This is a genomic window from Amycolatopsis sp. FU40, from assembly GCF_021903635.1.
GTDB lineage: Bacteria > Actinomycetota > Actinomycetes > Mycobacteriales > Pseudonocardiaceae > Amycolatopsis > Amycolatopsis dendrobii.
On the sequence record NZ_CP091381.1, the window covers coordinates 2161912 to 2390100 of the forward strand.

General features: G+C 70.8%; 220 protein-coding genes and 2 pseudogenes (2 of these 222 cut by a window edge). 125 read left to right on the forward strand and 97 right to left on the reverse strand.

All coding sequences use genetic code 11. The features are described 5' to 3' along the window. Nucleotides 1-332 carry the final stretch of a DMT family transporter gene (locus tag L3Q65_RS10810; protein WP_237599552.1) on the forward strand. 526 nt of this gene lie to the left of the window's left edge, so 332 of the gene's 858 nt are visible here — the last part of the coding sequence; its start codon lies beyond the left edge, outside the window; the stop codon is at nt 330-332. A gap of 23 nt (nt 333-355) precedes the next feature. Next, a complete protein-coding gene (locus L3Q65_RS10815) occupies nt 356-988 on the forward strand; it encodes a DsbA family oxidoreductase (protein WP_237599553.1) in 633 nt (210 codons plus the stop codon). A 47-nt stretch (nt 989-1035) separates the two neighbouring features. Here the strand turns inward: L3Q65_RS10815 and L3Q65_RS10820 are convergent, their stop codons facing one another. Further along, nucleotides 1036-1527 carry an ATP-binding protein gene (locus tag L3Q65_RS10820; protein ID WP_182894792.1) on the reverse strand — a complete coding sequence of 164 codons (492 nt, stop codon included), beginning with the start codon at nt 1525-1527 and terminating at the stop codon, nt 1036-1038. Between the two features lie 170 nt (nt 1528-1697). Between L3Q65_RS10820 and L3Q65_RS10825 the strand changes: the two genes are divergently transcribed. Next, nucleotides 1698-2153, forward strand: a complete 456-nt coding sequence (locus L3Q65_RS10825; RefSeq protein ID WP_182894791.1) for a nuclear transport factor 2 family protein — start codon at nt 1698-1700, stop codon at nt 2151-2153. Nucleotides 2154-2197: 44 nt separating this feature from the next. Here L3Q65_RS10825 and lepB read toward each other — a convergent pair whose 3' ends face one another. Together lepB and L3Q65_RS10835 are read right to left on the reverse strand one after the other, a co-directional pair. After that, nucleotides 2198-3082: a signal peptidase I gene (gene lepB, locus L3Q65_RS10830; protein ID WP_182894790.1), complete on the reverse strand. Its 885-nt coding sequence runs from the start codon at nt 3080-3082 to the stop codon at nt 2198-2200. 174 nt (nt 3083-3256) lie between these two features. After that, a complete protein-coding gene (locus L3Q65_RS10835) occupies nt 3257-4390 on the reverse strand; it encodes a glycosyltransferase family 4 protein (protein ID WP_182894789.1) in 1134 nt (377 codons plus the stop codon). A 92-nt stretch (nt 4391-4482) separates the two neighbouring features. On the opposite strand from L3Q65_RS10835, the gene L3Q65_RS10840 reads away from it, so the two are divergent. Continuing rightward, entirely contained in the window at nt 4483-4623 is a 141-nt protein-coding gene (locus L3Q65_RS10840) for a hypothetical protein (protein WP_182894788.1), read from the forward strand. An 8-nt stretch (nt 4624-4631) separates the two neighbouring features. Here the strand turns inward: L3Q65_RS10840 and L3Q65_RS10845 are convergent, their stop codons facing one another. The 9 genes from L3Q65_RS10845 to L3Q65_RS10885 all read right to left on the reverse strand — a co-directional run bounded on the left by L3Q65_RS10845 (nt 4632) and on the right by L3Q65_RS10885 (nt 15619). Further along, complete coding sequence (locus L3Q65_RS10845; RefSeq protein WP_182894787.1) at nt 4632-5885, reverse strand: polysaccharide pyruvyl transferase family protein; 1254 nt, start codon at nt 5883-5885, stop codon at nt 4632-4634. Between the two features lie 161 nt (nt 5886-6046). Continuing rightward, nucleotides 6047-7222 carry a glycosyltransferase family 4 protein gene (locus tag L3Q65_RS10850; protein ID WP_182894786.1) on the reverse strand — a complete coding sequence of 392 codons (1176 nt, stop codon included), beginning with the start codon at nt 7220-7222 and terminating at the stop codon, nt 6047-6049. After that, on the reverse strand, nt 7167-8501 hold the full coding sequence (locus L3Q65_RS10855) for an oligosaccharide flippase family protein (RefSeq protein WP_237599554.1): 1335 nt from the start codon (nt 8499-8501) through the stop codon (nt 7167-7169). Before L3Q65_RS10855 ends, L3Q65_RS10850 begins: the two co-directional genes overlap by 56 nt. Beyond that, the gene (locus tag L3Q65_RS10860; protein WP_237599555.1) at nt 8498-9646 is read right to left on the reverse strand and encodes a glycosyltransferase family 4 protein; all 1149 of its coding nucleotides are present in this window, start codon (nt 9644-9646) and stop codon (nt 8498-8500) included. The genes L3Q65_RS10855 and L3Q65_RS10860 overlap by 4 nt, the downstream gene beginning before the upstream one ends. Further along, a complete protein-coding gene (locus L3Q65_RS10865) occupies nt 9643-11907 on the reverse strand; it encodes a DUF2206 domain-containing protein (protein ID WP_237599556.1) in 2265 nt (754 codons plus the stop codon). The genes L3Q65_RS10860 and L3Q65_RS10865 overlap by 4 nt, the downstream gene beginning before the upstream one ends. Further along, nucleotides 11904-13001 carry a glycosyltransferase family 4 protein gene (locus tag L3Q65_RS10870; protein WP_182894782.1) on the reverse strand — a complete coding sequence of 366 codons (1098 nt, stop codon included), beginning with the start codon at nt 12999-13001 and terminating at the stop codon, nt 11904-11906. The genes L3Q65_RS10865 and L3Q65_RS10870 overlap by 4 nt, the downstream gene beginning before the upstream one ends. Further along, a complete protein-coding gene (locus tag L3Q65_RS10875) occupies nt 12998-13468 on the reverse strand; it encodes a hypothetical protein (RefSeq protein ID WP_237599557.1) in 471 nt (156 codons plus the stop codon). Before L3Q65_RS10875 ends, L3Q65_RS10870 begins: the two co-directional genes overlap by 4 nt. A 2-nt stretch (nt 13469-13470) precedes the next feature. Beyond that, entirely contained in the window at nt 13471-14340 is an 870-nt protein-coding gene (locus L3Q65_RS10880) for a glycosyltransferase family 2 protein (RefSeq protein WP_182894780.1), read from the reverse strand. A 514-nt stretch (nt 14341-14854) separates the two neighbouring features. Then, nucleotides 14855-15619 carry a crotonase/enoyl-CoA hydratase family protein gene (locus tag L3Q65_RS10885; protein ID WP_237599558.1) on the reverse strand — a complete coding sequence of 255 codons (765 nt, stop codon included), beginning with the start codon at nt 15617-15619 and terminating at the stop codon, nt 14855-14857. A gap of 94 nt (nt 15620-15713) precedes the next feature. Between L3Q65_RS10885 and L3Q65_RS10890 the strand changes: the two genes are divergently transcribed. Beyond that, entirely contained in the window at nt 15714-16262 is a 549-nt protein-coding gene (locus tag L3Q65_RS10890; protein ID WP_237599559.1) for an HD family hydrolase, read from the forward strand. Nucleotides 16263-16347: 85 nt separating this feature from the next. Then, entirely contained in the window at nt 16348-16782 is a 435-nt protein-coding gene (locus L3Q65_RS10895; RefSeq protein WP_182894777.1) for a L,D-transpeptidase, read from the forward strand. On the opposite strand, the gene L3Q65_RS10900 is transcribed toward L3Q65_RS10895, so the two are convergent. Together L3Q65_RS10900 and L3Q65_RS10905 are read right to left on the reverse strand one after the other, a co-directional pair. Further along, nucleotides 16783-17940, reverse strand: coding sequence for an NAD(P)/FAD-dependent oxidoreductase (locus L3Q65_RS10900; RefSeq protein ID WP_237599560.1), 1158 nt, complete (start codon nt 17938-17940; stop codon nt 16783-16785). Then, nucleotides 17937-18254, reverse strand: a complete 318-nt coding sequence (locus tag L3Q65_RS10905) for a bifunctional 3-phenylpropionate/cinnamic acid dioxygenase ferredoxin subunit (RefSeq protein ID WP_182894775.1) — start codon at nt 18252-18254, stop codon at nt 17937-17939. Before L3Q65_RS10905 ends, L3Q65_RS10900 begins: the two co-directional genes overlap by 4 nt. A 280-nt stretch (nt 18255-18534) precedes the next feature. Between L3Q65_RS10905 and L3Q65_RS10910 the strand changes: the two genes are divergently transcribed. Next, entirely contained in the window at nt 18535-19656 is a 1122-nt protein-coding gene (locus L3Q65_RS10910; RefSeq protein ID WP_237599561.1) for an aromatic ring-hydroxylating dioxygenase subunit alpha, read from the forward strand. Nucleotides 19657-19674: 18 nt separating this feature from the next. Here L3Q65_RS10910 and L3Q65_RS10915 read toward each other — a convergent pair whose 3' ends face one another. Together L3Q65_RS10915 and L3Q65_RS10920 are read right to left on the reverse strand one after the other, a co-directional pair. After that, nucleotides 19675-20046 carry a hypothetical protein gene (locus L3Q65_RS10915; RefSeq protein ID WP_182894773.1) on the reverse strand — a complete coding sequence of 124 codons (372 nt, stop codon included), beginning with the start codon at nt 20044-20046 and terminating at the stop codon, nt 19675-19677. Between the two features lie 100 nt (nt 20047-20146). Continuing rightward, nucleotides 20147-20809: a GntR family transcriptional regulator gene (locus L3Q65_RS10920; RefSeq protein ID WP_182894772.1), complete on the reverse strand. Its 663-nt coding sequence runs from the start codon at nt 20807-20809 to the stop codon at nt 20147-20149. Nucleotides 20810-20880: 71 nt separating this feature from the next. On the opposite strand from L3Q65_RS10920, the gene L3Q65_RS10925 reads away from it, so the two are divergent. The 7 genes from L3Q65_RS10925 to L3Q65_RS10955 are packed head-to-tail and all read left to right on the forward strand — an operon-like array spanning nt 20881 to nt 29512. Beyond that, nucleotides 20881-22125, forward strand: coding sequence for a sarcosine oxidase subunit beta family protein (locus L3Q65_RS10925; RefSeq protein ID WP_182894771.1), 1245 nt, complete (start codon nt 20881-20883; stop codon nt 22123-22125). An 8-nt stretch (nt 22126-22133) separates the two neighbouring features. After that, nucleotides 22134-22412, forward strand: a complete 279-nt coding sequence (locus tag L3Q65_RS10930) for a sarcosine oxidase subunit delta (RefSeq protein WP_182894770.1) — start codon at nt 22134-22136, stop codon at nt 22410-22412. Next, entirely contained in the window at nt 22409-25186 is a 2778-nt protein-coding gene (locus L3Q65_RS10935; protein WP_237599562.1) for an FAD-dependent oxidoreductase, read from the forward strand. The genes L3Q65_RS10930 and L3Q65_RS10935 overlap by 4 nt, the downstream gene beginning before the upstream one ends. Further along, nucleotides 25176-25727: a sarcosine oxidase subunit gamma gene (locus L3Q65_RS10940; RefSeq protein ID WP_237599563.1), complete on the forward strand. Its 552-nt coding sequence runs from the start codon at nt 25176-25178 to the stop codon at nt 25725-25727. Before L3Q65_RS10935 ends, L3Q65_RS10940 begins: the two co-directional genes overlap by 11 nt. After that, a complete protein-coding gene (gene purU, locus L3Q65_RS10945; protein ID WP_237599564.1) occupies nt 25724-26569 on the forward strand; it encodes a formyltetrahydrofolate deformylase in 846 nt (281 codons plus the stop codon). The genes L3Q65_RS10940 and purU overlap by 4 nt, the downstream gene beginning before the upstream one ends. A gap of 19 nt (nt 26570-26588) precedes the next feature. Continuing rightward, nucleotides 26589-29012 carry an FAD-dependent oxidoreductase gene (locus L3Q65_RS10950; protein WP_237599565.1) on the forward strand — a complete coding sequence of 808 codons (2424 nt, stop codon included), beginning with the start codon at nt 26589-26591 and terminating at the stop codon, nt 29010-29012. Nucleotides 29013-29029: 17 nt separating this feature from the next. Beyond that, entirely contained in the window at nt 29030-29512 is a 483-nt protein-coding gene (locus tag L3Q65_RS10955; protein WP_182894765.1) for a hypothetical protein, read from the forward strand. Between the two features lie 266 nt (nt 29513-29778). Here the strand turns inward: L3Q65_RS10955 and L3Q65_RS10960 are convergent, their stop codons facing one another. The 3 genes from L3Q65_RS10960 to L3Q65_RS10970 form a co-directional block, all read right to left on the reverse strand. Further along, nucleotides 29779-30636, reverse strand: coding sequence for a phosphotransferase (locus tag L3Q65_RS10960; RefSeq protein WP_237599566.1), 858 nt, complete (start codon nt 30634-30636; stop codon nt 29779-29781). Nucleotides 30637-30651: 15 nt separating this feature from the next. After that, nucleotides 30652-31122, reverse strand: a complete 471-nt coding sequence (locus L3Q65_RS10965; protein WP_237599567.1) for a hypothetical protein — start codon at nt 31120-31122, stop codon at nt 30652-30654. 134 nt (nt 31123-31256) lie between these two features. Next, the gene (locus L3Q65_RS10970) at nt 31257-31508 is read right to left on the reverse strand and encodes a hypothetical protein (protein ID WP_237599568.1); all 252 of its coding nucleotides are present in this window, start codon (nt 31506-31508) and stop codon (nt 31257-31259) included. 90 nt (nt 31509-31598) lie between these two features. On the opposite strand from L3Q65_RS10970, the gene L3Q65_RS47470 reads away from it, so the two are divergent. The 3 genes from L3Q65_RS47470 (at nt 31599) to L3Q65_RS10990 (ending at nt 35077) form a co-directional block, all read left to right on the forward strand. Further along, nucleotides 31599-32720 carry a helix-turn-helix domain-containing protein gene (locus tag L3Q65_RS47470; protein WP_304504557.1) on the forward strand — a complete coding sequence of 374 codons (1122 nt, stop codon included), beginning with the start codon at nt 31599-31601 and terminating at the stop codon, nt 32718-32720. A 267-nt stretch (nt 32721-32987) separates the two neighbouring features. Continuing rightward, entirely contained in the window at nt 32988-33776 is a 789-nt protein-coding gene (locus L3Q65_RS10985) for an aldo/keto reductase (protein ID WP_237599569.1), read from the forward strand. Nucleotides 33777-33925: 149 nt separating this feature from the next. Next, nucleotides 33926-35077, forward strand: a complete 1152-nt coding sequence (locus L3Q65_RS10990) for an IS481 family transposase (protein ID WP_237599570.1) — start codon at nt 33926-33928, stop codon at nt 35075-35077. Between the two features lie 324 nt (nt 35078-35401). Here L3Q65_RS10990 and L3Q65_RS10995 read toward each other — a convergent pair whose 3' ends face one another. The 6 genes from L3Q65_RS10995 to L3Q65_RS11020 form a co-directional block, all read right to left on the reverse strand. Further along, nucleotides 35402-36088 (reverse strand): substrate-binding domain-containing protein, encoded by a 687-nt coding sequence (locus L3Q65_RS10995; protein ID WP_182894760.1) that lies wholly within the window; start codon nt 36086-36088, stop codon nt 35402-35404. 89 nt (nt 36089-36177) lie between these two features. After that, nucleotides 36178-37113 carry a 3-methyladenine DNA glycosylase gene (locus L3Q65_RS11000; protein ID WP_237599571.1) on the reverse strand — a complete coding sequence of 312 codons (936 nt, stop codon included), beginning with the start codon at nt 37111-37113 and terminating at the stop codon, nt 36178-36180. Next, nucleotides 37110-38153, reverse strand: a complete 1044-nt coding sequence (locus L3Q65_RS11005; RefSeq protein ID WP_067595359.1) for a hemolysin family protein — start codon at nt 38151-38153, stop codon at nt 37110-37112. Before L3Q65_RS11005 ends, L3Q65_RS11000 begins: the two co-directional genes overlap by 4 nt. Continuing rightward, on the reverse strand, nt 38150-39475 hold the full coding sequence (locus L3Q65_RS11010; protein ID WP_182894758.1) for a hemolysin family protein: 1326 nt from the start codon (nt 39473-39475) through the stop codon (nt 38150-38152). Before L3Q65_RS11010 ends, L3Q65_RS11005 begins: the two co-directional genes overlap by 4 nt. A gap of 349 nt (nt 39476-39824) precedes the next feature. After that, nucleotides 39825-40391, reverse strand: a complete 567-nt coding sequence (locus L3Q65_RS11015) for a TIGR03086 family metal-binding protein (RefSeq protein ID WP_237599572.1) — start codon at nt 40389-40391, stop codon at nt 39825-39827. A 41-nt stretch (nt 40392-40432) separates the two neighbouring features. Further along, a complete protein-coding gene (locus L3Q65_RS11020) occupies nt 40433-41020 on the reverse strand; it encodes a TetR/AcrR family transcriptional regulator (RefSeq protein ID WP_037814298.1) in 588 nt (195 codons plus the stop codon). Between the two features lie 145 nt (nt 41021-41165). Between L3Q65_RS11020 and L3Q65_RS11025 the strand changes: the two genes are divergently transcribed. From L3Q65_RS11025 to pip, 4 genes are read left to right on the forward strand one after another with little or no spacing between them, the layout of a single operon-like run. After that, nucleotides 41166-41522, forward strand: coding sequence for a hypothetical protein (locus L3Q65_RS11025; RefSeq protein ID WP_237599573.1), 357 nt, complete (start codon nt 41166-41168; stop codon nt 41520-41522). A gap of 34 nt (nt 41523-41556) precedes the next feature. Beyond that, nucleotides 41557-42342, forward strand: coding sequence for a WXG100 family type VII secretion target (locus L3Q65_RS11030; RefSeq protein ID WP_237599574.1), 786 nt, complete (start codon nt 41557-41559; stop codon nt 42340-42342). A 24-nt stretch (nt 42343-42366) separates the two neighbouring features. Then, nucleotides 42367-43095, forward strand: a complete 729-nt coding sequence (locus tag L3Q65_RS11035; protein ID WP_182894947.1) for an ESX secretion-associated protein EspG — start codon at nt 42367-42369, stop codon at nt 43093-43095. Between the two features lie 11 nt (nt 43096-43106). Then, nucleotides 43107-44054 (forward strand): prolyl aminopeptidase, encoded by a 948-nt coding sequence (pip, locus tag L3Q65_RS11040; RefSeq protein WP_237599575.1) that lies wholly within the window; start codon nt 43107-43109, stop codon nt 44052-44054. Nucleotides 44055-44152: 98 nt separating this feature from the next. On the opposite strand, the gene L3Q65_RS11045 is transcribed toward pip, so the two are convergent. Then, the gene (locus L3Q65_RS11045) at nt 44153-45352 is read right to left on the reverse strand and encodes a Glu/Leu/Phe/Val dehydrogenase (protein WP_182894946.1); all 1200 of its coding nucleotides are present in this window, start codon (nt 45350-45352) and stop codon (nt 44153-44155) included. A gap of 120 nt (nt 45353-45472) precedes the next feature. Between L3Q65_RS11045 and L3Q65_RS11050 the strand changes: the two genes are divergently transcribed. The 11 genes from L3Q65_RS11050 to L3Q65_RS11100 all read left to right on the forward strand — a co-directional run bounded on the left by L3Q65_RS11050 (nt 45473) and on the right by L3Q65_RS11100 (nt 57748). Next, nucleotides 45473-46399 carry a LysR family transcriptional regulator gene (locus tag L3Q65_RS11050; RefSeq protein ID WP_182894754.1) on the forward strand — a complete coding sequence of 309 codons (927 nt, stop codon included), beginning with the start codon at nt 45473-45475 and terminating at the stop codon, nt 46397-46399. Nucleotides 46400-46670: 271 nt separating this feature from the next. Next, the gene (locus L3Q65_RS11055; protein WP_182894753.1) at nt 46671-47933 is read left to right on the forward strand and encodes a glutamate-cysteine ligase family protein; all 1263 of its coding nucleotides are present in this window, start codon (nt 46671-46673) and stop codon (nt 47931-47933) included. A 62-nt stretch (nt 47934-47995) separates the two neighbouring features. Next, nucleotides 47996-49345, forward strand: coding sequence for an ergothioneine biosynthesis protein EgtB (gene egtB, locus L3Q65_RS11060; RefSeq protein ID WP_182894752.1), 1350 nt, complete (start codon nt 47996-47998; stop codon nt 49343-49345). Between the two features lie 4 nt (nt 49346-49349). Continuing rightward, nucleotides 49350-50114 (forward strand): ergothioneine biosynthesis protein EgtC, encoded by a 765-nt coding sequence (gene egtC / locus L3Q65_RS11065; protein ID WP_182894751.1) that lies wholly within the window; start codon nt 49350-49352, stop codon nt 50112-50114. Then, nucleotides 50111-51082: an L-histidine N(alpha)-methyltransferase gene (gene egtD, locus L3Q65_RS11070; protein WP_237599576.1), complete on the forward strand. Its 972-nt coding sequence runs from the start codon at nt 50111-50113 to the stop codon at nt 51080-51082. The genes egtC and egtD overlap by 4 nt, the downstream gene beginning before the upstream one ends. After that, nucleotides 51075-51545, forward strand: coding sequence for a nitroreductase family deazaflavin-dependent oxidoreductase (locus tag L3Q65_RS11075; protein WP_182894749.1), 471 nt, complete (start codon nt 51075-51077; stop codon nt 51543-51545). The genes egtD and L3Q65_RS11075 overlap by 8 nt, the downstream gene beginning before the upstream one ends. 12 nt (nt 51546-51557) lie before the next feature. After that, nucleotides 51558-51965 carry an Imm7 family immunity protein gene (locus L3Q65_RS11080; RefSeq protein ID WP_182894748.1) on the forward strand — a complete coding sequence of 136 codons (408 nt, stop codon included), beginning with the start codon at nt 51558-51560 and terminating at the stop codon, nt 51963-51965. Nucleotides 51966-52086: 121 nt separating this feature from the next. After that, the gene (locus tag L3Q65_RS11085) at nt 52087-53712 is read left to right on the forward strand and encodes an alpha/beta hydrolase (RefSeq protein ID WP_237599577.1); all 1626 of its coding nucleotides are present in this window, start codon (nt 52087-52089) and stop codon (nt 53710-53712) included. A 106-nt stretch (nt 53713-53818) separates the two neighbouring features. After that, nucleotides 53819-54958 (forward strand): EfeM/EfeO family lipoprotein, encoded by a 1140-nt coding sequence (locus L3Q65_RS11090; RefSeq protein ID WP_182894746.1) that lies wholly within the window; start codon nt 53819-53821, stop codon nt 54956-54958. Beyond that, nucleotides 54955-56115 carry a Dyp-type peroxidase gene (locus tag L3Q65_RS11095; protein WP_182894745.1) on the forward strand — a complete coding sequence of 387 codons (1161 nt, stop codon included), beginning with the start codon at nt 54955-54957 and terminating at the stop codon, nt 56113-56115. The genes L3Q65_RS11090 and L3Q65_RS11095 overlap by 4 nt, the downstream gene beginning before the upstream one ends. 28 nt (nt 56116-56143) lie before the next feature. Then, the gene (locus L3Q65_RS11100) at nt 56144-57748 is read left to right on the forward strand and encodes a phospholipase C (RefSeq protein ID WP_182894744.1); all 1605 of its coding nucleotides are present in this window, start codon (nt 56144-56146) and stop codon (nt 57746-57748) included. Between the two features lie 507 nt (nt 57749-58255). Here L3Q65_RS11100 and acnA read toward each other — a convergent pair. Continuing rightward, nucleotides 58256-61063 (reverse strand): aconitate hydratase AcnA, encoded by a 2808-nt coding sequence (gene acnA, locus L3Q65_RS11105; protein ID WP_182894743.1) that lies wholly within the window; start codon nt 61061-61063, stop codon nt 58256-58258. 362 nt (nt 61064-61425) lie between these two features. Here acnA and L3Q65_RS11110 point away from each other — a divergent pair, with 362 nt between their 5' ends. Then, a complete protein-coding gene (locus L3Q65_RS11110) occupies nt 61426-62808 on the forward strand; it encodes an NlpC/P60 family protein (RefSeq protein ID WP_237599578.1) in 1383 nt (460 codons plus the stop codon). On the opposite strand, the gene L3Q65_RS11115 is transcribed toward L3Q65_RS11110, so the two are convergent. Next, the gene (locus L3Q65_RS11115) at nt 62798-63592 is read right to left on the reverse strand and encodes a GNAT family N-acetyltransferase (protein WP_182894742.1); all 795 of its coding nucleotides are present in this window, start codon (nt 63590-63592) and stop codon (nt 62798-62800) included. The two genes, L3Q65_RS11110 and L3Q65_RS11115, sit on opposite strands and share 11 nt — an antisense overlap. A gap of 128 nt (nt 63593-63720) precedes the next feature. Here L3Q65_RS11115 and L3Q65_RS11120 point away from each other — a divergent pair, with 128 nt between their 5' ends. The 5 genes from L3Q65_RS11120 (at nt 63721) to L3Q65_RS11140 (ending at nt 67916) form a co-directional block, all read left to right on the forward strand. Next, complete coding sequence (locus L3Q65_RS11120) at nt 63721-64278, forward strand: molybdenum cofactor guanylyltransferase (protein ID WP_237599579.1); 558 nt, start codon at nt 63721-63723, stop codon at nt 64276-64278. 111 nt (nt 64279-64389) lie between these two features. Continuing rightward, nucleotides 64390-65454, forward strand: a complete 1065-nt coding sequence (locus tag L3Q65_RS11125; RefSeq protein WP_237599580.1) for a MoxR family ATPase — start codon at nt 64390-64392, stop codon at nt 65452-65454. Nucleotides 65455-65530: 76 nt separating this feature from the next. Beyond that, entirely contained in the window at nt 65531-66412 is an 882-nt protein-coding gene (locus L3Q65_RS11130) for a DUF58 domain-containing protein (protein WP_237600880.1), read from the forward strand. A 49-nt stretch (nt 66413-66461) separates the two neighbouring features. Next, on the forward strand, nt 66462-67442 hold the full coding sequence (locus L3Q65_RS11135; protein ID WP_237599581.1) for a VWA domain-containing protein: 981 nt from the start codon (nt 66462-66464) through the stop codon (nt 67440-67442). 93 nt (nt 67443-67535) lie between these two features. Beyond that, complete coding sequence (locus L3Q65_RS11140) at nt 67536-67916, forward strand: hypothetical protein (protein ID WP_237599582.1); 381 nt, start codon at nt 67536-67538, stop codon at nt 67914-67916. Between the two features lie 10 nt (nt 67917-67926). On the opposite strand, the gene L3Q65_RS11145 is transcribed toward L3Q65_RS11140, so the two are convergent. From L3Q65_RS11145 to L3Q65_RS11170, 6 genes are read right to left on the reverse strand one after another with little or no spacing between them, the layout of a single operon-like run. Next, nucleotides 67927-68388: a tRNA (cytidine(34)-2'-O)-methyltransferase gene (locus tag L3Q65_RS11145; RefSeq protein WP_237599583.1), complete on the reverse strand. Its 462-nt coding sequence runs from the start codon at nt 68386-68388 to the stop codon at nt 67927-67929. Nucleotides 68389-68396: 8 nt separating this feature from the next. Then, entirely contained in the window at nt 68397-68822 is a 426-nt protein-coding gene (locus L3Q65_RS11150) for a thioesterase family protein (RefSeq protein WP_237599584.1), read from the reverse strand. A gap of 16 nt (nt 68823-68838) precedes the next feature. Continuing rightward, nucleotides 68839-69780 (reverse strand): TAXI family TRAP transporter solute-binding subunit, encoded by a 942-nt coding sequence (locus L3Q65_RS11155; protein WP_182894735.1) that lies wholly within the window; start codon nt 69778-69780, stop codon nt 68839-68841. Next, entirely contained in the window at nt 69777-71165 is a 1389-nt protein-coding gene (locus tag L3Q65_RS11160) for a HAMP domain-containing sensor histidine kinase (protein ID WP_182894734.1), read from the reverse strand. The genes L3Q65_RS11155 and L3Q65_RS11160 overlap by 4 nt, the downstream gene beginning before the upstream one ends. 3 nt (nt 71166-71168) lie before the next feature. Next, complete coding sequence (locus tag L3Q65_RS11165; RefSeq protein ID WP_237599585.1) at nt 71169-71834, reverse strand: response regulator transcription factor; 666 nt, start codon at nt 71832-71834, stop codon at nt 71169-71171. A gap of 14 nt (nt 71835-71848) precedes the next feature. After that, entirely contained in the window at nt 71849-73171 is a 1323-nt protein-coding gene (locus tag L3Q65_RS11170) for an MFS transporter (RefSeq protein ID WP_182894732.1), read from the reverse strand. Nucleotides 73172-73339: 168 nt separating this feature from the next. Between L3Q65_RS11170 and fabG the strand changes: the two genes are divergently transcribed. Together fabG and fabI are read left to right on the forward strand one after the other, a co-directional pair. Beyond that, nucleotides 73340-74044, forward strand: coding sequence for a beta-ketoacyl-ACP reductase (fabG, locus tag L3Q65_RS11175; RefSeq protein ID WP_182894731.1), 705 nt, complete (start codon nt 73340-73342; stop codon nt 74042-74044). 39 nt (nt 74045-74083) lie between these two features. Continuing rightward, complete coding sequence (fabI, locus tag L3Q65_RS11180; protein WP_237599586.1) at nt 74084-74851, forward strand: enoyl-ACP reductase FabI; 768 nt, start codon at nt 74084-74086, stop codon at nt 74849-74851. 51 nt (nt 74852-74902) lie between these two features. On the opposite strand, the gene L3Q65_RS11185 is transcribed toward fabI, so the two are convergent. Continuing rightward, a complete protein-coding gene (locus tag L3Q65_RS11185; protein WP_237599587.1) occupies nt 74903-76072 on the reverse strand; it encodes a Cmx/CmrA family chloramphenicol efflux MFS transporter in 1170 nt (389 codons plus the stop codon). Nucleotides 76073-76709: 637 nt separating this feature from the next. Next, on the reverse strand, nt 76710-77294 hold the full coding sequence (locus L3Q65_RS11190; protein ID WP_182894728.1) for a TetR/AcrR family transcriptional regulator: 585 nt from the start codon (nt 77292-77294) through the stop codon (nt 76710-76712). Nucleotides 77295-77381: 87 nt separating this feature from the next. Between L3Q65_RS11190 and L3Q65_RS11195 the strand changes: the two genes are divergently transcribed. Beyond that, nucleotides 77382-78425 (forward strand): ferrochelatase, encoded by a 1044-nt coding sequence (locus L3Q65_RS11195; protein ID WP_237600881.1) that lies wholly within the window; start codon nt 77382-77384, stop codon nt 78423-78425. 268 nt (nt 78426-78693) lie between these two features. Here the strand turns inward: L3Q65_RS11195 and L3Q65_RS11200 are convergent, their stop codons facing one another. After that, complete coding sequence (locus L3Q65_RS11200) at nt 78694-79491, reverse strand: hypothetical protein (RefSeq protein ID WP_182894727.1); 798 nt, start codon at nt 79489-79491, stop codon at nt 78694-78696. A 100-nt stretch (nt 79492-79591) separates the two neighbouring features. Between L3Q65_RS11200 and L3Q65_RS11205 the strand changes: the two genes are divergently transcribed. Further along, nucleotides 79592-80989 carry an ATP-binding protein gene (locus tag L3Q65_RS11205; RefSeq protein ID WP_182894726.1) on the forward strand — a complete coding sequence of 466 codons (1398 nt, stop codon included), beginning with the start codon at nt 79592-79594 and terminating at the stop codon, nt 80987-80989. Then, nucleotides 80989-82947 carry a VWA domain-containing protein gene (locus L3Q65_RS11210; protein ID WP_237599588.1) on the forward strand — a complete coding sequence of 653 codons (1959 nt, stop codon included), beginning with the start codon at nt 80989-80991 and terminating at the stop codon, nt 82945-82947. The genes L3Q65_RS11205 and L3Q65_RS11210 overlap by 1 nt, the downstream gene beginning before the upstream one ends. 70 nt (nt 82948-83017) lie before the next feature. On the opposite strand, the gene L3Q65_RS11215 is transcribed toward L3Q65_RS11210, so the two are convergent. Beyond that, nucleotides 83018-84331 (reverse strand): cytochrome P450, encoded by a 1314-nt coding sequence (locus L3Q65_RS11215; RefSeq protein ID WP_237600882.1) that lies wholly within the window; start codon nt 84329-84331, stop codon nt 83018-83020. 117 nt (nt 84332-84448) lie between these two features. Here L3Q65_RS11215 and L3Q65_RS11220 point away from each other — a divergent pair, with 117 nt between their 5' ends. Together L3Q65_RS11220 and mshC are read left to right on the forward strand one after the other, a co-directional pair. Next, nucleotides 84449-85213 (forward strand): MerR family transcriptional regulator, encoded by a 765-nt coding sequence (locus L3Q65_RS11220; protein WP_237599589.1) that lies wholly within the window; start codon nt 84449-84451, stop codon nt 85211-85213. Between the two features lie 81 nt (nt 85214-85294). Beyond that, nucleotides 85295-86533, forward strand: coding sequence for a cysteine--1-D-myo-inosityl 2-amino-2-deoxy-alpha-D-glucopyranoside ligase (mshC, locus tag L3Q65_RS11225; RefSeq protein WP_182894723.1), 1239 nt, complete (start codon nt 85295-85297; stop codon nt 86531-86533). A gap of 71 nt (nt 86534-86604) precedes the next feature. Here mshC and L3Q65_RS11230 read toward each other — a convergent pair whose 3' ends face one another. After that, nucleotides 86605-88230, reverse strand: coding sequence for an ABC-F family ATP-binding cassette domain-containing protein (locus tag L3Q65_RS11230; protein WP_182894722.1), 1626 nt, complete (start codon nt 88228-88230; stop codon nt 86605-86607). 488 nt (nt 88231-88718) lie between these two features. Between L3Q65_RS11230 and L3Q65_RS11235 the strand changes: the two genes are divergently transcribed. From L3Q65_RS11235 to L3Q65_RS11250, 4 genes are all read left to right on the forward strand, one after another. After that, the gene (locus tag L3Q65_RS11235) at nt 88719-89318 is read left to right on the forward strand and encodes a dienelactone hydrolase family protein (protein WP_237599590.1); all 600 of its coding nucleotides are present in this window, start codon (nt 88719-88721) and stop codon (nt 89316-89318) included. Nucleotides 89319-89388: 70 nt separating this feature from the next. Then, on the forward strand, nt 89389-89973 hold the full coding sequence (locus L3Q65_RS11240) for a helix-turn-helix domain-containing protein (protein WP_182894720.1): 585 nt from the start codon (nt 89389-89391) through the stop codon (nt 89971-89973). Continuing rightward, nucleotides 89970-91226 carry an MFS transporter gene (locus tag L3Q65_RS11245; RefSeq protein WP_182894719.1) on the forward strand — a complete coding sequence of 419 codons (1257 nt, stop codon included), beginning with the start codon at nt 89970-89972 and terminating at the stop codon, nt 91224-91226. Before L3Q65_RS11240 ends, L3Q65_RS11245 begins: the two co-directional genes overlap by 4 nt. Next, on the forward strand, nt 91190-92020 hold the full coding sequence (locus L3Q65_RS11250; RefSeq protein ID WP_182894718.1) for a metallophosphoesterase: 831 nt from the start codon (nt 91190-91192) through the stop codon (nt 92018-92020). The genes L3Q65_RS11245 and L3Q65_RS11250 overlap by 37 nt, the downstream gene beginning before the upstream one ends. Before the next feature lie 45 nt (nt 92021-92065). On the opposite strand, the gene L3Q65_RS11255 is transcribed toward L3Q65_RS11250, so the two are convergent. Both L3Q65_RS11255 and L3Q65_RS11260 read right to left on the reverse strand, forming a co-directional pair. Beyond that, complete coding sequence (locus L3Q65_RS11255; RefSeq protein WP_182894717.1) at nt 92066-92335, reverse strand: hypothetical protein; 270 nt, start codon at nt 92333-92335, stop codon at nt 92066-92068. A gap of 231 nt (nt 92336-92566) precedes the next feature. Continuing rightward, a complete protein-coding gene (locus tag L3Q65_RS11260; protein WP_182894716.1) occupies nt 92567-93478 on the reverse strand; it encodes a PAC2 family protein in 912 nt (303 codons plus the stop codon). 199 nt (nt 93479-93677) lie between these two features. Here L3Q65_RS11260 and L3Q65_RS11265 point away from each other — a divergent pair, with 199 nt between their 5' ends. The 3 genes from L3Q65_RS11265 to hisG all read left to right on the forward strand — a co-directional run bounded on the left by L3Q65_RS11265 (nt 93678) and on the right by hisG (nt 95525). After that, nucleotides 93678-94316: an HAD family phosphatase gene (locus L3Q65_RS11265; protein ID WP_182894942.1), complete on the forward strand. Its 639-nt coding sequence runs from the start codon at nt 93678-93680 to the stop codon at nt 94314-94316. Between the two features lie 64 nt (nt 94317-94380). Then, complete coding sequence (locus L3Q65_RS11270) at nt 94381-94644, forward strand: phosphoribosyl-ATP diphosphatase (RefSeq protein ID WP_027927607.1); 264 nt, start codon at nt 94381-94383, stop codon at nt 94642-94644. 35 nt (nt 94645-94679) lie between these two features. Further along, nucleotides 94680-95525 carry an ATP phosphoribosyltransferase gene (gene hisG, locus L3Q65_RS11275; RefSeq protein WP_182894715.1) on the forward strand — a complete coding sequence of 282 codons (846 nt, stop codon included), beginning with the start codon at nt 94680-94682 and terminating at the stop codon, nt 95523-95525. Nucleotides 95526-95591: 66 nt separating this feature from the next. Here hisG and L3Q65_RS11280 read toward each other — a convergent pair whose 3' ends face one another. The 3 genes from L3Q65_RS11280 to L3Q65_RS11290 all read right to left on the reverse strand — a co-directional run bounded on the left by L3Q65_RS11280 (nt 95592) and on the right by L3Q65_RS11290 (nt 98271). Next, on the reverse strand, nt 95592-96527 hold the full coding sequence (locus tag L3Q65_RS11280) for a ParA family protein (RefSeq protein ID WP_182894714.1): 936 nt from the start codon (nt 96525-96527) through the stop codon (nt 95592-95594). A 62-nt stretch (nt 96528-96589) separates the two neighbouring features. After that, nucleotides 96590-97381, reverse strand: coding sequence for a thioesterase family protein (locus tag L3Q65_RS11285; protein WP_182894713.1), 792 nt, complete (start codon nt 97379-97381; stop codon nt 96590-96592). Further along, nucleotides 97381-98271, reverse strand: coding sequence for a RecB family exonuclease (locus L3Q65_RS11290; RefSeq protein ID WP_182894712.1), 891 nt, complete (start codon nt 98269-98271; stop codon nt 97381-97383). Before L3Q65_RS11290 ends, L3Q65_RS11285 begins: the two co-directional genes overlap by 1 nt. 188 nt (nt 98272-98459) lie before the next feature. Here L3Q65_RS11290 and L3Q65_RS11295 point away from each other — a divergent pair, with 188 nt between their 5' ends. From L3Q65_RS11295 to L3Q65_RS11310, 4 genes and pseudogenes are all read left to right on the forward strand, one after another. Continuing rightward, nucleotides 98460-99197, forward strand: coding sequence for a helix-turn-helix domain-containing protein (locus tag L3Q65_RS11295; protein ID WP_182894941.1), 738 nt, complete (start codon nt 98460-98462; stop codon nt 99195-99197). A gap of 119 nt (nt 99198-99316) precedes the next feature. Beyond that, a pseudogene (locus L3Q65_RS11300) lies at nt 99317-100461 on the forward strand (4-hydroxybenzoate 3-monooxygenase). Nucleotides 100462-100617: 156 nt separating this feature from the next. Continuing rightward, complete coding sequence (locus L3Q65_RS11305; protein ID WP_182894711.1) at nt 100618-101772, forward strand: M50 family metallopeptidase; 1155 nt, start codon at nt 100618-100620, stop codon at nt 101770-101772. A gap of 81 nt (nt 101773-101853) precedes the next feature. After that, nucleotides 101854-102684: a tRNA (adenine-N1)-methyltransferase gene (locus L3Q65_RS11310; protein ID WP_037806487.1), complete on the forward strand. Its 831-nt coding sequence runs from the start codon at nt 101854-101856 to the stop codon at nt 102682-102684. Here L3Q65_RS11310 and L3Q65_RS11315 read toward each other — a convergent pair. Continuing rightward, entirely contained in the window at nt 102681-103139 is a 459-nt protein-coding gene (locus L3Q65_RS11315; protein ID WP_237599592.1) for a hypothetical protein, read from the reverse strand. The two genes, L3Q65_RS11310 and L3Q65_RS11315, sit on opposite strands and share 4 nt — an antisense overlap. Then, nucleotides 103140-104048, reverse strand: a complete 909-nt coding sequence (locus tag L3Q65_RS11320; RefSeq protein WP_182894709.1) for a hypothetical protein — start codon at nt 104046-104048, stop codon at nt 103140-103142. A gap of 340 nt (nt 104049-104388) precedes the next feature. Between L3Q65_RS11320 and arc the strand changes: the two genes are divergently transcribed. After that, nucleotides 104389-106191 (forward strand): proteasome ATPase, encoded by a 1803-nt coding sequence (gene arc, locus L3Q65_RS11325; protein ID WP_043830447.1) that lies wholly within the window; start codon nt 104389-104391, stop codon nt 106189-106191. Between the two features lie 57 nt (nt 106192-106248). Here arc and L3Q65_RS11330 read toward each other — a convergent pair whose 3' ends face one another. Next, nucleotides 106249-107154 carry a DMT family transporter gene (locus L3Q65_RS11330; RefSeq protein WP_237599593.1) on the reverse strand — a complete coding sequence of 302 codons (906 nt, stop codon included), beginning with the start codon at nt 107152-107154 and terminating at the stop codon, nt 106249-106251. A 120-nt stretch (nt 107155-107274) separates the two neighbouring features. Between L3Q65_RS11330 and L3Q65_RS11335 the strand changes: the two genes are divergently transcribed. The 3 genes from L3Q65_RS11335 (at nt 107275) to L3Q65_RS11345 (ending at nt 109325) form a co-directional block, all read left to right on the forward strand. Beyond that, nucleotides 107275-107613, forward strand: coding sequence for a hypothetical protein (locus L3Q65_RS11335; protein WP_237599594.1), 339 nt, complete (start codon nt 107275-107277; stop codon nt 107611-107613). A gap of 94 nt (nt 107614-107707) precedes the next feature. Then, nucleotides 107708-108631, forward strand: a complete 924-nt coding sequence (locus L3Q65_RS11340) for an aldo/keto reductase (RefSeq protein WP_237599595.1) — start codon at nt 107708-107710, stop codon at nt 108629-108631. A 70-nt stretch (nt 108632-108701) separates the two neighbouring features. After that, on the forward strand, nt 108702-109325 hold the full coding sequence (locus tag L3Q65_RS11345; RefSeq protein WP_182894705.1) for a hypothetical protein: 624 nt from the start codon (nt 108702-108704) through the stop codon (nt 109323-109325). Here L3Q65_RS11345 and L3Q65_RS11350 read toward each other — a convergent pair. Next, the gene (locus L3Q65_RS11350) at nt 109316-109834 is read right to left on the reverse strand and encodes an NUDIX domain-containing protein (RefSeq protein ID WP_182894704.1); all 519 of its coding nucleotides are present in this window, start codon (nt 109832-109834) and stop codon (nt 109316-109318) included. The two genes, L3Q65_RS11345 and L3Q65_RS11350, sit on opposite strands and share 10 nt — an antisense overlap. 40 nt (nt 109835-109874) lie before the next feature. Here L3Q65_RS11350 and dop point away from each other — a divergent pair, with 40 nt between their 5' ends. From dop to L3Q65_RS11375, 5 genes are all read left to right on the forward strand, one after another. Beyond that, entirely contained in the window at nt 109875-111377 is a 1503-nt protein-coding gene (gene dop / locus L3Q65_RS11355) for a depupylase/deamidase Dop (protein ID WP_182894703.1), read from the forward strand. A gap of 89 nt (nt 111378-111466) precedes the next feature. Then, nucleotides 111467-111661: a ubiquitin-like protein Pup gene (locus L3Q65_RS11360; RefSeq protein ID WP_037806475.1), complete on the forward strand. Its 195-nt coding sequence runs from the start codon at nt 111467-111469 to the stop codon at nt 111659-111661. Between the two features lie 138 nt (nt 111662-111799). Further along, entirely contained in the window at nt 111800-112663 is an 864-nt protein-coding gene (gene prcB / locus L3Q65_RS11365; RefSeq protein WP_182894702.1) for a proteasome subunit beta, read from the forward strand. Nucleotides 112664-112724: 61 nt separating this feature from the next. Continuing rightward, entirely contained in the window at nt 112725-113519 is a 795-nt protein-coding gene (gene prcA, locus L3Q65_RS11370; RefSeq protein WP_182894701.1) for a proteasome subunit alpha, read from the forward strand. 362 nt (nt 113520-113881) lie between these two features. Beyond that, nucleotides 113882-114619, forward strand: a complete 738-nt coding sequence (locus L3Q65_RS11375; protein WP_237599596.1) for a transglutaminase domain-containing protein — start codon at nt 113882-113884, stop codon at nt 114617-114619. Here the strand turns inward: L3Q65_RS11375 and L3Q65_RS11380 are convergent. From L3Q65_RS11380 to L3Q65_RS11395, 4 genes are all read right to left on the reverse strand, one after another. After that, nucleotides 114598-115833, reverse strand: a complete 1236-nt coding sequence (locus L3Q65_RS11380) for an RNA polymerase sigma factor (protein ID WP_182894699.1) — start codon at nt 115831-115833, stop codon at nt 114598-114600. The genes L3Q65_RS11375 and L3Q65_RS11380 overlap by 22 nt on opposite strands. Next, nucleotides 115826-116176 carry a YciI family protein gene (locus tag L3Q65_RS11385; RefSeq protein WP_182894698.1) on the reverse strand — a complete coding sequence of 117 codons (351 nt, stop codon included), beginning with the start codon at nt 116174-116176 and terminating at the stop codon, nt 115826-115828. Before L3Q65_RS11385 ends, L3Q65_RS11380 begins: the two co-directional genes overlap by 8 nt. Nucleotides 116177-116286: 110 nt before the next feature. Then, nucleotides 116287-117522 (reverse strand): esterase family protein, encoded by a 1236-nt coding sequence (locus L3Q65_RS11390; protein WP_182894697.1) that lies wholly within the window; start codon nt 117520-117522, stop codon nt 116287-116289. A gap of 286 nt (nt 117523-117808) precedes the next feature. Continuing rightward, the gene (locus tag L3Q65_RS11395; RefSeq protein WP_370648183.1) at nt 117809-119341 is read right to left on the reverse strand and encodes a bifunctional phosphatase PAP2/diacylglycerol kinase family protein; all 1533 of its coding nucleotides are present in this window, start codon (nt 119339-119341) and stop codon (nt 117809-117811) included. Nucleotides 119342-119453: 112 nt separating this feature from the next. Between L3Q65_RS11395 and pafA the strand changes: the two genes are divergently transcribed. The 13 genes from pafA to L3Q65_RS11460 all read left to right on the forward strand — a co-directional run bounded on the left by pafA (nt 119454) and on the right by L3Q65_RS11460 (nt 133676). After that, nucleotides 119454-120812, forward strand: coding sequence for a Pup--protein ligase (gene pafA, locus L3Q65_RS11400; RefSeq protein ID WP_009078177.1), 1359 nt, complete (start codon nt 119454-119456; stop codon nt 120810-120812). 300 nt (nt 120813-121112) lie between these two features. Beyond that, nucleotides 121113-122150, forward strand: a complete 1038-nt coding sequence (locus L3Q65_RS11405; RefSeq protein ID WP_237599598.1) for an oxidoreductase — start codon at nt 121113-121115, stop codon at nt 122148-122150. Between the two features lie 155 nt (nt 122151-122305). Next, on the forward strand, nt 122306-123298 hold the full coding sequence (locus tag L3Q65_RS11410) for a YafY family protein (protein WP_237599599.1): 993 nt from the start codon (nt 122306-122308) through the stop codon (nt 123296-123298). Next, nucleotides 123295-124275: a YafY family protein gene (locus L3Q65_RS11415; RefSeq protein WP_237599600.1), complete on the forward strand. Its 981-nt coding sequence runs from the start codon at nt 123295-123297 to the stop codon at nt 124273-124275. Before L3Q65_RS11410 ends, L3Q65_RS11415 begins: the two co-directional genes overlap by 4 nt. 10 nt (nt 124276-124285) lie before the next feature. Beyond that, nucleotides 124286-124498 (forward strand): bacteriophage holin, encoded by a 213-nt coding sequence (locus L3Q65_RS11420; RefSeq protein WP_182896293.1) that lies wholly within the window; start codon nt 124286-124288, stop codon nt 124496-124498. Nucleotides 124499-124535: 37 nt separating this feature from the next. After that, complete coding sequence (tatA, locus tag L3Q65_RS11425; protein WP_182896292.1) at nt 124536-124850, forward strand: Sec-independent protein translocase subunit TatA; 315 nt, start codon at nt 124536-124538, stop codon at nt 124848-124850. An 88-nt stretch (nt 124851-124938) separates the two neighbouring features. After that, on the forward strand, nt 124939-125913 hold the full coding sequence (gene tatC, locus L3Q65_RS11430; RefSeq protein WP_182896291.1) for a twin-arginine translocase subunit TatC: 975 nt from the start codon (nt 124939-124941) through the stop codon (nt 125911-125913). A gap of 2 nt (nt 125914-125915) precedes the next feature. After that, complete coding sequence (locus L3Q65_RS11435) at nt 125916-126806, forward strand: diacylglycerol kinase family protein (RefSeq protein ID WP_182896290.1); 891 nt, start codon at nt 125916-125918, stop codon at nt 126804-126806. Nucleotides 126807-126839: 33 nt separating this feature from the next. Beyond that, entirely contained in the window at nt 126840-129623 is a 2784-nt protein-coding gene (locus L3Q65_RS11440; RefSeq protein WP_182896289.1) for an RNA helicase, read from the forward strand. Nucleotides 129624-129750: 127 nt separating this feature from the next. Then, complete coding sequence (locus L3Q65_RS11445) at nt 129751-130458, forward strand: DUF4333 domain-containing protein (protein ID WP_182896288.1); 708 nt, start codon at nt 129751-129753, stop codon at nt 130456-130458. A 317-nt stretch (nt 130459-130775) separates the two neighbouring features. Continuing rightward, entirely contained in the window at nt 130776-131978 is a 1203-nt protein-coding gene (locus L3Q65_RS11450; RefSeq protein WP_237599601.1) for a GNAT family N-acetyltransferase, read from the forward strand. Between the two features lie 37 nt (nt 131979-132015). Then, nucleotides 132016-132402 (forward strand): DUF4333 domain-containing protein, encoded by a 387-nt coding sequence (locus L3Q65_RS11455; protein ID WP_182896286.1) that lies wholly within the window; start codon nt 132016-132018, stop codon nt 132400-132402. 56 nt (nt 132403-132458) lie between these two features. Next, the gene (locus tag L3Q65_RS11460; protein WP_237599602.1) at nt 132459-133676 is read left to right on the forward strand and encodes a GNAT family N-acetyltransferase; all 1218 of its coding nucleotides are present in this window, start codon (nt 132459-132461) and stop codon (nt 133674-133676) included. Nucleotides 133677-133937: 261 nt separating this feature from the next. Here L3Q65_RS11460 and L3Q65_RS11465 read toward each other — a convergent pair whose 3' ends face one another. Together L3Q65_RS11465 and L3Q65_RS11470 are read right to left on the reverse strand one after the other, a co-directional pair. Then, nucleotides 133938-134882 (reverse strand): 5'-3' exonuclease, encoded by a 945-nt coding sequence (locus L3Q65_RS11465; RefSeq protein WP_237599603.1) that lies wholly within the window; start codon nt 134880-134882, stop codon nt 133938-133940. A 31-nt stretch (nt 134883-134913) separates the two neighbouring features. Then, entirely contained in the window at nt 134914-136998 is a 2085-nt protein-coding gene (locus tag L3Q65_RS11470; RefSeq protein ID WP_237599604.1) for an MMPL family transporter, read from the reverse strand. Nucleotides 136999-137074: 76 nt separating this feature from the next. On the opposite strand from L3Q65_RS11470, the gene L3Q65_RS11475 reads away from it, so the two are divergent. Genes L3Q65_RS11475 through L3Q65_RS11495 form a run of 5 tightly spaced genes read left to right on the forward strand, consistent with a single transcriptional unit; the run spans nt 137075 to nt 139769 of the window. After that, the gene (locus tag L3Q65_RS11475) at nt 137075-137572 is read left to right on the forward strand and encodes a MarR family winged helix-turn-helix transcriptional regulator (protein WP_237599605.1); all 498 of its coding nucleotides are present in this window, start codon (nt 137075-137077) and stop codon (nt 137570-137572) included. A 10-nt stretch (nt 137573-137582) separates the two neighbouring features. Beyond that, nucleotides 137583-138725 carry a Xaa-Pro peptidase family protein gene (locus L3Q65_RS11480; RefSeq protein WP_182896281.1) on the forward strand — a complete coding sequence of 381 codons (1143 nt, stop codon included), beginning with the start codon at nt 137583-137585 and terminating at the stop codon, nt 138723-138725. Nucleotides 138726-138765: 40 nt separating this feature from the next. Continuing rightward, nucleotides 138766-139218, forward strand: a complete 453-nt coding sequence (locus L3Q65_RS11485; RefSeq protein WP_009078207.1) for an Lrp/AsnC family transcriptional regulator — start codon at nt 138766-138768, stop codon at nt 139216-139218. 37 nt (nt 139219-139255) lie between these two features. Next, nucleotides 139256-139483 (forward strand): hypothetical protein, encoded by a 228-nt coding sequence (locus L3Q65_RS11490; RefSeq protein WP_043830397.1) that lies wholly within the window; start codon nt 139256-139258, stop codon nt 139481-139483. Then, a complete protein-coding gene (locus L3Q65_RS11495; protein ID WP_067585532.1) occupies nt 139470-139769 on the forward strand; it encodes a hypothetical protein in 300 nt (99 codons plus the stop codon). Before L3Q65_RS11490 ends, L3Q65_RS11495 begins: the two co-directional genes overlap by 14 nt. A 525-nt stretch (nt 139770-140294) precedes the next feature. Here the strand turns inward: L3Q65_RS11495 and L3Q65_RS11500 are convergent. After that, a complete protein-coding gene (locus L3Q65_RS11500; protein ID WP_182896280.1) occupies nt 140295-141371 on the reverse strand; it encodes a GDSL-type esterase/lipase family protein in 1077 nt (358 codons plus the stop codon). A gap of 101 nt (nt 141372-141472) precedes the next feature. Continuing rightward, nucleotides 141473-142930: an amidase gene (locus L3Q65_RS11505; protein WP_237599606.1), complete on the reverse strand. Its 1458-nt coding sequence runs from the start codon at nt 142928-142930 to the stop codon at nt 141473-141475. Nucleotides 142931-143021: 91 nt separating this feature from the next. Here L3Q65_RS11505 and L3Q65_RS11510 point away from each other — a divergent pair, with 91 nt between their 5' ends. Then, on the forward strand, nt 143022-143624 hold the full coding sequence (locus L3Q65_RS11510; protein ID WP_237599607.1) for a TetR/AcrR family transcriptional regulator: 603 nt from the start codon (nt 143022-143024) through the stop codon (nt 143622-143624). On the opposite strand, the gene L3Q65_RS11515 is transcribed toward L3Q65_RS11510, so the two are convergent. Genes L3Q65_RS11515 through L3Q65_RS11535 form a run of 5 tightly spaced genes read right to left on the reverse strand, consistent with a single transcriptional unit; the run spans nt 143602 to nt 147594 of the window. Next, on the reverse strand, nt 143602-144810 hold the full coding sequence (locus tag L3Q65_RS11515; RefSeq protein ID WP_237599608.1) for an RNA polymerase sigma factor: 1209 nt from the start codon (nt 144808-144810) through the stop codon (nt 143602-143604). The genes L3Q65_RS11510 and L3Q65_RS11515 overlap by 23 nt on opposite strands. After that, a complete protein-coding gene (locus L3Q65_RS11520; RefSeq protein ID WP_182896276.1) occupies nt 144807-145145 on the reverse strand; it encodes a YciI family protein in 339 nt (112 codons plus the stop codon). The genes L3Q65_RS11515 and L3Q65_RS11520 overlap by 4 nt, the downstream gene beginning before the upstream one ends. Nucleotides 145146-145160: 15 nt before the next feature. Continuing rightward, nucleotides 145161-145871: an SDR family oxidoreductase gene (locus L3Q65_RS11525; protein ID WP_237599609.1), complete on the reverse strand. Its 711-nt coding sequence runs from the start codon at nt 145869-145871 to the stop codon at nt 145161-145163. Beyond that, a complete protein-coding gene (locus tag L3Q65_RS11530; RefSeq protein ID WP_237599610.1) occupies nt 145868-146722 on the reverse strand; it encodes an oxidoreductase in 855 nt (284 codons plus the stop codon). The genes L3Q65_RS11525 and L3Q65_RS11530 overlap by 4 nt, the downstream gene beginning before the upstream one ends. 41 nt (nt 146723-146763) lie before the next feature. Next, a complete protein-coding gene (locus tag L3Q65_RS11535; protein WP_237599611.1) occupies nt 146764-147594 on the reverse strand; it encodes a helix-turn-helix transcriptional regulator in 831 nt (276 codons plus the stop codon). 218 nt (nt 147595-147812) lie between these two features. Between L3Q65_RS11535 and L3Q65_RS11540 the strand changes: the two genes are divergently transcribed. Further along, entirely contained in the window at nt 147813-148703 is an 891-nt protein-coding gene (locus L3Q65_RS11540) for a glycoside hydrolase family 16 protein (protein WP_182896272.1), read from the forward strand. A 57-nt stretch (nt 148704-148760) separates the two neighbouring features. Here L3Q65_RS11540 and L3Q65_RS11545 read toward each other — a convergent pair whose 3' ends face one another. Continuing rightward, nucleotides 148761-149657 carry a LysR family transcriptional regulator gene (locus L3Q65_RS11545; RefSeq protein ID WP_237599612.1) on the reverse strand — a complete coding sequence of 299 codons (897 nt, stop codon included), beginning with the start codon at nt 149655-149657 and terminating at the stop codon, nt 148761-148763. A gap of 97 nt (nt 149658-149754) precedes the next feature. On the opposite strand from L3Q65_RS11545, the gene L3Q65_RS11550 reads away from it, so the two are divergent. Next, entirely contained in the window at nt 149755-150597 is an 843-nt protein-coding gene (locus L3Q65_RS11550) for an oxidoreductase (RefSeq protein ID WP_182896270.1), read from the forward strand. An 82-nt stretch (nt 150598-150679) separates the two neighbouring features. Here L3Q65_RS11550 and L3Q65_RS11555 read toward each other — a convergent pair whose 3' ends face one another. Further along, the gene (locus tag L3Q65_RS11555; protein WP_182896269.1) at nt 150680-152494 is read right to left on the reverse strand and encodes a hypothetical protein; all 1815 of its coding nucleotides are present in this window, start codon (nt 152492-152494) and stop codon (nt 150680-150682) included. Nucleotides 152495-152790: 296 nt separating this feature from the next. Here L3Q65_RS11555 and L3Q65_RS11560 point away from each other — a divergent pair, with 296 nt between their 5' ends. Beyond that, nucleotides 152791-153567, forward strand: coding sequence for a lysozyme (locus tag L3Q65_RS11560; protein ID WP_220508617.1), 777 nt, complete (start codon nt 152791-152793; stop codon nt 153565-153567). 50 nt (nt 153568-153617) lie between these two features. Beyond that, a complete protein-coding gene (locus tag L3Q65_RS11565; RefSeq protein WP_182896267.1) occupies nt 153618-154241 on the forward strand; it encodes a hypothetical protein in 624 nt (207 codons plus the stop codon). A gap of 239 nt (nt 154242-154480) precedes the next feature. Here L3Q65_RS11565 and L3Q65_RS11570 read toward each other — a convergent pair whose 3' ends face one another. The 4 genes from L3Q65_RS11570 to L3Q65_RS11585 form a co-directional block, all read right to left on the reverse strand. Then, entirely contained in the window at nt 154481-155284 is an 804-nt protein-coding gene (locus tag L3Q65_RS11570) for an arginase family protein (protein ID WP_182896266.1), read from the reverse strand. Beyond that, a complete protein-coding gene (locus L3Q65_RS11575; RefSeq protein ID WP_182896265.1) occupies nt 155277-155978 on the reverse strand; it encodes a GntR family transcriptional regulator in 702 nt (233 codons plus the stop codon). Before L3Q65_RS11575 ends, L3Q65_RS11570 begins: the two co-directional genes overlap by 8 nt. A gap of 122 nt (nt 155979-156100) precedes the next feature. Next, nucleotides 156101-157603, reverse strand: coding sequence for an FAD-dependent oxidoreductase (locus L3Q65_RS11580; RefSeq protein WP_182896264.1), 1503 nt, complete (start codon nt 157601-157603; stop codon nt 156101-156103). A gap of 1 nt (nt 157604) precedes the next feature. After that, the gene (locus L3Q65_RS11585) at nt 157605-158522 is read right to left on the reverse strand and encodes a diiron oxygenase (protein WP_182896263.1); all 918 of its coding nucleotides are present in this window, start codon (nt 158520-158522) and stop codon (nt 157605-157607) included. A 193-nt stretch (nt 158523-158715) separates the two neighbouring features. On the opposite strand from L3Q65_RS11585, the gene L3Q65_RS11590 reads away from it, so the two are divergent. After that, nucleotides 158716-159291, forward strand: coding sequence for a hypothetical protein (locus L3Q65_RS11590; protein ID WP_182896262.1), 576 nt, complete (start codon nt 158716-158718; stop codon nt 159289-159291). Beyond that, nucleotides 159288-159800 (forward strand): GNAT family N-acetyltransferase, encoded by a 513-nt coding sequence (locus L3Q65_RS11595; RefSeq protein ID WP_237599613.1) that lies wholly within the window; start codon nt 159288-159290, stop codon nt 159798-159800. Before L3Q65_RS11590 ends, L3Q65_RS11595 begins: the two co-directional genes overlap by 4 nt. A 491-nt stretch (nt 159801-160291) precedes the next feature. Here L3Q65_RS11595 and L3Q65_RS11600 read toward each other — a convergent pair whose 3' ends face one another. After that, on the reverse strand, nt 160292-163009 hold the full coding sequence (locus L3Q65_RS11600; protein WP_237599614.1) for a tetratricopeptide repeat protein: 2718 nt from the start codon (nt 163007-163009) through the stop codon (nt 160292-160294). Between the two features lie 558 nt (nt 163010-163567). On the opposite strand from L3Q65_RS11600, the gene L3Q65_RS11605 reads away from it, so the two are divergent. Then, nucleotides 163568-164809 carry a hypothetical protein gene (locus tag L3Q65_RS11605; protein WP_182896259.1) on the forward strand — a complete coding sequence of 414 codons (1242 nt, stop codon included), beginning with the start codon at nt 163568-163570 and terminating at the stop codon, nt 164807-164809. A 328-nt stretch (nt 164810-165137) separates the two neighbouring features. Here the strand turns inward: L3Q65_RS11605 and L3Q65_RS11610 are convergent, their stop codons facing one another. The 6 genes from L3Q65_RS11610 to L3Q65_RS11635 form a co-directional block, all read right to left on the reverse strand. Beyond that, nucleotides 165138-167279: a tetratricopeptide repeat protein gene (locus tag L3Q65_RS11610; protein ID WP_182896258.1), complete on the reverse strand. Its 2142-nt coding sequence runs from the start codon at nt 167277-167279 to the stop codon at nt 165138-165140. A gap of 177 nt (nt 167280-167456) precedes the next feature. Then, a complete protein-coding gene (locus tag L3Q65_RS11615) occupies nt 167457-168692 on the reverse strand; it encodes a multidrug effflux MFS transporter (RefSeq protein WP_182896257.1) in 1236 nt (411 codons plus the stop codon). After that, nucleotides 168689-169663, reverse strand: coding sequence for an alpha/beta hydrolase fold domain-containing protein (locus L3Q65_RS11620; RefSeq protein WP_182896256.1), 975 nt, complete (start codon nt 169661-169663; stop codon nt 168689-168691). The genes L3Q65_RS11615 and L3Q65_RS11620 overlap by 4 nt, the downstream gene beginning before the upstream one ends. Next, nucleotides 169660-170637 (reverse strand): alpha/beta hydrolase, encoded by a 978-nt coding sequence (locus L3Q65_RS11625; protein ID WP_237599615.1) that lies wholly within the window; start codon nt 170635-170637, stop codon nt 169660-169662. Before L3Q65_RS11625 ends, L3Q65_RS11620 begins: the two co-directional genes overlap by 4 nt. A 140-nt stretch (nt 170638-170777) precedes the next feature. Then, nucleotides 170778-171743, reverse strand: coding sequence for an aldo/keto reductase (locus L3Q65_RS11630; protein ID WP_182896254.1), 966 nt, complete (start codon nt 171741-171743; stop codon nt 170778-170780). Nucleotides 171744-171774: 31 nt separating this feature from the next. After that, nucleotides 171775-172884, reverse strand: a complete 1110-nt coding sequence (locus tag L3Q65_RS11635; RefSeq protein WP_237599616.1) for a zinc-binding dehydrogenase — start codon at nt 172882-172884, stop codon at nt 171775-171777. A gap of 104 nt (nt 172885-172988) precedes the next feature. On the opposite strand from L3Q65_RS11635, the gene L3Q65_RS11640 reads away from it, so the two are divergent. Continuing rightward, on the forward strand, nt 172989-174350 hold the full coding sequence (locus tag L3Q65_RS11640; RefSeq protein WP_237599617.1) for an amidohydrolase: 1362 nt from the start codon (nt 172989-172991) through the stop codon (nt 174348-174350). Between the two features lie 63 nt (nt 174351-174413). On the opposite strand, the gene L3Q65_RS11645 is transcribed toward L3Q65_RS11640, so the two are convergent. Further along, the gene (locus L3Q65_RS11645) at nt 174414-175136 is read right to left on the reverse strand and encodes an SDR family NAD(P)-dependent oxidoreductase (RefSeq protein WP_182896251.1); all 723 of its coding nucleotides are present in this window, start codon (nt 175134-175136) and stop codon (nt 174414-174416) included. Nucleotides 175137-175222: 86 nt separating this feature from the next. Here L3Q65_RS11645 and L3Q65_RS11650 point away from each other — a divergent pair, with 86 nt between their 5' ends. The 10 genes from L3Q65_RS11650 (at nt 175223) to L3Q65_RS11695 (ending at nt 189879) form a co-directional block, all read left to right on the forward strand. Further along, complete coding sequence (locus L3Q65_RS11650; protein WP_182896250.1) at nt 175223-176179, forward strand: aldo/keto reductase; 957 nt, start codon at nt 175223-175225, stop codon at nt 176177-176179. Nucleotides 176180-176267: 88 nt separating this feature from the next. Beyond that, entirely contained in the window at nt 176268-177245 is a 978-nt protein-coding gene (locus L3Q65_RS11655; protein ID WP_237599618.1) for a methyltransferase dimerization domain-containing protein, read from the forward strand. 172 nt (nt 177246-177417) lie between these two features. Beyond that, nucleotides 177418-178941 (forward strand): ABC transporter substrate-binding protein, encoded by a 1524-nt coding sequence (locus L3Q65_RS11660; RefSeq protein WP_182896248.1) that lies wholly within the window; start codon nt 177418-177420, stop codon nt 178939-178941. Between the two features lie 66 nt (nt 178942-179007). Continuing rightward, nucleotides 179008-179949: an ABC transporter permease gene (locus L3Q65_RS11665; protein ID WP_182896247.1), complete on the forward strand. Its 942-nt coding sequence runs from the start codon at nt 179008-179010 to the stop codon at nt 179947-179949. Continuing rightward, nucleotides 179946-181772 (forward strand): dipeptide/oligopeptide/nickel ABC transporter permease/ATP-binding protein, encoded by a 1827-nt coding sequence (locus tag L3Q65_RS11670; RefSeq protein ID WP_237599619.1) that lies wholly within the window; start codon nt 179946-179948, stop codon nt 181770-181772. Before L3Q65_RS11665 ends, L3Q65_RS11670 begins: the two co-directional genes overlap by 4 nt. Then, nucleotides 181769-182584 carry an ABC transporter ATP-binding protein gene (locus L3Q65_RS11675; protein ID WP_237599620.1) on the forward strand — a complete coding sequence of 272 codons (816 nt, stop codon included), beginning with the start codon at nt 181769-181771 and terminating at the stop codon, nt 182582-182584. The genes L3Q65_RS11670 and L3Q65_RS11675 overlap by 4 nt, the downstream gene beginning before the upstream one ends. An 81-nt stretch (nt 182585-182665) precedes the next feature. Beyond that, nucleotides 182666-183256 (forward strand): TetR/AcrR family transcriptional regulator, encoded by a 591-nt coding sequence (locus L3Q65_RS11680; RefSeq protein WP_182896244.1) that lies wholly within the window; start codon nt 182666-182668, stop codon nt 183254-183256. A gap of 160 nt (nt 183257-183416) precedes the next feature. Beyond that, nucleotides 183417-188360: an RHS repeat-associated core domain-containing protein gene (locus tag L3Q65_RS11685; RefSeq protein WP_237599621.1), complete on the forward strand. Its 4944-nt coding sequence runs from the start codon at nt 183417-183419 to the stop codon at nt 188358-188360. Between the two features lie 247 nt (nt 188361-188607). Then, complete coding sequence (locus L3Q65_RS11690; RefSeq protein ID WP_182896242.1) at nt 188608-189339, forward strand: alpha/beta fold hydrolase; 732 nt, start codon at nt 188608-188610, stop codon at nt 189337-189339. A 36-nt stretch (nt 189340-189375) separates the two neighbouring features. Next, on the forward strand, nt 189376-189879 hold the full coding sequence (locus L3Q65_RS11695; RefSeq protein ID WP_182896241.1) for a hypothetical protein: 504 nt from the start codon (nt 189376-189378) through the stop codon (nt 189877-189879). A gap of 130 nt (nt 189880-190009) precedes the next feature. On the opposite strand, the gene L3Q65_RS11700 is transcribed toward L3Q65_RS11695, so the two are convergent. Further along, complete coding sequence (locus tag L3Q65_RS11700) at nt 190010-191224, reverse strand: NAD(P)/FAD-dependent oxidoreductase (protein ID WP_182896240.1); 1215 nt, start codon at nt 191222-191224, stop codon at nt 190010-190012. Nucleotides 191225-191310: 86 nt separating this feature from the next. On the opposite strand from L3Q65_RS11700, the gene L3Q65_RS11705 reads away from it, so the two are divergent. Beyond that, nucleotides 191311-192309: a YafY family protein gene (locus tag L3Q65_RS11705; protein WP_182896239.1), complete on the forward strand. Its 999-nt coding sequence runs from the start codon at nt 191311-191313 to the stop codon at nt 192307-192309. Here the strand turns inward: L3Q65_RS11705 and L3Q65_RS11710 are convergent. Next, nucleotides 192287-192919 (reverse strand): TetR/AcrR family transcriptional regulator, encoded by a 633-nt coding sequence (locus tag L3Q65_RS11710; RefSeq protein WP_182896238.1) that lies wholly within the window; start codon nt 192917-192919, stop codon nt 192287-192289. The genes L3Q65_RS11705 and L3Q65_RS11710 overlap by 23 nt on opposite strands. Nucleotides 192920-193030: 111 nt before the next feature. Here L3Q65_RS11710 and L3Q65_RS11715 point away from each other — a divergent pair, with 111 nt between their 5' ends. Genes L3Q65_RS11715 through L3Q65_RS11730 form a run of 4 tightly spaced genes read left to right on the forward strand, consistent with a single transcriptional unit; the run spans nt 193031 to nt 198262 of the window. Further along, nucleotides 193031-194575 carry an AMP-binding protein gene (locus L3Q65_RS11715; protein ID WP_237599622.1) on the forward strand — a complete coding sequence of 515 codons (1545 nt, stop codon included), beginning with the start codon at nt 193031-193033 and terminating at the stop codon, nt 194573-194575. 11 nt (nt 194576-194586) lie between these two features. Beyond that, the gene (locus L3Q65_RS11720) at nt 194587-195777 is read left to right on the forward strand and encodes an acyl-CoA dehydrogenase family protein (RefSeq protein ID WP_237599623.1); all 1191 of its coding nucleotides are present in this window, start codon (nt 194587-194589) and stop codon (nt 195775-195777) included. Nucleotides 195778-195806: 29 nt separating this feature from the next. After that, nucleotides 195807-197093, forward strand: coding sequence for an MFS transporter (locus L3Q65_RS11725; protein ID WP_237599624.1), 1287 nt, complete (start codon nt 195807-195809; stop codon nt 197091-197093). Beyond that, nucleotides 197090-198262, forward strand: a complete 1173-nt coding sequence (locus tag L3Q65_RS11730; protein ID WP_237599625.1) for a serine hydrolase — start codon at nt 197090-197092, stop codon at nt 198260-198262. The genes L3Q65_RS11725 and L3Q65_RS11730 overlap by 4 nt, the downstream gene beginning before the upstream one ends. A 276-nt stretch (nt 198263-198538) precedes the next feature. On the opposite strand, the pseudogene L3Q65_RS47590 reads toward L3Q65_RS11730, so the two are convergent. The 11 genes and pseudogenes from L3Q65_RS47590 to L3Q65_RS11780 all read right to left on the reverse strand — a co-directional run. After that, nucleotides 198539-199162: pseudogene (locus L3Q65_RS47590) on the reverse strand (DUF998 domain-containing protein); the annotation flags it as partial. A 40-nt stretch (nt 199163-199202) separates the two neighbouring features. Then, on the reverse strand, nt 199203-199673 hold the full coding sequence (locus L3Q65_RS11735) for a nitroreductase family deazaflavin-dependent oxidoreductase (RefSeq protein WP_182896233.1): 471 nt from the start codon (nt 199671-199673) through the stop codon (nt 199203-199205). A gap of 128 nt (nt 199674-199801) precedes the next feature. Further along, nucleotides 199802-201037 carry a NarK/NasA family nitrate transporter gene (locus L3Q65_RS11740; RefSeq protein ID WP_237599626.1) on the reverse strand — a complete coding sequence of 412 codons (1236 nt, stop codon included), beginning with the start codon at nt 201035-201037 and terminating at the stop codon, nt 199802-199804. A 132-nt stretch (nt 201038-201169) separates the two neighbouring features. Beyond that, complete coding sequence (locus L3Q65_RS11745; protein WP_237599627.1) at nt 201170-201490, reverse strand: hypothetical protein; 321 nt, start codon at nt 201488-201490, stop codon at nt 201170-201172. Further along, nucleotides 201487-201738, reverse strand: a complete 252-nt coding sequence (locus L3Q65_RS11750) for a YwiC-like family protein (RefSeq protein WP_237599628.1) — start codon at nt 201736-201738, stop codon at nt 201487-201489. The genes L3Q65_RS11745 and L3Q65_RS11750 overlap by 4 nt, the downstream gene beginning before the upstream one ends. Further along, a complete protein-coding gene (locus L3Q65_RS11755) occupies nt 201735-202139 on the reverse strand; it encodes a CBS domain-containing protein (RefSeq protein WP_182896230.1) in 405 nt (134 codons plus the stop codon). Before L3Q65_RS11755 ends, L3Q65_RS11750 begins: the two co-directional genes overlap by 4 nt. Then, complete coding sequence (gene narI, locus L3Q65_RS11760; RefSeq protein WP_237599629.1) at nt 202132-202872, reverse strand: respiratory nitrate reductase subunit gamma; 741 nt, start codon at nt 202870-202872, stop codon at nt 202132-202134. The genes L3Q65_RS11755 and narI overlap by 8 nt, the downstream gene beginning before the upstream one ends. Next, nucleotides 202869-203546 (reverse strand): nitrate reductase molybdenum cofactor assembly chaperone, encoded by a 678-nt coding sequence (narJ, locus tag L3Q65_RS11765; RefSeq protein WP_237599630.1) that lies wholly within the window; start codon nt 203544-203546, stop codon nt 202869-202871. The genes narI and narJ overlap by 4 nt, the downstream gene beginning before the upstream one ends. Further along, nucleotides 203543-205168 carry a nitrate reductase subunit beta gene (narH, locus tag L3Q65_RS11770; RefSeq protein ID WP_237599631.1) on the reverse strand — a complete coding sequence of 542 codons (1626 nt, stop codon included), beginning with the start codon at nt 205166-205168 and terminating at the stop codon, nt 203543-203545. Before narH ends, narJ begins: the two co-directional genes overlap by 4 nt. Before the next feature lies 1 nt (nt 205169). Beyond that, a complete protein-coding gene (locus L3Q65_RS11775; RefSeq protein ID WP_237599632.1) occupies nt 205170-208871 on the reverse strand; it encodes a nitrate reductase subunit alpha in 3702 nt (1233 codons plus the stop codon). A gap of 175 nt (nt 208872-209046) precedes the next feature. Then, nucleotides 209047-209289 carry a hypothetical protein gene (locus L3Q65_RS11780; protein WP_182896225.1) on the reverse strand — a complete coding sequence of 81 codons (243 nt, stop codon included), beginning with the start codon at nt 209287-209289 and terminating at the stop codon, nt 209047-209049. A 379-nt stretch (nt 209290-209668) separates the two neighbouring features. On the opposite strand from L3Q65_RS11780, the gene L3Q65_RS11785 reads away from it, so the two are divergent. Beyond that, the gene (locus L3Q65_RS11785) at nt 209669-210232 is read left to right on the forward strand and encodes a TetR/AcrR family transcriptional regulator (protein WP_182896301.1); all 564 of its coding nucleotides are present in this window, start codon (nt 209669-209671) and stop codon (nt 210230-210232) included. 112 nt (nt 210233-210344) lie between these two features. Next, a complete protein-coding gene (locus L3Q65_RS11790) occupies nt 210345-210893 on the forward strand; it encodes a hypothetical protein (protein WP_237599633.1) in 549 nt (182 codons plus the stop codon). On the opposite strand, the gene L3Q65_RS11795 is transcribed toward L3Q65_RS11790, so the two are convergent. The 7 genes from L3Q65_RS11795 to L3Q65_RS11825 all read right to left on the reverse strand — a co-directional run bounded on the left by L3Q65_RS11795 (nt 210880) and on the right by L3Q65_RS11825 (nt 214799). After that, entirely contained in the window at nt 210880-211149 is a 270-nt protein-coding gene (locus L3Q65_RS11795) for a metal-sensitive transcriptional regulator (protein WP_182896223.1), read from the reverse strand. The two genes, L3Q65_RS11790 and L3Q65_RS11795, sit on opposite strands and share 14 nt — an antisense overlap. 41 nt (nt 211150-211190) lie before the next feature. Continuing rightward, nucleotides 211191-211358, reverse strand: coding sequence for a hypothetical protein (locus L3Q65_RS11800; protein WP_182896222.1), 168 nt, complete (start codon nt 211356-211358; stop codon nt 211191-211193). A gap of 2 nt (nt 211359-211360) precedes the next feature. Then, on the reverse strand, nt 211361-211945 hold the full coding sequence (locus L3Q65_RS11805; RefSeq protein WP_182896221.1) for a disulfide bond formation protein DsbA: 585 nt from the start codon (nt 211943-211945) through the stop codon (nt 211361-211363). Next, on the reverse strand, nt 211942-212346 hold the full coding sequence (locus L3Q65_RS11810; RefSeq protein WP_182896220.1) for a DUF302 domain-containing protein: 405 nt from the start codon (nt 212344-212346) through the stop codon (nt 211942-211944). The genes L3Q65_RS11805 and L3Q65_RS11810 overlap by 4 nt, the downstream gene beginning before the upstream one ends. Nucleotides 212347-212536: 190 nt before the next feature. Next, nucleotides 212537-213766 (reverse strand): cell wall metabolism sensor histidine kinase WalK, encoded by a 1230-nt coding sequence (locus L3Q65_RS11815; protein WP_237599634.1) that lies wholly within the window; start codon nt 213764-213766, stop codon nt 212537-212539. Then, nucleotides 213763-214443, reverse strand: a complete 681-nt coding sequence (locus tag L3Q65_RS11820; protein WP_182896218.1) for a response regulator transcription factor — start codon at nt 214441-214443, stop codon at nt 213763-213765. The genes L3Q65_RS11815 and L3Q65_RS11820 overlap by 4 nt, the downstream gene beginning before the upstream one ends. A gap of 119 nt (nt 214444-214562) precedes the next feature. After that, complete coding sequence (locus L3Q65_RS11825) at nt 214563-214799, reverse strand: hypothetical protein (protein WP_182896217.1); 237 nt, start codon at nt 214797-214799, stop codon at nt 214563-214565. 66 nt (nt 214800-214865) lie between these two features. On the opposite strand from L3Q65_RS11825, the gene L3Q65_RS11830 reads away from it, so the two are divergent. From L3Q65_RS11830 to L3Q65_RS11905, 16 genes are all read left to right on the forward strand, one after another. Then, on the forward strand, nt 214866-215813 hold the full coding sequence (locus L3Q65_RS11830) for an FAD:protein FMN transferase (RefSeq protein ID WP_237599635.1): 948 nt from the start codon (nt 214866-214868) through the stop codon (nt 215811-215813). Beyond that, entirely contained in the window at nt 215810-216370 is a 561-nt protein-coding gene (locus L3Q65_RS11835) for a ferric reductase-like transmembrane domain-containing protein (RefSeq protein ID WP_237599636.1), read from the forward strand. The genes L3Q65_RS11830 and L3Q65_RS11835 overlap by 4 nt, the downstream gene beginning before the upstream one ends. Further along, the gene (locus tag L3Q65_RS11840; RefSeq protein ID WP_237599637.1) at nt 216370-217677 is read left to right on the forward strand and encodes an NADH-ubiquinone oxidoreductase-F iron-sulfur binding region domain-containing protein; all 1308 of its coding nucleotides are present in this window, start codon (nt 216370-216372) and stop codon (nt 217675-217677) included. The genes L3Q65_RS11835 and L3Q65_RS11840 overlap by 1 nt, the downstream gene beginning before the upstream one ends. A 2-nt stretch (nt 217678-217679) precedes the next feature. Continuing rightward, nucleotides 217680-217895, forward strand: a complete 216-nt coding sequence (locus L3Q65_RS11845; protein ID WP_237600883.1) for a ferredoxin — start codon at nt 217680-217682, stop codon at nt 217893-217895. A 54-nt stretch (nt 217896-217949) separates the two neighbouring features. After that, nucleotides 217950-218501: a DUF2231 domain-containing protein gene (locus L3Q65_RS11850; RefSeq protein WP_237599638.1), complete on the forward strand. Its 552-nt coding sequence runs from the start codon at nt 217950-217952 to the stop codon at nt 218499-218501. Nucleotides 218502-218603: 102 nt separating this feature from the next. After that, nucleotides 218604-218939 (forward strand): cupin domain-containing protein, encoded by a 336-nt coding sequence (locus L3Q65_RS11855; RefSeq protein WP_237599639.1) that lies wholly within the window; start codon nt 218604-218606, stop codon nt 218937-218939. A 75-nt stretch (nt 218940-219014) separates the two neighbouring features. Continuing rightward, the gene (locus tag L3Q65_RS11860; protein WP_237599640.1) at nt 219015-220262 is read left to right on the forward strand and encodes an NAD(P)/FAD-dependent oxidoreductase; all 1248 of its coding nucleotides are present in this window, start codon (nt 219015-219017) and stop codon (nt 220260-220262) included. A gap of 15 nt (nt 220263-220277) precedes the next feature. Next, a complete protein-coding gene (locus tag L3Q65_RS11865) occupies nt 220278-220595 on the forward strand; it encodes a TusE/DsrC/DsvC family sulfur relay protein (RefSeq protein ID WP_237599641.1) in 318 nt (105 codons plus the stop codon). 12 nt (nt 220596-220607) lie between these two features. Then, nucleotides 220608-221066, forward strand: a complete 459-nt coding sequence (locus L3Q65_RS11870; RefSeq protein ID WP_237599642.1) for a DsrE/DsrF/DrsH-like family protein — start codon at nt 220608-220610, stop codon at nt 221064-221066. Nucleotides 221067-221095: 29 nt separating this feature from the next. Next, nucleotides 221096-221989 carry a class I fructose-bisphosphate aldolase gene (locus tag L3Q65_RS11875; protein WP_237599643.1) on the forward strand — a complete coding sequence of 298 codons (894 nt, stop codon included), beginning with the start codon at nt 221096-221098 and terminating at the stop codon, nt 221987-221989. 10 nt (nt 221990-221999) lie between these two features. Further along, complete coding sequence (locus L3Q65_RS11880) at nt 222000-222590, forward strand: 2-oxoacid:acceptor oxidoreductase family protein (protein ID WP_237599644.1); 591 nt, start codon at nt 222000-222002, stop codon at nt 222588-222590. Beyond that, entirely contained in the window at nt 222574-223815 is a 1242-nt protein-coding gene (locus L3Q65_RS11885; protein WP_237599645.1) for a hypothetical protein, read from the forward strand. Before L3Q65_RS11880 ends, L3Q65_RS11885 begins: the two co-directional genes overlap by 17 nt. 13 nt (nt 223816-223828) lie before the next feature. Next, nucleotides 223829-224824 carry a thiamine pyrophosphate-dependent enzyme gene (locus L3Q65_RS11890; protein ID WP_182896205.1) on the forward strand — a complete coding sequence of 332 codons (996 nt, stop codon included), beginning with the start codon at nt 223829-223831 and terminating at the stop codon, nt 224822-224824. A gap of 1 nt (nt 224825) precedes the next feature. After that, entirely contained in the window at nt 224826-225548 is a 723-nt protein-coding gene (locus L3Q65_RS11895) for an NAD(P)-binding protein (protein ID WP_237599646.1), read from the forward strand. A gap of 33 nt (nt 225549-225581) precedes the next feature. Next, nucleotides 225582-226451 carry an FAD-dependent oxidoreductase gene (locus L3Q65_RS11900; RefSeq protein WP_237599647.1) on the forward strand — a complete coding sequence of 290 codons (870 nt, stop codon included), beginning with the start codon at nt 225582-225584 and terminating at the stop codon, nt 226449-226451. 23 nt (nt 226452-226474) lie between these two features. Next, nucleotides 226475-226738 carry a dsRBD fold-containing protein gene (locus tag L3Q65_RS11905; RefSeq protein ID WP_182896203.1) on the forward strand — a complete coding sequence of 88 codons (264 nt, stop codon included), beginning with the start codon at nt 226475-226477 and terminating at the stop codon, nt 226736-226738. 114 nt (nt 226739-226852) lie between these two features. Here the strand turns inward: L3Q65_RS11905 and L3Q65_RS11910 are convergent, their stop codons facing one another. Both L3Q65_RS11910 and L3Q65_RS11915 read right to left on the reverse strand, forming a co-directional pair. Beyond that, nucleotides 226853-227275 carry a DUF6292 family protein gene (locus L3Q65_RS11910; protein WP_237599648.1) on the reverse strand — a complete coding sequence of 141 codons (423 nt, stop codon included), beginning with the start codon at nt 227273-227275 and terminating at the stop codon, nt 226853-226855. 268 nt (nt 227276-227543) lie between these two features. Next, a protein-coding gene (locus L3Q65_RS11915) for an ANTAR domain-containing protein (RefSeq protein WP_237599649.1) crosses the window boundary here: on the reverse strand, nt 227544-228189 show its 3' portion. Its footprint extends 11 nt past the window's final position; the window shows 646 of its 657 coding nt (coding positions 12-657); its start codon lies beyond the right edge, outside the window — the gene reads right to left on this strand; the stop codon is at nt 227544-227546.

Consider the following 228189-nt stretch of genomic DNA (forward strand, 5'->3'; position numbering starts at 1 on the left):
CGATGCCGGTGGCCGGTCTGGTCGCCACGGTCGTGCACGCCCCGGCGGTGGCCGGCGAGCTGACCTGGCCGCTGGTGCTCGCCGGGCTCGGGCTGGCGGTGCTCGTGCCGGTGGTGCCGTTCAGCCTGGAAATGATGGCGTTGCGCCGGCTGACGGCGTCGGCGTTCGGGACGCTGATGAGCCTGGAGCCGGCGATCGCGCTCGTGCTAGGGCTGATCGTGCTGCACCAGGTGCCGAATGTCGCGGCGGTGGCCGGGATCGCGTTCGTGGTGACCGCGGGCATCGGCGCGGAACGGACCGGGGCGCGGGAGCCGGTGAAGACCGCCGTCTAGCCGGCGCGTTCTACGCTGGCGGCATGCAGGTGGAAATCTGGAGCGATGTCGTGTGCCCGTGGTGCTATCTCGGGAAGGCGCGGTTCGAGAAGGCGCTGGCCGGGTTCGAGCACCGGGACGAGGTGACCGTGACTTACCGGTCGTTCGAACTGGACCCCGGCAAGACCGGGACCGAGCCGTTGCTGGACATGCTCACCGCGAAGTACGGGCCGCAGGCCGCCGAGATGGAGCAGCGGGTCGCCGGGCTCGCGGCGGCGGAAGGGCTCGGCTACCGGACGGACCGGGAGATCGGCAACACCTTCGACGCGCACCGGCTGCTGCACCTGGCCCGCGAAAAGGGGCTGGAGAACGAGATGCTGTCGGCGTTGTTCCGCGCGAATTTCGCTGAGGCCCGGGCGGTGTTCGCCCCGGACGTGCTGGCCGATGTCGCCGAGGAAGCCGGATTGCCGCGCGCCGAGGCCGAAGCGGTGCTGGCGGATCCGTCGCGGTACGCGGAGGCGGTCCGGGCCGAGGAACGCGAGGCCGCCGAACTGGGCGCGGGCGGGGTGCCGTTTTTCGTGCTGGGACGGCGGTTCGGCGTGTCCGGCGGGCAGTCCGCGGAGGTTTTCGCGCAGGCGCTGGAAAAAGCCTGGGAGGCTGCCGCCGCCGGGAGCTGAGAACGGCCCGGCCGCGGCCAAGCAGCCGGGCGTCCCTTCCGGAGCGGTTACTCGGACCAGGTGCTGAGGCGGTTCAGCAGCCGTTCCAGCACCTGCGGGTCCGCGGTGACCGGTTCGCCGGAGACGGGTTCGTCCACCAGCGTGCGCCGGTCGCCCCGGCGCGGCAGCCGGACCTGCCCGGCGGAGATCCCGCCGGGCAGCGCCAGTTCGCACCACGTGGTGCGGCCGCCGCGTTCGCCGGGGCGCACGCCGATCCGCTCGTCGCGCGGCGGGTCCGGGGCGACGAGGTCGTCGTCGACCTCGATGACCAGCCGGTCCCCGCGCAGCTGGAGCCGGACGGTCACGAAGGCGGGCGCGGACGGGCTGCTCTGGTCGACGACGTCGCCGACGAGCCGGACCGCGGCGTTCGTGACCTGGTCCAGCATCGGCATCAGGGACCAGTCGGTCAGGATCAGGCGGACGAACAGCTCGGTGCACGGGACCGCGCTCGGCTGCGCCACCAGCCGGAGGTCGTCCACCTGGGTAGTGCGCGTGCTCAAGCGTCACCTTCCTCCTCGGCGAGCGGTCCGATCGGCCGGGACCGTGCGGGCATCATGCCACCGCCGCCGCACCGCGCTGCGGCGGGAGGGCGGTCTCCGGGAGAACCGCTGGTCACGGGTCCGGGCGGACGTGCGGGCCGCGTCCACTGTGGAACTCCTATGCTGGCCCGATGTCGGCAGAGTCGGCCCGGTGGGCGATCCAGGACCTGATCATGACCTACGCCGCGCGCATCGACGCGGGCGATCTGGCCGGGGTGGGCGAACTGTTCCGCGAGGGCACCTTGCACAGCGGCGGCGGCCGGTCCGGGCGGGAGGCCGTGGAGAACTGGTTCCGCGACATCCTGATCATCCATCCCGACGGCACGCCGAGGACCCGCCACGTGACGACGAACGTCCGGATCGCGCCGGGGGAGGACACGGCTTCCGCGCACAGCTACTTCACCGTTTTCCAAGCCGCGGAAGACTTTCCGCTGCAACCCATCGCCGCCGGGCACTACGACGACCGGTTCGTCCGGCGCGGCGGCGAATGGCTGTTCGCGGAGCGGACGCCGGTGCTGCAGCTGACGGGGGATCTGACGCGGCATCTCCGGATGGACGTCGTGCGGGCGGCCGGCGCGGGCCGGTGAGGCGGCGCTGCTCCCGCTCTTGCGGACGGACAGTCGGATCGCGGTCAGTCCTGTTTGGCCAGCTTCCGCCGCAGGCTCCGCCCGGCGGCGAGCGTCGGGAACGCCAGCAGCGCCCCGGCGCCGAGCGGGATTCCCTGCTGCCACGCGGGTGCGCCGAGCGCGGCGGGCGCGGCTTGCGGGTCGTGGTCGCTGACGCCGCCCCAGCGCGACGGCGGCAGGACGATCACCCGCGCCTTGCCGATGACGTCGTCCACCGGGACGGTGCCGTTGACTCCGCCGCCGCCCTGGCAGCGCGAGTCGCACGAGTTCTCGCGGTTGTCGCCCATCACCCAGAGGCTTCCCTTCGGGACGGTGACCGGGGCGAAGGTCTGCCGCGCCGTCGGCGGCTGGTCCAGCCAGTGCACGTACGGTTCGTCGAGCGGTTTGCCGTCGACCAGGACGCGGCCCTGCGGGTCGCAGCACTGGACGGTCTGGCCGCCGACGGCGATCACGCGCTTCACGAAGTCGCGCTCGTCCGGCGGCGCGAAGCCGACGAGGGAACCGAGGCCGCGCAACGTCTTCGTGAAGAAGTTGCCCGACTCCTGCGGGGCGATCTCGTTCGCGGTCCACGGCTGCGGGCCGCGGAAGACGATGACGTCGCCGGGGGCGGGATCGGTGAAATCGTAGGTGACGCGGTCGACGACGACCCGGTCGCCGAAGCAGCCGTCGCAGCCGTGCAGCGTCGTCTCCATCGACGCCGAAGGGATCAGGAACACCTTCGCGACGAACTGCTGGATCAGGATCGTCAGCACCAGCGCGATGCCGATCAGGATCGGCAGTTCCTGCCAGAACGGGCGCTTCCGCCGCTTCTTCCCGGGCGGTTCGCCCGCGCCGGGATGCTCGGATCCGGACTCGCCGGGGGCGGGGACTGGGGGGATCGGGTCGGCCACGCCGTCAGGCTACCCAGATCCGCGCGCCCGGCGGCGGACCGCGCGCGGCCACGATCGGGGGGTCGTGCCGGTGAGCGGGACGGCAACCGGAGATTTCGCCCTCAGGGAAGGAAAACGGGTCGGAACCGGGGGAGGATTGCGGAATCCGGCGGAAGCCGGCCGGCCGGGGCGCCGTCATCGTGAGACCGGAGCGCCGCGCCGGTCGAGCGCGGTCAGCTGCTCGACGAACTCCGCGACCCGATGACTCCACGTGTACCGGCTGCGCACGAGTTCGCAGGCGTTCTCCCGGATCGCGTGTGCGAGCCCCGGGTTGCTCTCGAGCCGGTCCAGTTCGCCGGCGAGCGCTTCGGGAGAACGCGGCGCGGCAAGCAGCCCGTTGACCCCGTCGGTCACCAGCGCGGCGAGCGGACCGACCGCGGTGGCGATGACCGGCACCCGGCTCGCCCACGCTTCGAGCAGTGCCGTCGGGAAGGCGTCGTTCGGACTGGTCGGGCAGAGAACGAGCGAACTGGCACTGCGGAGAGCGCGGAATTTCGCGGAGCCGCGGAGATTTCCGGCGAAGGTGACGTTGCCGTCGATCCCGAGTTTCCGGGCGAGGGCCTCGTATCCGGGTCGCGCGGCGCCGTCGCCGATCACCAGCAGGCGCCCGCGGCGGATGCTCATCGCGTGCAGGAGCTGGTCGAGGCCTTTCCACGCGTGGGTCGGTTCCAGCCGGGCCAGAAAAGCGGCGGCGTAAGGACGGTTCCCGCCGAGCGGGGACGTCAAGAGCTCCGGGGCGACGGCGTTCTCCAGCACGCCGACTTTGTCGCCGTAGCGCGGGCGGAAGCGGTCGGCGACGTAGTCGGAAACCCCCAGGATCAGGTCCGCCCGGCGGAGCATGAAGGCCTCGGCGCCGGCATAGGCGCGCGCGACGGCGTTGAAGAACGGGTGACCGTCCTTGGCCAGGGCGGCGGCGTGATAAGTCACGACGACCGGGGTGTTCCCGGCGGCGAGGGTCGCGGCGTCGGCGAGACCGGGCACCGGGGTGTGGACGTTGAGGAAGTCGGCCTGTTCGGCGCGCAGGATGCGGCGGATCCGGCGCGGCCAGCGCGGGTCGAGGGGAGTGTTGGACAGCTTGGCGAGTGCGGGGAGCCGGTAGACCGGAAAGGGGTCGCCGGACCCGGCGCGGGCGCTGGTGGTGACGACGACCGGCCGCCATCCGGGGACTTCCCGCAGCGCGGCGGCCAGGCTGTGCACGTAGGTCTGCACGCCGCCGACGTCCGGCGGGAAGTACGGCGTCGCGAAGACGACGGTGCGTTCTCGGCTCACGGAGGCTCCTGTCCTCATTGGTCCGGTTGGCTGGGCGCGCGCGGATGTGATGGTGTGTGCCGGGGGAGCGGGGGACTTCGAGGAGGCGCAGGATGTCCGGGATCCGGATGCCGTGGGCGACGATGCGGTGCCGCGCGTGCGGTCACGAACGCAGCGAGCACCGGCATTTGCGCGGCGGCACCGACTGCGGACGCTGCGGCTGCCGCCGGTTCCGCTGGCTGCGGCGGGGCTGACCTCCGCGTCAGGCGGCATCGAGCAGGTGGCGCAGATCGCGGGCCCGGCGCGCGTAAGGGGGAAGCACTTCGCGCAGGTGCCGCCGGTAGTCGTCGCGGTGGTCGACGAGGCTGTCGAGGAGCGCGGGCAACGTGGTTTCGCGGACTTCGGCGATGCCGACGACCCATTCCGCGAGCCCGAGATCGCGCATGATGCCCGCCGTTTTGTGCTCGTACTCGATCGCGAGGCACGGGACGTGCGCGGTGAGGGCGAAGATGACCGAGTGGAAACGGGTGCCGATCACGAGGTCGGCCTCGGCGTAGAGGGCGCGGGCGTCGCGGTGGTCGAAGGTGTCGTCGCCGAGGACGCGCAGCCGGGCGTGGTCGAGTCCGGCGGCGAGGCGGGTGTTGACCCTGCGGTCGTCGTCGCCTTGGAAAGCGCAGGTCACTTGCGGGACCAGGACGACGTGGTACCCGCGGCCGAGCAGGTGCCGGATGCCCGCGGCCAAGGCGCGTTCGTAGCGGTGCTGTCCGGCGTCGTCGAGCCACTGGCGGGCGGTGACCATCGCGATGCGGGCGTCGGCGGGGACGGCGAGAGCAGTGCGCCAGTCGCGATCGGAGCGGGTCTCGAAGGCGAAGGCGCTGTCGACGCTGCGGGTGAGCAGATGCGGCGGCAGCCCGATTTCGGTGAGCCGCTCGCGGCTGATGTCTTCGCGGACGAGGACCGCGTCGGCCCGCCCGAGGACGTGGCGGACCAGCACGCGCTGGAGCCGGCGGGGAAACGGCCCGTAGGACTGCGGCCCGGTCACGACCCGGACGCCGAACCGCTCGGCCAGCCACAGCGGGAGCAGCAGGAAGAGGATGTTGAGGTCGGAGGCGAAGTTCGCCCGGCCGTTCAGGTAGCCGCCGCCGAGGGAGACGACGAGGTCGGCGGTCGCGAGCGCGTGCAGTTCGCGGCGCGGTTCGGCGGGCAGCAACCGGGCCGCAGCCAGCCGCAGCCGCCGCGGAAGCCGGGCGGCGGCGAGCGCGACGACCGGGAGCAGGCTCAGTTTCCGCAGGATCCGCCGGAGCCGGGGGATGTCCTCCTCGCCCGAGTAGCGGCGGAACGACCCGAGGTTGGGCACGCCCTCGAACTCCGGCCAGCGCGCCGGATGCTCGAACCCGGCGATCGCGATCCGCGCGCCGGGCAGCGCGCGGCGGATCTGGTCCAGCAGGACGCTGAGCAGGGCGGCGTCGCCGCGATTGCCGCGTTCGAACGCGTTGACTACGACGACACGGGTCATCTGCGGGCCTCCAAGAGGGAACGGGCCGGGCGGCGCCGGACGGGGCATCGGCAGGACTCCGGGCCGGGTGCTTCGTTCGGCCGGCGAGGGTGCGTGGCGAGCCGGCGCGGCGAGAGAACCGGCGGACGTGTCCGGGCCGAGGAGCCGGAGCGAGATGCGGGTCATCGCTGGACCTCCCGGTAATGCTGCTCCAGCCGGTCCAGAAAAGTGCCGAGACTGTGACAACACGCGAGCCCCGCCGACCGCGCGCCCATCACCCGCCGCAAGCCCGGGTCGCCGAGGAGCCGGGAGAGCGCGTCCGCGAGGGCCCGGCGCTCACCCGGCGGGACGAGCACACCGTTGTGCCCGGGGCGAATCAGCTCGGGAATCCCGCCGACATCGGTGGCAGCCACCGCCCGTCCCACGCCGAGGGCTTCCAGCGCGACGGTCGGGAAATTCTCCGGCCACACCGACGGAATCACCACCACCGAAGCAGCGCGGTAAGCAGCCGCGAGCTCGGATCCGCCGAGCCAGCCGGCGAAGCGGACGCGGTCGGCCAAACCCCGTTCGCTCACTGCTTTCTCAAGGACGGCCCGCTGGTTGCCCTCCCCGGCGAGCGTCAGCCGGGCGTTGGGCAGGCGGCGGGCGACCGTCGCGAAGGCGTCCACGAGCACGTGCGCGCCTTTCACCGGTTCGAGGCGACCGACGAACAGCGCGTGGGCGGCGTCGGGGACCGGAGACGCGGTGGGCAGCGGCACGCCGTTCGGGACGACGTGGATCGGGACGCGGGGCAGGTCGTGGCGGACGGCGTCGGCGAGGAAGCGGCTCGGGGTGAGCACTCGGTCGACGGTGCGCAGGCGCCGCAGGTAAGCCGGTCGTTGCAGCAAGCGCAGATACGCCAGCCGGGCGGTGTCCGTTGTGGACAGTCGCGGGCGGCCTTCGGTGCGGCTGCGCAGGTTCCACGACAGCAGGTCCCGGATCCAGTCCTCGGGTCCGTGGACGGTGAGCACCCGCGGGTAGGCGGCGGACGCGCTGAGCACGGCCGGGCTGAACTCCCCGATGGTGTGCAGGTGCACCGCGTCGGGTGCGAACGAGCGCAGCGCGGCGGTCACCTGCCGGTAGGCGGGCCGGTGCCAGAAGTAGCCCGCGAACCGACGCGGCGCGCCGCCGCGGATGGCGGGCACCAGGACGTCGGCGAAGACTTCCCGGTCGCTCACGGCGGGGTCGTCGAGCAGGTGGTCGGTCGCGATGACGAGAACCTGGTGCCCGCGCCGCCGCAGCCCGTCGGAGACGAGGCGGACGCTACGCTCCGCGCCGCCGGCTTCGAAGCCGACGTTGACGATGTGCGCGATCTTCATCCGAACCTCCTTTGCCGCCCGAAGACAGGCCGCGCGGCGCCAGCGCGGCGACCGCGACCAGACCGGACGCGAGATTGCCGACGCCCCACGCCGCCGCGATCCAGACCAGGTCGTGCTGAGCCCCGAGCGCGGCGAGGCCGACCGTGACGCCCGCGTAGACCAGATTGGACAGATTCATCGCCGGGAGCTGACGGGTCACCTTGAGCAGGAACCCGGACCACGTGTTGAAAGCCACCGCGAAGGCGGAAACCGCGAGGACGACGAGACAGTTCCGGGCATCGGCGGCATAGCTGGCGCCGAAGAGAGCCAGCACCGGTTTGGCGAGGGCGACCGTGACGCTGACGGCGGGCAGCACGATCGCGAGGATGAGCAGCGCCGAGCGTTTCGCCAGCTGTCTCAGGTCTTCCTGTTCGTGCGAGCCTTCCGCGAACAGCGCCTCGCCGACGGCGAACGGGACGGCGTTGACGAAGTTGGCGATCTGGAACGCGACGAAGTAGGCCGCGGACGCTTCCGGTCCGAGCGAACGCAGCACCAGCAGCGGAATCAGCAGCAGCGGAAGGAGATTCAGGCAGCTGGAGGCGTAGTTGCCGAGCGAGTACGCGAGCGTGGAGCGCAGCGTCGCCGGGTGCACGCGGGGCCGCACCGGGATGCGCAGCCGCTGCCGGATCACGAGGATGCTCGCGGCGGCGGCAACCGCGGAGGCCACCGTGCTGGACAGGAAAATGCCGATCGCGCCCGCGCCGGCGAAGACGACCGGCAGGGCGATTTTGACCGCGCTCATCAGTACGCCGTTGAGGAGCATGTTGTACTTCGCCGCCCGCAACGCGACGAAAACCGAGTCGGTGAGCAGGTTTTGCGCGACGGCCATCGCCAGCAGCGCGAACAGCACGACCTCCGGGACCGACTCGCTGAGGAACGACAACCCGGGCGAGACGAACGGTGCGACGAGCGCGAATCCCGCCCCGAGCACGGTTCCGGTGACCGCCACCGAGGTGAGCGCGGAGCTGACGTGCGCCGCACGGGACGGGGTCGTGGGCAGGTACCGGACGAGGCTGGAGCTGAGCCCGAGCCCGCTGAAGTAGCTCAGCAGGGTCACCGCCGACAGCAGCGAACTCGCCCAGCCCACCGCGGCGGGCGGGTACAGCCGGGCGACGACGATCCAGAACACGAATCCGGACCCGGCGCCGAGCGCGGTCGTGGCCATGAGGAAGAACGAGTTGCGGACGAGCGGGTCGGATTTCAGCCGCGCGGCGAAGGACGGCGCGGCGAGCGCGGTCATGCGGGGGCCTCGGCCGTGCCGAGTGCCGCACGGTAGCTCTCTTCGAGGCGCTGGGCGTGTTTCGGCCAGGAGAACCGGGCGGCGGCGAAACCCGCGGAGTAGCGCCCCATGGCTGCGCGGCGCGCGGGATCGGCGGCCAGGGACCGCAGGGTCGCGCGCAGGGTTTCCGGGTCGCGGGGGAGCAGGGCGACCTGGGTCCGGTCGAGGCCGTAGGAGGCGTAGCCGGGGTCGTCGGTGGTGACGACCGGGAGGCCGGAGGCCATGGCTTCTTGGACGGTCAGGGGGAATCCTTCCGCGGTCGAGGGCAGGGCGAAGACGTCGCAGGCGCGGTAGAGGCCGCTGATCTCGTCGGGGCTCAGCGCGCCGAGGTGGTGGATCGAGGGATCCGCGGGGAGGTGCTTCGGCCGTTCCCCGGCGAAGACCAGGTCGTAGCCGGGGTGCCGGGCGGCGAGGAGGAGGTCGTAGCCCTTCTTCGGCGCCGGCCGTCCGACGAACAGCACCAGGACCCGGCGAGCGGGCAGTCCCCAGCGTTCCCGCAGCCGCTGGATTTCTCCGGCGGGCGCGGGCCGGTAGCGGCTGGTGTCGACGCCGTTGGGCAGCAATTCCGCACCACCGCCGCGAAATCTCCGGACGAACGCGGCGACCGCGTCGTTGACCACGAAAACCTCGTGACTGGCCCGGAACAACCGCCGCCCGATCGACCCGTACACCGCGTGCTGAACGCCCCGCACCAGCGCCGACGGATGCTCGACGACCGCGACGTGCTGGGTCAGGAAAAGCGGCTTGCCAGTCCGCGCAGCTCGCAGCCCGGCGGCCCAGGAAGACTGGTACAGCGTGTCGTGCACGTGGACGACATCCGCCCACCGCACCCATTCGCGGACCGCACGCGACAGCCGGGGCCCGGACACCGGGAAGGGCACGCCAGCCCGGTTTTCCGTCCCATTCCAGGCGGGAACGCGCACGACGTGCACACCGTCCACAGCGGACGGCGGAGCAGCAGGCAGCGCGCTGGTCAGCACAGTGACCTCGGCCCCGCGCGCGGCGAGCATCCGGGCCTGCTGCGCGGCGACGTTCTCGATTCCCCCGACGTGCGGCGGGTAGTAGTGCGAGACGAGCAGGATCCGGAGGGGAGGGGAGGGCGTCATCGGTACACACTCGTTCCGTTGCTGCTGTAGACCTTGTTCTTGGTGGCGTCGAGGAACCGCAGCGGATAGCGGTAGGTGACGAGATCGCCTTGGTAGAACACGGTGACCTCGTCTTTGCGGACGGCCGGATAGCCGAGGAGGACGAACGAGCCCGGCTGCACGAGCGTGGGGTAGATGTCGTCCCCGGGGCGGCCGTCGATCAGCGTTTGCAGGCGGCTGAGCGTGTAGCGGTCGGACTGGATCCGGTGCGCGGCCGTGTGCTGTTCGAGCCAGGCGAGGGCGGCGCGTTCCTGCGGGTGGGCGTAGTAGATGTCGTAGTACTGCCCGGCGTTGTCCAGTTGCAGTTGCGCGGGATAGCCGCCGAAGAGCCGGGGCAGCGCGCCGGTGAGGTCGAGGAACAGCAACAGCGACACGGCGGTGGCGGCGGGCATCCGCCACTGTCTGAGCCAAGACAGCGCCCACACCGACCCCATCGCGATGAACGGGGCGAATCCGAACAACCCCTGCTGGAAGGTGCGCAGGAGTCCGTAATCCACCGAAAGCTGCGGCAACGCGATCTCCGCGGCGAGTACGCCCAAGCCGCCGGCGGCGAGGACGAACAGATCGTGCGTCGGCCGGAACACGGTCGCGGTGGCGATGAGGGTCCCGGCCAGGCCGACGAGCAGCAGCACTTGCAGCCCGTCCGCGCACAAGGTGCGGAGGAGGCCGTTGACGCGCGGAACGTCGACGCCGAGCTGATTCAGCGCGGACCCGGCCGCGGTGAGCGGCAGAGCGTCCGCCGGGGCGACCTGCGCGGCGGCCGCGTGCAGCGCCATGGGCGGTTCGCCGCCGGCCCGGGCCCGGGTGGAATCGGCGTAGTCGCGCAGCCGTTGCTGCGGGCTGACCCGCGCGGAGCTGAAAATGCTGTACGCGGTGTCGGACGACCCGCGTTGCACCTGGTCCGGGTGGAACAGGTCCCGAGCGGTGGCCGCGGCGGTGTGCCGGAGCTGCTGCCAGGTGCCGGTGACCGGACCGGTCCACAGCGCGGAGCACAGGACCGCGATGCCGATCATCGGCCAGACGACGAAGTCGGCGGACTCCTTCGGCGCGCGTTCGGCCAGACGGCGGCGCAACGGCGGCACCACCCGGACGACGCCGCTGGCGAGCTTGCCCAGCACCAGGACGCCGATCAGCACGTATGTCGTGGAGTAGTGCGAAAGCACGATTCCCGCGAGCAGGACGGTGAACGCGATCCGCCGCGCGCGACGCGGTGCGGTGCGGTCGCTCAACGCCAGAACGGCGCAGCCCAGCAGGAGGAACGCGATCTCCTGGCGGCCGAGGAACGGCATGTCGGTGAAGAACGTGGGGAACGCGAGGAAGCAGATCGCGGCGAGGAGCGAAATCCTTTTGCCGGTGAGATTCCGCGTCGTGCGGTACACCGCGACCGGCGCCGCGGCGAACAGCATCGGCAGCACCGCTTTGAAGATCGCCGCGCCGGGCAACGCGGTCAGCTGGGCCAGCGAGGCGGGCAGGAGCGTGATGCTGAGGCACGCGTTGTACGCGTCGGGGTAGCCGGAGATGTCCCAGTACCCCTTGGCCGAGGTGAGCTGGAAGAGCAGGAACTCGCGCTGGATGTCGTGTCCGGTGATATACCAGCCGCGCAGCGACGTCAGCAGGAGCAAAGCCGTTGCCGCACAGAGGATTCCGAACGCGATCACCCCGTCGCCGTACCGGCGCGCCCGCACCGCCAACAGGCCGAGCAGGGCCGCGATCAGGAACAACGCGACCAGGCTCGTCGCACCGGTGAACCCGTTGTTCAGCCGGATGGCCCCGGCGACCGCGACCACCAGCGCGAGGACTCCCAGGACCGCCACCGGCGCGACGTCGCGCACCGGCATCCACCGCGGCCCCCGCACCGGTGGCGACGCGCCGGTGAGCCGCCGATCGAGGAACGCGAGCGCCCCTGCGGTCAGCGTCTGAGCCACGGCAAGCGACCCGGTCGTCAACGGGCGCGAGACGCCGAACCAGGGGAGCACGGTGTTGACGATCAGCGCGGCGGCCATGGCGGCCAGCACCGCGAAACCGAGCCCCAGCAACCACTGGGCCTCGCGGGTGGACACGATCCGGGTGGCGATCCGGCGGCACAGCCAGGCCGGGGCGCCGAGCACGAGCCACAGCCCGGCGAGGGCCACCAGCACCGCGGGCCGCCCCGGCATCAGCTCCACGACAGCGGCGGCAAGCACCGATCCGAGCACGACGGTGCGCTGGCCGGGGCGCGTCACGGGAGGACCTCGGCGTAGACGTCCTCGACCTGCGCCGCCACCGCGGCCCAGGTCAACTCGCGAGCTGCTCTCGCGCTGGCCGCGGCGGTCCGCCGTCGGAAGTCCTCGTCGGTGGCGAATTCGTCGATCGCCGCGGCCAATGCGGCCGGATCCGCGGGAGCGAGGGCTCCGATGCCGTGCAGGAGTTCGGTGTTCCCGGGAACGTCGGTGGCGAGCACCGGCAGGCCGGCGGCCATGGCTTCGAGCGCGGCGAGCGACATCCCTTCGCGATCCGAGGGCAGCACGAACAGATCAGCTCGCTCATAGCGGTGCAGCAGCGAAGCACCGTGCAGCCGGCCGTGGAACCGCACGTCCGGAATCCCTTGCTGCTGCGCGGTTTCCTCAAGCCGCTCCCGCTGTTCCCCGTCCCCGACGACGTCCAGGACCACCGGTTGCCGCACCCGGGTCAGCGCGTGCAGGAGCCGGGAGAGGTTCTTTTGCGGGCTGAGCCGTCCGACGAACAGCAGGCGCAGCACCGGTTCCCGGCGCGCCCGCGGCGGGAGGAAGAACTCGCCGGACACGCCGTTCGGCACCGCGAAGATCCGCGCCGGGTCTGCCCGGTAGGCGGTGCGGACGAACTCCCGCTGCGCCTCGGTCAGCACCAGCACCCCGGCGGCGGCCCGCAGGACCCGGCTGAAGACGTGCCTTTTGTAGTGCGGCAGCAGCCATCCCAGTTTGCCCGACTGGTCGACGTCCAGATGGAAATGGAGCAGGAACGGCTGACGGCGCGCGGCCGCGGCGAGCGCGACCTGCTCGGGCAGGACCGCGTGCGCGGCATGCAGATGCCATACCGAGGTTTTCGGCGTGCGCAGCAAGGCGGGGACGAGACCGGGGGACACCGGCGTATGCGCGATGTCGAGCGCGGGAGTGCGGACGGTGGTGACGCCGTGCACCAGTTCGCGACGAGGCGAGTCACGCGCGCCGACGGTCGTGGTGAGCACGGTGACGTCGTGCTGCCGCGCTTGGTGCCGGGCCAGCTGCTGCACTACGGCTTCCATTCCGCCGAGATGCGGCGGGTAGTACGGGGTGATCTGGACGATCCGGCGGCGGGTCACGGTCTGCCTCCAGGTGCGTTGCCGGGCAGCCGGAAGCGCAGGTTCTCCATGCCTCCGGCGACATTCACCGCGATCGCGTCCACGACCTGTCCTGGCGGCACCGGCAGCCGGAAGGCCAGCGTCGTGAACTTCCCCGGCTCGAGCGTCACCCGTCGAGACACCCCCGGGAGCCGGTCCGCCGACGCGGTTTCCAGCGCTGCCACCACGGTGTAGTCCGCGTGGTACGGACCATGGCGCACCAGCGCGACCTCGGCGGTGACAGCCCCGTCCCGGAACGTGGGCGTGCCGACGAAATACAGCTCGGTGAAGGTCTCGGGCTGCTCGGTGAAGGACTGCCGCACCAGCGTCCGGGCGTCCGGCCACACCAGGAGCGTCACCACTCCGAGCGCCACCGCCGCCGAAACCGCTCCGGCGAATTTCAGCCAGCCGCGGCCGTTGCCCCGGTCTTCCCCTGAAGAGCCGGCCACGCTCAGTCCGCCATCGCCAGGACGCATTGGGCTTCGTCCGTGCAGAGCACGTACGCCGGGCCGCGCACGGTGCGCGCCCGGTGGGCGGCGAGCTGCGAGAGGTTGCGCAGGCCGTCGCGCACCGCGTGCAGTTTCACGTCCCCGCCGCGGATCCGGTACTCGATCGGTGTTTCGCCGCACCGGAAACCGCGGACGTAGGCGTCGTTTTTGATCTCCTGCGAGAACGGCATCCCGCCGGACCGGATGTCCAGGTGCTGCCAGACGTGCCGGCGGAACACCCACATCCCGGACTGCGAATCCCGGAACGGCGAGCGGAAGAAGAACCGGCTGATCAGCGTCAGCACCCGGTTGCCGATCCGGTGCGACGGCTTCATCGCCTCGCGGTTCTCGGGGCCGAGCCGGTTGGTGGACAGGAAATCGAGCTGCCGGTCGGCCATCGTGCCCAGCAGCCCGGGCAGGTGGTCGAACGGGTAGGTGCAGTCCGCGTCTCCGGTGGCGATCACGTCGCCGGTCGCGGCGGCGAAACCCGCGTGATAGGCGTGCCCGTACCCGCGCACGGGCTGCACGATCACGCGTGCGCCGAGCGCGGCGGCCACCTCGCCGGTCCCGTCGGTCGAGGCGTTGTCGACCACGATCACCTCGAGTTCGCAGCCGAGGGACGCGAGGCCGGAGTACGGGATCGTGGCCAGCACCCGCGGCATGTTGACCCGCTCGTTCAGCGCGGGGATGACGATGGACAGCTTGCGCGGCCGGGGTCTTTCGGCGCAGGCGCCGCGGCTGGCGGTCCGGAGGCGGCAGCAGGGCCCGGCGGCCGGGCGGGAAGCGGTGTCGTCCGACGGCGAGGAGCTGGCGCGCTCGATGTTCGACGTCATGGAGGAACCTCGGTTCTGGTCTTGTGCTCGGCGGGGGAAGGAGCACGGGCACGGCCGGGTCCGGCGGCGGGAAACGCCGATGGCCCGGCCTCGTCAGGCCGGGCGGTCGGCGTCCGCCGGCGGGGGCCTGCCGGCGACGGGTCGGGGGGCGGGGTTGTGTTGTAGCGGCGGGCGGTGCGAACGCGTGCGAGCGCGCTTCGGCGCCCGGCCTGGTATCTGTATCGATGCCGAGCGCCTGGGCGCAACGTGTGTTTAGCGCATTTTTCGTTCGTTCGTTCGGACCCGGTGCTGAATGCGGCCGCGAGAATAATCGGTCGTCGCAGGTAATGGTGACCGGTGCGCAAAAAACCGAAAGGGATTCGCGTGCGGTTTCACTCGTTCAGCCTAGTCCGGAACAGCGGGGCGACGGAGCCGAAAAGACGGCATCGACCCGTATGGCCGCTATGTCCGCATGCTGTCCGCGCTTGCTTGGACGCGGGTATATGCCTTGCGGTGCACCGGTAATCGGACGCGACTAGTTCTCGAACGCCCCGTGCCTGCCCGCGCCCGCCGCGAAACGGGCGGCACCCGCAACGGTATCCGATTTCAGAGACTGAATCCCGTGCCGGAATTCGTTTTCCAATGCGGATTCCTCGCTCAGCGACTCGCTTTCCAGCAATGCCGCCCGATCCTCGCGCAAGCAGGTCTGCGGAAATGCGGCGAGTTCCCGGGCAAGCGCGATCGCGGCGGGCAATGCCTGCCCGGCGGGCACGACGCGATTCGCCAATCCGATCCGGTGCGCTTCCGCCGCGTCGACCGGGCGCCCGGTGAGCACCAGGTCGAGCGCGTGGCTCCGGCTGATCAGCCGCGGCAGCCGCACGGTGCCGCCGTCGATCAGCGGGACGCCCCAGCGGCGGCAGAACACTCCGAACACCGCTGTCTCTTCGACGATCCGGAGGTCGGCCCAGATCGCCAGTTCCAGCCCGCCCGCGACGGCATGGCCGGACACCGCCGCGAGCACCGGCTTGCGCAGCCGCAAGCGCGTCGGTCCCATCGGGCCGTCGCCGTCCGGTTCGGTGCGGTTGCCGCGGCCTTCGTTCACCGCTTTGAGATCCGCGCCGGCGCAGAAAGTCCCGCCGACGCCGTACAGCACCGCGACCGCGGCGTCCGAGGCGTCGAAGTCCCGGAAGGCGTCGGCCAGCGCCTCGGCGGTGGCGCGGTCGACGGCGTTGCGGCGCTCCGGCCGGTTGATGCCGATGGCGGCGACCGGGCCGTCGTGCTCGACCAGCACAGTGCTCACGCGGGGCCTCCTGGGGACGAAGCGGCTGTCCGGGCAGCATGCCACGCCCCGTAGGCTCCGGCACCGGAATCAGCACCGGGAAGGGGAGTGCGGAATGGACGGCCTGGCCGCGTTCGGGTTCGAACTGGGGGTGCTCAAGCGGGTCCGCCGCGCGGGCTGGTGGCAGGCGGGGGTCCGCGATCCGGAGTCGGTGGCCGAGCACAGCCTCCGCGCGGCGCAGTTGGCCGCGCTCCTCGCCGCCGAGGAAGGCGCGAACCCCGAGCGCGCGGCGTTTCTCGCGCTGTGGCACGACACCCAGGAGACCCGCACCGGCGACCTGCCGCATACCGCCACGCCGTACCTGACGAAGCCGGAGCCGCGGGCGATCACGGCGGACCAGACCGCGGGTTTGCCGCGTGCGTCGGCGGAAACCGTGCAGTCAGCGGTAGACGAGTACGAAACGCGCGAGTCGCCCGAAGCGCGGTGCGCCAAGGACGCCGACAAACTCGAGATGCTTTTCCAGGCTCTCGAATACCGCGCGACCGGAGTCTCCACAGTGGACGAATGGCTCGCGTCGGCGCAGGCCGGGCTCTTCACCGAAACCGCCCGGCGCGTCGCCGAAGCCGCACTGGCGACCTCGCCGCTGTCCTGGCGGTCTCGTTAGGGATCACCCACATGGGCGCACTTTTGGTTTAAGGCTGTCCTCCCTGGGAAAGATCCAAAGAACGACCATCTCGGGGAGGCACAGGATGAACCGGAAACTCACGGCAGTGCTGGCCAGTATCGCGGCGATGGCGGCGACGATCGGATTCGCGGCGACAGCGGACGCGGCGGGACCGCCGTGCGGCCCCAAGGCGAAGGCGTGCCTGAAGCTGTCCGCGAACACGGCGTGGCTGATGAACAACGGCAAAGTCACCCGCGGCGGGGTGCGCGTGACCGTCGGCAAGCCCGCGTACCCGACCCCGGTCGGCACGTTCCGCGTGCAGTACAAGGACATCGACCACTACAGCAAGCAGTTCCACGGCCCGATGCCGTACTCGGTCTTCTTCACCAACACCGGGGTCGCGTTCCACCAGGGCAGCCTGAAGGTCCAGTCGCACGGCTGCGTCCACCTGTCGCATGCCGACGCGGTGGCGTTCTTCAACACGCTGCAGCCGGGCGACGTGGTGCAGGTCGTGCGGTAATCACCCGACGGGCATCGGCCGCCGCAGCGCTTGCCGGCGCAGGCGGCCGAACCCTCGCGGGTTGTTGAGGCCGAACACCGCCACGGTCTGGCCGCCGCGGTGATAGGTGGCCAGGAAGGACTCGTCGTCCGGACCGCCGTCGGCGAAGCGCACCTCGTCCTCCGGCGAAGGATGCCCGGCGAGCTGGAGGGTCCCGGCGTACTGATCCGACCAGACGTAGCCGCTCGGCTCGTACTCCCGGACCACCTGCCCGGCCAGCAGATTGGCGACCGCGACCGAAGCCTGTTCGGCGGCGTTCGTCCAGTGCTCGTGCCGGATGCCCGCCGGTCCGTAGGCCGCGACGTCGCCCGCCGCGACCACGTTCGGCAGCGAAGTGACCAGACCGGCGTTGGTGCGCACGCCGTTGCCGGCCGCCAGCCCCGAGCCGTCGAGCCATTCGACCGCCGGAACCATGCCGATCCCGGCGACGACCACGTCGGCGGGCAGAGTTTCGCCGGTCTCCAGCCGCACCCCGGTGACCCGCCCGTCGAGGGTGGAAAGCCCGGCCACCGAAGCGCCGCAGCGCAGGGTGACGCCGTTCCGGTCGTGCAGCCGCGCGCAGATCGACCCGAGTTCCGGGCCCAGCACCCGCGCCATCGGCGTCGGCAGCGCCTCCAAGACGGTGACGTCCAAGCCCAAGCCGTTGCACGTCGACGCCACCTCGGCCCCGATGAACCCGCCGCCCACGATCACCACGCGCGCACCGGGAATCAGCTCCTCGCGCAGGGCGAGTGCGTCGTCCAAGGTGCGCAGAACATGAACTCCGGCAACGGACTCCGTGCCCGGCAAGGCACGAGCGCGTCCGCCAGTTGCCAGGATGACGCCGTCCGCTTCCAGCTCCCCGTCGGACAGAACGAGGCGGCCGGTCGACGGGACGAGCCGTTCCGCGCGGGTACCGAGCCGGACGTCCAGCGAGGCGAGATCGTCGGCGTCGAGCAGGTCCAGCGACTCGCGCGACGCGGATCCGGCCAGGAAGGCCTTCGACAGCGGCGGCCGGTCGTAGGGGAGATGCGGCTCCTCGCCGACGAGCACCACGCGGCCGTCGAACCCCTGGGCGCGCAGCTCCTGCGCGGCGCGGGCGCCGGCGAGCGAAGCGCCGACGATCGCGACCGTTTTCACGCAGCGTCCTCGGCGGCGTCGGCGAGCACGTAGATCACGCCCTCGTCGACCTGCACCTGGTACGTGCGCACCGGCTGCTTGGCCGGCAGGCAGGACGGCATCCCGGTGCGCAGGTCGAAGAGCGCCGCGTGCAGCGGGCACTCCACGAAGCAGCCTTCGAGCCAGCCGTCGGCCAGCGACGCGTCCTGGTGGGTGCAGGTGTCCCCGATCGCATACAGCTCGCCGTCGGCGTTGAAGACGGCGATGGGCTCGGGCCCCGCGATCCGGACGGACTCGCCCGGGGGCAGCTCGTCCACAGTGCACGCGCGCAGCATTGATTCCTCCGAAGCTGGGGATTGTTGCGTATTGAGGAACACCCGACGTGATACGCAACAGAGTCTGGGCGTGCCGGAGGGGTGCCGTCAAGAGGTTCCGGGGTGGAGTTTTGCGGAGCGAAGTTCCGGATGAAAGCCCTGGTCGAGGGCGGTTCCCGCGAACGGGTGCGGTGCCGGGAAGGGTGCTTGACAGCGCCCCGGCTGAGCCTCATCTTGTTCCGGAGAGGGCAACAAGACGCGTAATACGCAACTACGATCGTGTGCGAGAGGAGCCCTGCCGGTGACCGCTATCGACCTCCCGCAGAGCCTGCTGCCGACTCTGCCCGGGCCGCACTACACCGACCCGGCGGTCTTCGCCCGGGAGCAGGAGCGGATCTTCGAAGCGGGGTGGTTCTGCGCGGTGCGCAGCGCCGACCTGCCGTCGCCCGGCTCGTTCGAAACCGTGCAGGTCGGCCGCGAAAGCGTGCTGATCGCGCGCGGCCGCGACGGGGCGTTGCGCGCGTTCCTGAACGTGTGCCGCCACCGCGGCGCGCGGTTGTGCACCGACGAGAAGGGTTCGGTGAAGCGCGCTTTCCAGTGCATGTACCACGCCTGGACCTACGGCCTCGACGGAAAGCTCGTCGCAGCCCCGAATCTGACCGGCATGCCGGACGTCGACCGTGTCGAATACGGCCTGACCGCGGTGCACCTGCGCGAATGGCTCGGCTACGCCTGGGTTTGCCTCGCCGAAGAAGCACCGTCCTTTGCCGACACTGTGCTGGCCGACGTGAGCGCGCGGCTCGGCGGTCCGGGCGAGATCGAGGCGTACGGGATCGAGAATCTGTCGCTGGGCCGGCGCATCGAGTACGACGTGCGCGCGAACTGGAAGCAGATCATCGAGAACTTCATGGAGTGCTACCACTGCGCGACGATCCATCCTGAGCTCACCGAGGTGCTCCCGGAGTTCGCCGACGGGTACGCCGCGCAGTATTTCGTCGGCCACGGCGCGGAATTCGGCTCGGACGTCACCGGGTTCACGGTGGACGGCGGCGACGGCCTGCAGCGTTTGCCGGGCGTCGGCGAGCACCAGGACCGCCGGTACTACGCGATCACGATCCGGCCGCAGGTGTTCGTGAACCTGGTGCCGGACCACGTGATCGTGCACCGGATGTTTCCGCTGGCCCCGGACCGCACGCTGGTCCGCTGCGACTGGCTGTACCTGCCGGAGGTGGTGGAATCGGGCGCGGACCTCGATCGTTCGGTGGAGCTGTTCCACCGGGTGAACCAGCAGGACTTCGAGGCGTGCGAACGGTGCCAGCAGGCGATGGGCTCGCGCGCCTACGCCCGCGGCGGCGTGCTCGTGCCGAGCGAACACCACATCGGCGAGTTCCATGCCTGGGTGCGGGCGCGGACCGGGGATTAGCACCCGCGCCCGCGCCGGTCACGGCTGGATGTCCATCTCCGGGCCGATGTACTCGCGCACGCGGACCGCTTTCCCGTCCTTCGCCTCGACGATCTGGACGAGGTGCAGCTTCACCGGGTTGCCGCCGACCTCGATTTCGACGGCCGCCTCGTTGAAGAACCCTTTTTCGGTGAAGGTGACGCCCACCGGGCGGAAGTCCGGCACGGGCCCGTCGCCCGCCCGCTCGTGCACGGCGGCGACCGCCTCGGACACCGTGACCCACTTGTCGTCGGCGCTGTGCCACACGGGACAGTCCTTGACGCAGATCTGGAGGAAGAGGTCGATGTCGGCCAGTGCCTTCACCCAGTTCTCGGCGAGTTCGGCGGTGGCCTGGTCTGGTGTGGTGCTCATCGGCTCGCGGTGCCTTCCGCTCGGGGATCGATTCCCCGATGCTGCCGGGACCCCAGCGGCCGGAGTGTCCAAGTTCCCGGACACTCCGGCCCCGTTCCGGTCAGATCAGCGCGCGGATCGCTTTCTCGAAGCCGGTCACGTGGTCGAGCGTCAGCGCCGAAGCCTTCTTCGCGTCCCCCTCGGCGATCGCCGTCAGCAGCGGCGAGTGCTCGTCCACGTGCCCGGCCATGCCTTGCAGCCGGGGGAGGAACACGCACCAGATCCGGGTCGCGAGATTGTCATAATGAATCAACGTGTCCTCGAAGAACGGATTGTGCACGCAGGCGTAGATCGCACGGTGGAGTTCGAGGTCGGTGCGCAGGAGGTCGGCGTTTTCCCTTGGCGTTGCCGAATCCAGCTGATCGCGGAGCCGGACCAGGCGGGCCCGGTCCTCGTCCGTCGCCCGCGTGGCGGCGGACGCGGCGGCCGTCGGTTCGAGGGTGCGCCGGACCTCGGAGATGTGCGCGAGGTCGGAGATGTTGACGTCCGTGGCGAACGTGCCGCGACGCGGGTACGCGACCACGAGCCGTTCGGTTTCGAGGCGCTTCAACGCTTCCCGGATCGGCGTGCGGCCCATCTCGAGGACGCTGCCCGCCCATTCCTCGTTGATCGGGTCGCCCGGCTTGATGTCGAGCATGACGAGACGGTCGCGCAGGAACTCGTAGGCGCGTTCGGCCAGCGACGGGGCGGCGGCCGGGATGACGTGGTTGACCGGGGTGCTCACCCGCCTTACTCTACAGCGAAGATTGATATATCAGTAGTCGACCAGTTGTCCGATACGGGAGGCCAGCCGGAATGACCACGACGGACCAGCCTCGTCCCCCGGGCGCGGACCTTCCGGACCACCCGGATTTCCTGTGGCGGGACCCGGAGCCGCGGCGCGCGTACGACGTCGTCGTGGTGGGCGGCGGCGGGCACGGCCTCGCGACCGCGTACTACCTCGCCAAGGTGCACGGCATCACGAACGTCGCCGTGCTGGAGAAGGGCTGGCTCGCCGGCGGGAACATGGCCCGCAACACCACGATCATCCGTTCCAACTACCTGTGGGACGAAAGCTCCGGCATCTACGAGCACTCGCTCAAGCTGTGGGAAGGCCTCGAGGAAGACCTCGGCTACCCGATCCTGTTCAGCCAGCGCGGCGTGCTGAACCTCGCGCACAGCCTGCAAGACGTCCGCGACAGCGTGCGCCGGGTGAACGCCAACCGGCTCAACGGGATCGACGCGGAATGGGTCGGCGCGGACGGGGTCAAGGAACTCTGCCCGATCGTCAACACGTCGCCGGACGTCCGGTACCCGGTGCTCGGCGCGACCTACCAGCCGCGGGCCGGAATCGCCAAACACGACTACGTCGCTTGGGGTTTCGCCCGCGCGGCGGCAGGGATGGGCGTCGACCTCATCCAGAACTGCGCGGTCACCGGCATCGACACGCGGGACGGCAAGGTGGTCGCGGTCGAAACCAGCCGGGGCCGGATCGCCGCCGGGAAGGTCGCGCTGTGCGCGGCCGGGCACAGTTCGGTGCTGGCGAAGATGGCCGGGATCGACCTGCCGCTGGTGTCGCATCCGCTGCAGGCGCTCGTGTCGGAACTGCTCGAACCGGTGCACCCGACGGTGGTGATGTCGAACGCCGTGCACGTCTACGTTTCCCAGGCGCACAAGGGAGAACTCGTGATGGGCGCGGGCATCGACTCCTACGCCGGCTACGGCCAGCGCGGCGCGTTCCACATCATCGAGGACCAGATGGCCGCCGCGCTGGAGCTCTTCCCGGTGTTCGCGCGGGCGCACCTGCTGCGGACCTGGGCGGGCATCGTCGACGTCACCCCGGACGCGTCGCCGATCGTCGGGCTGACCCCGGTGGAGAACCTGTATCTCAACTGCGGCTGGGGGACCGGCGGGTTCAAGGCAACGCCGGGGGTCGGCGACTGCTTCGCGCACACCGTCGCGAAGGGGAAGCCGCATCCGTACGCCGAACCGTTCACCCTCGACCGGTTCACCACCGGCGCGCTCGTCGACGAGCACGGCGCCGCCGCCGTCGCGCATTAGGAGCCACTGTGCAGCTGATTCCCTGCCCCTGGTGCGGTCCCCGCGAGGAGACCGAATTCCACTACGGCGGCCAAGCCCACGTCGCGTACCCGGCGGAACCGGCGGCGCTGTCCGACGAGGAGTGGGCGAAGTACGTCTTCTTCCGCGCCAACCCGAGCGGGCCGCTCGCCGAGCGCTGGACGCACAGCGCGGGCTGCCGCCGCTGGTTCAACGCCGTCCGCGACACCCGCACCCACGAACTCGCGGCGGTCTACCGCCTCGACGAACCCCGGCCGGTGATCCCATGACCTTCCGCCTCCCCAGCGGCGGCCTCGTCGACCGCGACACCTTGCTCCAGTTCACCTTCGACGGCCGCGAGCTCACCGGCCATCCGGGCGACACGCTCGCGTCCGCGCTGCTCGCCCACGGCGTGCACCAGGTCGCGCGGAGCGTCAAGCTCGGCCGCCCGCGCGGCATCATGGCGGCCGGTGTCGAAGAGCCGAACGCGGTGGTGCAGCTGGAAAAGCCGTTCCCCGAACCGATGCAGACCGCGACCACCGTCGAGCTGTACGACGGCCTCGTCGCACGCAGCCTCTCCGGCCAGGGCCGGTTGGCGACCGAACCGGACCCCGCGAGGTACGACGCGAAGCACCTGCACTGCGACGTGCTCGTGGTCGGCGCCGGCCCGGCCGGTCTGGTCGCGGCCCGCACGGCGGCGCGAGCCGGAGCCCGGGTCGTGCTCGTGGACGACCAGCCCGAGCCCGGCGGTTCGCTGCTCGGCTCGAACGAATACGTGGACCTCAAACCCGCCGTCGAATGGGCTCGCGCGATCGCCGACGAACTCCGCGCGACGCCGGACGTGGAAGTACTCGACCGGACCACCGCGTTCGGTGCCTACGACGACGGTTTCGTCCTCGCCGTGCAGCACCGGACGTCCGGCGCGGCCCGGCAGCGCGTGTGGCGGATCCGTGCGAAGCAGACTGTCCTCGCGACCGGCGCACACGAACGTCCGATCGTCTTCCCGGACAACGACCGTCCTGGCGTCCTCCTCGCCGGTGCCGCCCGGACCTACCTCCACCGCTACGGCGTCGTCCCCGGCCGTCGCGCCGTCGTGTTCACCATGGACGATTCCGCCTACGCCACGGCGATCGACCTCGCCGACGCTGGCGTGGAAATCCCGCTGGTGGCCGATGTCCGCCCGGCAGCTCCGGAAAACTGGGCCGCCGCCTGTGCGGAACGGGGCATCGAGATCCGCACCGAGGCAGCAGTGACAGGGACGGAAGGAAGCGGGCGCGTCACCGGCGTGCGCGTTGCCGGAGACCTGATCCCGTGCGACACGCTGCTGGTCTCGGGCGGCTGGACCCCCGCGGTCCACCTGTTCAGCCAGCAGCGTGGTGCCCTGCGCTACGAACCCGCACTCGGCGCATACCTTCCAGACGGCGACCTCCCGACCGCACGCGTGGCAGGCAGCGCGAACGGCACCTTCGACTTCGCCGGCTGCGTGCGAGAAGGCCGTGCCGCCGCCGCGAAGGCCCTAGGCGAAGCACCGGCGGACATCCCGCTCCCGGTCTCCGACGCACCGCCGCGCGAACTGGCCCCCGCCGTTCAATGGCAGATCCCCGGCACGGAGTCCGATGTGGACACCCGTTTCGTGGACCTGCAGCGCGACGCCACCGTCTCCGACGTCCTCCGCGCCACCGGTGCGGGCCTCGCCTCACTGGAGCACGTCAAGCGCTACACCACCATCGGCACCGCACACGACCAGGGCAAAACCTCCGGCATGCTCGCCGCCGGGATCACCGCCGAAGCCCTCGGCGCCGACCTCGCGGACCGCCGCCCGACCACCTACCGTCCGCCGTACACGCCGGTCGCCTTCGCCGCGCTGGCCGGTCGCAACCGCGGCGAACTGCACGACCCGATCCGCGTCACCGCCCTGCATTCCTGGCACGTCGAACACGGCGCGGAGTTCGAGAACGTCGGCCAGTGGAAACGCCCGTGGTACTACCCGCAGCCGGGGGAGGACCTGCACGCCGCTGTCCGGCGCGAATGCCTCGAAGCCCGCACTGACGTGGCCATGATGGACGGTTCCACCCTCGGCAAGATCGACGTCCAGGGCCCGGACGCCGCCGAATTCCTCGACCTGCTCTACACGAACCTGATGAGCACGCTCAAGGTCGGACGCATCCGGTACGGCGTGATGTGCGGCATCGACGGCATGGTGATCGACGACGGCACCGTCATCCGCGTGGCCGAGGACCGCTTCCTCGTCACCACGACCACCGGCAACGCCGCGATGGTGCTGGACTGGATGGAGGAGTGGCTGCAAACCGAATGGCCGCACCTGCGCGTGTTCGCCACCTCGGTCACCGAGCACTGGGCGACCGTCGCGCTCGTCGGCCCGCGTTCGCGCGAGATCCTGGCCGGGCTCGCGCCGGAACTGGACGTCAGCAACGACGCCTTCGGCTTCATGGCCTGGCGCGACGCCGAAGTGGCCGGAATCGCCGCGCGGGTGTGCCGGATCAGCTTTTCCGGCGAGCTCGCGTACGAGATCAACGTGCCGTCCTGGTACGGCCTCGCGCTGTGGGAAGCGTTGGCAGCACAGGGAATCACGCCGTACGGCACCGAGACGATGCACGTGCTGCGCGCGGAGAAGGGCTACCCGATCATCGGCCAGGACACCGACGGCACGGTCACTCCCCACGACCTCGGCATGGGCTGGGCGGTGTCCAAGAAGAAGGCCGACTTCCTCGGCAAACGGTCCTTCTCCCGGGTGGAAAACCAGCGGCCGGACCGCAAACAGTTCGTCGGCCTCCTGCCGGTCGATCCGACCGTGCTGCTGCCCGAGGGCGCGCAGATCATCGAGACCGCGCACGTCCCGCGCCCGCCGGTGCGGATGCTCGGCCACGTCACCTCCAGCTACCCGAGCGCCGCGCTGGACCGCACCTTCGCGCTCGCCCTCGTCCGTTCCGGCCGGGAACGGATCGGGGAGACCCTGTACGTCCCGGTCGGCGACGAGGTGGTTCCGGTGACGGTGACCGAATCCGTGCTCTACGACAAGGAGGGGACCCGCCGTGACGGTTAAGACCCTGTCTCCGCTGGCAGACCACGTGGGTCTGCTCGCCAGCTGCGCACCGGCCGTGCTCGCCGAAGAACGCCCGTTCGTCTCGCAGCTGAACGTCCGCATCCGCGAAGGCCACGACGCCGCGGCAGCCGTGCTCGGCACCGCGCTGCCGAAGGCGTGCCAGTTCACCAGCGGCATTGGCGACGTCCTCTGGCTCGGCCCCGACGAATACTTGGTGCTCGGCGCTCCCGAAGGCACCGAAGAAGCGCTGCGGGAAGCGATCACCGTCGGCGCGGTGACCGATGTGTCCGCGCAGCGCACCACCGTGCAACTCGCCGGACCGGCTGCCCGCGACGTCCTGGCCCACGGCTGCGCCATCGACCTCCACCCGAAGGCCGCGCCGCCGGGCACCTGCGTCCAGACGCTGTACGCCCGCACCGGAATCGTCCTGCTGGTGCGAGAAGCGGGCGAGTTCACCGTGCTCGTGCGCCAGTCGTTCGCCCCGTATTTCGCCGCCTGGCTCGCCGACGCGGCACTGGAATACCGAGAGGAGGAGTCTTGACCCAGTTCACCTTGACCCTGCACTGCCCCGAGCGCTCCGGGATCGTGCACGCCGTGACGACGTTCCTCGTGGGCAACGGCTGCGACATCGTCGAACACCAGCAGTTCGACGACGACGTGCACGGGGAACTGTTCCTGCGCACCGAATTCACCTGCGCCGGACCGGCCACTGTGGACGATCTCACCCGCGAGTTCGACCTCGTGGCCCGGGACTACGCCATGCGGTACCGGTTCTCCGACCGCACCCCGGACCGGCTGCTGGTGATGGTGTCCAAAGCCGGGCACTGCCTCAACGACCTCCTCTTCCGCTGGCGCGCGGGCGCGCTCGGCGCGGAAATCGCGCTCGTGGCGTCCAACCACGAGGACCTGCGCCCGATGGCCGAGGCCGCCGGACTGCCGTTCGTGCACATCCCGGTCACCCCGGCGACCAAGCCGGAAGCCGAACAGCGGCTGCTGGACCTGGTGCGGGAACACGACATCGACCTCGTCGTACTGGCCCGCTACATGCAGGTCCTCTCGGACGAGCTGTGCCAGAAACTGCAGGGCCGCGCGATCAACATCCACCACTCGTTCCTGCCCGGCTTCAAGGGCGCGAAACCGTACGCGCAGGCCTACGACCGGGGCGTCAAGTACGTTGGCGCGACCGCGCACTACGTGACCCCCGAACTCGACGAGGGCCCGATCATCGAGCAAGAGGTGCAGCGGGTCGACCACTCGCACTCGCCGCGCGCGCTCGCGACTGTCGGCCGCGACGCCGAAGCGCTCGCGCTGTCCCGCGCGGTGCGCTGGCACTGCGAGCGGCGCGTTCTCCTCAACGGCAACCGGACCGTCGTCTTCCGCTGACCTATCCCAGGGAGTTCTCATGACCCGTGTCGTGATCATCGGCGCCGGAATCGTGGGCGCGAACCTCGCCGACGAACTGACCCTGCGCGGCTGGACCGACGTCACCGTGCTCGACCAGGGACCGCTGCCGCTGACCGGCGGTTCGACGTCGCACGCGCCGGGGCTGGTGTTCCAGACCAACCCGTCGAAGGCGATGACCGAATTCGCCGGCTACACCGTCGCGAAACTGCTCGACCTCGGCTGTTTCCACCAGATCGGCGGGATGGAGGTGGCCAGCACCGCGGCGCGGTGGGAGGACCTGAAACGCAAGCACGGCTGGGCGACGTCCTGGGGCGTCGAAGCGCGGCTGATCGACCCGGACGAGTGCGTCCGCCGCTGGCCGATGCTCGACCGGAACCGGATCTTCGGCGCGCTGTACGTCCCGACCGACGGGCTCGCCGTCGCCTCGCGCGCGGTGGACGAGCTGATCAAACGGGCTTCCTCGCGCGGCGCGCGGTTCGTCGGCTCGACCCGCGTGACCTGCATCGAGCAGGCGAACGGGCACGTCACCGCTGTCAAGACCGCAGACGACGTGGTCCCGGCCGACATCGTGGTGTCCTGCGCGGGATTCTGGGGCCGCGAGATCGGCGAGATGGCGGGCATGACCGTGCCGCTGCTGCCGCTCGCGCACCAATACGCGAAAACGGGCCAGCTCGCCGAACTGGCCGGGGCCGATCCGGTGCACCCCGCGCTGCCGATCCTGCGCCATCAGGACCAGGACCTGTACTTCCGCCAGCACGGCGACCGGCTCGGCATCGGCTCGTACGCGCACCGCCCGATGCCGGTGGACAAGTTCGCCGAACCCGGCGAGGTGACCGCGTCCGCGATGCCCTCGATGCTGCCGTTCACCGAGGACGATTTCGCGCCGTCATGGGAGGAAAGCAAGCTCCTGCTGCCCGCGCTCGGCCAGACCAAGGCTGAGGAGGGCTTCAACGGCATCTTCTCCTTCACTCCCGACGGCGGCTCGCTGGTCGGCGAATCCGCGGACGTGCGCGGATTCTGGATTGCCGAGGCCATCTGGGTCACGCATTCCGCGGGCATCGCGAAGGCCGTCGCGGAATCTATTGTGGACGGACGCTCCGAAACCGACCTGCACGAGCTGGACGTGCACCGGTTCGAGGACGTCCAGCTGGCCCCGGAGTACATCCGCGAAACCGCGCAGCAGAACTTCGTGGAGATCTACGACGTGCTGCACCCGCTGCAGCCCCGGCTTTCCCCGCGCGACCTGCGGGTCAGCCCGTTCCACGCCCGCCAGCGCGAACTGGGCGCGGTGTTCCTGGAGGCGGGCGGCTGGGAACGGCCGCACTGGTTCGAGGCCAACGCGTCGCTGCTGAAAGACCTGCCGCACGACTTCCTCCCGCCCGCGCGCGACGCCTGGGCCGGGCAGTTCCACTCGCCGATCGTGGCGGCCGAGGCCTGGCACACCCGGAACCGGGTCGCGATGTACGACATGACCCCGCTCAAGCGCGTCGAGGTCAGCGGGCCGGGTTCGCTGGAGTTCCTGCAAGGGCTCACGACGAACCAGCTGGCGAAGTCGGTCGGCTCGGTGACCTACACGCTGATGCTCGACGACGCGGGCGGCGTCCGCAGCGACATCACCGTGGCGCGCTTGGAACCGGAGCTGTTCCAGGTCGGCATCAACGGCAACATCGACGTCGCGTACCTGCGCAGCCGCGCCCCGGAAGGCGTGCGGGTCGCGGACACCACCGGCGGCACCTGCTGCGTCGGCGTGTGGGGCCCGCTCGCCCGCGACCTGGTGCAACCGCTGTCGGCGGAAGACCTTTCGCACACCGGGCTCAAGTACTTCCGCGGCCGCCGGGCGCGGATCGCCGGGGTGCCGGTGACGATCCTGCGACTGTCCTATGTGGGCGAACTCGGCTGGGAGATCTACACCTCCGCGGACAACGGCCAGCGGCTCTGGGACGCGCTGTGGCGCGCCGGGCAGTCCCTGGGCGTCATCGCGGCCGGGCGCGGCGCGTTCAACAGCCTCCGGCTGGAAAAGGGCTACCGGCTGTGGGGGACCGACATGACCACCGAGCACGACCCGTACGAGGCCGGGGTCGGGTTCGCGGTGCGCCCGGCGAAGGGCGAGTTCGCCGGGCGGGCCGCCATCGAGGGCCGCAGCGAAGAGACCTCGGCGCGGCGGCTGCGCTGCCTCACCGTGGACGACGGCCGGACCGTCGTGCTGGGCAAGGAACCAGTCTTCGTGGACGGCGCCGCGGCGGGTTACGTCACGAGTGCGGCCTACGGCTACACGATCGGCCGCCCCATCGCGTACGCCTGGCTGCCGGGTGCGGTGGAGATCGGCGACCAGGTGGAAATCGAGTATTTCGGACGGCGCGTCGCCGCGACTGTGGCCGCGGAACCGCTGGTCGACCCCGGGATGGAGCGCATCCGGCGCTGAGCGGAAGGAAACCCGACATGCGGGACCAGATCGTGAGCGACTTCCTGAACACCCTCGCCCGCCCCGCGATCCCGGCTCCGGCCGGGGCGACAGTCGCGGCCCTCGCCCTCGCGCAAGCCGCGGCACTGCTGAGCCGAGCGGCCGGCGGCGACGCCGAGGCGGACCACCTGACGCGGCATGCGTTGCGGCTGGCGGAGATCGACGCCCACGCCGTCACGCACGACGTGCCCGACCGCGCCCAGCCCGCCGCGGACGTGGTCGCGGCGGCAGCGGAGGTAGTCCGGGTGGCGGAACGGCTGCTGTCCATTGTGGACCCGGCGGCGTTGCCGGACGTCTCCGCGGCGGCGGAAATGGCGCGTTCGTCCGCGACGACCGCACGAGTCGCCGTCGAGGCCCGGCACGGCGTCCCGCTCGCCGCGGAACCGGACGAGGTCGCCGAGAGAGCCGCCCGGGTCACGGAGGCGGTACGGGTCCGTGAAGGACTCCTCGAAGGAATCTGATTCCCTCAAGGGGCCCTTTGCGGCTATGGAGGTGCTGCAACGCCCTGACCTGGGGGCACCGATCGGCGAGCCGCGGTGATCCTGCTGTTCATTGTGGACCTCATGCTCCGCGAGATGACAGCGACCGGGAAACCCTTGTCCGGCATCAAAAGCGGCGAAATTCGCGGCATCCTCAGCGATCTTATGGTGACGGAGCCGGCTCGCCGTCGGCTGCGCATCGACGGTCAGCGCGCACCCTTGCGCAGTGACAGCGTGCAATTCCGGGATCAAGAGCCCAGTCGGTGCCGGACGTACTGCCGGGCAATGTCGGTGAGCCCGGGAAACGCGCTGCGGTAGGCCCACATTCCGAAGATCAGCACCGCGTATGCGGTCACTGCGTCGGTGGGGGCGTCTCTGTACGCCGGGATCGCGTTCGCCCATTCTTCGGCCTGTCGCGGGGTGTGGCCGTCGGCGACGAGCCGCAGCACCAGCGCAGCCGGGTCAAGCCATGGCGCGCCGACGCTAGACCATGCCCAGTCGACAACCCGCGCGCGGTCGGAGACGAGGATGTTGAGCGGGTGCATGTCGCCGTGCACGAGGCTGTTCCCGTTGACGGCCTCGATCCCGCGTCGCTCCCAGTCCAGCAGTTCCGGCAGGTGGGCCTTGTCCCAGCTGTCAAGTTCGCGGTCCGATTTGGACAGTCGACGCCACGGGACGGACCATGCCCACTGGTCCGTGGACCGCTCCAGTTCGACGGGGGACGGGGTTAGCTCCCGCGTCATCGCGGCTACGGTCTCGGCGACCATCGGGAGGTCCGGCGAGCCCGGCGCGAGGCTGGGGTGATGCCCGGTGACGGCCTCGAATCCGAGCACGTGCCACCCGTCGGCGGTCACTTCCCAGAGGAGACGCGGCGCAGCAGAGTTCGGCCGGGCCCCGACCCGTGCTTCCGTCTGCTGCGCCCGCGCCCGCCGTGTGCCGGTCTGGACGCCCTTGACGAAGCAAGGGCCGTGCGCGGTCTGGAGCGTTGCCAGGAAATCGGAGTTCCGTCCGTTGCCCGGGGAAACCGTCGCGGCCACGGCGCCCGTCCGTTCTTCGATCGCTCGCCGGACGGCGGCGGGAAGGTTCGCCCATTCCTGGCTGACCATGTCTGCCTCTTCGGCCTAGCTCCGCGCGGGAGACGGGGGCGGGTCGTCGGTGCACCCGTTCTTGCACTGGGAGCACTTGGCGCACTTCGCCGCGCCAGTGAACCACAGGGGATCGTCCACCACGAACCCCGCCGCCCGGATGGCGTCGGTGGTTCGGCGCATCATGTCGACGGGCCGAACGTCCCCGGTTTCGTCGCTGTCATTCGGGACGTGGTGGATGAAGCCTCCGGAAATCCGCTCGCAGAATTCCGCGTATTCGTGCGTGTGCAGAATGAACGTGTGCCATCCGATGTCGACGGTTTCGCTCGGTGCGAGGGGGCGGCTGGTCCGGGCGCACGCCGCGAGGAACGCAAGCGCCTGGTCCATGATTCGTCCCGCGTACTCCAGAGAAACGACGTTCTCTTTCGAGATGCGGGCCCGGAGCCTGCGGAACAAACCCTCCGGGATGAGCCCCTGCCCGGTCAAGTCCTCTGCCGCAACACTCATCTGCGAATATCCTTCCGATCTCATCGAATCCGTTGCCTTGCGTGCTAACGGAAACCCAGCGGTCTTTTTCGTTGCCGCGTAGGGAACCCGGCCAGTGCTGAGCGTGTCGGGGAACGTCGGCAGCGGCCGGGCGATCAGGGGAGCGCGCGCGGCAGCGGCGTGGCCGCGAGGCACCTCATGCACGGCGTCCCGGCGGACCCGTCGCACCATTCCAGGTCGCCGGTCCAGAACTCCGCGCCGCAGAACGCGACTATGCGGCCGGGATAGTTCGCCGGTTCCGGGAACACGTGCATGACGCGGAACGTCTCGCGGACCGTGCCGGGAAGCGGTCTCCCCAGCATGATTCGCGCGGTCATCGTCTGCCTCTCGTGTCCGTACCAGCCCATGCCCTCTACCTTCGGGACCAGCCGGACCGATGAACAGACGTTTGCCGTCTACCGTCGTCTACAGTCAATGGCGAGCACAGGGGGCGACGGATGGACGACCTCGCAGCACGGCTCCGGCGCGCACGCACCGATGCCGGGATGAGCCTCGCGGCCTTAGCTGCCCGTACCCACTTCAGCAAGCCACTGCTCGGGTTGCTCGAAACGGGGAAACGCACGATCAGCCCAGAACACGTAGTCGCCTACTCCCGTGCCCTGTGCGTGCCAGTGACGGCCCTGTACGGGTCCCCGGACGACCCGTTGCGCGTCGCGCACGAATGGCTGTTGTCCGAGACCCCCGCGGCCCGGCATACGGCCGCCGGGCGACGCGTCGGCCCCAGCCTCGCCACCGAACTAGAGGAACGCGTTGTCGAACTGCGCCATCTCGACGATGTGATCGGCGGGGGCGACCTCATCCCGCTCGTGCGCCGCGAACTCGCCGACGCCGAACGCGTAGTGAACGAAGCCAGCTACGACGACGGCACCGGCCGCCGCCTGCTCACCGCAGTCGGCGAACTCGCGCAGCTCGCCGGATGGGTCGCCAGCGACGCCGGACAGTACGCCGAAGCGCAGCACGTGTACCTGTCCGGCGTGTCCGCCGCCCGCGACGCCGGTAACGGGCCGCTCGCCGGGCAACTCCTGTCCAGCCTCAGCTACCAGATGGCGAACGTCGGCGACCCGGCCGACGCGGCGCTGCTTGCCCGGTCCGCCGTCGCCGGGGCCCGCGACGCCACCCCCGTAGTCCGCGCGCTGCTGCTCGAACGGGTCGCGTGGGCATCCGCCCGGTCCTGCGACACCGACGGCACCCGCCGCACCCTCGACGCCGTAGACGACGCCTACGCCGCCCGCAGCACCGGCACGGAAGAACCGGAATGGGTGTACTGGCTCGACCCGAACGAAATCGACGTGATGGCCGGACGCTGCCTCATCGAACTCGGCGAACCGGCACGCGCCGAACCGTTGATCACCCACGCCGTGGACGCCTACGCGCCGGAGCACTCCCGGGAAGTGGCGCTCTACCGCACGTGGATCGCCGAGGCGTACGCCCGCTCCGGCGAACTCGACGCCGCCCGCTCCGCCTTGCGCGCCGCCCGCAAGGCAGGCGACGGGGTCAACTCGGCCCGGCTGGCCACCCGCGTCGAACAGGTCGCCCGGCTCGTCGGGGCGGACGCGTGACCGGCGTCCCGGTGCGAATCCGGCACAGACGACAACCGCGAACAGCCCTCGGCGCAGACAGACGTTGAGGGCTGTTTTGGCTGTTCAAACGGGGTGCAGCTAGCGAACCCGCAGGTCAGTGCTACCCCCTGCCGCAAGGGGCCCCTGCACGGACGTCGGGCGGCGGATTGCGGCAGGGGGCGCGAGCGGCGGCTGGCGGGCAGTGGCAAGATCTGCGGTGTTCCCCAGGAGACCCGTCCCCGAGAACACCGCAGTGAGGATCGCCGCATGCCTGTGCCGCCCCTGCTCACTCTGAACAACTCGGTCGCCATCCCGCAGCTCGGACTCGGCATGTACCAGGTCCGGCCCGACCAGGTCGCGAAAGTCGTCGCGACGGCGTTCGAAGCCGGCTACCGCAGCATCGACACCGCCGCGATGTACGGCAACGAAGCCGAGGTCGGCGCGGCGGTCCGGGAGTCCGGGCTGCCGCGCGAGGACGTCTTCGTGACCACGAAGGTCTGGAACACCGACCACGGCTACGACAACACCCTGCGCGCGTTCGACCGCAGCGCGGAGGCGCTCGGCCTCGGCCCGGTCGACCTGTACCTGATCCACTGGCCGAAACCGGAGCTGGACCGCTACGTCGAAACCTGGCGCGCCCTCGAACTGCTGCTCAGCGAGGGCCGCGTCCGGGCGATCGGCGTGTCGAACTTCGGCGTCGACCACCTGCGCCGCCTGCTCGACGAGACCGACGTCGTCCCGGTGGTCAACCAGGTCGAACTGCACCCGTGGCAGCAGCAGGCCCCGCTGCGCGCGTTCCACGCCGAGCACGGCATCGCGACCGAAGCGTGGAGCCCGCTGGCCCGCGGCCGGAACCTGAACGACCGGGTGATCACGGCGCTGGCCGCGAAGTACGGGAAGACGCCCGCCCAGCTGGTGCTGCGCTGGCATCTGCAGCTGGGAATCATCGCGATCCCGAAATCGGCGACCCCGTCGCGGATCCGGGAGAACGCCGAGGTGTTCGACTTCGAACTGGCCGAGGACGACCTGCTGGCCCTGGCCGAACTCGACTCGTGAGCGGCGGTGCCGGTGAGAACCGGCTGTTGAGTCTCAGGACATCGCCGACAGTTGATGTCTCAGGACATCGCGGACACTGACCGGCCTGTCGGCGTGGTGACCAGGGCTTGTGTGGTGATCATGCGGCGATGGGCAGAGCAGGGTTTTCGATGGATCCTGAGTTCGTCGCCGCGATCGCCCGGGTCGCTCACGGCGAGAAGATCAACGTGGCGCGGTTCTGCCACCAGCACGGCCTGTCCCGGGACACCTTCTGCAAATACCTGGCCCGGTTCCGGGCCGAAGGCGCAGACGGGTTCACCCGCCGCAGCACCGCCCCGCGCCGCCGGCCGAGCACCCTGGGGCCGGCGGCGGTCGAGGCGGTGCTGCGTGCCCGCAAGGAACTCGCCGACGAGGGCCGCGACAACGGCCCGATCTCGATCCGCTGGCGACTCGAAGACGCCGGGACCAGCCCGCTGCCCTCCCGCGCCTCGATCCACCGGATCCTGCGCGCCCACGGCCAGATCGTGCCCCAGCCCCGCAAGAAACCGAAAACGCGGCGGCGGTTCGAATACGCCGACCCCAACGGCTGCTGGCAGATCGACGGCATGGAGCACTGCCTCGCCGACGGCACGAAAGTCTGCATCGTCCAGATCCTCGACGACCACTCCCGCCTCGACGTCGGCACCTACGCCGCGGCCAGCGAAAACGGCGCCGACACCTGGGCCGCGCTGCAGCACGCCTTCGCCGGCTACGGCCTGCCCGTCAAACTCCTCTCCGACAACGGGCTCGCCTTCTCCGGCAAACACCGCGGCCGCATGGTCGAACTCGAACGCCGCCTCGCCGAGCGAGGGATCACCGCCATCGCCTCCACCCCGCACCACCCGCAAACCTGCGGCAAAGACGAACGCAGCCACCAGACCCTGCAGAAATGGCTCGCCGCCAGGCCACCCGCCGACACCCTCGCCGACCTGCAGCACCTGCTCGAGGAATACCGGCAGATCTACAACCACCGCCGCCACCAGAGCCTCGCCGGCCAGACACCCCAGCAGCGTTACGACGCCCGGCCCAAAGCCCTCCCCGCCACCGGCCCGCACCGGCCCAGCGGCCTCACCAGCCGCCCCGTCTCCGCCACCGGCGTCATCGCATTCTCCGGCTGCTCCATCGTCCTCGGACGCCGATGGGCAGGACGCACCGCCACCGTCTACTGGCAAGGCGACCGCGTCGCCGTGATGATCGGCGACACCCTCGCCCGCCAGCTCACCCTCAACAGATCAGTACGCTACCAACGCCTCACCAACCAGAAACTGTCCGGAAAGCCCTGAGACACATCTGTCCGTGAGGTCCTGAGACAGCACAGCCGGTGAGAACCGGCACCAGCACTCACGAGGCACGCGTTCCCACCGTCTCGACGCCGACCCCGCTGGGCCGTCAGCTTCGGCCGACCGTGCTCCGCAGCCGCCTGGCCAGAGCACGGTCGCGGTGAAGCCGCGCCCCCGACTACGCCACCGCGTCCCAGCCCAACCGAGGGCGAAAGCGGTGCGAAGACGGTCAAGCCGCGGATGTCTCTGCGGCTCCGGGAGCCCGCCCCGGATACGCCGCACCGCCCCAGCCCAGCCAGGGCGGAGGCGGTGCCGGCAGATCCGGATTCAGGAAGCGCGAATGCCCGCTGCCGCGAAGTCGGCCAGCTGGGCCGGTTCCTTGAGGAACGCCCGGAAGCTCTGCGTGCCGCGTTGCTGGACCTCGTCGATCGACTTCCCGGACAGGCCGACGAACGGGTAGTCCGCGGGCGGCCCGGAGCCGATCGGCATCGCGGGGGAGCCGATGACGTCCGGCTTCGCCTTCGAGAGCTGGGTGACCCAGTACGACGATTCGGGGATCCAGCCGTCGGGCAGGCCGCCGATCGTGTCGAGCGAGGCCTTGCCGGTGAGCGCGTTCAGCACGTCGGAGGCGGGCTTGCTCTGCACGGCGACGTGCACACAGCTGCCGTGCACCTGGGTGAGGTCCTGGTTCCAGCGCGCCGCCGCGGCCTCGACCGGCTTGGTGATCTGCGGGGTCACCACGATCCGGACGTCGGTGCGGCCGCCGTTGCAGCTGGCGGCCTGCGCCTCGGCGCGGTTGTTGAGCACGCTGTCGGCCCAGTTCCAGCCGACCACGCCGAGCGTGGCCAGCACCACGAGCCCGAGCGCCACGAGAGGCCACTTCGCGATCCGCCGGCGAGGCGCCTTCTTGGCGACGATCCGGTGCGACCCGGTCGTCTCGCTGCGGCCGGCGGGCCGCTTCGGCGGATCGAGAGGGTGCGGCACCGGCTCCTCGGGCAGGCTGTGACGCCCCATCGTTGTCCTTTCGTGACATGCACAACACACTCAGTTATGCAATCGAACCGTTATCACTCTATCAGGCCAGCGACCTGCGGTGAATACCGTTACGCAGAGTTGTCAGCTCCACGAGCGGGCGACTCCGGCGCGGGGTCCGGCGGCCGGGCCGGGTCGGCGAGAAGATCGCGGCAGAGGCCGATGAGGCGGGCCCGCAGCGGCGCGGCCCGCTCGGCGAATCCGGCCTGGGCGCGGGCGTAGGAGGCCCGCCCCTCGGCGGTCTCGATCGGCACCGGCCGGTAGCCGTAGTCCGCTAGATCGTACGGGCTGGCCCGCATGTCCAGTTCACGGACGTCCGCGGCGAGCGCGAAACAGTCGCCGACCAGTTCGGCGGGCACGAACGGATCGAGCTTGTAAGCCCACTTGAAAAGATCCATGTTCGCGTGCAGGCAGCCCGGCTGCTCCAGCGCGACCTGCGATTCCCGGGTCGGCTCCAGCGTGTTGCGCGGCCGCGCCGGACCGGTGAAGAACCGGAACGCGTCGTAGTGCCCGCACCGGATGTCCATCGATTCCACGACCTCGTCGGTCCCGGCCGAGCCGAGCCGCAGCGGGACCTGCGCGTGCCGCACCGAGTCCGCGGGCTCGCGGTAGACCATGGCCCATTCGTGCAGCCCGAAGCAGCTCAGCCGCGGCGCCCGCGACGCGGTGGCCGACAGCAGCTTCAGCACGAACTCGGCGGTGCGCGCCCGGCGGCCGGTGAAAGCCGCCGGGTCGAGCATCACTCCGGCCGCGGTCTCGACGTAGGCCGGACGCTCGAGGAACCGCCGCGCGGACGCGCCCGCGAGCACCACCCCCGGACCCGGCTGCCAGCGTTCGAGATGCCCCGGCCGATGCGAGTAGTAGGTGAACAAAAAATCCAGGACCGGGTGCTTTTCGCCCCGTGCCCGGCGTTCCTGGTGCGGCCCGGTCCACGCGTGCATCCGCTCGGCGTGCGCTCGCTCCCGGGACTGCCAGTCCTCCTCGGCGAGCACGACCCGCGCGCTCATGCCGCCACGTGGGTGCCGTCGCGCACGGTCCCCACGTACTCCTCGACGAGGTCTTCCAGCGCCACCACGCCGACCGCCGCGCCGGAGGCGTCGAGCGCCCGCGCGAGGTGGCTGCCTTCCTTGCGCATGGCCGAAAGCGCGACGTCCAGCCGCGCGTCCGACCGCAGTTCGGTGAGCGGCCGCGTCTTGTCGTCGGGCACCACCGTGCCGGGGTCCTGGCCGACCAGATCCAGAACGTCCTTCACGTGGATGTAGCCGGTGAGCGAACCGTCGTCCGTGCACACCGGGAACCGCGAGAACCCCGTGGTGGACACCGCTCGCTCGACGTCGCCGAGCGTCGGCCCGCAGGGAAGCGTCGTGAGTTCCGAGGTGGGCACCAGCACGTCCGCGACGGTCTTGGCCACCGACGACAGCGTCTGCGAAAGCCGCCGGTGCTCGGACTGGTCGAGCAGCCCTTCCTGGCGCGATTCGCTGAGCAACTCGGCGAGTTCGTCCGAGCTGTACGCGGTCTCCAGCTCGTCTTTCGGCTCCACCTTCATCAGGCGCAGCAAGGAGTTCGCGACGAAGTTGAGGAACGCGATGACCGGGTTCGCCACCTTGACCCACGCCACGTGCACCGGCACGAGCCACAGCGCGAGGCGCTCCGGTTCGGCGATCGCGAGGTTCTTCGGCACCATCTCGCCGATCAGCACGTGCAGCATGGTGATGAACGCCAGCGCGATCGCGAACGAGATCGGGTGCAGCAGCTGGTCGGGCAGGCCGAGCAGGTCGAAGAACCCGGACAGCCGGTGCGCGACCGCGGGTTCGCCCAAGCGGCCGAGCAGCAGCGAGCAGATGGTGATCCCGAGCTGTGCCCCGGCGAGCATCTGCGACACGTGCTTGCTCGCGTTGATGACGATCTGCGCGCGCGTCTTTCCCTGCTCCAGCAACGCTTCCAGCCGGTCGCGGCGCGAGGAGATCAGGGTGAATTCCGCGCCGACGAAGAACGCGTTGGCCAGCAGCAGGACCACGACGAGGGCGATGTTCAGCCAGTCGCTCACGCGCTCACCTCGCGTTCGGCCGGGCGCACCTGGACCTCGGCGACGCGGTGCCGGTCCATGCTGGTGACCGCGAGCCGCCAGCCGTCGACCTCGACGGCGTCGCCCTCGGCCGGGATCGCGCCGAGCCGCTCCAGGATCAGGCCGGCGATCGTCTCGTAGTCGCCCTCGGGCATCCGGAAGCCGGTGATGTCGCGGACCTCGTCCGCGCGCAGCTGCCCGGACACGAGCCAGCGGTCCGCGCCGAGCTGCTGCGCGGCCGGGGCCTCGCGGTCGTCGTGCTCGTCGCGGACGTCGCCGATGATCTCCTCGACCACGTCCTCCAGCGTGACCAGCCCGGCGGTGCCGCCGTACTCGTCCACCACGATCGCGAGCTGGTAGCGCGAATCGCGCAGCCGGTTCAGCAGATCGTCGCCGGGCAGCGATTCCGGCACCGTCGGCACCGGCCGCATCGCCGAGCGGATCCGCGTGGTCGCGCGGTCGGCGGCCGGGACGGCGAACGCCTGCTTGACGTGCACCGCGCCCTGGACGTCGTCGAGATCCTCGGTGTAGACCGGGAACCGCGAGAACCCGGTGCGCCGCGAGATGTCGATGAGGTCGTCGATCGTGTCGTCCACGGTGAGCGATTCGACCTGCACGCGCGGGGTCATCAGCTCGTCCGCGGTGCGGTCGCCGAACCGCAGCGACCGGTCCAGCAGCTCCGCCGTGGACGTGTCGAGCTTCCCGCTTTCCGCGCTGGAGCGGACGATCGAGCCCAGCTCCTGCGGCGACCGCGCGGAACGCAGCTCTTCCTGCGGTTCGATGCCGAACTTGCGGACGAGGAAGTTGGCGCTGTTGTTCATCAGCGTGATGAGCCAGCGGAACAGCGCCGAGAACCGGGCGTGGTAGCCGGAAACCGCGCGCGCGGTCGGCAGCGGCCGCGCGATCGCGATGTTCTTCGGCACCATCTCGCCGAGGATCATCGACAGGAACGTGGCCAGGACCAGCGCGACCGCCACCGCGACCCCGGACGCCGCCGAAGCGGGCAGGCCCGCGGCGTCGAGCAGCGGGCGGACCAGGTCGCCGATGAGCGGTTCGGCGAGGAAACCGGTGATCAGCGTGGTGAGCGTGATCGCGACCTGCGCGCCGGAGAGCTGGAAGCTCAGCGTGCGGTGCGCCTTCTGGACGGTGCGCGAACGCTTGTCACCGACCTGGCGGACATCCGCGTCGACGGTGCTGCGCTCGAGCGCGGTCAGCGAGAACTCGGCGGCGACGGCGAGGCCGGTGCCGATCGTGAGAAGGAGGAAGAGCAGCACGCCGAGCACTGAAAGCAGGACGTGGATCACAGCGCACCGTCCGGGACGCTGGAACGGACGGCGGGCGGGAAGCCGGGTCGGGCGGGACCCGGCCCGGTACTGTCACCGGGCGATGGCGCAGCGCGCACGGATGGAAGTCACTCCTCAGGCAAAACTGGTTTGTAGTGCGACGATGCCGACAATCGTACCGGGTCCGGACAGCCATGCCGCGACAGGACGCGAACCTGGCGCCGGATTTTCGCTCACCGCACGGCAAGGGCCGCCCGCTCAGCCAGCGATGTTCCGGCTCGGCCGGGGCGGCGTAGACAACCCCAACGCCGCATGGGGTGCGTGGGACGCACCAACGCCGCATTGGGGCGCTCTGTCCACTGTGGCGGGTTCAGCGCGGACGGCGGCCGAGCAGCGCGACGAGCCGGTCGGGTGCCGCGGCGGCGCGGCCCACCGCGATCGGCGGGTCGAACAGCCCGAGCCCCTGCCAGTCGTCGACCATCGGGCGCAGCACGTCGAGCAGCCGCCCTGCGAGGCGGTCCGGGACCGGATTCGGGCGGCCGAGCGCGGTGGCGAGGTCCCAGCCGTGCACGGCGAGATCCAGCGTCATCTGCCAGCCGTACTCCTCGGCGGGCACCAGCCCGGACGAGACGTGCACGGTGCGGTGCGGCGCGCCGGGGGAGAGCCACGCCTCGCGGGCGGCGCCGGACGCCTTCTCCCACGCCGAGAGCGGATCGTCGCCGAGGACGTCGCCGTCGTAGCGGGCGCCGACCTCGTCGAGGGTCGCCCCGGCGAGCAGATGCGGCGCCCAGAGTTGTTCGACGGCGAGATGGTTCACCAGATCGTGGACCGACCAGCCGGTGCACGGCGTGCCGCGGGCCCAGTCGCCGGGACCGGCGGCGCGCACCGCGGCGTCGAACACGTCCAGTGCGCTGCCGTGGGCGGCGAGGAGATCCACGGGGCACAGTGAACACGAATCCGCGCGATCGCGCGGGGGACTTAACTCCGCGCGCCCGGCCGGTGCCGCCGCACGGTCTCCTCGACCAGGTCGAGCACCGGACCCAGGTCGTCGCCGGGAAGGCCCATCGCGAGGTGCGAGACGAGCCCTTCCAGCACCAGCTCCAGGAACGCGGTCAGCACGCTGACGTCGACGTCGTCGCGCAGATTGCCGGCCTTGCGCTGCCATTCGAGGCGGTCGCGGGTGGCCTCGGTCAGCTGCTGCGAGCGTTCCGCCCACCGGCCGCGGAACTCCGGGTCGGTGCGCAGCCGCCGCGACACCTCCAGCCGGGTGCCGAGCCAGTCCGCCGGGTGCTCGCTGTTCCCGGCCAGCAGATCGCGCATGACCTGGACCAGGCCCTGTTCGGCGACGACGTCGGCCATCCGCACCGCGTCGTCCTCGGCGAGGGCGAGGAAGAGCGATTCCTTGTCGCGGAAGTGGTGGAAGATGGCCCCGCGCGACAATCCGGTCGCTTCTTCGAGGCGGCGAACGGTGGCGCCCTCGTAGCCGTAGCGTGCGAAACACACGCGCGAGCCGTCGAGGATCTGCCGGCGGCGTGCGTCGAGGTGATCCTGGCTGACCCGTGGCATCCTGAAATCCTGACATCGAGGACCGGGTTCTCGCAATCCGTACGTACGTACTGTGACGTGTCGGCGGAACGGATGCGCGCCGTCACACTGGCGGGTTCTCGGCTGACACGACCGGGCCGGTTGACTACGCTGTGCACATCACGACGTGAGCACCGGAAAGGAAGCGGCCTTGGTCATCGGCGAGTCGGGCCGTGCGCGCGGCGGTTTCGCCATGGACGCGGCGGAGCTGACCGCGGTGATCCGGTTGTGGGAGGACCAGCTCGCCAAGATCGCCTCCGACGGCCGCGCGATCGACGAGATCCTCGCGGTCTTCGCCGCCCCCGGCGCGGACCCGGCGAGCGCGGAGTACGCGGCCGCCGGCGCGGACTCGCTGCGCACGCTGCGCGACCAGAACGAGGCGCTGCGCCGGTACGCCGCCGGATACCTCGACAAGCTGCGCACCGCGCGGGACCGGACGACCGAGGCGGACCAGGCAGGCGCCGACCTCGGTCGCGGCCGGTAAGCGGACGACCCCGGCCGCGCACGAAGGGAACCAGGTGGACGGCAAGCAGATCTTCGACAACTTCCGCGGCGGCGACACGTCCGGTTTGCGTGCCGCCGCGGCGAAGGTCCAGGAGCTTTCGGCGGCCTATCTGGAACGCGCGCAGAGCGTGAAAGAGCTTCAGGAGCGGATGACGCGCTCGTGGACGGGCGACTCCGCGGACGCCGCGAAAGCGGGAGCGGGACCGGTCGAGGCCGGGTTCCGGGAGTCCGCCGATCCGCTCGACCTCACCAGCGCGTCGATGGACACCCAGGCCAGCAGCTTCGAAAGCTCGCGGCACGCGGTCGTCGACGTGCCGCCGCGCCCGGAGCGCCCGCAGCCGTGGGCCGGGCCGCTGCAGGCGGTGCTGCCCGCGTCGGCCGCGCCAGTGTCCTTTCAGGACGGCATCGACCGGTTCCACGGCGCGAACGAGAACAACGTCCGGGTGATGGAGCAGTACCACGGCGTCACCGCGAACACGAAACGCGTGCTGCCGAAGCAATACGGCCCGATCGTCCCCGACGGCGCCGCGGTCCGCCGGACCACCTCGGACAGCACGACCGCGCAGACCGCCGCGAGCCACGACCGGAACGGCCCCGCAGCCGCGGTCCTGCCCGCTCCGGCGAGCGAACCGTCCCAGCGCGGCTCGGGCTCCGCGGTCGGCGGCGCCCCCGTCGCGTCGGGCGGCCCCGGCGACGGCCTGCACCGGCGGCCCGAGTACCTGCTCGAATCCGATCCGGAGGGCGCGTTCGGGGCGGACCGTTCGGCGACCCAGCCGGTTCTCGGCGACGAGGAGGAGTAGCCGGTGGCCGATCCGGCGGGACGAGTGGATGTCCCGGTCGAAGCGCTCGCGGCGCTGGCCGAACGCGAGCAGGTGGGCCGGTTGCACGTGACGCTGCGGCCGGATCCGGCGTGGCTGTCGGAAACCGAGCGCGACGAGGCCGCCAAGCGGGTGGACGACGCGCTGGCGCTGGCCGGCCTGGTCGACTCGCGCGGCCGGGCCACTGTGGACTTCCTCGACTGGCTGCCGCTGCTCGTGCGCCCGGTAATCGAGTACTACGGCTGGGTCGCGACCGGCGACCGCACGTACGGGGTGCTCGCCGCGGCCAGCGGATTGCAGGCGGTGCTCGCGGTGTCGGACGGCGAACACGTCGGCGTCCAGGAAATCGACCGCGACCGCGTGCTGGAAACGCTCGTGGAGCAGTTGCCCGCGGTCGGCCCGGGCGGCGGGTATGTGCGCACGGTGCGCGTCGCGGACCTCACCGAAGCCGCCCGGCGCGGCGAGGACGCTTTTCCGTTGGACCCGGTGCTGTCGGACGTGCTAACCCTGGTGCAGCGTCCGGTGCACGGAAGCGGAGAGCTGTACGCGGGACGACGCGACGACGTCGGCCGGTACGTCCGGCTGGAAGAACCTCTGCACTACGCGGACACGGACTGGGGCCGGTACCTGAGCTACACCGTCGGGGCCGGGCCGGACGCGGAAATCCGGATCGGGCCCGCCGGCCCGGCTGAACTGTGCGGTGCGCTGCGGGCTCTGGAGCGCACCCTGAACTGAGGGGACGTTCGTTGCGCTATCCGGAAATCGAACCGTACGACAGCGGCCTGCTGGACGTCGGCGACGGACACCAGGTGTACTGGGAAACCTGCGGCAACCCCGACGGCAAGCCGGTAGCCGTCCTGCACGGCGGCCCGGGAACCGGCTGCAGCGAAGGCATGCGCCAATTCTTCGACCCGGCCAAGTACCGGATAGTCCTGCTGGACCAACGCGGCTGCGGCCGCAGCACGCCCCACGCAGGCGACACCGTCGAAGCACTGAAGGCGAACACCGCCAGCCACTTGATCGCCGACCTCGAACTGCTCCGGGAAACCCTGAACATCCCCCGCTGGCAACTCTTCGGCGGCTCCTGGGGCTGCGTACTGGGCCTGGCCTACGCGGAACGGCATCCCGAACGCGTGACGGAAATAGTCATGATGGGCCTGGCCACCGACCGCCAGATCGAAATCGACCAGCTGACCGGCGGCCTGGCCGAAATGTTCCCGGAGGCCTACGCCCGCTTCCGCGACGGCGTACCGGAACCCGAACGAGACGGCAACCTCGCTGCGGCCTACTGCCGCCTGCTCGCCAACCCGGATCCAGCAGTCCACGAACCAGCCGCCCAGCGTTGGTGCGCCTGGGAATCCGCCATGCAACCCGGCGTCCCGCCCTCCCCGAAATTCGAAAACCCCCGCTTCCGCCTGGCCTTCGCCCGCCTGGTCACCCACTACTTCTCCCAAGGCTGCTTCCTGGAAGACGGCGGCATTCTCCGCGACGCGAACAAACTGGCCGGAATCCCCACAGTCCTAGTACAAGGAATCCTGGACCTGAGCAGCCTGGCAGGAACCCCGTGGCTGCTGGAACGCGCGATCCCCGGCGCAGAACTGATCCTGGTAGGCGGCGCGGGCCACACCACCGCAGTCCCCTCAATGGAAAACGCCCTGATCGCCGCCACGGACGAATTCGCCGCCCGTCCGTGAGGGCCGCCCTGAGGGAATCTGATTCCGTCAGGGCGGCCCGCACGGCCAGCCACTCGCCGAACCGCAGCCGACGCACCGGCGATCGAGGCGCGCAGCCGTCAGGGAATCATCAACGCAGGCGCTCCCAACGACCCGTGTGCCTCAGCGTTGCGAGCCTCCCGAACAGCCTCCGCCTGCCGCAACGCAGTGACCCTCGGCGGAACCCGATCCAAATGCCACTCCGCCAGCACCAACGCCACCTTGGCCTGCATCTCCGTCCGCAGCCGCAAGAACGAATCCGCCGGATCCGCCCCGACCTCCCCGAGCAGCAACCACCAGGCCCAAGCGGCGGCCCCGGCATTGGCGATGAAGTCCGGAATCACCGCGACCCCGCGAGCCGACAACGCCGCCTCGGCCTCGGGAGTCGTAGCCGCATTGGCGGCCTCGACAACCACCTTCGCCTTGACGAGATTCTCGTTGTCCACCCGCAACGCGTAAGAAATAGCCGCCGGAACGAAAATATCCGCCTCGGCAGCCACCACCGCCTCCCGCGGCAACGACTGCACCCCCTCGGGCAACCTTCCCCGGTCGACCTCCCCGAACCGATCCCGCAACTCCAGCAGCGCGGGCACGTCCAACCCCTCCGGGTCGTACAACGTCCCGGCAGCATCCGCGACGGCGACGACCTTCATCCCCGCCTCGTGCAGGTACCAAGCCGCACCGCCGCCCATCGTCCCGATCCCCTGAATGGCGACCGTCGTCTCCGGAACAGCCCAGCCCCAGGTATTGGCCGCCCCAAGACAAGCCTGCGCCACTCCATACCCGCCGATCACGTCCCCGAGCAACTGCCCGCCGGGAACCGGTGCGTTCAACCCGGCCTGAACCCGCCGAAGCGTCCGCGCCGGATCGGCCGACCGGCGGATCGCGGCGTGGTACGACTGCTCCAGCCCCAGCGTCGCGAAAACCTCGTCGATGAGATGCTGCGGCACCCCCAGGTCCTCGGCAGTCACCCAGCTGGCGTCGAGCCAGGGCCGCAGGAACTCGCAGAACCGGGTGAGCACGCCGGTGGCGCGCGGGTCCTTGGGGTCGAAGTCGATGCCGCCCTTCGCGCCGCCGACCGGGAGGTTGAACGCGGCCGTCTTGTTCGCCATGCCGCGCGCGAGGTCGGCCACCTCGTCGACGGTGCAGCCGGCGCGCATCCGCGTGCCGCCCGTGGCGACGCCGGAGACCAGGCTGTGCACGACCAGGTAGCCGTGCGCGCCCGTGACCGGGTCGGTCCACGTGAGCTTCATCAGCGGTTCGGCGATCCGCGGGTCCATCGAGCCACTCACCTCCTCGAGTCCTTGGCAGCGCCCTTCGCCGCCTGCTTCCGAGGGTGCTGCCACGGAAGGGCGCGCGTCTATTTACCGAATCTGGACGAAGTTGTTTAGGGTTCGTACATGGAGCTTTCGTTGCACCGCTTGAGGATGCTCCGCGAGCTGCACCGCAGGGGGACGGTCACCGCGGCCGCGGCGGCGTTGCATTACACCGCTTCGGCGGTATCGCAGCAACTCGCGCAGCTGGAACGCGACGTCGGCGCGAAACTGTTCGAACGGCTCGGCCGCCGGGTCCAGCTGACCGAACTCGGCATCCTGCTCACCGAGCACGCCGAGGAGATCCTGGGCTCGGTCGAGCGCGCGACGCTCGCGCTGGAGGAAGCGCAGGGCACCATGTCCGCGCGGCTCACGGCCGGGGTGTGGGCGTCGGTGGCGTCCGGCCTGCTGCCGACCGCGCTCACCGCGCTGGCCGCGGACTACCCGGGAATCCAAGTGCGGACGAAGGAACTGGCCCCGGAGGCGACCGCGGACGCGGTGCGGGACGGCACGCTGGACCTGTCGTTCGTCATCGACTACTCGGATGCCCCGATGGAGTGGAGCGACGGGCTGGAGCGCGCGGTCGTGGCCGTGGAACGGCTGCACGCGGCGGTCCCGGCGGGCGCGCTGCCGTCCGCCACGGTGCCGCTCGACGCGCTCGCCGAGCACCCGTGGATCCTGGCGAGCCCCAAGTCCCATTTCGGCCGCGCGATCCGGATTGCCTGCCACCGGCACGGTTTCCAGCCGAAAATCAATCACGAGGTCGAGGAACAGTCGACCGCGATGGCGATGGTGGGAGCGGGGCTGGGCGTGACCCTGGTGTCCGATCTGGGCCTGCGGCTGCTGCGCCCGCCGGGGATCGACGTCGTCGCGCTGGCTCCGCCGTTGCTGCGGACGGTGTCGATCGCGTATCGCCGCACGGAGATCCGGCGTCCGGCGCTGCATCTGGTGGTGGCCGCGGTGCAGGAGGCGGCGGCGGAGCTGGGGCTGGGGACTGAGCCCGCTTTGCCGTGAGCCCGGGGCGGGTCCTTGGTGTCGGGTTCGGCCGGGGGAACGGCGGCGGGCGCGGTGCCGAACCGGCCCGGCTTCCGACTTCCGGGGCGCCCCGGATGGAGCAGTGCCCGCCAGGGTGATCCGTTCGGCGAACTCCCAGGTCATCAGGGATTACGGGTTCCTTATCGTTCGCATCCGGCGCCGCGCGGCCCTGTTTTTGTCAGACCCCGCGTGTAGCGTCGCGAAGCGACGAGGTCCGGCCCCGCGGACCTCCCGATGTGGACGGCGACAGATGACAGCAGTGCACGATTTTCCGGACAGATCCGGGAGTGCGGCGAACCTGACCGCGCGGGTGCTTGCCGACCGCGCGGAAGGGGAGCGGTACGTCGCGTCAGTGTGTTTCAAGCACGGCCCGCCGAGACTGCTCGGGGTGGAACTGGAGTTCACCGTGCACCACGCCGGCGACCCGGTCCGCCCGCTCGACCCCGATGTCCTCGCCACGGCGCTCGGCCCGCACACCCCGCGGACGCTGCGCCCCGACAGTCCCGCGGTCCCGCTCCCGGCCGGCGCGCCGGTGAGCCTGGAACCCGGGTGCCAGGTGGAGATCTCCGCTCCGCCGCAGGCCTCGCTGCGTGCCCTGCACGCGGCTGTGGAGGCCGATCTCGCTCATCTCACCGGTCTTCTCGCCCGCCACGGCCTCGAACTCGGGGCCGCGGGCATCGACGAACACCGTCCGCCGCGGCGCATTCTGCGCACGCCCCGCTACGCCGCCATGGAACGCCGGTTCGCCCCGATCGGGGCGGGCGGCATCACCATGATGTGCAGTACCGCGGGCCTGCAGATCTGCGTCGACGCGGGCGAAGCGCACGAGGTCGCCGCGCGCTGGGCGGCCGCGCACGCGATGGGTCCGCCGCTGCTGGCGCTGTTCGCGAATTCCCGCGTGCACGCCGGATCCGACACCGGATTCGCGTCGGCGCGCTGGCTCGCGGTGATGGAAACCGAGCCGATCCGCACCCAGTCGCCCGAGCCCGGGGAAGACCCGGCGCGCGAATGGGCCCGGCGGATGATGGACACGCCGCTGATGGTGTTCCCGCGCGGCGAACGGCCGTGGGACGCGCCGGAAGGGCTGACCTTCGCCGAATGGATCGGCGGCCGGGGCGCGGCCACCGTGCTGCGCCGCCCGACGGCCGCGGACCTCGACTACCACCTCACCACGATGTTCACCCCGGTGCGGCCGCAGGGCTACCTCGAGCTGAGGTACCTGGACGGGCAGCCGCCGAGGGAATGGCTGCCGCCGGTAGCGCTGGTCACCGCGCTGCTGGCGAATCAGTCCACTGTGGACAAGGTGCGCGAGGTGTGCGCGCCCGCGGCGGGCCGCTGGGACGACGCCGCCCGGTGCGGGACGGCCGACGCGCAGCTGGCGGCGGTCGCCAGGGAGCTGGTGGAACTGGGCGTCGCCGAACTGCCCGCCACCGGGCTGCCCGAGGACACTGTCGCCGGGCTGGCCGCCGGGCTGCGGGCGCGGGCCGCCGGAGTGCCGCGCCAGGACCGATGAGCAGGACCGAGAACACCGCCGGGCCGGGAGCCCGGCGAACCGGACTCGAGGAGTCAGGAGCCATGAGCACCATCCCCGAACAGAACCCGTTGCTGGAGCTGAGCCCGCAAGACCTGCGGGCGCACGCGGCCGCGGCCCTCACCCGGGCGCGCGAGCGCAGCGTGGCCCTCACCGACGCGGTCGACGACGAGGACCTCGTGCGGCAGCATTCGAAACTGATGTCGCCGCTCGTGTGGGACCTCGCGCACATCGGCAGCCAGGAAGAACTGTGGCTGGTCCGCGACGTCGGCGGCCGGGAGCCGCTGCGGCCGGACATCGACGATCTCTACGACGCCTTCCAGCACGCCCGCGCGGACCGTCCGGCGCTGCCGCTGCTCGGCCCCGCCGAGGCCCGGGCTTACGTGAAGGAAGTTCGCGAAAAGGCGTTCGACGTCTTGGAAACCGCTCCGATGGAGGGACGGCGGCTCACCGAGAGCGCGTTCGCGTTCGGCATGATCACCCAGCACGAACAGCAGCACGACGAGACCATGCTGGCCACCCACCAGCTGCGCAAGGGCGAACCGGTGCTGCACGCCCCGGAGCCGCCGCGCGCGCCCGCCCGGAAGCTGCCCGCCGAGGTGCTCGTGCCCGGCGGCCGGTTCACCATGGGCACCACCGCCGAACCGTGGGCGCTGGACAACGAACGCCCGGCGCACGAGGTCGACGTGCCCGCCTTCGTCCTCGACACCACGCCGGTCACTTGCGGGGCGTACGTCGAGTTCCTGGAATCCGGCGGCTACCACGAGCAGCGGTTCTGGAGCGAGCCCGGCTGGGCGTACCGCCAGGAGCACGACATCGTCGCGCCCCGGTTCTGGCATCGCGAACCGGACGGCTGGTGGCGCACCCGTTTCGGCGTCCGCGAGCGGGTTCCGGAGAACGAGCCGGTCGTGCACGTTTCTTATTACGAGGCGGAGGCGTACACGCGCTGGGCGGGCAAGCGGCTGCCCACCGAGGCGGAATGGGAGAAGGCCGCCCGGTACGACCCGGAGAGCGGCCGGTCGCGCCGATTCCCGTGGGGCGACGAGGAGCCGACCGCCGAGCACGCCAACCTCGGGCAGCGCCACCTGCGCGCGGCCGAGGCGGGCGCGTACCCGGCCGGTGCGTCGCCGCTGGGCGTGCACCAGCTGATCGGCGACGTCTGGGAGTGGACGAGCACCGATTTCCACGGCTACCCGGGATTCTCCGCGTTCCCGTACCGGGAGTACTCGGAGGTGTTCTTCGGGCCGGAGTACAAGATCCTGCGCGGCGGGTCGTTCGGCACCGACGCGGCGGCGATCCGCGGCACGTTCCGCAACTGGGACTACCCGATCCGGCGGCAGATCTTCTCCGGCTTCCGGTGCGCGCGCGATCCGCGCCCGGGCGAGGCAGGGTAGCCGGATGTGCCGTCATCTCGCCTATCTCGGCGCGCCGGCGTCCCCGGCGGAGCTGATGTTCGCCGCGCCGCACGCGCTGCTCGTGCAGTCGTACGCGCCGCTCGACATGCGCGGCGGCGGTTCGGTGAACGCCGACGGCTTCGGACTCGGCTGGTACCCGGAACCGGGTGCGCCGCCGCAGCGCTACCGCCGTCGCGAACCGCTGTGGACCGATCAGACGCTGCCCGCGCTGGCCGCGTCGGTGCGCACCACGGCGTTCGTCGCGGCGGTGCGCAACGGCACCACCGGAATGCCGGTCACCGAGGCGGCCGCCGCGCCGTTCACCGAGGACCGCTGGCTGTTCAGCCACAACGGCGTGGTGCGCGGCTGGCCCGGTTCGATGCGCGGGCTGGCCGGGCGGCTGGACGTCACCGAGCTGTTCACGCTCGAAGCGCCGACGGATTCCGCACTGCTGTGGGCCTTGCTGCGCGCCCGGCTGCGCGCGGGGGAGGAGCCGCTCGAAGCGGTGACCGGCCTCGTGCGGGAGGTCGAGTCGGTCGCCCCGGGCTCCCGGCTGAACCTGCTGCTCACCGACGGCGAACTGCTCGTCGGCACCGCCTGGACGCACGCGTTGTCCGTGCGTCGCACCGAAACCGGCGTGGTGCTGGCGTCGGAGCCGTGCGATCCGGACCCGGCCTGGACCCCCGTGCCCGACCACCACGCCGTGCGCGCGACCGCGGCCGGCGTCGACGTCCTTCCCCTGACCTTGGAACGGAGCACCGCCCGATGACCGAAGCGGACCTGGAGAGCCATCGCCGCGACGTGACCGCCGAACTGCGCGCGGACGTGCGCGAGGGGCTCACGGCCGACCAGAAGTGGTTGCCGCCCAAATGGTTCTACGACGCCGAAGGCAGCAAGCTGTTCGAAAAGATCACCGCGCTGCCGGAGTACTACCCGACGCGCAGCGAGCGCGAGGTGCTCGCGCAGCGGGCGGCCGAGATCGCCGAACGCAGCGGCGCGCACACGCTCGTCGAGCTGGGGTCGGGGTCGAGCGAGAAGACCCGGTTGCTGCTGGACGCGCTGACCGCGCACGGCACGCTGGAGGCGTTCGTGCCGATGGACGTGTCGGAAACCGCGTTGGCGGAGGCCGCTGCGGCGATCACGGCGGACTACCCGAAGCTCGAGGTGCGCGGGGTGGTCGGCGACTTCACCCAGCACCTGCAGCTGCTGCCCGGCGCCGCGCCGCGGGTCGTCGCCTTCCTCGGCGGCACGATCGGCAACTTCCTGCCCGACGAGCGTGCCGAGTTCCTGGGCTCGGTGCGGGACGTGCTCGGCGAAGGGGAGTGGCTGCTGCTCGGCACCGACCTGGTGAAAGACCGGGAAACGCTGGAACGGGCCTACGACGACGCGGCGGGCGTCACCGCGGCGTTCAACCGCAACGTGCTGCGCGTGATCAACGCCGAACTGGGCGCGGATTTCGATCCGGGCGAGTTCGACCACGTCGCGCACTGGGACGCCGACCACCGGTGGATCGAAATGCGGCTGCGCGCCCGGCGCCGGACGGAGGTGCGCATCCCCGGCGCGGACCTGATCGTGCCGTTCGCCGAGGGCGAGCACATCCGCACCGAGGTGTCCGCGAAGTTCCGGCCGGACGGCGTCGAGGCGGAACTGAACGCCGCCGGGTTCGCGCTGGAGCGATGGTGGACAGACTCACAGCAGCGGTTCGGGGTGAGTTTGGCAAGATCAGTGCGTGCGTAACCCTCTCGCGGCGCTTGCCCGCAAGCTCGGCGCCCAGCCCCGGCTGATGGGCGCCTCGCGCGCCATCATCGCGACCGACCGGCAGCTGCACCGGTGGTTCGGCGGCCGGATCAGCCTGGTCGGCCTGGCCGGGCTGCCGTCGCTGCGCCTCACCACCACCGGACGGCGCAGCGGCCTGCCGCGGAGCACGAACTTGCTGTACTACCCCCACGGCAGCGAGTTCGTGCTCACCGGCTCCAACTGGGGCCGCCCGAAGAACCCGGCGTGGACGCACAACCTGCGCGACAACCCGAAGGCGACGGTCGCGCTGCGCGGCCGCGAGATCGAGGTCAAGGCGCGGGAGCTGGAAGGCGCGGAATACGACCGGATGTGGGCGGAACTGCTCGAATTCTGGCCGGGCTACGAAATGGAACGCGACGCGGCCGGGCGGGAGCTGCCGGTCTTCGTGCTGACCCGCTGCTGAGCGGAGATCTGAATGTATGTGGTGCACGGCTGGTTCGAGCTGGAGGAATCCCCGGCCGAACCCGCGTGGGGCGAGGAGAAGCTCGACGAGCTGGTCGAGGACGTTCGGGCGCGGATCGCCGGGACCGACTTCGGAACCAGCGAAGTGATGCTGAAGGTCTTCAACGGCATCTACGTCTTGCGGGTGGACGGGGCGCCGAACCACCGCGGGACCGAAATCCCCGAGGTGATCGCATTCCTCGAGTACGTCGCCCGGCTGCTTCCCGGATCGTACGGGCTCTTGTACGAACGCGACGCGGAGGCGGAGGACGCGCCCGGGCAGAACGGGTTCCGGGTCCGAGTCATGGCGCGCGGGGAGCTGAGTCTCCGGTTGGACCCCTTCCTCTCGCCGATCCAGCCCGTCATCGAGGACCGTCCCTGAACCGGACCGCTCCTCCGCGCCCGGGAGATCCTCCTTTTGGCCGGTGCCCGGCTTGGCCGGATTATGCCAGTCTCGGTGACGCCCCGTAATCAGACGGGTGCGCAACCAGGGGAGATTCCACGTGCGCGGAGCGAAAAGAGCACGAACCGGAGCGTTGGTCGCGGCGATCGCGACCGCGCTGACCGGGCTGGCTGGCACTGCCGTAGCGGCGCCCGCCAATCCGGCGGCGCCGGCCAGACCCGCGGAGATCGGGCGCACCGCGCCGGTCAAGTGGGAGGACTGCACCAAAGAACAGCTGCGCGGGGTCCCGGAAGACCAGGTGAAGCTGTACAGCTGCGCGCTCTACCGCGTGCCGATCGACCACGACGACGCGTCGCTCGGCAGCATCGACATCGCGCTCATGAAGCGCGCCGCCAAGGTCCCCGGGCAGCGGATCGGGTCGCTGTTCCTCAACCCGGGCGGTCCGGGCGGGTCCGGGCTGCGGATGCCGATCGCGGGCGACCGTTACTTCCGACCGCAGGTGATGGACCGCTTCGACCTCGTCGGGTTCGACCCGCGCGGCGTCGGGGCCAGCAATCCGCTGCGCTGCTTCACCACGGCCGAGGACGCCGCGGACGTGCAGAGCCAGATGGTCGCGGTTCCGTTGTCGCGCAAGGAAATCTCCGGCACGCTGGCCGCGTACCGCGACTACGGCCAGTTCTGCCGCCGCAACGCGGGCGCGCTGCTCGACCACATGTCCACCCGGGACGTCGTGCGCGACCTCGACCAGTTGCGCGCCGCCGTCGGCGACAAGCAGCTGACCTACACCGGGTTCTCCTACGGCACCCTCGTCGGCTCCACCTACGCGGCGATGTTCCCGAAGCAGACGCGGGCGATCGTGATCGACGGGAACGTCGACCCGCAGCTGCGCACCAACGACGGCGTCACCTACGACCTCGCGCGGGCGCAGGGCTTCGAGATCGCGCTCGACGGCTTCCTAAAGCGCTGCGCCCAGGCCGGCGACAAATGCGCGTTCAGCGCGGGCGACCCGCGGGCGAAGTTCGACGAGTTGCGCGAGCACGTGCGCACCGAGCCGATCACGTTGCCCGGCGGCCAGAAAGTGGACATCGGCGCGCTGACCGGCGCAGTGTCGAGCTCGCTGTATTCGCCTGCTTCGTTCGGCGAGCTGGCGGAGGGTTTGCAGGAGGCGTACTCGGTGCTGCACCCGTCGCTGCAGGCGCAGTCGGCGCGGAAGGGCGCCCTCTCCGCGGGCCGCGGCGGTCTGCTCGACCTCGCCCCGGACAGCCCGTACACCGGCGACGACTCGTACTTCGCGGTGAACTGCGCGGACAAGCCGATGCGGATCCGGCAGGAGCAGGTGCCGGGCATCGCGGCCAAGGCGGACCGGGAATCGCCGACGTTCGGCCGCTACCAGGTGTTCTCCGACATCGCCGCGTGCCCGGTGTGGCCCGCCGCGAAGACGTCCGACCCGTACCGCGGGCCGTGGCGCGCGAACACCGCGACGCCGGTGCTCGTGGTGAGCAACTTCTACGACCCGGCCACCCGGTACCGGTTCGGCCAGCGGATGGCCGAGGAGCTGGGCAACTCGCGGCTGCTGTCGGTCGACGCGTTCGGCCACTGCATCCTCGGCAAGGCACGGGGCGTGGACGACGCGACCGCCGCGTACCTGATCGACCTGAAGGTGCCCGCCGACGGCCAGGTGTTCCAGCCGGACCAGCAGCCGTTCACGCCGCCCGCGAAGGGCTGATCGGTTGATCTTCGGCCCGGAACCGGGCATAACGGCACAACCCTCTTGTCAGCGCCCGGCGGATCGGTGAAAGTGTCCGCCAGAAGTTCACCTGAGGGGAGTTGACGTGCGGCGCTGGGCGGGCGGGTTCGGCGCGGCCGCGGTCCTTGCCGGGATCGCGGCGCTCGCCGGGTGTTCCGGCTCGCCCGCCCAGCCCGGTCCGGTCGAGGTCTCGCGCTCGGCCTGCGGCGACGGCTGGACCGCGCCGCAGGCCGGGCCGCAGACCCTCCAGGTCCGCAACGACGCCGCCGTCACGATGGAGATCGAACTCGTCGACCCGGCCACCGGCACGGTTTTCGGGGAACTGGAAGGCGTCGGCCCCGGCACGACGCGCGCGTTGCCGGTGAACTTCGGCAACGGCGCGTACGCCTTGCGCTGCGCTCCGGAGGACGGTACGCCGTTCGTCGGACCGACGGTGCAGGTCACCGGCGGCGCGGACCGCCCGGGCCCGGCAGTCGTTCCGGTGACCAATGCGGACCTGCTCGGACCGCTCAAGCAGTACCACGCCTATGTCGCAGACGGCCTCGGCACGCTCACCGGCCAGGCCACGGCGCTGGCGCAAGCGGTCCGCTCGGGCAATCGCGATGCGGCGCAACAGGCTTGGCTCACCGCGCACCTCACGTACGAACGGCTCGGCGCCGCCTACGACGCCTTCGGCGACTCGGACGGAGCGATCAACGGAACCACCGCCGGGCTGCCCTCCGGCGCGGCCGATCCGGGTTTCACCGGATTCCATCGCCTCGAGAACGGCCTGTGGCACAACGAAGCGATGCCCGCGCTGGGCCCGGTCGCCGATCAGCTCGACCAAGCGGTGCAGAAGCTGCGCACGTCGTTCGCCGCGGCCCAGATCGACCAGAACGATCTCGGCCTGCGCGCGCACGAGATCATGGAGAACACCCTCCAATTCGAACTGACCGGCCGCACCGACTACGGCAGCGGCTCGAACCTCGCGACCGCCCGCGCGAACCTCGCCGGGACCCGTGCGGTGCTCGACGTGTTGCGCCCGCTGCTGACCACGAGGTTCCCCGGCTTGAAAGACCTCGACGCCTGGATCGCCCGCACCGACCACGATCTCCAAGCGGTAGCCGGGAAACCGCTCTCCGCTCTCGACCGCCAGCAGCGGCAGCGGATCAACGCCGACGTTTCGGAGCTGACCGAACGCCTGGCCCCGGTCGCGGCGATCGCGGAACCGAGGAGGGTCTCGTGACCCTGGGACGGCGCGCGTTCCTGCGCGGAGCGGCAGCCGCCGGAGCGGGCGCGGGTCTGGTCGGCCTGTCCGGAAGCGCGACGGCCGCCGGGGGAGCGGCGCCGTTCCACGGTTCCCGCCAGACAGCGGTGCTGGCCGAACCCGCGAGGCATTCGGTCGTCGCTGCGTTCGATGTCGTCGCCGAGAACCGAACCGAACTCATCGGACTGCTCAAGGAACTCACCGATCGCGCGCGGTTCCTCACCGGCGGCGGCGCGCCCGCGTCGGTCGGGATCACCGGGCCGCCCGCGGACTCCGGCGTGCTCGGTCCGGAAGTCCCGAAAGGACAGCTGTCCGTGCTGGTCGGTGCGGGTGCGTCGCTGTTCGGCGACCGGTACGGGCTCGCCGCGCGCAAACCGCCGAAGCTCAAGCAGATGCCGATGTTCCCGGACGACGCGCTCGATCCACAGTGGTGTCACGGCGATCTGAGCCTCGTGCTCAACGCCGCCGAACCGGACACCGTGCTGCACGCGTTGCGCGACATCGCCCGCGCGACCCGCGGCGGGATGCAGCTGCGGTGGAAGATCGACGGATTCAGCTCGCCGCCGCGTCCGGCGGGGACGCCGCGCAACCTGCTCGGATTCAAGGACGGCACCGCGAATCCCGGACCGGCCGAAGCGGACAGTCTCGTGTGGACGGACGACGGCGGAAGCTATCAGGTGATCCGGCTGATCCGGATGCTGGTCGAGTTCTGGGACCGCGTCTCGCTGTCGGAGCAGGAGAACATGATCGGCCGCCGCCGCGACACCGGTGCGCCGCTCGACGGCGCGGCCGAACAGGACGTGCCGCGCTACGCCGAGGACCCGATCGGCACGGTCATCCCGCTGACCAGCCACATCCGGCTCGCGAACCCGCGCACGCCGCAAACGGACGGACAGCGGATCCTGCGCCGCGCGGTCAACTACGACCGCGGCGTGGATTCCAACGGCAACCTCGACATGGGCCTCGTCTTCACCTGTTACCAGCGCGATCTCGAGCAGCAGTTCGAGGCCGTGCAGAAGCGGCTCGCCGGCGAGCCGCTCACCGACTACGTCTCGCCGTTCGGGGGCGGGTATTTCCACCTGTTCCCGGGCGTGACGGATCCGGCCGACCACTACGGCCGGGCACTGCTGGGTTGATGCTGGGCTGAGCGGAAGGAGTTCTGCAGTGAAGCGGACCAGGAAGCGGGCCACCGCGGCGGCCGCGCTGGCGGCGACCGCGGCGCTGGCTGCGGCGTGCGCGAGCAGTTCGGCGTCGACCTCGGCCCCGGCGCACGCGATCGCCGCCGAGACGTTCACGACGTCGACGCCGATCAAGCACGTCGTGGTGATCTTCGGCGAGAACATCTCCTTCGACCACTACTTCGGCACTTATCCGAACGCCACCAACGAGAACGGCACCCCGTTCCACGCCGCGCCCGGCACCCCGGCGGTCAACGGCCTCACCCCGGAGCTGCTGCAGCACAACCCGAACGCCTACAACCCGAAGCGCCTCAGCCCGGACCAGGCGCTCACCTGCGACCAGGCGCACGACTACAAAAAGGAACAGGCCGCGTTCAACGGCGGCAAGATGGACAAGTTCGTCGAGTACACCGAGAAGGACAAGTGCACCGGGCAGCCCGTGCTGTTCGGCGAGCCCGGCCTGGTGATGAACTACTTCGACGGCAACACCGTCACCGCGATGTGGAACTACGCCCAGCACTACGCGCTGAACGACAACTCCTTCAACACTGTTTTCGGCCCGTCCAGCCCCGGCGCGATCAACCTCGTCTCCGGCCAGACGCACGGCCTGCAACCGGTCGATTCGGTCACCGGCGAGCCGAAGGTCGACCCGCACACCGCGGCTTCGCCGGACGCGCACGGGGTCGGCACCATGATCACCGACCCGGACCCGGCGTTCGACGACTGCTCGGACAAGAACCACACCGCGAAGGACAACCTCGGCGCGTTCCAGGGCCGCAACGTCGGCGATCTGCTGAACGCCCGCGGCGTCACGTGGGGCTGGTTCGAGGGCGGTTTCCGGCCCACCGGCGAGGCGAACGGGTACGCCGTCTGCGGGACGAAACACCCGAACGTGGGCGGCCAGGCGTCCGTCGACTACAGCCCGCACCACGAACCGTTCCAGTATTACCAGTCGACCTCGAACCGGAAGCACCTCCCGCCGTCGTCGCTGCACGCGGTGGGGCAGCAGGATCAGGCGAACCATCAGTACGACGTTCGGGATTTCAACGATGCTCTTGCTGCGGGGACGATGCCCGCGGTGAGTTTCCTGAAGGCGCCGGAGTACCAGGACGGGCACGCTGGTTACTCGGATCCGCTGGACGAGCAGGCCTTTGTGGCCGAGGAGATCAACCGGATCCAGGCTTCGCCACAGTGGAAGAACACGGCGATCGTGCTGGCGTATGACGATTCGGACGGCTGGTACGACCATGTCGCGCCGAAGGTGCTGAATGGTTCGCATGATTCGGCTCAGGATGCTTCGGTGTGCACGTCGAAGCCGGTGAAGCTGGGCGGCTTCGCGGACCGGTGCGGGTACGGTCCGCGGCTGCCGTTGCTGGTGATTTCGCCGTACAGCAAGGTGAATCACGTCGATCACACGATGACGGACCAGACGTCGGTGCTGCGGTTCATCGAGGACAACTGGCATCTGGGGCGGATCGGCGGCGGGTCGTTCGACGTGCTGGCGGCGCCGTTGACGGGGATGTTCGATTTCTCGCACCCGAAGGCGAAACCGGTGAAGCTGGATCCTAGGAGCGGGGCGGTGGTTGGGTAGGGCGGCTCGTCGCCTGGCGGCGACATTGCGCCCGGTCTTGGGTTGCGTGGGGCACCCCGAAGGGTGATTGTGCTGACGGTTCGGGGGTGCTTGTCAAGGCGGGAAAGATGCCTTGACAAGCACCCCCGAACCGCAGGGCGGCTTTGTATCGGGGTTGGGGGAGGGCTGGGTGCCTCGATGGGTGGGTGCATCGGCGGCGGGTTGGTGTTCGTGCGCACGGTTTGGGTGCGTGGGTGCGTGGGTTCGGTGGGGTTCGGGGCGTTCGGTTAGCGCCCCAATGTGGCATTGGGTGCGCTAGACGCACCGAACGCCACATTGGGTGCATGCGATGCACCCAATGCCGCATTGGGGCGCATCGCGGCGTGCGAGGGGCTGTGAAGGGCCCCTTGAGGGAATCCAAGTCCGGGAAGGGGCCCTTCACGGAACCGCCGGAGGGGCGGGAGGGGCAGAAACAAGCGTGGCCCGCCCGGAAGAACCGGAGCGGGCCACGACTTGCGGGTCAGACCGTCAGGACTGGGTCATCTTCCGCAGCACGTACTGCAGGATGCCGCCGTTGCGGTAGTAGTCCGCTTCGCCGGGGGTGTCGATGCGGACGACCGCGTCGAACTCCACCTTCGAGCCGTCTTCCTTCGTGGCCGTCACGTGGACCGTCCGCGGCGTCTCGCCGTCGTTCAGCTTCGTGATGCCCGCGATGTCGAACGTCTCGGTGCCGTCGAGCTTCAGCGACGACGCCGACTCGCCCTCCGGGAACTGCAGCGGGATGACGCCCATGCCGATCAGGTTCGAGCGGTGGATGCGCTCGAACGACTCGGTGATCACCGCGCGCACGCCCAGCAGGCTGGTGCCCTTGGCCGCCCAGTCGCGGGACGAACCGGAGCCGTACTCCTTGCCGCCCAGCACGACCAGCGGGGTGCCCGCGGCCGCGTAGTTCTGCGCCGCGTCGTAGATGAACGCCTGCGGCGCGCCCTCCTGGGTGAAGTCGCGGGTGTAGCCGCCCTGCACGTCGTCCAGCAGCTGGTTGCGCAGCCGGATGTTCGCGAAGGTGCCGCGGATCATGACCTCGTGGTTGCCGCGGCGCGAGCCGTAGGAGTTGAAGTCCTTGCGCTCGATGCCGTGCTCGACCAGGTACTGCGCGGCCGGCGTGCCCGGCTTGATCGCGCCGGCGGGGGAGATGTGGTCGGTGGTGACCGAGTCGCCCAGCTTCGCCAGCACCCGCGCGCCGGAGATGTCCTGCACCGGAGCCGGTTCGGCGGCCATGCCGTCGAAGTACGGGGGCTTCCGGACGTAGGTGGACTCGGCGTCCCACTCGAAGGTCTTGCCGGTCGGCGTCGGCAGCGACTTCCAGCGCTCGCCGCCGTCGAACACGTCGGCGTAGTCCTTGGTGAACATCTCCTGGGTGATCGCGGAGTCGATGGTCTCCTGGATCTCCTGCGGCGACGGCCAGATGTCCTTCAGGAACACGTCGTTGCCGTCGGTGTCCTGTCCGAGCGGCTGCGTCGCGAAGTCGAAGTCCATCGTGCCGGCCAGCGCGTAGGCGATGACCAGCGGCGGGGACGCCAGGTAGTTCATCTTGACGTCCGGGTTGATCCGGCCTTCGAAGTTCCGGTTGCCCGAGAGCACCGAGACCGCGGTGAGGTCGTTCTCCTGGATCGCGGCGGAGATCTCGTCCGACAGCGGGCCCGAGTTGCCGATGCAGGTGGTGCAGCCGTAGCCGACCAGGTGGTAGCCCAGCTTCTCCAGGTACGGCCAGAGACCGGCCTTGTTGTAATAGTCGGTGACGACCTGCGAACCCGGGGCCATCGACGTCTTGACCCACGGCTTGACCGACAGGCCCTTGTCGACCGCGTTGCGCGCGAGCAGCGCCGCGCCCAGCATGACCGACGGGTTGGAGGTGTTGGTGCACGAGGTGATCGAGGCGATCACCACGGCGCCGTGGTCGAGGATGAACTCGCCGCGGTCGGCGGTGGACACCTTGACCGGCTTGGTCGGCCGCCCGGTGGCCCCGTTCGCCGCGGACTGCACCGGCACCGAGGTCTCGTCCGCGAACGACAGCGCGGCCGGGTCGGACGCCGGGAAGGTCTCCTCGACGGTCTCGTCCACGTTGGTGTGCGGGGTGGGCTGCTCGTCCTCGGCGTAGTCGTGCACCGACTTGCGGAACGAGGACTTCGCGTCGGTCAGCTCGATGCGGTCCTGCGGGCGCTTCGGGCCGGCGATCGACGGGACGACCGTCGACAGGTCCAGCTCGAGGTACTCGGAGTACTGCGCCTCGTGCGACGGGTCGTGCCAGAGGCCCTGCTCCTTGGCGTACGCCTCGACCAGCGCGACCTGCTCGGCCGAACGGCCGGTGAGCTTGAGGTAGCGGACGGTCTCGTCGTCGATCGGGAAGATCGCCGCGGTGGAGCCGAATTCCGGGCTCATGTTGCCGATGGTGGCGCGGTTGGCCAGCGGGACCTGGGCGACGCTCTCGCCGTAGAACTCGACGAACTTGCCGACCACGCCGTGGCGGCGCAGCATCTCGGTGATCGTGAGCACGACGTCGGTCGCGGTGACGCCCGCCGGGATCTCGCCGGTCAGCTTGAAGCCGACGACGCGCGGGATCAGCATCGACACCGGCTGGCCCAGCATGGCCGCCTCGGCCTCGATGCCGCCGACGCCCCAGCCCAGCACGCCGAGGCCGTTGACCATGGTGGTGTGCGAGTCGGTGCCGACGCAGGAGTCGGGGTAGGCCTGGCCGTTGCGGGCCATGACGGTGCGGGCCAGGTGCTCGATGTTGACCTGGTGCACGATGCCGGTGCCCGGCGGGACGACCTTGAACTCGTCGAAGGCGCCCTGGCCCCAGCGCAGGAACTGGTAGCGCTCGCGGTTGCGCTCGTACTCGATCTCCACGTTGCGCTCGAAGGCGTCCGCGCGGCCGAACACGTCGATGATCACCGAGTGGTCGATGACCATCTCGGCCGGGGCGAGCGGGTTGACCTTGTCCGGGTCGCCGCCGAGAGCGGTCACGGCCTCGCGCATGGTGGCCAGGTCGACCACGCAGGGCACGCCGGTGAAGTCCTGCATGATCACCCGGGCGGGCGTGAACTGGATCTCGATCGACGGGTCCGCGTTCGGATCCCAGCCGCCGAGCGCGCGGATGTGGTCGGCGGTGATGTTCGCGCCGTCCTCGGTGCGCAGCAGGTTCTCGAGGAGGATCTTCAGGCTGTAGGGCAGCCGCGCGGCGCCTTCGACCTTGTCCAGGCGGAAGATCTCGTACGAGTTCTCTTCCACCTGCAAGGTGTCCTTGGCGCCGAAGCTGTCCTTGCTAGGTGCAGTCACGTCTAACTCCAGTGGCATGGATTCCACGCCGCGGCCGGCGTGTCCTCCCGGGTCAGTTCGGTGTCGTTCTCCGGGTCGTCGGGATCGACCCGCGCGAGTCTTGCGCACCCCCACCGTAGGACCGGAACCGGGAGGGCACACCTCGTCTTCTCGACCCAAACAGTACGCGTGTCCTGTATTTCGTTCAAGACGACACGCGGAGTGACGTGCGCCATCCGGACACGCCGTCCTGCCACGTCCCCCGAACAGGGGAAATGATCTCCGCGGTGTGTAAGTTCTTCCTGAGGCTTGTGATAGTGGTGTGACTGCAGAGGTACGCGGTGTGCCCGCGGGACGGCAGCGGGCGAGCGGAGGTGGCGGGCGTGAGGGTCCGGCGTGGACGGTCCGGGACGGCGGGCGCGCTGGTGCGCGGGGCCGGGGCCCGGCGCGGGCTGGCGATCGCGACGGTCACCCTGGCGGCGCTGCTCGGCGCGACGAGCACCGGGCTCGCGGTGCCTCCTCCGCCGCCGAACCCGAGCGACTCCTCGATCGACTCGGCCAAGGGCGACGCGAACGCGAAGGCGGGCGAGGTCGGCCGGCTCACGAACCAGCTCGCGCAGGCCGAGCAGAAGCTCAGCGCGCTGCAGGACGACGTCGAGCTGAAGCAGGAACAGGCCATGAAGGCCCTCGTCGACCTGCAGACCGCGCAGGACGAGGCCGCCCAGGCGCAGAACGACGCGAAGTCGGCGCGCCAGGAGGCGGACGCGGCGGTCGGTGCCATCGAGAAGGCCCGCGCGGACGCGAAGAAGTTCGCCGCGGCGAGCTTCGAGCAAGGCAGCACGATCGGGTCGATCTCGGCATACCTGACCTCGGACAGCCCGAAGGACCTGCTCGCCCGAGCCCAGCTGCTCAACGCCATCGGCGGCTCGCGGCTCAACGCGATGGACCGGCTCCAGCAGGCGCAGACGGAGAAGGCCAACAAGGACTCGGCGGCGCGCAAGGCGCTGGAACTGGCGCAGCAGAAGCAGGACGCGGCCACCCGCGCGAAGGGCACCGCGGACGCCGCGCAGTCCGCCGCCGTGTCCGCGCAGCAGGCCCAGGCCGCGCAGAACACGCAGCTGGAAGCCAACAAGAACTCCGTCGAGCAGCAGCTGTACGCCGCGCAGGCGAAGGTCAACGGGCTGCAGGGGCAGCGCCAGCGCTACCAGGACTGGCTCGCGCAGAAGCAGCGCGAGGACGGGGAGCGCGCGCGGCAGGCGGCCCTGCGGGCAGCCGCGGCGAACAACGACGACGGCGGAGACGACAACGGCGGCGGAAGCCGTGGCCGTCCGTCCCCGGCGGCGGGCAGTTCGATCGAGGCCGTGATCGCGCGGGCGCTGTCCAAGGTGGGCATGCCGTACGCATGGGGCGGCGGCAACGGCAGCGGTCCGACCCGCGGCATCCGCGACGGCGGCGTGGCCGACCGGTACGGCGACTACCGCAAGATCGGCTTCGACTGCTCCGGCCTGATGATCTACGCCTTCGCCGGCGTACAGGGCCTGCCGCACTTCAGCGGCTACCAGTACACCTCCGGCCGCCGGGTCCCGCTCTCGCAGATGCGCCGCGGCGACATGCTCTTCTGGGGCGGCTCGGGCGGCATTCACCACGTCGCGCTCTACCTCGGCAACGGGCAGATGGTCGAGGCCCCGCAGTCCGGTTCGTACGTCCGCGTGACCTCGGTCCGCTACGGCGGCATCATGCCGTACGCGACGCGCCTCATCGGCTGAGCGGGCTCCACACGTAGGGCGTTGTTTCGGTGACTGCGGTGAAGCCGAGCCGTTCGAGGATCGGGCGGCTGGTGGGCAGCGCGTCGACCTGAAGGCAGGCGACGCCTCGGGCGCGAGCGGTGCCGACGCGGTGGGCCACGAGCGCGCGGTAGAGGCCGCGGCCGCGCCATTCGGGCAGAGTCGCGCCGCCCCAGAGCCCGGCGAATCCGGTGCCGGGCACGAGTTCCAGCCGGGACGCGGCGACGAACCGGCCCTCCGCTTCGGCGACGACGTGCGTGGTGGTCCCGTCGTCGGCGCGAGCCCGAGCCAGCAGATCCGCGGCGACCGCGGCTTCGTCGTGGCCGAACACCGCGGCGGTGAGCGTGGCGATGCGCAGCAGATCGTCACGGCTGTCGGCCTCGCGCACGACCACGTCAGTCGACGGCGGAGCCGAAGCGGCGACCGCGTCCAGCGGCGCGATCAGCACGGTTTCGGTTTCCTCCGGCGCGAATCCGGCGGCGAGCAAGCGTTCGGGAAGCTCCGCGGGACGGTCGTGACCGCGCGTCTTCCACTCGAATTCCTCCCCGCGGGCGGCGAAAAACGCGCGTTGGCGGGCGATCAGTTCGTCGAGCTCGGGCCCGGTCACGCCGAGGTCGGGCGGGCCGGAGACGAAACCGCGGCGGCCGCCGGTGAGGCGGGCGAGCGGGCCGTCGAGAGTCAGCTGTTGTCCGGGCTCGGCCTGCGTCAGCTCGGCTTGGCGGACTTCGCGGTCGTAGGCGGCGAGCAGCCGCGCGGCGTCGGGCACGTCGGCAACCTAACCCGCCCGGCCCCGGAGCGCGCGCGGGTTTCGTGAGTGGCGATGCCGGTTCTCCCCGGCATCGCCGCTCACGACCCCCTGGTGCGCGCGGGTTGGACGGCAGGCAGGCTGGTCCCATGACTCACCGCCCCCGGTTCGCGGGGATCGTGCTCGCCGGCGGTTCCGCGCGCCGGCTGTCCGGGGTGGACAAGCCGGAGCTGCGGGTCGGCGGGATGTCCTTGCTGGGCCGGGCGGTCGAGGCGCTGGCCGGGGCGGACCCGGTCGTGGTGTGCGGTCCGCCGCGGCCGGGATACGACGGCGTCGTCTGGACCCGCGAGGAAGTTCCTGGCGCGGGGCCGGTCGCGGCGCTGGCCGCGGGGCTGCGATCCATCCGGGACGCCGAGTTCGTCGTGCTGCTCGCCGCGGATCTCCCCGGGATCCGGTGCTCCACAGTGGACCGGCTGCGGTCCACTGTGGAGAACACCGACGGCGCCGTGCTCGTGGACGCGGCAGGGGAGCGGCAATGGCTGGTGAGCGCTTGGCGCACCGTGGCTTTGCGGCAGGCGATGCCGGAGCGTCCGGAACACGCGTCGCTGCGCCGGACGCTCGGCGGACTGCGGATCTCCGAGGTCGCCGCCGAACCCGGCGAGAGCGACGACATCGACACGCCGGAGGACCTGGAAAAGCACCGCTGACAGGGGCTTCACAGCTGTCACACCGGCGATGCGATTGGCTACCGTCGCGGGAAGTTCTCGACCCAGTAGGGTCGCGGGCGAGCACGCAGACGTGAAACCCCTGGAGGAAGAGTGACCGAGCCCGGCTTCGCCGAGGGAGCGAACGGGCAGCAGCCCGGCACCCCGGCGCGGGACGCCCAGCTGCTGGAACGCACCGTGTTCGAGGTGAAGCGCGTCATCGTCGGACAGGACCGGCTGGTGGAGCGCATGCTCGTCGGGCTGCTGGCGAAGGGGCACCTGCTGCTCGAAGGCGTGCCCGGGGTCGCGAAGACGCTCGCGGTCGAGACGTTCGCGCGCGTCGTCGGCGGTTCGTTCTCCCGCGTGCAGTTCACCCCCGACCTGGTGCCCGCCGACATCCTCGGCACGCGCATCTACCGCCAGGGCGCCGAGCGCTTCGACGTCGAACTGGGCCCGGTCGTCGCGAACTTCGTGCTCGCCGACGAGATCAACCGCGCCCCGGCGAAGGTGCAGTCGGCGATGCTGGAGGTGATGGCCGAGCGGCACGTGTCGATCGGCGGCAAGACCTTCCCGATGCCCGATCCGTTCCTCGTGCTGGCCACCCAGAACCCGATCGAGAACGAGGGCGTGTACCCGCTGCCGGAAGCCCAGCGCGACCGGTTCCTGTTCAAGATCCTGGTCGAGTACCCCTCCGCCGAGGAGGAGCGCGAGATCATCTACCGGATGGGCGTCACGCCGCCGGAGCCGCACGAGGTGCTGAGCCCGGCGGAACTGGTCCGGCTGCAGGGCGTCACGTCGCAGGTGTTCGTGCACCACGCGCTGGTCGACTACGTCGTGCGCCTGGTGCTCACCACGCGCACCCCGAACGACCACGGGCTTTCCGACGTCGCGGGCTGGGTGTCCTACGGGGCCTCGCCGCGCGCGAGCCTCGGCATCATCGCCGCGGCTCGGGCGCTGGCGCTCGTGCGCGGCCGCGACTACGTGCTCCCGCAAGACGTCGTCGACGTCGTGCCGGACGTGCTGCGCCACCGGCTCGTGCTGTCCTACGACGCGCTGGCCGACGGCGTCCCGGTGGACCACATCGTCACCCGCGTGCTGCAGACCGTGCCGCTGCCGCAGGTTTCGGCCCGGCCGCAGGGCGGCGCCGGCCCGGTGCCGGCGGGCGCGCCCGTCAGGTAGCGGCGTGGCTGGCACCTCCTCGAAAGAACCGGGCGGACGGCCCGGCTGGGCCCCGCCGATCCTGCGCGGCGACCGGATGGAAGCGGGACTGCGCACCCTCGAACTCGAAGTGCGCCGCCGCCTCGACGGGCTGCTCCAGGGCAACCATCTCGGCCTCGTCCCGGGGCCGGGTTCCGAGCCCGGCGAGGCGCGGCCGTACCAGCCCGGCGACGACGTGCGCCGGATGGACTGGGCGGTCACCGCGCGCACGACGACGCCGCACATCCGCGAGACGGTCGCGGACCGCGAGCTGGAGACGTGGGTCGTCGCGGACATGTCGGCGAGCCTCGACTTCGGCACCGCGCTGTGCGAGAAGCGGGACCTGGTGGTCTGCGCGACCGCGGCGGTCGCGCACCTGACCGGCGGCGGCGGAAACCGGATCGGCGCGCTCGTGTCCAACGGCGAAGGCATCACCCGGCTCCCGGCTCGCGGCGGCCTTCCGCACGCCCGCGGTCTCGTCCGGCGGCTGGCGGAGACGCCTCGCGCCGCTGAAGGCGTCCGCGGCGATTTCGCCGGTGCGCTGGAGCAGTTGCGCCGTCCGCCGCGCCGGCGAGGCTTGGCGGTGGCGATTTCGGACTTCCTCGGCCCGCTGGACTGGGAGCGCCCGTTGCGCGCGCTCGGCGGCAGGCACGAGCTGATCGCGATCGAAATCGTCGACCCGCGGGACGTGGACCTGCCGGACGTCGGCACCGTCGTGCTGGCCGACCCGGAGACCGGACGGCAGCGCGAGGTGCACGCTTCGGCGTTGCTGCGCAAGGAATTCGGCGCGGCGGCGAACGCGCACCGGCAGGCGGTCGCGGCCAGTCTGCGCCGGGCCGGGGCCGCGCACCTGGTGCTGCGCACCGATTCCGACTGGATCGCGGACATGGTGCGGTTCGTGGTCGCCCGCAAACGCCGCTGGTCGGGAGGTGTCGCATGAACACGACGCACGCGGCCGCCGCCCGGACGACCAGTAAGGAGGCGACGGCATGAGCCTCGCCGGTTTCAGTTCGCCGTGGTGGTTCCTGCTGCTGATCGCGGTCGCCGCGGTGGCTGCCGCGTACGTGCTGTCGCAGCGGCAGCGGCGCCGCCGGGTGATGCGGTTCGCGAATCTGGAGCTGCTGGAGAAGGTCGCGCCCAAGGCGCAGGGCTGGATCCGGCACGTGCCCGCGGTGCTGATCGTGCTGTCGCTGCTGTTCCTGACGGTCTCGCTGGCCGGTCCGACGGCCGAGCAGAAGGTGCCGCGCAACCGGGCGACGGTCATGCTGGTGATCGACGTGTCGCTGTCGATGGAAGCCACCGACGTCGCCCCGACGCGGCTGAAGGCGGCCCAGGACGCGGCGAAGCAGTTCGCGCAGAACATGACGCCCGGCGTCAACCTGGGCCTGATCTCGTTCGCCGGCACCGCGACCGTGCTGGTCAACCCGACCACGGACCGGGCGGGCGTGTCGAAAGCGATCGACAACCTCAAGCTCGCGCAGTCCACCGCCACCGGCGAGGGCATTTACGCGGCGATGCAGTCGATCCAGAGCTTCTCCGCGGTGGTCGGCGGCGCGGACGGCCCGCCGCCCGCGCGCATCGTGCTGATGAGCGACGGCAAGCAGACGGTGCCGGAAGACCTGTACGCCCCGCGCGGCGCGTACACCGCGGCGCAGGCGGCGAAGCAGGCGCAGATGCCGATCTCGTCGATTTCGTTCGGCACCGAGCACGGGTCGGTCGACATCGAGGGCAAGCAGCAGGACGTCCGCGTGGACGACGAATCCCTGCGCGAGATCGCCCGGCTGTCCGGGGGAGAGTTCTACAAGGCGGCTAGCGCGGACGAGCTGAAACGCGTCTACGCCGACCTGGGGGAGCAGATCGGGTACGAGCTGAAGAACGCTGACGCGAGCAAGCCGTGGGTGGTGCTGGGGACGATCATCCTCATGGCCGGGGCGGCGACCGCGTTGGTGTTCGGCCAGAGACTGCCTTAGCCGGTCCGGGTCGCTTCCGGCGGGCGGCGGGCCCGGCCGGAAGCAACTACCGTGGCTGCCTCGACCGCCGCGGGCGAAGGAGGCAGGACCGACATGCGATGGCCGTTCCGGAAGAAGCCCCCGCCGCTGTCTTCGCCGGAGCCCGATCCCGTGCCCCTTCCCCCGCAAGCGGGCACCTTTCTCTGCCTCGTCCAGGTCGGCGACGACGAAAGCGGCCGCATGGTGTCCAGCGAAGTCCTCGACCGGCTGGTCCGGGCGACGAAGGATCCGGCGCTGGAGACGCTGGACGAGCACTTCGGCGCCGAGGAGTGGTGCTTCCGGATCCGCACCACCGCGAGCCGCGAAGGGCCGGGCGCCTGTTTCGCCCTGGACGTCGCCATTCCGCCGGGCGAGACGGCGGCCGGAATGAGCGATCTGGTCAGCGACGAGTTCGTCCGCCGGTGGCAGGCCGCCCTCGCGCGCTACCTGCCCTGAGACCCGTCCTTCAGGGGATGGCGAAGCCGTTCTGCCGCCAGCCTTCGTACACCGCGATCGCCGCTGTGTTCGCCAGGTTCAGCGACCGGTTGTTGGGCAGCATCGGCAGCCGCAGCCGGTCAGCGACCTCCGGCGCGTGCTGCACCTCGTCCGGCAGCCCGGCGGACTCCGGCCCGAACATCAGCACGTCGCCGGGCTCGTAGGACACGTCCGTGTAGAGGCGGGTCGCCGTGGCACTGAACGCGTAGACCTTCGAGGGCAGCAAGGCTTCCCACGCCGCGGCCAGATCGGCGTGCACGTGGACCCGCGCGAGGTCGTGGTAATCGAGCCCGGCGCGGCGGAGCTGCTTGTCCTCCAAGGTGAACCCGAGCGGTTCGACCAGGTGCAGCTCGCATCCGGTGTTCGCGGCCAGCCGGATCGCGTTGCCGGTGTTGGGCGGGATTTCGGGGCGGTAGAACAACACTCGGAACACGGGACGCCTCACACCGCCTCGGGAAGGTGCTTCGCGTAGGCCGCGCGCACGTCCGGCGGCGGTTCCGTCTTGCGGTAGTTCCCGGTGTCGACGAACACGTACCGCAGCCGGATCTCGGTCGTCACCGTTTCGCCGCGCCGGACTTCGAGCTCGAACTGCATCGACGTGGTGCCCAGGCGGGTCAGATACACCGCGACGGCCAGTTCGTCGTCGAAGCGGCACGGCGCGAAGTACCGCAGGTTCGACTCGGCGACCACGACGTCGACGCCGGTGGCGAGCAGCGCGTCGTGCGAACCGAAGAGGACTCTTTCCACCTCGAACGCCGCCATGTCCGCGTAGGCCAGGTAATGCGCGTTGAAGACGATCCCCTGGGCGTCGCATTCGTGGTAGCGCACGCGCAGGGGCATTTCGACGATGGGGCGGCGTTCGGTCACCCGACCAATCTAGCGATCAGCCGTGGAGCGCGCGGTAGGTGTCGGCCGCCCCCCGGTGCAACGGCACCGGCTGGGTGCCGATCAGCGTCCGCACGTCCAGGAACTGCGTCCCGACCGCCTGCGCGGGCACCAGCTCGGCAGCCCGCTCCGCCAGCACCCGGACCACCGCCGCGGCGACGTCGAAGGGCAGCTTAGGCGAGCAGACCAGCAGATTCGCCACCCCGATGGTGCCCAGCGCGCCCACCCCGCGATAAGCCCCGGCGGGAACCTGCACCTGCTCGTACAGCGGCCCGTACGCCTTGCGCAGCTGGGGGAGCACCGACGCCAGCGGGACGAGCGAGAGCGGCGTCGTGCGGTTGAGGTCGGCGAGGGCGGGCGTCGGGATCCCGCCGGACCACAAGAAGGCGTCGATCCGGCGGTCGTGCAGGGCGGCGACCGCGTCGTTCAGCGGCAGGTGCTGCGCTTGGACCGGGATGCTGCTCGCGGCGAAGACCCGTTCGCCCAATTGCGCGGCGCCGGAGCGGCTCGCGCCGACCGAGATCGGGCGCCCGGCCAGGGAGCGCAGGTCGGTGAGCTGGTCCTCGGCGCGGACGACCAACTGCAGGTAATTCTCGTAGACGCGGCCGAGTGCTTGCAGCGGAACGGGTTTCCCGAACGGCGTGCCGCCGGTGATCGCGGATTGCGCCACGTCGGCGAGCGCCAGGCCGAAGTCGGCCGTTCCGTCTTGGACGCGTTGCACGTTCTCGACGCTCGCCTCGGTGGGGAGCGCGCTGCAGTGCAGCCGCGGTTCGGCGCGCGACAGTTCGGCGGCCAGCACCTCGGCGAAGGCCAGGTAGAAACCGCCGGGTTCGCCGGACGCGATGGTGATCTTCCGGTCCGGGCCGCGGTAGGTGTCGTCGCAGGCGGCGAGCGTCAAGGCCAGGCCGCCGAGGATCGCGGCGCGGCGGGTGAGGGTCACTGCGTCACCGCCGCGGGCAGTGTGATCCGGACTTGCAGGCCGTGCGGTTCGACCGCGCGCAGCTCCAGAACCCCGCCCCGGGCACGGGTTTGCTCCCGGGCGATGGCCAGTCCGAGGCCGGTGCCGCGGGGCGCGCCGTCGCCGCCCGCGCGCCAGAATCGTTCGGTGGCGCGGGCGAGGTCTTCCGGCGGGAGGCCGGGACCGTCGTCGGTGACGATCAGCGTGACACTGTCCGAAGCGGACTCCCAAGCGGCGGTGATGGTCGCTCCCTGGCCGGCGTGGTGGACGGCGTTGTCCAGCAGGACGTCGAGAATCTGCGCCAGTTCGCTTTCCGGCGTGCGCACCAGCAGCGGCTCAGTATGCCCCGCGCACGGCACGAGCGTCGCGCCGGCTTCGTCGGCGGACAACCGCCACGCGTCGACCCGTTCCGCGACGACAGCGGCCAGGTCGGCGGGCTCGTCGTCGGCGCGCGCGGCCAGCCGGGTCGCGGTGCTTTCCGCGGTGGCGAGGGCGAGCAGGCCGTCGAGAATGCGTTCCAGCCGTTCGACTTCCGCTACCGTGGCCTCGTAAGCCGGGCGGTTCTCGACCTCGGTGCCGAGCAGGTCGAGCCGCAGCCGGAGCGCGGCCATCGGGTTCCGCAGCTGGTGCGAGGTGTCCGCGACGAGCCGCTGCTGCTGGTTCGCCGATTCGACCACCGCGTCGGACATCCGGTTCACCGACGCCGCGAGCGACCGCAATTCGCGCGGCCCGGACCGTTCCGGCACCTGCGCCCGGCGTCCGCCCGCCACCGCCAGCACGCCGGTTTCCAGCTCCACCAGCGGCCGCACCATCCACCGCGACAGCAGGACCGCGAGCAGCACGAACAGCGCCGCGACCACCATCGCCCCGGCCGCGATCGCGCTCCACGCCGCTGCGACGTCCGACGCCGCGGCGGTCACCGAGGCGCGCAGGAGGACCACGCCGGACACCCGCGTCCCGGTGCCGACCGGGCGCGCGAACAGCACCGGAGTGTCCGACCACGGCCGGATCCGCTCGACCGGCGCTTCCGGCTCGTTCCGCAGCGTCGCCTCGATGACGGTCCGCGCTTCGGGATCACTGCTGGTCAGACCGCCGGTTTCGACCAGCGGCTGCCGCTGCGCGTCGACGATCAGCACGCCTTCGCTGTATAACGACGAATACTGCCGCGCGTCGGCGTTCAGCGCGGTCGCGTCGCCGGAATCGACGGCCTGTTGCGCAAGCACCACGAAGCGGTCGACGTCGCTGCTGCGCGAGATCACCAGCTGCTGGGTCCGCTGATCGGCGGTCGCGGACAGCAGCGGCACGGCGAACGCTGCCACCACTGCGAGCGCGAGCGTGACCAGGACAGCCAGCAGGCGAGTGCGCACCGATCAGCTCCGGCCGAGCCGGTAGCCGAAGCCGCGGATCGTGGTGAGCAGGCCGGGCCGGTCGAGTTTCGCGCGCAGCTGCGTCATGTGGACGTCGAGCGAGCGGGAAACGGCGAGGTACGCGTCGCCCCACACCTCGTCCATCAGCTGCTGGCGGCTCACCGCCGTGCCGGGCCGCGCGGCGAGCACCGCCAGCACGGCGAATTCCTTCGTGGTCAGGCCGATGTCGCGGCCGCCGACCACGACCCGGCGCGCGCCCAGATCGATCTCGACGTCCTCGATGTGCACCACCGGGTCTTTCGGCGCGGGGGAGGAGCTGCCCGCCCGCCGCGCCACGGCGTCCATCCGGGCCAGCAACTCGGCCATCCGCACCGGTTTCGCGAGGTAGTCGTCCGCGCCGAAGCGCAGCGCGCGGACGACCGAACGCTCGTCGTCGCGCGCGGTCAGCACGATCACCGGCACCGGAGACACCTGGCGGATCTTGCGCAGCACGTCCAGCCCGTCGAGATCCGGCAGGCCGAGGTCGAGAAGCAGCAGCTCCGCGTCCCGGTGCCGGGTGAGGGCGTCCGAGCCGCGGCCGACCGCGGTGACGGAGTGGCCGTGCGCCTGCAGCGTTTCGGCGAGTGCCCGGGCGACCCCGGTGTCGTCCTCCACGAGCAGCACGCGCACGGCCGTCCTCCCGATCAGTCCTCGCCGCGTTCGAGGGCGGACGAACGCGAAGTTTCCCGCATTGTCGCGTACACCACGAGCGACACGAGGACGCAACCCGCGACGTACCAGAAGAAGAGCGATTCGTGACCCGCCTTCTTCAGCGCCTGGGCGATCAGCTCGGCGGTCCCGCCGAAGATCGCGACGGTGAGCGCGTAGGGCAGGCCGACGCCGATCGCGCGGATCCGCGTCGGGAAGAGCTCGGCCTTCACGATCGCGTTGATCGAGGTGTAGCCGGTCACGATCACCAGCGCGCCGAGCAGCAGCAGGAACGCGAGGAACGGCTGGCTGGTGTGCGCCATCAGGGTCATGATCGGCACGGTCAGCAGGGTGCCCGCGATGCCGAAGAACATCAGCAGCTTGCGCCGGCCGATCTTGTCCGAGAGCCGTCCGGCCAGCGGCTGCAGGATCGCGAAGATCAGCAGCGCGACGAACATGATCACGGTGACCGTGCGCCGCGGGATGTGCGCGGTGTTCTCCAGGAACTTCTGCGTGTAGGTGGCGTAGGTGTAGAACGCGACTGTGCCGCCGAGCGTCAGTCCGACGACGAGCAGGATCTCCCGCGGGTACTTCACGAGCTGGCGCAGCGTGCCGCGTTCGCCCTTGCCGGTCTCGGCCCCTTCGGTGACCCGCTGGTAGCTCTCGGACTCGTCCATCGACCGCCGCAGCGCCATCACGATCACCGCCGCGAGCGCGCCGACGACGAACGCGATCCGCCAGCCCCAGTCGCCCATCTGCTTGTCGGTGAGCACGCTTTGCAGGATGAGCTGCAGCCCGAGCGCGAGCAGCTGCCCGCCGACGAGCGTCACGTACTGGAAGCTGGAGTAGAACCCGCGCTTGCCGGGCGTGGCCACCTCGGACAGGTACGTCGCCGAGGTGGAGTACTCGCCGCCGACCGAAAGCCCTTGCAGCAGCCGGGAAAACACCAGCAGGATCGGCGCCGCGATGCCGATCGTCGAGTAGCCCGGCGTCACCGCGATGAGCAGCGACCCGGCCGCCATCATCGACACCGAGAGCACGAGCGCGGAACGCCGTCCGTAGCGGTCGGCGAACCGGCCGAGCAGCCAGCCGCCGAGCGGCCGCATGAGGAATCCGACGGCGAACACCGCCGCGGTGTTGAGGAACTGCGCCGTGGCATCGCCGCCGGGGAAGAACGCCTTCGCGAAGTAGACGGTGAACGCCGAATAGGCGTACCAGTCGTACCACTCGACGAGATTTCCGATCGAGCCGCGCAGCACGTTGCCGACCACGCGCCGCTCGTCCCGCGCCGAGCCGGCGTCCTGGATCCGGGTAGTCATCCTTGACCTCCTGTGTCGCGACTCACGGTGACCAACCGGGCAGTAACCATCAAGGTCGAGGCGCGGTTCCTTACCGTCGCTTAGGACGGGAGTGCCGGGTGCGCCGCCGGTCAGCGCAGCCGATAGCCTCACCGCGGGCGCAATCGCGATGACGACGAGGAGAACGCAGTGGGACGGTCGGTCTTGGTCACCGGCGGCAACCGTGGGATCGGGCTGGCGATCGCCCGGGACCTCGCCGAGCAGGGCCACCAGGTGGCGGTGACGCACCGCGGGTCCGGAGCGCCCGAGGGGCTTTTCGGCGTGCAGGCCGACGTCACCGACGCCGAGCAGGTGGACGCGGCGTTCAAGCTCGTGGAGGAGCACCAGGGACCGGTCGAGGTCCTGGTGTCCAACGCCGGGCTCACCGACGACACCCTGCTCATGCGGATGTCGGAGGAGCAGTTCGAGCGCGTGCTGAACGCGAACCTCACCGGCGCGTTCCGCGTCGCCAAGCGGGCCTCGCGCGGCATGCTGCGCGCCCGCTGGGGCCGGTTCGTGTTCATCTCGTCCGTGGTGGGCCTTTCCGGCTCGGCCGGGCAGGCGAACTACGCCGCCTCGAAGGCGGGCCTGGTCGGCTTCGCGCGTTCGCTCGCGCGGGAGCTGGGCTCGCGCAACATCACCGCGAACGTGGTGGCCCCCGGTTTCGTGCACACCGACATGACCGACGCGCTGAGCGAGGACCGGCGCAAGGAGATCCTCGCGAACGTCCCGTCCGGCCGCTACGCCGAACCGGCCGAGATCGCCGCCGCGGTGCGGTACCTGTCCTCGGACGAGGCGGGCTACGTCAACGGCGCGGTGCTGCCCGTCGACGGCGGCCTCGGCCTCGGCCACTGACCCTTTCCCGAGAAGAACATCCACGACCTGGAGGACGTGTTGCCCGGATTGCTCGAAGGCAAGCGGCTGCTGATCACCGGCGTCATCACCGACGCCTCGCTGGCGTTCCACGCGGCCCGCATCGCCCAGCAGGAGGGCGCGAAGGTCGTGCTCACCGGCTTCGGACGGCTGTCGCTGGTGGAGCGCATCGCCAAGCGGCTGCCCGAGCCCGCCCCGGTGCTCGAGCTGGACGTCACGAACCAGGAGCACTTGGACTCGCTCGCCGACCGCGTCCGCGAGCACGTCGACGGCCTCGACGGCGTGCTGCACTCGATCGGCTTCGCGCCGCAGAGCTGCCTCGGCGCGCCGTTCCTGGACGCCCCCAGCGACGACGTGAAGGTCGCGGTCGACGTCTCGGCGTTCTCGTTCAAGTCGCTCGCGGTCGCGACGCTGCCGCTGCTCGGCCGCGGCGCCTCGATCGTCGGCATGGACTTCGACGCGCGCGTCGCGTGGCCGGTCTACAACTGGATGGGCGTCGCGAAGGCCGCGCTGGAGTCGGTGAACCGCTACCTGGCCAAGGAACTCGGCCCGCGGGGCATCCGGGTCAACCTGGTCAGCGCCGGCCCGATGAAGACGATGGCCGCGAAGTCGATCCCCGGCTTCGGCGAGCTCGAAGGCGGCTGGGACGGCCGCGCGCCGCTCGGCTGGGATTCCGCGGATCCGGAGCCGACCGCCAAGACGGTGTGCGCCGTGCTGTCGGACTGGCTGCCTGCCACCACCGGGTCGATGATCATGGTCGACGGCGGGGTGCACGCGCTCGGGATCTGATCTCGTTCGTGGAACGGCCCCGCGGGAATGCTCCCGCGGGGCCGTTTTCTTCTACGCCGTCACCAGTTGCGGGGTCGTGTCGCGCTGGTGCAGGCGCAGTGCGAGGGTGAGGGCGGCCAGCGCGAGCGCCCCGAGCGCGACGCTCACCCACGCCACACTGGAGAAGCCCATTCCCGCGCTGATCGTCGTCCCGCCAAGCCACGGGCCGAGCGTGTTCCCGACGTTGAACGCGGACGTCGTGCTCGCGCCGACGAGTGTCGAGGTGCCGCCTGCCGCGGCGTATGCGCGCACGTTGAGCGCCGGGTTCGCCGCGAATCCAGCCGCGCCGAGGACGAGCACGGCGGTCACGGCTACGACTGGGTTGGTGGCGAAGGCGAGCGCGACCAGGGCGGCGAGGGCGATGCCGAGGCTGCCGTAAAGCGTCGCGAACGGGTATGTGTCAGCGAGCTTGCCGCCGGCGAAAATCCCGATCACCGCGCCGCCGCCGAACAGCGCGAGCACCACCGGCACGCCGGATTCGGGCAGTCCCGCGACGGAGACCAGCAGGGGGGCCAAGTAGCTGAACGTCGCGAAGACCATCGCTTGCAGCAAGGCGATCACGCCCAGGGCGAGCCACAACCGGCTGCGGCGGAACACCCGCAGTTCTTCGGCGATCCTCGGTGCTCCGGTTCTCTTGGCGGTGCGCGGAACTGACAGCAGAACGGCGATGGCGGCGACGACGGTCAGCGCGGCGACCGCCCAGAACGCGCTCCGCCAGCCCGCGTGCTGCCCGAGCAGTGTGCCCGCCGGGACGCCGACGACGTTCGCGACCGTGAGGCCGCCGACCAGCACTGCGAGCGCCTGCCCACGTCGGGCTTCCGGTACGAGATTGACGGTGGTCGCGGCGGCTACGGCCCAGAATCCGGCGCAGGCGACCGCGCTGATGACACGAGTGGCGAACAGGACGGCGTAGCCGTCGGCAAGTGCGCCGATGACGTGTGCCGTGCTGAAGACGACCAGGAGCCCGAGCAGCGTGGTCCGCCGGGGGAGGCGGAACGTGCCTATTGCGAGCAGCGGTGCGCCGACGACCATGCCGATGGCGAAGGCGGAGATCAGGAGGCCTGCGTCTGGGATGGTCACGCCTAGGTCAGTGGCCATTCCGGGGAGGAGGCCGGTGATCATGAACTCGGAGGTGCCCAGCGCGAAGATGCTGAGCCCGAGGACGAAGACGGCTAGGGGCACGGGGGTTCTCTCTTTCTGAAACCGTCAGTACAAAATGAGGGCAACGTGGTGCGGCGTCGCCGTTGGCGCTGCTGGGGGCTGGGTTTCGGCTCGTCGCCTGGGGGCGACCTTGCCGTGGGGTGGTTGCGTGGGGCACCCCGAAGTTTCATTGTGCTGACGGTTCGGGGGTGCTTGTCAAGGCGGGAAAGATGCCTTGACAAGCACCCCCGAACCGCAGGGCGGCTTCGTATCGGGGTGCGGGGGCGGTGTGGGTGCCTCGCTGGGTGGGTGTGGCGGTGCGGTTCGTGTCTTGGTGGGTGGGTTCTCGCCCGCGGCGGTGCGGTCGGGTGTCTGGATGGGTGGGTGCGGGTTGGGTGGCTCGATCGTTGGGCGGGGCGGTGAGGTTGGGTGTCTCGATGGGCGGGCGGCGGGGGTTTGCGGCGGGCTAGCGCCCCAAAGTGGCATTGGGTGCGTCAGGCGCACCCAATGCCGCATTGGGTGCGTGCGATGCACCGAACGCCGCATTGGGTGCGTGCGATGCACCGAACGCCGCATTGGGTGCGTGCGATGCACCGAACGCCGCATTGGGTGCGTGCGATGCACCGAACGCCGCATTGGGTGCGTGCGATGCGCCCAATGCGGCATTGGGGCGGCCGGGTCAGCGGCGGGCGACTGCGCTCGTTGCTAGCTCCGCTACTGACGTCAGCGCTTTCCGTTCTGCTCCGCGGCGGGACATCGTGCGGATTCCGGAGATGGTGGCGTGGATGAAGTTCGCGATGTCGGCGGCGTCGCGGTCGCGGGTGACGCTGCCGTCTGCCTGGCCGGTGCGGGCGAAGTGCGCCAACGCTCCCAGGTGCGCTTCGGTGTCCGCGTCCACCTGGGCGGCCACCTCCGGATCAGTGGTGCCGAACTCGGCGATGGTGTTCACCATCAGACAGCCGCGTCTGCCGTTTTCCAGTTCGTCGTCGATCGTCGAGGCGAGCAGCAGGCGGATGGCGCCTAGCCCGTCCGGGGCGTTGTCCAGCAGGGTTTCCCGCAACCGGATGCCGCGGTGCGAGTAGTGGCCTAGTACGCGCCGGAACAGTTCATGCTTGCTGGAAAACGTGTTGTAGATACTGCTGCGGCCGAGCCCGGTGGCGGCGCACAGTTCCTCGGTCGAGGTCGCTTCGTACCCGCGCGCCCAGAAGGCGTTCATGGCGCCTTCCAGCGCTTCGGTCTCGTCGAACTCTCGTGGCCTCGGCATGTCCGCCACGCTAACACATTTTGGATAGGTCAGTACACAACCGGGCCGCCGAGGCGTGCGGAGCGCCACAGGGGCAGGATGAGCACCGTGGGTTACGACGCGTTGCTATGGCTTTCGTTCGGCGGTCCGGAAGGGCCCGACGAGGTGATGCCGTTCCTGGAGAACGTCACCCGGGGCCGGGGCGTGCCGCGTGAGCGGCTGCTCGAGGTCGCCGAGCACTACCAGCACTTCGGCGGGGTTTCGCCGATCAACCGGCTCAACCGCGCCGCGATCGCGGCGGTCGAGAAGCAGCTCGCGGCGGAGAGCATCGAGCTGCCGGTGCACTTCGGCAACCGCAACTGGGCGCCGATGGTCGAGGACACCCTGGCCGGAATGAAGGACGCGGGCGTCCGTCGTGCCTTGGTGTTCCCGACGAGCGCGTACGGCGGCTACTCCGCGTGCCGCCAGTACGACGAGGACATCGAACGAGCCCGCACCGCCGTCGGCGACGACGCGCCGGAATTGGTGAAGCTGCGCCAGTTCTTCGACCACCCGCTGTTCGTCTCCGCAGTCGCCGACGCAGTCCGCGCCGCCCACGCGAAACTCGGCGACCGCCCCGGCGCCCGCACGGTTTTCACCGCGCACTCGATCCCGGAAAGCGCCGACCTGGCCTCCGGCCCGCCCTCCGAAGGCGGCCGCCGCTACTCGAACCAGATCGCCGAAGCCGCCCGTCTCGTGGCCGCCGAAGCCGGGATCGCCGAGTACGACGTCGTCTGGCAGTCGCGCTCGGGACCGCCGCAGATTCCGTGGCTGGAACCGGACATCGTCGACCACATCGACGCGCTGCACGCTCAGGGCGTGGATGCCGTAGTGGTCAGCCCGATCGGCTTCGTCGCGGACCACCTGGAAGTAATCTGGGACCTGGACAACGAAGCCGCCGAGCGCGCCGCCGAACACGGCATGGCCTTCGCCCGCGCCGCGACACCGGACGCCGACCCGAGGTTCGCCGAAATGGTGGTCGAACTGGTCCGCGAACACCTGGCAGAGGCCCCCGCCCGGAAGTTGTCCCCGTTCCCGGCCGCAGGCTGCACCGTCAACGGCACCCCCTGCGCAGTCGCCTGCTGCGAGCCACCTCGCCGCCCGACCCGCTGACCGGTCGTGGGGGAACCCTGACTGACTCTGATTCCGTCAGGGTTCCCCTCATGACCCGCACCGGTTCGTGAGGGCCCCTTCACGGACTCTCGCCCGCCGCCCCAGCCGGATGCGCCCCTGACGACACCGCCGCCGACGCACCCAACGATCGAGGCACCGAGCCCCTCCCGCGCACCCCCGAACCGTCCGCACGATCAACCTTCGGGGCGCCCACGCAACCCAAAGCGGCCGACGTCGCCGTCAGGCGACGTCGGCCGCGCGACAGGCGTCAAACCTGCCGATCCCCCTGCTCGGCAAACACCCGCACCGCCTCATTGACCGACGCCGTCCGAGCCCCCCGAACAGCCTCAGCCAACGGCCGCAACGCCTCAGCCCGCCGATTCACCGCCGAAGCCGACAACGCCCCGCCGGGATCGTCCGCCTGCGCCACAGCCAAAATCGCCGAAATCTCCTCTGCCCGCTGCAACACCCGCAACGCCCGCCCAGGCGTCCCGGCAGGCCACTCCACCTGAGGCCGAGCCCGCAAATGCGCCGACAACTCAGCCCGAACCCCAGGCCGATCACTCGCCACATCCAGCGCCTGCAACGCCCCGGCACTGGCCCGGATAGCGTCAGTCAACCCGTGTTCGGCATCCGGCAACGGCTGGTATTCCAGCGCGACCGGCGCGGGAAGCGAATGCACCGTCCAGCGCATCAACCCCTCGGCGATCGGCTCCGGCACCAACCCGAACGCAAGCCCGCCGAGCACCACAGCCTCGCCGCATCGCAGCGCCGCGTCAGCGAACGGCCCGCCGCCGCCAAGACCGCGCACATCGCCGGGCACCGGCAGCACCAACTGCGCACTCACTGCCCCCTGCGCCCGCAGAGCGAGCAGCAACTGCACGGGAGTAGCCGCCCGATGGAAGGCGAGCGGAAGATCGAACGCGTCCGCCGCGGCGGGATCGGCCGCGACCACATCGTGGGCCTCGGCCCAGTCCTGCAAGGCGTCGAGGACGTCGTCGGACGCCGCGGCCCCGTTCAGCCACGCGGAGGACCAGACGGCGAGGGTCGCACTGGGTCGGCACACGACTGCTCATTTTACCGGTTCCTCCCGGCTCCGCCGATCCCCGCCCGGCTGGAGCCGCTCCACATCGACGGATGCCGGAACGGTCAGTAGCGTCGAAGGGGTGAACGCTGTTCCCGACGCTCTTCCCCGTACTGCCGGCGAGCTCCGCGCCGCCGGATACGCCCCGCGCCCGATCGCGCGCGAGATCCACGACAACCTGCTCGCCGCGCTGCGCGAGGGCCGCGACGCCTGGCCCGGCATCGTCGGCTTCTCCCGCACCGTGCTGCCCCAGCTCGAACGCGCCCTGCTCGCCGGCCACGACGTCGTCCTGCTCGGCGAACGCGGCCAGGGCAAGACCCGCCTGCTGCGCACCCTGGCCGGTCTCCTCGACGAGTGGACCCCGGTCATCGAGGGCTCCGAACTGGGCGAACACCCGCTCGACCCGATCACGCCCGCCTCGATCCGCCGCGCCGCCGAACTCGGCGACGACCTTCCGGTGGCCTGGCGGCACCGCAGCGAGCGCTACACCGAAAAGCTGGCCACGCCGGACACGAGCGTGGGCGACCTGATCGGCGACGTCGACCCGGTGAAGGTGGCCGAGGGCCGCAGCCTCGGCGACCCGGAGACCATCCACTTCGGACTCGTGCCGCGCGCGCACCGCGGCATCGTCGCGATCAACGAACTGCCCGACCTCGCGGAGCGGATCCAGGTCGCGCTGCTGAACGTCATGGAGGAACGCGACATCCAGGTCCGCGGCTACACGCTGCGGCTTCCCTTGGACGTCCTCCTCGTCGCGACCGCGAATCCCGAGGACTACACCAACCGCGGCCGGATCATCACGCCGCTGAAGGACCGCTTCGGCGCGGAAATCCGCACGCACTACCCGCTGGACGTGGACTCCGAGGTCGCCGTCGTGCGCCAGGAAGCGAACCTCGTCGCGGAGGTCGGCGAGCCGCTGCTGGAGGTGCTGGCCCGGTTCGTGCGCAACCTGCGCGAATCGCCGGTGATCGACCAGCGTTCCGGCGTGTCCGCCCGGTTTGCGGTGGCGGCGGCCGAAACCGTCGCGGCAGCGGCGCTGCGCCGGGCGGCGGTGACGGGGGAGGACCCGGCAGTCGCGCGTCCGGTCGACCTCGAAGCCGTGCCCGCCGTGCTGCGCGGCAAGGTCGAGTTCGAGCCCGGCGAGGAAGGCCGCGAGGTCGAGCACCTCGTGCACCTGATGCGCCGCGCGATCGCGGAAACCGCCCGCGAACGGTTCGCCGGGCTGGACCTGCGCCCGCTGTCCGACGCGGTCGCGGACGGCCACCTGGTCGCCACCGGCGAGCGGGTCCCCGGCTCGGAAGTCCTTGCCGCACTGCCGGAACTGCCGGTGCTGCACGAGGTCGCCCAGCGAGCCGGAGTCTCCGCGGACGAGCCGGCGGGCCGGATCGCGGCGGCGGTCGAACTGGCCCTGGAGTCGCTGTTCCTCGCGCGCAGGCTGGCGAAGGACTCCGACGACGGCACGACGGTGTACGGCGAATAATGCCGCTCTTACCGGAGGGATATTCCTACGGCCCGTGGCACGACGGGCCGGATCCGCTGGCCCCGCCCGCGGACCTGCGGGACGCGCTCGACGAGATCGGCCGCGAGGTCATGGGCGGCTCGTCCCCGCGGTCGGCGCTGGAGGAATTGCTGCGCCGCGGCACCGAACGCACTGCCGGCCTCGACGAGCTGACCCGGCAGCTGTGGCAGCGGCGTTCGCAAATCCAGCGGCGGCACCGGCTGGACGGCACGCTCCAGGAAGTCCAGCAGCTGCTGCAGGAAGCACTCCAAGCCGAGCGCCGGGAACTGTTCCCGGACCCCGACGACGAGGCCCGCTTCCGCGAAGCTCAGCTGGACGCCCTGCCGCCCGGCACCGCCGCTGCCGTGCGCGAGCTGAACGAGTACGAGTGGCGTTCGGGCGAAGCCCGGCAGAAGTACGAGCAGATCCGCGACCTCCTCGGCCGCGAGATGCTGGACGCGCGGTTCCAGGGCATGAAACAGGCCATGCAGAACGCCGGTCCGCAGGACGTCGAGCGGATCAACCAGATGCTCGGCGACCTCAACGCGCTGCTGTCCGCGCACGCCCAGGGCGCGAGCGACATCGGCGAACGCTTCAGCGAGTTCATGCGGCGGCACGGCGAGTTCTTCCCGGAGAACCCGCAGAACGTCGACGAGCTGATCGACGTACTGGCCGCCCGTTCCGCCGCCGCGCAGCGGATGCTGAACTCGATGTCCGAGGAACAGCGCGCCGAATTGGCCGAGCTGGCGCAGCAAGCTTTCGGCGACCCGAGGCTCGCGCAGCAACTGTCCGCTTTGGACTCCCAGCTGCGTGCGCTGCGGCCGGGGGAGGACTGGACGTCGTCCTCGCGCTTCCGCGGCCAAGACCCGCTGGGGCTTGGCGAAGGCGCGCAGGCGATGGCGGACCTGGCGGAACTGGACGCCCTCGCCGAGCAACTGGGCCAGTCGTATCCGGGCGCACGCTTGGAAGACATCGACCTGGAGGCGCTGGAGCGTCAACTCGGCCCGGACGCGGGCGTCGACGCTCGTCGGCTGTCCGAACTGGAGCGAGAGCTGCGCCAGCAGGGTCTGTTCGAGCGCGCGGCGGACGGCACTTTGCGATTGTCTCCCAAGGCATTGCGCCGGCTGGGGGAGACCGCGCTGTCCGATGTGGTCAATTCGCTGCGCGGCAAAACCGGGGAGCGCGAGACCGAATCCGCCGGTGCGGCAGGCGAACCGACCGGTTCCAGCCGTCCGTGGCGGTTCGGTGACATGCAGCCCTGGGATGTCCCGCGCACGGTGCGCAACGCCGTGCTGCGCTCCACCGCGGCCGGTGCGGGGAGTGTTCGGCTCGATGTCGAGGACGTCGAGGTCATCGAGACCGAACACCGCTCGCGAGCCGCGGTCGCGCTGCTGGTCGACACGTCGTGGTCGATGGTCCAGGAGGGCCGCTGGCTGCCGATGAAACGCACCGCGCTGGCCCTGCACCAGCTGATCAGCACCAGATTCCGCAACGACGCCCTGCAGCTGATCACCTTCGGCCGCTACGCGATGCCCGTGGAACTGCCGGAACTGGTCGGACTGGAAGGCACCTGGGAGCAAGGCACCAACGCCCACCACGCGCTGCTGCTGGCCGGACGCCACCTGCGGCGTCATCCGGATGCCCAGCCGGTGGTCCTCATGGTCACCGACGGCGAACCCACCGCTCACCTCGAACCTGACGGCGAGGCGGAATTCTCCTACCCGCCCGAACCGGCGACCATCTACAAGACACTGTCCGAAGTGGACAGGATCGCCAAACTGGGCGCGTCCGTCACGGTCTTCCGGCTGGGCGACGACCCGCGCCTGGAAGCCTTCGTGGACACCATCGCCCGCCGCTCCGGCGGCCGGGTCGTGGCCCCGGACCTGGACGGCCTGGGCGCGGCGGTAGTAGGCGACTACCTCCGCACCCGCCGCCGCTGACCCGATCCGCAAAGGTCCGTGCAGGACGCCTTGAGGGAATCAGATTCCCTCAAGGCGTCCTGCACGGACTTCAGCGGCGGTGCACCAGGATCCGCGCACCGTCGCCGGGAACGAGCGTGATGTGCCGGGTCTTGACCCGCTCCGGGCGCGGGCTGGGCGCGCTGACCCGGTACCGCGTGAACAGCTCCCGCAGCACGATCGTCGCCTCCAGCAACGAGAATCCCGCCCCCAGACAGCGTCGCGCGCCGCCGCCGAACGGGAACCAGCTGCCCGTGGGCGGACCGCTGCCGAGGAACCGCGTCGGGTCGAACACCTCCGGCGACGGATGGTGCTCCGAGTCCGCGTGAATCATCGAAATCGACGGCAGCACCATGTACCCGGCCGGAACCGTGTAGGGCCCGACCTGGACGTCCTTCGTGAGCTTCCGCGACACCTCGGAGATGATCGGCCGCAGCCGCATCGCCTCTTTCGCCACTGCTTCGAGGTACTTCTCGTCGCCCTCGTCAGCGGCGCGGGCGGCCGCCGCGGCGGTCACCGGGTCCCGGGCCAGCTCGTGCAAGGCCCAAGCCAGCGCGGTCGCCGTGGTCTCGTGACCGGCCAGCAGCAACGTGATCAGCTGGTCGCGCAACTCGAGGTCGCTGAGCTGGTCGTCGCCGGGCACGGTCAGCAGCCGGGACAGCACATCGGTCCGCTCCGCCAGATCCGGTGCCGCGCGCCGCTCCGCGATCTCCGCGTACAGCAGCTGATCGACCCGTTCCTGCCGCTCCCGATTCCGCCGCCACGGCCCGAACTTCTGCAACGCCGGACTGTGCCACCCGAACAGATCGAGCGCACTGATGTCGATGACCTGCTCCAGAGCCACGCGCAGTTCCGCCAGACGAGGCCCGTCGGTCACGCCGAAGACGACCCGCAGGATCACTTCCAGCGTCAGCGCCCGCATCCGGTCGTGCACCCGGAACGCCCGGCCCTGCGGCCATCGCTCCAGCTCCGCGACGGTCAGCTCGGCGACCATGTCGCGATACCCGCGCATGGCCGCGCCGTTGAACGCGGGCATCAGCAATTTCCGCGCCCTGCGGTGCTCCTCCTCGTCGGTGAGCAGCACCGAATGCTCGCCCAGCATGGGTTTGAGCACCATGTTCCCCTCGCCGGCGTGGAACGTTTCGACCGGACCGGCGAAGATCTCGCGCACCAGGTCGAGGTCGCCGACCAGCACCACCGAACGCTCCGGGTACAGCTTCAGCCGCACGACGTTCCCGTAGCGCCGTCGCAGCAGCGGCAGCAGGGAATCGCGGAAAGCGCCGAAAAGGACGGTTTGGACGGCGAGAGGGAGACGCGGGCCGGGCGGAAGTGCGGAATGGGCGCGGACGGGCGTGCGCAGAGCCATGCTTCGTTCGTACTCGCGCTCGAACGCGGTGTCCACCACACTTGACCCTCACGCGACGTGAGGCGTGATCGTGGTTTCTCGCAAGGGCCGTTCGGCCGAAGAAACGGGGGGAGAGCAATGGGCTACCGGGTGGGCGAGGTGGCGGCGCTGGCCGGCGTCACCGTGCGCACGCTGCACCACTACGACGAGATCGGCCTGCTGTCGCCGAGCGGGCGGACGGCGTCCGGCTACCGGCGCTACGACGGCGAGGATCTCGACCGGCTGCAGCGGATCCTGCTCTACCGGGAGCTGGGCTTTCCCCTGGAGACGATCGCGTCCGTGCTCGCGGAACCGGGGACTGACGCCGACGCCCACCTGAAACGGCAGCGGGAGCTGCTGGTGGCGCAGGCGGACCGGATCGAGCGCATGGTCGCGGCCGTCGATCGATTGCTGGAGGCGAGAGCCATGGGCAACGCGTTGACGCCCGAGGAGAAGTTCGAAGTGTTCGGCGGGTTCCAGGTGCCGGAAGGCTACTCGGAGGAGGCTGTCCGGCGATGGGGGAGCTGCCCGGAGTGGCAGCAGACGCAGCTGCCGGAGACCAAGCAGGAGTGGGCGGAGGCGGAGCGGCAGCGGAAGGACTGGGTGCGCCGCCTGGTCGCGCTGGTCGACGAAGGCGTGCCCGCGGACAGTCCGGCGGCGGCTGAGCTCGCCGAGGAGCACCGCGCGATGCTGTCGGCGGTGATGGGGGAGTGCGGGTACGAGATGCAGCAGCGGATCGCGGACCTGTACGAGAAGGAGCCCGCGCAGCTGGCGTTCCTCGTCCGGGAAGACGAGCAGCGGCCCGGCATCGGGGCGTACGTGGGTGCGGCCGTCCGGGCGAACGCGGCCCGGCAGCGGGCCTGACCGCTCCGGTGGGAGGGACACCACAGCTGTCCCTCCCACCGGGTGGGATAACGGACGGACGTCACGCTTACAGTCGGAGGTATGCAGACTTGGTCCTCCGTCGCCGTGCCCCGGCTGCCCGGCACGCCCCGCCCCCTCCGGCTCCACGACACCGCGACCGGGCAGGTCCGCCCGACGGCGCCCGGAGCCGCTGCCCGGATGTACGTCTGCGGCATCACCCCCTACGACGCCACCCACCTCGGCCACGCCGCCACCTACCTCGCGTTCGACCTGGTCAACCGGGTGTGGCGGGACAACGGGCACGAGGTGCATTACGTCCAGAACGTCACCGACATCGACGAGCCGCTGCTGGAGCGCGCGGAACGCGATTCGGACGACTGGATCGTGCTCGGCATGCGCGAAACGGCGCTGTTCCGCGAGGACATGGAGGCGCTGCGGGTGCTGCCGCCGCGCCAGTTCGTCGGAGCCGTCGAGGCGATCCCGGAGATCGTCGAGGTCATCGCGAAGCTGCTCGCGGACGGCAGCGCCTACCGCGCGGACGACGCCGAGTTCCCGGACGTCTACTTCGACCACAACGCGACCGGCCGGTTCGGCTACGAGTCGAACTACGACGCCGAGACCATGGCGAAGTTCTTCGCCGAACGCGGCGGCGACCCGGACCGTCCCGGCAAGCGGCATCCGCTGGACGCGCTGCTGTGGCGCGTCGCGCGCGAGGGCGAGCCGTCGTGGGAGTCGGAACTGGGCGCCGGACGGCCGGGCTGGCACATCGAATGCAGCGCGATCGCGGTGAACCGCCTCGGGCTCGGTTTCGACGTCCAGGGCGGCGGTTCCGACCTGATCTTCCCGCACCACGAGTACAGCGCCGCGCACGCCGAGGCCGTCGCCGCCGATCACCCGTTCGCCCGGCACTACGTGCACGCCGGGATGATCGGGCTCGACGGCGAGAAGATGTCGAAGTCCCGCGGCAACCTCGTCTTCGTGTCGCGGCTGCGCGCCGACGGCGTCGACCCGGCGGCGATCCGGCTCGCGCTGTTCGCCGGGCACTACCGCGAGGACCGGGCGTGGACCGATCAGCTGCTGGTCGACGCGCAGGAGCGGCTGGCCCGCTGGCGCGAAGCCGTCGCGCTGCCCGCCGGGCCCGACGCGGCGGACACAGTGGCGCGGCTGCGCGACCATCTCTCCGACGACCTGAACACGCCGAAGGCCCTCACGGCGATCGACGCGTGGGTCACGTCGGCCCTGCGCCGCGACGGCACTGACCAGGCCGCTCCGGGTCTGATCAAGGAGGCCGTGGACGCGTTGCTGGGCATCGTTCTCTGAGCCTTTCGACGGCGGGGCAGTGGCCGGAACCCGCTCCGGACACTGCCCCGCCGACTTAACTGTATAACGACCTATACATCCTGGCGTCGGCCGTCCGCCAATGCCAGGTGGTCGCCCTCCCAGCGACGGCGCAACCACCGGTCATGCGAGGCAAGGACGACCGCGCCCGGCGCGCTGTCGAGCGCTTCGGACAGTTCCTCGGCAAGGCTGAGCGACAGGTGGTTGGTGGGCTCGTCCAGCAGCAGCACGTCCGGCGGCTCCGCGAGCAGCACCGCCAGTGCCAACCGGCGACGCTGGCCCACCGAAAGCTCGCCGACCGGCCGGTCGTGTTCCCTCGGCGGCAGCAGGCCGAGCGTGGACAGCGAAGGAGCCGCTTCGCCGGCCGCGGCGCGGTACACCTCCCGCGCGGTCCGTTTCGGCCGGGCGAACCTGACGTCCTGCTCCAGCAACCCCACTCGCACACCAGGTCCGAAGTGGACAGTCCCGGCCGACGGCGTGAGCTGACCGGCCAGCACCGAGAGCAGCGTGGATTTGCCCGCTCCGTTGCCGCCGGTCACGAGAAGCCGCGCGCTGCGGTCCACGTCCAGCTCGTCCAGCTGCACGCGGCCCGGAATCGCGATGCCGCGCACCGACACCGCCGGGCCTTCGCCGCTGGTGTCCGCGGTGAGCGTGGCCCGGAACCGCAGTGGCGCAGGCGGTTTGCGGACTTGCTCGCGCTCCAGCGTGTCAAGCTTGAGCTGGGCGTTGCGGACGCGGCGGGATATCTGCTTCTGCACGCGACCGGTCTTGAAGTCGTAGAGCATCTTCGCGTTGTCCCGCGGCGCACGGTTGTGCGCGACGCGGCGCGCGGTGCCGTGCACGGATTCCCGCAGTTGCTTGAGTTCCTCCTGTTCTTCGGCGAACCGCTGTTCCCAGCGCGCCCGTTCGGCCTTTTTCTGGCCGAGGTAATCGGTGTAGCTGCCGCCGTAGCGTGTCGCGCCGCCGACGCGGCGGTCCGCCGGAACCGGGTCGAGGTCCACGATGTCCGTGCAGACCGCGTCGAGGAACACGCGATCGTGCGAGGACAGCACGACGACGCCGGTCAGCTCCGCGAGATGGCGTTCGAGGAATTCCATGGCGCTGTCGTCGAGGTGGTTGGTCGGTTCGTCGAGCAGCAGGATGCGCGGCCGCCGCACCAGCAGCGCGGCCAGCCCGAGCCGGGACCGCTGCCCGCCGGAGAGCGTGTGCAGCCGCCGGTCGTGCCGGATGTCGCCGAGCCCGAGACCGGCGAGGACGAGATCCGCGCGCCGGTCCGCGTCCCACAGGTCGTGGGCCTGCGCCCATTCCAGGACGTGGCCGTACTCGCTGAGCACCTCCGGGTCGTCGGGCCGCTCGGCGAGCACCGCGGCGAGCTTGTCGAGCGTCGCCGCGGCGGTGCGGATCTCGGCGAGCGCCTCGTCGAGAACGTCGGAAACCCTTGCGGTGCCGTCGAAAGGCAGCTCCTGGAAGAGAAAGCCGAGATCGCCGTGCCGCACGACGTCGCCGCCGCGGGGGACTTCGAGCCCGGCGAGCAGCCGGAGCAGGGTGGACTTCCCGACCCCGTTTTCGCCGACGAGACCGATCCGCCTCCCGGGCGACGCGACGAGCGAAACGCCGTTGAGGACAGTGCGGGCACCGTAGCCGAAAACGAGGTCGGAGGCGTGCAGGACAGTAGACATGGGCGATCACCGGGCCTTTGCGGAGGAAGCTAAATCCCCGACGGGCAACGCGCGGCTTCCCGGGAGCAGGGCTCGACCGGGAGCGGCCTCGATGCGGGGAGGGCTCGGTTCAGCTGTCCATGATGGCCGGGAGCATAACGCGGAGGCCGCGGGGGAGCGCAAACGATTTTTCGGGTGCCCGGTTCCCGCTGGTCAGGATTCTCGCGGCGGCAAGGCCGGAGAAGCGGTGGCGTAGATGCCGATCGCGCAGTCGCAGGCGGTTTCTCCGGGCCGGGCCAGCCGGATGAACCCCCGCGGCTCTCCCGTCTCGGGCGGTGCGGCGGATTCGCGTGCCGCGACGGGTGTCCGGTCGCCCTGGCCTGCTCGGGTTCGGGCAACGCCAGCCGATCGGCCAGTGTGCGGCCGGGCGGGCTGTTGGCTCTGGCCGAACCGGCTAGCGTTGCCGAACGTTCCAGGCAACTGCTTCGTTCGCTGAGGGGATTCCCGGCATGGCCGAGATCGTGCTGTACCACCACATCCAGGGCTTGACCGACGGCGTGCGCGGCTTCGCCGGCGAACTGCGCCGCGACGGGCACACCGTGCACACTCCCGATCTGTTCGAGGGCCGGACGTTCGCCAGCATCGAAGACGGCTTCGCTTTCGCCGGCGAGGCTGGCCTCGATCAGGTGCGGGAACGCGGGATCGCCGAGGCGGAGGCCCTGGGGCAGGAACTCGTGTACGCCGGGTTCTCCTTCGGCGTCACCGTCGCGCAGCGTCTCGCGCAGACCCGGCCGGGAGCGCGCGGCGCGCTGTTCTTCGACTCCTGCCTGCCGGTCAAGGAGTTCGGCACGGCGTGGCCGGAGGGGGTTCCGGTGCAGATCCACGGGAAGGAGAACGACGAGTTCTTCGAGGAGGACCTGCCGTCCGCTCGCGAACTCGTCGGCTCCGCCGCGAACGCGGAGTTGTTCGTCTACCCCGGAGACCAGCACCTCTTCGCCGACTCTTCGCTCGCCGCGTACGACCCCGAGGCCGCCGGAGCGCTCCTGGAGCGCGTGCGCTCCTGGAGCGCGTGCGCTCCTTCCTCGCCTCGCTGTAGCCGGGCGGCTTGACGCCGGGGTGGCGGCCTGCAACTCTGAAAGAACTGTTTCGAAAGAAACCCTTCAGAGTTGGGACGGACCGATGGCTGACCTGCCCCCGCGCAAGCGGATCGACGACGTCGAACTGCTGCGGGCCCTCGCGCACCCGTTGCGGTCGGCGCTGGTGCACCACCTGATGGCAGTCGGCCCGTCGACGGCCAGCGAGTGCGCGGACGCGGTCGGCTCGACGGCGTCGAACTGCAGCTGGCATCTGCGCAAACTGGCGGAACACGGCCTGGTCGAGCGGGCCGAGGGCGGCGACGGGCGGGAGCGGCCGTGGCAGGCGTGCCAGGTCGGGCTGGTGCTCGGGGGTCCCGGCGGCGACCCGGCGCTCGAGGCGGCGCAACTGGCGGTCACGGGCACCGAACTGGCCGAGGAGCAGGAGCTGACCCAGCGGTACCTCGACACGGTCGAACAGCTCGACGAAGACTGGCGCGAGGCCGGCGGTTTCTTCTCCTACGGGCTGAATGCGACGCCTGCGGAAGTCAGCGCGTTGACCAAGGCGATCGACGACCTGATCCGGCCGTACGTCAGCACGATCCGCGAGGACGCGCCCGCCGGCGCTCGCGCGGTCTTCCTCGGGATGCGTGCCTTCCGCCGGATCGGGCACGACGGGAAACCGGCATGAGACGGCTGCTGGCCGCACCGGGATTCGCCCGGCTCTGGGTGTCGGCGTTCTTCGGCGAGACCGCGGAGTGGATGCTGCAGGTCGCGCTGCCGGTGTACCTGTTCGTCCGCACCGGCTCCGCGGTCACGACGGCGTTGAGCATCGTGCTCGGGCTGCTGCCCGCGGTGCTGCTGAGCCCGGTCGCGGGGATCGTCGCGGACCGGTGGGACCGCAGGGTCGTGCTGGCGGCGGTCTGCGCCGGGCAGGCGGTCGTGGTGCTGCCGTTGCTGGCCGGTTCCGAGCTGCCGGTCGCGGCGGTCTACGCGGTGATGGCGGCGCAAGCAGGGCTGGCCTCGGTGTTCGAGCCGGCGCGCAGTGCGCTGGTGCCGGAACTGGTCGGGGTCGAGGACGTCACCCCGGCGAACGGGCTGATGAGCGTGAACGGCAGCGTCGCGCGGCTCGCGGGCGGCTGGGCCGGGGGAGCGCTGCTGGGCTGGGGCGGGCTCGACCGCGTGGTCATCGGCTATCTCGCCGCGCTCGCGGTCGCGGGAATGCTGCTCGCTTTCCCCTTCCGCCGCGTGGCAGTGCGCGAGACCGCGCCCGAACAGGCGGATTGGCTCGCGGGCATCCGGGATCTGGCGGGCAAGCGGCTCCGGGCGACGAGCGTGTCGGCGCTGCTGACTTCGCTCGCGCAGGGCATGTTCCTGGTGCTGTTCGTGGTGTTCGTGCTCGACATCCTGCGCGGCAGCGAGGCCGACGCCGGGCTGTTGCGCGGCGTGCAGGCGATCGGCGGGCTGGCGGCCGGGTTCGCGGTGGCGACGCTGGCGCGCCGCGTCGCGCCGGTGCTGTTGCAGGGCTGGGGCCTGGTCGCCGCGGGGCTGATGTCGGTGGCGATCTGGAATCTGCCGGGCGCGACCACGGTGCTCGGGGTGTACGTCGGGCTGTTCATGGCGGTCGGCGCGCCCGCAGTCGTGGCCGGGGCCGGGCTGCTGTCGCACGTGCAGGCGGAGACCGGCCCGGACCGGGCGGGACGGGTGCTGAGCACGGTGTACGCGCTGATGGCCGCGGGCACGGCGGCCGGTTCGCTGCTGGCAGGCGCGCTCGTCGCGGTGATCGGGCCGACAGTGCTGCTGAACGTGCAGGCAAGCCTGCACGTGAGCGCCGGGCTGGTCGTTCTGGGGTGGGGGAATGGGCGGTTCCGGCGCTCCCGGGCACGGAAAGTCGTTACGGTGGACGAGTGCCGTCTCTCTTCGCCACCAGCGACCTCCACGTGACCCACGAGGGCAACGGCCCGATCGTCGACGAAATCGTGCCCGACGATCCCGGCGACTGGCTGCTCGTCGCGGGCGACGTCGCCGAGTCCGCCAAGGTCATCCGCGAGACGCTCGCGAGACTGCGCGAGCGGTTCGCGAAGGTCGTGTGGGTCCCGGGCAACCACGAACTGTGGACCACGCCGAACGACGAATGCCAGCTGCGCGGCCAGGCGCGCTACGAATTCCTCGTGGAGCAGTGCCGCGCCATCGACGTGCGCACGCCCGAGGACGAGTTCCCGGTGTGGGACTTCGGCCCGGAGCCGCTGACCGTCGCGCCCCTGTTCGTGTTCTACGACTACAGCTGGCGCACTCCGGCGACCGAGGGCAAGACCCGCGAAGAAGCGCTCGCGCACGCCCGCGAGATCGGCGTCGTGTGCACCGACGAGTACTACCTGCACCCGGACCCGTACGAATCGCGCGCGGCCTGGTGCGAGCAGCGCCTGAAAGTCAGCCGCGACCGGCTGGACGCGATCCCGGCGGACCGTCGCACGATCCTGATGTCGCATTGGCCGCTGCACCGGCATCCGACGAACCCGTTGTACTACCCCGATTTCGCGCTCTGGTGCGGCACCACGCAGACCGAGGACTGGCACCTGCGCTACCGGGCCGAGTTGGCCGTGTACGGGCACCTGCACATCCCGCGCACGACGTCCGCGGACGGCGTGCGGTTCGAGGAGGTCTCGCTCGGTTATCCGCGCGAATGGCGGAAGCGGGCGCGCGGCGCGGTTCCGGTGCGGAAGCTGCTCACCGCCTGAGCGCGACCGGCCTGCCCGCGCAGCCCGGTCGCGCCCCGCAGCGGATCAGTCGAACGAGAGCCGGCAAGCTGTCGCCGCGACCTGCGCGGGGACGTAGTCGCGGCGAAGAATCCAGTAGCATTCCTCGAACGAGCCTGCGTCGCACGCGTCGTGCGCGAGCCAGGGTTCGATGTCGTACTCGCCCACCGCGTAGTCCATGCAGGCGCCGAAACCATTCACCTTCGCCGGCGATACCGGTGCCGCCGACGCGGTCGCCGCCGACGCGGTGATCGCGCCCGCCGCGAGCACTGCCGCCGCTAGTGCCTTGCCGAACATTCTCGTACCTCCTGGTCCGCGCGACGTCGCTCGCGCCAGGCCAGTCAACGAGACGGGCTCGGGAGGGCACCAGAGCAGCGCGGCGCGATCAGTCGACGGCACGGGCGCCGTCATCCCGCCGGGCGGCTCGGGTGACGTTTCGTAGCCCGTTGATCACGATGCGTTCCCTCGCTCGTGGCGGTCGGAGCGAGGGTGGCGCCGGCGAGAACCGGCATCGCCGCGCACGAGGGGTCAGCGGAGGCCGAACCCGCCGTCCTGCCCTGGCCGCCGCCGGCGCAGGTAGCGTTCGAACTCGGCGGCGATCTTGTCGCCCGAGACCTCTTCCATGGTGAAATCCGTCTCGGCGTCGCCGCGTTCCTCGAGGCTGCGCACGTACTCGCTGATTTCCTCGTCCTCGTCGGCCATCTCGCTGACCGTCTGCTGCCACTCCTCGGCCTGCTCCGGCAGCGCGCCCAGCGGGATCTCGACGTCGAGGACGTCCTCCAGCTTGTGCAGCAGCGCCAGCGTGGCCTTCGGCGACGGCGGGTGCGAGACGTAGTGCGGGACCGCTGCCCAGATCGACACCGCGGGGATGCCCGCCTGCACGCAGTAGTCCTGGAGGATCCCGACGATCCCGGTCGGGCCCTGGTAGTTGTTCAGCTCCAGCCGGTACTTGCTCGCGGTGTCCTTGTCGTAGGCCGTCCCGGTGACCGGGACCGGCCGGGTGTGCGCGGTGTCGGCCAGCAGGGCGCCGAGCGCGACCACCATCGCCACGTCCAGTTCCTGGACGTGCTCCACGATCTCCGCGCAGAACTTCCGCCAGCGCATGTTCGGCTCCGGGCCCTGGACCAGCACCAGGTCCCGGTCGAAGCCATCGGGACGGCACACCGACAGCCGGGTGGTCGGCCATTCGACCCGCCGGGTGATGCCGTCGACCATCTTCACCGTGGGGCGGCTGACCTGGAAGTCGTAGTAGTCGTCCGGTTCGAGCTCGGCCAGCGGCGTCGCGTCCCAGGAAAGCTGGAGGTGTTCGATCGCCTGGCTGGCCGCGTCGCCCGCGTCGTTCCAGCCTTCGAAGGCCAGGATCATGATCGGGCGCTGGGCATCGGTGCGGTCCTGCTCCGGGTCGCCGGGCCGCGGGGTGTCGTCGACAGGCTCACTCACCTGACCAGCCTACGGCCTCCGGCACCTACCCTGCGCAGCGTGTCCGCCCCCGCGTGTCACGGCACGGGTGTGGCCCCGCTCACGGCGGTCCGCGTGGGACGCTGGAGGGGAAGGCGCCCGGCCGGGGCGCCGCACCGGACAAGGAGAAACTGTGACTGCACCGTCCTCTTCGGACGGACTGGCGGCTGTCCTCTGGGACATGGACGGCACCCTCGTCGATTCCGAGAAACTGTGGGACGTCGCGCTGTACGAGGCCGCCGAGGCGCTCGGCGGCACGCTTTCGGAGGAAGTCCGGATGACGCTCGTGGGGTCCAACATGGACGCCACCGCCACCGTGCTGCTGGAGCAGACCGGCCGCCCGGTCACCCCGGAAGCGGTCGCGGAGACGGGGGAGTGGATCCGCCGCCGCACCGCCGGGCTGTTCGACGACGCGCTGCCCTGGCGGCCGGGCGCGCGCGAGGCGCTGGCCGCGGTCCGCGCGGCCGGGCTCAAGTCCGCGCTGGTCACCTCCACCGAACGGGCGCTGACCGAACTCGCGCTCGACACGATCGGGCGGGATTTCTTCGACGTCACGGTCTGCGGCGACGAGGTCGACGGCCAGAACAAACCGCTCCCGCGGCCGTACCTGAAGGCCGCCGAGCTGCTGGGCGTGGCGCCGGAGCGGTGCGTCGCGGTGGAGGACTCGCCGCCGGGAGCCGAATCGGCCGAAACCGCTGGCTGCACCGTGCTCGTCGTGCCCAACGACGTCGACGTCCCGGACGGTCCGCGCCGGGTGTTCCGCACGTCGCTGGCCGGCGTCGGCGTGCCCGAACTGGCCGCGCTGCTGCCCCGGCTGTGACCTCGGCGGCTTCCGGGTCACCCGGAGCGGCGCGGACGAGCGCGGGATGAAAGGATTCGGCCCCGTGAAGACCTTCGATGAGCTGTTCGCGGAGCTTGCCGAGCGCGCGCGTACCCGTCCCGACGGGTCCGGCACCGTCGCCGCACTGGACGCCGGAGTGCACGCACAGGGCAAGAAGGTGCTCGAAGAGGCGGGCGAGGTGTGGATCGCCGCCGAGCACGAATCCGACGACCGGCTGTCGGAGGAGATCTCGCAACTGCTGTACCGGGTGCAGGTGCTCATGCTCGGCCGGGGGATCTCGACCGAGGACGTGTACCGCTACCTGTGACGCGCTCGCGCACCGGAGACCGAGGAGAAGAGCGAATGCTGCGTGTTGCCGTGCCGAACAAGGGAGCCCTCGCCGCCGCGTCGGCGGAGATGCTTTCCGAGGCGGGCTACCGCAAGCGACATGACGGCAAGGACCTGACCGTGCTCGACCCGGTCAACGAGGTCGAGTTCTTCTTCCTCCGCCCGAAGGACATCGCCATCTACGTCGGTTCCGGCGAGCTCGACCTCGGCATCACCGGCCGCGACCTGGCGCTCGATTCGGGAGCGCCGGTCGACGAGGTCCTCGCGCTCGGGTTCGGCGCCTCGACGTTCCGCTACGCCGCGCCCGCCGGCCGGGACTGGAAACCGGCCGACCTGCACGGAAAGCGGCTCGCGACGTCGTACCCGCGGCTGGTCCGCGACGATCTCGCGCGCCACGGCGTCGAGGCCGAGGTGATCCGGCTCGACGGCGCGGTGGAGATCTCGATCCAGCTCGGGGTCGCGGACGCGATCGCGGACGTGGTCGAGTCCGGCCGGTCGCTGCGGCAGCACAATCTCGTCGCGTTCGGGGAGCCGATCTGCGCGTCCGAGGCGGTCTTGCTGCAGCGGGCGGGCAGCGAAGGATCACGGGCCAAGTCGCAGCTGGCGGCCCGGCTGCAGGGCGTGGTTTTCGCGCAGCACTACATGATGCTCGACTACGACTGCCCGCGCGAGATTCTGGAGCGGGCCATTTCGATCACGCCCGGCCTGGAGTCGCCGACGGTGGCTCCGCTGGCGGACGAGAAGTGGGTCGCGGTGCGGGCGATGGTGCCGCGCAAGGAAGTCAACCGGATCATGGACGAACTGGCCGAGACCGGCGCGAAAGCCGTGCTGGCGTCCGACATCCGGTCTTGCCGGTTGTAGGAAACTGCTTGAGCAGAGGGCGTCTTCTCCTCGGAGGGGACGCCCTCTGTCGCATGTAGACGGTGGTCAGCGCGGGCGGTTCGGGCGCTTCGGCATCAGGTCGTACAGCTTCTTGCGCGCGCCGTTGTCGTTGACGTTGCGGGCGACCGCGACCTCGGAGATGAAATCCTCGAAGACGAACTCGTCGTCGGCCGGAACCTCGGTGGGGCCGGGGTTTTGCGCCAGGTACCCGTCCAAGGTCTCGGCGATTTCCCGGAACGACACCGCCTGGATGGTTTCCGGGGCGAACGTCGTGACCGGGACGCCGTGGGCCGCCGCCTCGTTCATCACGACGCCGAGCGGGACGTGCGACAGCATGGGGACGCCGAAGGAGTACATCTCCTGAAGCGCGGCCGCGGCGTAGTGCGAGATGGGGCGGCGGTAGAGACCGGGGACGATGCCGAACCAGGAGATCGGGGCGCGGCCGGTGGTTTGCTCGACGTAGCGCACCTGTTCCGACAGCAGGCGCAGCGCGCGGATGCTCGTCTTGTCCGGCTGGACCGGCACCAGGATCCCGTGCGACGCGGCCAGCGCGTTGTTCGTCAGCACGTCCTGGGCGGGCGGGCAGTCGATGATCACGTGGTCGTAGTGCGCGAACTGGATCACCCGCGCCAGCTGCCAGCCCGGCACCCGGAACTGGTCCAGCCTGCGGATCAGGTCGAACATCCCCGGCGACGTCGGGATCACGTCGAACGCACCGCCGCGGCCGAGGTTGCTGCGCGGATGCGGGACGGCCAGCTGCTCGATCGGGCCCTTCCACAGCTTGGTCAGCGCCTTCGCCAGGCTCGGCGCGTCCGCCGGGACCTCGTCCATGCCGAGCATCTCGGTCGTCGCGTGCCCCTGCGGGTCGAGGTCGACGAGCAGCACCCGCCTGCCGCGTTCGGCGAGGGCCGCCGCCGCGCCCACGCTCAGCGAGGTTTTGCCCACCCCGCCCTTCTGGTTGACCACCGAGGTGATCTGCATGCCGGAGCGCTCCCTTGTCGGTCGTTCCGCGAAGGCTATCGGACTTGCCCGCCGCGGCGCGCTCATCCGCCCCCGGCCTGTCGCGGACGCACCAGCAAAGCCTGCGCGCCGGTGCCGACCGGACCGGAACGATCGTGCAGCGTACTGGTCGCGGAGCCGATCCCGTGCGGTCCGACCAGCGTGACCGCGTCGAGCCCGATCCATTCGCCCTCGGGGATCCGGCGCAGGTGCACGGTGAGTTCCGAGTTGATGAACCACCACTGCGCCGTCGGCAGGAAGTGCGACACCCCGTTGCCGGAGTCGGCGATGGCGAACAGCCGCTGCAGACCCGTCGGCTCCTCGCCGTCGACCAGCGGATACCGCTGCCGCGCCCACACCGCGGCCGGACCCGGCGCGGAGATCGAGCCGCGCACCGAACGCCATTCGATCGCGTGCAGGTAGCCGCCCTGCCAGTCGTCCGGGAAGGCCGCCTCGCTGCCCGCGTCGGCCGCGGGCAGCAGCGGACCGCCGTCGGTGGCGACCTCGGCGGTGTCGGACGTCGCGATCCGCCATCCCGACGCCCGCGCGACCGTCCGGCCGTTCGCGGACAGCTCGGACTGGACCAATTCGACCGTGCGGCCCGGCCGTTCGACCCACGACCGCTGCTCCAGTTCGCCCACCGGAGCCGGGCCGAGGATCTCGACGGTCACCCGGGCCAGCTGCGCCGGATGCCGCGACTCCAGCTGTTCGAGCCCGCGCACGAGCAGCGCCGACGGCGGGCCGAAATGCTGCGCGCCGGGACTCCACGGGCCGGTGGTGTGCTCAGTCGCCTCGTACCGCTCGCCGCCGAGCGGGAGGAAGAACGCGTCGCCCATCAGTCGGCCCGGTCCAAGACCGTCTCCTCGCCCGGATCCGGCTCCGGCCAGCCCGGGTACTCCGGCGGCGTGCCGCCGAACTCCGGGCAGTGCGCCTGGTGGTCGCACCACGAGCACAGCCTGCCCTTGTTCGGCCGGAAATCGCCTGTCTTGCCTGCCTTCAGGATCGCCTGCCAGATCGCTTCCAGCGTGCGCTCGAACCGGACCAGCTCGGCCTCGTCCGGCGTGTAGGCCAGCGACTGGCCGTCGGTCAGGTACATCAGCTTCAGCTGCCGCGGGACGACCCCGCGCAACCGCCACAGCACCAGCGCGTAGAACTTCATCTGGAAGAGTGCTTTGGCCTCGCCGATTTCCCGGGGCGCGGCGCCGGTTTTGTAGTCCACGACCCGGATTTCGCCGGTCGGCGCGACGTCCACCCGGTCGATGTACCCGCGCAGCAGCACGCCCGAGCCCAGCTCGATCTCGACGTGCAGCTCGCACGCCTCCGGCTCCAGCCTGCGCGGATCTTCCAGCTCGAAGTAGGAATCAAGCAGCTTTTCGGCCGAGGCCAGCCACTTGTCGGTCTCCCCGGGTTCGCCGTCCGCGAACAGCTCCGTCCACTCCGGACTGTCGCTGGACAGCTCCGTCCAGGTCGGCGCGAGCAGCTCTTTCGCCCGAGGTGCGACGCGTTCGGCGGCGGGCAGCGCGAAAAGCCGCTCCAGGACCGCGTGGACGAGCGTGCCGCGCAGCTGTGCCCGGGTGGGCACCTCCGGCAGCCGGTCGACCGCGCGGAACCGGTAGAGCAGCGGGCACTGCTTGAAGTCGCTCGCCCGGGACGGCGACAACGCGGGCCGCCTCCTGGCAGGCGCGTCGCCCCCGGGAGGGGTGGTGACCGTGGCGGTGTCGGACATGGGGCAGAGCGTAACCCCGGGGTACGACAATTGTGTTCGCCCCGCCTTCGGCGGGGCGGGCGGGATCGCCTTCAAGCCGGCGATCCCGCGTTCGGGTCGGGTTGGGAGTGGCCGGCTGGGCGTGGCTGGATTGAGGGCAGGGGGCCTCGTGCGTGGGTAGGGTCGGTGCGGTGGGGAAGCCGGGCGGGATGACGCCGCAGGGGGCGGGGTGGCTGCCGGGCGGGTTTCGGATGGAGAGCCACTCCCATCCGAGCGGGCAGCTGGTGTACGCGGCCAGCGGGGTGTTCGCCACCACCACCGAGTTCGGGACCTGGGTCGCGCCCGCTGACCGCGTCACGTGGACTCCGCCGGGGTTCGAGCATTCCCACCGGTTCTACGGGCGCACGGACACGCGGATCCTCGCCATTCCCTTCGAGGAGTGCGCGGGGTTGGCCCGGCAGCCTCGCGTGTTCGCGGTGTCGCCGTTGCTGCGGGCGGGCATTATCGCGCTGACCGGCGAAAAGGAGCGGTCGGCCGAGGCGGCTCGCCGGGTCCGGGCGGTGGTGCTCTACGAGCTCGGGGAGGTTCCGGGGGAGCCGCTGCATCTTCCGGAGCCGCGCGACGACCGGTTGCGGGTCGTCGCCGAGCTGCTGCACGAGGATCCGGGGCGGGCCGAGACCCTGGCTGAACTGGGGCGCGCCGCGGGGGCCAGCGAGCGGACGCTCAGCCGGTTGTTCCATGCCGATCTCGGCATGAGTTTTCAGCGGTGGCGCACGGTGCTGCGGATCCACCACGCGTTGTTCCAGCTCACCGAGGGCGAATCGGTGACCGGCACGGCGATCGCGTGCGGGTGGGCGAATCCGTCGGCGTTCATCGGGGCGTTCACGGCGCTGGTCGGGCAGACGCCGGGGCGGTATCAGGCGGGATTGCGCGACCGCGGCGAGTAGCGGGAGCAAGTTGGCGGGTTTTCGTTATCGGGCGCCCGGTACTCGGTGGCCGCCGGTCCGCGGCCGGGAAGAGGGTGGTGGTCATCCAGTTCACCAGCACTCTTTCCGGGGAACGAAACATGACACAGGCAGACGCGAAAACCACCGTGGCCGTCGTGGGCGGCGGAGTGGCCGGGCTCGCGCTCGGCACATTCCTCCTCCGCAGCGGGATCCCTTGCGTGGTCTTGGAAAAGAACAGCCGCGAGTACGTCGAGCAGCGGCAGAGAGCCGGATCCCTCGACAGCCGCGGCGTGCGGACGCTGCGCGCTTGGGGAGCGGGCGAGGCTGTCGAAGGGCACGGCGACGGGCCGTCCGACGCAGTCCTGCCGCTGATCGTGCACGGCGAGCAGCGCGCCTGGCGGATGGACACCGGCGAGGACGGCGCGGGCGCGTTCATCCCGCAGCAGGTGCTCGTCCGGAACCTCATCCGGATTTTCCTCCGCGACGGCGGCGACCTCCGGTTCGAGGCGGAGGACGTCACGCTGGAAGGGCTCGGCACCGAACAACCCCGGGTGCGCTACCGGGACGGCGAGGGCGCCAAGGCGATCGACTGCGCGTTCGTCGCCGGTGCCGACGGCTTCCACGGCGTCAGCCGGACGGCGATTCCGGACGGATTTCTCGCCTGCCACAGCCACGAGTTCGGGTATGCCTGGCTGACCGTCATGGCGGAAGTGCCCGCCGATCCGGCGGCTGTGATGGCCGTGCATTCCCGGGGCTTCGCGGCGCGGATCACCCGCGGGCCGCACGCGAGCCGGATCTACTTGCAATGTCCGTCGACGACACCATCGGCGACTGGCCGGACGCGCGGGTCTGGGACGAACTCGGCACCCGGTTCGCCGCCCCGGTGCGGCGAGGGCCGATCGTGACGAAGCAGGTGGTGCCGTTGCGCGGGGTCGTGTTCAGTCCGATGCGCTACGGCAGGCTGTGCCTTCTCGGGGACGCGGCGCACCTGATTTCGCCGATGAGCGCGGAGGGGATGAGCCTCGCGCTGCACGACGCCGACGTGCTCGCGCACGCCATCGTCCATCAGGTGGAGAAAGACGATCCGAGCGTGCTGGAGAGCTATTCCGGCACCTGTCTGGCGCATGTCTGGGAGCGGCAGGCGGCGGCGGTCTGGATGACCGACGCGATGCACGACTCCGGTGACGCGTCGTATCGCGGCGAGTTCCGGAAGCAGGTCGCGCTCGCGAATCTGGAGAACCTCGTCACGCCGCGATCCGCCTGACCTGAGCGCGGGCCCGTGAAGGGGCCTTCGCGGGAATCAGGTTCCCTCAAGGGGCCCTTCACGGACCGGCCGGGCGGGCAGGGGCGAGACCGACACCACCCGTCCGGGGACACCGGGTCACCGGCTTCCCACACGCGGCCCCCTACGCTGTCCGGCATGGCCGCGACCAGTCAGCACGGCGCCGGGCCCGCCCGGCGCGCCGGCGGGGACGGCGGCCTGCTGCTGTTCCGGGTCGGCGGGGTGCCCGTTTTGCTCGCCCCGTCGTGGTGGATCGGCTCGCTGGTCATCGTGGTGCTCTACGCGCCGCTGGTCGGGCGGTTCCTGCCGGACGTTTCGACGCCGACCGCGTGGCTGCTCGCCGCCGCGTTCGCGGTGCTGCTCGGGCTTTCCGTGCTCGCGCACGAACTCGGGCACTGCCTCGTCGCGCTGCGGCTCGGGATCCCGGTCCGCAGGCTGCGGCTTTTCCTGCTCGGCGGACTGTCCGAAGTGGCCCGTACGCCGCGACGGCCGGGCCAGGAAGGGCTCGTGGCCGCGGCGGGGCCCGCGGTTTCGCTGGTGCTGGGCGGGTTCTGCTCGCTGCTGCTGTTCGCGGTGCCGCCGGACGGCGCGGTGTGGCTGCTCGTCGCGGAGTGCGCGGTGGCCAACTTCGCGGTCGGCTTCTTCAATCTGCTGCCGGGGTTGCCGCTGGACGGCGGACGCCTCGTGCGCGCCGGGGTCTGGGCGATGACCGGGTTGCGGGCCAAGGGAACCAAGGCCGCGGTCGCGGGCGGGGCGCTGGTCGCCACCGGGCTGATCGTCTGGGCGCTGCTCGGTCTGGCGATGCAGAGCCCGGACCGGTGGCTTCGGCTCGGCGTGTGCGTCGTGACGGCGTGGTTCGTGATCCTCGGCGCTCGCTCCGAGCTGGCGGCGGAAGCCCGGCGCGGCTGGCCCGCCGGGCTGGAACTGTCCGATTTGGTGCGTCCGGTCTTGCAGCTGCCCGCGGAAAGCCCGGTATCGGACGCGTTGGCGGCATCGGCGGGACGCGGGGTCGTGCTGGTGCGGGCGGACGGTGTCGCGGCGGGATTGCTGGACGAGCAGGCCGCGCAGCAGCTGGCGAGCGTCAGCCCGCACGCGCCCGCCGAGCAAGCGGCCGAGCCGATCCGTGCGGAGACCGTGCTGCTGGCGTCGGAGCCGGGGGAGGAGATCGCCGAACGCGTGCGCGAGACGCCTGCCTGGCAATTCCTCGTGGTCGACGACGAAGGCCGTCCGGCGGGCGTGTTGCGTCGCGAAGACCTGCGGACCGCGCTGATGCAGGGCCGTCGCGCCCAGTGAGAGGCACCCGCGCACGACGGGCGCGGGACGACCTGCGAGGATTCGACGTCGGCGTTCCGGGTTTTGCAGTGGAGGAAGAAGTTGTCGGTCAGCGGACCGTTTCGTGCAGGTGACCGGGTTCAGCTGACGGACTCGAAAGGCAGGCACTACACCCTCACGCTCGCCGACGGCGGCGAGTACCACACGCATCGCGGCGCCCTCGCGCACGACGACCTCATCGGCCGTCCCGAGGGCAGCGTGGTCACTTCGGCAGGCGGCAGCACGTATCTCGCGCTGCGGCCGCTGCTGCCGGACTACGTGCTTTCGATGCCTCGCGGCGCGCAGGTGATCTACCCCAAGGACGCCGCGCAGATCGTGATGTGGGGCGACATCTTCCCGGGCGCCCGCGTGCTGGAAGCCGGCGCCGGTTCAGGCGCGCTCACCTGTTCGCTGCTGCGCGCGGTCGGTCCGGCGGGACAGGTGTTCTCCTACGAGATCCGCGACGACCACGCCGAGCACGCCGAGCGCAACGTCGTGAAGTTCTTCGGCGAGAAGCCGGACAACTGGACGCTCACCGTCGCGGACCTGGCCACGCACACCGGCGAGGTCGACCGGGTCGTGCTGGACATGCTCGCGCCGTGGGACCAGTTGCCGAACGTCGCGGCGCACTTGGTGCCCGGCGGCGTGCTGACCGTCTACGTCGCCACCGTGACCCAGCTGTCGCGCGTCACGGAATCGCTGCGGGAGCAGCAGTGCTGGACCGAGCCGGAGTCGTGGGAAACGCTGATGCGGCCTTGGCACGTCGTCGGCCTCGCGGTCCGGCCGGACCACCGGATGGTCGCGCACACCGCTTTCCTGCTCACTGCCCGTCGTCTGGCCGACGGCACAGTGTCGCCGCGCGTTTCACGACGGCCCAGCAAGGGCAAAGGCTAACCAGGGACGCACCATCGGCCGTTCTCGCGCCGCAGCGGGAACGGTGTCTCCTTGTGCCCGCCGGTGCCTTCGACCCGGACGGTCACGGTCGCGTCGTCGCCCGCGATCGCCGGTGGTCCGGCCAGCGAGACGCGAAGCGGGCCCGCGGCGTCCCATTTGGCTTGGAGTTCCTTCAGCGCCGCGGCAGTTTGCGGTTTGCAAGCGAGAGTGCCGAATTCGGCGGAGTCGGCGCGGGTGATCGCGTCGACGAGAGTGCGCGCGAGCGTCGCGATCGCGGCCTGATCCGCCGCGGGCGCGGGAGCCGAGGACGCGCTGGTGCGCGACGGCGGCGGGGGAGCGGGCGGTTCCGAGGCGGTGCGGGCGGGCCCCGGCAGGCCGATCGAGACCAAGCCGAGGACGCCGCCCGCGACAACGACTGCGAGCAGGCCGAGTGCCGTGCCGAGCCGGCGTCTCACCTAGTGGTCCGTGCTGACCTTCCCGAGGCACCAGGCCCCGCCCTGGCGCAGGGCGGTGAGGGTGCCGTCGGCGGTCTTGGTGGACGTGGTGACGTGGTACTTCACCGTCGCCTGGTCGCCGCTCTCCTGCGGGCTGCCGGTCAGCTCGAAGTGGATGCCCGAGGGCATCTTCTCGCTTCCCGGCTTCTGGCCCTTGGTGAGGCTGGTGCACAGCATCGAGAACAGCCCCTCGGTGTCGGAGCTGTTGTAGGCCTCGGACGCGGCCTCGAACAGTTCGCCCGAGGTCGGCTTCGCACCGGACGCCGCCGGGTAGTCGCCGCTGCCCGAGCCGGACGACGACGAGGTCGACGGGGACGACGACGAACTCCCGCTCGGTCCGCTGGACTGCGGGCCCGCGGCCGGAGCCGAGGACGACGCGGGCGGGGCGGCGACCTTGTCGTCCTTGTTGTCCCCGGTCAGCCAGATGACGAGGCCGGTCGCGCCGCCGAGGACGACCACCGCGGCGATCGCGACGCCGACGATCAGGCCGGTCTTCTTCTTTTTCGGCGGTTCCTCGCCGAACCCGCCGAACTGCCCGCCCGGCTGCTGCCCGAACGGCCCGCCGGGCTGTCCCTGCTGCCCGAACTGGCCGGGCTGCTGTCCGAACTGCCCGAACTGCTCCGGCTGCTGCCCGTACTGCTGGGGACCGCCCTGCTGCGGGTATCCGCCCTGGTAGGGGCCGCCCTGACCGGGAGTCCCGGGTCCGGGCGCGGCGGGAAACCCGCCGGACTGCGGCGGCTGCCCGCCCTGGTTCCATCCGCCCTGCTGAGGCTGCCCGTACTGCGGCTGGCCGCCGGGCTGCTGCCCGTACGGGTTCGGCTGCTGCCCGCCCTGGTCCCAGCCGCCGGGCTGCTGCGGCGGATAAGTCATCTCGGTTCCCCCTGCCGTGCTCGCGAAAGTCCAGGCCACGAGCGGAGCGTGGCCACCCGGGGATGCTAGCCAGCCGCGCGCCTTTCCGCGCAGCCAACCCGCAACTCGGGTTTCGCGGACGGCCCGGAGGGGCATCCGCAGTGCGTTCAGTTCCGCGTTGCGGAAACCCGCGCGGAGCGGATTCCCGTCCGCGGCACCGAATCGGCCGCTTGCGCTGCGCTCGCGGCCGTGCTTCTCCGGAAGAAAAAGCGCGACGCGCCGGTCTTGTGATGCGGAAAGGCCTTTTCTTGTCGGTGATCGCCGGTACCGTGGAATGAAAAGCACTCCGAGGAGGTGCCCGATGCATCATGACCTTCCCGGAGGTCGGCGCGAGGAGGCCGACCCTTCAGCAACCGGCGGAGCAGGGCAGACACCAGAGGAACAAGCCCGGCAGATCCGTTTTCTCGAGGAAGAAGTGGCGCTGCTGCGCCGCAGGCTCACCGATTCTCCGCGACAGAACCGCGTTCTCGAACAACGCCTCGCCGAGGCGTCGGAACGGGTGAGTCAGCTCACCGAGCGGAACACGAAACTCGTCGAAACCCTGCGCGAGGCGCGGGGTCAGCTGCTCGCCCTCCGCGAGGAGGTCGACCGGCTGGCCCAGCCGCCGAGCGGGTACGGGGTGTTCGTCGAGGCGTACGAGGACAACACGGTGGACGTCTACACCGCGGGGCGCAAGATGCGCGTCTCGGTGTCGCCCGCGGTGGAGGTCTCGTCGCTGCGGCGCGGGCAGGCGTTGCGGCTCAACGAGGCGCTCACGGTCGTCGAAGGAGGCGATTTCGAGCGCACGGGCGAGGTGTGCGCGCTGCGCGAAGTGCTCGCACCGGACGTCGAGGGCGGTGCCACGCGCGCTCTCGTGGTCGGCCACGCGGACGAGGAGCGGGTCGTCCTGCTTTCCGGTCCGCTCGCCGAGCAGCCGCTCAAACCGGGCGATTCGCTCCTGGTGGACTCCAAGGCGGGCTACGCCTACGAGCGGGTGCCGAAGGCGGAGGTCGAGGACCTCGTGCTGGAGGAGGTTCCGGACGTCCGCTACGAGGACATCGGCGGCCTGACCCGGCAGATCGAGCAGATCCGCGACGCCGTGGAGCTGCCGTTCCTGCACGCGGACCTGTACGAGCAGTACCAGCTGCGCCCGCCGAAGGGCGTCCTGCTCTACGGCCCTCCGGGCTGCGGGAAGACGCTCATCGCGAAGGCGGTGGCGAACTCGCTGGCCAAGAAGGTGGCAGAGGCCCGCGGCGACAACGCGGACGGCAAGTCCTACTTCCTCAACATCAAGGGCCCGGAGCTGCTGAACAAGTTCGTCGGCGAGACCGAGCGGTCGATCCGGCTGATCTTCCAGCGGGCGCGGGAGAAGGCCTCCGAGGGCACCCCGGTCATCGTGTTCTTCGACGAGATGGACTCGATCTTCCGCACCCGCGGGTCGGGCGTGTCCTCCGACGTGGAGACCACGATCGTGCCGCAGCTGCTGTCGGAGATCGACGGCGTCGAGGGCCTGGAGAACGTCATCGTCATCGGCGCCTCCAACCGCGAGGACATGATCGACCCGGCGATCCTGCGGCCGGGGCGGCTCGACGTGAAGATCAAGATCGAGCGTCCGGACGCCGAGGGCGCGAAGGACATCTTCTCGAAGTACCTCGCCGAGGGCCTGCCGATCCACGCCGACGACCTGGCGGAGTTCGGCGGGGACCAGAAGGCGACCTTCGATGCGATGATCCAGCACACCGTCGAGCGGATGTACGAGGAGAGCGACGAGAACCGGTTCCTGGAGGTCACCTACGCCAACGGGGACAAGGAAGTCCTGTACTTCCGCGACTTCAACTCGGGCGCGATGATCCAGAACATCGTGGACCGGGCGAAGAAGTCGGCGATCAAGTCGGTGCTGGAGACCAAGCAGCCCGGCCTGCGCGTGCAGCACCTGCTGGACGCGATCGTCGACGAGTTCGCGGAGAACGAGGACCTGCCCAACACCACCAACCCGGACGACTGGGCCCGGATCTCCGGCAAGAAGGGCGAGCGGATCGTCTACATCCGCACGCTCGTCACCGGCAAGAACCAGGAATCGGGGCGGGCGATCGACACCGCCACGAACACCGGTCAGTACCTGTAGGACAGCGCGAACGCCGCGGGGCCGCCGGGGATCCTCCCGGCGGCCCCGCGGTGCGTCTCAGACGCGTTCCAGGACCGGTTGCCGCGCCCGGGAAAGCCGTCCGTGCGATGCCAGGATCCCGAGCACCACGAGCAGCGCCCCGACGGGTTCGTTCCAGTGCACTGGTTCGTCGAGGACCAGCACGCCGAGCAGAACCCCGACCACCGGAGTGAGGTAGGTCACAGCGGACGCGTTGGCGGCGCCCCAGGCGGTGGCGATGGCGGTGTTCCAGGTGTAGGCCACGCCGGTGCCGAGCACGCCGAGCGCCAGCATGGACAGCACTACGGCGAGGTTCGGATGCACCGGCTGCGCGGCGATCGCCGGCGTCGCGGCCAGCAGGACGACCGTGGCGAAACCGGTTTGCCCGAACGCGACGACGACCGGGTCCGGACCGCGGGGCGACACGAATTTCCGCAGATACACGAAAGCCAGGCCGTAACACGTGGTCGCGCCGAGGCAAGCGAGCTGGGCGAGGACTTCGTGGCTGAGGTCGATGCCGCGCCAGACGCCGACCAGTGTGAGCACCCCGGCGAAGCCGATGAGCAGTCCGGCGGTCTTCGGCCGCGTGAGCCGTTCCGCGGGCAGGGCAGCCGCGGCGAACAGCATGGTCAGCAGGGGAGTGGTGGCGTTGAAGATGCTGGCGAGCCCGGACGCCACGTACTGCTCAGCCCACGAGTGCAGCAGGAACGGGCCCACGCAGAACAGCAGCGAAACCACCGCGAGATGCCCCCACAACGCCGGATCGCGGGGGAGCGAACGCCTGCGCAGCACCAGGAACGCGCCGAGCGTCAACGCGCCCAGCGCGACCCGCGCGAGCGCCACCTGAGCCGGCGACAGCCCTTCCAGGCCCACCTTGATGAACAGAAAACTCGCGCCCCACACCACGGCGAGCGCGACGAACCGGGCGGCGATGCCGAACCTCACTGAACCTCCGAAACGACCAGCGGACTTCTCCGGCCAGTCAACGTGCGCGCCACGCCCGGAGTCCAGCAAGTTTCGGTCACCGCGCTCGCCCTCGGTGTATAACGCCCTATACTGCGCCGCGTGAGCACAGACAACGCCCGCCCGCGACCGCCGATCACCGAAGCCGACGTCCTTGCCTGGCTCGAAACGACCGCCGCCGCCGTCCAAGCAGGGGAACTCAACGCCAACGACCTGATCGACCTGCTGGGGGAGCTGCGCCGCGCCTCCGCGGCCTGCGCCGACGCATCCGACTGGGCACTCCTCGCCGCCCGCGAGGAAGGAGCCAGCCTCCGCCAGATCGCCCCGGTCTTCGGCAAAGGCTACGTCCGAGCACCCGCCGCCCGCCTCGAAAAACTCCACCGCCAAGCCCAAAACTCCAGCCAGTGGCTCGCCATCCTCCGGCACAAACAAAGTGTATAACGACCTATACATCTGGCGATGAGAAAGCGCTTCACGTCGCCTCGCCTAAGCTTCTTTGGCAATTCCGCAACCCGGCAAAGACAAGGGGACCCCGATGGACCGCATCGCGGTGGGGCTGGCCGCGCTCGGCCGTCCGGCATACATCAATCTGGGGCGGGACTTGCCCGAAGTGCGGGACGTGCCGTCGATGCGAGCCGCGACGCACGAGGTGCTCGACGCGGCGTACGCGGCGGGAGTGCGGTGGGTCGACGTCGCGCGGTCTTACGGCCGTTCGGAGGAGTTTCTCGGCAGCTGGTTGGCTGAACGCGGACACGGGGACGTCACGGTGTCGAGCAAATGGGGCTACCGCTACGTGGGCGAGTGGCGGCTCGACGCGGATGTCCACGAGGTCAAGGAACACACGCTGCCGCGGTTCCGCGAACAGTGGGCGCAGACGCGGGAACTGCTGGCCGGGCGCGTGCACCTGTACCAGGTCCATTCGCTCACTGTGGACAGTCCACTTTTCACTGATCCGGCGCTGATCGACGCGCTGGCCGGGCTTTCCGGCGACGGCGTCGAGGTCGGCTTCTCAACATCCGGACCAGCGCAGGCGGACGTGGTGCGCCGGGCGTTCGAGCTGGAATCGGCCGGACAGCCGGTGTTCACGTCGGTCCAGTCCACTTGGAACGTTTTCGAGCCGTCGGTCGGCCCGGCGCTGGCCGAGGCGAAGGCGGCGGGGAAACGGGTGCTGGTCAAGGAAACTCTCGCGAACGGGCGTCTCGTCGCGGAAGCCCCGGAGCCGCTGCGGCGGATTGCCGAGGCGCACGGCGTCGGCCCGGACGCGATCGCGGTGGCCGCGGTGCTCGGGCAGGAGTGCGCTCCGGTGGCGGTGCTGGGCCCGTCGAGCCCGGCGCAGCTGGCCGCGAACCTCGCCGCCACGCGGGTCCGGTTGAGCGACGAGGACCGCGCTGTCCTGGGGCGACTCGCGCAGGACGTGCGCGAGTACTGGGCGCATCGATCCCACCTCGGGTGGAGCTGAGCGATTGCATTACCCTCGGGGCCCAGCATGGCCCGGGGCGGACGGGCAACACTGAGCGCGGAGGGGCAACGTGCGTCGTCGGCAAGTGCCAGCAGTCGCTGTGCTGGTCGGGCTGGGCGCGCTGGCCGGGCTCGCCGGATGCGGCAACCGGCCCAACAATCTCGAGACCTACTACGACGATCCGGCTCCGGCTCCCGGCACGAGCGCTCCGGTCGCGCCGCCGGTGTCGCGCGCGGTCGATCCCCCGGTCGTTTCCTCTTCGGCGGCACCGGATCCGCGGCGCGCGGAGGCGGCTTTGCTGTCCGATCCAGACGTTGCCGAGGAGGGCGTGGCTCCGGGTTCGGGCCGCGTTTCGGGGTGTCTGAGCGGATTGGCCGCGGGCGAGCGCAAGTCGGTGAGCTGGGTGTATCCGAGCGGTTCGGCGTTGACGCACGAGGTCACGGCGTACGCGGACCGTTCGGCTGAGGATGTCGTGGCGGGCACGCAGTGCGCGGGTGCGGTGGTGTCGTTGCCGCCGCAGCCGGGGATCGCTGTGCAGCGGGCGTGGTGCGAGGGCTCGACGTGCGCGGTGTTGGTGGCGAAGGGGAATCTGGTGTCGGCGTTGAGCGTCGCGGCCAGCACCCCGGCGCGGGCGCAGGACGCGGCGAAGCGGTTGCTGCCGAAGATCGCGGCGAAACTCAACGCTCAGCCGTAACGGCGGAACCATTCCTGGACGCCTTCGCGGCCGTCCGGGATGAACGGCGGCTCGGGCTCGGCGGCGAAGACCCAGGCGCGGAGTTCGTCGAGCGGCATCCAGTGGCCTTCGACGATTTCCTCGGCCTGGAGCCGGACCGGGCCGTCCCAGCGGACTTCGAAGGCGAAGTTGTGGCAGCGGATAGATCCGTCGTCGTAGATTTTGGTGAACAGCGGTTCCGGTTCCACTCCGTGGACGCCGAGTTCTTCGGCGAGTTCGCGGCGCGCGCAGTCGGCGGGAGTTTCGCCCGCGGCGACGACTCCGCCCGCCCAGCAGTCCCAGGTGGCGGGGAAGACGTCCTTGTCCGCGGCGCGGAGGTGCACGTAGACCGACCGGCCGTCGCCCGATCGGACGAGAACGACGCCGGCGGCGTGCCAGAGTCCTTCCGCCCGCACGCGGGAGCGGAGGGCCTCGCCTGCCGCGTGGCCTGCGTCGTCATAGAGGGCAACGAGTTCGTCACTGCCTGGCATGGGGGCATCGTCGCACGCGTCTAACCCGTAGGGTGGTGGCATGCGTCGGATCATGGGAACCGAAGTCGAGTACGGCATCGCCGTGCCCGGGGACGCCACGGCGAACCCGGTGCTCACCTCGACTCAGGTGGTGCTGGCCTACGCCGCGGCTGCGGACATCCCGAGGGCGCGCCGGGCGCGCTGGGACTACGAGGTGGAGTCGCCGTTGCGCGACGCGCGCGGGTTCGACTTGACCGGGCCGGGCGGTCCTGGGCACGACCCGGACGTCGAGGACCTCGGCGCGGCGAATGTCATCCTCACCAACGGTGCGCGGTTGTACGTGGACCACGCGCATCCGGAGTACTCGGCGCCTGAGGTCACGAACGCGCGAGACGCGGTGATCTGGGACAAAGCGGGCGAGCGGGTGATGGAGGAGGCCGCGTTGAAGGCGGCCACCGTTCCGGGGCAGCCGCCGTTGCAGCTGTACAAGAACAACGTGGACGGCAAGGGCGCGAGCTACGGCACGCACGAGAACTACCTGATGCAGCGGTCGACGCCGTTCACCGCGGTGATCGGCGGGCTGACGCCGTTCTTCGCCTCGCGGCAGGTGATGTGCGGTTCCGGCCGGGTCGGGATCGGGCAGCAGAGCGAGGAGGCGGGTTTCCAGCTTTCGCAGCGCTCGGACTACATCGAGGTCGAGGTCGGGCTGGAGACCACGCTCAAGCGCGGGATCATCAACACGCGCGACGAGCCGCACGCGGACGCGGACAAGTACCGGCGGCTGCACGTCATCATCGGGGACGCGAACCTGTCGGAGTACTCGACGTATCTGAAGGTCGGGACGACGGCGCTGGTGCTGGACCTGATCGAGGCGGGCGTGCGGTTCGACGACCTGAAGCTGGACGAGCCGGTGCGGGCGGTGCACAAGATCAGCCACGACCCGACGCTGAAGACGAAGGTCGAGCTGGCGAACGGGAAGAAGTTCACCGGGCTGGACCTGCAGTTCGCCTATCACGAGCTGGCGGCGGCGAATCTCGAGCGCACGGGCGCGGACGAGGCGTCGAAGGAAGTGCTGCGGGTGTGGGGCGAGATCCTGGACGCGCTGGCGCGGGATCCGCAGGAGTGCGCGGACCGGCTGGACTGGCCCGCCAAGCTGCGGCTGCTGGAGGGGTACCGGGAGCGGGACCAGCTGGCCTGGGGCGCGCCGCGGCTGCGGCTGGTGGACCTGCAGTATTCGGACGTGCGGCTGGGGAAGGGCCTGTACAACCGGCTGGTGACGCGGGGTTCGATGAAGCGGCTGGTCACCGAGGAGGAGGTGCAGGCGGCGATCACGAATCCGCCGTCGGACACGCGTGCCTACTTCCGGGGCCGGGCGCTGGAGAAGTACGCGTCGTCGATCGCGGCGGCGTCGTGGGATTCGGTGATTTTCGACGTGGGCCGGGAGTCGCTGGTGCGGATCCCGACGCTGGAGCCGTTGCGGGGGACGAAGGCGCACGTCGGGAAGCTGCTGGACGCGGCGGCGACGGCGGAGGAGCTGGTGGAGGCGATCACCGGTTCGGACTAGCGCGATCCCGGCGTTTCGGGCCGCTGGAAGGCCCTTTTCGTCGGTACCGCTGGGTAGGCTAGGGAACATCGGCCAGACCGGGAGGCGAGATGGCGCAGGAGAAGATCGAGAAGCACGGCGGCGGCGATTCCGACGAGGAGTTCGACGACGCCGGCGGGGCGGGCCAGGAGCGGCGGGAGAAGCTCGGCGAGGACGTGGACACGATCCTCGACGAGATCGACGACGTGCTGGAAGAGAACGCCGAGGACTTCGTCCGCGCTTACGTGCAGAAGGGCGGCGAGTAGCCGTCCGCCCGTCGCGGCCGCCCCGGGTGCGGGGCGGTGCGGCGGGCGCGCTGGGCCGGAGGTTTCGCGCGGTGGCGCCGGGGGCAGGTTGTGCTCGGCGTAGCCGGGCACGGGATGAGATGGGAACCGAGAGCACGTATGGACAACACCTCCTCTGGGGCGGGTTTTTCCGGGCCCGGACTGCCGTCGGCCTACTTTTCGCCGGCGACGTCGTCGTTTGCGGATTTCGTGCGCGCGACCGCGCCGGAGCTGCTGCCCGCGCGGCGGGTGCCGGCGGGCGCGGCTGAGCTGGACGCGCCGCACGGCACGACGATCGTGGCGGTCGCGTTCGCCGGCGGGGTGCTGATCGCCGGCGACCGGCGGGCGACGTCGGGGAACCTGATCGCGAGCCGGGACATCGAGAAGGTGCACGTCACGGACGAGTACTCGGCGGTGGGCATCGCGGGGACCGCGGGGCTGGCCGTGGAGATGGTCCGGCTGTACGCGGTGGAGCTGGCGCATTACGAGAAGATCGAGGGCGTTTCGCTTTCGCTGGACGGCAAGACGAACAAGCTGGCCGGGATGGTGAAGGCGAATCTGGAGATGGCGATGGCGGGCCTGGCGGTCGTGCCGTTGTTCGTCGGGTACGACCTGGAGGCCGAGGACGCGAAGCACGCGGGCCGGATCGTGTCGTACGACGCGGCGGGCGGGCGCTACGAGGAGCACGCCGGGTACGCCAGCGTCGGTTCGGGTTCGCTGTTCGCGAAGTCGTCGCTGAAGAAGCTGTACGACCCGGACGCGGATGTCGACGCGGCGGTGCGGACGGCGCTGGAGGCGTTGTACGACGCGGCGGACGACGACACCGCGAGCGGCGGGCCGGATCTGGTGCGGCGGATTTTCCCGAACGTCATCACCATCACCGCGGAGGACGGCGCGGTGGTGCTTCCCGCGGAGCGGACGGGAGCGGTGGCCGAGGCGGTGGTGGCCGGGCGCGCGGAGCGCAATCACCACCGGCCGGTGTGAGGCCGCCGATGTCCGCTGAATCAATGACTGCCGAGTTTTCGGAGAACGTGGAGCCGACACCGTGACGATGCCGTTGTATGCCTCTCCCGAGCAGTTGATGCGGGAGCGTTCCGAGCTGGCGCGCAAGGGGATCGCGCGGGGCCGGAGCGTGGTAGTGCTGAAGTATTCCGGCGGGGTGCTGTTCGTCGCGGAGAACACTTCGGCGACTTTGCACAAGGTCGCGGAGATCTACGACCGGATCGGGTTCGCTGCGGTGGGCCGGTTCTCGGAGTTCGAGAATCTGCGGGTGGCGGGGATCCGGCACGCGGATCTGAAGGGTTACCAGTACGACCGGCGGGATGTGAGCGCGCGGGCGCTGGCGAACGCTTACGCGGCGACCCTGGGCAGCATTTTCACCGAGCAGTTGAAGCCGTTTGAGGTGGAGGTCTGCCTGGCGGAGGTCGGGGCGACCGCGGCCGAGGACCAGTTGTACCGGTTGACGTTCGACGGCGGGATTTTCGACGAGTCGCCGTTCGTGGTGATGGGCGGCCAGACGGACACGATCAGCGCGAAGCTGAAGGACGTCGTGGATCCGGAGCACGATCTGCGGACGGCGCTGGCGTCGGCGATCGAGGGGTTGCGGGCGACCGCGACGCCGAACGGCAATGGCGCGGCGGCCGAGACGGAGATCAAGCTCGAGGTCGCGGTGCTCGACCGGGCGCGGCCGCGGCGGGCGTTCCGGCGGTTGTCGGGGGCGGCGCTGGAGGCGTTGCTGCCGGCGAAGGAGGAGCCTGCCGAGAAGCCGGACGAGTCCGGCGAGGGCGACGGCAAGGACTCGGGTTCCGGCAAGGGCGAGGGTTCGGCCGAGAAGGAATGACGTGGCGCGCTGAGGTTTCTCGGTAGCCGTTGCGCGCGGTCCGCTGGACTACGGCAGGTCGCGGCGCGGTTTGCTTCCGCCGAAGTCCGTGAGGGGCTCTTTGAGGAAATCAGATTCCTTCAAGGAGCCCCTCACGGACGTCCACAGTGCGGGGCCGTCCCCTCGGCCGGAGGGAATGCCGTGCACTGTCGATACCGCATCCGCTACTGAGAAGTCTCAACGCAGGAGTGCGGCGGGTTCGTGTTCGGGCCCGCGGATCTTCGTGAGGGGAACGGGCAGCGAGGTCGCGCTGTCGAGAGACTCGCACTGTGGGCCGTCGGGTAACCCCGGTGGCCCGCAGTCGTTTTCGGGATACTGGCGTGGTGACGTGTGCGCTGGTGACTCCGTGGTGGCGTCGTCGGGTCGCCGGGGACGATTCCGCCGTGGGCGGCGTGCTCCCGACTCCGATTCTCGACTGGCGCGGTCCGCTCGTGCAGTCCCTGGTGCGGGAGACCGCGTCCGCGGACCAACTGGCCGGGTTGCGGGCGGCGCATCGGTTGATCGCCGGCGCGGTGCGGCCGGTGTACGCGGTGCAGGAGCGGCAGCCGATTTCGCGGACGCTGCGGCGCGGGCGGGGTTCGTGCAGTCAGCGGCTGGCGATTCTGGAGGGAGTCGCGCGGGCGCAAGGGATTCCGACGCGGGTGCGGGGTCTGCTCGTGGACGGCCGGTTCTGGTATCCGCGGTTCCCGCGGCTGAAATACCTCGTCCCGTCGCAGGTGCTGGTGGCGTGGCCGGAGTTCGGGATCGACGACAGCTGGGTTCCGGTCGGGGAGTTGTTCGGGCAGTTGACCGACCTGGCGGCGAGTCCGGGATTCTCCAATGACAGCGGGGAAACGCTGTTCGACGCGGTGTCCCGCACAGCGATCGACTGGGACGGGGTCACCTGCGAGACCGGCGGCGCGTGCGATCTGTCCGCGACCGTGCTGGCGGATTTAGGCCGGTTCGATTCCCGCGACGAGTTGTTCCGGCGGCACGGTCAGACGCTGTCCGGTCCGGTGACGAGGCTCGTCGACCCGGTGCTCAGCCGGTGGGCGCCGCGTCAGAGTGCCTCCAGCCGCTGACGCAGATGCGCGCGTTCCGGCTCGGTTCCCGCGCTGGCCAACGCTTCCCGGTACGCCGCTGCTGCTTCGTCGTCGCGGCCGAGGCGGTGCAGCAGGTCTCCGCGAGCCGCGGCGTACGGGTGGTATCCCTGCAACCGTGGTTCGTCGGCTAATCCGTCCAGGAGTTTCAACCCGGCTTCGGGCCCGTCGCGCATCGCGACCGCGGCCGCCCGGTTGAGCGCGACAACCGGGGTCGGCGTGAGCGTCAGCAGGATGTCGTACAGCGCAACGATCTGCGGCCAGTCGGTGCGCGCGACGTCCGGTGCTTCGGCGTGGAGCGCGGCGATCGCCGACTGCACTCCGTACGGCCCGGGCGGGCCGCCGGTCAGCGCGACCGGCACCAGCGCGCGGCCTTCGTCGATCAGCGCCGCGTCCCATGCGGTCCGGTCTTGGTCTTCGAGCAGGACGAACTCGCCGTCGGACCCGGTGCGGGCCGCGTGGCGGGCGTGGACCAGCAGCAGAAGCGCGAGCAGTCCGGTGATTTCGCGTTCGTCCGGCAGCAGGCGGTGCAGGATCCGGGCCAGCCGGATGGCTTCCTCGGCCAGGTCCGGACGCTGGATGTCCGGTCCGGAGCTGGCCGCGTAGCCCTCGGTGAACAGCGAGTACAGCACTCGCAGCACGCCGGGCAGCCGGGCGCGCAGTTCGTCGCCGGAGGGGACGCGGAACGGGATGCGGTGGTCGCGGATCCGGTTCTTGGCCCGCACGATCCGCTTCGCCATCGTCGCGGTCGGCACGAGGAACGCACGCGCCACCTCGGGCGTCGTGAGCCCGGCCAGGCAGCGCAGGGTGAGCGCGAGCCGGTCCTCTGCGGCGAGCGCGGGATGCGCGCAGGTGAAGAACAGCTGGAGCCGGTCGTCGGGCAGGTCGCCGTCGGCCCCGGGCGGCGGGGGAGGGTCGCTGCGGTCGGATTCCGCTTGCAGGACGGCGAGTTTCGCCGCGTACGCCTGGTCCCGGCGCAGCCGGTCGACGGCCTTGCGGCGCGCGGTCGTCATCAGCCACGCGCCGGGTTTCGGCGGGACGCCGTCGACCGGCCAGCGCACCAGCGCGGCCTCCACCGCTTCGGCGGCGACCTCTTCGGCCAGGTCGAGGTCGCCGAAACGGCGGACGAGCGCGCCGAGCAGGCGGCCGTGCTCCTCGCGGAACACGGCCGCCGCGGACGCTCGAGCGTCAGGCATCGAAGTCGGCGATCGGGCGCACCACGACCGAACCGTCCCGCGAACCGGGGCAGCGTGCGGCCCAGTCGAGCGCCGCGTCGAGGTCGGGGACGTCCAGCACGTAGAACCCGCCCAGCAGTTCGCGGGTCTCGGCGAACGGGCCGTCGGTCGTGATCGACCGCTCGCCGTCCGGGCCCACCTGGACCTTGGTCGCGGTCACGAGATCGGCGAGCGACTCCCCGCTGACGAACACCCCCGCGTCGCGGACTTCCTTGTCGTAGGCCATCCAGTCGGCGGGCTCGCAGCCGGCGGCGCCGCCCTGCTCAGTGGCCGCGGAAGCGTGGATCAGCAGCAGGTACTTCATGGTCGGGCTCCTTCGTCGGTCAGGGCGGCCGGAGTGCCGCACTGACCTCACCACGAACGGCGCCCGCCCGGATGGACAGGGCCCGGAAGATATTTTTCCGGACAATCCGCTCAGGAGGAGGCAGGCGCGGTGCGGAAGTTCTGATCGGCGAAGGCGAGCATGTAGGGGAGCGTCGCGCGGGCGGTGTGCCAGGTGTGGTTGAACCCGCGTTCGGCGTGCACCACGACCTCCTGGCCGCGCCGCTGCAGCGATCCGGCGATGCGGTGCGCGGTCGCGACGTCGGTCGGCGCGCCGGTGCCGACGGTCAGCATCACGGCGATCTTCTGCGGGAACGGCATCGTCGGGATGTAGCGGCGCGGGGTGTTGGCCGCGATCGCCGCCTGGTTGCCGCCGAGGACGCCGACCGAGTCGTTCAGGTCGTCGTACGGCAGCGAGATCAGCAGCGTGCCGAACTCGTCGAGGTGGTGCAGCCCGATGTTCAGCGCGCCGAAGCCGCCGCCGGACATGCCGCCGAGCGCGCGGTGGCCGCGGTCGGCGAAGGTGCGGTAGTGCTTGTCGACCGACGGGACGATGCTGCTGGCGAGGTACGTCTCCAGCTGCGGGCCGCCCGGGACGTTCAGGCATTCCCAGTCGGTGCTCGGCCGGTTGGCGGTGAGGTCGACGCTCACGATGATCATCGGCTGGATCACGTTCGCGTCCTCGAGGCTTTTCAGCGTCTGCGGCGCGGAGCCGGAGGTGAGCCAGTCGCGCGGCCCGCCGTAGGGGTAGCCGTGGATGAGGTAGACGACCGGGTAGCGCTTGGCCGCGTTCGCCGGATCGTGGTAGCCGGCCGGGAGGACGACGTAGTTCTCGCCGTTCTGCACGCCGTGCGCCGGGTCGGGCACGTTCAGCACCTCGGTGCTGCCGTTGGCTCCGGACGGGGCCGCCGGGCGGGCGGAGGTGGGGGAGCTGCCGCTTTTGCCTCCGCTGGAACTGTCGGCGGTGCTGGGGTCGGAGTCTTCGGCCGGGTCGTCGCTGGTGCTGCGCAGAAGGGTGCCCGCGACGTTCATCGCGCCGGAACCGCGCTGCAGCAGCCTGCCGAGGTCGCTGGGCGTGCGGACGTAGCCGACGTAGCTGTTCACCGCGGTGACCGCGGCGATCAGGAACAGCGCGATCGAACCGTTGATGCCCCAGCGGCGCACGCGGCGGCGGTGCGCGAGCGCGATGGTGACGGCGAGGACCGCCGCGGCGGCCCCGGCGAACGCGAGCCACAGCAAGGGGGATTCGAGCGGCCCGAGGTCCCTCGCCTGGGAGGTGACCGACGGGGGCAGGACCGGGTCGACAGCCTGCGGGAGCAGCCGGGTCATCCGCGGCCTGCCGGAGACGGGCAGCTGCGACCGCGGGAGGAAAAACGCACTGAGTAGACCCCTGCCGTGAACTCGTGCGGACAGGGCAGTCCGCACCTCGAAGATCACGCTATTGAGGGCTCGCTGTGGATTCGTTGAGAGAAGGTAAAGGAATAGTCAAGAATCGTCGTCGAGAAGGCTAGCTGACGGCAAGTGCGCAGGTCAGCGCCGGAGGGCCGGGCACCGGAGGGTAAAGAACCCGGTGCCCGGTCGAGCGTTCTCCGAGGGACCTTAGGGCAAAGCGCGGTCAGGAGTCACTGTCCGGGTTCCGGTAGACGGTCAGCGCGCTCGGCCGCGACCGGAACCGGAACTCCCGCCCCAGCGGCCCGACCTCGCCGTCGGTGGCGACCCGGCGGTTCCCGTCGAGCAGCCGGACGTGCAGCTCCGGCAGGTCCCGCTGCCGGTAGACGTGGCTCGCGTGCAGGCTGTTGGTGAGGCTCGCCAGCACGAACCGGATCCGCGACCAGCGCACGTCGGCCCGCACGTACCGCACGTCGAGCAGGCCGGTGTCGAGCGCCGGGCGCCGCGACGGCGCGAACCCCTTCGGCGCGTACGTGCCGTTGCCGACGAAGATCAGCCACACCTGCGTCGGCTTCCCGTTCAGCTGCACCCGCAGCGGTTTCGCCCGCCGCATCGCCCGCACCAGCGCGATCGCCGCGGACGGCCACTTCGGGAAACGGGTCTGCAGTTTTTCCCGCAGCCGCACCATTTCCGGGTACCCGCCGAGACTGGCGGTGTTGACGAACCAGCGGTGCTCGGGCTCGCCGGCGCCGTCGATCTCGACCTCGGCCAGGTCGATGCCGACCGCGTGCCCGCCCTCGGTCGCCTCGTCCGCGTCCGGCATCGACCGGACCCCGACGTCGCGGGCGAAGTGGTTGAGCGTCCCGGCCGGGATGAGCGCGAGCGGCAGCCCGCGTTCGGCGGCGACCGACGCCACGGCCGCGACCGTGCCGTCCCCGCCCGCCACGCCGAGCGCGCGGACCGAACCGTGCGCCTCGATCTCGTCGGCGAGCTGCTCGCGCAGATCCCGCGACGGGTCCGGGTAGATCAGCGACGCCTTCGGCCACGCGTACCGGACGTCCTCGGTCGGGTCCTGGCCGTTGACGCCCGAATGCGGGTTCACCAGTGCGAGCATGTCCTCGCCGTCGCGCATCTCCGGCGCCTGCGCCGAGTGGGCGGTGCGGGCGCGGACGTCCGGGTGCAGCGGCCACCAGTGCCGGGTCAGCACCGCGATCCCGGTCCCGATCGCGAGCCCCGCGGCGACGTCGCTCGGCCAGTGCACGCCGGTGTGCACCCGCGAGTACGCGACCGCGCCGGCGAGCGGCACGATCGCCAGCCCGGCCCGCGGCGACTCCATCGCGACCGCGGCCGCGAACGCGGCGGCCGAAGCCGAATGCCCGGACGGGAACGACGACGACGTCGGCCGTTTGCGCAGCTGACGGTGCGCGGGAACTTCTTCTTCGGCCGGACGGCGGCGCGGGAACAACGGCTTCGCGACCAGGTTCGCCGCGGCGCTCGCCCCCGCGACGGCGGCGATCCCGCGCAGCGCGCCCCGCCGCGCCGGGCCCTTCCGGACCGCCAACACGGCCGCCACGCCCCACCAGAGCCGCGATTTGTCCGCACTTCGGGACAACGCGGTCACCACGTTGTCGGCCCGGGTGCGCGGCAGCGCCGCACTGCGCCGCATCAGGGCCCGGTCCCGCCGCCCTACCTGCCGGAACGCCCGGCCGACCTGCTGGAACACTCTCGTCCACCTCCGCTGGCCGCGCCGGATCGCCATCCGGTCCCGGAGACCGGTTTCCGCCGCAATGTCACCACTTGCAACGTACCGACCGCGTGTCGCCGCCCGAACGGCGCACCTTCCGCGGGGGTCCAGCGCCTACTCTGGTGGGATGCAGCGGCGGATCTTTGGCATCGAGACCGAGTTCGGGGTCACGTGCACCTTTCACGGCCAGCGCAGGCTCTCGCCCGACGAGGTCGCGCGCTACCTCTTCCGGCGGGTCGTCTCGTGGGGACGCTCGTCCAACGTGTTCCTGTCCAACGGCTCCAGGCTCTACCTCGACGTGGGCTCGCACCCTGAATACGCGACGGCCGAGTGCGACGACCTGACCCAGCTCGTCACGCACGACAAAGCAGGCGAGCGGATCCTCGAGGACCTCCTCGTGGACGCCGAGCGCAGGCTCGCCGACGAGGGCATCGGCGGCGACATCTTCCTGTTCAAGAACAACACCGACTCCGCGGGCAACTCCTACGGCTGCCACGAGAACTACCTGGTGACCCGGGCCGGGGAGTTCTCCCGGATCGCCGACGTGCTGCTGCCCTTCCTCGTCACCCGCCAGCTCATCTGCGGCGCGGGCAAGGTCCTGCAGACCCCGCGCGGCGCGGTGTACTGCCTCTCCCAGCGCGCCGAGCACATCTGGGAGGGCGTCTCCAGCGCCACCACCCGGTCGCGGCCGATCATCAACACCCGCGACGAACCGCACGCCGACGCCGAGCGCTACCGGCGCCTGCACGTCATCGTCGGCGACTCCAACATGGCCGAGCCCACCACGATGCTCAAGATCGGGTCGGCGAACCTCGTGCTCGAGATGATCGAGGCCGGGGTCCAGTTCCGCGACTTCACCCTGGACAACCCGATCCGCGCGATCCGGGAGATCAGCCACGACCTCACCGGACGCCGCCAGGTCCGCCTCGCCGGCGGGCGCGAGGCGTCCGCGCTGGACATCCAGCGGGAGTACCACGCCCGCGCCGTCCAGCACCTGAAGGAGAACGGGTCCACGCCCGCGAACGAGCGCGTGGTGGAGCTGTGGGGCCGGGCGCTCGAAGCGGTCGAGGAGCAGGACTTCAGCAAGATCGACACCGAGATCGACTGGGCGATCAAGCACCGCTTGGTCGAGCGGTACCGGGCCAAGCACGACCTGGACCTGTCCAGTCCGCGAGTGGCCCAGCTCGACCTCGCCTACCACGACATCCGCCGCGGCCGGGGCATCTTCGACCTGCTGCAGCGCAAGGGACTCGTCCGCCGCGTCACCGACGACGGCGAGATCGAGGCGGCCAAGGACACCCCGCCGCAGACCACCCGGGCGAAACTCCGCGGCGACTTCATCGCGGCGGCGCAAGCGGCCGGCCGGGACTTCACGGTCGACTGGGTGCACCTGAAGCTCAACGACCAGGCACAGCGGACCGTGCTGTGCAAGGACCCGTTCCGGTCGGTGGACGAACGAGTGGAACGGCTGATCGGATCGCTGTGACTCGGGCCCGGCTCCGCCGGGCGCCCGGATCGTCGGTCGTGGAGGGAGCCCTGAGGAACTCTGATTCCCTCAGGGCTCCCTCCACGACCACCAGAACCAGGCAGACCGCGGCGAATCGGGCAGTCGGCGGCGCCCTTTGCGGACGGCCATGAGCCGAACCGGCGCGGGTCGAGTTTCGGCATGCGCCAGGGGCAGCTTCCCTTTGCGCTTCCGCGTCGGAGCGGCTTGGGTGCGGGAAATCGTTGCGGCGGGCGGGGAAACCCGACGAAAGTCGTCACTCGGCTGCGGCAGGATTCCGGCATGCGTGCGTTCCGGAGGGTCCTGGTCCTCATAGCGGTGCTGTCGGTGTCGTCGGGCGGGGTCGCCGCGGCCTCCTCGCTGCCGTCGTGGCGGCTCCTGCCCACCGAAACCACCGCGCAATTCCGCGGCCTGTCCGCAGTCAGCGAGCGGGTCGCCTGGGTCAGCGGCACCCAGGGCACCGTGCTGCGAACAGTCGACGGCGGCCGCAGCTGGCGGCCGGTCGGACCGCCGGACACCGGGAAGCTCGAGTTCCGCGACATCGAAGCCTTCGACGCCGACCATGCCGTCGTGCTGTCGATCGGGCCCGGTGCGGATTCCCGGATCTACCGCACCGACGACGCCGGGAAGCACTGGCGGCAGACATTCAGCAATCCCGATTCCGCCGCGTTCTACGACTGCCTCGCCTTCTTCGACCCGTGGCGCGGGCTCGCGATGAGCGACCCGGTCGACGGGAAGTTCCGCGTGCAAGCCACCTTCGACGGCGGCCGCAGCTGGAAACAGATCCCGGACACCGCGTTCCCGCCCGCCGAGCCCGGGGAAGCCGGATTCGCGGCCAGCGGCCAGTGCATCGCCACCTCCGGACCGTTCGACGCGTGGCTCGCCACCGGCGGCGGCCCGCATGCCCGCGTCCTGCACTCCGGCGACGGCGGCCGGCACTGGACCGCGGCCGAAACCCCGCTGCCGAGCAGCGCGTCGGCTGGAGTGTTCGCGGTCGCGTTCCGCACGCCGTGGCAGGGCGTCGCGATCGGCGGCGACTACGCCAACCCGACCGCACCCGGCCCGGCGGTCGCGTTGAGCCACGACCGCGGCCGCAGCTGGCGCACGCCGCCGGAACATCCCGCCGGCTACCGCTCGGGGCTCGCCTGGCGCGGCGGCACGGTGCTGGCCGTCGGACCCGGCGGGAGCGATCTGAGCCGCGACGGGGGAAGGCGCTGGACCTCGTTCGACAACGGCAGCTTCGACACCGTCGACTGCACGTGGTCCGGCGCGTGCTGGGCCAGCGGAGCCAAGGGGCGCGTGGCGAAGCTGATTCCGTAAGAGGGAACCCGTTCCGGGCAGCGCGCCCGCCCGCGGCGGCGGTGCGTGACGGGGCGCGCGCGGAGGGTCCCGCCGCCGCACGCGGGCTGACCAGGCGCGACGCGCGAGGGCTGGACCTCACGATCGCGCGCGGCGGGGAGAGCTAGAGTCGTCTGGTGTCCACCGCACGCGCCGAACGGCTGGTCAACCTCGTGCTGGCCCTGCTCTCCACCCGGCAGTACCTCACCGCGGAGCGGATCCGCGGGATCGTGCCCGGGTACGCCGACGCGGCCAGCGACGACGCCTTCTTCCGCACCTTCGAGCGGGACAAGACCGAATTGCGGGAACTCGGCATCCCGCTCGAAACCGGCCGGAACTCCGTCTTCGACCCGGTCGAGGGCTACCGCATCGCCCGCCGCGACTACGAACTCGGCGAGATCGACCTCGCCCCCGACGAGGCAGCGGCCGTCGGGCTCGCCGTCCGGCTCTGGGACTCGCCCGAGCTCACCGGACAGGCACAGGGCGCGCTGGTGAAACTGCGCGCGGCCGGCGTCGAGGTCGACGACCAGGCCCCGACCGTGATCGAGCCCCGGGTGCGCGCGGAACCGGCGTTCGCGCCGATGCTCGCCGCCGTCCAGGCCGGGCAGGCGGTCCGCTTCGAGTACCGGCGCAGCGGCTCGCCCGAACGCCGCATCCGCACGCTCGAACCGTGGGGCGTCGTGTCCTGGCGCGCCCGCTGGTACGTCGTCGGGCACGACCGCGACCGCGACGCGCCCCGCTGTTTCCGGCTCTCCCGCGTCACCGGGAAGGTCGCCGCGATCGGGAAACCGGGCGCGGTCGTGCGGCCCGAGGGCGTCAACCTGATGCAGCTCGTGTCGGTGACCGGCGGCAGCGAGGACCCGGCCCCGGTCACCACCGCCCGGCTCTGGATCGCCGACGGCCGCGCCGCCGGAGTGCGCCGCCGCGGCGACGTCGTCGGCCGCGAGACTGTCGCGGGCGAGGAAGGCGACGTGATCGAGATCGGCCTGTACTTCCCGGAATCGGCCGCCGACTGGATCGCCGCGCAAGGCCCCGACGTGCTCGTGCTCGAACCGGACGTGCTCGCCAAATCCGTGCAGCACCGGCTGGAGGCCGTGCTCGCCCGCGCCGGGCAGGGGAGCGTCCGATGAGCGCCTCCGGCGAACGGATGCCGAGACTGCTCGCGCTCGTGCCCTACCTGCTCGCGCGCCCCGGCATCCGGATCGACGAGGCCGCGCAGGACTTCGACGTCACCCCGCGCCAGCTGCGCAAAGACCTCGAACTGCTGTGGATGTGCGGCCTGCCCGGCTACGGCCCCGGAGACCTCATCGACCTGTCCTTCGAAGGCGACACCATCGTCGTCACCCACGACGCCGGGATGAGCCGCCCGCTGCGCCTCACCGGCGGCGAAGCCACCGCGCTGCTGGTCGCCCTGCGCGCGCTCGCCGAAACCCCGGGCGTGGCCGACGGCGACGCGGTCCGCCGCGCCATCGCCAAGATCGAGGACGCCGCCGGGCAGGCCCGCCCGGCCGGAGTCGTCGTCGGGGGAGGGGTGCGCGAAGGAGCCCGCGCCGCCCGCACCCGCGAGACCGTCTCCGGCGCGCTGCAGGACGGCCGCGCGCTGCGGATGCGCTACTACACCGCCTCGCGCGACCAGATCACCGAACGCACCGTCGACCCGATGCGGCTCGTCATCGTCCAAGGCGTCGGGTACCTCGAAGCCTGGTGCCGCCGGGTCGAAGGCGTCCGGCTCTTCCGCCTCGATCGGGTGGACGCGCTCACCGTATTGGACGAACCCGCGGCCCCGCCCGCCCACGCACGGCCCACCGACCTGTCCGACGGGGTCTTCTCCGCCCGTCCCGATCAGCGGGTCGCCCATCTCGTGCTGGACCCCGACGCCCGCTGGGTCGCCGAGTACTACCCGTGCGAGGAACTGGCCGAACTCGACGGCGGACGGCTGCGCATCGCGATGCGCTACAGCGACGAGCCCTGGATGGTCCGCCTCGTGCTCAGCCTCGGCGGGGAAGCCCAGGTGGAGCGCCCCGCCACACTCGCGCAGGCAGTCGGTCGCCGGGCCGCCGACGCCGTGGCGCGTGCCCGTCACCTCATGTCCATCTCCGACCGATAAGGTGGTTTCAGTGCCGTACCTGCCCGTCTATGTGCTGCTCGCGGCCGGCCTGCTCGTCCTGGCCCTGCTGCTGGTACGGACCGCCGGAGTCTTGCGCCGCTTCCGCCGCACCATGAGCATGGTCAGTGCGGACACCCACGACCGGACCGGACTCATCCGGGCCCGGTCCGCGGCACTCCGTGTGGCCGTGGCCGAACGCCGCCCGGCGACCGGCAACAAGTAACATCAGCACAGACCCCAGACAAGGAGGGCAGACGACCATGAACGCGCTGCAGCCGTGGCACATCATCGTTCTGGTGCTCGTGGTGGTTCTGCTGTTCGGAGCGAAGCGGCTCCCGGACGCGGCCCGGTCCATCGGCAAGTCCATGAAGATCTTCAAGGCCGAGACCAAGGACCTGACCGGCGAACAGAAGGCCGAAGCCGAGGCCGAGTCCGCCGACACCCGGCACATCGCCGCCCCCGCTCCCGCGCAGACCGCGCAGGACAAGCAGGTCGCCGACCTCCAGCGCCAGCTCGACGAACTGAAGAAGCAGCAGGCGGCCTCGGCCGACCAGCCGCAGAAGAACGCGAGCTGACCCTCCGCGCGCACCACCCGGTCCCCGGTCCACGGCGGCGCGCCGGCGCGGCGCGCCCCGGCGGGCTCTGACGAGAACGGAACGACCAGTGGCGGAAGCCGCCAACGGCAACGGCAGCCGGTCCAGCAAGCGGAGCCGGCGCAGCCGTCGGAAAAACCCCGATGGCACGATGACGCTCATCGAGCACATCTACGAGTTCCGCCGCCGGCTCGGCTGGGCGGTCGTTTTCGTGGTCATCGGCGCGATCTTCGGGTTCATCTGGTTCGGCCAGCGGTTCGGGCCGATCCCGTCGCTCGGCGACATCATGACGCACCCGTACTGCGCCATCCCGAAGGAACAGCGGTTCGGCGGCGAAACCGGCTGCCGCCTGCTGCAGACGGTCCCGTTCGAAGTCTTCATGCTCCGCCTGAAAGTCGGCGTCGCCGCGGGCGCGGTCCTGCTGTCCCCGGCCTGGCTGTACCAGCTGTGGGCGTTCATCGCCCCCGGCCTCTACGCCAAGGAACGCAAGTACGCGCTGACCTTCGTCGCCTTCGCCTCGGTGCTCTTCGCCGCCGGCGCGGTGCTGGCCTACCTGCTCGTCCCGCACGCGCTCGCGCTGCTCGCCGGGTTCGGCCAGGACCAGTTCGTCACCGCCCTGACCGGCGACAAGTACATCTCGTTCATCCTGTCGCTGCTGGTGATCTTCGGCGTCAGCTTCGAACTGCCGCTGCTCGTCGTGATGCTCAACCGCGTCGGCGTGCTCAAGTACCAGCAGCTCAAGAAGTGGCGCCGCGGCATCGTGTTCGCGCTGTTCGTGTTCGCCGCGTTCGCCACCCCCGGCTCGGACCCGTTCTCGATGCTCGGCCTCGCCGCCGCGCTCACCCTGCTGTTCGAGATCTCGATCCAGATCGCCCGCTTCCACGACCGCAAGCTCGACCGCGTCCGCCAGGACGAGGGCTGGGACCAGCTCGCCGACGACGAGGCCGCGCCGTTCCACTACACGCCGACCACCGCCGACGGCGAGGAACCCGCCGCGCAGAAACCGGCGTCCGGCCGCTCCGGCCCCACTGACGACATCACCTGACCGTGGGCCTGAACGCAGCACTGGCCGTGCACCCGGCCTCCGGACACGGCGCGGCCGCCCGCCTGGCCGAAGCGGTCGCGGCGCGGCTGCGGCCCGCCGTCGACCGGCTCGACCTCCTCGTCGCCACCAGCGTCGAGGAATCCCGCGCGCTCATGCGGTCCTCGCACGCCGAAGGCCTCGACGTGCTCATCGTCCTCGGCGGCGACGGCGCGGCCCACCAGGGCGTCCAGTTCTGCGCCGACCACGGCGTCGCGCTCGGCCTCGTCCCCTCCGGCACCGGCAACGACTTCGCCCGCGCCCTCGGCGTCCCCGCCGACCCGCGCGCCGCCACCGACGCCCTCGCCAAAGCCCTGCAAGCCGGGCACCGCCGCAGCGTCGACCTCGGCCGCGTCGGCGACACCTGGTTCGCCACCGTGCTGTGCGCCGGATTCGACGCCGCCGTCAACGCCCGCGCGAACGCGATGCGCTGGCCCGCCGGACCCCGCCGCTACGACCTGGCGATCCTCGCCGAACTCGCCGCGTTCAAGCCCAGCCCGATCGTCGTGCACACCGACGAAGGCGCCCTTTCCGGGGAGACGAGCCTGATCGCCGTCGGCAACACCCCGTACTACGGCGGCGGCATCCCGATCTGCCCCGACGCCACCCCCGACGACGGTCTCTTCGACGTCACCGTCATCGGCGCCCCCGGCCGCGCCCGCCTGCTCCGGATGCTGCCGCAGCTGCGCACCGGCGAGCACGTGCACAAGTCCAGCGTCGAGACCTTCCGCACCCGCACCCTGCGCATCGAAGCACCCGGCTGGCCCGTCTACGCCGACGGCGAAGACCAGGGCCGGGCGCCGGTCGAGGCGACCTGCGTGCCCTCCGCGCTGATGGTCGTCGCGCCCCCGCGGTGACCGGCGGCACGCCGCGTGCGGAATGTCGGGGGCATGTGGAACCCTGACGGGGTGGCCACTAGCCCTTCACCATCGCCGGCCGAGGCCTACGCTGCCTCCCGTCGCCGCGCCAAGCACCCCCAGCTGACCCGGTTTTCCGCCGAATCGGCCTTCGAATTCGACGATTTCCAGATCCGCGGCTGCGAAGCGCTCGAAGAGGGCCACGGCGTCCTGGTCTGCGCCCCGACCGGGGCGGGCAAGACCGTGGTCGGCGAGTTCGCCGTCCACCTCGCCCTCGCCGAGGGCCGCAAATGCTTCTACACCACGCCGATCAAGGCCCTGTCCAACCAGAAGTACGCCGACCTCGTCGAACGCTACGGCAACGACGCCGTCGGCCTGCTCACCGGCGACACCTCGATCAACGGCAACGCCCAGGTGGTCGTCATGACCACCGAGGTGCTGCGCAACATGCTCTACGCGGGCAGCTCCGCCATCCCCGAACTCGGCTACGTCGTCATGGACGAGGTCCACTACCTCGCCGACCGCTTCCGCGGCGCGGTCTGGGAGGAAGTGATCCTCCACCTGCCCGAGCACGTCCGAGTCGTCGGCCTGTCCGCCACCGTCAGCAACGCCGAGGAATTCGGCGAATGGCTCGTCGAGGTCCGCGGCGACACCACCGTCGTCGTCGACGAACACCGGCCGGTCCCGTTGTGGCAGCACATGCTCGTCGGCAACCAGTTGCTCGACCTGTTCGCCGGCCAGAACGAGGCCGACCCGGGGGAGCAGCTGCGGATCAACCCCACGCTGCTGCGCAAGACCGACGACATGGGCCGCTTCGCCCCCAACTTCCGCGGCCCGCGCGGCGGCCGCCGCGGAGGCCCGCCGCGCGGCCCGAGGTTCCGGCCGCCGTCGCGCGTCGACGTCGTCGAACGGCTCGACCACGCCGGGCTGCTGCCCGCGATCGTGTTCATCTTCTCCCGCGCCGGCTGCGACGCCGCGGTCGCCCAGTGCGTCCGCTCCGGCCTGCGGCTCAACGGCCCCGAGCAGGTCGAGGAGATCCGCCGGATCGTCGACGAGCGCACCGCTGAGCTGCCCGAGGGCGACCTCGGCGTCCTCGGCTACTGGGAATGGCGCGAGGCGCTCGAACGCGGCTTCGCGGGCCACCACGCGGGCCTGCTGCCCGCGTTCAAGGAAACCGTCGAGGAACTGTTCGTCCGCGGCCTGGTCAAGGTCGTGTTCGCGACCGAAACCCTCGCGCTCGGCATCAACATGCCCGCCCGCACCGTCGTGCTCGAACGGCTCGTGAAATACAACGGCGAGGCGCACGTCGACCTCACCCCCGGCGAATACACCCAGCTCACCGGCCGCGCCGGCCGCCGGGGCATCGACATCGAAGGCCACGCCGTCGTCGCCTGGCAGCCGGGGGTCGACCCGAAGGCCGTCGCCGGGCTCGCGTCCACCCGCACGTACCCGCTGCGCTCGTCGTTCCGCCCCGGCTACAACATGGCGGTCAACCTCGTCGCCCAGGTCGGCGCGGACGCCGCCCGCGACCTGCTGGAACAGTCGTTCGCGCAGTTCCAGGCCGACCGGTCGGTCGTCGGCACCGCGCGCCGGATCGAACGGAACAAGGAAGCCCTCAAGGGCTACACCGCCGCGATCTCCGGCGACTTCGACCAGATGCTCGAGTACGTCGAACTCCGCGCGCAGATCTCCGCCCGCGAGAAGACCCTGTCGCGGCAGAACACCTCCTCCCGCCGCGCCGAGACCGCCCAGTCGCTGGAGAAACTGCGCAAGGGCGACGTCATCCCGGTCCCGGCGGGCCGCCGCGCCGGGCTCGCCGTGGTCGTCGACCCCGGCCTCGACCCGATCCGCGAACCCCGGCCGGTCGTGGTCACCGAGGACCGCTGGTCCGGACCGCTGTCGGTCGCCGACTTCCCGGCCCCGGTCGAGGCGCTCGGCCGGATCAAGCTGCCCAAGCACATCGAACTGCGCTCGCCCAAGACCCGCCGCGACATCGCCTCGTCGCTGCGCAACGCAGGCATCGCGCTGCCCGGCCGCCAGCGCCGCCGGACCGCGGCCGCCGACGACGCCGAACTCGCCTCGCTGCGCCGCGCCCTGCGCGCCCACCCGTGCCACGGCCTTGCCGAACGCGAGGCGAACCTCCGCTGGGTCGAGCGCTACCAGCGCCTCTCCGCCGAAACCGAACAGCTCGAACGCAAGGTCGCGGCCACCACGCACTCGCTCGCCCGCGCGTTCGACCGGATCCTGCGGCTGCTCGGCGAACGCGGCTACGTCCGCCCCGGCGACGGCGAGGACCGCGTCACCGAACACGGCCGCCGCCTCACCCGCCTCTACAGCGAATCCGACCTGCTCGCCGCCGAATGCATCCGGCACGGCGTCTGGAACGGACTCGGCCCGGCCGAACTCGCCGCCGTCGTGTCCACCCTCGTGTTCGAGGCCCGCCGCGACACCGCGGGCGAACCCCGGCTGCCCGGCGGCGCGGTCCCCGGCGCGTGGCAGGAAACCAGCAGGCTGTGGGTCGAACTCACCGAGGACGAACGCCGCCACCGCCTCGACCGCACGCGCGAACCCGACGCCGGATTCGCGTGGCCGGTCTACCGCTGGGCGCGCGGCGAATCACTGGAGAAAGTCCTCACCGCGGCCGAGACCAACGGGCAGGAACTGTCCGCGGGCGACTTCGTCCGCTGGTGCCGCCAGGTGATCGACCTGCTCGACCAGATCCGCGACGTCCTCGGCAAAGAGGATCCGGTCGGTTCCGCGGCCGCGCAGGCGGTCCGGGCGCTGCGCCGCGGCGTCGTGGCGGCGGGCGCGGCGTGAGCGCGAGGGCACACCTTAGTAGCGACTGCGCGCGGACACGTGTGCCAGGTCCAGACCTGTGGTTGGATCGCGCACGACACCCGCGGCCCGGCCTGCGGATGCGGACAGACGAAGGCGGAGGCTAACGATGAGCACGCCGTATGGCGGCAACGACCCGCGGCAGCAGCCCCAGTACGGGCAACAGCCCTACGGCCAGGACCCGAACTACGGGCAGCAGCCGGGCGGCGCGTACCCGCAGAGCGGGCCGCAGCAGCAGCCGTACCCGCCCCAGCAGTACGGCCAGCAGCCCTACGGTCAGGACCCGCAGTACGGCCAGCAGCCCGGCGGCTACCCGCAACAACAGCCGCCCCAGCAGCCGCAGTGGGGCCAGCAGCCGCCGCAGTATGGGCAGCAGCCGCCCTCGTACGGCCAGCAGCAGCCCTACGGCGAGCCGCCGCAGCAGTACGGCGGCCAGCAGCCAGGCCAGTACGACTACGGCCAGCCCGGCGGGCCCGCGCCGGAATCCTCGGGCGGGTCGAAGAAGGGCCTGTTCATCGGGATCGGCGCGCTCGTCGTCGTGGTGGCCGTCGTGGCGATCCTCGGCTTCGTCGCGCCCGGCTTCTTCAAGACCCAGGTCTTCAACAACAACCAGATGCAGACCGACGTCGCGAAGCTGCTCACCGACACCTACAAGATCCAGGGCGTCAGCGGAGTCACCTGCCCGGCCGAGCAGAAGGTGGAGGACGGCGCGAAATTCGAGTGCACCGCCACCATCAACGGCAAACCGCAGCAGGTCCCGATCACCGTCAAGGGCACCGACGGCAACTACGAGGTCTCGCCGCCCGCGGCCAAGTGACCCCCGGCAATTCGGGGGCAACGCCAGCAACTCAAGGCGAGTCCGCGGGGGCGGCGTGGCTGCCCGGGCAGCAGGGGCCGACGGGACCGCGGCGGCACGTACTTCACCGGCCGCGCTGCGTGCCCCGGTGAGGTACGTGCGGGTTCCCCTCACGTACCTTCGCCGTGCCCGGCGCGGTCCGGGGCCGGTGCTGCGCATCCTCCGGCGAGCATCGCGACAGCGGACCCAGTGCGGCAGTCAGCGGGCCGCCGCAGCTCAAGTTCCCGGCATCGGCAATTCAGTGGCGGTCAGGCGCCCGGCCCGGCAATGATCGGAGCATGAGCGACCGCACCGTCCGCATCCTCCGTCCCGACGAGCAGCGCAAGGCCTGGGACCTGTTCCGGGCCGCGCTGCACGTCCAGCCCGGCACCGACGAGGAATGGGAACGCGTCTCCGCGGCGTACCAGGCCGAACGCAGCTGGGGCGTCTTCGAACCGGACCTCGTCGGCACCACCCGGTCCTTCGAATCGGAGATGGTCGTCCCCGGCGGAAAACGGCTCCCGCTGGCCGCGGTCACCGGCGTCGGCGTCCGTGCCGGACGCACCCGGCGCGGCGTGCTCAGCGCGCTGCAGGCCGCGCAACTGGGCGACCTCGCCGAACGAGGCGTCGCGCTCGCGCTGCTGCACGCGTCCGAGGGCGCGATCTACGGCCGCTACGGCTACGGCGTCACGACCCTCGCGAACCAGGTCGTGGTGAAGAAGCACCGGGCGCAACTGCGCCCGGACGTGCCCGCCGGGGGAGAAGTCACCGTGCTCGGCATCGACGAGGCCGCCCCGCGATGGCCGGAACTCTATGCGGCGACCGCAATGGGCCATGTCGGCGCGATGACCCGGCCGGAGATCTACTGGCCAGGGTTCGAGGGGCACCTGCGCCGCCGCGCGAAACTCGTCCAGACCGCCGTGCACCGCGGCCAGGACGGCACCGACGGCTACGTGATCTACCACGTCGAAGAGGGTGCCGCGCACGACAGCGGCAAGCTGCAGGTGGTCGAGTTCGGCTACGCCAACCCGGCCGCGTTCGCCGGGCTGTGGCGGTTCCTGCTGTCGGTCGACCTGGTCGACGAGATCGTGCTCGCGATGCGCCCGCTCGACGAACCGCACGCGCTGCTGTTCACCGACCCGCGCACGGCGAAAACCGAAAGCACCGAGGACGAAAGCTGGCTCCGGCTGGTCGACGTGCCGGCCGCGCTCGCCGCCCGCACCTACGGCCCGGCCGAACCCGTCGTCATCGAGGTGTCCGACCGGTCGCTGCCCGCCAACGACGGCCGCTACCTCGTCGGGCCGGACGGAGCGTCCCGCACCGACGCGGAACCCGCGCTGCGGCTCTCGGCGGACACGCTGTCGATGCTCTACTTCGGCACGTGGCGCGCGTCGGCGCTCGCTGACACCGGCCGGATCGAGGTGCTCGACCCTGCCGCTCCCGAAGTCGTCGACGTTCTCTTCGGCACGCGCGAATCGGTGTGGTGCGGTACGTTCTTCTGACCGTTGACCAGACGTTTCGCGCAGAGGAGCGGGTTTGATGCGCGCCGTGCGGGTGCTGTTGTTGTGCGGCTTGGGAATGCTCGCCGCCGCGGGCTGCGACAGCGGGACGCCGCCGCCCCCGGTCCACACCGTCACCGTCACGCCGAACAGCCCCGCGGAGCCGGGCGTCGCGTCGTCGTCGGCGCCCAGCTCTTCCTCGGCGATGCGCGTGTTCGACTCCCGGGTGATGGCTTCGGCCGTCACCCGGCTCCTCACCACCGACTACAAGGTCGCGAACGTCGGCGCGGTGTCCTGCCCGGACCGGCAGCCCGTCGCCGACGGCTCGCGCTTCCAGTGCACTGTGGACATCGCGGGCACGACGAAACACGTCCCCATCACGGTGACCGGCGCGGACGGCAACTACCGCGTCGACCCGCCCCAATAGGTCAGCGGCGCTAAATCCGATAGCCGCGCGGGGTGCGGCATTGGTTCAATCGGGACATGAGCGACTACGTGGTACGCCAGATCACCGACGCCGAAAGCCGCGCGACTTTCGACCTTCTGGTGCGGTCCCTGCACGGGAACCCGCCCTCGGACGAGCGCTGGGCGCGGGTCGGCGATTCCTGGACGGCGGACGGCCGGACCGGAGCGTTCCACGACGGCGAACCCATCGGCATCGCCAGCTCGTTCGCCACCCGGCTCACCGTCCCCGGCGGCGCGACGGTGCCGATGGCGGCGGTCGACGGCGTCGGCGTCCGCGCCGACTGGACCCGCCGCGGCGTGCTCACCGCGATGATGGACCGGCAACTGCACGACTTCGTCCAGCGCGGCCACGTCGTCGCCGCACTGCACGCGAGCGAAGCGCTGATCTACGGCCGCTTCGGCTACGGCGTCGCGACCCGCATGGCCACCATGCAGGTCAAGCAACCGGCCCCGCTGCGCGACACCGTCGTCGCGCCCGGCCGCGTGCGGCTGCTGTCCACCGACGACGCGATCGCGGCGATTCCCGCGCTGTACCAACGAATCGACACCGGCCGCCCCGGCCGGATCGCCCGTCCGGAACTCTGGTGGCCGATCGCGTTCAACTGGCATCTCCACCCGGACGGCGGCAACCACCGCGTCGCCGTCCACAGTGGACCGGACGGTGACGACGGCTTCGCCGTCTTCCACGTCGTGCCGCAGAACAGCTACCTGGATCCGGAACGCGGCGCCGCGCTCGAAGTCCACGAACTGCACGCGGCGTCGCCGGAAGCGCTGGCCGGGCTGTGGCGATTCCTGCTGTCGGTCGACCTGATCGAGGTCGTCAACGTGCGCGGCCGCCCGGTCGACGATCCGGTGGGTCTGCTGCTCGTCGACCCGCGCCGCGCGCACACGATCGGCGTCGACGACGAACTGTGGCTGCGGTTGATCGACGTGCAGGCGGCTCTCGCGGCCCGCGCGTACGGCTCCGCGGAACCGGTCGTGCTGGAAGTGAACGACCGGATGCTGCCGGACAACCGCGGCCGCTACCTGGTCGGCGGCAACGGGGTCGAACGCACCGAGGCCGACGCCGATCTGCAACTCGACGTAGACACCCTGGCGATGCTGTACCTCGGCGCCTGGGAAGCCGGTCCGCTCGCGTTGTCCGGCCGGATCACCGGTGCCAGCGCGGAAACCCTGGCCCGGGTGGACGCGCTGTTCCGCACCGGGACACAGCCTTGGACCGGCACGCACTTCTGACTTGCGGGAGGGGCCCGGCGCAGTCTTCCCGAGCGGGGCAGGCTCTCAAGGCCAGGGAGGCGAGCGGTGCCGCTGAATGTCCACAAAGGACGCCAAGGTCCGCGGAACGGCCGATCCGGCACCGTGTGGCTGGCTTTGGCCGGTCGTGAGGGGAACCCTGAGCGAACTGCGCCCTCAGGGTTCCCCTCACGGACAGCGATCCGATGCCGGGCTGGCCGCCCGCAGCCAGTGCGAGGTCCCTTCGGGTCACTGGCGTGGGGGTCAAGCTCCGGGCAGCGCTGCCAGCAGCCGATCCACCGAGCGGCCCAGATTCCACCGCTCAGCCAGCTCCGCCACCCGCTTCGGATCGGCGGGTGCGGCCGGCACCGCGTCCGGTCCGGACTGCACGACCGGCGCGTCCACCGCTACCCGCACCACGGTGGGCGCGACGGCGAGATAGTCCGCGGCGTCGGAAAGCCGCAGCCGGGTCTTCAACGGCACCCGCGAATCCCCGGCCGAGGCCGCGGCGACGAGTTCCTCCAGCGAACCGAACTGGGTGATCAGCTTCGCCGCGGTCTTCTCGCCGATCCCCGCCACGCCCGGCAGCCCGTCCGACGGGTCGCCGCGCAACGCGGCCATGTCCGCGTAAGCGGGCCCGGCGTGCTCGGCCGGAACGCCGTACTTCTCGGCGATTTCCCGCTGCCCCAGCACTTCCGCCTTCGCCCAGCCCTTCCCGACGTACACCACCGACGTCGGCGTCGGCTCCTCGCGCACCAGCTGGAACAGGTCGCGGTCGCCGGTGATCACCTCGACCGGCGCGTCCTTTTCCCGGGTGGCGAGCGCGCCGATCACGTCGTCCGCCTCGTAGCCGTCGGCCTCCGCGACGGCGAACCCGAACGCTTCCAGCACTTCCAGGATGATCGGCACCTGCGGGGTCAGCGTGTCGGGCACCTCTTCGACGTCCGCCGCGCCGTCGCCGGGCTCCGCGACCCGGTGCGCCTTGTAGCTCGGCAGCAGATCGGTGCGGAACTTCGGCCGCCAGTCCGCGTCGAGACAGGCGACCAGCCGCGACGGACGGCGGTCGGTCAGGATGCGCGCGATCGTGTCGGTGAACCCGCGCACGGCGTTGACCGGCGTCCCGTCGGGCGCGGTCATCGAATCGGGCAGCGCGTAGAACGAGCGGAAGTAGAGGCTCGCGGAATCGAGGAGAGCGAGTGGTCCGGTCACCCGCACAGCCTGCCACGCCCGGCTCGCCGGCTCATCCGACGCGCCGGTCCAGCCGCGACGGCCACCAGGCGCGCCCGCCGAGATCCACCGTCAGCGCGGGCACCAGCAGCGACCTGACTAGCAGCGTGTCCACCAGCACGCCGAACGCGACGATGAACGCGATCTGGGCGAGGAACAGGATCGGGATCACCGCCAGCGCGGAGAACGTCGCCGCCAGCACGACTCCGGCCGAGGTGATCACGCCGCCGGTCACCGCGAGCCCGTGCAGCGTTCCGTCCCGGGTGCCCCGCCGTTTCGTTTCCTCGCGCACCCGCGTCATCAAGAAGATGTTGTAGTCGATCCCGAGCGCGACGAGGAACACGAACCCGAACAACGGCACCACCGGATCCGCGCCGGGGAAGTGCAGCAGGTGGTTGAACACCAGCGCCGAGACCCCCATCGTGGCGGCGAACGACAGCACCACCGTCGCGATCAGCAGCAGCGGAGCCAGCAACGCGCGCAGCAGCAAGGCGAGCACGGCGAAGATCACCACCAGCACGATCGGGATGATCACCGCCCGGTCCCGGCGCGAGGTCTCCTGCGTGTCGAGCTGGATCGCGGTCTGCCCGCCGACCTTCGCCTCCGCCGAGGGCACCGCGTGCACGGCGTCGCGCATCCTGCCGACGGCCGCCACCGCGTCCTCGGAATCGGCCGGCGCGGAAAGGACCGCGAGCAATTCGACCCGTCCGCCGGCTTCGAGCGGACGCCGGTCGGGCCCGGCGAGCGGGAAGACGGCCGCGACGCCCGGTACGCGCGCGGCCTTGGCCACCTCGGTCGCGGCTCCGGCGTTGGCGACGATCACCGCAGGAGATCCCGACCCGGCGGCGAAATGCCGGCCGAGCACCTCCTGGCCGGTCACGGAATCCACCTTGGCGAGGAACACGTCGGACTGCGCGGTGCCGGACGCCTTGAGCTGCGGGAGGAACGCCGCCCCGGCGACGAGCACCAGCGCCGACAGCACCCAGACCGCTCGCGGGCGCGCGCCGACCGTGCGCGAGACCCGGCCCCAGATCCCGGAAGTCTCCGGATGCGGCGAACCGTGCCGCGGCCGGAACGGCCAGAACGCGCCCCGCCCGCACAGCACGAGCATCGCGGGCAGGAAAGTGGTCGAGGCGAGCAGCGCCGCGCCGATCCCGATCGCGGCGACCGGGCCGAGTCCCTTGTTCGAGTTCAGATCGCTGAACAACAGGCACAGGACGCCGAGGACGACCGTGCCCGCCGAGGCCGCCACCGGCTCCAGCGTCGCCCGCCAGGCCAGCCGCATCGCGTCGAAGCGGCCCGGGGTGTCGCGCAGCTGTTCGCGGAACCGGGCGACCAGCAGGAGCGCGTAGTCGGTCGCCGCTCCGAACACGAGGATCGAGAGGATTCCTTGGCTCTGCCCGTTGAGTGCGAGGACGTCGTTCTTCGCCAGCAGGTAGACCACCAGGCTCGCCAGGGCCAGCGCGAACACCGCCGAGACCAGGACCAGCAATGGCAGCAGCGGGCTGCGGTAGACCACGAGCAGGATCAGCGCGACGACCGCGCCCGCGACGATCAGCAGCACCCCGTCGATCCCGCCGAAGGCGGTCACCAGGTCCGCGATCTGCCCGCCCGGCCCGGTGACCAGCACGGTCAGCCCGTCCGGGCCGCTGCCGAGCTTTTCCCGGACTTCCTTGACGATCTTCGCCGGATTCCCGCCCGCGTCGACCGGCACCGAGAGCTGCGCGGCCTTGCCGTCCTCGGAGAGGGTCGCGGGCTTCACCGGGCCGGCGACCCCGGCCACCGCGGCGGTGCGCGCGGGCAGGCCGCCGAGGTAAGCGCGGTCGGTGGAGGTGAGCCCGGACTCGCGCTCGGCGACGACGACCGCGGGCAGCGTCGGGCGCGGAGCGAACGCCTTCTGCTCGTCCTGCACCTGCGTCGCCTCGGCCGAGCGCGGCAGGAACGCGGCGTTGTCGTTCTTCGAAACGGTGCTCAGTTTTCCGGCGAACGGCCCGCCGATTCCGCCGACGGCGAGCCAGACGACGACGAGCAGCGCGGGCAGCACCCAGCGGATCCTGCGGCTGCGGCTCGACGCGGGCGGGACTGCGGGCTCGGCCATGGTGGATACAGTCCTTCAGGCGAATGATCGGGAGAAAACGTTCAGCAGGCTGAACATATCGCACGGGAGAGGGCCGATGGACCCTGGGGAGACCGAGCCGGGCGCCGACGAGCTGGCCTCCTGGCCGACCGGGCGGCTGCTCGCGGTCGCGGCGCGGCTGGTCGAACAGCAGTGGACCTCGGTGCTCGCGGAGCTGGGACTGACCCACGCCGGGCTGATCGTGCTCCACCTGCTCGGCGAAGGCCCGCTCGCGCAGCGCGCGCTCGCCCGCCGCTGCGAGGTGACCGACCAGACGATGAGCCGCACCCTCGAGCGGCTTTCCCGGGAAGGGTTCGTCGCCCGCGCGCCCGACCCCGCCGACTCCCGCCGCCGCCTCGTCGCGATCACCGCGGCCGGACGCGAAGTGCACGCGCGGGCGGTTCGCGCCGAACGGGACCGCATCGGCTTGTCCGGGACCGGCATCGCCGACGACCAGTTGCGCGAACAGCTGGTGCAGTTGATCTCCGGCCTGCGCGAGGACCGTCCCGCAGCGTCCCCGGCCGGTCGGGACGGCAGCGGCGGCTCCGGGTACTAGGCTCGGCGTCATGTCGAGCCGATCCCTCCACACGCCCGCTCCCGACGCCGCCGCGCTCCGCGCCCGTCTCGACCGCGCCGCGAAAGCGGCCGCCGCCGCGAACACCGACGCGCTGCTCGTCGCGCCCGGATCCGACCTGCGGTACCTGCTCGGCCAGGCGGGCGGTTCGTTCGAGCGGCTGACCACCCTCGTCATTCCCGCCGAGGGCACCCCGGCGCTCGTCGTGCCGAAGCTCGAAGCCCCCGGCTACGCCGACGTGCCCACCGACGACCTCGGCGTCGAAGTGCTCACCTGGGTCGACGGCGACGACCCCTACCGGCTCGTCGCCGACCGGCTCGGCAAGCCCGGCCGGATCGCGGTCAGCGACTTCACCCCGGCGCTGCACGTGCTGTCCCTGCGCGCCGCGTTCGGCGACGCCGAGCAGACCCTCGCCGGGCCGATCGTGCGCGAACTGCGGATGCGCAAGGACGCCGCCGAGATCGAGGCGCTGCGCAAGGCGGGCGCGGCGATCGACCGCGTGCACGCGCGGATGGGCGAATGGCTGCGCGCCGGCCGCACCGAGGCCGAGGTCGGCGCGGACATCACCGCCGCCATCGTCGAAGAGGGCCACACGCACGCCGACTTCGTCATCGTCGGCTCCGGCCCCAACGGAGCCAGCCCGCACCACGACGTGTCCGAGCGCGTCATCGAACGCGGCGACGTCGTCGTGATCGACATCGGCGGCCCGGTGCCCGAGGGCTACAACTCCGACTCCACCCGCACCTACTCGATCGGCGAACCCCGCGACGCCGACGTCGCCGAGACCTACGCCGTGCTGCAGCGCGCGCAGCAGGCCGCCGTCGACGCGGTCCGCCCCGGTGCCACCGCGGAGAGCATCGACAAGGCCGCGCGCGACGTCATCGACGCCGCCGGATTCGGCGAGTACTTCATCCACCGCACCGGCCACGGCATCGGCCTCGACGTGCACGAAGAGCCCTACATCATCAAGGGCAACGCGCTGCCGCTCGAGGCGGGCATGGCCTTCAGCGTCGAGCCCGGCATCTACCAGCCGGGCCGCTGGGGCGCCCGGATCGAGGACATCGTGCTCGTCACCGACTCGGGCGTCGAGTCCGTGAACACCCGGCCGCACGAACTGGTCGTGCTGGACGCATGAGCGCGGTTCGCGAACGGATCACCGCCGAGGAGGCCACGGCATGAGCGGGCCGCTGGAACCGCTCGACCAGGCGATCGTGCAGGAGCTCGCCGCCGACGGGCGGCGCAGCTTCACCGATCTCGCCGAACGGGTCGGGCTGTCGGTCTCGGCGGTGCACCAGCGGGTGCGCCGCCTCGAACAGCGCGGCGTCATCCTCGGCTACACCGCCCGGCTCGACGGCGAGCAGATCGGCCTCCCGCTCACCGCGCTGATCTCGCTCACCCCGAACGACCCGGCCGCGCCCGACGACTACCCGCAGCGGATCCAGCACATCACCGAGATCGAGTCCTGCTATTCGGTGGCCGGCGACGAGTCCTACATCCTGCTGGTGCGCGTGGCCTCGCCGCTCGGCCTCGAAGACCTGCTCCGGCGGATCCGCGAGGCCGCGAAGGTGTCCACCCGGACGACGGTCGTGCTGTCCACGCCGTTCGAGGGGCGGTCGCCGACGCTGTGAGCGCCGTCGAGGCTGTGAGAGTGGTACGGTAAAAGGTATGGCAACACGTAAGGTGACACTCTCGCTCGACACCGGTGCGCTCGAGTACGCCGAGCGGGCCGCGAAAGCGCACGGAATCTCGGTCTCGTCCTGGCTGTCGAAGGCGGCTCGGCGCGAGGCGGTTCGGACCGGGTATACCCCGCAGCGGGCTCCTGTCGCGCCTTCCGCTGAAGCGGATGAGGCGGAGCGGGCGGCTGCGGAGAAGGAGATGCGTGCGCAGGGGTGAGGTTTGGACCTACCACCCGCCTACGGATCCGGCTCGGCAGCGGACCGTGGTGCTGCTGTCTTCGGACGGGGTGAACGAGTCTGAGCGGCCTTGGTTGCTGGGGACTGAGCTGCTGGATCGGGATCCGCAGGACATTCTCGGGGTGGCGGTGGATGCTCGGTATTGGGTGTCTACGTTGAATCTCACGCGGCTGTATCGGCCTTGGCTGGCCGAGCGGATCGCGGAGGTTGACGGGGATGTTCAGGAGCAGATCGATGTGGCTTTGAGGGCTGCGTTGGATTTGTGAGTCGTGCTGGGGGGTCGGCTCGTCGCCTGGCGGCGACATTGCGCCCGGTCTTGGGTTGCGTGGGGCACCCCGTTAGCTCATTGTGCTGACGGTTCGGGGGTGCTGGTCAAGGCGGGAAAGATGCCTTGACCAGCACCCCCGAACCGCAGGGTGGCTTTGTATCGGGGTTGGGGGAGGGCTGGGTGCCTCGCTGGTTGGGTGCAGCGGTGGCGGGTTGGTGTTCGTGCGCACGGGTTGGGTGCGTGGGTGCGTGGGTTCGGTGGGGTTCGGGGCGTTCGGTTAGCGCCCCAATGTGGCATTGGGTGCGCTAGACGCACCGAACGCCACATTGGGTGCATGCGATGCACCCAATGCCGCATTGGGGCGCATCGCGGCGTGCGAGGGGCTGTGAAGGGCCCCTTGAGGGAATCCAAGTCCGGGAAGGGGCCCTTGACGGAACCGCTGGAGGGGCGGGAGGGGAACCTTGAGGGAATCAGAGTTCGTGAAGGTGGCCCGCACGCAGCGGTGAACCTCACGACGTGGGGGCTAGCTCACTGGTTCGGGGACGGCGTGGAGTTTTCCGTCGGGGCCTGCCAGGCATGAGGCGTTTCCGCGCTGCGTCGTCAGGAAGTCCGTGAGGCAGTCGGCGATGGCGGCGTGTCCGGCGGCGTTGGGGTGGAAGGATTCCTGCAGTGCGTGCGTCGCCCGGTCGACTTGGGTCAGGTCGTTCAAATGCAGGGTGAGGCGGGTGAACCATTCTGTCGCCAGATTCGGGCCGCCGGAGCAGGCTTCGTGGTTTTCGCCTGCGCGTGCCAGGTCCAGGAAACGGGCGCCGGATTGGGTGGCTGCTTGTTTGATTCCCGCGGAGAGCGTGCTGATTCCCGTGGTCGAAATCCACTGCAGGTCGTCGGTGCGGAAGGGGCAGCCGTTGAGGCTTTGCAAGTCCGCTGGGATGTCCGGGCCGACCGGGGTGGCATAGGACTGGAGGACCAGCTGGTAATCGGCGGGGACGTATCCGGCGTCGGCTAGCACTTTTTTCACGTCGCCTACCGCGTTCGCCACTTTGGGGACCATGGCGTCCACTTTGGACTTCCAGGTTTCCTTCAAGGCGACGTTGCAGGACGGGCCGTCGGAGGAGAACCAGGCTTTGAAGCATTCGCTGACTTGTGCGGAGAATTTCGGGTCGTCGTTCGCGCCCACCGCGATCACTACCGCTGCCACCCGGTGGTTCTTCACCACGTCGGCCAGTTGTGCGGCTTGGGAACGTTCGCCCCACTGTTTCGCGTCGCCGAGGGCGACTTGGGCGGCGGGGGCTCCGGAGCAGGCCAGGTTGACCCGGGCGGTGATGCCGGGGATGCGGACCTTCTGCACGAACGCCGCCGACGAGCGGTGGCACCAGTCGCCGTTCTTGCCGTCGGTGTCGGGGCTGTACGCGCCTGCCCCTTCGCCGGAGACGGTGCTGTCGCCGATCGACACGATGGTCAGCGGGCCCCGGCCGGGCGGGCCCTGCCGGGGAAAGGGCTGGCCCGGCCGGCTCTCGGTGCCGAAAAAGACGAAGAAGCCTACGAGCAGGGCTACGCAGGCGAGGACCAGCGCCCCCCACCACCACCGGAATCGTCGCATCGCTCGCCAAGTCTAGCGAGAACCTGGACGACATCGTCAGGGTTGGCGGGGGGTGGGACGCGGGTCACGGGTCGCTAAGGGTCCACTGTGGACTCTTCGGGTTAGTCGGCTGCCCAGATCGCGGGCTTGCGGTGGGTCCACGGGGCGGCCCGCTCCAGCTGTCCGGCCAGGCGGAACAGCAGGTCTTCGCGGCCGAAGGCGGCGGTGAACTGCATCCCGATCGGGAGTCCTTCGGCTTCGGCCAGCGGGACCGACATCGACGGAACCCCTGAAACGTTCGCGGCCGCGGTATAGGGGGAACGGTCCAGGATGCGGTCCAGCCAGCCGAGGCCGTCCAGCTGGTCCGCGCCTTCGCCGTATGCGCCGAGCAGGACCGGCGGCTCAGGCAGGGTCGGGGACAGGAGGACGTCGTAGCGGGCGAAGTGCTGGGCGAGGGTTCGGGACACCTGGTTGCGGATCGCCAGGGCGCGGACGAATTCGCCGGCGGTGACCTGGTGGCCGTAGCGGTAGCTGGCGAGGGTGACCGGTTCCAAGGTGGTCTCGTCGACCGGGCGGCCGGCCGCGGCGGCGATGCCGTCGATCCACGGGGCGAGGTTCGCGGTCCACATCCGTGCGTTGCCGAGGACGAATCCTTCCCAGGAGACGCCTAGCGCCAGCGTGGCCTCTTCGGCTTCGTGGCCCAGGGAATCCAGCAGCCGGATGGTTTCGGACACGGCGGCGGAGACTGGTTCGGTCGGCTGGCGGCCGCCCCAGGGCTGGCGCAGGACTGCGATGCGCAGGCGGCCTGGATCGAGTCGGGCTTCCTCGGCGTAGGGGCGAGCAGGACGAGCAGCGAAGTACGGGTCGCCGGGTTCGGGGCCTTCGATCAGGTCCAGCAGGACGGCGCTGTCGCGGACAGTCCGGCTCAGGCTGCCTTGCACGGCCAGACCGTTGAAGACCTCGTCAGCACCGGGGCCCTGCGAAATCCGGCCGCGAGTCGGCTTCAGGCCGAACAATCCGTTGTACGAAGCGGGGACTCGGATGGAACCCGCGGCGTCGGTGGCGTGGGCGAGGGGGACGATTCCGGCGGCGACCGCGGCGCCGGAACCGCCGCTCGAGCCGCCCGCGCTGCGGCCCGGGGACCACGGGTTGCGGGTCGCGCCGTAGAACTCCGGTTCAGTGGTGGTGCTGTAGGCCATTTCCGGCGTGGCGGTGCGGCCGATGGTCGCCAAACCCGCCTGGCGGAAGCGGCGCATCAGGAACGAGTCTTCGGGCGACACGGCGCCCGCGGCCAACCGGCTGCCGAGTTCGCTGCGTTTGCCTGCCATGGTGACGCCGAGGTCCTTGACCAGGAAGGGCACGCCCGCCAGCGGGGCGGAACCGGGAGCGGGAGAGTCCTCGGGCGGCCAGGTTTCCACTACGGCGTTGATCCGCGGGTTCACCGCTTCGACTGCTCGCGCGGCCGCGTCGGCGACCTCGGCCGCGGTCACCTCGCCGCGGGCGATCAGGTTCGCCAGGCCGACCGCGTCGCAGCTCGTGTATTCGGAGATTTTCACCAGCACGTCCTTCGCGAGACTCATCCGTATTGTGTGATACCGAGTGGTATCACTGGGGACGGTTGTGTACCGTAGCCCGTGCCGAACCGCATTGCCAACCCCGTGGGAAGAACCGATGACGAGCACCTCCGACCGGCGGCCGACGCGGGTCGCGACCTTGCCGCCTCGCGAGCGGATCCTCGACGCGGCCGAGGAGTTGTTCCTCAACGAGGGCGTCGTGCGGGTCGGGGTCCAGGCGATCGCGGACCGCGCCGGGACCACGAAGATGGCGATCTACCGGCACTTCGGCACCAAGGACGCGCTGATCGCGGAATGGCTGCGGATCGTCGTGCACGACTACTCGGCGGCGTTCGACGCGGCCGAACAGGCGCATCCGGACGACTACGCGGAGCAGATCCGCGCGGTGGGGCGCTTCATCGTCGACGGGCTGCCGGATTTTTCCCATCGCGGCTGCCCGTTCACGAACTCGGTTGCCGAGTTGCCGGATCCGGAACATCCCGCGCGGCGGTTGATCAGCGAGCACAAGACGCGTCAGTTCGGCAGGCTCCGGGCGATGTGCGAGGGGCTCGGGCTGCCCGACCCGGAGCTGGGCGCGGCGGAGCTGACGTTCGCGATGGAGGGGGCGCAGATCGCGGTGCAGAACGGCGGCGTCGAGAACGTCGGCGCGCACCTGACGAGGATCGTCGAAGGCGTGATCAGCCGGGGGAAGCGGGACTGAGGGTAGCGCGTTTTCGTTGCAGCAGAAGGCGTTCTGCTTCATTGCCGACTAGGCGGAGGGCTTCGTCGTAGGCCTTGACGGCTTCGGCGGTCCGGCCAAGGCGGGCGAGCAGGTCTGCTCGGACGGCGTGGAGGAGGTGCCGGTTGCCGAGGTCCAGACCGTCCACAATGGTCAGAGCGGCGGCGGGGCCTTCGACCTCGGCGACCGCGACCGCGCGGTTCAAGGCGACGATCGGCGTCGGCGCGAGGGCGAGCAACTGGTCGTAGAGGGCGAGGATCTGGACCCAGTCGGTGCCGTCGCTGTGCACGGCGTTGATCGCGGCCTGGATCTGGTACGGGCCGGGGCGGTCGAGTCGCAGGCAGTGGCGGACGAGGTCCTGGCCTTCGGCGATCAGCGTCCAGTCCCAGCGAGCGCGGCCCTGATCGGGCAGCAGCACGGGGATTCCGTCGGCGTCGAGCCGGGCCGCGCGGCGGGATTCGGTGAGCAGTTGCAGTGCGAGCAGTCCCAGCACTTCGGGCTCGTCGGGCAGCAGCGCGGCCAGGATTCGGGTCAGGCGGATCGCTTCGGACGCCAGGTCCGGCCGGGTGAGGCCGGTGCCGCTGCTGGCGGTGTGGCCCTCGGTGAAGATCAGGTAGAGCACGGCGAGGACGGCGTTGAGCCGGTCCGGGAGGTCGGCGGCGTCGGGTACGCGGTAGGGGATCCGGGCGTCGCGGATTTTGGCTTTGGCACGCACTAGCCGTTGTGCCAGCGTCGATTCCGGGACCAGGAACGCGTGCGCGATTTCGGCGGTGCTGAGGCCGCCCAGCAGGCGCAGCGTGAGGGCGACCCGGGCGGCGGTGCCGAGGGCGGGGTGGCAGCAGGTGAAGATCAGCCGCAGCCGCTCGTCGGGGACCGCGCCTTCGTCGAACGGTTCGGTCGCGTGCAGGAGCGCGGCTTGCGCGTGGCGGTCGGCGCGGGTGGATTCGCGGCGGAGGCGGTCGATGCCGCGGTTGCGGGCGGTGGTGACGAGCCAGCCCGCGGGACTCGCCGGGAGGCCTTCCGCGCGCCATTTGACGGTGGCGATCGCGCACGCCTCCTGGACGGCGTCCTCGGCGAGGTCGAGGTCGCCGAAGGCCCGGGCCAGCACGGCGACCGCGCGGCCGTGCTCGGCGCGGAAGACCCGCTCGAGCACGGCCGCCGAGATCAATGGAACTCCCGGACTTCCACCGGCAGCGTGGTGATCTCCGAGATCCGCCCCGCCCACTCCGTCGCGGCCTCCGGGCCGGGCGCGGTCACGATGGTGAAGCCGCCCAGGTGTTCCTTGCCTTCGGCGAACGGGCCGTCGGTGTACAGGACGTCGTCGCCGGAGGCCCGGACCACTTTCGCGGCGGACGCCGGGTGCAGGCCGCCCGAGAAGACCCAGACGCCTTTCGCCTTCATCTCGTCGGTCACCGCTTCCAGGCGCGCCGCGATGTCCGCCAGCACCTCGGGATCCGGGGTTCCGCCGTCGGGCTGCCAGATCCCGAGCAAGTACTGCGGCACCGTCTCCTCCTTCGTTCAGCGTTGCCGGGCCGGCCGCACGATCATCTCGCTGACGTCCACGTCGGCCGGCTGGTCGAGAGCGTAGGCGATGGCGTCGCCGATCGCTTTCGGTTCGAGCGCGTCCTTGCGGTAGATCCGCATGAACTCCCGCGTATCAGGGTCGCTGATCGTGTCCGCCAGCTCCGAGGTCACGACGCCGGGGGAGACCGTGGTGACGCGGATCGACGGGTCGCATTCCAGCCGCAGGCCTTCGGTGATCGCCCACGCCGCGTACTTCGTGCCGCAGTACACCGCGGCGGTCGGCGTGACGCCGTGCGCGCCGATCGACGCGACGGTGACGAAGTGGCCGCGGCGCTGGCGGGTGAAGTGCGGCAATGCGGCGGCGATGCCGTGCAGGAGGCCCCGGACGTTGACGTCGATCATCCGGTCCCATTCCTCGACCAGTCCGGCGTCGAGCCGGGACAACGGCATCACCCCGGCGTTCGCGACGAACGCGTCGATCTCGCCGTGGTCGCGCACCGCGCGGTCGACGAACTCGGCGACGTCGGCCCGGTCGGTCACGTCGAGGCGGTGTACCTCGATGCCGTCCGCGCTGGCGGCGAGGTCCGCGAGGCGGTCTTCGCGACGCGCTCCGGCGATCACGCGCCAGCCGTCCGCGGCGAGCCTGCGTGCGGTGGCTTCGCCGATTCCGCTGCTGGCACCGGTGATCAGGGCTGTCTTGCTCATTCGGATTCCTTCGGGAAGTCGGCGGACAGGGTGACGTCGCGCCAGTCGTCGAACGTCTTGCGGAGGGTGTCGAGGCGGGCGGTGGCGATGTCGTAGGCCGCTTGGCCGAGCAGCAGGCGCAGCGGCGGTTCGGCGGAGGTGACGGCGTCGATGACCGCGGTCGCGGCGCGGTCCGGGTCGCCCGGCTGCTTGCCGTAAGTGGCTAGCGTCGAGGTGCGGCGCGCGCCCGCGGTGCCGGCGTAGTCGTCGATGCGGATCGCGGACTCCCGCATGGACGGGCCCGGCCAGTTGGTGCGGAACGCGGCCGGTTCGACGATCGTGACGCCGATGCCGAGCGGTCCGACCTCGGCGGCGAGCGATTCGCTGAAGCCTTCGACGGCGAACTTGGTCGCGTGGTAGTAGCCGGTCGCGCCGAAGGCAGCCAGGCCGCCGAGCGACGAGACCGAGACGAGATGGCCGTTGCGTCGCGCTCGCATTCCCGGCAGGACAGCGCGGGTGAGCGCCATCAAGCCGAATACGTTGGCCTCGAACAGCGCGCGGATCTCGGCGTCTTCGCCTTCTTCGGCGGCGGCCAGGTAGCCGTAGCCGGCGTTGTTGACGAGGACGTCGATCTGGCCGAAGACGCGGTGTGCCTCGGCGACCGCTTCGGTGATCTGCTGCTGGTCGGTCACGTCGAGCGCGACCGCCAGCGCGCGTCCGGGATGCGCGGCGGCGAGGTCAGCGACGCGTTCGGGATCGCGGGCCGTGACGACCGCGCGCAGGCCGCGTTCGAGTACGGCGGTCGCGAGTGCGCGGCCGAGGCCGGTGGAACACCCGGTGATGAACCAGACGGGCGCGTTGTTTTCAGACATGGCTCTGCCCCTGAAGGAATTCGAGAATTGCGGGAAATGCGTCAGCGGTGCGGGCGGTCGCCGGCGGCGAGACTGCCGAGCAGCCCCAGCGCGGCCTCCGACGGACTGCCCGGATCCGCTTGGTACACCACGAGCTGCTGGCCGGGAGCGCTGTTCACGGTCATCGATTCGTAGTGCAGGGTCAGCATTCCGACCTGCGGATGCCGGAACCGTTTCGATTCGTGCGTTTTCTGCCGGAGATCGTGGCGCGCCCACAACCGGCGGAAATCGGCGCTCTTGAGCGACAGTTCGCCGACCGCCTCGATCAGCAGCGGATCGTCCAGATCGGTGCCCGCCGCCGACCGCAGCCCGCCGACCGTGTTCACCGCGACCCGTTCCCAATCCGGGTAGAAGTCCCGGGCGTCGGGGTCGAGGAACACCAGCCGCAGCAGGTCGCCGCTGTGCTCGTGCCCGGCGAACAGCGCCTCGCCGAGCAGATTCGCCGCGAGCACCGTCATGCACCGTCCGAGCACGACCGCGGGCGTCCGCGGCCACGCGTCCATCAGCTGCACCAGCCGCGGACTGACGCGCTCCTTCGCGGGCCGGCGCCTCGGTCGCTTCGGCCGGGCCAGGGAATGCAGGTGGGCGAGCGCCTCGTCGTCGAGTCGCAGCGCCCGGCCGAGCGCGTCGACGACCTGCGCGGACGGCGTGCGCTCGCGACCCTGCTCAAGCCGCACGTAGTAGTCGGTGCTCACCCCGGCCAGCTGCGCGACCTCCTCCCGGCGCAGGCCGCTGACCCGGCGCCGGGTGTCGGCGAGCAGGTCCGCGTCCGCCGGGACGGCGGTGCCGCGCCGGGCCCGCAGGAACTCGCCGAGGAGGTTGCTGTCGCTCATGCGCCCAGGCTAGATCGCCGGCGCCGGCCGCGGGGCGGGCAAAGGGGGTGTGGTTCTCCCACCCTCTGCGGTACCCCGCGGCGCAGTGGTTCAAACCTTTCCGGCCGCGCTCTGCCCGCGCGCACCGCGGCCGCGGAACCGGCAGGCAGACTGTTTTGACTGGTCAGCGGCGCGAGCGGAGCCTGCTGAGAGCACCCCTCCACCGGAAAGGCGAACCCATGCGCCGCACCCCGCTGATCCTGGCCGCCGTCGCCGCCGTGTCGATGGCCGCCGCGCCCGCGCAAGCAGCCGAAACCTGGACCACGGTGTTCGAGGACACCTTCGACGGCCCCGCGGGCACTGGTCTCGACCCGCAGAACTGGCTCTACGACAAGGGAACCGGCTATCCCGGCGGCGCGGCGAACTGGGGCACCGGCGAGATCGAGACCTCGACCGACTCGACGGGCAACGTCTACCACGACGGAGCCGGGCACCTGGTCATCAAGCCGCTGCGCGACGCGAACGGCGCGTGGACGTCCGGCCGGATCGAAACCCAGCGCACCGACTTCGGCGCCCCGGCGGGCGGCCAGATGGAAATGAGCGCGACGATCCAGCAGCCCGACCCCGCGCACGGTCTCGGCTACTGGCCCGCGTTCTGGGCGATGGGCGCCGACGCCCGGCCGGTCGGCGCGACGAACTGGCCGAGCATCGGCGAGCTGGACATCATGGAGAACGTGAACGCGCTGGACAAGCACTCCAGCACATTCCACTGTGGACAGTGGGCGGGGGAGTGCCACGATCCGGACGGGATCAGCAGCGATCTGCAGGACTGCGCCGGCTGCAAGACGGGCTACCACACGTACGCGGTGGTGGTGGACCGCCGGAACGCGGCGGCGGAGGAACTGCGGTTTTCCTTGGACGGCAAGGAGACTTTCGCGGTGAAGCAGAACCAGGTCTCCGACGCCACCTGGAAGGCGGCGGTGGACCACGGGTTCTTCGCGATCTTCGACGTGGCGATCGGCGGGTCCTATCCGAACAAGGTGTGCGGGTGCACCAGCCCGGGGGCGGACATCACGCCGGGGGCGGGGATGAGCATCGACGCGTTCTCGGTGAAGGTCAGCAAGGACTGAAGCGTCGGGCGTGTTTGTGCCGGTTGGAACCGGCGCGAACACGCCCGGCAAACCGGCTCAGCCCGCGCCGGAAAGGTCCGTCGTCTCGGCCAGGCGGGTCGCCACGTCCAGCAGCGCGGCCGGGCGCGGGCCGTCCGCGCGCCAGACCACGACCGTGTGTGCGGATTCGCCCTCCAGCGGCACGAAAACCACACCGGTGCGGCGCAGGCTGTGCGCTGATCGCGCCAGCCGGGTCACGCCGACCCCGGCCGCGACCAGGCCCAGCAAGCCCTGCACGGTCGCGGTGCGCTGCACGACGTCCGGAGTGAAACCGGCCGCGGCGAAGTCGGCGTCGTACTTGCGGTGCCAGGGGTCCCATGACGCGCGCGGCGTCAGCACCCACGGCTCGTTCGCGAGGCCGGCCAGGCGCAGCGACGGGCGGTCGGCCAGTCGATGGCCGCAGGGGAGGACCGCGCAGACCTCCTCGGTCAGCAGGATGTGCGTCGCGAGATCGTCGACCAGGGGCGGGCGGGTGAAGCCAGCGTCGAAGCGACCGTCGCGGACACCGTCGACGAGTTCCGCGATCGAGACTTCCGCGGTGGTGACGGTGAGTTCCGGAAGTTGCTCCCGCACGGCGCGCACGACTGGCGGGAGCAGGTAGTTCGCTGTGCTGGCAAGGAAAGCCAGCCGCAGGGTGCCGATCTCGCCGCGGATCGCACGAGCGACCGTCGCGACCGCCGCGTCGGCGCGGGCGAGCACCGAGCGCGCTTCGGGGAGGAAGAGCTCACCGATCGAGGTGAGCCGGGTGCCGCGGGCATCGCGGTCGAAGAGTTTCGTGCCGAGCTGGCGTTCCAGCACCGAAATCTGCTGCGAGAGGGACTGCTGCGCGATGTGCAGGGCCGCTGCCGCGCGCGTGAAGCTCGTCGTCTCGGCGACGGCGACGAAGTAGCGCAGCTGCCGCAGCTCAGGAGTCACAGGCTGAGACTGTAGCCCGCCAGCGAACCGGTGTTGGCGGGACCCGGCGGGCACGGGCCACGATCGGAGGCGGAAGAACCACTGGAGGGACTGCTCAATGACCGAGGAAACCGACGGCCGCGTCTGGCTGATCACCGGGTGCTCGAGCGGCTTCGGCCGCGAACTCGCCCAGGCCGCGCTGGCCGCGGGGGACCGGGTCCTCGCGACCGCCCGCAACCCGGAAACGCTCGCCGGCCTCGTCGAATCCGGCGGGGACCGGGTGCGCGCCGCGGCGCTGGACGTCACCGACCCGGCGCAGATCGACGCCGCCGTGCAGACCGCGCTGGACGAGTTCGGCCGGATCGACGTGCTGGTCAACAACGCCGGCCACGGCACGGTCGGTGCGGTCGAGGAACTGGAGATGGCCGACCTGCGCGCGGTGCTGGAGGTGATGTTCTTCGGCGCGGTCGCGATGACGAAGGCCGTCGTCCCGCTGCTGCGGGAACAGGGGAGCGGCACGATCGTGCAGATGAGTTCGATGGGCGGGCTGCTCGCGCCGCCCGCGTTCGGGGCCTACTGTGCGGCGAAGTTCGCCCTGGAAGGCCTGTCCGAGGCGCTCGCGGCGGAGGTCGCGCCGCTCGGGGTCAAGGTGCTGATCGTGGAGCCGGGCGCGTTCCGGACGTCGTTCGGCGGCGCGGCGATGCACCGCTCCCGCAATCTCGACGCCTACGCCGAATCGACCGCGGCCACCCGCGCCGCGATCGAGGGGATGGACGGGACGCAGCCCGGCGATCCGGCGAAAGCGGCGGAGGCGATCCTGCGCGCCGTCGACGCGCCCGACGCACCGCTGCGGCTCGCGCTCGGCGGTGACGCGGTGGACGCGATTCGCGGCAAAATCGGTGCGCTGACCCGGGATCTCGACTCCTGGGAGAAGGTCAGCCGGGAGACCGCGCTGGACTGAGGTCAAGCAGGTCCGTGAAGGACTCCTTGAGGGAATCAGATTCCCGCAAGGAGTCCTTCACGGACGTCGGGACGCGGTCGAGTCACGGATAATTCGGGACGTTCACCGGCTTGGTGCCGTCCGGAGTCACGTCGCCGGTGTCGTTCACGACGTGGGTGATCGTGCCGCGGTGGTTCAGCGACACCGTGAGCAGGCTGTGCAGCTTCACCCCGCCGTTCTGCGGCACCTCGAACGCGTGATAGCTCGAGACCGCCGGGTTGGTGTCGAAGAAGCAGTAGCTGCCCAGACCCCACGCCTCGTGCGCCGTCACGTCCGGGCCGACCTTGTACGCGGCGTACCCGGCGGTGCCGGGCGCGGAATTCCACGAGGCCTGGTCCGGGACGTCGTAAGGCATTTCGTTCTGGAAGAAGATCGTCTTCCCGTTCTGGCCGTTCCACACGACCTGGAACTTCTGGTAATGCTCCACGAACAGCCCGGTCGCGGTCACGTTGTCGCCGTTGACGAGCACGCCGGTGTCGGCGGTGTTCGTGGTCCAGCCGACGGTGCCGCTGTTGCCGTGGTCGGCGCGCCACGCCCAGACGTGGTCGACGATCGTGTCGTCGCTGTTCACCACCAGGCTGTTGGCGGCCTTGCCCGCCAGATCGCCGCCCACGCGGAAGAACACGTCCTGCAGCGACGTCGGATTCGCCGCGTGGCTCGTGTGCTTGCCGCTTTCGCCGACCGTCAGCAAGGACTGCGAATTCTGGGTGCCCGCGTCGAACAGCAGGCCCTTCACCCGCACACCGTCCACATCGGACACGTGCATCGCGTCGACGCCGTTGTCCGGGATCAGCGTCGGATAACCGATGCCGAGCACTGTCGTGCCAGGGCGGGTCACGTTCAGCGTCTGGTCGAGGTGGTAGGCGCCGGGGGTGAAGAACAGGTTGCAGCCGGAGTCGAGGGAGCTGTTGATGCTCTCCGCGGTGTCCCCGGGCTTCACCACGCGGAACTGGCTCATCGGAACGGAATCGCCGGGCGTGCCGCCGTTCGCCCAGCTCGGACCGGACGCGTTCGTGCGCAGGGACGGCAGGAAGACGCGGTAGTTGCCGCCGTTGTCCACGTACAGGTACGGCACGTCGCGCGACACCGGCGTGGTGTCGAGCGTCGTTTCCGGCGGGTTCGGGAACGAGTTGGCCGGCGCGCCGGTGGTCCCGGAGAAGACCATGTTCCACACGCCGCCGTCCCAGCTGCCCAGCGCCGAATCCCGCGTGTACCACTGCTGTTGCGAGACCGACGCGGCCTGACCGGACACGCGGGTGTCGGCGACGTAGCCGCCGCTCGCGTAGCCGTAGCTGGCCGGGAACAGCTGCAGTCCGCCCTTGATGTCCATCCGGCGGAACGGCGCGGCCTGCGAGACCGCCCACCGGTCGCTGCCGCTGGAAGGCGTGACGGCCATGTTCTCCGCCGAACGCCAGAAGTTCTGCAGCGCGGAGCCCTGGTCGGACTCGTTGAAGGCGTCCACGGTGATGTCGCCGTTGATCTGGACGTCGTCCGGGTTCTGGCCGAGCCCGGCGACGGAGGTGTAGAAGCCGACGTTGTCGTGCACCGCGTAGGTGCCCGGCTTGAACAGATGCGCGACGCGGCCCGAGCCGAACTGCGCGGTCTGCGTGTCCTTCTGCGCTTCGAAGTCCTTGTCCAGCTGGGCCTGGATCGTCGAGGAGGGCATTCCCGGGTCGAAAATGTGCACGTTCGGCCCGAAGTCCGGCTGATCGGACTGGCCGGTGCAGTCCGCCTGCCCGGACGCTGGGGCCGCGGCGGCGGGGACGGCGAGCCCGGCCGCGGCGAGCAGCGCAAGCGCGACCAGTGCTGGTCCGCGGGATCGGGACGGCCGCCCGGGTGGTCGATGAGTCCGGTTCACGTGGGGACACCTCCGCCGGTAGGGAATTTGCCAACTAGTTTGTGGTCGGCCACAACAAATTAAACGCCCAGCTCGGCGCCGCCGGTCACAAATCGGTCACGGTTGTCTGGACCACTAGGGCGATTCCGGCTATCGGAAACATGTTCACGTCCGGGTGACGCAGCCAGCCTCGCGCCGCGCCGTGCCCCACGATGGGCCTTGGACCTGCCGCCGTGAAGATCGGAGTCTCGGTGACCCGGACAGCAACGGACAACCCCTGGCGGCTCGGCTTGGCCGCCGTCGTGTCGGTACTGGCCATGGCGTGCGGCGTCGCGACCGCCGGGCCGGCCGCCGCCGCGGACTACTCGAAGGCCGGCGAAAACGTTGCCGGTTCACAAATTCTGCGGCACGAGGGCGTGCAAAGCGGGAGCCCCCGGTTCGACCCGGCGACCGGGCAGACCCTCGGCCACGACGTCAGCGGGCACCAGGGCGCGGTCGACTGGGGCCAGGCCGCGGGCGCGGGCGCCCGGTTCGCCTACGTCAAGGCGACCGAGGGCACCGGATTCGTGAGCCCGCAGTTCGACCAGCAGTACCACGGCGCGCACGACGCGGGCCTGATCCGCGGCGCGTACCACTTCGCCCGCCCGGACGTCTCCACCGGCGCGCAGCAAGCCGACTACTTCATCGCCCACGGCGGCGCGTGGCGCGGCGACGGCACGACGCTGCCGGGCGCGCTGGACATCGAATACAACCCGTACGGCGACGCCTGCTACGGCAAGAGCCAGGCCGACATGACCGCCTGGATCGCCGACTTCACCCGCCGGTACCTGGCGAAACAGCGCCGCAGCGCGATCATCTACACCTCGACGTCGTGGTGGAAGCTCTGCACCGGCAACGCGGGCGGGTTCGGCGACACCAACCCGCTGTGGCTCGCCCGGTACGCCCCGGAGATCGGCGAACTCCCGGCGGGCTGGGACAAGCAGAGCATCTGGCAGTTCTCGCGCACCGGCAGCCTTCCCGGCGACCAGAACTACTACAACGGCCCGATGAACCGCGTCGAGGCGCTCGCCAGGGGAGGCGGTTCGTCGGCGTGATCGCCTGAAAAGCCGTACCGGCGGGGGTCCGCTCGTAGTTGGATCACCGGGTGACCCTAGCCGTCGGACTCTTCGACCTCTTCACGTACGCGATCCCGGGCGCCCTGCACCTGGCGTTCCTGGCCTATCTCGCCGGGCGGCTGCACTGGCTCGACCTCGCCGCCGTCTCGCGCGCGCCGGGAGCGGTGCTGGTGATCGGGATCGTCGTGGCGAGCTACCTCCTCGGCTACCTGGCGTATCCGATGGGCGCGCGGGCGGCGCGATGGCTGCCGCGGCGGCGGAAGCGCAACGCGCGGGAGGAGTTCCTGCGCCGCAATCCCGCCGCCAGCGGACGCGCGTTCGTCGAAGCGGACTCGTTTCTGCTGCTTTCGGCCCTGCAGCTGCACGACGCCGACGCGGCGATGGAGGCGACGCGGCTGCGCACCGTCGGGCTGATGCTGCGCAACTCCAGCCCGCCGATGGCGTTCGGGTTCGTGGCGTCGGTGGTGGAACTGATCGCCGGGGGCCACCCGGTGTTCGCGGTGTGCGGTGCGGTGCTGTTCGCCGCCGCGTATCCGGCGCTGATCGCGCAGGGCCGGCTGATGTCGCACTGGGCGAACGTCAAGACCCTCGAACTCAGCTTCTGGGTGCCGGAGGTGGAGGAGACGCTGGCGGCGGTACAGAAGCCCGTGTGATCCGTTCGACGAGCGCGGAGTTGTTGAAGACGGTCACCCCGGCGAGGCCGTCCCGCCGGACGTCGAGCACTGCGACCTGGGAACAGTCGCCCTTGCTCTTGAACCACCTGCGGCCAGGCAGCAGTTCCAGCGTGGCGTCCGCGCGCAGCACGGTCGTCAACCCCGGAGACGTTCGCGCTCTCGAACGCCAGTGACGTACGGGTCGAGCAGCCGGGAGCTAAGGAATCGGTTCCCGGCGGTCAGCTGACGGCGGCTTCGCGCCAAGCGACGTTGGCGCCGAGCGCGGCCGTGAGCCGTGCGACGGTCTGGCGGGCGCTGTGGTCGTTGACGTGCTCGGGCAGCCAGGCGCAGGCGAGGTAGGCGCCAGCGATGTCGGCGGTGGCGCACGCGGCGGCAAGGCATTCTTCGATCCGGGCGAGGGAAGGGCCGGGGCCGGACGGGAAGCGTGCGCCGGGGAGTTCGGCACCGTCGATGACGTCGATATCGAGGTGGAGGTAGACGGGCACTGGGCCCAGGTGGTCGAGCGCGGTGGCGATGGCGGCGGGGTCGGCGGGCACGCGGCGGACGCGGCTGGCGGCGAGGGCGTCGTGTTCGGCGGGGTCGAGGTCGCGGGCGTCGGCGAGCACGACGCTGGTGTCGGGGACCGGGCGCAGGCCGAGCGGGTCGTCGAACAGGCCCGCGGTGCGGCCGGTGAGCATGGCCAGCGCCATGCCGCCGAGGTAGCCGCTGGTGGAGATCTCTGGGGTGTTGAAGTCTCCGTGGGCGTCGAGCCACAGCACGGCGAGGTCGCGGTGGCGTCGCTGCAGCGCGGCCACCGCGGCGCGGCTGGTGGGGCAGTCGCCGGAGAGCACCAGGGGCTTCGCGGTTCGGGCCACCGCGTCGGCTGTCGCCTGGTGCAGCAGGTTCATCCGGGCGGGGACAGGCTCCGCGGGCAGGACCGGCGGGACGACCTGGGTCGCGGTCGCGGGGACGGGGAAGTCCGGGAGGTGCTGGTCGAGGTGCCAGGGCGTGACGATCAGGTCCCAGGCACGGTGGTCAGCCACGGGGTTTCTCGCTTTCGTCGTGGTGGGCGAGCAGGTCGAGCAGCCGTCCCAATTCGGCGGCGCCGGCTTGCAGATGGGCGGTGATCTCGGCTCTGGCCTCGCTCCGGCTGCCGCGCAGGGCGTCCAGCAGCCGGCGGTGGTCGTCGGTGGTGCGGCCGAGTTGGCGGCGGGAGCGTTCGGCCAGTGCCAGGGCGAGGCGTTGTTCCTGCTGGAGCTGTGCGTGGAAACGGCGTAAGCGGGGACTGCCGGTGGCGGTGACGAGGGTGGCGTGAAAGAGCCGGTCGCTGTCGAGGGCGGTGGCGGTGTCGTCCTGCTCGAAGGCGTGCTCGATCCGGTCGACCAGGTCAGCCAGCTGCCGGTAGATCGCCGGATCGCGGTGCTCGGTGAGGGCGTCGGCCGCGGTGAGTTCGACGGAGGTGCGGGCGGCGTAGATGTCCGCGACGTCCGGTGCGGTGACGTCCGCGACGACGATGCCGCGGTTCATCTGATACCGGACCAGTCCTTCGCTTTCGAGGGTCCGTGCGGCCTCGCGGAGCGTGCTGCGGGAGATCCCGAGCTCGGCGGCGAGCGCGGCCTCGCGCAGCGGGGTGCCGGGCGGCAGCCGGACGGACAGGATCGCCTGCCGGACCGCTTCGGCCGCCTGCTCGGCGGTGCTGCGCCGCTGGATGCTCGCACCCAGACCGTCGATCGCCATCTGCCCCCCCAGTGCTCGCCGTGCGCACTAGATTGCCAGATTGTCCGACAATCGGGCAATACCCGACGCGCGCGAAAAAGTCCCGGCCGCAGTGCGCGGCCGGGACTCCGGAAGGAACTGTCTCAGCGACCCCTGAACCGTGCCGCCAGTGCCGCGATCGGCGACCGCCGGCCCCGCAGCGGCACCGCGCCGGAGGTGATGTCCGCCAGCAGCGTCGCCACGGTTTCCTTGGCGCACGTACGGTTCGCGCCGATTCCGCCCGACGGGCCGCGCTTGATCCAGCCCACCACGTACGCGCCGGTCCGGCCCTCGATCCGGCCCGCGGAGTTCGGGATCGTTCCGCTGGCGTCGTCGAACGGGAGCCCGGGCACCGGACGGCCGCGGTAGCCCACAGCGCGCACCACTTGACCCGCGGCGATCTCGACCGGTCCGGAAGGTCCGTCGACGCGCAGTCCGCGCACCTGCCGGTCGCCGGTGATCTCGACCGGGGCCGAGTGGAACCGCAGCACGATCCGGCGGGGGCCGTCCGCAGGAGGGGCGGTCCAGTCGACGGTTTCGCGGGCCAAGTCCTTCAGCAGCGCGGCTTTTCCGGCGCCCGCGTCGATCGCCGCGGCGGTGCGCGGGTCTTCGGTGTCGACGACGAGCGGCACGTTCGCCCGCTGCGCCAACGCGATCAGCTCGGGCGAGGTGTAAGCGGCGTCTTCCGGACCGCGTCGGGCCAGCAGCACTACCTCGCGAACCTTGCTGGAGCGCAACCGTTCCAGCGCGTGCGGGGAGATGGTCGTGCCGTCGAGCTCGTCCGGGTCGGCGGTGAGGATCCGGGCCACGTCCAGTGCGACGTTGCCGGTGCCGATCAGCACGACTCGCTCCGCGGACAGGTCGACCGCGTGCGCGGGGACGTCCGGATGGCCGTTGTACCAAGCCACGACTGTCGTCGCGGCGAGACTGCCGGGCAGTTCTTCGCCAGCGATGCCGAGGGTGCGGGCGGACGAAGCGCCGACCGCGTAGATCACCGCGTCGTGCCGTTCGGCCAGCTCGTCCACCGTCACGTGGCGGCCGACCTCGACGCCGAGCTTCAGCTTCAGCCGCGGGTGGTTGTGGAACCGGGAGAACGCCTCGCCGATCCGCTTGGTGTCCGGATGGTCCGGGGCGACGCCGAAGCGCACGAGGCCGCCCGCGACCGGCAGCCGGTCGATCAGCGTGACGTGCGCGTTGGTGTGCAGCAACAGGTCTTCCACCGCGTACATCCCGGCCGGGCCGGTGCCGACGACGGCCACGTCCGCGGGCTCGAGGTCGCTCGGGATCTCCCGGTCGAACGTCGGCGGGCCCCAGCGGTGGAAGTTCGGCGCGGGGTTCGCGGCGACCGGCGGGCGGTCGGCGAAGAAGTCCGCGTTGATCCCCGCGTAGACCTTCATCGAATCGGTCAGCAGGTCCACCGGGAAGATCGCGTCGACCGGGCACGCGTCGGCGCACGCGCCGCAGTCGATGCAGGACGCCGGGTCGACGTAGAGCATCTCGGTGGTGCCGAAGTCCGGTTCGTCCGGCGTCGGGTGGATGCAGTTGACCGGGCAGACCGACACGCACGTCGCGTCGTTGCAACAGGTCTGGGTGATCGCGAAGGCCATGTCAGATCAGATTCGCTCGCTTGTAGAACACCAGCGCCGGCTTCGTCAGCAGCCCGCACGAGCCGAGGAACTCCATCAGCCCGGCACAGCTCGACCGCATCATCGACTTGTGGTGCTCGTTGGCCTTCGCCTCGCGCAGCGCGCGCTCGGCGTCCAGCCCGGCGTTCTTGTACACGTCGCGGTTGACCATGCTGCTGACGATGAAGTACGACGCGATCGCGATCACCAGCGCGTTGAACTGGCGGCGCACGGCACCCGCGCCTTCCAGTTGCTCGCGGGTCTCCTCGCGGGCGAACTTCATGTGCCGCGACTCTTCCACGACGTGGATGTTGTTGATGGTGCGCACGAACGGGACCACGCGCTCGTCGCGCATCCAGTCGCGCTGCATCACGTCGAGAACCTCTTCGGCGACCAGGATCGCCGCGTACGCCGCTTCGCCGCCGGCGACCGCCTTGAAAACGCGGCCCAGTTCGACGGCGAGCTTGCGCGGCCGGTACGGGGGAGCGCCGAGCTTCTGCGCGCCGCGGGCGAACATGATCGAGTGGCGGCATTCGTCGGCGATCTCGGTGAGCGCCCACTGGAACGCCGGGTCGGTCGGGTCCTTGGCGTAGAAATCGCGCAGCACCATCTGCTGCAGGATCATTTCGAACCAGATCCCGGTGCTCGCGACCGACGCCGCCTCCTGGCGGGTCAGCTCCTTCTGCTGCTCCGGGGTCATCTCGGCCCAGTAGCTCGTGCCGTAGAGCGTGCTCCACTCCGGGCTGGCCCCGTGGAAGTCCTTGTCCAGCGGGGTTTCCCAGTCGACCTCGGTGGCCGGGTCGTAGGACAGGGTCGCGGAGGAGTCGAGCAGCCGCTGCGCGGTCTCGTGCCGGCCGGACTGGGCTGCTTCCGGTGCTCGCTGCACGTCTGCGCTGGTCATTCGGTCCTCCCTGAGCGACATTGGTTAGGCGTTACCGCGATTCACTGTTACCTAAGGTAACACCTATCTGGCCGTATCGCGAGAGGCGCCGGCGAACCGCGTGTCGTCCGTTTGGGCAATCGGGCCGGAAAGGGGCCGCTGACCTGGCAGGATGAGCCGCGAATGTCTTCCTGACCCCGGAGGAACAGCTGTCGTGACGCAACCGCCTTACCCCGGCGCGGAGCCGCCGCAGTACTCGCCGTTGCCGCCTGCCTACGGCGGGCAGCCCCCGTACAGCGGCCAGTTCCCGTCGCAGCCGGCTCCCGCGCCGACCGCGTGCTTCGGCGCCACCGCCATCGCCGCGGCGACGTTGTCCTCAGTGATCGGCCTGGTGGGCACGATCGGCTTCATCGTGGCGGTGGTCCGGATGATCGACAATCCGTCCTCGTCCAGGCTGCTTTCCAGCGGGATCGTGGGCGCTGCGTACCTGGCTGTCGCGGCACTGGCGGTGGCCGGCGCGATCGGGCTGTTCAAGCGTTCCCCGGCCGGCCGGATCTGCGTGCTCGTCGGAAGCGGCCTGGCGGTGCTGGACATCGTCGTCTTCATGATCGTCGGCCTCGGCTCCAGCTTCGTCCGCAAAAGCGCGCCGCCGACGCTGCAGATGACCTTCCCGAGCGGGTTCCTGTGGCTGATCGTCCCCGTGGCCGCACTGGTGCTGGCCGCGCATCGGGCGACCGGCGCGTGGCTGCTGCCGAAAACCCCGCCGACGCCGTACCACCCTGGCTGGTGAGCGGCCGCGACGAAATCCTCCGCACGCCGCGGCTTCGGTTGACCACGTGGCTGCCCGAGGACCTGGACGATCTCGCCGCACTGCACGCGGACCCGGAAGTCATGCGGCACATGACGACCGGCCCGCAGACCCGCGAGGCGACCCGGGAACGGCTGGAGCGGTTCATCGCCGAGCACCGGACGCGCGGCTGGTCGAAGTGGCGGGTCGAAGGTGCGTCGGGATTTCTCGGCCGGGCCGGGTTCGGTATCGCCCATCGCAGCGGACACCGGGAAGTCGGATATCTGCTGGCGCGGGCGGCGTGGGGCGCGGGCCTGGCCACGGAGCTGACGCAGGCGCTCCGGCGGTGGCATGAGGAGCATCCGGAGCCCGCTCTCGCCCCCGAGTTGCGGGCGTATGTGCTGCCCGGAAACGCGGCGAGTCGCCGGGTGCTGGAGAAAGCGGAATTCCGGATGGTCAGCGAGGAGGACTGTCAGCTCGTGTTCGAGTCAAGTGGTTCGTGCCGGAGGTGACCGGACGATGCTCGAAGCAAGAAAATTTCGGGACCGCTGAAAAGCGTCGTCGGTAAACCGGCCGATTGAAAATTGATTCCTTGCCCCTCATATTTGCTCTGAGCGGTGTGCGCCGTCCGACGGCGCACACCGCTACGGCAATCAGAAGTACTTGAACCATCCGAGGGTCGCCATGACAAAGGCGGTCGCCATCATGGATGCGTTAAGCCAGTGGGGATTGCGAGGCAAGGCGGTTACCTTTCTGGTGGTGCGTGAGGTGATGTCCGGAGGTGTTTGCCGCTGCGGCCGCGTCTTCGGACTGCGCCACCATGCCAGGCGAAATACATGTTGTCTAGATGTTCAGGCTACTGACTGCAGCTCGAGGGGTGTACGGAAACACTCGCGAGCAGCCATTTTTCAGCAGATTGCGGCACATGATCACACTTTAGCGTGATTATCTCGCAGAGTGTATCGGGTGTGATCCCCGGAACGGGTTGCGCCCGTTTTGTGAGCTACTTTCGCGTAAAGTTAATGCGGGCGGCGGGGTCCGCCGCGAGTGCGTCAGCGTCGCGGGCGGCGGGAACGAACGTGTGCGCGCCGTTGATATCGGCGAGATGGCGGGATATGCGAACTGTCGCGGCGTGTTCTTCCTTGCCTTCGAGAAGGCCGGCCGCGATTGTCCATGCGTCGCATGCCTTACCGGATTCGCCCTCGGCGTGGTAAATCTTTCCGAGTATTTCCAGTGCCAATGCGTGTTTGACTGGATTATGCGTCTTGTACGCGAGGGCGATCGCCTCGCGGGCATGCTGGATCGCTTCGTCCGGGTTCTCTTGTTCGTGTCGCAAGCGCGCGATCAAGAGCAGGACGCGCAAGCGCGCGTCGGCGTCGTGTGAGCGGGCGAGCAGCGTCCGGGCTTGGTCCGCGTGCTGTTGGGCCGCGGGGTGGTCGTCGCGGAGGCAGGCCAGATCGGCCAGTTCGACGTGCGCGGCGATCTGCCCGGGAAGGTCGCCCACCTGTTCTCGCAGCCGGAGAGCGCGTTCGAAATGCCCCTGTGCGGCCACGCGGTCGTGCATGGCGCGAAGCGTTTCGCCGAGCTGGTGGGCGATGCCTGCTTCCAGTCCCGGATCGTCCAGTTCGGACGCGAGGCGGTCGCAGCGCACGAGGAGGTCGAGCGCGGTGCTGAGCCGCTGGGTCTCGTGCTCCAGGCGGGCGACGTTGAGCTGGACCACGACGCGGAAGGCGGGGTTGTCGGATTCGCTGATGATGTCCAGCGCGCGGTACAGGTGGTCGCGGGCGTGGTCGTGCTCGCCCATCAGCATGAGGGTGTGTCCGAGATCGTTCAAAGTGCCCGCCTCTGCCTCGCGCTCGCCGCAGCGGGCGGCCGCGGCCGCGGCGATCTCCAGCCCGGCTCGGATAGCCGGGTAGCGCCCGTGCCGATCCCAGACGAAAAGCGTGGTGTGCGGCAGGGGCCAGGCATGGTCGTCCAGCCCGTGCTGGGTCGCATAGCGGAGGACTGAGGCGAGCGTCTCTGCCTCCCTCAGGCACCACTGCTCGGCTTCGTCGGCCGTGGCGTAGGTGAGCGGTTCGCACCCGGGCGCGACAGGCGGGAGCGGGGGGCCCGGGCGATGAGGGAAGACGAGCTCATGGGCGCGGGCCGCCGAATGCAGGTAGAAGCTGGCTATCCGGTGCCGTGCCGCACGGTGGTCCTGACCAGCGCACAGATGGGCGGCGTAGGCGTGGACGAGGTCGTGCAAGTGGAATCTGTCGATTTCCTCGCGTTGTTCGAGGAGGTGAGCGCTGTGGAGCGCGTCGAGATTGCGCCTCGTGGCGGCGACTGGCTCGCCGGTGCACGCGGCCGCCGCGTGCACGCCGATATCGGTGCCGGGGTGCAGTCCGAGCGCGCGGAAGGTGCGCTGAGCGCTGGGGGAGAGCGCTTCGTAGGAGCAGGCGAACGCGGCGGCCAGGCCGGCGGGAGGGGTATCGGCCTCGTGTTCCAGGAACAACAGTTCATCGTGGTCGCGCAGTTGGGTCGCCAATCCCCGCAGGGGCACGCCGGTCCGGCTCGCCGCGTGTTCGGCGATCAGGGCGAGCGCGAGCGGAAGGCCGCCGCAGCGGCGGGCCAGGTCGCGGACCGGGCCAGGCTCGTATTTGGCGCGGTCCCCGATGCGGGCTGACAGCAAAGCGGTGGCGGCGGGCAGCGGCAGCGGGTGGAGGGCCAGCGTCGCGAAGTGATACCGCGTGCTGGCCTTGCGCAGGCTGTTTCGGCTGGTGATCAGGACGACGCAGCTGGCGAACAGGTTCAGCAGCGGCTCGATCTGATCGGAATTGGCCGCGTTGTCCAGAATGACCAGGGCGGGTCGCTCGGCGAGCAGGGCGCGCAGCTGCTCGGTCCGGTTGCCGGTGCTGAACCGCTGGTCGGCGGACGGATCGAGCGCGGCGAGGAAGCGGTCGACCACCTCGGCGGGCGTCTGGGGGATGCCTGGTGCGAATCCGCGAAGATCAGTGAACAGCGTGCCGCACGGGAAGCGCTGGGCCGAGCGGTGAGCCCAGCGGACGGCGACGGTCGTCTTCCCGATCCCGGGCGGCCCGGTCAACAGGACCGCTGCGGGGGAGGGATCAGCCGCGGTGGTGCCGGTGATGGCGTCCAGGCGTCCGATCAGCGCGTCGCGGCCGATCAGGTTGGGGACGTCACGCGGCAGCTGGCGCGGCACGCGGGAGTGGCTGCTCGGTGGTGTGCCGGCGGAATGGGCGGTCGAGCGGGGTGCTGGCGCGGCGAGCGTGTCGTAGTGGCGTTTGAGCGCGTCCGCGGATTCGTCGTCGCCTTCGCGAAGCAGGCGCTGTCGCGTCGACACATAGTGCAGGTATGCGTCATCGCGGCGGCCTAGCCGGGTCATCAAGGTCAGTCGCCGCTGAGTGCCGCTCAGGGTGAAGCCGTGCTCGCGGTGAAGATCGTTGAGACGTCGCAACGCCATGTCGAACTGGCCGAGTTCGAGGTAGCTGTCGACGAGGAGATCATTGGCTGGCAGCCATTCGTCGGCGAGTACGGCACGCCGCCAGTTGTCGGCCCACGGGGAGTGCACGTCGGCGAGCGGAAGATCATTCCACAGCGCGATGGCCTGTTCGATGCAGGCGCACACTTTTTCATGATCGTTCTGCCGGGCGTGGCGGTGGGAATCGCTGATCGTTTCCCGTAGCCGGTAGTAGTCGATGAGGTTTTTGTCGGCGTGCAACTGGTAGCCGCCGTCGACGGTTTCCAGTCGGGCAGCGATGCCGGCGGCCTGCAGCGCGGCGCGGATCCGGGTGGTGTAGGTGTGCAGCGTGGACGCGGGATTCCGCGGCCGTCGCTCTTCCGGCCAGGCGCGTTCGGTGAGGGTCGAGGCGGGAATTCGCTGGCCCGCGTGCGCGAGGAGGACAGCCAGGACCGCACGTGCTTGCGGCCGTTCCCAATGCACGCTCATCCGGCCGTGCATTCGTAACGCGGTTTGCCCGAGAAATCCCATGACGACGGGTCGGTTCATGGCGCATCCCTCCCCAGGTGCCGCCTTCGCGGCGGCCCGCGCTCCCGTGCACGCAGTTTTCCACCTCAATACTTGTTTCGCCAATCGGTGTCGCTTCTGGCAAATATCTGTCACCTTCTCGCGGTGGCTGAAAGAGGATTTCCCCCTGCGCTGAAAGCGTCGTGAATGAAGCGCTGTCGACGATTTCCGTATTGGCCTCGGCCAGTCGAGCAGAACAGGAGGCGAGCCAGCGATGGGAATGCGGATTTCGGCGGCGCGGGAGGGAGCCCGATGAGCGGGAGTGCGTGGACGAGGGCTCCGGGGAACGCGGCGGCGGAGCGATGGGTGACCCGGGCGGGGTGCCGCACCGTCCTGGTTGTGGTGCCGCACATGACCGCGGGGACGCGACTGGTGGAAGTGCTTCCCCTGCTGCGTGCCGATCACCGGGTGCAGGTCCTGTTCACCGTCCCCGCGCTGGAGGACCGCTGGGACGGAACAGAGGAGTACGTCCGGGCCTGGGGCGGGCTGCTGCTGCCGTGGCACCAGGTGTTGCGGACGCGCTTCGACCTGGCGATGGCGGCGAGCTACCTCGAAATCGACAAGATCGCGGCTCCGGTCGTCGTGATGCCGCACGGCGTGAGCGGCCCCCGGTTCCGCCGGAGTCCGCTGCCGGCAGAGCGCGCGGCTCAGCCGTCTCTGGCCCATCCGCGGTATCGGCTGGTCCGGGACGGGCGAGTCGTTCCCGCGACAGTGCTGACGGCGCACGAACAGGACGCCCGCTGGCTGCGTCGCGAGTGCCCCGAGGCCGCTGACCGCGTTGTGGTGGCGGGCGACCTGTGCTTCGACCAGCTGCGAGCGAGCCTTTCCCTGCGCGACCGATATCGCGCCGCGCTCGACGTCCGGAGCGGACGGAAACTGGTCCTCGTCAGCTCGACCTGGTCCAGGCATTCGCTGTTCGGCAGCAACCCGCACCTGCTCGACCAGCTGACGGCACAGTTGCCGGCGAGGGACTACCAGGTCGTCGCGGCGCTGCACCCGCTGACGTGGTCGATACACGGTTCGTGGCAGATCCGCGCGTGGCTGGCCAAGGCGCTCGACGCCGGGCTGCGGCTGCTGCCGCCTGACGACGGCTGGCGGGCCGCGTTGGTGGCCGCGGATTACGTGATCGGCGATCACGGGTCGATCACCCAGTACGCTGCGGCCCTCGGCACGCCTGTGTTGCTGAACCCCGGCTCGGCTGAGGATGTGCGCGCGGGCAGCCTTGCCGCGTCGGTGTGGCGCCTTGCGCCGAAGCTGCGTCCGGACCTGCTTGTCGACGTGCAGTTGCGCGCGCTCGCGGCTGGACGGCCGGAAGACTGGGTCGGCGACATCGCGGCACGGATCACCTCACTGCCCGGCCGCGCGGGCGCGCTCTTGCGGCGGGAGATGTACCGGGTGCTCGGTATTCCAGAACCGCCGCACGAGGTGCAGGTGTCTCCGGTACCTTTGCCTCGCCGCGTCGCCGTTGAGGGATTTGTCGGGGGACCGCCATGACACAGTGGCGAACGGTCAGTACCGCACCCGGTGTGTGGGACGTGTCGTGGGTTGACTCCGTCGGCGGGCGCGACCACGTGCTTGTCGCCAGCGTGGAATCCGCGCCGACGTCGTGGCTGAACCGCTCGGACGTCGTCTTCGCGTCGGAACGCACGTCGAGGGCGTTGGCCTGGGCTGCGGTGGACGAGATACTGGCGCGGCTGCCGGGCTGCACCGCCGCGGTGGCGGTCGCGCGAGCGGGAGAACACGTATTGAAGACGCGCCGGGGAACAACGGCGGTGCTGCTCGGCTGCCGCGACTTCCCCTCCCGTCGGCCTCCCGCTCGGCCCTACGCCTCGCCGTGCCCGGGCTTCTGCTTGCCGGCGGCGATCGCGGCGATGCGGGCCGACACTCGCTCGGCTTTCGGGTCCTCCGCGACGGCGTAGGTCGCCAGCGCTTGCTCGAGGTGCAGGCGTGCGCTCTCGACGTGGTCCGCGGCCAGGTCCGCTTCGGCGAGAGCTTCAAGCGCTTCGGCTTGGTACGCCGCTGCCCCATGCTGGCCGAGGAGATCTGCCGCTTCGCGCAGGAGCGAACACGCCGCGGTCGAGTCCCCGAGCCGCAGGTGCTGGTCGCCGAGCCGGGTCATGGCTCGGCCGCGCAGCACTTCGTCGCCGATCTCGCGCGCGATCTCAGCCGACCGTTCGAAGTGCTCTACCGCTTCGGCTGGGCGGTCGAGGTCGCGACACGCTTCCCCGAGTCGACGTCGGTGGAGAGCGATGCTGCGTGGTTGGCGCAGTTCTTCCGCGATCGCGAGGGCTCGAGCGTAGTGTTCGTAAGCTTCCCGAGGGGATCCGGTGCTATGCGCGACGACTCCCAGGTGCTCCCAAGCGCGAGCTTGGGCCACGCTGTCGTCGATGGCGAGAGCCACCTTCAGCGATGCGGTGAAGTGGTCTTTGGCGGCGTCGTAACGTCCGGTGTTCAGATGGGCGTAGCCGAGCTGAACCTCCAGTCGCGCCTCGGCGCGGCGGTTGCCGCAGCGCCGGGCGGCGTCGACGCCCCAGCTGTGCGTGCGTTGCCACTGGCGATAGTGCTTGCGGTGGAGAAAAAGCCCCCACAGTCCTTCGCAGAACTGCCACACCAGCTCAGGCCAGACTTGGTCGGCCGCGACTCGCATGGCGGCCACGATGTTCGCCAGCTCCCGCTCCAGCCAGTCCAGCGCGGCCGTGGCGTCCGGCGGCGCGGGAATGCTGCGGATTCGCTCGTAGCCCGGGCTGATCCTGGCGCGCAGTGGGGTGATCACCAGATCGGCGGCCAGTACGCGGTCGAGGTACCACGTGATCATGCGGTGCACCGCGGCGGTTCTCGACGATTCGCTCTCCTGCGTTTCTGCCTGCTGCCGCGCGTGCACCCGCGCGAGGTCGTGGAAACGGTACCGATCCGGGCCGGCGTCGGTGAGCAGGCTCGCGTCGACCAGCGCATCGAGGGCGTCCTCGACGTCGGCGGCCGGGCGGTCGACGGCGGCCGCCGCAACCTCGGCTCCGAAGTCCGGGCCGGGATGCAGTCCGGACAACCGGTAGACGAGCGCGATGTCCGGTGCCAGCTCGTCCGCCGAGAGGTCGAAGCTGGCCTGCACAACAGCTTCGTCGGCCACCGCGAGCGCGGACAACCGGCGTCGTTCGTCGGCGAGCGCGCCGACCAGCCGGGAGATCGGCCATCGCGGCCGGGTGGAGAGCCGGGCGGCCGCCACGCATACCGCGATCGGCAGTCCGCCGCACAGCTCCACCAGCTGCTGAGCAGGCTCAGGTTCGGTCTTGACCCGGTCGATGCCGATCGCGCGGCGGAGCAGTTCCAGCGCCGAGACAGAGCTGAGCGGCTCCACGAGTAGCACGCGCGCCCCGTCCATCGCGAGCGCGCCCAGCCGCCAGCGGCTGGTCACCACCACCACGCTGTGGGGAGAAGCCGGGACCAATGGCCGGACCTGAGCCGCCGAGTCGGCATCGTCCGCGAGCACCGCCAGTTTCAGCCCGGCCGTCACCGAACGGTAGAGCGCGGTCTGCGCGGCCAGCTCCGCCGGGATTTGCGCGGAGGGCACGCCGAGCGCACGGAGGAACTGACTCAGTACTTCGTCGGGGGAGGCGGGCTCCTCGGCGCCGAACGCACCGAGATCGGCGTAGAGCTGCCCGTCCGGGAAACGGTCGGCATGGCCTGCTATCCATCGCGACGCCAGTGCCGTTTTCCCCACTCCGCCCGAGCCTGCGATCACGGCGACGCGAGGCCCTTGCCGCTGCTGATCGCCGATCAGGCGGTCGAGTTCGGCCAGTTCCCGCTCCCGATCGGTGAACGACGCGGAGACTGGAAGCAATTGCCGCGGAACAGTGCGTCTCTCGCGCCGAGAATGCACATGGACGTCGCCGTGGACCACGCCGGCCTGCACCACCGGCCCGGACACTTCGGCGGCGATCAGGTTTTCGTGTCTGTCACCAGTCCCCATCAGTCGCGCCCCCCCGACCCGTCATTTTTCCTTGTGCGCGGGTGCTGGGGTAGCGCTTGAACGGGGTCGATGTGGTGATCCTGGTCAACTCAAACGCGGTCGTCGGCGCGGGCGGGTTGTTACTGGATAGCCCGTTCGGATCAATTTCGGAGGCCTTGCCCCTCGAGTATCGGCCGGTCAGTCGCTCCCGGACCGGCGCAGCCGGGGCAGCACCGCCAGCCACAGCAGCACCGTCGCGACGCCGTATGCCGCTGCCATGGTCAGGCTCATCGACAACGGCGTCGTCCCGCCTAGCGACACCAGCGGCGCGACAACCGGCCCGACCGCGAACGACGACGTCCCGAGCAGCGCCGCCGCGGTTCCGGCCCGCTGGCCGTGGTTCGCGAGGGCGAGCGCGTTGCCGTTCGCCTGCGTGGTCCCGCCCGCGAACATCAACAGCGCCAACGGAATCAGCAACGCCGCCAGCCCGGCCCCGAACGCCACGGCGGCGAGCATCGCCACTGCCGCCGCCGCGGTGAAGGTCGTGCCCAGCACGTACATCCGGACCGGTCCCACGCGTCGAACCGCTGCCCGGTTCACCTGCGCGCCGAGCACCGACATCACTGCGTTCGCGGCGAAACAGGCGCTGAACAGCTGCGGCGACAACGAGAATCCGTCCTGGAGCACGAAACTGATCGACGCCAGGTAGGTGAAGAACGCCGCTCCGCCGCAGGTGCTCACCAGCAGGAAACCCAGGAACAGCGGGTCTTTCAGCAATATCCGGAACTCGCCGCGGCCCTTGCGCGGATGTCGTGCCTCGGGCGGCAGGCTCTCCGGCAGCGCGGTCGCGGCGACGAGCAGCAACGCCGCCCCGATGCCGGCCAGGACGCCGAAAATGCCGCGCCACCCGATGACGGCCGCCAGCTGTCCGCCGATCACCGGAGCGACGATCGGGGCCAGCGCCCCGACGGTGGTCAGCAAGGCCAGCAGCCGCACCAGTTCCACGCCCTCGGCGAGGTCCCGCGCGACGGCCAGCGACAGCACGATTCCGGCGGAACCGCACAGGCCTTGGAGGAACCTCGCGGCGAGCAGCACCTCGATCGACGGCGCGAACGCGCACACCGCCGAGAGAACGGTGAACAGCCCGATCCCGGCCAGCAGCGGACGGCGCCGGCCGAACCGGTCGCTCAGCGGGCCTACGACCAGCTGGCCGAAGGCGAGGCCGAGCATGCAGACCGACATGGTCGCCTGCGCGAGGCTCTGCCCGGCCCGGAGGTCGTCAGCGAGCTGGGGGAGCGCCGGCAGGTACAGGTCCATGGAGATCGGGCCGAAGACCTCCAGCAGCCCCAGCACGACTGCCATCCGGAGCGCGCCTGGCCGTTTTTCCGGCAACGCCGGCTCGACCAGGCGCGCTTCGGTCTGGAGTCGCTTCATCCGGCACGCAGGATCCGGCGCAGCCACGAAAGCCGGGTCGCGACCGCGGAGCGGGAGACTTCCGCGTCGGGGGAGAAACCGGCGAACCCGTGGTAGCCGCCCGCCCAGACGTGCAGTTCCGCCTGCCCGCCGGTCGCCCAGATCCGCAGGGCGTACTCGGTCGTTTCGTCGCGGAAGATCTCCGCGGCGCCGACGTCGAGATACGCGGGCGGGAGGCCGGACAGATCGGTCATCCGGGCCGGGACCGCGTACGGCGAGGCCGCGTCGGTGCCGCGCGCCGGGCCGAGCAGCGCGTCCCAGCCGGTGTCGTTGTTGTTGCGGTCCCAGGCGCCGATTCCGTTGTACTGCCGGGTCGACACGGACTCGTTGCGGTCGTCGAGCATCGGGCACGCCAGCAGCTGTCCGGCGATGGCCGGGCCGTTGCGGTCCCGGGCCAGCAGGGCGACACCCGCGGCCAACCCGCCGCCCGCGCTGGCGCCGGTGACGACGATGCGCGACGGATCGATGCCGAGTTCGTCGGCGTGCTCGACTGTCCACACCAGACCGGCGTAGCAGTCCTCGACGGCGGCCGGGGCCGGGTTTTCCGGAGCCAGCCGGTATTCCACCGAGATGCCGACCGCGCCGAACAGCAGGACGTCGTCGATCAGGCCGTCGAGACCGAAGAATCGGTTGCCCAGCACCATTCCGCCGCCGTGGATGCTGTACAGGGCGGGCGCGTCGGCGACGCCCGACGCGGGGCGGACGACGGTGAGCACGATGTCCGGCGCGCCTTCGGGGCCGGGGACGGTGTGCTCGGCCAGTTCGACCGGGCGGTCGCCGACGATCTGCTCGGCGGGCGGGATGATCGTGGCGAAATGCGCGCGGTTGGCCAGGATCGTGTCCGCGCGCAGCGGGATCCGCTCGACCAGGTCGAGGAACGCGGCGAGGCCGGGCTCCAGTTCCGGGTCGTAGGGCACTGGCGGGACGCTCATTTGCCTGCCTTCCCGAAGATCCGGCGCAGCCAGGAGTTCCGGGTTTCGAGGGCGGCCTTGCTGATCGGCCAGTCCGGCACGTACATGTCGAACCCGTGGAAGGCGCCCGCCCAGACGTGCAGTTCGGCCTGTCCGCCGGTCGCCCAGATCCGCAGTGCGTACTCGGTGTCCTCGTCGCGGAACGGTTCCGCGCTGCCGACCTCGATGAACGCCGGCGGCAAACCGGACAGGTCGCTCGCCCGCGCCGGGGCGGCGTAGGGGGAGACGTCGTCGGTGCCGACCGCGTCGCCAAGGAGCGACTGCCAGCCCGCAAGGTTCGACTCGCGGGTCCACGTGCCCAACCCTGGGTACTGCTGGCTCGCGACGGTCGTGTTGCGGTCGTCGATCATCGGGCACAGCAGGAGCTGGCCCGCGATGGCCGGGCCCTTCCGGTCGCGCGCGAGCAGCGAGACCGCCGCGGCGAGACCGCCGCCCGCGCTGCCGCCCATCACCACGACGCGCGACGGGTCGATGCCGAGTTCGTCGGCGTGCTCGACTGTCCACACGAGACCGGCGTAGCAGTCCTCGACCGGCGCGGGGTGCGGGTGCTCGGGGGCCAGCCGGTATTCGACGTTCACCGCGACGACGTTCAGCTCCAGCACCAGAGCCAGCAACCGGCCCACGTCCATGTTGCGATGGCCGACCATCATGCCGCCGCCGTGGATGTTGTAGAGGGCGGGCAGCGCGCCGTCGTTCTCGTGCGGGGACAGGATGGTGATTTCCAGGTCCGGCGCGCCTTCCGGGCCGGGGATGGTCTGTTCGACGACGGTCACCGGAGCGTCGCCGACGACTTCCGCGGCGGACGGGAACATCTCGGCCATCGCGCGGCGCAGGCCGGGGATCGTCTCCGGGGTGAACGGCGGCGCGTCGGCCGGGACGATCTCGGCGAGCGCGGGCTCGATCTCCGGGTCGAACGGGACGGGGGGATAGGTCAAGGCAGCCTCCTCGGGCTGGGCGGGCGAATTCTGCGGCGGCGCGGATCGCGGCGGCGCGGGCGGTGCCGGGTGCGGTGCGGGAGGGGAACCCTGCGGGAATCTGGTTCCGGCAGGATTCCCCTCCCGGACGTGAACGGGCGTCAGGGGCCTTCGGGATCGACGGCGTCGCGGTCGGCCCAGAACGGCTCCACCAGCGCGCGGATCTGCTCGGCCCCGACCTTCTCGACCAGCTCGACCGCGGCGAGGTTGTCCTCCAGCTGCTCCATCCGGGTCGCGCCGAAGAGCGTCGTGACGTTCGCCGGATGCGTCAGCGTGAACGCGACCGCGAGCCGCGCCGCGCTCGTGCCGAGTTCCTGTGCGGCCCGCACGACCTTGGGCGCGTCGCGGGTGATCCGCTTGCGGACGTCGCCGGGGTCGCGGCCGATCTCGCGGGTCAGCTTGGTGCGCCCGGCGAGGATGCCGCCTTCGAGGACATCCGAGGCCTGCATGACGAAACCGTCGGCGAACAGCCGGGCGAACGGCTCGCCGTCCGGAATGGACCGGCGGCCGATGCTGTACTTCAGCTGCGCGATCTGCGGACCCGGCACCTGCAGCGCTTCGGCGATTTCGCGCAGCCGCGCGATGTTCCCGGCCGACCAGTTGTTGACGCCCCACGCCCGGATCAGCCCGGAGCGGGTGAGCCCGGCGAGGTCCTCGACCAGATCCTCCAGCGCGACGTCGTCGCGGCGCAGGTCGCCGAGGATCACCAGGTCCGCGACGTCGAACCCGCCGCGCAGGAACGCGTTTTCCAGCTGCGGCCGGAATCCCTGGTCGCCGAAGCCTTCGATCCACAGCTTCGCCGAGACGAGGTAGTCCTCGCGCGGGATGCGGGCGGCTCGGATGATCGCGCTCCAGAGCACGTCGGTGAAGACCGGCGGGTGGCCGGGCATGCCGTAGACGCCGACGTCGAACAGGTTCACGCCGGCCTCGACCGCGGCGCGGATCATCGCGACCGAGTCGGCGAAGTCCATCCGGTCGTAGGTGTGCCACGAACCGAGCGAGAGCAGCGAAACGTCCAACCCGGACGTGCCGACCTTGCGGCGGGGCAGGGGCGAGGATGCGGACACGAGACCTCCTTGGCTCGTAAGGGAATCGGGATCAGGGGAGACGGGGGTCGACGACGGCTTTCGTTTCGTCCAGCCGGTGCATGGCCTCGATCCGCTCGCTCGCGCCGGAGAGCCCGACCGGCGAGCCGAACAGCCGGTCCCACGGCATCCGGGCGGCGAAGGAACCGAAGAACTCGATCGCGTGGTGGTAGTCGGCGATGTCGCCGTTGAGCGAACCGACGACGGTCAGTTCCTTGCCCATCACCGTGCCGAGCGGGACCGGCGTCGGCTCCGGCCCGGTGCTGCCGACGATCACGACCCGCCCGCGCTGCGCCGCCATCGCGACCGCCTCGCGGCCGATCGACGGCGCGCCGGCGAAGTCCAGCACGAGATCGCCGCCGTGGCCGCCGGTCAGTTCGGTGACGCGCTCGACGATCGAGTCCGAACCGCCCGCGACGTCGACCACGTCGTCGGCTCCGAATTCCTTCGCCAGCTCCAGCCGCGAGGCGGGCGCGCCGACGGTGATGACGCTGCCCGCTCCGCTCAGGTGCGCGACCGCGGTCGCGAACAGGCCCAGCGCGCCGGATCCCTGCACCACCACGCGAGATCCGGGCCGGACGCCGCCGACCCGGTCGAACGCGCGCAGCACGGTCTTCGCCGCGCATCCGGCCATCGCGGCCCAGGTGTCGGGCACCTCGGCGGGCAGCAGCAGCTTCGCCGCGCCCGGGACGACGTAGGCGTATTCGCACAGCCCGGCAGTCGCGAACGGCGCGACGTCAGAGCGCTGCAGGAAGCCGTAGCCGCGCCGCGAGCACGCGACCGGTTCGCGCAGCACGGTGCAGCCGTAACACTCGCCGCACGTGGATTCCGACCACCCGATCCGCGCGCCGGCAGCGATCTCGCGACCGAGCGCGTCGCGCGTGTCCGGTCCGGCCGCCACCACTTCGCCGACCATTTCGTGGCCGAGCACCATCGGCAGCATGCCCGGGAAACTCATCTTCCCGGACCAGATCTCCACGTCCGTGCCGCACAGCGTCGCGCACGAGACGCGGACCAGCGCCGCGCCTGCTTCGAGCTCGGCGGGCAGCGGGAGTTCGGTCAGCTCCAGCGGCGCGCCGTGCTCGGTCAGCACCGCGGCGCGGGTGGAAGTCGGGACGGTCATGGGAAACCTTTCCGGGGACTGGCGGGCCCTGCGGGGCCGTGTGATGGGTTAGTCTACGGACGTCGACAAAAATGTCGAGTCCCCGAATCCCTCCAGGAGCGCCTGTGCCGACCTCAGTTGCGGACCTCGTCTTGCGGGCAGCAGCGGTGCACACCATGGCCGGTGCCGCGCCCGCGACCGCGCTGGCCGTGCGGGACGGACGCGTGCTGCGCGCCGGAACCGACGCCGACCTGCGGGAGCTGATCGGCCCCGGCACGCGGGTGCTCGACCTCGGCGACCGCGCGGTGCTGCCGGGCATCAACGACGCGCACCTGCACGCCACGTGGCTGGGAGCGCTGTGGCCGGACACCCTGTTCGCCGACGACGGCGCGCCGGGACCTGGTCCGGAAAAGCCGCTGCGCACCGCTGCCGAACGCCGGGCGGCCATCCTCCGCGCGGGCGAAATCCTTGCCGCGCTGGGCATCACGAGCTACACCGAACCCGGCCTCGGCCCGGGGGAGGACGACGGGCACATCGGCGCGTTCGGCATGTCCGTCGTCGAGCAGTACCGGGAACTGGCCGCCGAAGGACTGCTGCGGGCACGGGTGACCGCGCTTTGGCTGTACGGCGAACTCGACGGCCCGAGCACCCTGGACGGCTTCCGCGCCGGACTGGCCACAGTGGACGGACCCGGTCCGGACCCGCGCCGGCTGAACTTCCGCGGCGTCAAGATCTTCGCCGACGGCATCCCGCCGATGCGCTCGGCCTACACGCACCACTGCTACGCCGACGGCAGCCACGCCCACCTGCTCGTCGGCGGCGCGGACGACCCGGAACGCGAGGAGAACTTCACCCGGATGGTCCGCACCGCGCACGAGGCCGGACTGCAGGTCGGCGTGCACGCGACCGGCGACCGGGCGATCGAGCTGATGCTGGACGCCGTCGAACGGGCCAGGGAGGAACGCGACGCCGACCTCGGCCACTACGTCATCCACGGCGACCTGGTCAACGCGGCGCAGCTGAAGCGGATGGCCCGGCTGGGGGTCGGGCTGTCCGCCCAGGCCGGGATCGCGGTCCGCACCGCCGGAGTGGTCGACGCGGCGCTGGGGGAGGGCAGTTCGGACGCCGCGTGGCCGCTGCGAGAGGCGCTGGACGCCGGGATCCCGTTGTGCCTGACCTCGGACGCGCCGGTGCTGCCGCCGGACTGGCGCAAGGAAATCGCCGCCGCGGACCAGTGGATGGGGCCGGCCGAGGACGTGCGGCAGCGGATGGAAACGCTGCTGCGCTGCTACACCGTGCACCCGGCTCGGCAGGACGGTGCGGCTTCGTGGAAAGGCACGCTCGCGCCGGGGATGGCGGCTGATCTGTGCGTGCTGTCCGCGGATCCGTTCACGGTGACCCCGGCCGAGCTGCCCGAGGTCGAGGTCGACCTGACTGTCCTCGATGGACAGATCGTGTTCGAGCGTTCGCCCGGAACGATCGCCTGACGTCGGTGAAGGGCCCCTTGAGGGAATCTGATTCCTTCAAGGGGCCCTTCACCGACGGCTGGCTCAGGTGAGCAGCTGGCCGCCGTCCACCGGGAGGCTGGTGCCGGTGATGTGGGCGGCGGCCGGGCTCGCCAGGAACACCACGGCCGCGGCGACGTCCTCGACCGCCGCCATCCGGCCGTCCGGGATCCGCGCCACCCACGCGTCGTGCGCGGGCGATCCGGGCGGCATCGCGGCGGCGAGCATCGGCGTCGCGACCGGGCCGGGGGCGACCGCGTTGACCCGGATCTTGTGCTCCGCCAGCTCGATCGCCGCCCAGCGCGTCAAAGCGTCGACGGCCGCTTTGCTGCTTTCGTAGCCGCCCATTCCCGGCGTGGGCTGCCGCCCGCCGATCGAGGACAGGTTCACCACGACCCCGGGCTCGCCGCGGTGGACCATCCGGCGGGCGACCAGCTGCGTCATCAGGAAAGTGCCGTGCACATTGGTCGAGAGGATGCGCAGCAGATCCGCGCCGGGCAGGTCCAGCAGCCTGCCGTGGACGCTGAGCAGACCGGCGTTGTTGACCAGGACGTCGACCGGGCCGACCTCGTCGAGCGCGGCGGAGATCGCCGTCTCGTCGGTGATGTCGAGCCGGATTCCGCGCCCGCCAACCGGTTTGGCGGCTTCTTCGGCGCCGTCGAGGTCGGCGAGCACCACGGAATCGCCGGCCTGGGCGAAGGCGGCGCCGATCGCGGCGCCGATGCCGCCGGCACCTCCGGTGATCAGCACGGTACGGGCAGCGGGCATCGTCGTTTCCTTTCGCCGGGAGCGAGGTTCGCGGGCTTATAGTATACAAGCGTAGAAAATAAATCCCTTGAATCGCAGGAGGAATCGTGGCGACGGATCGACCTGGACTGGGCCCGGCGTTCCCGCGCGTGCCGGCGTTGTCGCTCGGCTCGTGGAACACCTGGGACCGGATGGAGTTCGGCGACGCGGTGGCGCTGATCGCCCGCGCGGCCGAACTGGGGCACGCCTTCTTCGACGTCGCGCACTACGACATGGGCCCGCACGCCGAGGGTTCCACGACCGATCAGATCTTCGGCCGCGCGGTGCGCGAGGCCGGGCTCGCCCGCGAAGATTGGCTCTACTGCGGGAAGCTCTGGCTCTGGGACTACCCGAACGTCGGCTTCGCGCAGCAGATGAACACCTCGCTGGAACGCGTCGGCGTCGAGTCGGCCGATCTGGTCGTGGTCGGCGACTACTTCGGCGAAGTCGACCTCGAGCGGGTCGTCGCGGACGTCGCCGAGCAGATCGAAGCCGGCCGGTTCCGCGCGTGGGGTGTGAACAATTGGCGCATTGACGATCTGCGCAAAGCTTTTGACATCGCGCGCAAACGTGGTTTGGCGCCGCCGGTTTTCGCGCAGCTCAAGTACGGGCTCGCGCGGCGGTCGATGGCCGAGGGCGAGTACTACGCGCCACTGTTCGCTTCCGGAGAGCTGACTTTGCAGGCGTCGGACATTTTCGAAGGCGGGCTGCTTGTCGGGAATCTGAAGCCGAATCGCAAGATCGGCGCGGACGTCGGCGGCATCCGGGAGAAGATCGCCGCCGCTTGGCCTGCGGTGCAACGGATCGCGAGCGAACTGGACGCTTCGCCCGCGCAGCTGGGAATTGCCTTCTGCCTGGCCAATCCCGCGACCGCGAACGTCCTCGTGGGCGTATCGCGGCGGGCGCAGCTGGAGGACAATGCGGGCGCGATCGCCTTGCTGGGGCGCGTCGGCGCGGACCGGATTCGCGAGCTGACCAAGGAGCTGTGGCTCGATCGCGAGGTCGCCGCCGACGGAACCTGGTGAAGGGGCTGGTGTTTTTTGTCGACGTGCGTAGACTAAAGCTCCCCGGGGTGCCCGGAGAGGCACCCCCGACGCCGTGAGGAGCCGCCACATGACGAAACCAGCGCCGGACCGCATCGTCGACATCGCCATCGGGTACATGGGCGCGAAGCAGTTGTTCGCCGCCTCGCGGATCGGCCTGTTCCGCGCGCTCGCCGACGGTCCGCGAACGGCGCCGGAACTCGCCGCCGCCACGGGCACGGGCGAGCAGCTGACCCGGATCCTGGCCGACGCGATGAACGCGCGCGGTCTGCTGGAGCGCACCGACGGCCGCTACTCGCTGGCCGAGGACGCGCAGGAGTACCTGGGCGGGAACGGCGCTACGGATCTGGCGCCGTTCCTGACCTTCCTCAACGAAATCAGCTACGGCCACTGGCTCCAGTTCGACGCCACTGTGGACAGTGGCAAACCGGGCGACCTCCAGATGGACGAGGGCCGCTGGGCGACGTTCATGGCGGGCGTGATGCGCTACAACTCGCTGCACGCGTCGATGCTCGCGCGCGCATTCGATTTCTCGCCGTACCGCTCGATGCTCGATCTGGGCGGATTGTCGCCGGAATTCGCGATCGGCGCGTTGCGGGCGAATCCCGCACTGACCGCTCGCTTCGTTTTCGGACCCGAGTCCACGCAAGGGATCACCGACGCGGTGAATGCGGCCGGGTGCGCGGATCGCATCAGCATCGATCCCGCGCCGACCGAATCCGCGGAACCGGGCGGTGAGCACGATCTGGTGATGGTGAACCACGTTGTGCACCGGTTCACCGCGGAGCAGAACCGGAAAATCCTGGCCAACGCCCGCGCCGCCGCCGGAGACGGAGCGACGTTGCTGCTGCTGGACTTCTTCCTCGACGACGACGAACGGCAGCGTCCGATCGACGCGCTGCACGCGGGGGAGTACTTCGTGATCGACGGAACCGTCGTCTATCCGGAGGCGGAAGTCCGCGAATGGCTGGACGGTGCAGGATGGCGCGTATGCGATGTCCTCGCACTGCCGGGAAGCCCGCGCGTTCTGGTCGCCGACGCCGTCTGAAAACGGCATCGGGGCCGGGAGGTAACAAACGCATCCGGCCCGTTGATTTTTTAGCCGACAATCGTAGACTATCCCGCACCACGGCGAGCCGGGCCGCACTCGAAGGCCCGCCGTTCCCGGCGGGGCGCCGAGCGATCCCGCCGGCGGTCCAGCACCCTGAGAGAGGGACTCAATGACGAGGACAAGGACAGCGGCGTTGTTCGCGGCAGCCGCCGCGGCGCTGCTCGCGATCGCCGGATGCACCGGCTCGGGCGCCGCCGGGGCGGGCGCGGGCACCGACGAGCTGAAGGCGGGCGTGTTCCTCGACGTGACGTCGTGGGACCCGGCCAACGCCGACATCGGCTTCGACGGCCCGTACCTGTCCGCGGTCTACGACCCGCTGGTCGCCTTGGACAAGGACGCCAAGCCGATCCCGGCGCTCGCGAAGTCGTGGGACTGGTCGGCCGACCGGCTGACCCTGACCATGCACCTGCGCGACGACGTCGCGTTCGACGACGGCCAGAAGTTCGACTCCGCCGCGGCGGTGGAGAACCTCAACCACCTGAAGTCCGGCACCCGGTCCGGGCAGGCCTACATCGACGTGAAGAGCGTCGAGGCGACGGACGCCTCGACGGTCGTGCTCCATCTGTCCGAACGCGACGACGCGCTGCTGTACTTCATGGGTCTCGGGCGCAGCTGGATGGCCTCGCCCAAGGCGATCAAGGCCAACTCGCTCGCCAACGGCCCGGACGGCTCCGGCCCGTACACCTTCGACAAGGCGTCTTCGCAGCCGCAGTCGCAGTACGTCTTCAAGAAGCGCGCGAAGCACTGGGACAGCGCCACCTACCCGTTCCCGACGGTGCGGCTGTTCCCGATCACCGACCAGGCGGCGAGCTTCAACGCGATGCTTTCCGGCCAGCTGAACGTCCAGTTCGCCAACGCGGCCAACCTGCCGAAGGCACAGCAGAACGGCTGGAACGTCGCCAAGAAGCCGGCGTCGTGGGTGGGCGTGCAGTTCGCCGACCGCACCGGAAGCCAGGTGAAGGCGCTCGGCGACCAGCGCGTGCGGCAGGCGATCTCCTACGCGTTCGACGCGGCGGGGATCCTGAAGGCGGTCGGCAACGACGCCGGCACGGTCACCGACCAGCTGTGGCCGAGTGGCAGCCAGGTGTACGACCCGGCGGGCAACGGCAAGTACAAGACTGACCTCGCGAAGGCCAAGCAGCTGCTGGCCGAGGCGGGCTATCCGAACGGGTTCAGCCTGAAGATGCCCATGTCCACGATCTTCCAGGCGTGGCAGCCCGCCGCCGAGCAGACCTTCGGGCAGCTGGGCATCAAGGTCGACTGGCAGAACATGTCGATGCCGGACTACCAGAAGAACGCGCCGACGTACCCGATGTTCCTCGCGGTGATCGCGATGGACGGCAACGACATGGCCACGCTGACCGACCAGGTCACGTCGAAGCAGTGGTACAACCCCAATCCGTCGGTGGACGCCTTCCCGGAGGTGAAGGCGCTCGTGCAGAAGGCGGAACAGGCCCAGCCCGGCCCGGCGCAGACCGCGGCGCTCAAGGAGCTGAACACGAAGCTCGTGGACCTCGCCTGGTGGAACGTCTGGTACCAGGCCGACAACCTCTACTTCAGCGTCAAGGGCATCACCGTCACGCCGATCACCGGCATGATGTTCCCGACGCTGCGGTTCATCCAGCGCGGCTGACGCGCCCGTCGTCCCGGGGCGGGTCTGTCCTCTGTGGAGGGACCCGCCCCGGGAAGGAGCCGGAACATGCTCACATTCATCGTCAAACGCCTGGTGTCCGGGATCCTGTTGCTCGTGCTCGTCACGAGCGGCACGTTCTTCCTGGCGCACACGGCGGTGGGGGACCCGACCGCCGGGCTGCTCGGCAACAGCGCGACCCCCGCGCAGCAGGCGGCGCTGCGCGCCCAGATCGGGTACGACCGGCCGCTGCTCGTCCAGTTCTGGGACTGGCTGTCGCACGCGGCCACCGGCGATTTCGGGACTTCCTGGCGGAATTTCCAGCCGGTCGGCGAGCAGATCGCGCTGCGGGTGCCGGTGACGCTGTCGGTCGTCATCGCCGCCACGCTGCTCGCCGCGATCCTCGGTGTGCTCGTCGGGGTCATCTGCGGCCTGCGTCCCGGCGGCGTCGTCGACCGCGTGCTGAAGCTCGCGTCGGTGGTGCTGTTCGCGCTGCCCGGGTTCTGGGTCAGCCTCGTGCTCGTCACCTGGTTCGCGATCCAGCTGCAGTGGTTCCCCGCGGTCGGCTACGTGTCGCCGGACCAGTCGGTGACCGGCTGGCTGCGCTCGATCGCACTGCCGTCGATCTCGCTGTCGCTCGGCGCGATCGTGATGATCGCCGAACAACTGCGCAACGGCTTCCTCCAGGTCGCCAACCAGGACTTCGTGCGCACGCTGCGGGCGCGCGGCCTGTCGTCGCGCCGGGTCACGACGCACGTGCTGCGCAACGCCTCGCCGTCCGCGCTGACCGTGCTGGCGCTGATGTTCGTCGGCCTGCTCGGCGGCGCGGTGGTCGTGGAGATCGTGTTCAACCTGCCGGGGATCGGCAGCCTGACGCAGTCGGCGTCGCAGATCGGGGACATCCCGGTGCTGCTCGGCCTGACCGCGGTGACCGTCGTGTTCGTCGTGATCGTCAACTTCCTGCTCGACCTCGTGCTCGGGTGGGTCAACCCGAAGGTGCGCGACCGATGACCGCTGCCCCGTTCCCCGCCACGCTCGCCCCGGTGAAGCGGATCTCGCTGACGCGCCGGTACTTCCGCCGCCCGGTCGGCGTGGTCGCGCTGGTCGTGTTCGCGATCGTCGTGCTGGCCGCGGTGTTCGCGCCGTGGCTGGCCCCGTACGACCCGAACCACGTCGACTTCGTGCTGACCCACGCCGAACCCGGCAACGGGCACCTGCTCGGCGGCGACTCCGCCGGACGCGACATCTTCAGCCGCCTGCTCTACGGCGCGCGGACCACGCTGTACGGCGGCGTGATCACCTGCGTCACCGGAATCGTGCTCGGCGTCCCGACCGGCGTGGTCGCCGGGTACTTCGGCGGCGCGACCGACCGGATCTGCTCGTGGATCAGCGACGCGCTGCAGTCGGTGCCCGGGATGATCGTGCTGCTGGTCGTCGCGGCCGGGACCGGCCAGGATTTCACCGTGCTGATGATCGCGCTCGGCGTGTTTCTCGCGCCCGGGTACTACCGGATCACCCGCGCCCGTGCGCTGACGGTGCGCCGGGAGCCGTACATCGACGCCGCGCGCGTGGCCGGGGTCGGCACGCTGCGGATCCTGCGCACGCACCTGCTGCGCGCGGTGTACGCGCCGATCATCGTGCAGACCGCGCTCACCGCCGGGCTCGCCATCGGCATGCAGGCCGGTCTGCAGTTCCTCGGCATCGGTTCGGCGTCGACGCCCAGCTGGGGCCAGACGATGAACGACGGCTTCCTGAACATGCTGACGTACCCGCTGATCCTGCTGTGGCCGTCGATCGCGCTGGGCGTGACCATCGCCGCGCTGGCCTTCATAGGCTCGACGCTCGCCGACTTGGTCAGCGTCCGCGCCGAACAGCCGACGCGGCGCGGCCGGGCTCGGGTGCGGGAAGCGCTCGCGGCTCCTGCGCCGGATGCTTTGGGCGACAGCGGGTCTTCGGGCGCGCACGAGCACGCGGCGGCGGATTGCGCGCTGCGGATCGAGAACCTGCGCGTCGGCTACGCGACGGACAAGGGCGTCAAAGAGGTCGTGCGCGGGGTGTCACTGGACGCGGCTCCCGGCGAGGTGCTCGGGATCGTCGGCGAATCCGGATCCGGCAAGACGCAGACGGTGTTCTCGGTGCTCGATCTCCTGCCGCCCGGCGGAACCGCGGTCGCCGACGCGATCTGGGTCGGCGGGCGCGAGGTCGGGAACGCGGCGGAGCGGGCGAAACTGCTCGGCCGCGAGATCGGGTACGTGCCGCAGGAGCCGATGACGAACCTCGACCCGTGCTACCTGATCGGGCACCAGCTCGTCGAGCCGCTGCGCCGCGTCCACGGGCTGGACAAGGCCGCGGCGAAGGCACGGGCGCGCGAGGTGCTGTTGCAGGTCGGCCTCACCGACCCGGACCGCGTGATGGCGAGCTACCCGCACCAGATTTCCGGCGGCATGGCGCAGCGCGTGCTGATCGCCGGCGCGGTGGCCGGGCGGCCGTCGCTGCTGGTCGCCGACGAACCGACGACCGCGCTGGACGTGACGGTGCAGGCCGAGGTGCTGGAGCTGCTGCGCGAGCTGCAGGCCGAGTACGGGATGGCGCTGGTGATCGTGACGCACAACTTCGGCGTCGTCGCGGACATCTGCGACCGCGTCGTGGTGATGAAGGACGGCCGGATCGTGGAAACCGGTCCGGTGGAACGGATCTTCCGCGCGCCCGAGGACCCCTACACCGCCGAGCTGATCAGCGCGTCGCTGGACGACACCGAAGGACGGGAAGAGTTGGACGAAGCCTGGGAACGGCGCGGCCTCGCCCACGCGGCCGGAGAGGAGGCCGGACGATGACCGCTCCGCTGCTCGCGATCGAGGACCTCGTGGTCGACTACCGGCTCAGCCGCCGGGTGCGCTTCCGGGCCCTGAAAGGGATCTCGCTCGACGTCAAGCCAGGCGAATGCGTCGGGCTGGTCGGCGAAAGCGGGTCGGGGAAGTCCACTTTGGGCAAAGCCGTCCTTGGCCTCGCCGCGCCGGAGTCCGGCCGGATCACCTTCGACGGCGAGGACATCACCCACGCTCGCGGTGCCGTGCGGCGTCGGCTGGCGAGCGACATCCAGGTGGTGTTCCAGGATCCGTACGGTTCGCTGGACCCGACGATGACGGTCGGCGAAGTCCTCGCGGAACCGCTGGTGGTGGCGGGAACCTCGCGCGCGGACGCCCGGACGGCGGTCGCCGGCATGCTCGACCGCGTGCGCCTGCCAGCGGACGCCGTGCACCGGTATCCCGGGGAGTTCTCCGGCGGGCAGCGGCAGCGGATCGCGATCGCGCGGGCGCTGGTCCGGCGGCCGCGGCTGATCGTGTGCGACGAGCCGGTGAGCGCGCTCGACCTGACCACGCAGGCGACGATCCTCGACCTGTTCCTGGAACTGCAGCGCGAAACCGGGGTGTCGTACCTGTTCGTGTCGCACGACTTGGGTGTGGTGCACCGGATCTGCCACCGGGTCTCGGTGCTGTACCGGGGAGAGATCGTGGAGTCCGGCCCGACCGCCGCGGTCACCCGGGCGCCGGAGCATCCGTACACGCAGCGGCTGCTGCTGGCCGCTCCGGTGGCGGACCCGGCCCGGCAGGCGGAACGCCGGGCCGCCCGGCTCGGGCTCGGGTGACGACTCCGGGGCCCGCCGCCCCGAATCGGCACCCGCAGGGTCACCTCCGCCGCGCGAGAATACGAGTTAGAGTCTGCAACCATGCCTAAGGTCATCGATCACGATCAGCGACGACGGGAGATCGTCGAGGTCGCCAAGAAGCTGATCATCGAAGGCGGGTTCGAAGCCGCCACGATGCGCAGCATCGTCACCGCGGCCGGGTTCGCGAACGGTGCCCTGAAGCACTACTTCCCCAGCAAGGACAGCATCATCGCGGCGACGTTCGAGAGCGTGCTGCAAGAGACCTCGCAGCGGATGTCCGAACTCGACCCCGCGCTCGGCCCGATGGAGTCGCTGCGCGGGTTCGTCGAGGCGGCGATCCCGTTCGACGAGCACCAGATCGCGTCCGCGCGGGTGCTGCTCGTGCTGTGGGAGCACTCGGTGGCGAACCCGGATCTCGCCCGGCAGTACCGGGATCTGCTGACCAGCTGGCGCGCGGAGCTGACCACGCGGATCGCGGCTGCCCGGGGGAAAGGCGAGGAGCCCGGCGCGCCCGCGATCACCGTGCTGGCGGACGAGATCGTCGCGGTGTCCATCGGGGCGAACGTGACCAGTCTGATGCATCCGGTGGGGGAGGTCGCCGGGCGGTACCGCGCCTACATCGACGGGCTGATGGCCAGGGTCGCTCTCTGAACCCGCGCCCGGGGCGCGGAAGGGCGGTTCCGGGGAACGCACGGGCAAACCCGCGCGCATCTGGGTCCGGTTGCCCCGGATGCCCGGGAAGTCCACTGCTAACGTCGGCTGTCGGCCGGGCGGCGCGCGCCCGGGCGAGCGACGAGCCGAGGGGGGCTTCTTGAGCAATCCGCTGATTGCGCCGACGAAGGATTCGACGACGGCGTATTCCGGGATCAGTCTTCTCGAAGCCGCCGCGGGCCTGAAAGAGGCGATCGAAGGCGGGTCGTGGGCGTCGGTCGCGATGGGCGCGGTCGGGGTCGCGCTGGACGCGCTGTCGACGGCGCTCGACCCGTTCGGCGCGATCCTCGCCGCCGGGGTCGCCTGGCTGATGGAGCACGTGGGCCCGCTGAAGGAAGCGCTCAACGCGCTCACCGGCGACGCGGACCAGATCAAGGCCCAGGCCGAGACCTGGACGAACGTCGCGAAGGAACTCGAGTCGATCGGCGCGGACCTCACCGAGCAGGTCGAACGGGATCTGCAGTCCTGGACCGGCGAGGCGGCCGACGCCTACCGGGAGCGGACCAAGGACGTCGCGAACCTGCTGGGCGCGGCGCAGAAGGGCACCGAGGGCGCCGCGTCCGGCGTGAAGACCGCGGGCGAGGTCGTCGCCGCGGTGCGGATGCTGGTGCGCGACATCATCGCGCAACTGGTCGGGCACCTGATCAGCTGGGCGCTGCAGGTCCTGCTGACGGCCGGGATCGGCCTGGCGTGGGTGGTGCCGCAGGTCGCCGCCGCGGTCGCCAAGACCGCGGCGCAGATCGCGAAGCTCACGACCCGCCTGGTGCAGGCGCTCAAGGCGTTGCTGCCGCTGCTGAAGAAGGCCGGGACGCTGTTCGGCGACGCCGCCAAGTCGCTGAAGGGCATCAAGGGCGGCAAACCGCCCGCCGCGCCGAAGCCGAAGGACATCTCGACGCCGAAGGGCTCCCCGGGAGGGAAGGGCGGCGGCAAGGCCGACGAGTCCACCACCACCTCGTCCGCGGCTCCGCCCCCGCCGCACCGGAGCGACCCGCCGCCGCCTCCGCCCAAGGGCGACTCCTCGCCGGGCGGCGGCCACGGCGGCGGCCCGGTCCCGCCGCCCGCTTCCCGCGGGATGCAGTCCCCGCCGCCGGCGCCGAAGAAACCCCCGGCCGCGCAACCGAAATCGCCGCCGCTGAAGGACCAGGGCACCAACCCGCGCTCGCCGGAGAACGTGCGCTGCGAGAAGGACCCGATCGACGTCTCGACCGGGCAGATGATCCTCGCCGAGGTCGACGCCGAGTTCTTCGGCACGCTGCCGCTGCGGCTGGAACGCACGCATTTCTCCGGTTTCCGCACCGGCGGGCTGTTCGGCGCGAGCTGGATGTCCACTGTGGACCAGCGGATCGAGGTGCACGACGCGGGCGTCAGCCTCGCCGTCGCCGACGGCACCGTCGCCCACTACCCGCATCCGCCGGTCGGCGAGTGGATCGTCGCCGAACAGGGCCCGCTGCGCCCGCTGACCCGGCTGGACGACGGCGGCTACCTGGTGGAGGACCAGGTGACGGCCCTCGCGATGCGCTTCGCCGGGGACACCGGCGCGCTGCTCTCGCTCAGCGACCGCCACGGCCACCGCGTCGACTTCCTCCGCGACGCCGACGGAACCCCGGTGGAGCTGCGGCACAGCGCCGGGTACCGCGTGCGCGTGACCACGTCCGGCGGCCGCGTCACCGCCTACCATTCGGTCGGCGCCGGTCCGGACGTCGAACTCGCCCGGTTCGGCTACACCGACGGCCGGCTCACCGAGGTGGTCAACCCGTCCGGCACGGCCATGCGCTACGAGTACGACGACGCGGGCCGGATCGTGTCCTGGACCGACCGCAACGGCGAGTGGTACCGCTACCACTACGACGCCGAGGGCCGCGTCGTGCGCACCGAGGGCTCGGGCGGATTCCTCAGCGGCACGATGGAGTACGACCCGGGCAACAGGATCACCCGGTCGGTCGATTCGCTGGGCCACACCACGGAGTTCCGGTTCAACGAGGCCGGTCAGGTGATCGCCGAGACCGACCCGCTCGGCCGCACGACCCGCTACGAGTGGGATGCCCGCGACCGGCTCCTCAGCGAGACCGATCCGCTGGGCCGCACCACTTCCTACACCTACGACGGCCTCGGCGAGCTGCTGTCGGTCACCGCCCCGGACGGCGCCCGCACCACCTACGAGCGCAACGAGTCCGGCTTGCCGGTGTCGATGACCGGACCGTCCGGCCAGGTCAAGCGGTGGGAGTACGACGAGTCCGGCAACCTGCTGCGGGAGACCGAGCCGGACGGCGCGACCACCACCAGCACGTACGACGAGCGCGGGGTCCTGACGTCGGTGACCGACGCGCTCGGGGCCACCACGCGGATCGAGTCCGACGAGAGCGGGCTTCCGGTCGCGGTCACCGACGCGCGCGGCGGCACGACCCGCTACGACCGGGACCGCTTCGGCCGGATCGTCGCGATCACCACCCCGGCGGGGGCGCAGGACCGGTTCGGGTACACAGTGGACGGTCGGCTCGTCTGGCACCGGGACGCCGACGGCGCGCTCGAGAGGTGGACCTACGACGGCGAGGGGAACGCCCGCACCCACACCGACGCCGGGGCGGGGGTCAGCACCGGCGAATACACCCACTTCGACCTGCTCGCCGCGGAGAACCGCGCGGACGGCAGCCGGGTTTCGTTCGGCTACGACACCGAGCGCAGGCTCATCGCGGTCACCAACGAGCAGGGCCTCGTCTGGAGCCACGAGTACGACGCCGCCGGATACCTGGTGCGGGAGACCGATTTCGGCGGCGTGACCGTGCGGTACCGCTACGACGCGGCCGGACAGCTGGTGGAGCGGACCGACCCGGCAGGCACCTCGACGTACCGCTACGACCTGGCCGGGAACGTCGTCGAGCAGACCGTCGGCGAAGTGACCACGCGCTTCAGCTACGACCCCGACGGCCGGATCACCGGCGCGGACGACGGGCGCACCAAGGTCACGCTGGAACGCGACGCCGCCGGCCGCGTCGTCGCCGAGACGGTGAACGGCCGCACGATCCGGTCGGCCTACGACGCGGCCGGACGCCGGATCTGGCGGCGGACGCCGTCCGGCGCGGAAAGCACGTGGGACTACGAAGGCGGCGAACCGGCGGCGCTGCGCGCGGGCGGGCGCACGCTGCGCTTCGACCGGGACCCGGCGGGCCGGGAGGTCCGGCGGACGCTGGACGGCGGCGTCACGGTCGAGTCATCCTGGTCGGCCGCGGCGCAGCTGCTCGCGCAAACGATCAGCACCGGCGCCGGGCAGCCGGTGCAGGAACGCGCGTACCAGTACCGCCCGGACGGCCACCTCGGCGCGCTCCGCGACCGGCTCACCGGACCGCGCGAGTTCACCCTCGACGCCGCCGGCCGCGTCACGGCGGTGCGTTCGCCGCAGTGGACCGAGCGCTACGGCTACGACCCCGCGGGCAACCTCGTCAACGCGTACTGGCCGGCCGAAACCGAGCGGCACGCGCTCGGCGGACGGATGTACCGCGGCAACGTCGTCGACGGCGCGGGCGCGGTCCGTTACGTCCACGACGAACGCGGGCGCATGGTCCGGCGGGAGGCTCCCGGCGCGGTCTGGCAGTTCTCGTGGAACCCCGGCGACCAGCTCACCGACGTGCTGACCCCGGACGGCACCCGCTGGCACTACACGTACGACCCGTTCGGCCGCCGGATCGCGAAGGAGCACTTCGCCGCGGACGGCGTCTCGCTGCTCGAGCGGGTCGATTTCACCTGGGACGACCGCGTGCTGGTGGAACAGGCCGCGCGCGGCCGGGTCACCGCGTGGGACTACGAGCCGGACAGCTTCCGCCCGCTGCTGCAACGGGAACTGGCGTCGCGCGGACCGCGGGAGCCGGTCGACGAGCAGTTCAGCCTGATCGTGGCGGACCTCTCGGGAGCCCCGGCGGAACTGGTGGCCCCGGACGGCCGCGTGACCTGGTACGCGCGCACCGGTCTGTGGGGCGCCGCCGTGCAGGAGACCGCGGCCGGAGCCAGCACGCCGCTGCGGTTCCAAGGGCAGTACCACGACGCCGAAACCGGGCTGCACTACAACCTCGCCCGCTACTACGACCCGGCGCTGGCCCGCTACCTCAGCCCGGACCCGATCGGCCTCGACGGCGGCTCCCACCAGTACGCCTTCGCGGGCAACCCGCACGCGTACGCCGACCCGTACGGGCTCGCCCCGGACTTGTGCAGGGGGACCACGCCCTCGGGCGCCGGTCCCTCGGGCACCACCACGCGAGGCAGGCCAGACCTCCGGATCAACACCGACGTGCCCAATCACGGGCCCGCCTGGTACGACAAGATGTCGCCCGGGGGCAAGTACGGGGCGAAGAAGCTGGACAAGAAAACGGGCAAGATGGTGCCCAAGTACAGCAACCGCACCGCGGCGGGCTACGTCAACCCCGACCACATGCACGGCAACATGATCCCGCTCTGGGCGAAGGCGGCGAAATCGCCGCTGCCTCCCGAACTGTCGCACCTGGACAAGAACAACCTCGGCCAGCTGAGCCGGACCGACCAGACGAAGCTGAAGAACTGGCTGAGCCACCCGGACCGGCGGTTCGACACGAAACAGCCCGGCGAGTCCTACACCGGCCAGCCGGGCAACGAGATCAAGGGGCACAGCAAGAGCAAGAACCCCGCGTTCAAGAACGACCCCGAACGGCAGGGCGGCGTGCTCGGGCACGACACCGCGGCGGGCACCGACTGGAACAAGAACGGGATGAAGCGGCCGCGTCAGGACAACCTCGAACACAACAACCAGACCGACACCTACCACGGCATCGAGTCCGCGGGCCGTTCGTCGGGCAGCGGGTCGAAAGAGGACCGCTACGAAGCCCCCGGGCCGAACAACCACGGCCTGCCCGAGTACTGGAACCGGGACCACCCGGGGTTCAAGGACCAGGGCGGGCCGTGGCCTTCCTACAAGGAAGGCGAGTGGACGCCCGACGCGCCGACCACGCCCACCGCGCCGAAGCTGCCGGGCCCTCCCGCTCCCGACGGACGGCCCGCCAAGCGCCCGCGGCTCGATTAGGCGGGGGAGAAGGCAGGACGGCGGCACTGGGCGTCGTCCTGCCGCGGCGGCTCCGGGCCGGGGCTTCGCCGGAGCGGCGAGTCCGGCGGAAATGCCACCGGATCTCGGAGGCGCGCGTGCCGGAATTCCCGCCGGGATCAGCCGGTGTGCGGCCTTTTCCCGGCCGTTCGGCGGGATTCCGGTCCGTGCGCGTGCTCCGCGTGGCGTCGTCCTGGACCAGACGCGAGGTTTTGTCTACGCTTGGAGAATGACAACCGCGTTCCCGGTCACCCGCACGCTGTCCTCCCGTCCCGCCGCCGGGCCTCCGGTCGTGCTGATTCACGGTTTCGCGTCTTCGGCAGCGGCGGACTGGCCCGCCGAGTGCTGGGCCGACCCGCTGGCGGCCGCGGGACGGGAGACGATCGTGGTGCACCTGCCCGGCCACGCGGGCGGTCCGAAGGTCGCCGAGGCCGGCGAGGTCACCGCCGCCCGGGTCGTGGACGCGCTGGCCGAATGCGCGGGCACGGAGGAGGTCGACGTCGTCGGCTACTCGCTCGGCGCGCGGCTCGCCTGGGATCTCGCCCGGCATCCCCGGACTTCGGTGCGCCGCCTCGTTCTCGGCGGGCTGAGCCCGCGGGAACCGTTCGCCGCGGTCGATCTCGCCGCCGCACGAGCGGCTGTCCGAGGCGGACCGTCGCCCGCTGATCCGCTCACCGGTGCGATCGCCGCCATGGCGAGCGCGGGGGACGCGGAGTCGCTGCTGAACCTCGTCGAGGGCCTGGCGGCCGAGCCGTTCGATCCGAGCGCGGGCGTCCCGGCCGTCCCGACGCTGTTCCTCGCCGGACGGGAAGACCTGATGGCGCACGGCATCGAAGAGCTGGCAGCGCAGGTGCCGGGCGCGCGGATGCGGCACGTCGCGGGCGATCACCGCGGCGCGCTCGTCGGAGTGGAACTGCGCGAGGCCGTGCTCGACTTCCTCGGCGCGCCGGACGCGGCCTGACCGGCGAAACGGCCGCGTCCGTGCCAGCCTGTGCTGGTGACGACCTTGGCCCAGCTCCGCAGAACTGCCCTGTCCTACCCGGAAACGGCCGAGCTGACCGTCGACGGCACGGTCGCGTTCGCCGTGCGGGGCAAGGAATTCGCCGCCCTGCGCCCGGATCGGCAGGTCGTGCTCCGGATGACCGGGCCCGACGCGGACGACCTGCGCGCCGAACACCCGACTGCGCGCCGGGTCGCCCGCGCCGGGGTGCGGCTGCCGATCGGGGATCTCGACGGACAGCAGCTGAACCACTGGGTACGGCGGGCGTGGCTGGCCCGCGCGCCGAAGCGGCTGGCCGCCCCGGTAGCCGCGGCGGGCACGGCGGTCGCGGGAGAAGTCGGCGACCTGCCGAGGGCGATCGGGAGCCCGGCCACGCGCGCCCTCCACGCGGCCGGGATCACGACCCTCGCGCACACTGCCGAGCGGACCGACGCCGAACTCCTCGCGCTGCACGGCGTCGGCCCGAAAGCGGTGCGAATCCTTCGCGAGGCTCAGGGCTGACCTGCCGCGGTACGTGAGCCGGCTCCGCTCGGCGGCGGACAGTTATCGCGATGCGCACAGGCCGTTGCGGCGGCCTGGATCGGGCAGAGCACGCGAATCCACGAGGTGTCTCCCGGCTCTGCCCGTCAAGTCAGCGACGCAGCCGAACCGCCGCTGCCAGGACCGGTGTGGCCGCGGCGGTGGCCGCGGCTCCAAACCCGGTGTCGGTAGCGAGAATCCACCGAACGGTCTTCATCGCCAACGTCAAGACCTCGCTGCCGCGCTGGCGCATCTCGGCTTCGAACCGTCCGACGGCCGCGGTGCTGCCGTCTTCGGACAGGTGCCGCACCAGGCTCGCCGCGTCACGAATCGCTGCGCCCGCGCCCATGCCCGCCGTGGGCGGGGTGGCGTGGACGGCGTCGCCGAGGGCGGTGATCCGGCCGGCGGGCCACGGTGCGAGATCAGCCGCGCGGGTGGAGGCGGCGTTGAAGCGGAAAGCGGCGACGCTCTGCGGATCAGCCTTGGCGATGACCTCGAGGGTGTGCTCCGCCCAGCGTCGCTTGCGGAAGGCAGCCAGGATCGCGGCCTGCAGTTCGCCGCCGCGGAGGGTGCGGAGGGCGCCGGTCGCGGCGGATTCGGGAAGCATGGCGCCCCAGATGTAGGTCGGGCCGGTGGTGACGGACATCCGGAGTTCGGGGGCGTCGAGTGCGGCATTGCCGACTGGGTCGAGGAAACCGACGTACAGGGCGGCTCCGTGCGGTGCGATGGCGGTGCCGGAGCGGGATCGCAGTCGTTGCTGCTCGGGCTGGCTGAGGTCGCGGCGGAGGGTACGGCCGGAGAAGCCGATGATGCCTGCCGGACGGTTGGTCGGGCCGCCTGCCAGATGGCGGGCGACTACGGAGTGGGCGCCGTCCGCGCCGACCACCAGATCGGCCGAGATCGGTGCACCGTCGGAGAAGAGAACCTGGGGACCGTCCGCGCTGACGCCGGAGACGGCGCGGCCGAGGTGCAGGTCGTCACCGACGGCTTCGGCCAGCAGGGTGCGCAGGGTGATCCGGTCGACGTCCACGCTTCCGCTGCCGCTCAGGTCGGGTCCGCGGCCGAGGAGCCGGCCGCGGCGGTCCCAGAACGCGTCGCGTTCGCGCAGCCGCAGTGCCGAACCCGAGGCTAGCAACCGCTGCATGATTTTCGGTTCCACCAGTTCCGCGAGCGCCGACTGCGCCCGGTCGTCCAGCGTGATGTGGTAACCGCCGGTCGCGGTCACGTCGGTGTCGCGGTCGAACACCGACACCTCGAATCCCCGGCCGCGCAATCCCGCACCCAGTGCCAGCCCGCCGATTCCGCCGCCGACTACAACCACCCGCATGTCTGACTGTCCTTCCGCTCTGTCCCGAACGGAGCCCACCTTGCCCCGGGTAGTGGACATCGAGTGGCCAGTACATGATGGAACCCGTGGCGAACACCTCGCACCGGGCCCTCCGGCTGCTGTCCCTGCTCGGCTCCGGACGGGTGTGGCCGCTGCGCGAACTCGCCGCCCGGCTCGAGGCCAGCGAACGCACCGTCCGCCGCGACATCGAGACCCTGCGCGGGCTCGACTACTCGATCGCCACCGTCCGCGGTCCGGACGGCGGCTATCGCCTCGCGGCGGGAAACACGTTGCCGCCATTGCTGTTCGACCACGACCAAGCCCTCGCAGTGGCGGTGGCGCTGCAGACCGCGCCCGGCACGATGTTCGGATTGGGCGACGACGCTTCGCGCGCAATGGCGACCCTGCACCAGGTCATGCCTCCCGCGCTGCGGGCGTCGATGGAATCCCTGCGCCTGACCCGGCTGCGGAACTACTGGGAATTTCCTGGACCGCCGATCGACCCCGCTGCGCTCACCGCGGTCGGAACCGCCGTGCGGCACCGGCAGGTGCTGGTCGCCGAGACCCTGCGTCCGGACGGCACCCGCGCCGAACCCGGCGACGCCGACTTCGAGGCCGCACATCGGATCGAGCCGCACCATCTGGTCGTCTGGGCTTCCCGGTGGTATCTGGTCGCGTACGACCGGACGGAGCGGAAATGGCGGGTGCGGCGGGTCGACCGGCTGAAGGTTCGCCCGACCACGCAGCAGTTCCCGGTCCGCGCACTGCCTGCCGACGATCTCGCGCAGTTCGTGATGAGCACCCACGACCGCGGGGACACCCCCGCGCAGTGGCCGTGCACCGGATCCGCCCGGCTCGCCCTGCCCGCGGCCGTCGTGGCGCGCTGGGCTCCGGGCGGTTCGGTGGTGGAAGACCTCGACGCCGACCATTGCCGGCTTACGCTCGGGGCGTGGTCCTGGGCCGGGATCGCGGGCATCCTCGCCACTTTCGACGCCGATCTGACTGACGTCCGTCCGGCTGAACTCGTTGCCGCGTGCGGAGAACTCGCCCGGCGATGGGCCGCTATGGGGACTCCGGCCCGGTAGGCGCGGGATCCGGCGGGTCGCCCTCGAAGCCGTTGGCCCAGTAACGGCCGCGCAGCGAAAGGTTCTGCAACATCCCGGTGGCCTCTTCCGCGGACATCGGCGCGGGCTCGGTTTCGAGCCACCACCGCAGGACCGCGAGCTGTTCCCCGACCCATGCCCTGGCCAGCACGCCGAGGTCGATGCGCGGTGTCACGTCGTGGTGGTCGGCCCGGGACCGGAACACCTTGCCGACCCCGTCGATGCGCGCGTCGGTGAACTGCCGCAGCGCCCGGCCGTCGCCTTCGCCGCGCAGGATGAGCAGGTAAAGATCCCGGTTCTCGCGGGCGTGCCGGAACAGCTCGAGTGCCGGTTTGCCGGTGAAGCCCACCGAGGACGCCGGGACCAGCGGGCGCAGCCGTTCGTCCAGTTCCTCCTGGAGTTCGGCGACGACGTGCCGCAGCAGCGCGTCCTTGTCCGGGTAGTGGCTGTAGAACGTCGCGCGGCCGAGGTCGGCCCGTTCGGTGATGTCCTCCACCGTCACGTTGGCGTATCCGCGTTCGAGCACCAGCGACACCAGCGCGTCGCGGAGCAGGCCGCGCGTGCGGCGGGTCCGTCGGTCAGTGGTCGGCAAGGGGCCCCCTTCGGTCGTTGCCGGCCCGAGTGTAGCGAACTGTTGACACCGCGACTGTTAATAGACACAGTGTCCAGCATTGGTCAATCTGACGGAAAACAGGGAGTCGGCGTGAACCTGGGCAGCTATGTCACCCGTGCCAGCACGTTCTGGCCCGATCAGCAGGCGCTGGTGTGCGGCGAGCGGCGGTGGTCCTACCGCGAGCTGGAGAAGCGGACCAACCGGCTGGCGTCCGCGCTGCTCGCGTCCGGCGTCGAGCCCGGGCAGGCGGTCGCCACCTTCGCCGGCAACAGCGCGGAACTGGTGGAGACCGAGATCGCTTGCTACAAGGGCGGTTTCCTGCGCGTGCCGATCAGCGCGCGGCTGTCCGCGGGCGAGGTCGAGCACATCCTGGCGGACGCGGACGTGCGAGTGCTGCTCGTCGACGCCGAGCACGCCGAAGCGGCACAGAAGGCCGCCGCCGGGACCTCGTGCGCGCTGATCGACTACGACGGCCGCACCCCGGAGGCCCGGTCTTACGCCGACGTGCTGGCGGCGGGGTCGCCGGAGCCGGTCGCGGTCGAGGTGGGCGCGGAGGATCCGGCGGTCCTGCACTTCACGTCCGGGTCCACCGGGAAGCTCAAGGCCGCGGTGCAGACGAACGGAAACCGGCTGGCGAACATGCGCAAGCGGTTGATGAGCCCGGAGGGCGCGCCGTCCGCCTCGGAGAAGTACCTTGCGGCGGGGCCGATCACGCACGCCACCGGAATGGGTTTGCTCGCGGCCTTTTCCCGCGGGGCGACCGCGGTGGTGCTGCCGCGGTTCGGTGCGGCGGAGTTTCTGGAGGCGGTCGAGAAGGAACGGATCACCTCGACGTTCCTGGTGCCGGTGATGCTGAACATGGTGCTGTCGCACCCCGCCGTCCGCGCCGCTGACCTGTCCTCGCTGCGCTGCCTGCGGGTGGGCGGCGCGCCGGTGTCGCCGCAGCGCTTGCGCGACGCGGTGGCGGCGTTCGGCCCGGTGGTGATGCAGGGGTACGGGCAGGGCGAGACCACCAGTGGCGTCACGGTGCTGACCTGCGACGACGTGGTGCGTGGGATCGAGAAGGACCCGGAGCTGCTGTCCTCGGCCGGGCGGCCGCTGTTCGACTCCGAGGTCCGGGTGGTCGACGACGAAGGACAGCCGGTGCCCGCCGGGGAGCTCGGCGAGGTGGTGGTGCGCGGTCCGGACTGCGTGACCGAGTACTGGCACGAACCGGACCTGTCCGCGGAGACGTTCCGCGACGGCTGGGTGTACACCGGCGACATCGGCTACCTCCGTGCCGACGGCTATCTGTTCATCGTGGACCGCAAGAAGGACATGATCATCTCCGGCGGTTACAACATTTTCTGCACCGAAGTGGAGTCCGTGCTCTACGAGCATCCCGCCGTTTCCGAGGCATGCGTGGTGGGCGTGCCCGACGAGCAGTGGGGCGAAGCGGTGAAGGCGGTCGTCGTCCGCCGCTCCGACGTCACCGCCGAGGAGCTGATCGAGTTCTGCGCGGAACGGCTGGCGCGGATCAAGAAACCCCGTTCGGTGGACTTCGCCGGCGAACTCCCGGTGAACCGCAACGGCAAGATCGACCGGCGCGCGGTGCGGGACCGGTATTGGGCGGGCGAAGCCCGGAAAGTCCACTGAGGAGGCCCGGCATGTCCTTCACCCTCACCCCGGCTTACGACGGCAACCCGCGGCTCGCGGAGCTCGTCGGCCGGCTGCGCGAATACCTGTCCGGCGAGCTCGCCGACTACGAGGCCACGCTCGGGCTGACCCCGGAGACCCCGCTGACCCGGGCGATGATCGAACCGGTGTGGAAACGCTGCCGCGAGCTGGGTTTCTACGGTGTCCACCTGCCCGCCGAGTACGGCGGCCTCGACCTGACGTACACCGAACTGGCCGCGCTCAAGGAGGAAGTCGGCGCGTCCGGCCGGATCCTGTACCACTGCGTGCTCGGCGACCTGGGCGGCCCGCTGCGCGCGGGCGCGATCTTCTCGACAGCTACCGAGGAACAGCGCGAGCGATACCTGCTGCCGGTGGTTCGCGGGGAACGGGCGTGCTGCTTCTCGCTGACCGAAACCAATGCCGGGTCGGACGTGCGGGCCATGCGCACCACCGCGACCCCGGACGGCGACGGCTGGCGGATCAGCGGCCACAAGGTGTTCTCCTCGGCCGGTCCGATCGCGGACTTCTCGGTGCTGGTCGCCCGGATGGCGGGGGAGGACGAGAGCTACTCGGCCTTCCTGGTCGACCTGGACTCGCCGGGCTGCACTGTCGCCGACGGCGAGGTTCCGATGTCCGGCCAGCACATCGAGTCCGACATCGTCCTCGACGACTGCTACGTCGGCCCGGAGCAGCTGCTCGGCCGGGTCGGCGACGGGCTGCGCATCGGGCTCGGCCGGGTCACCACCAACCGGTTGCTGCACTGTCCGACTGTGCTCGGCCACGCCCGCCGCGCGCTGGAACTCACCATCGAATTCGCCCGCACCCGCCAGGTGTTCGGCGGCCCGCTGGCGGCGCTGCAGTCGATCCAGCACAAGATCGCCGAGATGGGCACCGCGTACTACGCGGCCCGCGCCATGACCTACGACGCACTGTCCGAACTGGACTCCGGGAGCAAGCCGAGCACGGAGGCGTTCATGTGCAAGCTGTTCGTCGCGGAGAACGCCTTCCGCATCGCCGACGAGGCGGTGCAGATCCACGGCAAGGCCGGGCTCGTGCGCGGGGCCGAGGTGGAGTGGCTGTTCCGCCGCCTGCGGATGTTCCGCGTGCTGACTGGATCGTCGGAGATCCAGAAGAACGGCATAGCGAAAGCCCTGCTCCTGCCGTCCGGGGCCCGGCGATGAAGCCCGCGGGCACCCGGCCGCGATCGGCCGTGCCGGCCGGCGCCGCGGGAAGCACCTGGCTGCGCCGCTGGTCGGTAGTGGCCATGCTGCTGCTGTTCATGCTGATCAACTACGGCGACAAGACCGTCCTCGGACTGGCCGCGCGCCCGATCATGCACGAGTTCGGGCTGAGCCCGTCGCAGTACGGACTGCTGTCGAGTTCGTTCTTCTTCCTGTTCAGCGTGTGCGCGCTGGCGGTCGGCCTCGCGTCGAGCCGGATCTCGACCCGGTGGATCCTGCTGGTGCTCGCGCTGATCTGGGCGGTGACGCAGGTGTCGGTGGTCGCCGCGAGCGGGATCGGGCTGCTGCTGGCCAGCCGGATCGTGCTCGGCGCTGCCGAAGGACCGGCACAGCCGATGGCTCTCCACGCGGCCCACAGCTGGTTTCCCAACGCCAAGCGCAATATCCCGAGCGCGCTGATCGTCGGCGGCGGCGCGCTGGGCGGGGCGATCGCGACCCCGCTGCTCACCGTGGTGATCGTGCATTTCGGCTGGCGCGCGGCGTTCCTGGCCATGTTCCTGGTCGGCTGCGTCTGGTGCGTGCTGTGGCTGGTGATCGGGCGCGACGGTCCGGTCGACCGCGCACCGGCCGGGGCGGCGCCGCTCCCGGCCAGCCGGGTGCCGTACCGGCGGATCCTGCTCTCCGGAACCTGGCTCGGCGGATTCACGGGCGCGTTCGGTGCGTACTGGACATCCACGCTGATGGTCGCGTGGCTGCCGTCCTACCTCGAGATGGCGCTCGGCTACAGCACCGGCGAGGCCGCCGCGATCGCGACGATTCCGTGGGTGGCCGGGCTGATCCTGACCTTCACGCACGGCGCGCTCACCCAGTGGCTGCTGCATCTCGGCGTGCCCAGCCGGATCGCCCGCGGCATCCTCGGCGGCTGCGTGCTGATCTTGGCGGGATTGGCGATGGTGCTGCTGCCGACTGTCACGCAGCCCACGCTGCGGATCGTCCTGATCGCCGTGGCGTTCAGCTTCCACGGCGTCACTTTCGCCAACGGACAGACCGTCAACAGCGAGATCAGCCCGCCCGCGCAACGAGGTGCGGTGCTGTCGGTCAGCGTAGCGCTGGTCACCGTCGCCGGGCTGCTCGCGCCGTATGTCACCGGTCGGCTGGTCGAGGCCGCTGACGGACCGGCCGCCGGTTTCGCCACCGCCTTCGCCATTCCCGGAGTCCTGATGATGGCGGGCGGCGTGGCCGCGTTGTTCTTCGTCCGCCCCGAACGCGACGCCCGGCGCATCGCGGCACTCGCCGTAGTCAAGGAGAAACCGTGACCAGCCCGTACACAGTGGACAATGCTTACTGGAGCCGCGGCTACGTCGACCCGGCCTTCGTCCGCCTCGGCATGACGCGCGCCAGGGAAACCGGCCCGACCCGGCGGGTGTGGCGCGGCGCGGGCCCGCGCTGGGACCTGCCCGAGGATCCGCACGACCTGGACCACCTGCTCGTGACCCCGAAGGCCGGGGGAGCCTCGGTCACGTTGACCGAGTTCCTGGCCGGCGCGGAAACCGACGCGATCCTGGTGGCGCACCGGGGAAAGGTCGTGTACGAGCGGTATTTCCACGGCATGCGGCCGCACGACGTCCACCTGTCCGCATCGGTCGCGAAGTCGTGGACCGGACTGCTCGCCGCGATGTTGCTGGACGAAGGCGTACTGGAGGCCGATCAGCCGCTGGCCCGTTACGCGCCCGAACTCGCCGGCACCGCGTTCGGCGACGCCGCGATCCACCACCTGCTGCACATGGGCACCGTCATGGACTACGGCGGCCGGCCGTTCTGCAAGCCCCTTGAGGCACAACGGTATTTCGCCGCCGTCGGCATCGTGCCCCGTCCCGCTGGCTACACCGGCCCGACCAGCGTCAAGGAGCACCTCGCCACCGCGCGGGCCGTCGCGCCGCCGGGTACCGAATTCCGCTACGACAATGGAAACACCGAAGCGGTCGCCGAAGCCCTTCGCCGCGTCACCGGCGTCAGTCTCGCCGATCTGTGGAGCGAACGCGTCTGGTCTCACCTGGGCGCGGACGAGGACGGCGCGTACTGCCTGGATTCCACCGGAACGGAGATCGCCTGCGGCCGCTACAGCGCGACCCTTCGCGACCTTGCCCGGGCAGGGGAGATGCTCCGTCGTGGCGGCGCGATCAGCGACCGGCAGATCGTGCCGGAACGCGTTGTCGCCGATCTGGCCAACGTGCCGCCCGGGCCCGCGCAGCGCGCCCTGCCGACCGGTGCCGCGCGGCCGATCGGCTACCACAATTTCTGGTGGGTCACCGGCGACGGCCACGGCACGTTCGGCGCGCGAGGCATCCACGGCCAGCGCTTGCAGGTCAGTCCGGGGCGGGAGCTGGTCATCGCGCACTACGGTTCGCACGTGATGTCGCCGTCGGTCCCGGTGCCGCCGCTGGAAGCGGTGTTCGCCCAGATCGGCGACCACCTGGCCGGGTAGCGCAGGCGCCGGACCTTCCCGGCGGCCGGCCGGGGAGGTCCGGGCCGAGTTCGGGCGCCGTGCCGTTCGCCTGCGCTGAGGGCGCGCCTGGCGGGTTCGCGTCGCGAGTCGTCCCGCCGGAACCCGGGGCGTGCCCGAGGGCGGTCCGGCAGCTTGGCGGCGGCCCGGCCGCTCCGCTGGTCCGGGCGGCGACGCTCGCGTCGCGCGGAGGCAGCGAAGCGCCGCCGCGACCGTAGCCGCGGACATGACGAGCAACTGGATCCGCTGCGGCAGGCCGGTCAACCCGAACGGGTAGCACGCCAGGCATCCGATTCCGGCGACGGCCCAGACCGCGACCAGCAGGCGGACCAGCCTCCGGTCCCGCCGGGCGCCGGACGCGGCGGCGAGCCTGCCGAGCGCGAGCGCGACGCAGCCGACCGCGAGCTGTGCCACCACGCTGGCTCCGAGATGCGTCAAGTGGTGCCACGAGACCTGTCCGGCGAATTCGCGCCGCTCGCAGGCCGGGTCCACAGTGGACACGCAGTCCGGGACGAAAGCCGCGTCGGCCACGGTAGCGACGCCGAAGACGACGAGGCTCCACCAGGTCACGGCCGCGGCCCGGCCCGGCGGCAGCACCCGCCGCAAGAGCAAGGCCGCGGCGACGTATCCGGCTCCGGCGACGAGGTCCCCGGTCCGGAACAACTGCTGATACGGCTGGAACACCGGGTAGTGCTCGCTGACGAAGCCGCGGACCGGGGACAATCCGGTCGGCAGCACGAATTCGAGCAGCCACGCGGCGTAAGCGGTCCCGGCCGCGAGCAACAGCCAGCCCGCCGGTCTTCGGGCAGCCGAGTCCGGACGGCGGGCGGGGCGGGGCCAAGGGGCCCGGACCGGGTGCGGAAGCCGGGCCGAGTCTCGCATCGCGATTCCTTCCGGCGACTGCCGAGCGCGGAACCTCGGTTCAGTCGTGCTGGCCAGGTTGTTCTTCCGGAGCGGCGCCCGGCTCGCCGGTGTCGATCGTCAGCTTGAGGTAGCGCTCGATGCCCAAGCGCCGCCAGCCCCGGGCGTGCGACGGGCGGACCTGGGGGAGAGCGGCAGCCGCGTCCAGGATCTCCGGTGCGGTCACCCGGTAGCTGTCCCCCTTCGTCTCGACCGTGGCGTGGCCGGCGGCACGGACGTTGCGGACCCAGTCGGTTCGCGGGCCGTAAGGCAGCGGAATGACGAACCCGTCCTCGGTGCGGTCGGCGACCACAGGCGTGGCGTACTCGGCGCCGGAACGGCGTCCGGTGTGCCGCAGCACCGCCGCGTAGCAGAATCGCCGGCCGGCGATCCGCAGCATGGCCGGGTTGAGGATGTGCTTGGTGAAGCTGCGCAGCGCGTCTTTGCCGGAGTGCTGCCGGACTGTCGCCAGCACGCGGTCTTTGATGGCCATCGAGTCCTCCCGTGTCGGATTGCCGGGTCGAGTCCATGGTCGTGCCGCCCGGGTGTCCCGGGCAGGAGGAGAAGGCCCTGCCCGGCGTGGACGTTGGTTCCCATCAGACGGCCAGGGCACCGCAGTGCTCACACCCCGGGCTTGAGCCCCTTCTCCGCGCGGAAATGCTGCTGCAGCGCGCGTTTCGCCACCGTCGCGGTGAACGCGAGAGCTGCGGCGGCGACCAGCGCCAGTGCGGCCAAACCGAGCGCGTACGAGCCGAGACCGCCGTAGAGCGCGCCCATCACCAGCGGCGGGATGAATCCGCCCAGACCGCCCGCGGCTCCGACGATTCCGGTCACCGAACCTACCTTGTTCGCCGGGACGAGCATGGCGACCATCGCGAACACCGCACCGCTGCCTGCGCCGAGTGCCGCTGCCATCGCCAGGAATGCGACCGTGCCCAGAGGCATCAGGCCTGGGCTGAACGCCTGCACCGCGGCGCAGGCCGTGACGACCGCGAATACTCCGCCGAGCACGCGCACGGGTCCGAAGCGGTCCGAAAGCCATCCGCCGACCGGGCGCATCACCACGGCGAAGAGCACGAAACCCGCCATCCGGTTGGCGGCGTCGGTCTGGGCCAGTCCGTAGCCGGTCTTCAGGTAAGCCGGGAGGTAGACCGAAAACGCGACGTATCCGCCGAACGCGATCGCGTACAGCGCCGAGGCCTGCCACGTCACCGCGAGCCGGAGGGTCTCGCGCATCCGCCGGGCCAGCGGCTCCGTCGGCACCGCGCGGCCCGGTGCGTCACGCAGCAGGGCGGCGGCGAGGATCGCGTATCCGACGAGGACCGCGGCGGTGATCAGGAACGGGGTCGCGACACTCCCCGCCTTCACCAGCGGGACGGTGGTCAACGCGCTGATCGCGGTTCCGCCCATGCCCGCCCCGAACACGCCGATCGCCAGCCCGCGCCGTTCGGGCGGGAACCAGGCGTTGACGAACGGGACGCCGATCGCGAACGACGTGCCGCCGAGGCCGAGGAAGAAGCCGCCGATCAGGAGGGCGGCCAGCGACGAATGCCCGGCGAGGCCGAGGAACAGCACCGGCAGCGCGGTCAGCGCCGAGAGCACCGGGAACATGATCCGGCCGCCGTAGCGGTCGGTGAGCGCGCCGACCGGGATCCGGCCGAGCGAACCGACCACGACCGGCACGGCGACCATCAGGGCCTGCTCGAACGCGGTCAGCTTCAAGGAGTCCTTGAACAGCGGGCCGAGCGGGCTGAGCAGCGCCCAGGCCCAGAAGTTGAGCGCGAACCCGGCGGTCGCCATGGTCAGCATGAGCGCCGGTCTGCCGGGTCCGGCAGGGCGGTCCTGTGTCGAGGTCATCGACGCCTCATTCGTGTCGTTCGGGTGCCCGCCGGCCGGCGGGGACTCCTCCAGCGTCCGGTATCCGCGTTGCCGGAAGCAGAGCCGAATTCCCTCCGCGGGAGGACGAAGGTCCCGACTGTCCACTCCGGACTAGAAGGTCAGGAAGCCCGCCGCGGCAACGGAAACCAGTCCGGCGAGTTCGACCAGCCCGATCCGGGACGGTCGCCGCGACGGGTCGTGCCGCCAGAGCGATCGAGCGGACAGCAGAACGAACGCGACTGCCGGCCACCACCAGCCGGCAGCGACCGCGAGCCCGGCCGCCACGAAGGCGGCGGCGAGTGAGAAAGCCCGCGCCGCAACGGTGTATGCGGGATTGGCGCGTTCGCGGATCAGGGACTTCACCTGCAGCGTGGAGCCGACCAGAGCGACCGCGGCGAGTGCCGCGGCGGCGAGCACGGGAGCGGCGGTCATGGCCGCCCACGGCGCATTGCCTGCCACCACGCCGGCCACGACGGGGACCAGCGGAAGCGGGCGGGCCGGCGCGCGGTGAGCAGCCCGGTGACTGCCCAGCCCGCCGGATGCGCGGACACCCAGGCCGCCCCGAGCGGGATCAGCCAGCAGGACCAGCCGCCTGCCGCGATGCCGAGCAGGAGCGGCAGGCCGAGAAATCCCCAGGCTCCGTGCTGCGGCGGCAAGAGCGGAGCGTGGCGTCGCGTCACCGGAGGCGGTCCGCGGCCCGCGCGGCGACGTCGGCGTCACTGCAGAACCCGGTGCGGCGACGTTTGAGACACAGGAGACCGAGCAACGCACCGTCGCGGTTGATGACGGCGAGTCGCCGCTGCCCGCGGCGGAGCAAGAGCCGGCGCGCGGCTTCGGCGGGCAGGTCCGCCGGGACGGTCCGGCCGGCCAGCCGCGCATACCGCAGCGCCGGGCCGCAGGCGCTGTCGTCCAGGTCTTCGCGGACGAGGGTGCCCAGGAGGCGGCCGGAGTCGGTGAACAGGAGCAGGTGGACGTGGTCGTCGGCGAAGCAGGCCCTGGCCTCGGCGACGGAAGCGTGGGCGGGCAACGTTTTCGGCAGCCGGACGACGACGTCGGCGACTGACGGTTCCGGTTCAGGCACGGGTTCCTCCGGTGGTCCGGTCCCGCACCGCGGCCGGGGAAGGCGCCGGTGCGGGCGGCGCGCCGCGACGGGCGCGATAGACGACGTATGGACGCCACAGGTACGCCAGCGGCGCCGACCACACGTGCACCAGCCGCGTGAACGGCCAGAGCGCGAGCAGAAGGAATCCGCCGACGGCGTGCAACTGGTAGACCAGCGGCGCGTCGATCATCAGATGGGTCCGCGGGGAGAACCAGAAGACGCTGCGGAACCAGACGGCGATGGTCTCGCGGTAGTCGTAGCCGTGTCCGAACAGGTTGACGCCGACCGTGGCGGTCATGCCGAGCACCACCATCGCGGCGAGCGCGACATACAGGACTTTGTCCATTGTGGTCGTAGCGCGGCGTACCCGGCCGTTGGCCACCCGGCGCGCGATGAGCAACACCAAACCGGCGCCCAGCACGAGCCCGGAGAGAGTGCCGCCCCACACCGTGACGGCGTGATAGAGGCCTTCGGGGACGCCGACGGCGCTCGTCAGCCACGCCGGGACCAGCAGACCGGCCGCGTGCCCGGCGATCACGCCGAACGCGCCGAGATGGAACAGCGGCGAGGCCCAGCGCAGAATGCGGCTTTCCAGCAATTGGCTGGTGTGCGTGGTCCAGCCGAACTGGTCGTGGCGCCACCGCCAGACGTGGCCGAGCACGAACACCGCCAGGCAGGCGTAGGGCAGCACGATCCAGACGAACGTGGTCACGGGGCACTCTCCAGGGAGGGACACGAGGCGAAGGCGAGCTCGGGACCGAAGCCGATCGCGTCGACGTCGGCTCCGTAAGCGGCCAGCCCGACCGATTCGACCGGCGGGCCGTCCACGGCGAGCGCGGTCACCGCCGCCTGGTCGCCGGGGGTCAGCGGCGGCAGCGCGGCGACCACGGCGGCGAGCACGTGCCGGTACGGCGACCCGGCCTCTTCCAGCGCGCGGCGCAGCAACTCCAGGCCTCGCCGATGCTGGCGCAACGGGGCCTCGCCGTCGCCGGGACCCGCGGCGGCGGCGAATTCCAGCACCACCGGCAGCAGGTCGGGCAGTTCGCCGTCGGCCAGGCGCAGGCCGTGCGCGCGATAGCGTTGTTTGAGCGTCAGCAAAGCGATCCCGCGTTTGCGGGTGTCGCCGTGCAGGTAGTAAGTCAGGTAAAGCCCGCTGCGCCGGCGCAGGTCGAACGTGCGCACGTAATGGGTTTCGACGGCAAGCGGTCCGGTGGCGGACAGCCAGTCGAGAAACGCCGACAGCAGGTCTCGGACATCGGGGTGGGCGATCGTGTCGACGGCGGCATGAAGTTCTTCCGCCGCGGCGAACAGCCGGGCGTCGGGATAGGCGAGCAGGACCGACGCGAGGTCGAACAACCGTGCCCGATCCGGCGAATCGACCGTCATGACGCGCCTCCCGCCGGGTCGATGGCCAGCCCGAGCCTGCCGTCGGAGCGGCGGCTGAGAAGGCCGCGCCGTCCCGGGCGGACGCGCTCGTCACCGGAGACGAGGTGGAATCGCTCGGCGGTGGCGGGCAGTTCGGTCATCCCCGGACCGCCCGCGCAGTCCAGCGAGCAGTCCGAAGCGGACGCTGCCTGCGCTTCGAGCGCCGCGGCGTCCTTGTCGTAGGCCGTCGGCACGACGTAGCGCTCGTCGTACTTGGCGATGGCCAGCAGCCGGTACATCGCCTCGATCTGCTCGCTCGACATCCCCACCGCGGCGCACAGTTCCCCGGCGACAGTGCCGTCGAGGGTGCGGGCCCGCATGTAAGACCGCATAGCGGCGAGCTTCATCAGCACTCCGGCGACGGCGTCGGAGTCGCCCGCGGCGAACAGTTCCGCCAGGTACTCCACCGGGATCCGGAGGTCGCGGATGGTGTGGAAGACGTCGTCGGCGTCGGTGTCGTCGCGGCCGGCGGCGCCGACCGCGTCCAGCACCGGCGACAGCGGCGGCACGTACCAGACCATCGGCAGGGTGCGGTATTCCGGGTGCAGCGGCAGCGCGATCCGGTACTCGCCGATCAGCCGCCACACCGGCGACGCCTGCGCGGCGAGCACCCACTCCTCCGGCAGACCCGCCTCGGCGGCGAGCCGGACCGTCTCCGGATCGTGCGGGTCGAGGAACACCGCACGCTGCGCGGCGAGCAGTTCGTGCTCGTCCTCCACCGAGGCAGCGGCAAGCACCGCGTCCTCGTCGTAGAAGACCAGGCCGAGATAACGCAGCCGGCCGACGCAGGTTTCCGAGCAGATCGTCGGCTGCCCGGCTTCGATCCTGGGGAAGCAGAAGGTGCACTTCTCCGCTTTGCCGGTGGCGTGGTTGACGTAGACCTTTTTGTACGGGCACGCGCTCACGCACATCCGCCAGCCGCGGCAACGGTCCTGGTCGACCAGGACGATCCCGTCCTCCTCGCGCTTGTACATCGCCCCCGACGGGCAGGCCGAGACGCACGCCGGGTTGAGGCAGTGCTCGCAGATCCGCGGCAGGTGGAACATGAACGTCTTCTCGAACTCGAACTTGACCCGCGCGGCGGCCTCGGGGTCCATCGCCGCGAGGTTCGGGTCGGTTCCGGCCCGTTCCGGCGCTCCGCCGAGGCTGTCCTCCCAGTTGGCTCCCCACTCCAGGCGGATCGGCTCGCCGGTGAGCGCCGATCGCGGCTGCTTGACCGGAGTGTCGGCGGACCCGGCCGGAGCGTCGAGGAGGAGGTCCTTGTCGAAGGTCGCGGGTTCGTAATAGTCCTCGAGCGACGGCAGGTCCGGGTTCGCGAAGATCCGCGAAAGCCGTTTCGCCCGGCCGCCCGAGCGGAGCACGAGCCTGCCCTTGGCATCGAGTTTCCAGCCGCCTTTCCAGCGCTCTTGGTCCTCGTAGTGCTTCGGGTAGCCGATGCCGGGCTTGGTCTCGACGTTGTTGAACCAGACGTACTCGGTGCCCTCGCGGTTGGTCCAGGTCTGTTTGCAGGTGACCGAGCAGGTGTGGCAGCCGATGCACTTGTCGAGGTTCATCACCATGGCCACTTGAGCGCGGATGCGCATGTCAGTACTCCACTTCCTGGCTGCGCCGCCGGACGACGGTGATCTCGTCGCGCTGGCTGCCGATCGGTCCGTAGTAGTTGAAGGCGTAGGTCAGCTGGGCGTGCCCGCCGGCGAGATGCGTCGGCTTGATCAGCAGCCGGGTCATCGAGTTGTGGTAGCCGCCGCGTTTTCCCTTTCCTCGGCCGCTTTTCTCGGTCTTCGGGACGTTCACCGTGCGCTCGGGGGAGTGGTACTGGAACACCGTGCCCTCGGGCATCCGGTGGCTGACCACGGCTCGGGCGGCGAGCACGCCGTTGCGGTTGACCGCCTCGACCCAGTCGTTGTCGGCGACGCCGATCTTCGCCGCGTCCTCGACGCTCATCCAGAGCACCGGCCCGCCGCGCGACAGCGCGAGCATCAGCTCGTTGTCGTGGTACATCGAGTGGACCGACCACTTCGCGTGCGGCGTCAGGAACCGGACGGTGACGCCGCCGTCGGCGAGTTCGCCGGGTTTTCCGAAGTGCCGCGCCATGTTCAGCGGCGGCCGGTAGCCGGGCAGGTGCTCGCCCAGTTCGGCGACCCAGTCGTGCTCGACGAAGAACTGCTGCCGCCCGGTGAGGGTGTGCCACGGCTTGCGGCGCTCGACATTGATCGTGAACGGCGAATAGCGGCGGCCGCCCTTTTCCGAACCGGACCATTCCGGGCTCGTGATCACCGGCTGCGGGGCCTGTTGCGTGGCCGCGTAGGTGACGTGCTCGGTTTCGTGGCCTTCGACGAGGTCGGCGAACGGCTGCCCGGTCCGCTTTTCCAGCTGGAGGAAGCCTTCGTGCGCCACCCGGCCGTTCGTCGTGCCGGAGAGGGCGAGGATCGCCTCGCACATCCGGTCCGCTGTGGACAGTGACGGCCGCCCGGCGAACGGACCGTCGGCGACGACGCCGTTGCGACGGCGCAGGTACTCCAGTTCCGGGGCGACGTCGACGGTGATGCCCTTGGTCGTGGTGCCGAGTTCGTCCAGCAGCGGGCCGACCGCGCGCATCTTGGCGCCGAGGAGCGTGTAGTCGCGCTCGATCTCGATCAGCTTCGGCATCGTCACGCCCGGCACCGGTTCGCATTCGCCGCGGCCCCAGTCGCGGACCCGCCCGGACGGCGTGGCCAGTTCGTCGGGGGTGTCGTGCTGCAACGGCGCGGCCAGCACGTCGCGGCGGGTGCCGAGATGGGCGACCGCGAGCTCGCTGACCTTGTCCGCCAGCGCCAGGAACGCGTCGTAGTCGGTGCGCACCTCCCCGGGCGGATCGACGGCGGGGGAGAACGCGTGCACGAAGGGGTGCATGTCGGTGGTGGAGATGTCGTGCTTCTCGTACCAGGTCGCGGCGGGCAGCACGATGTCCGAGTGCAAGCCGGTGTTGGTCATCCGGAAGTCGACAGCGGTGAGCAGGTCGAGCTTGCCGGTCGGCGCGTCGTTCCGCCATCGCACGTTGCGCGGGCGTTCGTCCGCGCCGCATTCGTCCGCCGAGGCGAGGGAATCCACGCCGAGCAGGTGCTTGAGGAAGAACTCGTTGCCCTTGCCCGACGAGCCGAGCAGGTTGGCCCGCCACAGGGTCAGGCAGCGCGGGAAGTTCGCCGGGTCGTCGGGATCGTCGGCGACCGCGCGCAGCCGTCCCGCCCGCAGTTCGCCGACGATGTGCTCGGCCGCGCTCACCCCGGCGGCCGCGGCTTCGTCGGCGAGGTCGAGCGGGTTGCGGTCGAACGCGGGATGGCCCGGCGACCAGCCCATCCGCTGCGCGGCCGCGACGGTGTCGGCGAAGGACATCCCGGCCAGCCTGCCTTCTCCGAGCGGGGAAGCCAGTTCGTCGGCGGGCACCTTCTCGTAGCGCCACTGGTCGGTGTGCAGGTACCAGAACGGCGTGGCGGCCTGATGGCGCATCGGGCGCTGCCAGTCGAAGGCGAAGCTCAGGTGCTGCTGGCCGGTGAGCGGCCGAGCCTTCTCCTGGCCGACGTAGTGCGCCCAGCCACCGCCGTTGACGCCCTGGCAGCCGGTGAGGGTGACCAGCGCGATCAGCGCGCGGTAGGTCATGTCCGAGTGGAACCACTGGTTCGCGCCCGCGCCGAGCGCGATCATCGACCGGCCGCGGCTGCGCTCGGCGTTGCGCGCCAGTTCGCGTCCGATCCGGGCGGCCAGCGCCGCGGGCACGCCGGTGATCCGTTCCTGCCAGGCAGGCGTGTGCGGGGCTTCGGCGTCGTCGTAGCCGGCGGGCCATTCGCCGGGCAGGTCGCCGCGACGGACGCCGTACTGCGCCATGAGCAGGTCGAGCACGCCGGTGACGAGCTGCTCTCCGATGCGCACGACGGGAACGCCGCGGCGCATGGTGCCGCCGCCCTCGGTCTCGCCGACGTCGAAGCGGGCGAGGTCGACGGCGACCTGGCCGGTGGCGTGGTCGAGCACGCCGAGCGCGGGCACGACGTCGCCGAGATCGAGGTTCCACCGGCCTTCGCCCCCCGCGCCGTACCGGAAACCGAGGGATCCGTTGGGCACCAAGGGTTTTCCGGTGGCGTCGTCGAGCAGCACGGTCTTGTGCCGCGCGCCCTCGCCGTCGTCGCCGAGATCGGCGGCGGTGAGGAACCGGTCGGTGGCGTAGACCCCCGGCTCTCGTTCCCGCAGCGTCACCAGGAACGGCAAATCGGTGCAGGACCGCACGTAATCGGTGAAGTAGGGGACCTGGCGGTCGCGGAAGAACTCGGCGAGCACGACGTGCCCCATGGCCATCGCCAGCGCTCCGTCCGTGCCCGGGTGCGGGGCCAGCCAGTCGTCGGCGAACTTGACGTTGTCGGCGTAGTCCGGGCTGACCGCGACCACCTTCGCACCGCGGTAGCGCGCCTCGGCGAGGAAATGCGCGTCCGGGGTCCGAGTGACCGGGATGTTGGACCCCCACATGACCAGATAGGTCGAGTTCCACCAGTCGCCCGCCTCCGGCACGTCGGTCTGGTCGCCCCAGACCTGCGGCGAGGCGACCGGCAGGTCGGCGTACCAGTCGTAGAACGAAAGCAGCGTGCCGCCGAGCAGCGCGTGGTAGCGGGTGCCCGCGGCGAAGGAAGCCATCGACATCGCCGGGATCGGCGAGAACCCGACCACGCGGTCCGGCCCGAAGGTCTTGGTGGTGTAGACGTGCGCGGCGGCCACCATCGTCGTCGCTTCGTCGAAAGTGGCGCGGACGAACCCGCCGCGGCCGCGCTGTCCCTTGTACGCCTCGGCTTTGCGCGGATCCTCGACGATGTCCGCCCAAGCCGCGACCGGGTCGCCGAACCGCTTCAGCCCGGCCCGGAACATGGTGAGCAGCGAACCCCGCACGTACGGATGGCGCACCCGCGACGGGGAGTACTCGTACCACGAGAACGACGCGCCCCGGGGACAGCCGCGCGGCTCGTAGTCGGGACTGTCCGGCCCGGTGCCGGGGTAGTCGGTCGCCTGGTGCTCCCAGGTGATCAGGCCGTCCTTGACGAAGACGTTCCACGAGCACGAACCGGTGCAGTTCACCCCGTGCGTCGACCGCACGACGCGGTCGTAGCTCCACCGGTCGCGGTAGAACGACTCCCACGCGTTCGCGTCGATCTGGTGCAGGGTCCGCCCGTGGTCGCCGACGGTCTCCTTGGTCAGCAGCCGCCGCACGCCGAGCAGCGGTCCGTGCCCGGGAACGCGGTCGTCGGCGGGCACTGGTCGAGTAGGCAAGGCGACTCCTTCGGGCGGTCCGGCCCGGCGGGACTGTCCCGCTGCGACACCACCCGGGTGCCGGCCGTACGCCACCCAGCTTCGGCGAACGGTGCGGACCGTTCACCAGGCCTACGTCACGGGTCGAAGTGACCTTCGGCCTCGGGCGGCGGGGCCCTTTCGCATCGGCCGGGAGCTAGGCGCCGATGCCGAGCATCGGGCAGTCAGGGGTCTGGTCGGCCTCGAGCCGGTATCCGGGCACCAGCCGCGCCTGGCCGGGCGTGAATTCCACCCACACCGAGCCGGGGCGCAGATCGGGGGTGCGGTCGACGACGATCCCGGTCATGCCTTCGAACTGGCCGCCGTGCGCGCGTACGCGCAAACCGGCGGGGAACCCGCCCGGGTGGGCAGGTCCTGGATCAGCGGTGCGACGAACCATGTCGTCCTCCTTTCCGGAGGAAAGCAGCGGGCTGCTGCTTCAACGATGCCGCGGGCGGAGCCGCGCGGCCGAGACCGCTGCCCCCCGCCGATTGACTGCGGTGCAAGCGAAACCGGCGGCCTCGGCAGGGAGCGGCGGCAGCGGCGGGGCCGGGGGGCGAGGGGAAGAGCCCGTGCCGCCGCCACCGCTCGAGGCGAGAGCGCCGCTGCCGATTCGTCGGGGAGGCACGCGAGCGGCTCTCGCACTTTCGATTCTTCTTCCCGCGGCCGACGCCCGGCAGGGCGCAATGTCCTCGCGGGGAAGGACGAAGGGCCGCGCCGAGACCGGGGGAGCGCCCGTTCTCTCTGCTAGCGTTGCCGTTGTGGTGCAGAAGATCCCGGTGTCCGAGGCGCGGTCGCGGCTGCTCGCGACCGCGACCCGGATCTTCTACGCCGAAGGCCTCCACTCGGTCGGCATCGACCGGCTCGTGGCGGAGGCCAAGGTCACCCGGGCCACGCTGTACCGGCATTTCCCCGGCAAGGAAGACCTCGTCGTCGCGTATCTGCGGGGCGTCTCCGAGATGGAACGCGACGGGATCGGCAAAATCCTCGCCGGCAATCCGTCCGCGGCCGACGCCCTGCGCGCGGTCGCCGAACTGATCGCCGAGAGCATCCAGTCGGCGCACTTCCGCGGCTGCGCGTTCCTGAACGCGGCCGCGGAGTACCCGGACCCCGAACATCCCGTGCACCAAGCTGTCCTGGCGCACCGCGAGTGGTTCCTCCGCACAGTCACGGACTTGCTCGCGCAGATCGGCCCGTCCGCGCCGGAGCCCGCGGGACGGCATTTCGTGATGCTGCGCGACGGGGCGATGGCGTCGGGCTGCCTGACGGACTCGGCCGAGGTCGGCGAGACGTTCCTCCAGGGCGTCGACGGCATCCTGCGGCATCGCCTCGGCTCCGCGTAACTCCTGCCGTAAGACTTCGGAAAGACCGTTCGGCATTGACGCGGCCCGGGCGCACCGCCAGGCTCAGAGGTAGACAGAACGTTCGTTCTACCTAAGCTTGGGAAGGATCCTCGTGACCACCATCGACAAGCCAACCGCGACCCCGTTGCGCCGGCTCTACTTCGTGCGATTCGCCTTCGCGATCGTCTGGGCCGCGCTGCTGTTCCTCACGGCGAAGTCGCATCTCGGTCCGATCGGGGTCGTGCTCGTCGTCGGGTATCCGCTGTTCGACGTCGCCGCCGCGGTCGTGGACGCGCGCTCGTCCCGTGCCGCCGGGCTGTACGTGAACATCGCGATCAGCCTGCTGGCAGGGATCGGCCTCGCGATCGCCAGCGCGTCCGGCGTCCCGGCGGTGCTGCGGGTGTGGGGCGCCTGGGCGATCGTGGCCGGTCTCGTCCAGCTGATCGTCGCGGTCGGCAGGCGCGGCATGGGCGGCCAGTGGCCGATGATCCTCAGCGGCGGCATCTCGGTGCTGGCCGGGGCGAACTTCATCCTCGGCGCCGGTGCGGCGGACCCGTCGCTGGCCGCCGTGGCCGGATACGCGGTGCTGGGCGGGATCTTCTTCCTGGTCTCGGCGATCCGTCTCGGCCGGGCCGGGGACGCACGGCTCAGGCGAGCGTGAGGAAGAGTTTCTCCAGCTGCTCCTCGGTCATGGCGGCCTCGTTCCCTTCGCTGTCGCCGGAGACGCAGTCGCGCAGTCCGCTGGCGATGATCTTGAATCCGGCCCGGTCGAGCGCCCGGGAGACGGCGGCGAGCTGGGTGACGACGTCTTTGCAGTCGCGTCCTTCGTCGATCATCGAGATGACGCCGGCGAGCTGGCCTTGCGCGCGGCGGAGCCGGTTGCGGACCTGGGTGACGGTGTCCTGGTCGCCGATCATGGCTGGTCTCTTCCTGTGCGGCCGGTGGAATTCTCAGGTGGTCAGGTGCGGTTCTTGCGCCACGGCCAGGAGCGCGGCGGGCGTGGTTCGGCGGGGTGTCCGGGGCACCACTGTCCGGCGGGGACGGCGGCTTTGACCTGGGCGATGTGCTGGCCGCAGCCGGACCAGGTGGTGTTGCCGCAGGTGCGGCAGGGAACGGGACGGCACATGGTCATCCTTCCGGAATCGTCGGCGCGCCGGTGCGCGGGCGGCGGAGTTCGGCGAACGCGGGGACGGCGGCGGTCGTGCGCAGGGCGTCGAGCAGGGCGCGTCCGTCGGCGGGGGAGGGCAGTTCGGTGAGCACGGGGCCGAAGAACGCGCGGCCGTCGATCTCGGTGATCGGGCTGCCGCCGGTTTCCCCGAGCGCGTCCTGGCTGGCCTGGTGTGCGTCGTGCACGGCCGGGTCCGCGTCGGTCGAATGCGCTTGGCCGGCAAGGTCTTCCGGCAGGCCCGCTTCGCGCAGGGCGGCGCGGAGGGCCGTGTCGCTGACCGGTTGCCGCTGCTCGTGGATGCGGCGGGCGAGCGCGATGTGGAAGCGGGCGGCGGCGGCCGGGTCCTCGATCGCGGCGCGGACCCGGCCCGCGTGCAGCGAGTCCTCGATCCGCTGCCGGTGCGATTCCGGCACGGGGTTTCCCTCGTTGAGCACGGCCAAGCTCATCGGCCGCACCGAGAACTCCGTTTCCGCGTCGGCGAGCCAGCGGTAGGCGAGCCAGGCGAACGGGCAGACCGGATCCCCGTAGAGCACCACGCCGGTCATGTCAGCTCCCGGTCGAGCGCGTCGAGTGCGGATTCGAGCCGTGCGGCGGCTTCCGCGGCGACCTCGGCGACGCCCGCCTCGGGCGCGACCTCGGCCATGACGGCGGGATTGACCGCCTCGACGATCGCGCCGCCGGCGCCGTGCTCGCGGACCACCACGTTGCAGGGCAACAGCAATCCGATCTCGCGGGTCGCGGTCAGCGCGCGGTGGGCGAGCGGCGGATTGCACGCGCCGAGGATGGTGTAGCGCTCCATCCGCTCGTCGAGCTTCTCGCGCATGGTCGCCTGCACGTCGATCTCGGTCAGCACGCCGAAACCGGCGTCGGCGAGCGCGGCGCGCGTCTTGGCCAGCACGTCGTCGAAACCCGCGCCTGGGTAGGTGCGGGACAAACTCAGCTGCACGGCAACTCCTTTCCCGGTTCCTTCACAATACCCCCGGGGGCATTGCACATGCCCCCGGGGGTATCTGTCAAGCAGGGGAAGGCGGGGGCTGCCGGATTCAGGAGTCGGTGTCGTCGGCGGGAAAGATGTTCTGCGGCAACGGGTCCGGCCTCGCGGCGGGGTGAAATGCGGTGCTGTCGGGCGTCGCCGGTCACTGCCCGGCATCGGCCAGCGGCAGGGTCAGGGTCAGCAGGGCCCCGCCGTCGGGGTTGGTCCCGGCGGAGACGTGGCCGCCGTGTCGTTCGGCGATTTCGCTCACCAAAGCCAGGCCGATGCCGTAATGGCGGCGCGGCGAGGGTTCGGTGCCGGCGCGGGTGGAGGAGAAGCGTTCGAACAGGCCGGGCAAAACGGCGGGGTCGATGCCGGGTCCGTCGTCGGAAACCTCGACCACGGCGGTGGTTCCGGCCCGCCGGGTCGTGATGGCGACCGACGAACGGGCGTGGGTGACGGCGTTGTCGACCAACGCGGTCACCGCGCGGAGGAGGCCGCCGTGCGTGCCGCGCACGAGCAGCGCCGGAACTGTCGGGCGCGCCTCGATCAGGACGGAGCGTTCGGCCGCGGCCGGGGTTCCGGCGGCGGCTGCCCGCGCGGCGAGGTCCACGAGGTCGAGGGTCGTGGTGAGGCCGTCCACGCGGACGTCGGCGGCCAGCAGCAGGTCTTCGAGGATGTCGGCGAGATGGCCGGCGTCCGCGACGACTCCGTCGGCCTCGGCGGTCAGCCGCTCGCGGGAATCGCCGCGTTGCAGATGCCTGCGCAGCACTTGCGCGCGGGTGGACAGCAGGGTGAGCGGGGTGCGCAGTTCGTGGCTGGCGTCGGCGACGAACCGCCGTTGCATGCCCAGCGCCGTGGCCATCGGCGCGACCGCGCGCCGCCCGAGCCACACGCCCGCGCCGACCGCCAGCAACAGGCCCAAGCCGCCGCTGACGAGCATGGCGGCGAGCAGCCGCTCGCGTTCGTCGTTGTTGGACCGCAGGTCCAGCCCCGCCTGCACGAGCTGCGTGTCCCGCCGCTGGGTGTAGACCTGGTAGACGGCCCCGCCGCCGCGGACCTCGTCGGTTCGCGCGACCCCGGTTTCGGCGACGTTCGCCAGCGCCGCCCGGTCGGGCAGGACCGCGGGGGCGCCGGGCGTCGCGGTCAGGCCGCCCGGCCCCTGGATCGCGAGCCAGACCCCGGCTGGCGGATCCTGCACGTCGTCGGCCTGCGAAACGGCTTGCTGCAGCAGCGTGGTGACGTCGTCCTGCTGGCTTCGCAGCACCATGAACACCGCGAGCCCCGACAGCAGCACGACGATCGCCGCGACGGACAGCCCGACCTGGAGGCCCAGCCGCCACGTCGCCCGCCGCAGCAGCCGCGCCTCGGTCGAAGCCGGTACCCGGCTCATGGCGCGCCCAGCTGGTATCCGCGCCCGTGGACCGTCGCGATCACCGGACGGCCGAGCTTCCGGCGCACATACGACACGTAGGTGTCGACGACTGCCTCGCTGTCGGCCTCGGGGAAGGCCAGGCTGAGCAAATCGCGCCGGGTGAAGACCCGGGAGGGCCGTCCCGCGAGGGTCGCCAGCAGCGCGCATTCCCGTTCGGACAACCGGACCGGGCTGCCCTCGGGGCCCGGCTCCACCTGCCGGGTGTCCAGGTTCAGCCGCATCGACCCCACCGGAAGCACTCGCGCGACGTCGAGGTGACGGCGGCGCAACGCGCGCACCCTCGCGAGCAGTTCGTCCACATCGAACGGTTTGGGCAGATAGTCCTCGGCGCCGGCGTCGAGGCCCGCGACCCGGTCCGCGGGGTTGCCGAGCGCGGAAAGCACCAGCACCGGCGTCGTGACGCCCTTGCCGCGCAGCCGGGCGAGCACGTCGAGTCCGTCGAGCGCGGGCAGGCCCCGGTCCAGGATCACCACGTCGTACTGGCGCACCAGGCCCAGATGCAGGCCGCGATGCCCGTCCGCGGCGGTTTCGACCTCGTAGCCCTCGTCGGACAGGAGCTCGGTCAGGAGCGCGACCAGTTCGGCGTTGTCCTCGACCAGCAGGACCCGGCCGGAGCCGCGGGGTGCGGTGTCCATCCCGCAATCGTGCCCGCCCGGGCGGCGCGCGGCATCCGCGGCCCGGTTCCCAGATTTTCCCCAGGACTGCCGCCGAGACTGGCACCAGTCCGTTCCGGCCCGAAGGAGACCCGCGTGAATCACCGGCAGCGCATCCGGACCCGTGTCCGCGGCCGTCGCAACGCCGCGGTGGCGACGTGGACCGCGGGACTGGGCGGCGCGGCGCTGGCCGCGGTCTTCGGTGTGACACTCGCCCAGCAAGCGACCGCGGACCCCAGCCCTCCGGCGCCTGCCGAAACATCGCCCGCCCCGCCGGCCGCCTCCTCGACGTCGATGGCTCCGCCGACGTCCGCCGAGAGCACCGAGCCGCCCGTCATCCCTCCGCCCGCCCAGCCGCCGGCGACTGGGCGCCGGCACCGCGCCGCCGCGCGCTCGGGCGGCTCATGACCGCGACCGCCGAACCCATCGCGAGCACGCGGTTCCGTGCTTTGGGCACCACCGCCGAGCTCATGGTCACCGACCCGGATCGCCTGCTCGCGGCGACGGATCTGCTCCGGGCGGAACTGCGCGCTGTCGACGAGACATGCAGCCGGTTTCGGGACGATTCGGAGATCGCCGCGCTGCACCGGCGCGCCGGTTCTCCCGTGCGGGTCAGCCCGTTGCTGGCCGAAGCGTTGCAGGTGGCGTTGCGCGCCGCTTGCGCGACCGACGGGCTGGTCGACCCGACGGTCGGCCAGGCCGTGTGCGACCTCGGCTACGACCGGGACTTCGCCGCGATCGCCCGCGACCTCGCCGCGCCGGTCCGGCCCGCGGGCGAGGCCCCGGGCTGGTGGCGGATCACCGCGGACTGGCCCCGGCGCGAGGTGGTCGTGCCGCACGGCGTGCGGCTGGATTTGGGCGCCACCGCGAAAGCCTGGGCGGCCGATCGCGCCAGCGTCCTCGTGGCGCGTCGACTCGGCTGCGGGGTGCTGATCGGGCTCGGCGGCGACATCGCGGTCGCTGGTCCCGCACCGGCGCGGGGATGGCAGGTGGCGGTCGGCGACGACCACGCCGCCGTCGATCCCCGCCGGGACCCCGTGATCGCCTTGGCCAGTGGCGGATTAGCCACTTCCAGCACGGTCTGCCGCACCTGGCGGCGCGCCGGGCGGACGGTGCACCACATCGTCGATCCGCGCACCGGCGACATGCCAGGTTCCTGCTGGCGGACCGTGACTGTCGCCGCGGGCACGTGCGCCGACGCGAACGCCGCCAGCACCGCGGCCGTCGTCCTCGGCGACCAGGCGCCGGCGTGGCTGGCGGAGCGCCGGTTGCCCGCCCGCCTGGTCGCACTGGACGGGCACGTCGTCCGCGTCGCCGGCTGGCCGGACCCCGACGAGGAGGCTTCGGCGTGAACGCGTTGTGGTACGTGAGCCGGGCGACGGGATTGGCCGCGCTGGTGCTGTTCACCGCGGTGGTGATTCTCGGCGCGCTCTCCAGCGCCCGGCTCGCGTCGCCGCGGTGGCCCAGATTCGCCGTGGCCGCCCTGCACCGCAACCTGTCCCTGGTCACGCTCGCTTTCCTGATCTTGCACATCGCGACGGCGATCATCGACACCTACGCGGGCCTCCAATGGATCAGCGTGGTGGTCCCGTTCGTCTCGGCGTACCACCCGGTGTCGCTCGGCGTCGGAGCCATCGCGTTCGACCTGCTCGGCGCAGTGCTGGTGTCGAGCCTGCTTCGGCCGCGAATCAGCGCCAGGATCTGGAAAGCCATTCACTGGGCGGCCTATCTGTCGTGGCCCGCCGCCGTAGTGCACGGGTTCGAGATCGGCGGCGCTGATTCTCGGCTGACCTGGGTCCGGGTGCTAGTGGCGGCCTGCGTGCTGGCCGCGGCGGCGGCCGTGGTGTGGCGCGCGACTGTGCGGCACCCCGACACCGAGGCCCGCCGGGGAACGCTGGGCGGCTTGTGATGACCATCGCGCGCTCGCCCCGGGCGGCCTCGGCGTCTCCGGCCCGGCTCTTGGCCGGCTGGCTGGATTCGCGCCGGCCGGCCGGATTCGCCGAGCACCGCGCCCGGTACGGCGCGCTGCCCGTCGAGAACTACGCCGGACGGAACGGCCGCGCGCGGCTGCTGGCCACAGTGGACGCCTCCGGCCTGCGCGGGCGCGGCGGGGCCGGTTTCTCCATCGGACGCAAACTGCGCGCCGTCGCCCGGGGCCGCCGTCCGGTCGTCGTGGCGAACGGATGCGAGGGAGAACCGGTCAGCCGCAAGGATCACGCCTTGCTCACCGTCGCACCGCACCTCGTCCTTGACGGGGCGGTCCTCGCCGCGCTCGCGACCGGCGCGAAGGAGATCATCCTGTGCGTGCACCGCGACGATCCGCTCGCCGCTTCAGTTGCCGAGGCACTGGCCGAACGACCCAGCGGCGAGATCCCGCTGCGACTGGTGCAGGTGCCCGGCCGTTACGTATCCAGCGAGGAATCCGCGCTGGTCAACTTCCTCGAGACCGGCGACGCCCGGCCGACCGCGAAACCGCCCCGTCCCTTCGAACACGGGGTGCGCGGGCGTCCGACGTTGATCGGCAACGTGGAAACTCTCGCTCATCTCGCCCTGATCGCCCGTTACGGCCCGGAGTGGTTCCGCGGCTGCGGAACCCAGGAATCGCCTGGCACCACATTGGTCACCGTGGGCGGCGGCGTCGCCCGGCCGGGGGTGTACGAAGCCGCGCTCGGCACTCCGGTCACGGAGGTTCTCGACCAGGCAGGCGGACCGGCCGAACCGCCCCAGGCGATTTTGTTCGGCGGATACGGCGGAGCCTGGTTGCCCGCGCCCGTCGCAGCAGGCATCCGACTGTCCGCTGAGGACCTTCGCGCGGCGGGCGCGACACTGGGCGTAGCCTCGCTGACCGTGCTGCCCGCGCACGCCTGCGGCCTCGCCGAAACTGCCCGGGTGCTGCGCTATCTGGCGGGGGAGTCAGCGCGGCAATGCGGTCCGTGCATGTTCGGCCTTCCCGCCATCGCCGACGATTTCACCGCTCTTGTCCTCGGTGGCCGGGCCGCTGCCCAGGCTGGGCAGCGGCTCCGGAACCGGCTCTCGGTCATTCCCGGACGCGGCGCGTGCGCCCATCCCGATGGCGCCGTCCGGCTGGCCGCGAGCGCCCTGCGGTGTTTCGCGCAGGACCGGCAAGCCCACCTCGCCGGGCGTCCGTGCGCGTGGGCAGCGCACCCCGCGCTGCCGTTGCCGAACTGGAACAACCGAAGCGGAGAGTGGACGTGACGATGGCCGAACGGCAGCTCCGGGTCGACCCGATCGCCTGCCGCGCCCACGGAATCTGCGCCGAACTGGTGCCCGAACTGATCGACCTCGACGAATGGGGCTATCCCGTTCTCGTCGAGAGCCCCGTACCGCGATCGGTGCTGTCCGACGCGCGCCAGGCCGTCGCCGCCTGCCCGGCACTGGCACTTCGATTGACCGCGAGCGCTGTGCAAAAGTAAGCACGCTTCGCGGATCTTCACCGAATTGCGAAACCCCACCACATTAAGGACATCATGACGACCCTCAACGGCCTGCCCGCCCACATCCTGCTCGTGCACGCGATTGTCGTGCTGCTGCCGTTGAGCGCGCTGCTGCTGGTGCTGAGCAGTGTCTGGCCGAAAGCCCGCGGCAAGCTCGCCGGCCCGAACGCGGTGCTGGCCGTGCTCGTGGTGATCATGGTCCCGATCACCACGGACGCCGGCGAATGGCTCGAGCGCCGGGTCGCGCGGACCCCGTTGCTGCGAGACCACACCGAACTGGGCGACACCGCGCTCTGGGTCGCGATCCCCGTCGCGGTGCTCGCGCTCGTGGTGTGGTGGCGGCAGCGGGAAAACCAGAAGGCTGACACCGAGGTCGAGGGAGACGACACCGCGGTCGCCACGGCCGCGGGACGCAAGACCTATCTCGCGCCCGCGTCGACGAAGGTCACGGCAGTGCTCGCGGTTCTCTCGATCCTGGCCGCCGGTGCTGCCGTCTACGACGTTTACCGCATCGGCGATTCCGGTGCGCAGGCCTCCTGGCAAGGAAAGTTCAGCGAAAACGCCGCCCCTCGCGGGGAACGCTGACCGGGGCATCCCGCTGGTCGGCGGCGCGATCTTCTCCGCCCGCCCGAAGCCGGGCATGATGGGTGCCGTGCCGACGGTCCCGCAACGGAGGGAGCAGATGCGATGCCCGATCACCCGGCAGTGTCCTCGATCGACGCGGTGGCCGCCGAACTGCTGTCCGAAGCCCGCGTGCACGGATCACGGCGGGCCGCGCGGACGCTGGTGTCCGGAACCTCCCAGCGCGCGACGCTGATCGCGCTCGGGGACGGAGCCGAACTGGCCGAGCACGACTCGCCGCCCGCGGCCACGCTCCAGGTCGTCGACGGCACCGTGCGGCTGCACACCCAGGACGCGGAATGGACGCTCGAGCGCGGGCAGCTTGCCGTCGTCCCGCCGGAACGCCACGGGCTGCAGGCGCTGGGAGACGCGGTCGTGCTGCTGACCGTCGCCCTGCGGTAACCGGCCCTCCTTGGTCGCTTCCGCGAGTGACCGAAGACCCTAACCGGGCCCGCACGCCGCTTCGAGACTGGAGCGGTGAGCAAGCACATCGTGATTCTCGGCGGCGGAACCGGCGGGACACTGGCGGCGAACCGGCTGCGGCGCGGACTGGGCGAGCAGGTCCGGATCACCGTGGTGGACCAGGACGACGAGCATGTCTACCAACCGGGTCTGCTGTTCGTGCCGTTCGGTCTCGCCCAGCCGGAAGACCTCGTCCGGTCGCGGCCGCGGCAACTGCGCCGGGGGATCGAGTACCACCGCAGCGCGGTCGACCACGTCGACGCTGAAGCCTCGCGGGTCCGGTTGGCGGACGGGACGACGCTGTTCTACGACGCGCTCGTGATCGCCACCGGCGCCCGGCTCGTGCCCGAGGAGACCGAGGGACTCACCGGCCCGGGCTGGCGGGAGACGGTGCACACCTTCTACGACTACGCCGGGGCGATGGCGCTCGCGTCCGCGCTCGACGAGTTCACCGGCGGGCATCTCGTGGTGAACGTGGTCGACCTGCCGATCAAGTGCCCGGTCGCGCCGCTGGAATTCTGCTTCCTCGCCGACTGGTACTTCACCGAACAGGAAATCCGCGACGAAGTGCGGATCACCTATGTCACGCCGCTCGATTCCGCGTTCACCAAGCCGGTGGCGGCGAAGACGCTCGCCGGCCTGCTGGCGGACAAGGGCATCGAGCTGGTGACGGAGTTCAACACCGGCGAGGTCGACGGCGCGGGCGGGCGGCTGGTCTCCTACGACGGCCGCGAGGTCCCGTTCGATCTCGCCGTGGTGGTGCCGATGCACAGCGGAGCGTCCTATGTGGAGCTTTCGCCCGGGCTGGGCGACGAGTTCGGCTTCGTCTCCGTCGATCCGCACACGCTGCAGTCCACGGCGTACCCGGACATCTTCGCGCTCGGCGACGCCGCCGGAGTCCCGACCTCCAAGGCCGGTTCGGTCACCCACTTCGAAGGCGCGGTGCTGGCGCGCAACGTCGCGCGGTACCTCGCCGGCCGTCCGCTCGACCCCGGATTCGACGGGCACACGAACTGCTTCATCGAGAGCGGTTTCCACAAGGCGATGCTCATCGACTTCAACTACGACACCGAGCCGCTGCCCGGGCATTTCCCGGCGGCGGCCGGACTGCCGCTGCTGCGCGAGTCGCGGCTGAACCATCTCGGCAAGCTGATGTTCTCGTGGCTGTACTGGCACAGCCTGCTGCCCGGCCGGGAAATCCCCGGCATCGCCGCCGAGATGCCCGCCGCGGGCAAGGAATTCCCGGTTCCCGCGGAGCACTGACCGGAAAGGACGCCCATGCCCACCGCGACCTACGCGGGCACCGAAGTGCCTGTGACCGACGAGGGTTTCTTCACCGACCCGGCGTACTGGACCGAGCAGATGGCCCCGGAGATCGCCCGCGAATCCGGCATCGGCCCGCTGACCGCCGAGCACTGGAAGGTCATCGAGTTCATGCGGAGCGAATACGCGGAGAAAGGCACCGGCCCGACCGTGCGGGCGCTCGGGCGGACTTCCGGCGTCTCGATCAAGGACCTGTACCGGCTCTTCCCGAAGGGCCCGGCCAAACTCGCCGCGAAAATCGCCGGAATTCCGAAGCCGCGCGGCTGCATCTGAGGAGGAACCGGCATGATCGAAAAAGTCTCCGTCATCGTTTCGAAAGGCTCGCTGGAAGCGATCTACCCCGGCCTGATCATGGCCAACGGGGCTCGCGCGGAAGGCATCGAGGCCGATCTGTTCTTCACGTTTTTCGGCCTGGACGCCGTGCACAAGGCCCGGCACGAGCACATCAAACTGGCGACCGTCGGCAATCCGGGCCTGCACCTGGCCACCTGGGCGGGCGGCCTGCCCGGTGTCTCGTCGGTCATGACGCAGTATCTCGAGCGGAAGATGGAGAAGCTCGACATCCCGGCCATCCCGGAATTCCTCGAAATGATTTCCGACACCGGGGCCGGGTTGTACGCGTGCAAGGCGTCGGTGGACCTGTTCGGTCTCGAAAAGGACGATCTGATCGAACAGGTGCGGGACATCATCACGGTCGGCGAATTCTACGAGAAAGCAGCGGGCGGGCAGATCATCTTCACCTGAGCGCCGCGCGACGATCAAGGGAGGAAACCATGCACCCTCGTCCCCGGCTCGGCGAACTGGGCCTCGGCACCGGCAAGAAGGCCCGGCTGCACCGGATCCTGCACGACCACGGGCTGTGCAACGGCACCGCCTTTTTCCTGCCGTACGACCAAGGGCTGGAACACGGCCCGCGGGACTTCTTCGCCAACCCCGGCGCGGCCGACCCGCGCTACATCGTCCAGCTCGCCGTCGAGGGCGGGTTCAACGGGATCGTGCTCCAGGTCGGTCTCGCGGAGAAGTTCTACTGGGACTACGCCGGCGAGGTTCCGCTGGTGCTGAAGCTCAACGGAAAGACCGAGATCCCGTCCGACGCCGAGGCGCTGTCGCCGGTGCACGCGACCGTCGAGGACGCGGTCCGGCTCGGCGCGGACGCGGTCGGGTACACGCTGTATGTCGGGACTCCGGTCCAGGACAAGGATTTCGAGCAGTATCGGAAGGTACGGGCGGACGCGCACCGGCTCGGGATGCCGTTGATCGTCTGGGCGTATCCGCGCGGCAGCGCCATCGAGGCGAAGGGCGGGCGGGATTCGTTCTACGCCGTCGACTACGCCGCCCGCACCGCCGCGGAACTCGGCGCGGACGTGGTCAAGGTGAACTACCCGCATCCCGAGAAGACCGAGGGCGTTCCGGTGAACTACGCCGGGCAGTTTTCCGTGCAGGAGGCGATGGACTCGGTCGTGCGTTCGGCGGGCCGGACGTTGCTGCTGGTGTCCGGCGGAGGCAGGGCAGGCGACGAAGCGATGCTCGACAAGGCCCGTTCGGCGATGGAGGCCGGGGCGACCGGGCTGATCTTCGGGCGGAACGTCTGGCAGCGCGAGCGCGCCGAATCCCTGCGGTTCGTGTCCGCGCTGCGCGACATCCTCGCCAAGCACCCGAGCGAGTAAGGGGGCTCGCGTGTTCGAGGTCCGGATCCACGGCCGCGGCGGGCAGGGCGCGGTGACCGCCGCGGAACTGCTGTCGGTCGCGGCGTTCGCCGAGGGCCGCCACGCCCAGGCGTTTCCCAGTTTCGGGTCGGAGCGCACCGGCGCGCCGGTCGTCGCGTTCTGCCGGATCGGCGACGCGCCGATCCGCTCGCGCGAACCGGTTGTCCATCCCGACGCGCTGGTGGTCCAGGACGCGACGCTGGCGCACCAGGTGCGGTTGTTCGAGGGATTGCGCCCGGACGGGTACCTGCTGCTCAATTCCGGCCGCCCGCTGGCCGCGCTCGGCCTCGGCGACCTGGCCGAGCGGCTGCGTCCGGACCGGATCGCGGTGGTCCCGGCGACCGAGATCGCGCTGGCCCGGCTCGGCCTGCCGAAGCCGAACGCGGCTTTGCTCGGCGGGCTCGCCGCGCTGACCGGCGCGATCGGTCTCGGTTCGGTGCTCACGGCGATCCGCGGGCGGTTTTCCGGTGCGGCGGCCGAAGGCAACGTCGCCGCGGCCAAGGCCGCCTACCGCGTCGTCCATTCCGGAAGGGAGGAACTGCTCAGTGCGCCGCCAGATTGAAGGGTCCCGCGCGGTCGCCGAGGCGGTCGCGGCGGCCCGGCCGGAGGTCGTCTGCGCCTACCCGATCTCCCCGCAGACCCACATCGTCGAAGCGCTCGCCGAACTGGTGAAGTCCCGGCAGCTCGAACCGTGCGAGTTCGTGAACGTGGAGTCGGAGTTCGCGGCGATGTCGGTCGCGATCGGCGCGTCCGCCGCCGGGGCGCGCGCCTACACCGCGACCGCCAGCCAGGGCCTGCTCTACATGACCGAAGCCGTCTACAACGCGGCCGGGCTCGGGTTGCCGATCGTGATGACCGTGGCCAACCGGGCGATCGGTGCGCCGATCAACATCTGGAACGACCACAGCGACAGCATGGCGCTGCGCGGTTCCGGCTGGATCCAGCTGTACGCGGAGACCAACCAGGAGGCGGCGGACCTGCACGTCCAGGCGTTCCGGATCGCCGAGGAGCTGTCCACCCCGGTGATGGTGTGCATGGACGGATTCGTGCTGACCCACGCGTGGGAAGAGGTCGACGTGCCCGGGCAGGCCGACGTCGACCGGTTCGTGCCGCCGTATGTGCCCCGGCAATCGGTCGACCCGGACGCTCCGGCTTCGATCGGGGCGATGGTCGGCCCGGAAGCGTTCACCGAGGTGCGCTACCTCGCGCACGCCCGCCAGCTGGGCGCGCTCGACCTGGTCCCGGACATCGCGGACCGCTTCGCGGAGGCTTTCGGCCGCACGTCCGGCGGGCTGGTCCGGCGTTACCGCACCGAGGACGCGGAGACCGTGGTGGTCGCGCTGGGCTCGGTGCTGGGCACGGTCAAGGACGCGGTCGACGAACTGCGAGCGGCGGGCACGCGGATCGGCGCGCTCGGCATCACGTGTTACCGGCCGTTCCCGGCGGCGGACGTGGCCGCGGCGCTCGGGCACGCGCGCCGGGTGATCGTGCTGGAGAAGGCGTTCGAGCCGGGGTCGGGCGGGATCGTCTCCGCCGACGTGCGCGCGGCACTGCCCGGGAGCGGGCCGGAGACGGTGACCGTCGTGGCCGGTCTCGGCGGGCGCGCGATCACGAAGGCTTCGCTGGTCCGGGCGTTCCCGGCGGAAGGACTGCCCGCGCTGACGTTCCTTGACCTCGACCGTGCGCTGATCGAGCGGGAACTGGCGCGGCTCGCGGCGAACCGCCGTTCGGGTCCGACCGCGGAGAACCTCTTGCGCGACCTCGGCGTGGTCGCCTCGCGGATCTGAGGAGGGAGCGGCCATGGCCGTCCAGCCGATCAAGTTCTACCAAACCGGCAGCTTCGCGGTGGGCAACCGCCTGCTGCCGATCGAAGACCGCACCGTGCAGTCCGACCCGGGGCGCAGCGACTCGCTCGACTCCGGGCACCGCGCCTGCCAAGGCTGCGGCGAGGCGCTCGGCGCCCGGTACGCGCTCGACGCCGCGATGGCGGCGACCGGAGGCCGGATCGTCGCGGTGAACGCGACCGGATGCCTCGAGGTGTTCTCGACGCCGTATCCGGAAACCTCCTGGCGGATCCCGTGGCTGCATTCGCTGTTCGGCAACGCGCCCGCGGTGGCGACCGGGGTCGCGGCGGCCATGAAAGTCAAGGGCCGCAACGACGTCCGGGTGGTCGGCCAAGGCGGCGACGGCGGCACGGTCGACATCGGATTCGCCTGCCTGTCCGGGATGTTCGAGCGCAACGACGACGTGCTGTACGTCTGCTACGACAACGAGGCCTACATGAACACCGGCGTGCAGCGTTCCGGCGCGACGCCGCCCGCCGCGCGGACCGCGACCACCCCGGCGACCGGTCCGGAACCCGGCGCGGAGTTCGGCAAGGGCAAGAACGTGCCGCTGATCGCGATGGCGCACGAGATCCCTTACACGGCCACGGCGACAGTCGCGAACCTGCGCGATCTGGAGGCGAAAGTGCGCCGGGCGATGGATTTCCGCGGCGCGCGGTACCTGCACGTGCTCGTCCCGTGTCCGCTCGGCTGGGGCAGCGCGTCGCGCGACACCGTCCGGCTCGCCCGGCTGGCCGCGGAAAGCGGGCTGTTCCCGGTGTTCGAGGCCGAAGGCGGCGAGGTGACGGCGGTGACGAAGATCCGCCGCCGGGTGCCGGTCGAGGAGTACCTGCGGCCGCAGCGGCGGTACGCCCACCTGTTCGGCGATGCGCCGCGGCCGGAGGTCGTGGCGGAGATCCAGGCGATCGCGGACCGCAACATCCGCCGGTTCGGCCTGCTCGGAGGCGAGTGACATGGAACCGGAGAAGCCGTTCGCGATCACGCTCGACGTCGGCTCCAGCCGGGTCAACCACACCGGGGCCTGGCGCAGCGAGCGGCCGGTCTACGTCGACCTGCTGCCGCCGTGCAACCGGTCCTGTCCGTCCGGACAGGACATCCGCGGCTGGCTGTGGCACGCGGAATCCGGCGGTTACGAGAACGCGTGGCGCGCGATCATGGCGGACAACCCGTTCCCGGCGGTGCTCGGCCGGATCTGCTACCGGCCGTGCGAGACCGCGTGCAACCGCGGCCGGCTCGACGAATCGGTCGGGATCAATTCCGTGGAGCGGTTCCTCGGCGACGAAGCGATCCGCCGCGGCTGGACGGTCGCGCCTCCGTCGCGGGAGAGCGGGCGCCGCGTGCTCGTGGTCGGCGCCGGGCCCGCCGGGCTGTCGGCGGCATTCCGCTTGCGACTGCTCGGGCACGCCGTGACGGTGCGGGACGCGGAAGCCGAACCCGGCGGGATGCTGCGCTACGGCGTTCCGCGCTACCGCCTGCCCCGCGACGTCCTTGACGCGGAAATCCGGCGCGTTCTCGATCTCGGGGTGGGGTTCGAACCGCACAGCCGGGTCGCCGACGTCCGCGCCGCCAAGGAGGACGGCGGATTCGACGCGGTGTTCCTCGCGGTCGGCGCGCACGTCGGCCGCCGCGCCGATCTTCCGGCTGGGGACTCGGCCCGCATTCTCGACGCGGTGTAGCTCCTGCACGGCCTCGAAGAAGGGGACCGGCCGATGCTGGGCCGCCGGGTAGCCGTCTACGGCGGCGGCAACACCGCGCTGGACACCGCGCGCACGGCCCGCCGCCTCGGCGCCACTGACGCCGTGGTGGTGTACCGGCGCACCCGGGATCGCATGCCCGCGCACGATTCGGAGGTCGTGGAAGCCGAGGAGGAAGGCGTGCTGCTGCGGTGGCTCTCGACCATCGCGCACGTCGACCGCGGCGGCGTCACCGTCGAGCGGATGGAGTTGGACGACACCGGTTTCCCCCAGCCGACGGGAGAGTTCGAGGAGCTGGCCGCGGACACCGTGGTGCTCGCGCTCGGCCAGGAGTCGGACTTGTCCCTCCTCGACGGCGTGCCGGGGATCGACCGCGCGCACGGCGGCGTCCAGGTCGGGCGAGACCAGGAAACGGGCTGTCCAGGGGTGTTCGCCGGGGGCGACATGGCACCGTCCGAGCACACCGCGACCGCGGCGATCGGCCAAGGCGCCCGGGCGGCACGGGCGATCGACGCGTGGTTCCGCGGCACCGTGCCCGCCGCACCGCCGCCTCGGCGCGATGCCGATTTCGACGTGCTCAACACCTGGTACTACAGCGATGCCGAAGCGAGTGTGCGGCCGCGGCTGGAAGCGGCCCGGCGGACCTCGTCCTTCGCCGAGGTGACCGGCGGACTCGATCGGGCGACGGCGCTGTACGAGGCCCGGCGCTGCTTGTCCTGCGGCAGCTGTTTCCAGTGCGACAACTGTTTCGGCGTATGCCCGGACAACGCGGTGCTGAAGCTCGACCCCGGCTACGAGATCGATCTGGATTTCTGCAAGGGGTGCGGGATGTGCGCGCAGGAATGCCCCTGCGGCGCGATCGAAATGGTGCCCGAAGAAACGTGATCACGGACGGGAGGAGACCGGCGATGCACACCAGGAAGTGGAGCGTGGACGTTTTCCTGAGCGAGGAGGAGGACCGCACGCACGCCATCGCGCGGCTGCACACCGCGGCGGGCGAACTCACCGCCGACGGGACCGCGCGGCGGAATCCGGCTGACCGGGACGTCCCCGAGATCGGCGACGAACTGGCCGCGGCGCGGGCGTTGAGCGCGCTCGCGCACCGGCTGCTCGACACGGTGGTGGGCGATATCGAGGGGGTGACGCATCGTCCGGTGCATCTGGACCGTTGAGCCGCCGGAAACCTTTCGTGCCCGGTCGAGGGACTGGCCCCCAGCACCGCTGGACGGCTGAACCGAGACCGCTCTCTCCGCCCCGGGCGACCGCGTCCGGCGCCGAGGGAGCGGTCAGCGGCAGCCGGCCAGCGGGGTCCAGTAGTCGAGAAGACGGCAGAGCAGATCGGTCCGTTCGCGGCGCAGGTCGGGCGGCGCGGGCGACGGTGCGCGCTGGGTCCGCGCGCTGACCGTGCGCACGAAGTCCCGGACCCGGGAAGGCGGCGGCACGAGTTCGCCGCCGAGGCAAGCCACGACGAGCAGGTCCTCGCCGGAGTGGGTTTCGATGGTGAGGGACCAGCCGTGGCGTTCGTCCCAGATCAGCGCGGTGTCCCGGCCGGGATGCGCGGCCAGCTGGCCGTCGAGCGCGATGTAGGCCGACATCGGCGAGTCGAGGTCAAGTGTGCAGGATTCCGGGCCGACCCCCACCGCGGCGCTCACCGCTTCGACATAGGCGCTCATTCCGCAGAGCAGGCGGTACTCGTGGTCGGTGGTCATCGGCTGGACTCTCATCAATTCTCAATCTCTGTTTTCGCCCGCCGCGGCGCGCTTCGAAGGGAAGAGGCCTGCTCCGGCCGGGTCGCGGCCGACACAGTCCAGGCTCTGCTCCGCACGGCGCATCGGAAAGGGCCGAAAGTCCCCGGCATCGGGCTTTGTGGACAGACGAACCGAAGGCGCGGCGCCGCCCGGCAGATCGGCGGTGCGGTGTGCGAAGCGTTTCCGGATGCGCGGTCGGGTCACCGCGGCAACGGCCCGAGGGCGGAACTCACCGGGCGAAGTCCCGCAGGATCTGAGCCGGAGGCAGCAGGGCCCGGGCGACCGCGTCCGCTACCGCGCCGATCCGGAGGTTGTTGCGGCGACAGTAGGCGCGCAACCGCTCGAAAGCCGCGTCGACCGGAATGCCGCCGGCGCAGGCCAGCACGCCTTTGGCCTGTTCGATGACGATCCGGCTGTCGAGGGCGCGCTGCAATTGCCCGGTGCGCGTGGCGCCGTGCCGGATGGCTCGTTCCTGGAGCATGCCGACGGAGGCGATGTCCGCCAGTGCGCGGGCGGCGTCGAGCTGGTCCCCGGACAGCGGTTCCGGGCTGAGCAGCACGAGGGTGCCGAGTGCTTCTCCGCGAAGGCCCAGCGGAATGGTCTGCCCGAAACCGGGAACGCCGGTGCGGCGCGAGCCGAGCAGCGCGTCGGTGTCGCCGGACGCGTAGCGGATCTCGGGTTCGCCCTGGCTGCCGACGAGCAGGACCCCGGCCGCGGTCGCGCCGAGCAAAGTGACGCAATATCCGGTGAGCCGCTGGAACAGTCCGGCCGGGGTGTAGTCGTCGGCGAGTGTGTCGGCCAGGTCCACGAAAGCGCGGAGCAGCTCAGGTTCCAGTGCGGGTGCTTCGGGTTCGCTCGTCTTCGGCATCCGGCGG

Coding starts and splice junctions, on each gene's coding strand:
- L3Q65_RS11850 (WP_237599638.1), top strand. CDS start 217,950: ATGACGACCCTCAACGGCCTGCCCGCCCACATCCTGCTCGTGCACGCG.
- L3Q65_RS11350 (WP_182894704.1), bottom strand. CDS start 109,834: ATGCCAGGCAGTGACGAACTCGTTGCCCTCTATGACGACGCAGGCCAC.
- L3Q65_RS11265 (WP_182894942.1), top strand. CDS start 93,678: ATGGACGGCACCCTCGTCGATTCCGAGAAACTGTGGGACGTCGCGCTG.
- egtD (WP_237599576.1), top strand. CDS start 50,111: ATGACCGAAGCGGACCTGGAGAGCCATCGCCGCGACGTGACCGCCGAA.
- L3Q65_RS11380 (WP_182894699.1), bottom strand. CDS start 115,833: ATGCCTGACGCTCGAGCGTCCGCGGCGGCCGTGTTCCGCGAGGAGCAC.
- L3Q65_RS10840 (WP_182894788.1), top strand. CDS start 4,483: ATGTCCGGGATCCGGATGCCGTGGGCGACGATGCGGTGCCGCGCGTGC.
- L3Q65_RS11610 (WP_182896258.1), bottom strand. CDS start 167,279: ATGGGGACTGGTGACAGACACGAAAACCTGATCGCCGCCGAAGTGTCC.
- L3Q65_RS11460 (WP_237599602.1), top strand. CDS start 132,459: ATGAGCGACTACGTGGTACGCCAGATCACCGACGCCGAAAGCCGCGCG.
- L3Q65_RS11845 (WP_237600883.1), top strand. CDS start 217,680: ATGGCCGAACGGCAGCTCCGGGTCGACCCGATCGCCTGCCGCGCCCAC.
- L3Q65_RS11655 (WP_237599618.1), top strand. CDS start 176,268: ATGACGAAACCAGCGCCGGACCGCATCGTCGACATCGCCATCGGGTAC.
- L3Q65_RS11905 (WP_182896203.1), top strand. CDS start 226,475: ATGCACACCAGGAAGTGGAGCGTGGACGTTTTCCTGAGCGAGGAGGAG.
- L3Q65_RS10955 (WP_182894765.1), top strand. CDS start 29,030: ATGCGGGACCAGATCGTGAGCGACTTCCTGAACACCCTCGCCCGCCCC.
- L3Q65_RS11285 (WP_182894713.1), bottom strand. CDS start 97,381: ATGGGCGACGCGTTCTTCCTCCCGCTCGGCGGCGAGCGGTACGAGGCG.
- L3Q65_RS10845 (WP_182894787.1), bottom strand. CDS start 5,885: ATGACCCGTGTCGTCGTAGTCAACGCGTTCGAACGCGGCAATCGCGGC.
- L3Q65_RS10860 (WP_237599555.1), bottom strand. CDS start 9,646: ATGACGCCCTCCCCTCCCCTCCGGATCCTGCTCGTCTCGCACTACTAC.
- L3Q65_RS11800 (WP_182896222.1), bottom strand. CDS start 211,358: ATGTGCCGTCCCGTTCCCTGCCGCACCTGCGGCAACACCACCTGGTCC.
- arc (WP_043830447.1), top strand. CDS start 104,389: ATGCATCATGACCTTCCCGGAGGTCGGCGCGAGGAGGCCGACCCTTCA.
- L3Q65_RS11550 (WP_182896270.1), top strand. CDS start 149,755: ATGACCGAGGAAACCGACGGCCGCGTCTGGCTGATCACCGGGTGCTCG.
- L3Q65_RS11045 (WP_182894946.1), bottom strand. CDS start 45,352: ATGGACCCGCGGATCGCCGAACCGCTGATGAAGCTCACGTGGACCGAC.
- prcB (WP_182894702.1), top strand. CDS start 111,800: ATGGACAACACCTCCTCTGGGGCGGGTTTTTCCGGGCCCGGACTGCCG.
- L3Q65_RS10855 (WP_237599554.1), bottom strand. CDS start 8,501: ATGACCGCGCTCGCCGCGCCGTCCTTCGCCGCGCGGCTGAAATCCGAC.
- L3Q65_RS11190 (WP_182894728.1), bottom strand. CDS start 77,294: ATGCCGAGGCCACGAGAGTTCGACGAGACCGAAGCGCTGGAAGGCGCC.
- L3Q65_RS11645 (WP_182896251.1), bottom strand. CDS start 175,136: ATGCCCGCTGCCCGTACCGTGCTGATCACCGGAGGTGCCGGCGGCATC.
- pafA (WP_009078177.1), top strand. CDS start 119,454: ATGCAGCGGCGGATCTTTGGCATCGAGACCGAGTTCGGGGTCACGTGC.
- L3Q65_RS11295 (WP_182894941.1), top strand. CDS start 98,460: ATGACGCCGCAGGGGGCGGGGTGGCTGCCGGGCGGGTTTCGGATGGAG.
- L3Q65_RS10890 (WP_237599559.1), top strand. CDS start 15,714: ATGGACGGCCTGGCCGCGTTCGGGTTCGAACTGGGGGTGCTCAAGCGG.
- L3Q65_RS10905 (WP_182894775.1), bottom strand. CDS start 18,254: ATGCTGCGCGCGTGCACTGTGGACGAGCTGCCCCCGGGCGAGTCCGTC.
- L3Q65_RS11890 (WP_182896205.1), top strand. CDS start 223,829: ATGGCCGTCCAGCCGATCAAGTTCTACCAAACCGGCAGCTTCGCGGTG.
- L3Q65_RS11240 (WP_182894720.1), top strand. CDS start 89,389: ATGGCTGACCTGCCCCCGCGCAAGCGGATCGACGACGTCGAACTGCTG.
- L3Q65_RS11735 (WP_182896233.1), bottom strand. CDS start 199,673: ATGGCCATCAAAGACCGCGTGCTGGCGACAGTCCGGCAGCACTCCGGC.
- L3Q65_RS11615 (WP_182896257.1), bottom strand. CDS start 168,692: ATGAAGCGACTCCAGACCGAAGCGCGCCTGGTCGAGCCGGCGTTGCCG.
- L3Q65_RS11445 (WP_182896288.1), top strand. CDS start 129,751: ATGAGCACGCCGTATGGCGGCAACGACCCGCGGCAGCAGCCCCAGTAC.
- L3Q65_RS11680 (WP_182896244.1), top strand. CDS start 182,666: ATGCCTAAGGTCATCGATCACGATCAGCGACGACGGGAGATCGTCGAG.
- L3Q65_RS10990 (WP_237599570.1), top strand. CDS start 33,926: ATGGATCCTGAGTTCGTCGCCGCGATCGCCCGGGTCGCTCACGGCGAG.
- L3Q65_RS11910 (WP_237599648.1), bottom strand. CDS start 227,275: ATGACCACCGACCACGAGTACCGCCTGCTCTGCGGAATGAGCGCCTAT.
- L3Q65_RS11290 (WP_182894712.1), bottom strand. CDS start 98,271: ATGTCCGACACCGCCACGGTCACCACCCCTCCCGGGGGCGACGCGCCT.
- L3Q65_RS10880 (WP_182894780.1), bottom strand. CDS start 14,340: ATGACGTCGAACATCGAGCGCGCCAGCTCCTCGCCGTCGGACGACACC.
- L3Q65_RS11530 (WP_237599610.1), bottom strand. CDS start 146,722: ATGTCTGAAAACAACGCGCCCGTCTGGTTCATCACCGGGTGTTCCACC.
- L3Q65_RS11470 (WP_237599604.1), bottom strand. CDS start 136,998: ATGGCCGAGCCCGCAGTCCCGCCCGCGTCGAGCCGCAGCCGCAGGATC.
- L3Q65_RS47470 (WP_304504557.1), top strand. CDS start 31,599: ATGGACGACCTCGCAGCACGGCTCCGGCGCGCACGCACCGATGCCGGG.
- L3Q65_RS11340 (WP_237599595.1), top strand. CDS start 107,708: ATGGACCGCATCGCGGTGGGGCTGGCCGCGCTCGGCCGTCCGGCATAC.
- L3Q65_RS11080 (WP_182894748.1), top strand. CDS start 51,558: ATGTATGTGGTGCACGGCTGGTTCGAGCTGGAGGAATCCCCGGCCGAA.
- L3Q65_RS11000 (WP_237599571.1), bottom strand. CDS start 37,113: ATGAGCGCGCGGGTCGTGCTCGCCGAGGAGGACTGGCAGTCCCGGGAG.
- L3Q65_RS11795 (WP_182896223.1), bottom strand. CDS start 211,149: ATGATCGGCGACCAGGACACCGTCACCCAGGTCCGCAACCGGCTCCGC.
- dop (WP_182894703.1), top strand. CDS start 109,875: ATGCGTCGGATCATGGGAACCGAAGTCGAGTACGGCATCGCCGTGCCC.
- L3Q65_RS11720 (WP_237599623.1), top strand. CDS start 194,587: ATGTCCTTCACCCTCACCCCGGCTTACGACGGCAACCCGCGGCTCGCG.
- L3Q65_RS11815 (WP_237599634.1), bottom strand. CDS start 213,766: ATGAGCCGGGTACCGGCTTCGACCGAGGCGCGGCTGCTGCGGCGGGCG.
- L3Q65_RS10925 (WP_182894771.1), top strand. CDS start 20,881: ATGACCACGACGGACCAGCCTCGTCCCCCGGGCGCGGACCTTCCGGAC.
- L3Q65_RS11780 (WP_182896225.1), bottom strand. CDS start 209,289: ATGGTTCGTCGCACCGCTGATCCAGGACCTGCCCACCCGGGCGGGTTC.
- L3Q65_RS11130 (WP_237600880.1), top strand. CDS start 65,531: ATGGAAGCGGGACTGCGCACCCTCGAACTCGAAGTGCGCCGCCGCCTC.
- L3Q65_RS11305 (WP_182894711.1), top strand. CDS start 100,618: ATGGCCGCGACCAGTCAGCACGGCGCCGGGCCCGCCCGGCGCGCCGGC.
- L3Q65_RS11120 (WP_237599579.1), top strand. CDS start 63,721: ATGACTCACCGCCCCCGGTTCGCGGGGATCGTGCTCGCCGGCGGTTCC.
- egtC (WP_182894751.1), top strand. CDS start 49,350: ATGTGCCGTCATCTCGCCTATCTCGGCGCGCCGGCGTCCCCGGCGGAG.
- L3Q65_RS11675 (WP_237599620.1), top strand. CDS start 181,769: ATGACCGCTCCGCTGCTCGCGATCGAGGACCTCGTGGTCGACTACCGG.
- L3Q65_RS11580 (WP_182896264.1), bottom strand. CDS start 157,603: ATGGCCTTCGCGATCACCCAGACCTGTTGCAACGACGCGACGTGCGTG.
- L3Q65_RS11690 (WP_182896242.1), top strand. CDS start 188,608: ATGACAACCGCGTTCCCGGTCACCCGCACGCTGTCCTCCCGTCCCGCC.
- L3Q65_RS11210 (WP_237599588.1), top strand. CDS start 80,989: ATGCCGCTCTTACCGGAGGGATATTCCTACGGCCCGTGGCACGACGGG.
- L3Q65_RS11215 (WP_237600882.1), bottom strand. CDS start 84,331: ATGGCTCTGCGCACGCCCGTCCGCGCCCATTCCGCACTTCCGCCCGGC.
- L3Q65_RS11700 (WP_182896240.1), bottom strand. CDS start 191,224: ATGCGGGTGGTTGTAGTCGGCGGCGGAATCGGCGGGCTGGCACTGGGT.
- L3Q65_RS11245 (WP_182894719.1), top strand. CDS start 89,970: ATGAGACGGCTGCTGGCCGCACCGGGATTCGCCCGGCTCTGGGTGTCG.
- L3Q65_RS11485 (WP_009078207.1), top strand. CDS start 138,766: ATGAGCGGGCCGCTGGAACCGCTCGACCAGGCGATCGTGCAGGAGCTC.
- L3Q65_RS11670 (WP_237599619.1), top strand. CDS start 179,946: ATGACCGCTGCCCCGTTCCCCGCCACGCTCGCCCCGGTGAAGCGGATC.
- L3Q65_RS10995 (WP_182894760.1), bottom strand. CDS start 36,088: ATGGGGCGTCACAGCCTGCCCGAGGAGCCGGTGCCGCACCCTCTCGAT.
- L3Q65_RS11840 (WP_237599637.1), top strand. CDS start 216,370: ATGACCATCGCGCGCTCGCCCCGGGCGGCCTCGGCGTCTCCGGCCCGG.
- L3Q65_RS11230 (WP_182894722.1), bottom strand. CDS start 88,230: ATGTCTACTGTCCTGCACGCCTCCGACCTCGTTTTCGGCTACGGTGCC.
- L3Q65_RS11235 (WP_237599590.1), top strand. CDS start 88,719: ATGGCCGAGATCGTGCTGTACCACCACATCCAGGGCTTGACCGACGGC.
- L3Q65_RS11525 (WP_237599609.1), bottom strand. CDS start 145,871: ATGAGCAAGACAGCCCTGATCACCGGTGCCAGCAGCGGAATCGGCGAA.
- L3Q65_RS11020 (WP_037814298.1), bottom strand. CDS start 41,020: ATGCCACGGGTCAGCCAGGATCACCTCGACGCACGCCGCCGGCAGATC.
- L3Q65_RS11900 (WP_237599647.1), top strand. CDS start 225,582: ATGCTGGGCCGCCGGGTAGCCGTCTACGGCGGCGGCAACACCGCGCTG.
- L3Q65_RS10895 (WP_182894777.1), top strand. CDS start 16,348: ATGAACCGGAAACTCACGGCAGTGCTGGCCAGTATCGCGGCGATGGCG.
- L3Q65_RS11220 (WP_237599589.1), top strand. CDS start 84,449: ATGGGCTACCGGGTGGGCGAGGTGGCGGCGCTGGCCGGCGTCACCGTG.
- L3Q65_RS11055 (WP_182894753.1), top strand. CDS start 46,671: ATGACAGCAGTGCACGATTTTCCGGACAGATCCGGGAGTGCGGCGAAC.
- L3Q65_RS11440 (WP_182896289.1), top strand. CDS start 126,840: ATGTGGAACCCTGACGGGGTGGCCACTAGCCCTTCACCATCGCCGGCC.
- L3Q65_RS10985 (WP_237599569.1), top strand. CDS start 32,988: ATGCCTGTGCCGCCCCTGCTCACTCTGAACAACTCGGTCGCCATCCCG.
- L3Q65_RS11135 (WP_237599581.1), top strand. CDS start 66,462: ATGAGCCTCGCCGGTTTCAGTTCGCCGTGGTGGTTCCTGCTGCTGATC.
- L3Q65_RS11320 (WP_182894709.1), bottom strand. CDS start 104,048: ATGACTTATCCGCCGCAGCAGCCCGGCGGCTGGGACCAGGGCGGGCAG.
- L3Q65_RS11385 (WP_182894698.1), bottom strand. CDS start 116,176: ATGAAGTACCTGCTGCTGATCCACGCTTCCGCGGCCACTGAGCAGGGC.
- L3Q65_RS11415 (WP_237599600.1), top strand. CDS start 123,295: ATGAGCGCCTCCGGCGAACGGATGCCGAGACTGCTCGCGCTCGTGCCC.
- L3Q65_RS11820 (WP_182896218.1), bottom strand. CDS start 214,443: ATGGACACCGCACCCCGCGGCTCCGGCCGGGTCCTGCTGGTCGAGGAC.
- L3Q65_RS11660 (WP_182896248.1), top strand. CDS start 177,418: ATGACGAGGACAAGGACAGCGGCGTTGTTCGCGGCAGCCGCCGCGGCG.
- L3Q65_RS11500 (WP_182896280.1), bottom strand. CDS start 141,371: ATGCGACGATTCCGGTGGTGGTGGGGGGCGCTGGTCCTCGCCTGCGTA.
- L3Q65_RS11390 (WP_182894697.1), bottom strand. CDS start 117,522: ATGACCCGGCTGCTCCCGCAGGCTGTCGACCCGGTCCTGCCCCCGTCG.
- L3Q65_RS11865 (WP_237599641.1), top strand. CDS start 220,278: ATGCCCACCGCGACCTACGCGGGCACCGAAGTGCCTGTGACCGACGAG.
- L3Q65_RS11535 (WP_237599611.1), bottom strand. CDS start 147,594: ATGAGCGACAGCAACCTCCTCGGCGAGTTCCTGCGGGCCCGGCGCGGC.
- L3Q65_RS11480 (WP_182896281.1), top strand. CDS start 137,583: ATGTCGAGCCGATCCCTCCACACGCCCGCTCCCGACGCCGCCGCGCTC.
- egtB (WP_182894752.1), top strand. CDS start 47,996: ATGAGCACCATCCCCGAACAGAACCCGTTGCTGGAGCTGAGCCCGCAA.
- L3Q65_RS11360 (WP_037806475.1), top strand. CDS start 111,467: ATGGCGCAGGAGAAGATCGAGAAGCACGGCGGCGGCGATTCCGACGAG.
- L3Q65_RS10915 (WP_182894773.1), bottom strand. CDS start 20,046: ATGAGCACCACACCAGACCAGGCCACCGCCGAACTCGCCGAGAACTGG.
- L3Q65_RS11895 (WP_237599646.1), top strand. CDS start 224,826: ATGGAACCGGAGAAGCCGTTCGCGATCACGCTCGACGTCGGCTCCAGC.
- L3Q65_RS11170 (WP_182894732.1), bottom strand. CDS start 73,171: ATGACTACCCGGATCCAGGACGCCGGCTCGGCGCGGGACGAGCGGCGC.
- hisG (WP_182894715.1), top strand. CDS start 94,680: ATGCTGCGTGTTGCCGTGCCGAACAAGGGAGCCCTCGCCGCCGCGTCG.
- L3Q65_RS10950 (WP_237599565.1), top strand. CDS start 26,589: ATGACCCGTGTCGTGATCATCGGCGCCGGAATCGTGGGCGCGAACCTC.
- L3Q65_RS11405 (WP_237599598.1), top strand. CDS start 121,113: ATGCGTGCGTTCCGGAGGGTCCTGGTCCTCATAGCGGTGCTGTCGGTG.
- L3Q65_RS11605 (WP_182896259.1), top strand. CDS start 163,568: ATGAGCGGGAGTGCGTGGACGAGGGCTCCGGGGAACGCGGCGGCGGAG.
- L3Q65_RS11745 (WP_237599627.1), bottom strand. CDS start 201,490: ATGACCGCCGCTCCCGTGCTCGCCGCCGCGGCACTCGCCGCGGTCGCT.
- L3Q65_RS11620 (WP_182896256.1), bottom strand. CDS start 169,663: ATGAGCGTCCCGCCAGTGCCCTACGACCCGGAACTGGAGCCCGGCCTC.
- L3Q65_RS11395 (WP_370648183.1), bottom strand. CDS start 119,341: ATGGCGATCCGGCGCGGCCAGCGGAGGTGGACGAGAGTGTTCCAGCAG.
- L3Q65_RS11450 (WP_237599601.1), top strand. CDS start 130,776: ATGAGCGACCGCACCGTCCGCATCCTCCGTCCCGACGAGCAGCGCAAG.
- L3Q65_RS11255 (WP_182894717.1), bottom strand. CDS start 92,335: ATGTTCGGCAAGGCACTAGCGGCGGCAGTGCTCGCGGCGGGCGCGATC.
- L3Q65_RS11855 (WP_237599639.1), top strand. CDS start 218,604: ATGCCCGATCACCCGGCAGTGTCCTCGATCGACGCGGTGGCCGCCGAA.
- L3Q65_RS10960 (WP_237599566.1), bottom strand. CDS start 30,636: ATGGTCAGCCAGGAATGGGCGAACCTTCCCGCCGCCGTCCGGCGAGCG.
- L3Q65_RS10935 (WP_237599562.1), top strand. CDS start 22,409: ATGACCTTCCGCCTCCCCAGCGGCGGCCTCGTCGACCGCGACACCTTG.
- L3Q65_RS11280 (WP_182894714.1), bottom strand. CDS start 96,527: ATGCAGATCACCTCGGTGGTCAACCAGAAGGGCGGGGTGGGCAAAACC.
- L3Q65_RS11475 (WP_237599605.1), top strand. CDS start 137,075: ATGGACCCTGGGGAGACCGAGCCGGGCGCCGACGAGCTGGCCTCCTGG.
- tatA (WP_182896292.1), top strand. CDS start 124,536: ATGAACGCGCTGCAGCCGTGGCACATCATCGTTCTGGTGCTCGTGGTG.
- L3Q65_RS10825 (WP_182894791.1), top strand. CDS start 1,698: ATGTCGGCAGAGTCGGCCCGGTGGGCGATCCAGGACCTGATCATGACC.
- L3Q65_RS11455 (WP_182896286.1), top strand. CDS start 132,016: ATGCGCGCCGTGCGGGTGCTGTTGTTGTGCGGCTTGGGAATGCTCGCC.
- L3Q65_RS11575 (WP_182896265.1), bottom strand. CDS start 155,978: ATGGCGATCGACGGTCTGGGTGCGAGCATCCAGCGGCGCAGCACCGCC.
- L3Q65_RS11585 (WP_182896263.1), bottom strand. CDS start 158,522: ATGACCAGCGCAGACGTGCAGCGAGCACCGGAAGCAGCCCAGTCCGGC.
- L3Q65_RS11635 (WP_237599616.1), bottom strand. CDS start 172,884: ATGACCGTCCCGACTTCCACCCGCGCCGCGGTGCTGACCGAGCACGGC.
- L3Q65_RS10815 (WP_237599553.1), top strand. CDS start 356: ATGCAGGTGGAAATCTGGAGCGATGTCGTGTGCCCGTGGTGCTATCTC.
- L3Q65_RS10965 (WP_237599567.1), bottom strand. CDS start 31,122: ATGAGTGTTGCGGCAGAGGACTTGACCGGGCAGGGGCTCATCCCGGAG.
- L3Q65_RS11510 (WP_237599607.1), top strand. CDS start 143,022: ATGACGAGCACCTCCGACCGGCGGCCGACGCGGGTCGCGACCTTGCCG.
- narH (WP_237599631.1), bottom strand. CDS start 205,168: ATGCGCATCCGCGCTCAAGTGGCCATGGTGATGAACCTCGACAAGTGC.
- L3Q65_RS11805 (WP_182896221.1), bottom strand. CDS start 211,945: ATGACCGGCGTGGTGCTCTACGGGGATCCGGTCTGCCCGTTCGCCTGG.
- L3Q65_RS11870 (WP_237599642.1), top strand. CDS start 220,608: ATGATCGAAAAAGTCTCCGTCATCGTTTCGAAAGGCTCGCTGGAAGCG.
- L3Q65_RS10850 (WP_182894786.1), bottom strand. CDS start 7,222: ATGAAGATCGCGCACATCGTCAACGTCGGCTTCGAAGCCGGCGGCGCG.
- L3Q65_RS11825 (WP_182896217.1), bottom strand. CDS start 214,799: ATGACGGGCGGCTCGGTGCTCTCGGCGGACGTCGGCGGAGCCATCGAC.
- L3Q65_RS11140 (WP_237599582.1), top strand. CDS start 67,536: ATGCGATGGCCGTTCCGGAAGAAGCCCCCGCCGCTGTCTTCGCCGGAG.
- L3Q65_RS11875 (WP_237599643.1), top strand. CDS start 221,096: ATGCACCCTCGTCCCCGGCTCGGCGAACTGGGCCTCGGCACCGGCAAG.
- L3Q65_RS11505 (WP_237599606.1), bottom strand. CDS start 142,930: ATGAGTCTCGCGAAGGACGTGCTGGTGAAAATCTCCGAATACACGAGC.
- mshC (WP_182894723.1), top strand. CDS start 85,295: ATGCAGACTTGGTCCTCCGTCGCCGTGCCCCGGCTGCCCGGCACGCCC.
- L3Q65_RS11740 (WP_237599626.1), bottom strand. CDS start 201,037: ATGACCTCGACACAGGACCGCCCTGCCGGACCCGGCAGACCGGCGCTC.
- narJ (WP_237599630.1), bottom strand. CDS start 203,546: ATGACGGTCGATTCGCCGGATCGGGCACGGTTGTTCGACCTCGCGTCG.
- L3Q65_RS11560 (WP_220508617.1), top strand. CDS start 152,791: ATGGCGTGCGGCGTCGCGACCGCCGGGCCGGCCGCCGCCGCGGACTAC.
- L3Q65_RS10970 (WP_237599568.1), bottom strand. CDS start 31,508: ATGGGCTGGTACGGACACGAGAGGCAGACGATGACCGCGCGAATCATG.
- L3Q65_RS11540 (WP_182896272.1), top strand. CDS start 147,813: ATGCGCCGCACCCCGCTGATCCTGGCCGCCGTCGCCGCCGTGTCGATG.
- L3Q65_RS11050 (WP_182894754.1), top strand. CDS start 45,473: ATGGAGCTTTCGTTGCACCGCTTGAGGATGCTCCGCGAGCTGCACCGC.
- L3Q65_RS11490 (WP_043830397.1), top strand. CDS start 139,256: ATGGCAACACGTAAGGTGACACTCTCGCTCGACACCGGTGCGCTCGAG.
- L3Q65_RS11665 (WP_182896247.1), top strand. CDS start 179,008: ATGCTCACATTCATCGTCAAACGCCTGGTGTCCGGGATCCTGTTGCTC.
- L3Q65_RS11830 (WP_237599635.1), top strand. CDS start 214,866: ATGACCGCGACCGCCGAACCCATCGCGAGCACGCGGTTCCGTGCTTTG.